204 protein-coding genes, 1 tRNA gene, 2 other RNA genes and 1 pseudogene (2 of these 208 running past the window's edge) are annotated in these 230,686 nt (G+C 64.2%); 73 read left to right on the top strand and 135 right to left on the bottom strand.

Translation table 11 applies throughout. The features are described from left to right. A protein-coding gene (locus J2R78_RS28365) for an inositol monophosphatase family protein (protein ID WP_168856097.1) crosses the window boundary here: on the top strand, positions 1–427 show its 3' portion. It extends 365 nt beyond the left edge of the window; the window shows 427 of its 792 coding nt (coding positions 366–792); its start codon lies off the left edge, out of view; its stop codon occupies positions 425–427. Between the two features lie 26 nt (positions 428–453). Here the strand turns inward: J2R78_RS28365 and J2R78_RS28360 are convergent, their stop codons facing one another. Next, positions 454–1,410 carry a choline/ethanolamine kinase family protein gene (locus tag J2R78_RS28360; RefSeq protein WP_168856098.1) on the bottom strand — a complete coding sequence of 319 codons (957 nt, stop codon included), beginning with the start codon at positions 1,408–1,410 and terminating at the stop codon, positions 454–456. Next, positions 1,407–2,363, bottom strand: a complete 957-nt coding sequence (locus J2R78_RS28355) for a phosphotransferase family protein (protein WP_063790183.1) — start codon at positions 2,361–2,363, stop codon at positions 1,407–1,409. The genes J2R78_RS28360 and J2R78_RS28355 overlap by 4 nt, the downstream gene beginning before the upstream one ends. Positions 2,364–2,564: 201 nt before the next feature. On the opposite strand from J2R78_RS28355, the gene J2R78_RS28350 reads away from it, so the two are divergent. Then, positions 2,565–3,971, top strand: a complete 1,407-nt coding sequence (locus tag J2R78_RS28350; RefSeq protein ID WP_253607665.1) for an amidase — start codon at positions 2,565–2,567, stop codon at positions 3,969–3,971. A 4-nt stretch (positions 3,972–3,975) separates the two neighbouring features. Here J2R78_RS28350 and J2R78_RS28345 read toward each other — a convergent pair whose 3' ends face one another. From J2R78_RS28345 to J2R78_RS28330, 4 genes are all read right to left on the bottom strand, one after another. Next, positions 3,976–5,796, bottom strand: a complete 1,821-nt coding sequence (locus J2R78_RS28345) for an ABC transporter ATP-binding protein (RefSeq protein ID WP_229158481.1) — start codon at positions 5,794–5,796, stop codon at positions 3,976–3,978. A gap of 1 nt (position 5,797) precedes the next feature. Then, on the bottom strand, positions 5,798–6,715 hold the full coding sequence (locus tag J2R78_RS28340; protein ID WP_253607664.1) for an ABC transporter permease: 918 nt from the start codon (positions 6,713–6,715) through the stop codon (positions 5,798–5,800). A 2-nt stretch (positions 6,716–6,717) separates the two neighbouring features. Next, positions 6,718–7,698, bottom strand: a complete 981-nt coding sequence (locus tag J2R78_RS28335; protein ID WP_092083050.1) for an ABC transporter permease — start codon at positions 7,696–7,698, stop codon at positions 6,718–6,720. A gap of 101 nt (positions 7,699–7,799) precedes the next feature. Then, the gene (locus J2R78_RS28330) at positions 7,800–9,362 is read right to left on the bottom strand and encodes an ABC transporter substrate-binding protein (RefSeq protein WP_057020614.1); all 1,563 of its coding nucleotides are present in this window, start codon (positions 9,360–9,362) and stop codon (positions 7,800–7,802) included. Positions 9,363–9,703: 341 nt separating this feature from the next. On the opposite strand from J2R78_RS28330, the gene J2R78_RS28325 reads away from it, so the two are divergent. The 3 genes from J2R78_RS28325 to J2R78_RS28315 all read left to right on the top strand — a co-directional run bounded on the left by J2R78_RS28325 (position 9,704) and on the right by J2R78_RS28315 (position 13,830). Continuing rightward, a complete protein-coding gene (locus J2R78_RS28325) occupies positions 9,704–10,513 on the top strand; it encodes an HAD-IIA family hydrolase (protein ID WP_253607663.1) in 810 nt (269 codons plus the stop codon). Further along, positions 10,510–11,493, top strand: coding sequence for a phosphotransferase enzyme family protein (locus J2R78_RS28320; RefSeq protein ID WP_253609931.1), 984 nt, complete (start codon positions 10,510–10,512; stop codon positions 11,491–11,493). The genes J2R78_RS28325 and J2R78_RS28320 overlap by 4 nt, the downstream gene beginning before the upstream one ends. 177 nt (positions 11,494–11,670) lie before the next feature. Next, a complete protein-coding gene (locus J2R78_RS28315) occupies positions 11,671–13,830 on the top strand; it encodes an Atu4866 domain-containing protein (RefSeq protein ID WP_253607662.1) in 2,160 nt (719 codons plus the stop codon). A 367-nt stretch (positions 13,831–14,197) separates the two neighbouring features. On the opposite strand, the gene J2R78_RS28310 is transcribed toward J2R78_RS28315, so the two are convergent. Together J2R78_RS28310 and J2R78_RS28305 are read right to left on the bottom strand one after the other, a co-directional pair. Next, on the bottom strand, positions 14,198–15,241 hold the full coding sequence (locus tag J2R78_RS28310; protein ID WP_253607661.1) for a CapA family protein: 1,044 nt from the start codon (positions 15,239–15,241) through the stop codon (positions 14,198–14,200). 52 nt (positions 15,242–15,293) lie between these two features. Further along, positions 15,294–16,682: an MFS transporter gene (locus J2R78_RS28305; protein ID WP_253607660.1), complete on the bottom strand. Its 1,389-nt coding sequence runs from the start codon at positions 16,680–16,682 to the stop codon at positions 15,294–15,296. Positions 16,683–16,851: 169 nt separating this feature from the next. Between J2R78_RS28305 and J2R78_RS28300 the strand changes: the two genes are divergently transcribed. Next, the gene (locus tag J2R78_RS28300) at positions 16,852–17,745 is read left to right on the top strand and encodes a LysR substrate-binding domain-containing protein (protein WP_253607659.1); all 894 of its coding nucleotides are present in this window, start codon (positions 16,852–16,854) and stop codon (positions 17,743–17,745) included. Between the two features lie 915 nt (positions 17,746–18,660). Beyond that, positions 18,661–19,971, top strand: coding sequence for a patatin-like phospholipase family protein (locus J2R78_RS28295; RefSeq protein WP_253607658.1), 1,311 nt, complete (start codon positions 18,661–18,663; stop codon positions 19,969–19,971). 68 nt (positions 19,972–20,039) lie between these two features. On the opposite strand, the gene J2R78_RS28290 is transcribed toward J2R78_RS28295, so the two are convergent. The 4 genes from J2R78_RS28290 to nagA form a co-directional block, all read right to left on the bottom strand. Continuing rightward, positions 20,040–23,399 carry an AAA family ATPase gene (locus tag J2R78_RS28290; protein WP_253607657.1) on the bottom strand — a complete coding sequence of 1,120 codons (3,360 nt, stop codon included), beginning with the start codon at positions 23,397–23,399 and terminating at the stop codon, positions 20,040–20,042. 228 nt (positions 23,400–23,627) lie between these two features. Beyond that, on the bottom strand, positions 23,628–24,053 hold the full coding sequence (locus J2R78_RS28285; protein WP_253607656.1) for a DUF4440 domain-containing protein: 426 nt from the start codon (positions 24,051–24,053) through the stop codon (positions 23,628–23,630). 301 nt (positions 24,054–24,354) lie between these two features. Further along, on the bottom strand, positions 24,355–24,516 hold the full coding sequence (locus tag J2R78_RS28280; RefSeq protein ID WP_253607655.1) for a hypothetical protein: 162 nt from the start codon (positions 24,514–24,516) through the stop codon (positions 24,355–24,357). Next, positions 24,517–25,692, bottom strand: a complete 1,176-nt coding sequence (gene nagA, locus J2R78_RS28275) for an N-acetylglucosamine-6-phosphate deacetylase (protein WP_256558961.1) — start codon at positions 25,690–25,692, stop codon at positions 24,517–24,519. A gap of 119 nt (positions 25,693–25,811) precedes the next feature. Between nagA and J2R78_RS28270 the strand changes: the two genes are divergently transcribed. The 4 genes from J2R78_RS28270 (at position 25,812) to J2R78_RS28255 (ending at position 29,485) form a co-directional block, all read left to right on the top strand. Continuing rightward, on the top strand, positions 25,812–26,738 hold the full coding sequence (locus J2R78_RS28270) for a BadF/BadG/BcrA/BcrD ATPase family protein (RefSeq protein WP_253607653.1): 927 nt from the start codon (positions 25,812–25,814) through the stop codon (positions 26,736–26,738). A 31-nt stretch (positions 26,739–26,769) separates the two neighbouring features. Beyond that, complete coding sequence (locus J2R78_RS28265; RefSeq protein WP_253607652.1) at positions 26,770–27,726, top strand: N-acetylmuramic acid 6-phosphate etherase; 957 nt, start codon at positions 26,770–26,772, stop codon at positions 27,724–27,726. 11 nt (positions 27,727–27,737) lie between these two features. Beyond that, positions 27,738–28,736, top strand: a complete 999-nt coding sequence (locus J2R78_RS28260) for an SIS domain-containing protein (protein WP_253607651.1) — start codon at positions 27,738–27,740, stop codon at positions 28,734–28,736. Between the two features lie 452 nt (positions 28,737–29,188). Beyond that, on the top strand, positions 29,189–29,485 hold the full coding sequence (locus J2R78_RS28255) for a hypothetical protein (RefSeq protein ID WP_253610084.1): 297 nt from the start codon (positions 29,189–29,191) through the stop codon (positions 29,483–29,485). A 310-nt stretch (positions 29,486–29,795) separates the two neighbouring features. Here the strand turns inward: J2R78_RS28255 and J2R78_RS28250 are convergent, their stop codons facing one another. The 9 genes from J2R78_RS28250 to J2R78_RS28210 all read right to left on the bottom strand — a co-directional run bounded on the left by J2R78_RS28250 (position 29,796) and on the right by J2R78_RS28210 (position 39,580). Next, positions 29,796–31,538: a nitrilase-related carbon-nitrogen hydrolase gene (locus J2R78_RS28250; RefSeq protein WP_253607650.1), complete on the bottom strand. Its 1,743-nt coding sequence runs from the start codon at positions 31,536–31,538 to the stop codon at positions 29,796–29,798. Positions 31,539–31,560: 22 nt separating this feature from the next. Further along, positions 31,561–32,259: an urea ABC transporter ATP-binding subunit UrtE gene (gene urtE, locus J2R78_RS28245; protein ID WP_253607649.1), complete on the bottom strand. Its 699-nt coding sequence runs from the start codon at positions 32,257–32,259 to the stop codon at positions 31,561–31,563. Then, positions 32,256–33,005: an urea ABC transporter ATP-binding protein UrtD gene (gene urtD, locus J2R78_RS28240; RefSeq protein ID WP_253607648.1), complete on the bottom strand. Its 750-nt coding sequence runs from the start codon at positions 33,003–33,005 to the stop codon at positions 32,256–32,258. Before urtD ends, urtE begins: the two co-directional genes overlap by 4 nt. Before the next feature lie 2 nt (positions 33,006–33,007). Beyond that, entirely contained in the window at positions 33,008–34,165 is a 1,158-nt protein-coding gene (gene urtC / locus J2R78_RS28235) for an urea ABC transporter permease subunit UrtC (RefSeq protein ID WP_253607647.1), read from the bottom strand. A gap of 5 nt (positions 34,166–34,170) precedes the next feature. Then, positions 34,171–35,064: an urea ABC transporter permease subunit UrtB gene (gene urtB, locus J2R78_RS28230; RefSeq protein WP_253607646.1), complete on the bottom strand. Its 894-nt coding sequence runs from the start codon at positions 35,062–35,064 to the stop codon at positions 34,171–34,173. 77 nt (positions 35,065–35,141) lie between these two features. Continuing rightward, the gene (locus tag J2R78_RS28225; RefSeq protein WP_253607645.1) at positions 35,142–36,392 is read right to left on the bottom strand and encodes a transporter substrate-binding domain-containing protein; all 1,251 of its coding nucleotides are present in this window, start codon (positions 36,390–36,392) and stop codon (positions 35,142–35,144) included. A 343-nt stretch (positions 36,393–36,735) separates the two neighbouring features. After that, the gene (locus tag J2R78_RS28220) at positions 36,736–37,326 is read right to left on the bottom strand and encodes an ANTAR domain-containing response regulator (RefSeq protein WP_092083068.1); all 591 of its coding nucleotides are present in this window, start codon (positions 37,324–37,326) and stop codon (positions 36,736–36,738) included. Positions 37,327–37,341: 15 nt separating this feature from the next. Continuing rightward, the gene (locus J2R78_RS28215) at positions 37,342–38,493 is read right to left on the bottom strand and encodes a transporter substrate-binding domain-containing protein (RefSeq protein ID WP_253609930.1); all 1,152 of its coding nucleotides are present in this window, start codon (positions 38,491–38,493) and stop codon (positions 37,342–37,344) included. Between the two features lie 196 nt (positions 38,494–38,689). Next, positions 38,690–39,580 carry a LysR family transcriptional regulator gene (locus J2R78_RS28210; protein ID WP_256558673.1) on the bottom strand — a complete coding sequence of 297 codons (891 nt, stop codon included), beginning with the start codon at positions 39,578–39,580 and terminating at the stop codon, positions 38,690–38,692. 109 nt (positions 39,581–39,689) lie between these two features. On the opposite strand from J2R78_RS28210, the gene J2R78_RS28205 reads away from it, so the two are divergent. Continuing rightward, positions 39,690–41,318 (top strand): GMC family oxidoreductase, encoded by a 1,629-nt coding sequence (locus tag J2R78_RS28205; protein WP_253607643.1) that lies wholly within the window; start codon positions 39,690–39,692, stop codon positions 41,316–41,318. 32 nt (positions 41,319–41,350) lie between these two features. Further along, positions 41,351–42,850, top strand: coding sequence for a CoA-acylating methylmalonate-semialdehyde dehydrogenase (locus J2R78_RS28200; protein WP_253607642.1), 1,500 nt, complete (start codon positions 41,351–41,353; stop codon positions 42,848–42,850). A gap of 572 nt (positions 42,851–43,422) precedes the next feature. Here the strand turns inward: J2R78_RS28200 and tenA are convergent. The 6 genes from tenA to J2R78_RS28170 form a co-directional block, all read right to left on the bottom strand. Next, entirely contained in the window at positions 43,423–44,097 is a 675-nt protein-coding gene (gene tenA / locus J2R78_RS28195; RefSeq protein WP_253609929.1) for a thiaminase II, read from the bottom strand. Positions 44,098–44,804: 707 nt separating this feature from the next. Further along, positions 44,805–45,611, bottom strand: coding sequence for a C13 family peptidase (locus tag J2R78_RS28190; protein ID WP_253607641.1), 807 nt, complete (start codon positions 45,609–45,611; stop codon positions 44,805–44,807). Positions 45,612–45,751: 140 nt separating this feature from the next. Continuing rightward, the gene (locus J2R78_RS28185) at positions 45,752–46,519 is read right to left on the bottom strand and encodes a DeoR/GlpR family DNA-binding transcription regulator (RefSeq protein WP_076834264.1); all 768 of its coding nucleotides are present in this window, start codon (positions 46,517–46,519) and stop codon (positions 45,752–45,754) included. Between the two features lie 151 nt (positions 46,520–46,670). Further along, positions 46,671–47,669 carry a 4-hydroxythreonine-4-phosphate dehydrogenase PdxA gene (pdxA, locus tag J2R78_RS28180; RefSeq protein WP_253607640.1) on the bottom strand — a complete coding sequence of 333 codons (999 nt, stop codon included), beginning with the start codon at positions 47,667–47,669 and terminating at the stop codon, positions 46,671–46,673. After that, positions 47,666–48,973 carry a four-carbon acid sugar kinase family protein gene (locus J2R78_RS28175; protein ID WP_253607639.1) on the bottom strand — a complete coding sequence of 436 codons (1,308 nt, stop codon included), beginning with the start codon at positions 48,971–48,973 and terminating at the stop codon, positions 47,666–47,668. The genes pdxA and J2R78_RS28175 overlap by 4 nt, the downstream gene beginning before the upstream one ends. Positions 48,974–49,002: 29 nt before the next feature. After that, complete coding sequence (locus J2R78_RS28170; protein WP_092090551.1) at positions 49,003–50,043, bottom strand: 2-keto-3-deoxygluconate permease; 1,041 nt, start codon at positions 50,041–50,043, stop codon at positions 49,003–49,005. A 453-nt stretch (positions 50,044–50,496) separates the two neighbouring features. Between J2R78_RS28170 and J2R78_RS28165 the strand changes: the two genes are divergently transcribed. Continuing rightward, positions 50,497–51,105: a hypothetical protein gene (locus tag J2R78_RS28165; protein ID WP_253607638.1), complete on the top strand. Its 609-nt coding sequence runs from the start codon at positions 50,497–50,499 to the stop codon at positions 51,103–51,105. Between the two features lie 57 nt (positions 51,106–51,162). On the opposite strand, the gene J2R78_RS28160 is transcribed toward J2R78_RS28165, so the two are convergent. From J2R78_RS28160 to J2R78_RS28135, 6 genes are all read right to left on the bottom strand, one after another. After that, positions 51,163–51,238: transfer RNA gene (locus tag J2R78_RS28160), tRNA-Lys, on the bottom strand. Between the two features lie 164 nt (positions 51,239–51,402). Then, on the bottom strand, positions 51,403–51,993 hold the full coding sequence (locus J2R78_RS28155) for a Spy/CpxP family protein refolding chaperone (RefSeq protein ID WP_028332421.1): 591 nt from the start codon (positions 51,991–51,993) through the stop codon (positions 51,403–51,405). A gap of 162 nt (positions 51,994–52,155) precedes the next feature. Beyond that, on the bottom strand, positions 52,156–53,439 hold the full coding sequence (locus J2R78_RS28150) for a TRAP transporter large permease (protein WP_253607637.1): 1,284 nt from the start codon (positions 53,437–53,439) through the stop codon (positions 52,156–52,158). Beyond that, the gene (locus tag J2R78_RS28145; RefSeq protein ID WP_057020631.1) at positions 53,439–54,011 is read right to left on the bottom strand and encodes a TRAP transporter small permease; all 573 of its coding nucleotides are present in this window, start codon (positions 54,009–54,011) and stop codon (positions 53,439–53,441) included. The genes J2R78_RS28150 and J2R78_RS28145 overlap by 1 nt, the downstream gene beginning before the upstream one ends. Before the next feature lie 320 nt (positions 54,012–54,331). Beyond that, positions 54,332–55,336, bottom strand: coding sequence for a TRAP transporter substrate-binding protein (locus J2R78_RS28140; protein WP_028342401.1), 1,005 nt, complete (start codon positions 55,334–55,336; stop codon positions 54,332–54,334). Positions 55,337–56,424: 1,088 nt separating this feature from the next. Beyond that, a complete protein-coding gene (locus tag J2R78_RS28135) occupies positions 56,425–56,778 on the bottom strand; it encodes a DUF2200 domain-containing protein (RefSeq protein WP_057020632.1) in 354 nt (117 codons plus the stop codon). 310 nt (positions 56,779–57,088) lie between these two features. On the opposite strand from J2R78_RS28135, the gene J2R78_RS28130 reads away from it, so the two are divergent. Beyond that, a complete protein-coding gene (locus J2R78_RS28130; RefSeq protein WP_092090555.1) occupies positions 57,089–58,042 on the top strand; it encodes an MBL fold metallo-hydrolase in 954 nt (317 codons plus the stop codon). A 692-nt stretch (positions 58,043–58,734) separates the two neighbouring features. Here the strand turns inward: J2R78_RS28130 and dapD are convergent. The 4 genes from dapD to glp all read right to left on the bottom strand — a co-directional run bounded on the left by dapD (position 58,735) and on the right by glp (position 65,935). Further along, positions 58,735–59,706 (bottom strand): 2,3,4,5-tetrahydropyridine-2,6-dicarboxylate N-succinyltransferase, encoded by a 972-nt coding sequence (gene dapD / locus J2R78_RS28125; RefSeq protein WP_253607636.1) that lies wholly within the window; start codon positions 59,704–59,706, stop codon positions 58,735–58,737. A gap of 232 nt (positions 59,707–59,938) precedes the next feature. Next, complete coding sequence (gene fdhF / locus J2R78_RS28120; protein WP_375166702.1) at positions 59,939–62,725, bottom strand: formate dehydrogenase subunit alpha; 2,787 nt, start codon at positions 62,723–62,725, stop codon at positions 59,939–59,941. Positions 62,726–62,761: 36 nt separating this feature from the next. Further along, positions 62,762–64,474, bottom strand: a complete 1,713-nt coding sequence (locus tag J2R78_RS28115) for an NADH-ubiquinone oxidoreductase-F iron-sulfur binding region domain-containing protein (protein WP_253607635.1) — start codon at positions 64,472–64,474, stop codon at positions 62,762–62,764. A 207-nt stretch (positions 64,475–64,681) separates the two neighbouring features. Beyond that, a complete protein-coding gene (glp, locus tag J2R78_RS28110; RefSeq protein WP_253607634.1) occupies positions 64,682–65,935 on the bottom strand; it encodes a gephyrin-like molybdotransferase Glp in 1,254 nt (417 codons plus the stop codon). Positions 65,936–66,120: 185 nt separating this feature from the next. Here glp and J2R78_RS28105 point away from each other — a divergent pair, with 185 nt between their 5' ends. Further along, positions 66,121–67,005 carry a formate dehydrogenase accessory sulfurtransferase FdhD gene (locus J2R78_RS28105; RefSeq protein ID WP_253607633.1) on the top strand — a complete coding sequence of 295 codons (885 nt, stop codon included), beginning with the start codon at positions 66,121–66,123 and terminating at the stop codon, positions 67,003–67,005. After that, positions 66,998–67,630 (top strand): molybdenum cofactor guanylyltransferase MobA, encoded by a 633-nt coding sequence (mobA, locus tag J2R78_RS28100; protein ID WP_253607632.1) that lies wholly within the window; start codon positions 66,998–67,000, stop codon positions 67,628–67,630. Before J2R78_RS28105 ends, mobA begins: the two co-directional genes overlap by 8 nt. A 115-nt stretch (positions 67,631–67,745) precedes the next feature. On the opposite strand, the gene J2R78_RS28095 is transcribed toward mobA, so the two are convergent. From J2R78_RS28095 to J2R78_RS28030, 14 genes are all read right to left on the bottom strand, one after another. Continuing rightward, the gene (locus J2R78_RS28095) at positions 67,746–68,384 is read right to left on the bottom strand and encodes an HD domain-containing protein (RefSeq protein WP_253636026.1); all 639 of its coding nucleotides are present in this window, start codon (positions 68,382–68,384) and stop codon (positions 67,746–67,748) included. Positions 68,385–68,664: 280 nt separating this feature from the next. Then, positions 68,665–70,287 carry a hypothetical protein gene (locus tag J2R78_RS28090; protein WP_253607629.1) on the bottom strand — a complete coding sequence of 541 codons (1,623 nt, stop codon included), beginning with the start codon at positions 70,285–70,287 and terminating at the stop codon, positions 68,665–68,667. Positions 70,288–70,516: 229 nt separating this feature from the next. Continuing rightward, positions 70,517–71,506 (bottom strand): LysR substrate-binding domain-containing protein, encoded by a 990-nt coding sequence (locus J2R78_RS28085; RefSeq protein WP_253607628.1) that lies wholly within the window; start codon positions 71,504–71,506, stop codon positions 70,517–70,519. Positions 71,507–71,915: 409 nt separating this feature from the next. After that, complete coding sequence (locus J2R78_RS28080) at positions 71,916–73,475, bottom strand: 2-isopropylmalate synthase (RefSeq protein WP_038383406.1); 1,560 nt, start codon at positions 73,473–73,475, stop codon at positions 71,916–71,918. 409 nt (positions 73,476–73,884) lie between these two features. Next, the gene (locus tag J2R78_RS28075) at positions 73,885–74,967 is read right to left on the bottom strand and encodes a phosphatase PAP2 family protein (RefSeq protein WP_253607627.1); all 1,083 of its coding nucleotides are present in this window, start codon (positions 74,965–74,967) and stop codon (positions 73,885–73,887) included. Positions 74,968–74,990: 23 nt separating this feature from the next. Next, positions 74,991–75,932, bottom strand: a complete 942-nt coding sequence (locus J2R78_RS28070; RefSeq protein WP_253607626.1) for a polyphosphate kinase 2 family protein — start codon at positions 75,930–75,932, stop codon at positions 74,991–74,993. Beyond that, positions 75,898–76,908, bottom strand: a complete 1,011-nt coding sequence (locus J2R78_RS28065) for a branched-chain amino acid ABC transporter permease (protein WP_253607625.1) — start codon at positions 76,906–76,908, stop codon at positions 75,898–75,900. The genes J2R78_RS28070 and J2R78_RS28065 overlap by 35 nt, the downstream gene beginning before the upstream one ends. Further along, the gene (locus J2R78_RS28060; RefSeq protein ID WP_057015074.1) at positions 76,905–77,786 is read right to left on the bottom strand and encodes a branched-chain amino acid ABC transporter permease; all 882 of its coding nucleotides are present in this window, start codon (positions 77,784–77,786) and stop codon (positions 76,905–76,907) included. The genes J2R78_RS28065 and J2R78_RS28060 overlap by 4 nt, the downstream gene beginning before the upstream one ends. A 232-nt stretch (positions 77,787–78,018) precedes the next feature. Next, positions 78,019–78,723 carry an ABC transporter ATP-binding protein gene (locus tag J2R78_RS28055; protein WP_253607624.1) on the bottom strand — a complete coding sequence of 235 codons (705 nt, stop codon included), beginning with the start codon at positions 78,721–78,723 and terminating at the stop codon, positions 78,019–78,021. A 4-nt stretch (positions 78,724–78,727) separates the two neighbouring features. Continuing rightward, positions 78,728–79,501, bottom strand: coding sequence for an ABC transporter ATP-binding protein (locus J2R78_RS28050; protein ID WP_050385458.1), 774 nt, complete (start codon positions 79,499–79,501; stop codon positions 78,728–78,730). 22 nt (positions 79,502–79,523) lie between these two features. Further along, the gene (locus J2R78_RS28045) at positions 79,524–80,834 is read right to left on the bottom strand and encodes an ABC transporter substrate-binding protein (RefSeq protein ID WP_057015073.1); all 1,311 of its coding nucleotides are present in this window, start codon (positions 80,832–80,834) and stop codon (positions 79,524–79,526) included. Positions 80,835–81,010: 176 nt separating this feature from the next. After that, on the bottom strand, positions 81,011–81,793 hold the full coding sequence (locus J2R78_RS28040; protein ID WP_253607623.1) for a substrate-binding domain-containing protein: 783 nt from the start codon (positions 81,791–81,793) through the stop codon (positions 81,011–81,013). 15 nt (positions 81,794–81,808) lie between these two features. Continuing rightward, positions 81,809–82,510, bottom strand: a complete 702-nt coding sequence (locus J2R78_RS28035; RefSeq protein WP_253607622.1) for an NUDIX hydrolase — start codon at positions 82,508–82,510, stop codon at positions 81,809–81,811. Between the two features lie 12 nt (positions 82,511–82,522). After that, the gene (locus tag J2R78_RS28030; protein ID WP_253607621.1) at positions 82,523–83,548 is read right to left on the bottom strand and encodes an ABC transporter substrate-binding protein; all 1,026 of its coding nucleotides are present in this window, start codon (positions 83,546–83,548) and stop codon (positions 82,523–82,525) included. 182 nt (positions 83,549–83,730) lie between these two features. Here J2R78_RS28030 and J2R78_RS28025 point away from each other — a divergent pair, with 182 nt between their 5' ends. Both J2R78_RS28025 and J2R78_RS28020 read left to right on the top strand, forming a co-directional pair. After that, positions 83,731–84,180 carry a cupin domain-containing protein gene (locus J2R78_RS28025; RefSeq protein WP_225162591.1) on the top strand — a complete coding sequence of 150 codons (450 nt, stop codon included), beginning with the start codon at positions 83,731–83,733 and terminating at the stop codon, positions 84,178–84,180. Between the two features lie 220 nt (positions 84,181–84,400). Further along, positions 84,401–85,726: a 4Fe-4S binding protein gene (locus J2R78_RS28020; RefSeq protein WP_253607620.1), complete on the top strand. Its 1,326-nt coding sequence runs from the start codon at positions 84,401–84,403 to the stop codon at positions 85,724–85,726. A 72-nt stretch (positions 85,727–85,798) separates the two neighbouring features. Here the strand turns inward: J2R78_RS28020 and J2R78_RS28015 are convergent, their stop codons facing one another. Continuing rightward, positions 85,799–86,683 carry an SDR family oxidoreductase gene (locus J2R78_RS28015; RefSeq protein WP_253607619.1) on the bottom strand — a complete coding sequence of 295 codons (885 nt, stop codon included), beginning with the start codon at positions 86,681–86,683 and terminating at the stop codon, positions 85,799–85,801. Positions 86,684–86,775: 92 nt separating this feature from the next. On the opposite strand from J2R78_RS28015, the gene J2R78_RS28010 reads away from it, so the two are divergent. Then, positions 86,776–87,615, top strand: a complete 840-nt coding sequence (locus J2R78_RS28010; protein ID WP_253607618.1) for a helix-turn-helix transcriptional regulator — start codon at positions 86,776–86,778, stop codon at positions 87,613–87,615. A gap of 6 nt (positions 87,616–87,621) precedes the next feature. Next, positions 87,622–88,020 carry a hypothetical protein gene (locus tag J2R78_RS28005; protein WP_253607617.1) on the top strand — a complete coding sequence of 133 codons (399 nt, stop codon included), beginning with the start codon at positions 87,622–87,624 and terminating at the stop codon, positions 88,018–88,020. Between the two features lie 76 nt (positions 88,021–88,096). Here the strand turns inward: J2R78_RS28005 and J2R78_RS28000 are convergent, their stop codons facing one another. Both J2R78_RS28000 and J2R78_RS27995 read right to left on the bottom strand, forming a co-directional pair. After that, positions 88,097–88,882, bottom strand: coding sequence for an ABC transporter permease (locus J2R78_RS28000; protein ID WP_253607616.1), 786 nt, complete (start codon positions 88,880–88,882; stop codon positions 88,097–88,099). After that, positions 88,882–89,697: an ABC transporter ATP-binding protein gene (locus J2R78_RS27995; protein ID WP_225162586.1), complete on the bottom strand. Its 816-nt coding sequence runs from the start codon at positions 89,695–89,697 to the stop codon at positions 88,882–88,884. The genes J2R78_RS28000 and J2R78_RS27995 overlap by 1 nt, the downstream gene beginning before the upstream one ends. Positions 89,698–89,896: 199 nt before the next feature. On the opposite strand from J2R78_RS27995, the gene J2R78_RS27990 reads away from it, so the two are divergent. Then, positions 89,897–90,820 carry a ketopantoate reductase family protein gene (locus J2R78_RS27990; protein WP_253607615.1) on the top strand — a complete coding sequence of 308 codons (924 nt, stop codon included), beginning with the start codon at positions 89,897–89,899 and terminating at the stop codon, positions 90,818–90,820. Here J2R78_RS27990 and J2R78_RS27985 read toward each other — a convergent pair. After that, positions 90,796–91,593, bottom strand: coding sequence for an IclR family transcriptional regulator (locus J2R78_RS27985; protein WP_253607614.1), 798 nt, complete (start codon positions 91,591–91,593; stop codon positions 90,796–90,798). The genes J2R78_RS27990 and J2R78_RS27985 overlap by 25 nt on opposite strands. A gap of 130 nt (positions 91,594–91,723) precedes the next feature. Here J2R78_RS27985 and J2R78_RS27980 point away from each other — a divergent pair, with 130 nt between their 5' ends. Genes J2R78_RS27980 through J2R78_RS27950 form a run of 7 tightly spaced genes read left to right on the top strand, consistent with a single transcriptional unit; the run spans position 91,724 to position 97,644 of the window. Beyond that, positions 91,724–92,959 (top strand): ABC transporter substrate-binding protein, encoded by a 1,236-nt coding sequence (locus tag J2R78_RS27980; protein WP_253607613.1) that lies wholly within the window; start codon positions 91,724–91,726, stop codon positions 92,957–92,959. A 56-nt stretch (positions 92,960–93,015) separates the two neighbouring features. Further along, the gene (locus J2R78_RS27975; RefSeq protein WP_253607612.1) at positions 93,016–94,365 is read left to right on the top strand and encodes an aromatic ring-hydroxylating dioxygenase subunit alpha; all 1,350 of its coding nucleotides are present in this window, start codon (positions 93,016–93,018) and stop codon (positions 94,363–94,365) included. Then, positions 94,362–95,168 (top strand): SDR family NAD(P)-dependent oxidoreductase, encoded by an 807-nt coding sequence (locus J2R78_RS27970; RefSeq protein WP_253607611.1) that lies wholly within the window; start codon positions 94,362–94,364, stop codon positions 95,166–95,168. The genes J2R78_RS27975 and J2R78_RS27970 overlap by 4 nt, the downstream gene beginning before the upstream one ends. Before the next feature lie 31 nt (positions 95,169–95,199). Beyond that, positions 95,200–95,793: a 3-phenylpropionate/cinnamic acid dioxygenase subunit beta gene (locus tag J2R78_RS27965; RefSeq protein ID WP_253607610.1), complete on the top strand. Its 594-nt coding sequence runs from the start codon at positions 95,200–95,202 to the stop codon at positions 95,791–95,793. Between the two features lie 39 nt (positions 95,794–95,832). Further along, a complete protein-coding gene (locus tag J2R78_RS27960) occupies positions 95,833–96,015 on the top strand; it encodes a hypothetical protein (RefSeq protein WP_035632139.1) in 183 nt (60 codons plus the stop codon). Between the two features lie 23 nt (positions 96,016–96,038). Then, positions 96,039–96,434, top strand: coding sequence for a hypothetical protein (locus tag J2R78_RS27955; RefSeq protein ID WP_253607609.1), 396 nt, complete (start codon positions 96,039–96,041; stop codon positions 96,432–96,434). Between the two features lie 10 nt (positions 96,435–96,444). Continuing rightward, positions 96,445–97,644, top strand: a complete 1,200-nt coding sequence (locus tag J2R78_RS27950; RefSeq protein WP_253607608.1) for an FAD-dependent monooxygenase — start codon at positions 96,445–96,447, stop codon at positions 97,642–97,644. A gap of 24 nt (positions 97,645–97,668) precedes the next feature. On the opposite strand, the gene J2R78_RS27945 is transcribed toward J2R78_RS27950, so the two are convergent. From J2R78_RS27945 to J2R78_RS27930, 4 genes are all read right to left on the bottom strand, one after another. Continuing rightward, entirely contained in the window at positions 97,669–97,941 is a 273-nt protein-coding gene (locus tag J2R78_RS27945; protein WP_016844297.1) for a DUF3551 domain-containing protein, read from the bottom strand. A gap of 115 nt (positions 97,942–98,056) precedes the next feature. Continuing rightward, entirely contained in the window at positions 98,057–98,329 is a 273-nt protein-coding gene (locus J2R78_RS27940) for a DUF3551 domain-containing protein (protein WP_092089968.1), read from the bottom strand. A 41-nt stretch (positions 98,330–98,370) separates the two neighbouring features. After that, on the bottom strand, positions 98,371–99,081 hold the full coding sequence (locus tag J2R78_RS27935; protein WP_253607607.1) for a hypothetical protein: 711 nt from the start codon (positions 99,079–99,081) through the stop codon (positions 98,371–98,373). A gap of 112 nt (positions 99,082–99,193) precedes the next feature. Then, positions 99,194–100,030 carry a hypothetical protein gene (locus tag J2R78_RS27930; protein WP_026193124.1) on the bottom strand — a complete coding sequence of 279 codons (837 nt, stop codon included), beginning with the start codon at positions 100,028–100,030 and terminating at the stop codon, positions 99,194–99,196. A 230-nt stretch (positions 100,031–100,260) separates the two neighbouring features. Between J2R78_RS27930 and J2R78_RS27925 the strand changes: the two genes are divergently transcribed. The 3 genes from J2R78_RS27925 to J2R78_RS27915 all read left to right on the top strand — a co-directional run bounded on the left by J2R78_RS27925 (position 100,261) and on the right by J2R78_RS27915 (position 102,968). Next, positions 100,261–100,476, top strand: coding sequence for a hypothetical protein (locus J2R78_RS27925; RefSeq protein ID WP_016844293.1), 216 nt, complete (start codon positions 100,261–100,263; stop codon positions 100,474–100,476). A gap of 147 nt (positions 100,477–100,623) precedes the next feature. Next, the gene (locus J2R78_RS27920; RefSeq protein ID WP_253607606.1) at positions 100,624–101,412 is read left to right on the top strand and encodes an ATP-binding cassette domain-containing protein; all 789 of its coding nucleotides are present in this window, start codon (positions 100,624–100,626) and stop codon (positions 101,410–101,412) included. After that, positions 101,409–102,968, top strand: coding sequence for an ABC transporter permease/substrate-binding protein (locus tag J2R78_RS27915; RefSeq protein ID WP_253607605.1), 1,560 nt, complete (start codon positions 101,409–101,411; stop codon positions 102,966–102,968). Before J2R78_RS27920 ends, J2R78_RS27915 begins: the two co-directional genes overlap by 4 nt. Before the next feature lie 99 nt (positions 102,969–103,067). Here the strand turns inward: J2R78_RS27915 and J2R78_RS27910 are convergent, their stop codons facing one another. Together J2R78_RS27910 and J2R78_RS27905 are read right to left on the bottom strand one after the other, a co-directional pair. Further along, on the bottom strand, positions 103,068–104,780 hold the full coding sequence (locus tag J2R78_RS27910; RefSeq protein WP_057015052.1) for a sulfatase-like hydrolase/transferase: 1,713 nt from the start codon (positions 104,778–104,780) through the stop codon (positions 103,068–103,070). 171 nt (positions 104,781–104,951) lie between these two features. Continuing rightward, positions 104,952–105,659 carry a TetR/AcrR family transcriptional regulator gene (locus J2R78_RS27905; RefSeq protein ID WP_253607604.1) on the bottom strand — a complete coding sequence of 236 codons (708 nt, stop codon included), beginning with the start codon at positions 105,657–105,659 and terminating at the stop codon, positions 104,952–104,954. Between the two features lie 107 nt (positions 105,660–105,766). On the opposite strand from J2R78_RS27905, the gene J2R78_RS27900 reads away from it, so the two are divergent. Then, positions 105,767–106,387 carry a hypothetical protein gene (locus tag J2R78_RS27900; protein WP_076824276.1) on the top strand — a complete coding sequence of 207 codons (621 nt, stop codon included), beginning with the start codon at positions 105,767–105,769 and terminating at the stop codon, positions 106,385–106,387. A gap of 12 nt (positions 106,388–106,399) precedes the next feature. On the opposite strand, the gene J2R78_RS27895 is transcribed toward J2R78_RS27900, so the two are convergent. Next, on the bottom strand, positions 106,400–106,633 hold the full coding sequence (locus J2R78_RS27895; RefSeq protein ID WP_076824274.1) for a hypothetical protein: 234 nt from the start codon (positions 106,631–106,633) through the stop codon (positions 106,400–106,402). Positions 106,634–106,845: 212 nt separating this feature from the next. Here J2R78_RS27895 and J2R78_RS27890 point away from each other — a divergent pair, with 212 nt between their 5' ends. Both J2R78_RS27890 and J2R78_RS27885 read left to right on the top strand, forming a co-directional pair. Beyond that, a complete protein-coding gene (locus tag J2R78_RS27890; protein ID WP_253607603.1) occupies positions 106,846–107,865 on the top strand; it encodes an adenylate/guanylate cyclase domain-containing protein in 1,020 nt (339 codons plus the stop codon). A gap of 193 nt (positions 107,866–108,058) precedes the next feature. After that, positions 108,059–109,165: a DUF2336 domain-containing protein gene (locus J2R78_RS27885; protein WP_168857165.1), complete on the top strand. Its 1,107-nt coding sequence runs from the start codon at positions 108,059–108,061 to the stop codon at positions 109,163–109,165. A gap of 155 nt (positions 109,166–109,320) precedes the next feature. Here J2R78_RS27885 and ilvC read toward each other — a convergent pair whose 3' ends face one another. The 8 genes from ilvC to miaA form a co-directional block, all read right to left on the bottom strand. After that, positions 109,321–110,340: a ketol-acid reductoisomerase gene (ilvC, locus tag J2R78_RS27880; protein ID WP_018272993.1), complete on the bottom strand. Its 1,020-nt coding sequence runs from the start codon at positions 110,338–110,340 to the stop codon at positions 109,321–109,323. A gap of 150 nt (positions 110,341–110,490) precedes the next feature. Continuing rightward, a complete protein-coding gene (locus J2R78_RS27875; protein ID WP_092089957.1) occupies positions 110,491–111,099 on the bottom strand; it encodes a LysE family translocator in 609 nt (202 codons plus the stop codon). A 7-nt stretch (positions 111,100–111,106) separates the two neighbouring features. Beyond that, on the bottom strand, positions 111,107–111,982 hold the full coding sequence (locus J2R78_RS27870) for an EamA family transporter (RefSeq protein WP_057015046.1): 876 nt from the start codon (positions 111,980–111,982) through the stop codon (positions 111,107–111,109). Positions 111,983–112,017: 35 nt separating this feature from the next. After that, entirely contained in the window at positions 112,018–112,713 is a 696-nt protein-coding gene (locus tag J2R78_RS27865) for a class I SAM-dependent methyltransferase (protein WP_028332477.1), read from the bottom strand. A 3-nt stretch (positions 112,714–112,716) separates the two neighbouring features. Further along, positions 112,717–113,259, bottom strand: coding sequence for an acetolactate synthase small subunit (ilvN, locus tag J2R78_RS27860; RefSeq protein WP_016841057.1), 543 nt, complete (start codon positions 113,257–113,259; stop codon positions 112,717–112,719). 21 nt (positions 113,260–113,280) lie between these two features. Continuing rightward, complete coding sequence (locus tag J2R78_RS27855) at positions 113,281–114,267, bottom strand: threonine dehydratase (protein ID WP_253607602.1); 987 nt, start codon at positions 114,265–114,267, stop codon at positions 113,281–113,283. Positions 114,268–114,474: 207 nt separating this feature from the next. Continuing rightward, positions 114,475–116,250: an acetolactate synthase 3 large subunit gene (locus J2R78_RS27850; protein WP_016841059.1), complete on the bottom strand. Its 1,776-nt coding sequence runs from the start codon at positions 116,248–116,250 to the stop codon at positions 114,475–114,477. Positions 116,251–116,691: 441 nt separating this feature from the next. Next, complete coding sequence (gene miaA / locus J2R78_RS27845; RefSeq protein WP_253609927.1) at positions 116,692–117,621, bottom strand: tRNA (adenosine(37)-N6)-dimethylallyltransferase MiaA; 930 nt, start codon at positions 117,619–117,621, stop codon at positions 116,692–116,694. Here miaA and serB point away from each other — a divergent pair. Further along, positions 117,620–118,525, top strand: a complete 906-nt coding sequence (serB, locus tag J2R78_RS27840; protein ID WP_253607601.1) for a phosphoserine phosphatase SerB — start codon at positions 117,620–117,622, stop codon at positions 118,523–118,525. The genes miaA and serB overlap by 2 nt on opposite strands. Positions 118,526–118,634: 109 nt before the next feature. Here the strand turns inward: serB and J2R78_RS27835 are convergent, their stop codons facing one another. The 12 genes from J2R78_RS27835 to J2R78_RS27780 form a co-directional block, all read right to left on the bottom strand. Then, positions 118,635–120,131 (bottom strand): Do family serine endopeptidase, encoded by a 1,497-nt coding sequence (locus tag J2R78_RS27835; RefSeq protein WP_168857168.1) that lies wholly within the window; start codon positions 120,129–120,131, stop codon positions 118,635–118,637. 269 nt (positions 120,132–120,400) lie between these two features. After that, on the bottom strand, positions 120,401–120,601 hold the full coding sequence (locus J2R78_RS27830) for a DUF2065 domain-containing protein (protein WP_028332483.1): 201 nt from the start codon (positions 120,599–120,601) through the stop codon (positions 120,401–120,403). Positions 120,602–120,695: 94 nt separating this feature from the next. After that, a complete protein-coding gene (gene hflC, locus J2R78_RS27825; protein ID WP_016841064.1) occupies positions 120,696–121,595 on the bottom strand; it encodes a protease modulator HflC in 900 nt (299 codons plus the stop codon). Continuing rightward, positions 121,592–122,731, bottom strand: a complete 1,140-nt coding sequence (hflK, locus tag J2R78_RS27820) for an FtsH protease activity modulator HflK (protein WP_028342342.1) — start codon at positions 122,729–122,731, stop codon at positions 121,592–121,594. The genes hflC and hflK overlap by 4 nt, the downstream gene beginning before the upstream one ends. 144 nt (positions 122,732–122,875) lie before the next feature. Next, positions 122,876–123,388, bottom strand: coding sequence for a dihydrofolate reductase (locus J2R78_RS27815; protein WP_076824257.1), 513 nt, complete (start codon positions 123,386–123,388; stop codon positions 122,876–122,878). Continuing rightward, positions 123,388–123,873, bottom strand: coding sequence for a GNAT family N-acetyltransferase (locus J2R78_RS27810; protein WP_253607600.1), 486 nt, complete (start codon positions 123,871–123,873; stop codon positions 123,388–123,390). Before J2R78_RS27810 ends, J2R78_RS27815 begins: the two co-directional genes overlap by 1 nt. A gap of 20 nt (positions 123,874–123,893) precedes the next feature. Then, positions 123,894–124,688, bottom strand: coding sequence for a thymidylate synthase (locus J2R78_RS27805; RefSeq protein ID WP_028332488.1), 795 nt, complete (start codon positions 124,686–124,688; stop codon positions 123,894–123,896). 174 nt (positions 124,689–124,862) lie between these two features. Beyond that, entirely contained in the window at positions 124,863–125,843 is a 981-nt protein-coding gene (locus J2R78_RS27800; protein ID WP_092089948.1) for a tripartite tricarboxylate transporter substrate binding protein BugD, read from the bottom strand. A gap of 133 nt (positions 125,844–125,976) precedes the next feature. Then, on the bottom strand, positions 125,977–127,491 hold the full coding sequence (locus tag J2R78_RS27795; RefSeq protein WP_018272999.1) for a tripartite tricarboxylate transporter permease: 1,515 nt from the start codon (positions 127,489–127,491) through the stop codon (positions 125,977–125,979). A 7-nt stretch (positions 127,492–127,498) separates the two neighbouring features. Beyond that, positions 127,499–127,999 carry a tripartite tricarboxylate transporter TctB family protein gene (locus tag J2R78_RS27790; RefSeq protein WP_057015038.1) on the bottom strand — a complete coding sequence of 167 codons (501 nt, stop codon included), beginning with the start codon at positions 127,997–127,999 and terminating at the stop codon, positions 127,499–127,501. A 93-nt stretch (positions 128,000–128,092) separates the two neighbouring features. Then, a complete protein-coding gene (locus tag J2R78_RS27785; protein WP_076824254.1) occupies positions 128,093–128,626 on the bottom strand; it encodes a chromate transporter in 534 nt (177 codons plus the stop codon). Beyond that, the gene (locus J2R78_RS27780) at positions 128,623–129,234 is read right to left on the bottom strand and encodes a chromate transporter (protein WP_253607598.1); all 612 of its coding nucleotides are present in this window, start codon (positions 129,232–129,234) and stop codon (positions 128,623–128,625) included. Before J2R78_RS27780 ends, J2R78_RS27785 begins: the two co-directional genes overlap by 4 nt. 88 nt (positions 129,235–129,322) lie before the next feature. Between J2R78_RS27780 and ssrA the strand changes: the two genes are divergently transcribed. From ssrA to J2R78_RS27750, 6 genes are all read left to right on the top strand, one after another. After that, positions 129,323–129,679: a transfer-messenger RNA gene (gene ssrA, locus J2R78_RS27775) on the top strand. Between the two features lie 149 nt (positions 129,680–129,828). Beyond that, positions 129,829–130,338 (top strand): SspB family protein, encoded by a 510-nt coding sequence (locus tag J2R78_RS27770; protein ID WP_092088616.1) that lies wholly within the window; start codon positions 129,829–129,831, stop codon positions 130,336–130,338. 167 nt (positions 130,339–130,505) lie between these two features. After that, the gene (gene fumC, locus J2R78_RS27765; protein WP_253607596.1) at positions 130,506–131,924 is read left to right on the top strand and encodes a class II fumarate hydratase; all 1,419 of its coding nucleotides are present in this window, start codon (positions 130,506–130,508) and stop codon (positions 131,922–131,924) included. A gap of 274 nt (positions 131,925–132,198) precedes the next feature. Then, entirely contained in the window at positions 132,199–132,387 is a 189-nt protein-coding gene (locus J2R78_RS27760; protein WP_016841076.1) for a DUF4169 family protein, read from the top strand. Then, entirely contained in the window at positions 132,384–132,659 is a 276-nt protein-coding gene (locus J2R78_RS27755) for a ribbon-helix-helix domain-containing protein (RefSeq protein ID WP_024580116.1), read from the top strand. Before J2R78_RS27760 ends, J2R78_RS27755 begins: the two co-directional genes overlap by 4 nt. Positions 132,660–132,715: 56 nt before the next feature. Further along, complete coding sequence (locus tag J2R78_RS27750) at positions 132,716–133,069, top strand: VOC family protein (protein ID WP_253607594.1); 354 nt, start codon at positions 132,716–132,718, stop codon at positions 133,067–133,069. 64 nt (positions 133,070–133,133) lie between these two features. Here J2R78_RS27750 and J2R78_RS27745 read toward each other — a convergent pair whose 3' ends face one another. Together J2R78_RS27745 and J2R78_RS27740 are read right to left on the bottom strand one after the other, a co-directional pair. Continuing rightward, positions 133,134–136,841: an AsmA-like C-terminal region-containing protein gene (locus J2R78_RS27745; protein ID WP_253607593.1), complete on the bottom strand. Its 3,708-nt coding sequence runs from the start codon at positions 136,839–136,841 to the stop codon at positions 133,134–133,136. Positions 136,842–137,040: 199 nt separating this feature from the next. Then, the gene (locus J2R78_RS27740) at positions 137,041–138,273 is read right to left on the bottom strand and encodes a cytochrome P450 (protein WP_225643645.1); all 1,233 of its coding nucleotides are present in this window, start codon (positions 138,271–138,273) and stop codon (positions 137,041–137,043) included. A 157-nt stretch (positions 138,274–138,430) separates the two neighbouring features. Between J2R78_RS27740 and J2R78_RS27735 the strand changes: the two genes are divergently transcribed. Beyond that, entirely contained in the window at positions 138,431–139,042 is a 612-nt protein-coding gene (locus J2R78_RS27735; RefSeq protein ID WP_028342330.1) for a TetR/AcrR family transcriptional regulator, read from the top strand. Between the two features lie 4 nt (positions 139,043–139,046). Here J2R78_RS27735 and J2R78_RS27730 read toward each other — a convergent pair whose 3' ends face one another. From J2R78_RS27730 to J2R78_RS27680, 11 genes are all read right to left on the bottom strand, one after another. After that, positions 139,047–140,339 (bottom strand): MFS transporter, encoded by a 1,293-nt coding sequence (locus J2R78_RS27730; RefSeq protein WP_253607592.1) that lies wholly within the window; start codon positions 140,337–140,339, stop codon positions 139,047–139,049. A gap of 170 nt (positions 140,340–140,509) precedes the next feature. Next, complete coding sequence (locus tag J2R78_RS27725; protein WP_253607591.1) at positions 140,510–141,148, bottom strand: hypothetical protein; 639 nt, start codon at positions 141,146–141,148, stop codon at positions 140,510–140,512. After that, the gene (locus J2R78_RS27720; RefSeq protein WP_253607590.1) at positions 141,108–141,749 is read right to left on the bottom strand and encodes a hypothetical protein; all 642 of its coding nucleotides are present in this window, start codon (positions 141,747–141,749) and stop codon (positions 141,108–141,110) included. Before J2R78_RS27720 ends, J2R78_RS27725 begins: the two co-directional genes overlap by 41 nt. 40 nt (positions 141,750–141,789) lie before the next feature. Then, complete coding sequence (locus J2R78_RS27715; protein WP_375167066.1) at positions 141,790–145,029, bottom strand: AAA family ATPase; 3,240 nt, start codon at positions 145,027–145,029, stop codon at positions 141,790–141,792. 223 nt (positions 145,030–145,252) lie between these two features. Continuing rightward, positions 145,253–145,999, bottom strand: a complete 747-nt coding sequence (locus J2R78_RS27710) for an ABC transporter ATP-binding protein (protein ID WP_253607587.1) — start codon at positions 145,997–145,999, stop codon at positions 145,253–145,255. Beyond that, a complete protein-coding gene (locus J2R78_RS27705) occupies positions 145,980–147,767 on the bottom strand; it encodes an ATP-binding cassette domain-containing protein (RefSeq protein WP_253607586.1) in 1,788 nt (595 codons plus the stop codon). Before J2R78_RS27705 ends, J2R78_RS27710 begins: the two co-directional genes overlap by 20 nt. Positions 147,768–147,778: 11 nt before the next feature. Next, the gene (locus J2R78_RS27700; RefSeq protein WP_050385417.1) at positions 147,779–148,636 is read right to left on the bottom strand and encodes a branched-chain amino acid ABC transporter permease; all 858 of its coding nucleotides are present in this window, start codon (positions 148,634–148,636) and stop codon (positions 147,779–147,781) included. Between the two features lie 19 nt (positions 148,637–148,655). Next, positions 148,656–149,852, bottom strand: coding sequence for an ABC transporter substrate-binding protein (locus J2R78_RS27695; RefSeq protein ID WP_253607585.1), 1,197 nt, complete (start codon positions 149,850–149,852; stop codon positions 148,656–148,658). A 161-nt stretch (positions 149,853–150,013) separates the two neighbouring features. Further along, positions 150,014–150,997 carry an NAD(P)-dependent oxidoreductase gene (locus J2R78_RS27690; RefSeq protein ID WP_253607584.1) on the bottom strand — a complete coding sequence of 328 codons (984 nt, stop codon included), beginning with the start codon at positions 150,995–150,997 and terminating at the stop codon, positions 150,014–150,016. Positions 150,998–151,009: 12 nt separating this feature from the next. Further along, positions 151,010–152,866 (bottom strand): TRAP transporter large permease subunit, encoded by a 1,857-nt coding sequence (locus J2R78_RS27685; protein ID WP_253607583.1) that lies wholly within the window; start codon positions 152,864–152,866, stop codon positions 151,010–151,012. Positions 152,867–152,875: 9 nt separating this feature from the next. Continuing rightward, positions 152,876–153,907: a TRAP transporter substrate-binding protein gene (locus J2R78_RS27680; RefSeq protein WP_253607581.1), complete on the bottom strand. Its 1,032-nt coding sequence runs from the start codon at positions 153,905–153,907 to the stop codon at positions 152,876–152,878. 159 nt (positions 153,908–154,066) lie between these two features. Between J2R78_RS27680 and J2R78_RS27675 the strand changes: the two genes are divergently transcribed. The 5 genes from J2R78_RS27675 to J2R78_RS27655 all read left to right on the top strand — a co-directional run bounded on the left by J2R78_RS27675 (position 154,067) and on the right by J2R78_RS27655 (position 160,302). Next, positions 154,067–154,807, top strand: a complete 741-nt coding sequence (locus tag J2R78_RS27675; protein WP_253607579.1) for a FadR/GntR family transcriptional regulator — start codon at positions 154,067–154,069, stop codon at positions 154,805–154,807. Positions 154,808–154,940: 133 nt separating this feature from the next. Next, positions 154,941–156,026 carry an IS4 family transposase gene (locus J2R78_RS27670; protein WP_253604643.1) on the top strand — a complete coding sequence of 362 codons (1,086 nt, stop codon included), beginning with the start codon at positions 154,941–154,943 and terminating at the stop codon, positions 156,024–156,026. A gap of 320 nt (positions 156,027–156,346) precedes the next feature. Beyond that, the gene (locus J2R78_RS27665; protein WP_253607578.1) at positions 156,347–157,585 is read left to right on the top strand and encodes an IS30 family transposase; all 1,239 of its coding nucleotides are present in this window, start codon (positions 156,347–156,349) and stop codon (positions 157,583–157,585) included. 205 nt (positions 157,586–157,790) lie between these two features. After that, entirely contained in the window at positions 157,791–158,522 is a 732-nt protein-coding gene (locus J2R78_RS27660) for a cytochrome c biogenesis CcdA family protein (protein WP_253607577.1), read from the top strand. A 91-nt stretch (positions 158,523–158,613) separates the two neighbouring features. Beyond that, positions 158,614–160,302 (top strand): SulP family inorganic anion transporter, encoded by a 1,689-nt coding sequence (locus J2R78_RS27655; RefSeq protein ID WP_253607576.1) that lies wholly within the window; start codon positions 158,614–158,616, stop codon positions 160,300–160,302. Positions 160,303–160,611: 309 nt separating this feature from the next. Here the strand turns inward: J2R78_RS27655 and J2R78_RS27650 are convergent, their stop codons facing one another. The 3 genes from J2R78_RS27650 to J2R78_RS27640 form a co-directional block, all read right to left on the bottom strand. Further along, positions 160,612–161,004, bottom strand: coding sequence for a hypothetical protein (locus J2R78_RS27650; protein WP_028332513.1), 393 nt, complete (start codon positions 161,002–161,004; stop codon positions 160,612–160,614). A gap of 236 nt (positions 161,005–161,240) precedes the next feature. Beyond that, entirely contained in the window at positions 161,241–162,653 is a 1,413-nt protein-coding gene (locus J2R78_RS27645) for a Spy/CpxP family protein refolding chaperone (RefSeq protein ID WP_253607574.1), read from the bottom strand. Positions 162,654–162,789: 136 nt separating this feature from the next. Beyond that, positions 162,790–164,214: an FAD-binding oxidoreductase gene (locus J2R78_RS27640; protein WP_253607573.1), complete on the bottom strand. Its 1,425-nt coding sequence runs from the start codon at positions 164,212–164,214 to the stop codon at positions 162,790–162,792. Positions 164,215–164,374: 160 nt separating this feature from the next. Here J2R78_RS27640 and J2R78_RS27635 point away from each other — a divergent pair, with 160 nt between their 5' ends. After that, a complete protein-coding gene (locus tag J2R78_RS27635; RefSeq protein WP_253609925.1) occupies positions 164,375–164,863 on the top strand; it encodes a thioesterase family protein in 489 nt (162 codons plus the stop codon). A gap of 42 nt (positions 164,864–164,905) precedes the next feature. Here J2R78_RS27635 and J2R78_RS27630 read toward each other — a convergent pair whose 3' ends face one another. Next, on the bottom strand, positions 164,906–165,079 hold the full coding sequence (locus tag J2R78_RS27630) for a DUF1328 domain-containing protein (protein ID WP_016846258.1): 174 nt from the start codon (positions 165,077–165,079) through the stop codon (positions 164,906–164,908). Positions 165,080–165,371: 292 nt separating this feature from the next. Here J2R78_RS27630 and J2R78_RS27625 point away from each other — a divergent pair, with 292 nt between their 5' ends. From J2R78_RS27625 to J2R78_RS27605, 5 genes are all read left to right on the top strand, one after another. Continuing rightward, positions 165,372–167,963, top strand: a complete 2,592-nt coding sequence (locus tag J2R78_RS27625) for an ATP-dependent helicase (RefSeq protein WP_253607572.1) — start codon at positions 165,372–165,374, stop codon at positions 167,961–167,963. Positions 167,964–168,053: 90 nt separating this feature from the next. Continuing rightward, positions 168,054–168,467, top strand: coding sequence for a hypothetical protein (locus J2R78_RS27620; RefSeq protein WP_057015016.1), 414 nt, complete (start codon positions 168,054–168,056; stop codon positions 168,465–168,467). Then, positions 168,464–169,156 carry an OmpA family protein gene (locus J2R78_RS27615; protein ID WP_076824165.1) on the top strand — a complete coding sequence of 231 codons (693 nt, stop codon included), beginning with the start codon at positions 168,464–168,466 and terminating at the stop codon, positions 169,154–169,156. Before J2R78_RS27620 ends, J2R78_RS27615 begins: the two co-directional genes overlap by 4 nt. A 447-nt stretch (positions 169,157–169,603) precedes the next feature. Further along, on the top strand, positions 169,604–170,527 hold the full coding sequence (locus J2R78_RS27610; protein ID WP_225643686.1) for an ABC transporter ATP-binding protein: 924 nt from the start codon (positions 169,604–169,606) through the stop codon (positions 170,525–170,527). Further along, entirely contained in the window at positions 170,524–171,285 is a 762-nt protein-coding gene (locus J2R78_RS27605) for an ABC transporter permease (protein ID WP_028342160.1), read from the top strand. Before J2R78_RS27610 ends, J2R78_RS27605 begins: the two co-directional genes overlap by 4 nt. Before the next feature lie 230 nt (positions 171,286–171,515). Here the strand turns inward: J2R78_RS27605 and J2R78_RS27600 are convergent, their stop codons facing one another. Further along, a complete protein-coding gene (locus J2R78_RS27600; protein ID WP_018273009.1) occupies positions 171,516–171,845 on the bottom strand; it encodes a hypothetical protein in 330 nt (109 codons plus the stop codon). Between the two features lie 300 nt (positions 171,846–172,145). Here J2R78_RS27600 and J2R78_RS27595 point away from each other — a divergent pair, with 300 nt between their 5' ends. Together J2R78_RS27595 and J2R78_RS27590 are read left to right on the top strand one after the other, a co-directional pair. Further along, positions 172,146–172,940 carry a L,D-transpeptidase gene (locus J2R78_RS27595; protein ID WP_076824155.1) on the top strand — a complete coding sequence of 265 codons (795 nt, stop codon included), beginning with the start codon at positions 172,146–172,148 and terminating at the stop codon, positions 172,938–172,940. Positions 172,941–173,249: 309 nt separating this feature from the next. Then, positions 173,250–174,098, top strand: coding sequence for an alpha/beta fold hydrolase (locus J2R78_RS27590; protein WP_253607571.1), 849 nt, complete (start codon positions 173,250–173,252; stop codon positions 174,096–174,098). A 99-nt stretch (positions 174,099–174,197) separates the two neighbouring features. Here J2R78_RS27590 and J2R78_RS27585 read toward each other — a convergent pair whose 3' ends face one another. Beyond that, positions 174,198–174,755 carry a DUF308 domain-containing protein gene (locus J2R78_RS27585; RefSeq protein WP_253607570.1) on the bottom strand — a complete coding sequence of 186 codons (558 nt, stop codon included), beginning with the start codon at positions 174,753–174,755 and terminating at the stop codon, positions 174,198–174,200. A gap of 134 nt (positions 174,756–174,889) precedes the next feature. On the opposite strand from J2R78_RS27585, the gene J2R78_RS27580 reads away from it, so the two are divergent. Beyond that, a complete protein-coding gene (locus J2R78_RS27580; RefSeq protein ID WP_253607569.1) occupies positions 174,890–175,477 on the top strand; it encodes a TetR family transcriptional regulator in 588 nt (195 codons plus the stop codon). A gap of 46 nt (positions 175,478–175,523) precedes the next feature. On the opposite strand, the gene J2R78_RS27575 is transcribed toward J2R78_RS27580, so the two are convergent. Then, complete coding sequence (locus J2R78_RS27575) at positions 175,524–177,788, bottom strand: spermidine synthase (protein WP_253607568.1); 2,265 nt, start codon at positions 177,786–177,788, stop codon at positions 175,524–175,526. 177 nt (positions 177,789–177,965) lie between these two features. On the opposite strand from J2R78_RS27575, the gene J2R78_RS27570 reads away from it, so the two are divergent. Continuing rightward, on the top strand, positions 177,966–179,567 hold the full coding sequence (locus J2R78_RS27570; protein WP_253607567.1) for an NAD(P)/FAD-dependent oxidoreductase: 1,602 nt from the start codon (positions 177,966–177,968) through the stop codon (positions 179,565–179,567). A gap of 262 nt (positions 179,568–179,829) precedes the next feature. Here the strand turns inward: J2R78_RS27570 and J2R78_RS27565 are convergent, their stop codons facing one another. Beyond that, positions 179,830–179,994, bottom strand: a complete 165-nt coding sequence (locus tag J2R78_RS27565; RefSeq protein WP_016841571.1) for a Flp family type IVb pilin — start codon at positions 179,992–179,994, stop codon at positions 179,830–179,832. Positions 179,995–180,164: 170 nt separating this feature from the next. Here J2R78_RS27565 and J2R78_RS27560 point away from each other — a divergent pair, with 170 nt between their 5' ends. Both J2R78_RS27560 and J2R78_RS27555 read left to right on the top strand, forming a co-directional pair. Beyond that, on the top strand, positions 180,165–181,049 hold the full coding sequence (locus J2R78_RS27560) for a 50S ribosomal protein L11 methyltransferase (protein ID WP_253607566.1): 885 nt from the start codon (positions 180,165–180,167) through the stop codon (positions 181,047–181,049). Further along, positions 181,046–181,552, top strand: a complete 507-nt coding sequence (locus tag J2R78_RS27555; RefSeq protein ID WP_253607565.1) for a hypothetical protein — start codon at positions 181,046–181,048, stop codon at positions 181,550–181,552. Before J2R78_RS27560 ends, J2R78_RS27555 begins: the two co-directional genes overlap by 4 nt. A gap of 18 nt (positions 181,553–181,570) precedes the next feature. Here the strand turns inward: J2R78_RS27555 and J2R78_RS27550 are convergent, their stop codons facing one another. Further along, complete coding sequence (locus tag J2R78_RS27550; protein ID WP_253607564.1) at positions 181,571–181,756, bottom strand: hypothetical protein; 186 nt, start codon at positions 181,754–181,756, stop codon at positions 181,571–181,573. Positions 181,757–181,946: 190 nt separating this feature from the next. Here J2R78_RS27550 and J2R78_RS27545 point away from each other — a divergent pair, with 190 nt between their 5' ends. Together J2R78_RS27545 and J2R78_RS27540 are read left to right on the top strand one after the other, a co-directional pair. Then, entirely contained in the window at positions 181,947–183,776 is a 1,830-nt protein-coding gene (locus J2R78_RS27545; RefSeq protein WP_253607563.1) for an aminopeptidase P family protein, read from the top strand. Positions 183,777–184,083: 307 nt separating this feature from the next. Beyond that, on the top strand, positions 184,084–185,361 hold the full coding sequence (locus tag J2R78_RS27540; protein WP_253607562.1) for a multidrug effflux MFS transporter: 1,278 nt from the start codon (positions 184,084–184,086) through the stop codon (positions 185,359–185,361). 117 nt (positions 185,362–185,478) lie between these two features. Here J2R78_RS27540 and ligA read toward each other — a convergent pair whose 3' ends face one another. After that, complete coding sequence (gene ligA, locus J2R78_RS27535) at positions 185,479–187,629, bottom strand: NAD-dependent DNA ligase LigA (RefSeq protein WP_253607561.1); 2,151 nt, start codon at positions 187,627–187,629, stop codon at positions 185,479–185,481. Positions 187,630–187,753: 124 nt separating this feature from the next. Between ligA and J2R78_RS27530 the strand changes: the two genes are divergently transcribed. Beyond that, entirely contained in the window at positions 187,754–188,041 is a 288-nt protein-coding gene (locus tag J2R78_RS27530) for a GIY-YIG nuclease family protein (RefSeq protein WP_253607560.1), read from the top strand. 96 nt (positions 188,042–188,137) lie between these two features. Here J2R78_RS27530 and recN read toward each other — a convergent pair whose 3' ends face one another. The 9 genes and pseudogenes from recN to murB all read right to left on the bottom strand — a co-directional run bounded on the left by recN (position 188,138) and on the right by murB (position 198,839). Further along, the gene (recN, locus tag J2R78_RS27525) at positions 188,138–189,811 is read right to left on the bottom strand and encodes a DNA repair protein RecN (protein WP_168858440.1); all 1,674 of its coding nucleotides are present in this window, start codon (positions 189,809–189,811) and stop codon (positions 188,138–188,140) included. A 13-nt stretch (positions 189,812–189,824) separates the two neighbouring features. Then, on the bottom strand, positions 189,825–190,733 hold the full coding sequence (locus tag J2R78_RS27520) for an outer membrane protein assembly factor BamD (protein WP_028332540.1): 909 nt from the start codon (positions 190,731–190,733) through the stop codon (positions 189,825–189,827). 258 nt (positions 190,734–190,991) lie between these two features. Then, positions 190,992–191,954 carry a UDP-3-O-acyl-N-acetylglucosamine deacetylase gene (gene lpxC, locus J2R78_RS27515; protein WP_253607559.1) on the bottom strand — a complete coding sequence of 321 codons (963 nt, stop codon included), beginning with the start codon at positions 191,952–191,954 and terminating at the stop codon, positions 190,992–190,994. Positions 191,955–192,304: 350 nt separating this feature from the next. Beyond that, complete coding sequence (ftsZ, locus tag J2R78_RS27510) at positions 192,305–194,095, bottom strand: cell division protein FtsZ (protein WP_253607557.1); 1,791 nt, start codon at positions 194,093–194,095, stop codon at positions 192,305–192,307. An 89-nt stretch (positions 194,096–194,184) separates the two neighbouring features. Further along, positions 194,185–195,501, bottom strand: coding sequence for a cell division protein FtsA (ftsA, locus tag J2R78_RS27505; RefSeq protein ID WP_028332543.1), 1,317 nt, complete (start codon positions 195,499–195,501; stop codon positions 194,185–194,187). After that, positions 195,498–196,508, bottom strand: coding sequence for a cell division protein FtsQ/DivIB (locus J2R78_RS27500; RefSeq protein ID WP_253607556.1), 1,011 nt, complete (start codon positions 196,506–196,508; stop codon positions 195,498–195,500). The genes ftsA and J2R78_RS27500 overlap by 4 nt, the downstream gene beginning before the upstream one ends. Continuing rightward, a pseudogene (locus J2R78_RS27495) lies at positions 196,448–196,772 on the bottom strand (D-alanine--D-alanine ligase); the annotation flags it as partial. The gene J2R78_RS27500 and the pseudogene J2R78_RS27495, both read right to left, overlap by 61 nt. 68 nt (positions 196,773–196,840) lie before the next feature. Beyond that, positions 196,841–197,827: a D-alanine--D-alanine ligase gene (locus J2R78_RS27490; RefSeq protein ID WP_092088695.1), complete on the bottom strand. Its 987-nt coding sequence runs from the start codon at positions 197,825–197,827 to the stop codon at positions 196,841–196,843. Between the two features lie 91 nt (positions 197,828–197,918). Then, positions 197,919–198,839, bottom strand: a complete 921-nt coding sequence (gene murB, locus J2R78_RS27485; RefSeq protein WP_253607555.1) for a UDP-N-acetylmuramate dehydrogenase — start codon at positions 198,837–198,839, stop codon at positions 197,919–197,921. A 20-nt stretch (positions 198,840–198,859) separates the two neighbouring features. Between murB and J2R78_RS27480 the strand changes: the two genes are divergently transcribed. Next, positions 198,860–199,195, top strand: a complete 336-nt coding sequence (locus tag J2R78_RS27480) for a GIY-YIG nuclease family protein (protein WP_253609924.1) — start codon at positions 198,860–198,862, stop codon at positions 199,193–199,195. 56 nt (positions 199,196–199,251) lie between these two features. Here J2R78_RS27480 and murC read toward each other — a convergent pair whose 3' ends face one another. The 10 genes from murC to rsmH form a co-directional block, all read right to left on the bottom strand. Beyond that, a complete protein-coding gene (gene murC, locus J2R78_RS27475; RefSeq protein WP_253607554.1) occupies positions 199,252–200,655 on the bottom strand; it encodes a UDP-N-acetylmuramate--L-alanine ligase in 1,404 nt (467 codons plus the stop codon). Between the two features lie 120 nt (positions 200,656–200,775). Continuing rightward, the gene (murG, locus tag J2R78_RS27470) at positions 200,776–201,876 is read right to left on the bottom strand and encodes an undecaprenyldiphospho-muramoylpentapeptide beta-N-acetylglucosaminyltransferase (protein ID WP_253607553.1); all 1,101 of its coding nucleotides are present in this window, start codon (positions 201,874–201,876) and stop codon (positions 200,776–200,778) included. A 142-nt stretch (positions 201,877–202,018) separates the two neighbouring features. Next, the gene (ftsW, locus tag J2R78_RS27465; protein WP_057014997.1) at positions 202,019–203,170 is read right to left on the bottom strand and encodes a putative lipid II flippase FtsW; all 1,152 of its coding nucleotides are present in this window, start codon (positions 203,168–203,170) and stop codon (positions 202,019–202,021) included. 245 nt (positions 203,171–203,415) lie between these two features. Continuing rightward, a complete protein-coding gene (murD, locus tag J2R78_RS27460; RefSeq protein ID WP_253607552.1) occupies positions 203,416–204,816 on the bottom strand; it encodes a UDP-N-acetylmuramoyl-L-alanine--D-glutamate ligase in 1,401 nt (466 codons plus the stop codon). A 109-nt stretch (positions 204,817–204,925) separates the two neighbouring features. Beyond that, positions 204,926–206,032, bottom strand: a complete 1,107-nt coding sequence (mraY, locus tag J2R78_RS27455) for a phospho-N-acetylmuramoyl-pentapeptide-transferase (protein ID WP_016846578.1) — start codon at positions 206,030–206,032, stop codon at positions 204,926–204,928. A 10-nt stretch (positions 206,033–206,042) separates the two neighbouring features. Next, positions 206,043–207,476: a UDP-N-acetylmuramoylalanyl-D-glutamyl-2,6-diaminopimelate--D-alanyl-D-alanine ligase gene (locus J2R78_RS27450; protein WP_253607550.1), complete on the bottom strand. Its 1,434-nt coding sequence runs from the start codon at positions 207,474–207,476 to the stop codon at positions 206,043–206,045. Continuing rightward, on the bottom strand, positions 207,473–208,930 hold the full coding sequence (locus J2R78_RS27445; protein ID WP_253607549.1) for a UDP-N-acetylmuramoyl-L-alanyl-D-glutamate--2,6-diaminopimelate ligase: 1,458 nt from the start codon (positions 208,928–208,930) through the stop codon (positions 207,473–207,475). Before J2R78_RS27445 ends, J2R78_RS27450 begins: the two co-directional genes overlap by 4 nt. 49 nt (positions 208,931–208,979) lie before the next feature. Next, complete coding sequence (locus J2R78_RS27440; protein WP_253609923.1) at positions 208,980–210,737, bottom strand: penicillin-binding protein 2; 1,758 nt, start codon at positions 210,735–210,737, stop codon at positions 208,980–208,982. 11 nt (positions 210,738–210,748) lie between these two features. Then, a complete protein-coding gene (locus J2R78_RS27435; RefSeq protein ID WP_035632058.1) occupies positions 210,749–211,198 on the bottom strand; it encodes a hypothetical protein in 450 nt (149 codons plus the stop codon). Positions 211,199–211,200: 2 nt separating this feature from the next. Next, positions 211,201–212,196: a 16S rRNA (cytosine(1402)-N(4))-methyltransferase RsmH gene (gene rsmH, locus J2R78_RS27430; protein WP_253607548.1), complete on the bottom strand. Its 996-nt coding sequence runs from the start codon at positions 212,194–212,196 to the stop codon at positions 211,201–211,203. 580 nt (positions 212,197–212,776) lie between these two features. Here rsmH and J2R78_RS27425 point away from each other — a divergent pair. Both J2R78_RS27425 and J2R78_RS27420 read left to right on the top strand, forming a co-directional pair. Further along, the gene (locus J2R78_RS27425; protein ID WP_176937093.1) at positions 212,777–213,643 is read left to right on the top strand and encodes an N-acetylmuramoyl-L-alanine amidase; all 867 of its coding nucleotides are present in this window, start codon (positions 212,777–212,779) and stop codon (positions 213,641–213,643) included. A gap of 120 nt (positions 213,644–213,763) precedes the next feature. Next, complete coding sequence (locus J2R78_RS27420; RefSeq protein ID WP_016840052.1) at positions 213,764–213,991, top strand: hypothetical protein; 228 nt, start codon at positions 213,764–213,766, stop codon at positions 213,989–213,991. Between the two features lie 80 nt (positions 213,992–214,071). On the opposite strand, the gene J2R78_RS27415 is transcribed toward J2R78_RS27420, so the two are convergent. Next, entirely contained in the window at positions 214,072–215,307 is a 1,236-nt protein-coding gene (locus tag J2R78_RS27415) for an RNA polymerase sigma factor (protein WP_225162868.1), read from the bottom strand. A gap of 94 nt (positions 215,308–215,401) precedes the next feature. Continuing rightward, positions 215,402–215,755: a YciI family protein gene (locus tag J2R78_RS27410; RefSeq protein WP_057014988.1), complete on the bottom strand. Its 354-nt coding sequence runs from the start codon at positions 215,753–215,755 to the stop codon at positions 215,402–215,404. A 228-nt stretch (positions 215,756–215,983) separates the two neighbouring features. On the opposite strand from J2R78_RS27410, the gene J2R78_RS27405 reads away from it, so the two are divergent. Both J2R78_RS27405 and J2R78_RS27400 read left to right on the top strand, forming a co-directional pair. Next, positions 215,984–216,139 (top strand): hypothetical protein, encoded by a 156-nt coding sequence (locus J2R78_RS27405; protein WP_176937094.1) that lies wholly within the window; start codon positions 215,984–215,986, stop codon positions 216,137–216,139. Between the two features lie 7 nt (positions 216,140–216,146). Next, positions 216,147–216,347: a hypothetical protein gene (locus tag J2R78_RS27400; RefSeq protein ID WP_057014987.1), complete on the top strand. Its 201-nt coding sequence runs from the start codon at positions 216,147–216,149 to the stop codon at positions 216,345–216,347. Between the two features lie 201 nt (positions 216,348–216,548). On the opposite strand, the gene J2R78_RS27395 is transcribed toward J2R78_RS27400, so the two are convergent. Both J2R78_RS27395 and J2R78_RS27390 read right to left on the bottom strand, forming a co-directional pair. Then, positions 216,549–216,983, bottom strand: a complete 435-nt coding sequence (locus J2R78_RS27395; protein ID WP_253607547.1) for a PAS domain S-box protein — start codon at positions 216,981–216,983, stop codon at positions 216,549–216,551. Positions 216,984–217,088: 105 nt separating this feature from the next. After that, positions 217,089–217,988, bottom strand: coding sequence for a LysR family transcriptional regulator (locus J2R78_RS27390; RefSeq protein WP_168859073.1), 900 nt, complete (start codon positions 217,986–217,988; stop codon positions 217,089–217,091). 145 nt (positions 217,989–218,133) lie between these two features. On the opposite strand from J2R78_RS27390, the gene rnpB reads away from it, so the two are divergent. Beyond that, positions 218,134–218,548: RNase P RNA component class A (gene rnpB / locus J2R78_RS27385), an RNA gene on the top strand. A gap of 110 nt (positions 218,549–218,658) precedes the next feature. Here the strand turns inward: rnpB and J2R78_RS27380 are convergent. Continuing rightward, positions 218,659–220,110, bottom strand: a complete 1,452-nt coding sequence (locus tag J2R78_RS27380) for a GntP family permease (protein WP_253607546.1) — start codon at positions 220,108–220,110, stop codon at positions 218,659–218,661. A gap of 4 nt (positions 220,111–220,114) precedes the next feature. After that, positions 220,115–221,134 carry a patatin-like phospholipase family protein gene (locus J2R78_RS27375; protein WP_253607545.1) on the bottom strand — a complete coding sequence of 340 codons (1,020 nt, stop codon included), beginning with the start codon at positions 221,132–221,134 and terminating at the stop codon, positions 220,115–220,117. A gap of 228 nt (positions 221,135–221,362) precedes the next feature. On the opposite strand from J2R78_RS27375, the gene J2R78_RS27370 reads away from it, so the two are divergent. From J2R78_RS27370 to J2R78_RS27360, 3 genes are all read left to right on the top strand, one after another. Beyond that, positions 221,363–221,542: a hypothetical protein gene (locus tag J2R78_RS27370; RefSeq protein WP_076824115.1), complete on the top strand. Its 180-nt coding sequence runs from the start codon at positions 221,363–221,365 to the stop codon at positions 221,540–221,542. A 166-nt stretch (positions 221,543–221,708) separates the two neighbouring features. Next, positions 221,709–222,236, top strand: a complete 528-nt coding sequence (locus J2R78_RS27365; RefSeq protein WP_229191802.1) for a hypothetical protein — start codon at positions 221,709–221,711, stop codon at positions 222,234–222,236. Positions 222,237–222,491: 255 nt separating this feature from the next. Further along, on the top strand, positions 222,492–224,999 hold the full coding sequence (locus J2R78_RS27360; RefSeq protein WP_253607544.1) for an arylsulfatase: 2,508 nt from the start codon (positions 222,492–222,494) through the stop codon (positions 224,997–224,999). A 136-nt stretch (positions 225,000–225,135) separates the two neighbouring features. Here J2R78_RS27360 and J2R78_RS27355 read toward each other — a convergent pair whose 3' ends face one another. After that, positions 225,136–225,852, bottom strand: a complete 717-nt coding sequence (locus J2R78_RS27355; RefSeq protein ID WP_253607543.1) for an alpha/beta fold hydrolase — start codon at positions 225,850–225,852, stop codon at positions 225,136–225,138. Positions 225,853–226,056: 204 nt separating this feature from the next. Here J2R78_RS27355 and J2R78_RS27350 point away from each other — a divergent pair, with 204 nt between their 5' ends. Next, on the top strand, positions 226,057–226,800 hold the full coding sequence (locus J2R78_RS27350) for a sulfite exporter TauE/SafE family protein (RefSeq protein WP_018273026.1): 744 nt from the start codon (positions 226,057–226,059) through the stop codon (positions 226,798–226,800). Between the two features lie 51 nt (positions 226,801–226,851). On the opposite strand, the gene J2R78_RS27345 is transcribed toward J2R78_RS27350, so the two are convergent. The 4 genes from J2R78_RS27345 to J2R78_RS27330 form a co-directional block, all read right to left on the bottom strand. After that, a complete protein-coding gene (locus J2R78_RS27345) occupies positions 226,852–228,651 on the bottom strand; it encodes an ABC transporter ATP-binding protein (protein ID WP_253607541.1) in 1,800 nt (599 codons plus the stop codon). A 506-nt stretch (positions 228,652–229,157) separates the two neighbouring features. Next, positions 229,158–229,313 (bottom strand): hypothetical protein, encoded by a 156-nt coding sequence (locus J2R78_RS27340; RefSeq protein ID WP_253607539.1) that lies wholly within the window; start codon positions 229,311–229,313, stop codon positions 229,158–229,160. Positions 229,314–229,359: 46 nt separating this feature from the next. After that, complete coding sequence (locus J2R78_RS27335; protein WP_253607538.1) at positions 229,360–229,893, bottom strand: transposase; 534 nt, start codon at positions 229,891–229,893, stop codon at positions 229,360–229,362. A 566-nt stretch (positions 229,894–230,459) separates the two neighbouring features. Next, positions 230,460–230,686, bottom strand: partial view of a DHA2 family efflux MFS transporter permease subunit gene (locus tag J2R78_RS27330; RefSeq protein WP_076824108.1) — the end only. The gene runs 1,363 nt beyond the window's last position; only the last 227 of its 1,590 coding nucleotides appear in the window; its start codon lies beyond the right edge, outside the window — the gene reads right to left on this strand; its stop codon occupies positions 230,460–230,462.

The raw sequence follows: 230,686 nt of genomic DNA, 5'->3' as shown, positions 1-230,686 counted from the left end.
GATCGATATGCCCGCGCTGGCCGAGCGGTGGTACGGCACCCGGCAAGGCACCACCTTCAACGGCAAGCTGGCAAGGGTGAGCCGCACCACGCGACTGGAAGACGCGCAGATCTACACGTCATCGCCGGACTTCTTCACGCCGAGCGACTGGGCCCGCTACGATGCGCTCAGCCAGAAGGCCATGTTCCGGCGATTTGGCGGCGACTGCTACCAATATGGCCTGCTCGCATCCGGCCACTGCGATCTCGTGGTCGAAACCTCCCTCAAGTCGTTCGACTTCATGCCGCTGATTCCGGTGGTCGAGGGCGCTGGCGGCATCGTCCGCGACTGGCAGGGGCGGCCGCTGTCGCCGGAATCCGATGGCCGGATCATCGCGGCCGCGAACGACAGCCTGCTCGAGCAGGCGCTCGCGATCCTCAATCAATAACTGCGGAAGCCCTCCTGTCGCGCGGCTCAGACGAGCCGCAACCAGCCATCCCAGCGGGGATCGTACATCACGTCGCGGGCACGCATGTATTTCCAGACGCCGTACTTCTGATAGTCGAAATCCCAGTCCTTGAGCTTCCTGTTCACGACCGCCCATGACGCCCATTTCAGGTCGGCGAGCGCCCGGTTGAGTATCACGCGCGCGACCATCTGCGGCCGCACCTCGCCCAGATATTGCTCGATCAGGGCCTCCGTCAGATGCTCGTCGAAGAACATCTCGGCGAACAGGACGCCGAGCTCATAGCTACGCTCGTTGTTGGAAGCGAACTCATAGTCGATCAGCTTCATCGGCCTTGGGGCGCCTGATTCCGCCGAGATCAGGAAATTGCCCGGCATCGGATCGTTGAAGCACGGCACGAGATCGAGACCCGACGCCAGGAACGCCGACTTGGCCTGATTGTAGCGATGCATCAGCCAGGGCATGTCCTGCGGGAAATGCGCGCCGAGCTCCCTGCCCTGCTCGATATGTTCCTCGATCATGTCGAAGATGGTCTTGGTCTGGCCGAGCTTCGGGCCGGCATGCAGGCGGCGGTAAAGGTCGAGAACGTCGGCCTGGATGGCGGCATCGCCGAAATCGGCATTGGTGCAGGCGCGATAGCCTTCGAGGAACTCGCTGATCTCGAGCCCGTCCGTGGCGTCGAAAAAGATCACCTCGGGCGCAACGCCCATGGCGTGGGCATTGCGCGCAGCCTCGTTGGCGGTCACGCGATCGATGAACATCTCCGAGCCCTCGCCGGGCACCTTGATGAAGTAGCGCCGTCCATCGCCGGATATCTCGACCAGCCAGTTCTGATTCATGAGGCCGCCGACCAGCGGGGTATAGGCCGCCCCCTTGCCGTGCCATTGCGGCACGCGGGCGATCGCTGCCTCGATATTGCGCTCGTGGACTGTCGCTCCCTCGCCGAGCTTCCTGCGGACAGTCATGCGATCCTCCGAAGCATCTCGCCAAAGCGCGGCTCCCGGACCGTCATGCGGCAACGTACGAAGCGCCAGCTGGCGAACTTGTAAAACTCAAAGGTGTTGCGCGCCGACCGCGCGGCGAGCACGGCGCCGATCAGGCCCCAGCGCAGATCATCCGCCATGCCGTAGATGCGGGCGCGGCTGAATGCGCGCTCGTCGAATCCGCCGGCGTTGCGGCTGAAGGCGTCGCGCGCCTCCGGCTCCTGCGCGAAGGCTTCGACGAGGAAGCTGCCGAGGTCCTCCAGCGGGTCGGCCGTCGTGGCGCGATCCCAATCGATCAGGCGAACCTCGCCGGTGTCGCTGATCAGGATGTTCGAGACATTGCCATCGCCATGGATTGGCACCGGTTTGATGTCGAGTTTCCTCAAGGCATCGGCCGCAAAACGCAGCTCCTTGACCAGCCATTCCGCATCAGACGGCAGTTGCGCCTTCGCGGCCTTTGCCGCCTCGTAGAAGTGCTCGATCTCGTCGAAGACTCCCATGCGCCGCGGCAGAGGCGCCCCTGCCTGGAACAGGCGCCGCGCCGCGATGACCGCGTCGACGATCTTCGGCTCCAGCATCCGCTCCAGCGTGCCGACCCGCCAGCCACGGTTGAGATCTTCCATGACCAGAAGTCCCGCGTCCGGATCCGCCGCAAGCACCTTGGGACCGATACCGAGATCGGATGCGCGCCGGGCCGCTTCGAACGCGCAGGCAACGTCGATGTAGAGCTTGGCATCCACATCCATGTTCTTGATGAAGATGCTCTCGCCGCTTCCGTTCCTGGTGGCGCGCCAGGGAGCGCCGTCGACCCCGCGCCAGCTTGGCGAGGCGAGGACCGGAATGGCGGGCTCGATCACGATATCGCCCGTCCCCCATCCCGGGAGCCCGGCAATGTAGTTCCGGACCGTGGCGATTTGCGTTCCAGATTGGCTCATGACGACTTCTGATCTCTCGCGGGTGTCGTTCGGCCCGCCTGTCGCGGGCCTCCCGGTTTGATGACAAATTCGATCAAGACAGATGCAAAAGGGATGCCTCGCACTCCACCAAATCATGCCCTTACGGCAGCGGCACTACCCCGACAGGGGCGACTTTCGCTATCCGGACACTGATCCAGAACGCCATTTGTCGAGGCCAAGATGTCTGCTGCGGAACTGATCGGGATGAGCCTTGCGGGGCTGACGGAGGCCTACGCATCGCGCGCATTGTCGCCGGTGGAGGTGTTGCGAACCGTGCTCGGCCATGCCGAGGCGGTCAATCCCGCGATCAATGCGCTGTTCTGCTTCCGTCCGGAGCAAGCCATCGCAAGCGCGCAAGGCTCGGAAGCGCGATGGAAGGCGGGAGCCGCGCTGGGTCCGCTCGACGGCGTCCCCATGACGGTCAAGGACAGCGTCGCCATGATCGGCTGGCCCTATTTTCACGGCATCGGCGCCAACCGTGCCCTGCCGCCGTCCAACTACGATTCGCCGCCGGCGATCGCGCTCCGCGAGGCCGGCGCGGTGATCTTTGCCAAGACCACGATGCCGGATTGCGGCCTGATGGCGTCGGGCATCAGCTCGCTGCACGGCGTTACCCGCAACCCCTGGGGGCTCGCCTGGAATACCGGCGGCTCGTCGGCCGGCGCAGGCGCCTCCGTCGCCGCTGGCGCCGGCTATGTTTCCGTCGGCACGGATATCGCAGGCTCGGTCCGCCTTCCGGCCGCCCATTGCGGACTGGCCGGACTGAAGCCGACCCATGGCCGTGTGCCGCATTTGCCGGCCGACACCATGCGCATGGCAGGCCCGATGGGTCGCAGCGTGGATGATATCGCGCGCCTGCTGACCGTGCTGACGCGGCAGGACGAGCGCGACACCTGGAGCCTGCCCGCCGATGGCGTGCGCTATCACGAGCATCTGAAGCGCGACGTGAAGGGACTGAAGATCGGCGTCCTCACCGACATGGGCTTCGGCATGAAGGCCGAAGCTACGGTTCGCAGCGCGGTCGATGCGGCCGGCAAGCTGCTCGCCGGCGCCGGCGCGATCGTCGAGCCGTTCACCTCTCCGCTCACCGACGACGCCTATGCGCCGATCGACCTGTTCCTCCAGGTGCGCGGCTATCTCGAATATGCATCGCTGCCGCCGCATGGCGACACCGCACGCGACATCAATCCCTACGTTCGCGCATGGTGCCTTGGCGGGGCGAAACATTCGGGCGCCGACCTCTACCGGGCGCTGGGCCAGATCGCCAAGATGAAGGCGGCGCTGCTCGCGGCCTTCGAGGGCTGGGACTATGTCATCGCCCCGACGCTGCCGGTGGTGAATTTCCCGGCCGAGGAGCCCGGCGTGTCGCGTGAGATGCCGCTCGCGCACACGCTGTTCACCGCCATGTTCAACCAGACCTGCCAGCCCGCCTCCACCGTCTGCATGGCATTCGATTCCCGCCATCTGCCGATCGGCGTCCAAGTGACCGGGCACCGCTTCGACGATCTCGGCGTGCTGCAGGTGACCAAGGCGCTGGAGGACATGCGCTCGTTCGCGATGGACTGGCCCTTCAAGCCACGGCCCTGAGCGCTCAGGCCGCGGCCTGCGCCGGCTCGCCGTCGAGAAGGTGGCAGGCGGCGAAGCGCCCCGGCGCGTGTTCGACCAGCTTCGGCGTCTCCAGCCGGCAGCGGCCGAACGCCTTCGGGCAGCGCGAGGCAAAGCTGCATCCCGCCGGGATATCGATCGGGCTCGGCGGCTCGCCCTCCAGCAAGAAGTCCGCCGGGTTGAACGGCTTCTCCTCCAGCGTCGGGGCGGCCGAGAGCAATGCCTTGGTGTAGGGATGCTGGGGATCGAAGAACAGCTCGCGGTTGTCGGCGATCTCGACCATCTCACCGAGATACATCACGGCAATGCGCGTGCAGACCCTGCGCACCATTGCGAGATCATGGGAGATGAAGACATAGGTGAGGTCGTTCTTCTCCTGCAGCTTCGAGAACAGGTCGATCAGCCTTGACTGCTCGCGTTGATCCAGCGCGGACAAGGTTTCGTCGAGGATCAGCAGCTTGGGATCGAGGATCAGGGCACGCGCGATCGAGATGCGCTGGCGCTCGCCGGTGGAGAGCGTGTTCGGGAGCTGGTCATAGAGCTCGGCGGCAAGACCGACCTCGGCCATCGCTGCGATGACCCGGCTGCGCAGGTCCGCGCGGGCGACATTGCCGCGGATCAGCAGGCTCTCCTCGATCATGCGGCCGACGGTGGTGCGCGGCGGCAGCGCGTTGTACGGATCCTGCAGCAGCAGCTGGAATTCGCTGCGGGTGCGGATCAGCTCGCGCGGCGACAACGCCCCGAGCGACGTGCCGTTGAGGACGATGCTGCCGTTGTCGGGAACCTCCAGCCAGGCCAGCAGGCGCGTGAGGGTCGACTTGCCGCAGCCGGATTCCCCGACGATGCCGAAATTCTCGCGCGGCATGATGTCGAGCGTTACGCCGCGCACCGCCTGCACGTTGCTGTAGGTATTGAACGTCCCCCGCTTGCGCGCGCGATAGGTCCGAACAACGTGCTCCACCTTCATCAGCGGCACTTCGTCTTGCGCCTTGCGGCGGGCCAGCGGGCCCTCGGTGGTCGCCCACATGCGCGGCACACTGGCAATGGCCTTGCGCGTGTAGTCGGTCTGTGGCGAGGCGAGCAGGCCGGCAAACGCTTGCTGCTCGACGAACCGGCCCTGATGGAGCACGGCCGTGCGGTCGCCGAACTGGCCAAGCGTGGGCAAGGAAGACGACAGATAGATTGTCGCCATCCTGTGGCGGAGGCACAGGTCGTGGAGCAGCGCCACGATCTGTGCCGCGATGGTGACATCGAGCGGCTGGGTAATGTTGTCGGCGATCAGGACGGCGGGCTCGGCGCAAATCGCGTCCACGATCATCGCGCGCTGCATCATGCCGCCGGAAAATTTTGCCGGGTAGTCCCAATAGCGCTCCTTCGGCGATGGAATCCGGACCTCGCCGAGGAGCTGCACGACCCGCTCGCGGCATTCGCGCGGATTCCATTCGGGCCTGACGCTGTGCAGCTTTTCCGCGATCTGGGTCCCGACCGGTATCGTCGGATCGAGCGAGCTTTGCGGCTTGGAGCCGATATAGGCGATGTCGCGGCCGATCCGCACCTCGCGCGCCCCGGCGCCGAGAATGTCGTGGCCGGCGAACGTGACCCGTCCGGAGCGATACGCCAGACTTTCCGGCAGCCAGTTCGCCAATGCGCGGCTGAGCACGGTCTTGCCGGCGCCGCTTTCGCCATAGATGCCGAAGATCTCCGACGTGTTGAGGCGGAAGGAGATGTGATCGAGGATCGGTGCGGCGCCCGGCGCCGAAGCACCGACCGTGAGGTCGTCGACCTCCAGAATGAGCGAGAGATCCATCTCAGAGACCCCCATAGATGCGGTTGCGCGCCTTCTCGAGCGCCGACCCCATCAGGTTGATCGAGGTAAGCGCGATAGCCAGGAACACGCCCGGCGTGGTCGCGATCCACCAGGCATTGATCAGGTATTTGCGGGAGTCGGCGATGATGCTGCCGAAGCTCGGCGTCGGCGGCTGGATGCCAAGCCCCAGGAAGCCGAGGATCGCTTCGAAGATCATCATGCGTGCGACGTCGAGCACGGCGACGAATGCGATCGGCGGCAGGATGTTCGGCGCGGCGAACAGAAACAGGATCCGCCAGTCCCCGGCGCCGAGCACGCGCAGGCCGCGGACATATTCCTTGCCGCGCTCGGTGACCGCGGCGCTGCGCGCCACGCGCGCGTAGAGCGGCCAGCCGGACAGCGCCAGCACGCTTATGATGGTCGGCACCGTCGGCCGCGACACGCCGAGAATGGTGATCGCCAGGATGATCATCGGAATCGACAATTGGGCATCGGTGATCCGCATGATGACGGTGTCCCACCATTTGCCCTTGAAGCCGGCGAACAGGCCAAGGCCGCAGCCGATGACAAAGATGAGCAGGACCGTGACGACGCCGACCAGCAGCGAATAGCGCAGGCCGATCAGGCTGCGCATCAGCATGTCGCGGCCGAGCTGATCCGTACCCAGCGGATGATCCCAGGTCCATTTGTCGCCGAGAAAGACCGGCGACATGAACTTGTCCTTCACCACCATCTTGGTCGCACTGATCGAGGACACCTCGGGATAGATGGCCGAGGCCAGCACCAGCGCCATGAAGATGAAGAAACCGATCTTGAAGCTCGGCATGCGCCAGGCGGCGGCCATGATGCGGCGGTTGACGGAACGGATTGGGGCCGCCGGCAAGGCGGGCTCCTCGGCGATGATCGTGGTGGCCGTCATGCTCAGATCTCCACGCGGGGATCGACCAGATAGGCGACCAAATCCACGATGATATTGATGAAGACAAAGACGGCGCTGGTCGTGATGGCGATGCCCTGGATGACCGGAAAGTCGCGCCCGACGACAGAGACCACGGTCAGATTGCCGAGGCCAGGATAGTCGAAAATGTATTCGATCACGAGAACGCCGCCGATCAGCGTCGAAAGCTGGATCCCGAGCAGGTTGACTAGCGGCACTGCCGCGTTGCGCAGGGCGTGCGAATAGACGATGCGGCGGCGAGACAGGCCGCGCACCCGCGCCTCATCGATGAACGGCGCTTGCATGACCTCGCCGAGCGAGGTCGTCAGCGTGCGGATGATGAAGGGGGCGATCTCCACCGCGAGCACGAAGGCCGGCAGGATGACATAGGAAAATCCCTGGTAACCGAGCGCCGGCAGCAGCTTCAGCTTCACCGACAGAAACAGGATCAGAACGATCGCGAGCCAGAAATTCGGAATCGAGACGAACAGCGACTGCATTCCGAACGCCAACGCATTCTGCCAGCGATGCTGGTGCAGCCCGCCCGCGATGCCGATCGGAAACGACAGCAGCAGCGCGAACACGAGCGCCATTCCGCCCAGTTGCAGCGTGAACGGCAGGCGTTCGAGGATGAGATCGATCACCGGCGCCATATCCGACTTGGTCGGGTCAACATACTGCCCGCCGGTCGCGATCATGCCGCTGCGCGGCCGCAAATAGGATTGCCCGAGATCGCCCTGTACCAGCCCGCGCATGTACCGACCATATTGCACGATGATGGGGTCGCGCAGCCCCATCTTGGTCGCGACCTTCTCGACCACGTCGGCCGGCGCCATGCCGCCGACGATCAGGCGCACGGGATCGCCCGGCACCACGCGCAGCAGCGTGAAGATGATCAACGACGTGATGAAGACGATCAGGATGCCCTGCGCGATCCGCTTGACCAGGAATTCCAGGATCAACATCGAGAAGAGCTACCCTTGCAATTCATGAGGACCAGACCCGACCAGTCCGGCCTGCGTTCGCGAACCGGCAGGCCGGGCGTACCCGGCCGGCCGAGCAATCATCATGCCAATGTTGCCTTGGTCATGTCCTGCATGCCGTTCGGATAGATGTACAGACCATCCAGCTTCTTGCTGTAGGCATGGATGAAGACCGAGGTGAACAACGCGAGCGCCGGGGCCTTCTTGGCGATGGTCGGCAGCGTCTCGGTCTGCAGGATCTTCTTGCGCTCCTCGATTGTCGTGGCGTTGCGCTCCTTGTCCAGCACCGCGTCGATGTCCTTGTCGACGATGCCGGTGATGCGCTTGGAGGAGGAGTGGAAGTGGGTGCGCAGGACGAGATCCGGCTCGGGCGAGCCGGTGCACCAGCCGCAGTCGATCATGTTGCCCTCACCGCCGCCGGGCTTGTCGTAAAGCAAATTACCCCACGCCGCGACTTCGAGCGTCTGCAGATTGACCTTGAACCCCTGCTCCTGGAGCATGCCGGTAATCAACTCGGCATATTCCTTCGTCTTCGGATAGAAGCCGACCGACGTGTAATAGGTGAGCTCGGGCAGGCCCTGGCCTTTGGGGAAGCCGGCCTCCGCGAGCAGCTTCTGCGCCTTGTCCGGATCGAATTCAGGATAGTCGGCCACCTCGGCATAGCCGAACTTGACCGGCGAGATGTGCGCCTTGGAATAGATGCCGGAGACGCCGAGCACGTCGAGCACCTGCTTGCGGTCGATCGAGTAGCATGCGGCGAGGCGAATGCGCGGATCGTCGAACGGCTTCTTCGAGCAGCGGAAGAACAGGTATTTGTTCTCGACCGAAACCGCCTTGTGGATGCTGAAGCGGGCATCCTTCGAGATGGTCTCGACCTGCTCCTGCTCGAGCCGCTCGATGATGTCGGCCTCGCCGTTCAACAGCGACAGCGTGCGCGTCGTGGTGTCACCGACGAAGTGATACTCGACACCCGGGATCTTCGCTGCGCCGAGGAAGAAGTCGGGATTGGCGGCGAGAACGGTGGTGTCGCCTTTCTGCTCGACATATTTGTAGGGGCCCGTGCCGTTCATGCGCGCCGAGAGCTGCGCCTTATTGGCAACGTCCTTGGCCGACATGATCGGCAGGAAGGACGACAGGTAATAGTAGAGCGTCGCCGGATAGCCCTGCACCTTCGTGTTGATGTGGCAGGTGTAGTCGTCGACGACGTCGACGGTGACGAGACCGGGGTACCACTGCGCCGGACGATCGGGTTGGCAGCCATATTCATAGGTCGCCTTGACGTCGGCCGCTGTGAACGGGGTCCCGTCGTGAAATTTGACGCCCTTTCTGAGTTTCACCTCCATTGTATAGGTGTCGATGGGCTTCATCGATTCAGCCAGCTCGAAGATCAGCTCGTCCGGCTTCTCCGGCCGCATCGGCGCCCGCGTCAGGTAGCCGAACACGAAGCCCTCGACGATGAGCTGGCCGAGATTGGTATGGGTGGTTGGGTCCCAGTTGCCGGTCAGCGCTTCCGCGCCGAGAAAGCGCAGTGTCTTGCCTTCGGCGGCAAAGGCGGAATTCACAAGAAAGTCGGGATTGACCCGCCCGAAGCCGAACGCCGCGGCCCCGGCCAATCCCCCTAACATCAAGTCTCTGCGGTTGATCATATGGTAATCCCTCGATGATTTCGGCAACGCTGAAACTGCTCTCGAGGCCGCAAGGCACTCAGCCGTTTCGATCGTCTTGCACAAATCGTGGCTTTCACGCCTGCAAAGCCTAGACCAAAGGCCGCAATCGCCCGATTCCTGCTGCTCCACGATTCCGTTGCTGACACTCCCGGGGCGCCGCAGTCGCGCACGGAGATTTTCCGCTCCCGGAAGCATGGCGCACACCGGCAAGGCAAGGACGCCTTTCCAATGTGCAGCACACAAATCATGGATGCACAGAGCAGCAACGCCATGCAGGCAACCATATGATCACGCTCGCGGAACTGAACGGAATCCCAGCATTGGAACAGCGCATTGCTCCGGCCAACCATCCCATTCGCGGCGTCATCTCGGATCTCGACGGCGTCGCCTATCGCGGCGACACTCCGATCGACGACTCCGTCAAGGCGTTTCGCGGATGGAGCGAGCGGGGCCTGCCCTATGCGTTCGTCACCAACAATTCGACGAAATCCGCCGCGCATTTTGCCGCCAAGCTGAGCCGCATCGGCATTCCGGCCGAACCGTCACAGGTCTTCACGACGATTTCGGCGGTCACGTCCCTGCTCGAACGGCGCTGGCCGCGCACCACGCCCGTGTTTGCGATCGGCGAACGACCACTGCTCGAGGCGATCGAGGACATTGGCTATCACCTGACCGACGTCAAGCCCAAGATCGTCGTGCTCGGCTTCGATGCCACGCTCGACTACGCCAAGCTGCGCACCGCGGTCAGGGCCGCACTCGCCGGCGCAACCGTCATCGCCACCAATCCCGATGTCCTGACGCCGGTTCATGACGGCTACGATCCCTGCGTCGGCGTGATCACGGCCGCGGTTGCAGCGGCCGTTCCCAATACGAAGCCGATCGTGCTAGGCAAGCCGCAACCGTTCCTGATCGAACAGGCGCTGGCGCATCTCGGCACCGCCCGGCATGAGACCGTCATGGTCGGCGACCAGATCGGCACCGATATCGCAGCAGGAAAGGCCGCCGGCATGCGGTCGATCCTGCTCGCCAGCGACGTCCCTTTCAATGCGGTGGCGGACGTCGTTCCCGATCGCATCATCGCGAGCCTTCTTGACCTCGCGGAGCCCGAGACGGTCGGTTGGCCGCGATGATGACTCCCGGCCTCATCGAGAGCATGCAGACCTCTCTTGCCGCGAGCCTGCCGCGCTGGGGACTATCATCGCAATCGACGCTCGCCTTTCTCAGCCATTCCGAGAACACCACCTTTCTCGCGCAAGATCCGGCCGCTCGGCAAAAACTCGTGTTGCGCGTGCAGCGGCCCGGCTATCACTCACCTGACGAGATTGCGTCCGAGCTCGCCTGGATCGACGCCGTGATCGCAGACAACGTGGTGCTCACGCCGCGCCCGGTCGCCGATCGGGAGGGACACCTGTTATGCCCCATTCCCCTGAGTGGCGCGACACGACACGTCGTTGCATTCGAATTCCTCAGCGGCAAGGAGCCGGATGCCTCGGACGATCTGGCCACCTGGTTCGGCAAGCTCGGCGCGACCAGCGCGCGACTTCACGCGCACAGCCGCCGATGGACAATGCCATCAACGTTCCAGCGCAAGGTCTGGGATTTCGATGCCATGCTGGGCCGCCGGCCACTATGGGGTGACTGGCGCGCCGGTCTTGGCCTGCGCGACGATGGCCGCAGGCTGCTGCAGAGGGTCGCCGACGAACTTGAACGGCGCGTCGAGGCTTACGGACGGGGCGAGCAGCGGTTTGGCCTCGTTCACGCCGACCTCCGCCTCGCCAACCTGCTCGTCGAAGGCGACCGGCTCGGCGTCATCGACTTCGACGATTGCGGCTTCTCGTGGTTCTTCTATGACTTCGCCGCGGCCGTCAGCTTCATCGAGCACGAGCCGGTGATGGACCTGCTCCAGCAGTCGTGGCTTGCGGGATACCGGACCGTCGCACCGGTCTCGCGCGACGACGAGGCCATGCTGCCTGCGTTCGTGATGCTCAGGCGCATGCTGCTGACGGCCTGGCTCGCTTCGCATTCGGACACCGAAACCGCACGACGCCTGGGTACGGGCTACACCGACGGAACGGTCGCGCTCGGCGACCGGTTCCTGCGCGGATTGTGACGCGGACTTTCGGGACCAGCCGCGGCGCGCCTGTCCTTTTCTCCAGTGTTGTTGCTCCCGGACTCCAGAATGCCGCAACAGATGTTTCCCCGCCGGCTTTGATCCGCGAATGATGGGCGCGCGCTCGGACATTGCGCGTCCGAAGCGGACTTAACCAGCGAGCGTGGGCGGTGTCAGATGGATATCCAGGCTTATTTCGAGGAGTGGTCCTGCGAGCCCGGCGATGTCGTCCGGCTCGCGATCAGCACGCCGCACGCCACCGTCCGCGCAAGCCTCGTGCGACTGGTCTCGGGTCCCGGGCGCGACGAAGCGATCGAGGGCAAGGTGGTCGATTTCTCGTCGGTGCTCGACCGCACCGTTTCCGGCGGCGTGCAATCCACGGTGGTCGGCTCGCACGCCGAATTTCCGCTTCCCTCACCGATCAACGATGCGGCGATCAGCGTCCATTGCTGGGCATGGCCGACCGTCCCCGAGCGGAGCGCGCCCCAGGCCATCTGGTCGATTGGCGACGTCGCGCTCGTCATCATCTCAGGCGGTCTTGCGCTTCGAATGGGCAGCGCAACGCTCGCGGTCTTGCCGGATGCGATCATCGCCAAACACTGGTATTCGATCCTGACTACCATCGGCGACGGCGAGGTCTGCATCGACCTCAGGCGTCTTGATGCCAAGGTTGGGGCACAACGCACGCTCCGCGCGGCAACCGGCGCGACGGCAAATGCGGCGACGCTCCTGCTCGCGGCGGCCGGCATCGGCCGGTCCGGGTCGCCGCTGGAGCCATATAATGGCAAGATCGACTCGCCAACGCTGCACCTCGCGAAGCCATCCACCGAGATGATCGCCGCATGGCACGCGGGGAAGACTCCCACGCAGCCGGCATGGGCAGCATGGAAACTCGGCAGGGACTTCGCGTCGGAGACGATTGAGCCGGACGCTGGAGGCGAACAGGGGCACCTTGTCAACGGCGTCGAGCGCGGTGTGACCGGACGCAACTGGGACGGGCGAAGCGACTCCTTCGTCGAGGATCCCGAGAAGTACTGTGCGCTGCAATTCCACGACGACGACATGGTGGATGCCGGCTGGAGGTATAATCTCGAATTCCGCCTGCCGGAGGACCTTCAAAGCGGAGTCTACGCAGTTCGGCTCGAGGCCGGCGGACGCCGCAATCATTTTCCGCTGTTTGTCAGACCGGTCCTGGGCACCTCGGCACCCGTTCTGTTCCTGGTGCCGACCAACACCTATCTGGCCTATGCGAACGACCACCTGGCTTCGCTCGATTTCTCATCGGTGATGCCTCATGACAAGGTGGTGCCCGAGGACGAACAGTACCTGTTCTCACATCCGGAGCCGGGCCGCTCCTGCTACGATACCCATGCCGACGGAACGCCGGTTCGCTATTCGGGCCGCAGACGGCCGCTGTTCAACGTCCGTCCTGGTTTTCCGAACTGGCTAACGGGCTCGTACCGTCACTTTCCCGTCGACATGTACATCGTCGAATGGCTGGAGCACCTCGGCATCAAATATCATGTCGCAACCGACGAGGATCTCGAACGTGGCGGCCGCAACCTGGCCGACCGGTACGCGGCGATCGTCACGGGCTCGCACCCGGAATACTGGACACGAACCGGCCTCGATATCCTCGACGGATACCTGCATAACGGCGGACGGGTCATGTATCTTGGCGGCAACGGCTTCTACTGGGTAACGAGCCTGCTCAGTGCAAAGCCCTGGGTCATCGAGGTGCGCCGCGACAACAGCGGCACGCGCTGCTGGGATGCCCCCTATGGCGAACGGACCCATGTTGCGACGACTGAAGCCGGCGGCATCTGGCGCACGCGCGGCCGCGCCCCGAACAAGATGCTAGGCGTGGGCTTCGCATCGGAGGGATGGTCGAAGGGCTGCGGCTATCGGCGTCTGGAGGCGAGCTACAATTCGCCCGCCGCGAAATTGTTCGACGGCATCACTGAGGAAATCGTCGGCGATTACGGCTATGTGCTGGGTGGAGCGGTGGGAGACGAGGTCGACAGGTACGACGTTACGCTCGGAAGTCCCGAGCATGCCTACGTGCTCGGGACTTCGACCGGGCTTGGCAACGAGTATCAGCTCGTCATCGAGGATCTCACTCTTTCGCTCCCGGATCAGGGAGGCGCACAGCGGCCTGACGTGGTGAGATCGGACATGGTCCTGTTTCCGATCGATGGAGGCGGCTGGGTGTTTTCGGTCGGCTCCATCGCCTATGCCGGCGCGCTGGCCTGGAACGGCTGCGACAACGGTCTTTCGCGCCTGACGGCGAATATACTCAGGGCCTTCACCGGCAAGGAGCCGGTGCTCGGAGCATGAGACCGTCAGTGCGACTTCGCCCCTGAGACGAAAGGTCAACGACCCTCGTTCGGCCACTCATACGTTCTGGTTGCAGGTTTGAGTGCAAGAAGATCAACATCTTACTGGATACTCGTTGTCTCCCAGCGCGGCGACCGCACAGATACGTGCTTCTTTTTCGTTCGCGCGCAAGTTCACAAAGGCGACGAGCATCGCATGGTGAGTGCGATACGGTGGTACATGGAAAATCCAGGGCTTTTCCGCCCAAGGAGAATGTTTGACAGGCGGCAGGCGCTTTCCTCGCAGTCAGGAGCGAGGCCTCTTGCTCCCCTGATTGGATATCGCTCGGCAAAACAACGGCTCGGGGGAGTCAGCAGCCGCGTTAACCTTACATACCCTCAAGCCGCAGGTGAGTGGCCCTCGACAAGACGATTGAGTCTCCGAGTTTCCTGCTCAGCTGCTCGAAACGGCCGAGAATGTCCTTGCCCGCGCCGGTGTCTGCACTATGTACGCAGATATCGTTGTGCTCGTTGCGACGGACCGGTAGTAATTCAATTTCGGTGATCTTCTTCCCCGCGATCAAGCACCGCAGCGCCAGACCATCGAGATGACGGCCGCGCATAACGTCCCAGTCGAACGCAAAATTGCCAAGGCTGTAGAAGATCGGCTTACCCTGATAGATTTCGCCGGCCTGGACCATATGCGGATGGTGGCCGAACACCATGTCTGCCCCCACGTCGATGGCGGCTCGGGCTATTTCGCGCTGGTATGCGACTGGCTCCTCTTTGGACGACACGCCCCAATGGCATGAAAGGATCACAAGGTCGACCTTGGTCCGCAGAGCGCGGACATCGTCCCGCATGGCCTCGAGTTCGTCGGCGTCTGCGAATGTATGCGTGATCGGCTCAGCACCCGGCATTTCCAGCGCGCGCGGGCCCGGCTCATAGGCGGCGTGGGCCTTGATGGTGGCGCATCCGGGGCTGTTGGCTGACGCGGCGTGATTGCTCGGCCAGAACACCGATGTGTAGCTCAAGAAACCGAAACGAACCCCGTTCTTCTCGATGATTGCCGGCTTCCTGGCCTCGGCCAGCGTTTCGCCAACGCCACAGTGGAGGATCCCCGCCGAATCCAGCGCCTTGACGCTGGCGACGGCGGCGCTCGCGGGATAGGCGACGTTGCTGGCGCAGCTCACGCCGACATAGCCCGCCTTCTTGAGCGCCGGACCTACCTTGGCGCCCGAATGGCGCCAACCCTTTTTGTGCGGGATATCGGGCCGCGCGGAATCGATCGAGGGCTCGGCAAGCGGGCCTTCCAGCTGTCCGAACAAGACATCGGCCGATGTCAGCATGTCACGCACATTGACGAATGCGCTGAAAGGATCTTCGCGGTTCTGGATGTTGGTATCGCCCAAGATGAGCAGCGTTTGATCCATGTGCAGTTCCTTTTTCGTGAGCTCTGGTGTGGATGTCGGGATTGCGGCCAGATCAGGCCGCGCTTTCAGCGGAGCGCGATGTTGTCACCGCCGCTTCGCCATCGCGCGCTGGCGCGATCGATTCCAGGGAGCGCTGGTTGGTTTCGATACCGAACAAGAGAATACCAAGCGCTAACAGCAGATAAAGCGACGCAATGGCGTAGAGCACTGATGGGAGACCATAATTGTCATAGAGCGACACAACCATGTAGGGCGATGCGATGACAGCAATCCGCCCCGTCATTTGGGCGATGCCAGAGCCGCGGAAGCGATATTCGGTTGCAAACAACTCCGGCGTGTAGCCGCCGAGACCGAAGCCGATCATCAGGCTCATGCCGCCCTGCAACAGGAAGCCAAAGATCAGCACCCAGGCGGGGTCGGTCTGCTGCGAATACGCCAGCGCGAACACGCCACACCATAAGGCCGCAAACATGGTGCCGCGACGGCGTCCAATCCAGTCGGAGGTCAGCATGCCGACCAGCGGCCCGAGCGAACTGCCCAGCGCCATGACGGTCGCAAAGCTGAGCGACTTCGTGACACTCAGTCCCTGTTTGACGAAGAAGGTCGGCACCCAATAGGAGAAGCTGTAGGAACCGACCAGGCAGGTGATGCAAACCGCCATCGCGAGCAAGGTGCGGGTGACGACGCCGCGCGAGAACAGGATGGAGATCGGTACCCAGGCCGGCGCAGGCGCGGCCACTGATGTCACCGGCGGGAGCGGCCCCGCCTTCGAGGCCTCAGCTTCGATATCCTGCATGATCTTTTCGGCTTCTTCATAACGGCCGCGCGCTTCGAGCCAGCGCGGCGACTCCGGAAGCTTGCGGCGCAGGAACCAGACCCATAATGCGCCGCAACCGCCGATCAGATACATCGGCCGCCATCCCAGTGCCGGAATGACGAATAGTCCGGTAAAATTCACGGCGAATGTCGATGCCATCGACACCACGCTGATCAGGCCAAGCGCCCAACCGCGCCGTTGCGGCGGCACAAACTCGCTGACCATGCCGTAACCGCAGACATATTCTGCGCCGATCCCTACTCCCATGAAGAAACGCATCGCCATCAGCCAAGTCATCGAGGGCGCGAGCATCGAGAGCAGGCACATGCTGCCGAAAATCAGAAGATTGAACTGATAGGCAAAACGCCGGCCGAACCGGTCACCGACCAACCCCGTCATCAGCGCGCCAATGGCGAGGCCGGCAAAGGTGATGGAAATGTAGTGGGCATTGGTCTCCATGTTCGACCAGCCCTCCTTAACGAGGGCGCCCAACACGCCGGCGGCCATCTGGTTGTCGAAACCGTCGAAGAACATCCCGAGGCCGATCAGGCTGAGAATCCGCCACTGGAATGCGCCCATCGGGAGCCGGTCAAGCCGGCCCGCGGCGTTAACGGGGGTGGTCATAGAAAGCGTTTCTCCCGCAAGTAGCGGCGTTCAGCGCCGCTTATGCGGGCAAAATAGGCGGAATGCTTTGGGCCGGGTATGCTAATTTACTCATCACGACGATGACTTATCTTCAGAGCAACACAGAGAATGCGGCGCGGACGCGATCAGCCCTCAGTGGGAGGCGCTGATGGCCCGAAAATTGCCCCCGCTGAATGCACTTCGCGTCTTCGAGGTCGCCTCCCGCTCCGAGAACTTCACTCACGCCGCCAAAATACTCAACGTCTCGCAGGGCGCCGTCAGCCGGCATATCGCCCAACTCGAAGCCTTCCTTGGCCTGCGCCTGTTCGTCCGTAATCAACGCGACGTCAAGCTGACGACGCAGGGCGAACAGTACGCGCAGGCCATTGCCGAAGCCTTTGATCGCATCGAACTCGCGACCCAGGTCAGCCGCCGGGACAAGCAGAATCGCGTGGTGCGGATACGGCTGTTTCCCACGGTGGCGATGAAATGGCTGGTCAAGCGGCTCGCGCGCTTCCATACCCTTTACCCAAGCATCAATGTGCAGGTCACGATCGCCAACGATCTCGTCGATGTGAGCGCTGGCGAGGTGGACTTCACCATTCAGACTCCCGCCATTCCAAAGCCCGGCGTGCGTTACGACACGCTGTTTCCGATCGAGCTGCTGCCGGTTTGTAGCCCCGTCGAATTCAACAAGCATCCACCCGTGCACGATTCACGAGAGCTGCTCGACCGCACGTTACTTCATTCAATGAAGCGCCCGCACGATTGGCGGATCTGGTTTGAGGCGGCGGACGTCACACCCGGGAGCTTTCGCGAAGGACTGTCGTTCGGCAATTCCTCGCTAGCCTATCAAGCGGCGATCGACGGGCTCGGCATCGCGGTGGCGCATCTGGAACTGGTCCAGGACGATCTCAAAGCGGGGCGACTATTGGTGATCCATCCGCTGGTGGTACGAACCGCCGACAGTTACCACCTCGTCGGCCGCGAAACCGACGTTGGCAGGCCGGAGATTGCTGCATTCCGCGACTGGCTGCTGTCCGAAACCAGGACACAGAATTGACGTTTCTCCATCGGCAAGATCTTGTTCTGCTATTGTCAAATCAGCATCGCTGCGAGCTCGCCGACGGCGCTTGGATCGCCATTTGCCTTGGCGACGCACTTCAGGTGTCACGTTGCTTTATAGGCAGGGATTTCCTCTCGAAATCCCGGCTTATTTTGTTCGTCAGGCCTATACACGTATCGAGCTGGGCATCTGCCAGAAGCGAAGGCGGCTGATCCGCGAAGGTTAGGGGGGATCTCGCCACGCCTTGGCGCTGATGTTTTATTGCTTCTACATCAATGGCTAGGTGAATGATCCGGCCGGCCGAGGAATTCGGAATTACCGGGAACAGTCTGGCCAAGGTCTGCGACAGGCTGGACGTGCTTTATCCTCCGCGCGGCCCCTGGGCCAAAGAAGACCCGTCTGTCTGAAGAGATTGAGCCTGCCACGCGGCGCATTCGGCCTGCCCACCGTATAGAGTGGCCTATAGATCCGACGGCCTCATGTGACTGGTGACTACGTCCGCTTTGCTCCTATAGCGACCAGGTTCGTGCGGCAGCGCAATATGTCGCGATGGGCCAGAAGCGAAAGCCACAATTGGACAACATCTCCCCTACTAACATCAGCGATAAATATCTTCCGTGAATTGGTTCACAAATGGGCGGGCCAGACCGCGATACGCTTGCTCGAGCTCTTGGCCGGCGTGCGCCCAGTGCGATCAGCAGGCTCGAGAAGGCGCCGAACCTCGACGTCCACCGTTCCGTCGCACGTATCGTGTTTCGCAACGCTGCGATCAATGAGTTGTCGAGTTGGATTCAACGGCATTCGGTGCGGCCGAAAGCCCGCGGACCCAGCAAACGACCAGTCTTTTAGTTTTACGCGGTTCAGAAACTTGATCAGAGAATAAGCCATGCAAAAAATTTGATGGAGGAACCAATGGTGAAGAGGGCGATTACGCTCGGCGGTGGTGGTCCGGCGGCAGGGCTGCACATTGGAGTTCTGGAAGCTCTTGCCAACGCAGGTGTAACCTTTGACGTGTGGGCATTGTCCTGCATCGGCGCCTGGGTTGGGATCGTCTACAATCAGTTTGACAACGTTGACAATAAAGACAGGGCGAAACAGACCCATCAATTCTTCAAGAATGGCGTGTTTCGGGACGACGAAAGCTATAGGCGCTTTCCCATAAACACGGTGTTCGGCCCGGATTGGGAAAGCATCGGCAAGGCTCTGACCAACTTCGTCGCAGATCCCAATACCTATAAGGATTTGTGGGACCCAAACAGGGTCGCGAATGCCTTCAGGGAATCCATGTCGCTCTGGTTCGCTCAACAGCCCGACACGGACGGTGGGAAGAAGTTCACGAGCCCGGATGAGGGAGACGTAAACAGATGGGTTCTTAATCAGGTGCTGGCCCCAAATCCTTTCGTTCGTTATCTCACGTCAATGATGTATCTGTCCCAAGTCACCGGCCTCTCCAGGATCAACTATCCACACAGCCAGTTTATGAAGAGCATAAATTTCGACGCGCTGGGAAGACCCGAAAAGCCATTCATATTCCACAACGCCTGGAATCTCGATGAGCATAAACTCGCGTTGTTTTCCAACCGCCCAATGCCCAAGAAGGTCGATGAGAACAAGAAGGTCGACGGGAAAGAGTACAAAGTGCCTATCAGCGCATCCAGCTTATGTGCGTGTTCAGCCCTTCCCTTCGTCGAAGAAACCGTAGAGATCGACGGAGTTACCTACTGCGAAGGAGCACTGGTCGATACGGTCAACTTCGAGAGCTTGCTCCAGGAGCATCATAAGCCGGGCGATGAGCTGGACGAGATATGGGTGAGCAGGATCGTCGATTCAAAGCAAGTCCGCAAACCGGAAAACCTTCACGATGCCCTGGCCAATCTCTGCCAATTGTTCGCAGCGACCGTTGGCGAAGATGATGTCAAGCTCTTCAAATACCACGTGCGGTACGACAAGCCAAAATCCGGAGAGCATCCGTGGAAGGGCACAATCGTCGAGATTCATGTGCCGGGGCACATCAGTTTCAAATGGAACCACAGCAATCTGGACAGCGGGAGACAGTTGGGAAGGATCGCTGCTGAACAAGCAATCAAGGCATACTACGAAGACGGAAAACGTCCGCCGCATGACGGGCCACATTTCATAAATGAGAATCCTGCGGAAAGCGATGAGGCGGGATGGCGAGAGGTTAAGGAGGCATATCACGAATGTCGAAGGCGGGCTGCGTAACGGCAAGGTAAAGCAGCCTTGAGGCCGACCTGCTGAGCCAAGCTCCAATATCCGCAGTCGAGGCGCAATTACTGCAGTCGGTCGAGTAATGCCTTTGCCTGCTTCAGATCCTGCGTTTCAAGACCCTCGACGAACCAGCCGTAGATGGGCACGAGCTGGTCGAGCGCTTCGCTGGTTCTGCCCTGATCGATCCACAAGTTGGCGAGGTCTACTGCTACTCGAAGTTCAAGGGCCTTGGCGCGCTGACTTTTCGCAGTTGTCAATGCGTGATCGAGCAGTGATCGTGCATCGGTGCTGGCCTCCGGTGCATCGCGGACGAGCAATACGCGCGCTTTCAATCGACACAGCTCGGCCTCAAATATCCGTTCGCTATTGCGGCCGGTTGTAGCGAGACCCTGCTCAATCAGTTCGAGCGCGGCTTCGCTTTGATGGCTCGACAACAAAGCGGCACTCAGGAGCACATACAGGGCTGTGATGCCAAGCTGATAGCCCGCGCCGCGATATTCGTTCATCGCCGCGCGGATTTCCTCGAGCGCAGCGGACGAAGGATCAAGGAAGGTGGCGCTTATCCCCCGGATGGCGCGAGCCAATCCTCGCCACTGCCGGAATCCGAGTTCTTCCGACAAGGCGAGACAACGATCAGCATAACGGTGTGCCTTTCGGAAGTCACCCCGAAGAGCGTGGAGAATGGATGCATAATAGCATCCATAGGCCTGCGAATGCGGATGACTGATGACGTCGGCACGCTGAAGGGCGGCATTTACACGCGCGAGTGCCGTATCAGCACGGCCCTGCAGCCAGAGCGCCCATGACATCAGAGCCAGGTCGGCCACACCCGCATCCTGGCCGGCAGCACGCGCCGCCAATCTATCATGCTCGCTGCTCGCTTCGAACGCTTCGAAGGCCCGTTCGATCACCTCCTGGGCACCTACGAGATTTCCCATGAAAAGGCGTATCATCCCTTGCCCACGCATCGCGTTGAGCAACGTTGGTCGATCACCCCGACCCTCCGCAAGATCGAGCAACACCGAGATCATTTCCTCGGCGACCGGCAACTCGCCGCGAATGACGCTCGCGGTGGTCAACCAAAACATGATTTGTAGTCGCTCGGGGGGATCTCCGAGCCGCTGGCACAGCTCGCGCGCTCGCGCAAAGGTCGCCACCGCCTGGGGCGAGGCCGGCCCCTGGGTGGCAATGAGGCAGGGCCCGAGCGCGTACTGGAAATCAAGCTCCAGCCGGTCCTTAAGTGCACCGTCGGCCAAATGGGCCGAGACCTCAATGCCTTTGCGCAAGTGTGCGATTGCTTCGAGGTTGGCGGAGCGCATGGCCGCTTTCTTGCCTGCCTGGAGCCAATATTCTCCCGCCTTTTCGAACAATCCCGCCTCGGTAAGGTGGAGTGCGAGAGTCTCGGGTTGAGACTCCACAATTTCCGGGAATCGTTGCTCGAAAGCGTTGGCGACGGCGGCATGCAGCGCTGCACGTCGGCTCTTCAGAAGTCCCGCTTCGGCAGCGTCCCGCACGAGCGCATGCTTGAAGGTGTAGACCGCCCGGGGTATCTCGCCTCGGCAGAATATCAACTCCGCCTGAACCAACTGGGCAAGCGCCTCCTCAAGCCGTTGCCTTGGCAGCTTGGCGACCACGCTCAGCAGTTCGTACGAGAACTCGCGCCCCACAACGGCGCCGATCTGAGCAACTTCCTTCACGGGGGCCAATCGGTCGAGCCTAGCCATCAGCGATGCGTTCAATGTCGTTGGAATCGCCAACGAGGGTAGCGGACCGCTGACCACGTAATGGTCGTCTCGCTCCTGCAGCAAGCCGGTTTCGAGCACCGCCTTGGTCAGTTCCTCGACGAACAGGGGCACGCCGTCGGTGCGAGCGAGGATTTGGTCCAAGACCTCCTCCGGGAGCGTCTTGCCTGCCGTGACGCGCTCGATCAAGGCCGCCCCGTTGCGCCGGTTCAGACGTGTAAGCGAGACGGTCGTCACATGTGCATGACCAGGCCAGGGCGGCGTGAACTCTGGTCTCGCGGTGATGAGCAGCAGCACTCGGAGTCGTGGTACCTTTTCCAGTGTAATCGTGAGCAGCTCCATCGAAGTCGGGTCCGACCAATGGGCATCCTCAAAGATGATGAACACTGGCTGCCGCGCCGCCAACGCTTCGAGCTGAGCCGAGAATGCCGCCAACGTCATCTCCTTGCGTTTCTGCGGACTGAGCTCGGGCAGCTGGTAGCGGTCACTGACCGGTAGCGACAGAAGGTTTGCTAGAGCCGGCACCACACGATCTGCGTCGGCGCCAGACCGCAACAGCAGAGCTTCAAGCTTGGCAAACTTCTCCGTCGGCGCTTCGCCTCTTTCGAACCGGGCAGCACGTTCGAGATTGTCGATGAACGGATACAACGCACTGTTGGTATGGTGCGCCGAGCAGAAATGGCGGACCGTAATGTGTGGTTCGGCTTGGAGCCGCTCTTGAAGCGCCAGCGCGATGTGCGACTTACCGATACCTGGCTCTCCAGTTAGAACCACTACGCAACCTTCGCCCGAAGAGGCGTGCTGCCAGCGCCGCAACAGCAGCTCGATCTCCTCGTCTCGCCCGATCAAGGGCGTCAATCGAGTCCTGTGCTGAGCCTCAAAGCGGCTTTCGACTCCAGTCGTCCCGAGCACCTGCCAGGCAGGTATTGGCTCCGCCCATCCTTTCAGCGCGATGGAGCCAAGATCGCAGTACTCGAAATATCCTTCGGTGAGCTGGCGCGTACTCTCGGAGATCAGCACCGTACCGGGCTCGGCGAACTGCTGCAGACGAGCAGCCAGATTCGGTGTCTCACCGATCACCGCCTGCTCCTTGGCGGCGCCTTCGCCGATCAGATCGCCCACGACGACCATACCGGTAGCGATGCCAACGCGAACCTGCAGCTTGGTGCCGATATCTGTCTGAAGATTGGCCACGGCATCGACCAGTGACAGCCCCGCGCGTGTCGCCTGCTCGGCATCGTCCTCGTGCGCCAGGGGGTAGCCGAAATAGGCAAGCACGCCATCCCCCATGTAGCGCGCGATAACGCCCTCACTCCGGGCGATAACCTCAGCGATGCAGGCGTGATAGTCGCCGATTATCGAGCGCAAGTCCTCCGGGTCCAGCCGGGCCGAAAGTGCGGACGAGCCCACCAGATCACAAAACATGACCGTGATTTGGCGCCGCTCGGCGCCGTCTCGCGGCGCTGGTTTGGCAGCCGCTTGGTCCGATACAGCGACATCATCCTCAAGTGCCGCAATCGCGCGCAGCATCTTGCGCCGGTGCCCAAGCAGGACGCCGAGGTCCTTGAGGTCCTGCTCCGTGAGATCGCCGACGACCGAGAGGTCGATAGCGTTCTCTGCGAAACGATCGGCGTACTCTCCCAAACCGATCGATGCCAGCCACTCTGCAATACCTGTCATGGTATACCTATGGCCAATAGGGATAAGGGTAGCACATTGCAGAGACCTGCGAAGGCACATCTGCAAATGGAAGCACCGATCGCGAGACATCTCAGCCAGTTTAACACATTGGCTCCGGCGAAAGCTGGGCGCTGCCAAGCGATGCCATGGGGCCCCGATCGCGCGCGCCTTCGACCGTGCAATAGCCAACTCAACGTAAGCGCGAAGCACAGCAATGAACAGAGTTGCCTAGTTGCCCTCGTTCCAGATGTCGGTGGTCAGCTTCCAATCATCGCCGACCTTCTCCCAAACCACGACATACTTTCCAGTCACATCCTTCGGTGTCGGTCCCTTGGTCTTGAGGGCGAACGTCCCAATCTCGCGCGCCGCGGTTGGGCCAAGGGGCTTAACGTCAAGGGTTGCGAGCTTCGGATCGCCAACTTGTTCCGCCATGCTTTTCCACATTGCCTCGATGGCTGATCGGCCGTGAACCATCGCGGTACCTGGCGGGAATGCGGTCGCATCCGTGCTGTAGAGTGACGCAACTCCCGAGAAGTCGCCCTTGTTGAACAATTCAATCCATTTCGCATTGATGGCCTCGATCTCGGCTTTTTGAGCTAACGCCGGTGCGGTAAACGAGATCACGAATGCAATCATCAAGGCTATGCTACGCATGATCATCTCCAAATATGTTCGATGCGAATGCAGGGCGGACGTTGACTTGACAAGAACCGGATGCGTTGAATGAGGCATCCCAGACCGGGTTTGGCGCGCCAGCAATTCCGGGGAATTACCGTCAGCAACATTGACTAACCAGCGCAACGCGCGCCTTATGGTAGCAAGTGACTTCGCGCAATTTCTCACCAATTCTCAAGCCGGATGCTCGGCCGGTGTGAAGCCAATAGCGACGTCGTATCCCCGCTCTGGAATTATGGTGCGCTCGGAGGGCGTTCGCATTTGCTGCGATTGCAACAGCTTACTTGGAAGGATGAAGGGACAAGGCGCATTTTTCCCGGTCAGAGGTGCCTTTCGCACTGCCGTGCAGGTCGGCGAGACTGCGCGCAACCGCGCGAACCTTCGCCGGTGTTTCAAGGCAGGCACCACCATATTTCTGCACGACGATGGGCTGGTTGCGCATCTAACCTCGCTCGGAGGCCTTGTTCGCCTCGCCCATCGAACCAACACCGCCTATCCATGTACCGACGACCTCAAAGTTCGGATTAAAGGCGACAAGATCCGCGCGGTATCCGGGCGCGATCCGTCCAAGCTCGGACCCAAGGCCTAGAAATGCCGCGGGCGTCCGGGAAGCCATGATAAGAGCATCGACAAGGGAGATTCCGATGAGCGCAACAGCGTTGCGCACCGCCTCGATCATGGTGAGGTGAGCGCCCGCGAGCGTGCCATCCCGGTCAGTCAGGCGATTGTCGTGCAACGTGATCTCCCTTCCCTGTAGCAGGAATTTCCGGTCGCTCGTGCCCGCCAATGGCATGGCATCGGTAACCAGCATCAATCGATCGCGTCCCTTGCAGCGCAAGGCAACACGCAAGCCGGCGCGGTCAACGTGGATGCCGTCGCAGATGATCCCTGCAAACAACCGGTCATCTCCCAGCGCGGCGCCCACCAAGCCCGGCTCTCGGGCGTTCAACTGCGACATGGCATTGAACAGATGGGTCACCCCCGAGACACCGCGATCGACTGCCTGCCCGATTTCGGCTGCGGTGGCGTCGCTGTGGCCGGCCGCGATACGCAATCCGGCGCCGATCAATTCATCGATCATGGACGCGGACACGCATTCCGGGGCCAAGGTCACCATGGAGCGACCGCGGTCCCCGAAGCTTTTGATGGCGGCGAGATCGCGCCGATCGGGCACGCGTATCTCGGCTTCCGGATGAATGCCCTTGCGAGACCTGTTGAGGGCCGGACCTTCCAGATGAAAGCCGAGCACGCCAGGAATTTCGAGGCACGCCTGAGCTGCTACAGCCAATCGTTGGATGACCTCGCTTCGATCGGTGATGAGGGTTGGCAAACAGCCCGTGGTGCCGGCCTTGCGGTGCGCCTCGACGATGCGGCGAACGCCGGCCTCCGTTGGCTGGTCGTTGAGAAGAACGCCGCCGCCTCCGTTCACCTGAACATCGACGAATCCGGGTGCAAGTATCGCATCTCGGGGAAGGTGGATCGAGGCGCGCGCTTCCTCGGTAATGCCTTCGATCCGCCCCTGCGATATCCTGACCAACCCCGGCCCGCGCATGTCGGCACCGTCAAAGATGTGCTGCGCAGCAATCGAGAAAACCACGGAAGACCCAGCTTGGCCCATAAGTGCTGATCCGAGAATGGCAATCACGGACTCGTGAGGCGAGTCCCGTGCTGTACAGGTCCCTATATGTACACAACGGGCTTCAGGGACCCGGAGCTAAATCCTTGCGTTAACTTCTCATGGAAACAAAAGGTACCACCTATCTCGGCATCGATGGGGGCGGAACCCGCTGCCGCGCCCGGATCGAGGACGAAAACGGCAGGGTACTCGGTGAAGCGAGCTCGGGGCCTGCCACGACCCGGATTGGCTTCGACAGGGCCTGGCGGTCCATCATGGAGGCCACCGAAGCGGCGGCCGCACAGTCCGAACTGACGCGCGAGGATTTCGCGCGGATGCACGCCGGAATTGGCCTCGCCGGCATTGGTCGCCGGGGCGCGGAAGCGGCGCTCAAAGAGATCCCGCATCCCTTTGCGTCCGTTATCTTCATCAGCGATGGCCTAGCTGCCTGTCTCGGCGCCCATAGCGGCGCGGACGGGGCCATCGTGGTGGCCGGCACGGGCTCGGTGGGTGTCGGCCTGATTGGCGGCAGCGAGATCCGCATCGCCGGTTACGGCTTCCCAGTCTCGGACGAAGGCAGCGGCGCCGACATTGGCCTGCAGGTCGTTCGACTGGCGCTGCGGGCCGCGGATCGCCGCGGCGAGCTGACACCATTGCTTGCAGAGGTGCTGGGCGCATTCGATCAAGATCCTTATCAGGCCGTGGCGTGGTCTGAAGAAGCTCGGGCCACCGACTACGCCGCGTTCGCGCCGACCGTGATGCGGCATGCCAATCAGGGCGATCCGGTCGGCCGCCGCATTGTCGAACGCGCGGCCGATGCCATTGGCGATCTGCTTGATCTGTTCCTGGCTAAAGGAATTGACCGGCTCGCGCTGGTGGGCGGGCTCGCGGATGCGATTACGCCCTGGCTAACGCCTGACCTGCGCGCTCGCCTGAGGCGTCCTGACGCCGACGCAGCGGCCGGCGCGCTGCTTGTGGCCCGAGGGCGGCTCGACCTGCGCAAGCTGGACCCGCCCAAGAGAGAAGCTGACCATGAACAGGCTTCGTAGTTCCGCGTTTGATGGTGCTTGGATCACCGATATGGCCACCGAAGAAGTCGATCCCAGATTTACCGACCTTGATGCATGGTCGCTGACGTCAGCGATGGAAGCGATGTGGGAGGGCCAGCTTGCGGCGGTCGCCGCGATCGGCCATGCCCTTCCCGCGATCACCGCGGCAGCCGAAGCGGCCAAGACGGTGCTGGGCGACCGCGGACGCATTGTATATGTCGGCGCGGGCACGTCAGGCCGCGTGGCGGTCCAGGACGGCGCCGAGCTGACGCCGACCTTCGCTTGGCCCCGCGAGCGCGTTCGCTTCGTCGTTGCCGGCGGTGACAGCGCGTTCGTCACCAGCATCGAGGGCGCGGAGGACGATGTCGATGATGCAGTCACGCAGATCAGCGCCGCACGACTCACGCCGCACGACGTGGTGATTGCGGTAGCCGCCAGCGGCACAACGCCGTTCACGGTCGCGGCGCTGCAGCGGGCAGGGTCTTTCGATGCAGTAACGATTGGTGTCGCCAACAATCCCGGCACCGCACTGCTGGCATTGGCAAAGTTTCCGATCCTGGTCGAGACCGGCCGAGAGCTGATCGCCGGCTCCACGCGGATGAAGGCGGGCACCGCGCAGAAGGTCGTGCTCAACCTGATCTCCTCGGGGATCATGCTGCGCCTTGGCCGGGTATATCGCGGCATGATGGTGAACATGCCGCCGACCAATGCCAAGCTGAAGCGGCGCGCCGAGGCCATGGTGGCGCAAATTGCGCGCTGTAATCCGTCGCACGCGGCACGCTCGCTCGAGCAGGCCGAGGGAGACATCAAGATTGCAGTCCTTCTGGCGCTCGGTGTCGACAGGGTTGATGCGGAGACCGTTCTGGAGAACTGTGACGGCAACCTTCGGCAAGTGTTTGTCGAGCTTGCCAAGAATCGTGACTCGCATCGTGACCGACTCCCAAAGGGAGCGGCGGGACGCGGCCGAGGCGGAGTGGTTGAGCCGTGACGACATCCGCGATGGCGAGCGAAATCGGGGAAAGCGCGGATGTTGTCGCTAACATTGTTCGCAGCCGACCCGCCTTGCGCGACATCGCACAGCGGATTGGGATTGACTCCGCCCCTTTGTGCGTCGTGTGTGGTCGGGGAAGCTCCGGGCATGCCGGGGTTTTCTTGAGATATCTTGTCGAGACGCGGCTTCGCCTTCCCGTTTCAGCAAGTGCTCCCTCGGTGATCACGGCATTTCGCACACCCTTGATGCTCCGCGATGCGCTGTTCATCGTAATCTCGCAATCGGGGCGCAGCCCGGATCTCGTCGCAGCGACCAGGTCGGCACGAGCCTCGGGCGCACGCACGATTGCCATCGTCAATGCGACGTCGTCGCCGGTGGCTGACGAAGCGGAATTCGTCGTTCCGATCGAAGCCGGCCAAGAACACTCCGTAGCGGCCACGAAGACCGTGATCGGCTCGATGGCCGCCAGTGCCGGACTGGTTGCCGAGCTGGCGCAAGATCGTGCGCTGCGGTCAGCCCTCGACCGGCTGCCCGAGCGCCTGCACCGCGCGCTGGCGCTCGACTGGTCGGAGATTGCCGATGATCTCGTCAAGGCATCAGCTGTGTTTGTGGCGGCTCGGGGCCTGGGCCTGGGCTCGGCGAGGGAGATCGCGCTCAAGCTTTCGGAAATCATGCGCCTGCCCTCCATCGGACTGAGCGCCGCCGAGCTGCAGCATGGGCCACGTGCCGCGCTATCGTCGCGCACGCCAGTTGTCATGCTGCGCCTCATGGATGAAACGGCGGCCACGGTGGACGCACTGGCAGAGGAATTGCGTGAGCAAAAGATCGCGCTGCATCTCTGCGGCGGACCGCATGGCTCGCTGCCTTGGTTGGTCGAGGATGACCCCGCCACCGACCCGATCACCATGCTCGTTCCGGCCTACCGGATGATCGAGCAGGCGGCATGCGCGCGCGGATTTGACCCGGATCGTCCCCCTCGCCTGAGCAAGATTACCGAGACGTTTTGACTGATCGCTGGCTGGCGACCAAAGCGGGAGCGACATCATCAAAACGTAACAAACGCGAGCAGAAGCGACCGAATGCGCGGCAAAGGCGACGAAGCTGATCGCTATTCTGCCGCTCATAACGGTCTGGTTGCAGGTTCGAGTCCTGCCGGACCCACCAAGAGGAGCAATATCTTACTCGGTTCTCGTTGCCCGTAGCGCGACGACCGCACCAGAAACCGCACCAGATACGTGCACTTTTCGTTCGCGCGCAGGCTCGAGCGCAACAATTATCCGACGGTGTGAGACAGATCGTTTGGGTAGACGGTGAGCGAACCGGGCGTCTTTTGTCGCTCGCCAGTCGGGCACACCTCGAAGAAGCCGCTGATCAAGAGACAGCGAAATCGTGGCTCTTTGCGCAGCCGAAATGCAAGGTCAGCTCATGGTTGCCGGCAGAGCGATGCTTCTGAAAATGCTTGGCTTCCAAGCGAGCAATCGAAGCTACCGTAAGCTCCTGGATTCTCAGTACCAACGCGCAGCTTGAGCAAATTCAGAATTGCGGAATCAAAATCCGCTCGAATATTCAGCGATTCCAATGGGCATTTGGAAAAACTAGCCGGATCCGCAAATGGGTTGCCTATCGCTACTGGCAGAACAAGTTCGGCCTCGACCATAACGCCGCACCCGGCGTTTGCACGATCGCCGCTACAGGCCAGAGCACCAACACCTGCACTGAATCGACCGTCTACGGCGGCGTTACGGTTAAGTTCTAGCCACGGCCCTCGATGTAGACGACGGCGTCGCGTTGGCCCGCGACGCCGTTCCCGCTCGTCAAGGCACCCACTTCGAGCACGAGTGTCACGACGTCACGCTGGAGCACGGGCGCAACAGCGCACTATCGGCGCTGGATCAGTTAGGGAGACGTCTAGTGCCAACAGTTCTTCAACAGCTAACGCCTGAGATTGGGACGTGAGCGTGCATGGCGAGCGGAGCTTTACGCAGAGGAATGTTGACAGACCTCGGGCTTCCGTCGAGCGAAAGCGACATCTGTCGCAGGAAATCGAAAGGATCATTCCCACTTTGCTACTGGTGCCACGTCACAAGTGGCAAGTAGTGATGTGGTAAGCGCATCACAACGAGATCCTTCCGTCGCACGATATTGGTCGGATACGGCGTATCGAGATTGCTCGTATCGATGGTGGCGACGGCGCCCTCTTCCTGATCGAGGATCGCGGTTTCCTGCCGCGGGAAGACGAAATTGTCCGGACCAAACACCGCACTCGCCCCCAGGAAGCCGCGCGGAGGATCGAACACGTTCGCGAACGCCAGATAGACGTTGTTCTCGCCGCCGCGCGTGCGGAACGCATGCCAATGATAGGGATCGGCGCCTTTCGGGATCGGATAGTTGTGCGGGATGGCAGTCCCCGCGTGCGATCCGGTGAAGACGCCCGCGATCGCCGACGGGCAAGCGACGATATCGCATCCGCGAAGCGCCAGGGAGCGGATGGCCTCGGGATAGAGGGCGTCGTGGCCGATGGCGATGCCGACCCGGCCCAACGCGAGATCAAAGACCTTCCATCTGTCGCCCGCCGTCGCCCATCCCATATCGGCGTTGCCGAGGTGGATCTTGCGATAGCTCCCGGCGAGGCCCTCGGGCCCCGCAAGGACCGCCGCGTTGTAGATGCCATCGCCATCGCGCTCGGCAAGACCGGCAACGATATACGTTCGCAGCTTCATGGCGATCCTGATCAACGCCTTGACGGCGGGCCCCTCCACTCCCTCGGCGCGCGCGGCCGGATCGGTCAACCCGGTCAATGACAACTCAGGAAACACGATCATGTCGGGTTGGGCAGCTGCGACAAGATCGCGGGCGCGATGCTCGATGGTCGCCAGGTTTGCAGCAACATCGTCTGCCGGCGAAAATTGCACGACCGCGAGCTGCGACAGCTTCCCCTTCGGAATGGGCTGGTAGCCGTAGAGCTTGAAAAAGTCTCCCGGATTCCAGGTAAAACTGTTGGTCATCAGCTCCGGGTAGAGCTCCGGGCGCCGTTTCTCGAACACCTTCTCACCGAGCACTTCCCGCTTGCGCGACTTGCCCAGATCGACCTGCGCATAAGCGATGCCGTCCCCGCTATCGATCGACACCGCGACGCGACCATCCGGCTCGATGATGCAGCTACCGCCCGAGAACTGTACCGTACGCTCCAATCCCCAACGGTTTGCCTCGATCACGTAGCATGAGTTCTCGAATGCCCGATTGATCCAGTAAGGCGCAGGCGTGCGCTCCTGCAGCCAGTTCGAGATGTGGCAGATCACGTCGGCGCCCGCGACCGCCTCGATGCGTGCGGTCTCGAAAAAGTGCAGATCCATGCACACAAGCATTCCGATCCGACCGAGCTCGGTATCGAAGACCTGATGCGCGACGTCGCCGTTCGCCGCCCATTTGGGCTCGGCGATATAGGGATGCGATTTGCGATGCCGGCCGACGATCCCGTTCGGTCCGATGAGGACGGCCGTATTGTAGTAGAGCTCGGTCGCAGGATCGACCTCGGGCATCCCGAGCACGATGTAGCAATCATGCTGCTCGCAAATCCGCTGGAAACGGTCGGTCGACGGGCCAGGCACGGTCTCGACGAACGGCTTGACCTCGTCGCGATCGTACCAGCAGTACCCCGTCGTCCCCATCTCGGGCGTGACGATCAGGCGCGCTCCCTCGGCCGCAGCCTCAGCGCAGAGCTTGAGCAGACGCTCGATATTGCGCTCCTTCTCATACATGGTCGGCTCGAACTGAACCGTTGCGGCGCGGTAGCTCGTGGGTGTCGTCATTGATGTACTCCGGAGGATGCCGTCAGACGGCCATGTGCTCGTGAACGAGCGTGTCGGTGAGAGTGGCGATCGGCCCAGACGCCACGATCTGCCCCTTCTCGAGCATCGCGAAGCTGTGAGACGCAAAGCGAACGAAGTCGATGTTCTGCTCGACGAGGACGACGGTGAGCCCCATCTCGCGATTGAGGCGAACGATGATGCGCTCGATCTCCTCGACAATCGACGGCTGGATCCCCTCGTTCGGCTCGTCGAGCAGCAACACCTTCGGGTCGGCTGCGAGCGCGCGGGCGATCGCGAGCTGTTGCTGCTGCCCGCCGGAAAGCAAGCCGCCGGGCCGGTCGAGGTTCTCGATGAGATAGGGAAACAGCTCCCCAATGAAGTCCGGCACCACACGCTTGCCGTCGCGGCGGGCAAAGCAGCCCATCAGGATGTTTTCCCGTATCGTGAAGTCCGCGATGATCTCGCGCCCCTGCGGCACGTAGGCGATCCCGGCGGCGGCCCTCAAATGCGTCGGCCTGGCCGACAGATCATCGCCATTGAGGACGATCCGCCCGTCGGCGTGATCCGTCAGCGCCATGATTGTCTTCAAAAGCGTCGTCTTGCCGGTGCCGTTCCGGCCCACGACGCTCGTCACCTGTCCCGCCGGAATGGTAAGCGACAAGCCGTGGAGAACGTGGCTACGGCCATAGAAACTGTCGATATTGGAAAGCTGGAGCGTCACGACAACCCCTTTGATCCGAGATAGGCCGCGCGGACCTTCGGGTTCGCTTCGATCTCCGAAATCCCGCCCTCGGCCAGAACGCGACCGAGATGAAGAACGGTGATCCGCTGCGCAATCTCGCGCACGAAGCCCATATCGTGCTCGACCACGAGCATCGTGTGCTGCCCCTTCATGCCGTTGATGATCTCCGCGGTTCGCATCGTTTCCGCTTGCGTCATGCCGGCTGTCGGCTCGTCCAGCAGGATCACTTTTGGGTTCTGAACCATCAGGATTCCGAGCTCGAGCCATTGCGTCTGGCCATGGCTGAGATCGGCCGCGGCAGTATTGATCTGGTCACGGAGCCCGATCAGCTCGATCGCGCGATCGACCTTCTCGCGCGCGATCGCCGGATGGCCGAAACCGAGGTTCGCCATCACGCTGGTGCGTCGGCAACTCGCGACCTGGAGATTCTGCTTCACGGTCAGGTCGCGAAAGACGCTCGGGATCTGAAATTTCCGGCCGACACCTGCACGCGCGATCAGGTGCTCAGGCCAGTTTGTGATCTCGGTATCGTAGACCCAGACGCGCCCTTCCGTGCTCGGTGTCTTTCCGCTGACCAGATCCATCAGCGTGGTCTTCCCGGCCCCGTTCGCGCCGAGCAGAACACGAAGCTCCCCGTCATCGACGGTCAGCGAGACGTTGTCGACCGCCTTGAAGCCACCGAAGTTCACGCCGAGTCCGTCGATCGTGATAGCGACCGCCGACATCCTCAAGCCTCCTTCGTTTCGGTGACAGCCGCGCTGGAGACCGGAACGTGAGCAACACGCGGCTTGCCGCGCGCGACCGCGCCAAGCCGTCCGATCAGACCATGCAGGAGCCCACCGAGACCTCGAGGCAGGAACAGCACGGTCAGCACAAAGACCAGGCCAATGATCGCTTTCCAGGCTCCGACCAGCGTCTCCGTTTCACTGATGCCGGCCTCCATCATATTGATCAGAATTGCTCCGACGCACGCGCCCAGGATCGAGGCACGGCCACCCACGGCCGCCCAAACCACCATCGTGACGGAGAAGGCGAGATCCATGAAGGTCGGCGAGGCAAACTGCGCGACGATCACGTAGAGCATGCCCGCCAGGCCGGCGATCGCCGCCGCCACGCAGAAGAAGAACGTCTGGTAGAGCGAGACATCGAAGCCGAGGTAGCGAACGCGCCGCTGGTCGTCCCGCGCCGCCTGCAGCACCAGACCCGCCCGGGTCTCCACGATCAGGCGGGTCGCCACCAAAGTCACGGTCAGGATACTCGCTACCAGCCAGTACGTGCCCTTGCTGTAAGGATCGAACTCGAAGCCGAAGATCTCGAGCGAGGCCAGGTCCGTAAGCCCGTTAAATCCACCCGTCACCGGCTGCGCATCCACCAGCACGAGCCGGACGAGGAGCACCAGAGCCAGCGTGATGATCGAGACAAAGGGCCCTTCAATCCGCTTGCGGAATACAATGATGCCCAGCAGCGCCGCCACGATCACCGGCAGCGCAATTCCCATGATGAGCCCGACGCTCTGGTGCTGGAACGGCAGCCAGAGAAACGACGCCTTGTTGATGCAGCACAGGTCGGTCGGCGCGCCGGGCTCCGCATTCCAGAGCATGAAGTCCGGCACCGGCTTGTCCGCGCCCTGCTGCAGGCTGGTCGGACTCGCCAGCTTCAACGACATGGCCAGCATGTACGCGCCGAGCCCGAAGAAGAGCCCCTGCCCGAGATTGAGGATACCGGCATAACCCCACGACAGCGCGATCGCGATGCCGAGCATGCCATAGACGAGGAACTTGGCGATCCGGTTCAGTCCGAATTCGTCAACGAACAGCGGCACCGCGAAAATTGCGGCGATGAACAGCGCGTAGGCGCAAAGTGTCAGCTTGCGATCGAGAGTCATGGAGCTCAGCGCCGTTTGAACGAGAAGAGCCCTTCGGGCTTCAGAACGATGACGAGAATTACGGCCGCGAACACCACGGCACGCGCCAGGATGTCGTTGGTCGCCACGGCGACGAGCGCATTGGTCTCGCCGAGAAGTCCGGACGCCATGATCGTGCCGACGAGGCTTCCAAGCCCGCCGGTGACCACGACCATGAAGCCGTCCACGACCATGCTGGAGCCGAGATCGGGCGAGACCCCCTTGAACCCGGACATCATGACGCCGGCGACACCGGCCAATCCCGAACCGTAAGCGAAGGTCAGCGCATTGACCTTCCTCACGTCGATGCCGCACGCGGCCGCCATTTTCGGGTTGCGGATGATCGCGCGGACCTTCATCCCGAGCGAGGTCCGATACATGATGAACCAGGTCAGCGCCGTGAGCACCACGGTCACAAGCACGATGAAGCCGCGATAGGCGTTGAGTTCGACGCCCGCGATGTTGACCGCCCCCTGAAGTTCAGCAGGCACTGCGACGTTCTGCAGACCGGTCCCCAGTCCGTCGATGTGGATTCCCAGGAACGTCAAACCGAACTCGAGCCGGATCGCCTGCTGAATCAGCATGGAGACTCCCCACGTCGCAAGCAGCGTATCGAGAAGCCGTCCGTAGAGGCGGCTCACCACCAGACGTTCGATGATCCAGCCAAGGGCTGCAGCGGCCAGAAATGCGAGCGGTAACGCCACATAGAAGCTGGTCTTCAACCAGATCCCGGAGAGCACGGCCACGTAGGCCCCCGCCATCACGATCTCGCCATGCGCCATGTTGATGACGCCCATGGCGCCATAGGTGATCGCAAGACCGAGCGCGACCAGCAGTAGAATCGAGCCCAGGCTGAGGCCGATGAAAAGAACGTCGATCATGAGGCGTACCGCAATCCAGCACCTGCCGCTGCGAGGGTCCGTGAGGCGGCGATCGCCTCACGGGTTGAATGATGAGCTCAGATCTTGAGCTTCGACGTATCGAGCCCCTTCGAGGTGCAGAAGAGATTCGATTCGGTTTCGCCATAGGCGAAGTACGGAAGCGGCTTGATCGGATGCGGATAGGCATCGACCACCTTGCTCTGGCCGTCCGCCTGCCACTGCCCGATGCGCGGGGTCAGCCAGCAATGCAGATTGTCGGCGTCGATCGTCACCGTGCCGCCGGGCGCCTCGTAGCTCTCGCCGGCGATGCCGGTCCGGATCCCCTGTGCGCTGAGATCCTTGGTCTTCTCCACCGCCTGCTTCCACAGGAACACCTGGAAATAGGCGGCTTCCAGCGAATGGTAGGTGACCTGCTTCGGATCGTTGACGAACTTGCGGAAACGCTCGATGAAGCTCTTGTTGCCGGGCATGTCGAGCGACATGAAATACGGGAACGAGGTATAGCTGCCGGCGGCGTAATCCGCGCCCATGGCGGCGATCTCGATCTCCGACGTCACCGTCGCGCAAATCGGAATCTCGGTCTGCGAGATGCCCTGGTTCTTGAATTCCCGATAGAATGCGATGATGGAGTCGCCGACGACGTTGGACAGCACCACGTCCGCGCCCGACTCCTTGATCTTCTTCACCATGACCGCCCACTCGGAATGGCCGAGCTCGAGATATTCGTCGGCCACCCATTGGGCGCCTGCGGCCTCGATCAGCTTCTTGGAGACCTTGGCCATCTCGCGCGGGTAGATGTAGTTCGAACCGACGATGAAGAACTTCTTCTTGCCCAGGGTCTTCACGATCCACGGGATGTAGTTCGCGAGCTGATGGTTCGGCACGGCGCCGGAATAGATCACGTTGCGCGAGCACTCGAAGCCTTCGTAATGGGTCTGGTAGAACAGCATTGCACCGCGCTTCTCGAAGATCGGCAGCACAGCCTTGCGGCTCGCCGAGGTGTGGCAGCCAAAGACCGTCATGATCTTGTCCTTGACGATCAGCTTGGAGGCCTTTTCGGAGAACGTCTTCGGATCGGACGCGCCGTCCTCGACGACCACCTCGACGGGACGACCAAACACGCCGCCCGCGGCATTGATCTCGGCGACGGCCATCGAGACGCCGTTGGCGAGAAGCTTCTCCGCCACGGCCAGATTGCCTGTTTGCGAATAGAGCGCGCCGACCTTGATCGGTTCGGCGGCAAAGGCACGGCTCACGATCTGCGGCGCGGCAAGACTGGCCGAGCCGAGTGCGGCGGCTTTCAGAAGATGACGGCGACTTACGTTCATAGAACTTCCCCTGTTTCCAAAAGTCGATGAAAGCGGAAAAACATCCGTCTCCCTTCGTCCCGCGCCGGCAAACTTCCGCCAGCACCCGCCGGGATCAAGGCGAGCGCCATCGGTCGAACAAACATGTCGACGTGACGATCATCTCGAGGTGAATGGGCTGACGGCCTTGTCAGCAGGCAAACAAAAAACCCGCACCATCCTCGGTCAGAGGACTGGGCGGGCTTCATCGCCGCAGTGTAACGCGGCTTGCGCGCTACACACCTAGAACATGGCCTCAAGGATTGAGGGGATGCGCCAGGAACATCTGTTTCAGATGTTGCCGGATACAAGCATCGTTTTTTATCTAACGCAAGAGCGTTTCGGAATTAATGACCGCGTTCGCGATCTCGTCGATCGGAAGACGCTGCGCCATCGCCTCCTGACGCAACTTCGCGTAGGCATCCTGCTCGTTCAAATTGTTTGCCGCCATCAGAATCGCCTTGGCGCGCGCGATCTTCTGATCGCCGAGAACCTTCCTCTTGTACTTGCGCGCCTCCTTCAAAAGGCGTTGCCGCTGCAGCCAGAGATTGCGGGCAATGGCGAGATTGGTGAGCAAGCCAAACGGCTTGATCGGTCGCTCGATCACGGACAACGCCCCGCTCTCGAGCACCATTTGCAGCATCGATGGATTCTCGTAGCTCACAATGGCGAGGATGGTCGGCGGCGGATTCGGCATCGACCTCAGCAATTGCCCGATTTCCTCGCGCGCCTCGTCTTCCATCGAGAGAAAGACGATATCGCATCCCTGCGGCACCGACGGCGGCACCGGCCACAACAGGTTCGCCATGCACCCGATGCGGCGCAGATGCTCGACAAGCCGTTCGCCATCGGCATCGAATGGATGAATCACGGCGACATCGAGATCGCGAAGGTCCTTGAGAAGAGCGACAGACATGGAGTTCGGCCTCGCTCAGTAGGACAGTGCCCATGCACTCCCCGATTCGTGCTGGAAGCGGACTTCCAGCATGAACGGGTCGGGTGCCACCCTCACGCCGGCGTCGTGAACGACGCGATAATTTCCGGTGGCATCGACGCGTGCCACGCGCGGCCATAGATGCGTGTGGTTGGTGTTACCGTCGATCCGGACCGGTCCTTGCGGCGCGTCATACTCCACTTCCCAGAGCGACCGCAGCAGCTCTTCGAGATGATCGCTACGACTGCGCTCCAATGCCGCCGCGAAGAGGTGAACCGAGAAGTAAGCCGCTTCCGCCGGCGCCGTCACCGGCCAATCGTTCCCCACCCGCTTGTGATAGGCCGCAACGAACGCGCGGGCCGCCGGCGTATCGACGGACTGAAAGAATGGCGCCGCCGTGACGTGGCCTTCGGCAACATCGGGCCGCATGAGAACGACGTCGGCCTCGCTGGTCGATTGACTGGCGATCGGAAGCTGCCGGCCGTCAAATCCGGCCTCCTTGAAGGCGGTGTAGAACGGCACGATGCCGGCGCCGACGATGGTGGAGTAGATCACGTCGGGTCTGGTGGCGCGCACCCTGTCGAGGATCTTTGCGATGTGGCCGGCGGTCAGATTGAGCGGCACATACATTTCTTCGACCGAGTGACCTCCGGCACCCGCAAACAGGTCCGCGATGATCCGGTTCGATTCGTAAGGGTAGACGTAATTCGACCCCACCAGAAATACGCGACTGCCGTGGTTCCTGGTGAGATAATCCACCAGCTGAACCGAATTCTGATTGGGAGCTGCGCCGGTATAGATGCAGTGGCGCGAATACTCGAAGCCCTCGTAGAGCGTCGGATAGAACATCAACGCGCTCCGCGCTTCGACGATCGGCAGCATCGCCTTTCGGGTACTCGACATGTGCCCGCCGAAGATGACGCGCACCCGATCCTCGTCGAGCAACTTCACCGTCAGCTCGCGGTAGCGGGACGGTGTCGACGCGGGATCGTAAGCCACCGGCTCGATGCGCCGTCCGCAGACTCCGCCCGCGGCATTGATTTCATCGATCGCAAGAAGCGTAGCCGCCCGCTGCGTGCGCTCGATCGCACCGGTCACTCCGGTCTCAGAAAACAAGACACCGACGCGCCAAGTCTCCATATCCATCAGCGTTCACCCAAAAAAAATGGTCCCCGTCCCCCTTAGCAGAGGTCGAGAACCACACTGTTCGCGTTCAGGGCGATCTCGACCATGCGAGCCGCATCCAAAGTATGTCAGAGGCCGGGACTCGTTGCAATGCAGCAACCGTAAAAACTTCGGCCATGACGAATGCGAGCCGCCGCACGAAATACGACGGGCGTCCAATTCATCGCAGGAAGGACCTGCGGTCGGACCGAACCGCGGCAGCGACCGCCTCGAGCACCACGCGGACGCGGCGAAGTCGACGGGTATCATCGTGGACAGACATCCAGTAGCTGCGCGTTGCCTGGAATTTGTCCCCGAGCAGAAGCTTCAACCCCGGTCGCTCGCGAGCGAGATAACGCGGCAGGACGCCGATAGCCGCGCCGCTGACCACCGCGTCGACCTGTGCGATCACACTGCTGGTGCGGATCGTCGGCACGACTTCCACACCGTCACCCAGGTCAAGAAAGTTGAGCTGCTGGGTAAAAAGGAGCTCGGCGATGTATCCGACGAAGACGTGCTTCCTGAGATCCTGCAGTGACCTCGGACGGCCCATCCGCTGGAAGTAGATATCCGAACCATAGAGGTCGAGCGTGTAGTCGGTCAGCTTTTGAGCCGCGACCTGTCCCGCCACCGGCCGGTCAAGCGTGATGGCGATGTCGACCTCGCGTGCCGCCAACGAATAGGTCCGCGGCAAGGCGACCAGTTCGATTTCGAGCTCGGGATGCGCGGCGGACAACAGGAAGATCTTGCTGCCAAGATATCCGGCCCCCAGCCCTTCGGGCGCACCAATCCGAACGCGCCCATTCACCACTGATTGCGTATCGGCCAGTCCGGCGATGTCGCGCAGGATGATCGACTCCAGTTCCTCCGTGATGTCCGCGAGCCGGCGGCCATGCTCGGTCACCGCCGTCCGCCGCCCCGCCCTTTCGACCAACGGCATCCCGACCGACCGCTCGAGGCGGAGGACACGACGTCCGACCGTTGAATCGTCGATGCCGAGCAGTTTCGCGGCCTCGGACATCCGGCCGCTCCGCGTCACCTGGAGGAAGACTCGCAGATCATCCCAATCCATTCGGGGCTCTCGCATTTTTGCAAATAGAAGTCGCAGTTTCGGGCATTGAGAGCACAAATCCGCCATGCCATCCAGCGGCAACATTGCGCGGAGAGAGAAGAGAGGCCTGATGCGGATCGACGGGGATTTTGACTATGCGGTTGTCGGTGCAGGCACCGCAGGCTGCATCGTCGCAAACCGGCTGTCCGAAGACCCGCGCAACCGCGTCCTTCTGCTCGAAGCAGGCGGGAGGGACAACTGGATCTGGTTTCACATTCCGGTCGGCTATCTGTTTGCCATCGGAAATCCGCGCGCCGACTGGATGTTCAAGACGGACCCGGAGCCGGGATTGAATGGACGCGCGCTGGCCTATCCCCGCGGCAAGGTGATCGGCGGCTCGTCCGCGATCAATGCGATGATCTCGATGCGCGGCCAGGCAGCGGACTACGACGGATGGCGTCAGCTCGGCTTGGAGGGCTGGGGCTGGGATGATGTGCTGCCGGAATTTCGCAATCTCGAAGATCACTTCATGGGCGCGAGCGACCTCCACGGCACGGGAGGCGGCTGGCGGATCGAGCCGCCGCGCGTGTCGTGGCCGGTTCTCGACGCCGTGGCGACGGCCGCCGAGGACATGGGCATTTCGCGCAGCCTGGATTTCAACACCGGTGACAACGAGGGCGCCGGCTACTTCCACGTCAACCAGAAGCGCGGACGACGATGGTCCTCTGCGCGAGGCTTTTTGAAGCCGGCCTTGAGCCGACCAAACCTCCGCCTCGAGACCAATGTCTGCGTGGACAGGCTCCGTATCGAAAACCGTCGCGTGACCGGCCTGCGTCTGGTCCGAGACGGTCAATCCGTCGATGTCGCTGCCAAGCGGGAAGTCATCTTGTGTGCCGGCGCGCTCGGCTCCGTGCAGATCCTGCATCGCTCCGGCGTAGGACCCGCCGACTGGCTCCGCCCGTTGGGTATCGAGATTGCGCTTGATGGTCCGGGCATCGGACACAACCTGCAGGATCATCTTCAGCAGCGCGCGATCTACAAGGTCAGCGGCATTCGCACATTGAACGAAACGTACCATTCGCTTGGCCGCCGCGCCCTCATGGGGCTCGACTACGTCTTCCGCCGGCGCGGCCCGCTCACCATGGCGCCTTCACAGCTCGGCATCTTCACCCGATCGAGCCCCACGCATGAGAGAGCCAATATCCAGTTTCACATCCAGCCTCTCTCGCTCGACAAGTTCGGCGAACCGCTGCACCGCTTTCCTGCGATCACGGTCGCCGCCTGCAATCTTCGGCCGACATCACGGGGCACGGTCCGGATCGAGTCCAGCAGCCCCAATGCCCCGCCACGCATCGCGCCAAATTATCTTGCCACGCCCGAGGACCGGCTCGTCGCGGCGGACGCCATTCGGGTCACCCGCACGCTGATGCGCCAGCCGGCGCTCGCTCGTTACGCACCCGAGGAATTTCTGCCCGGCCCGTACGTCGCCGACGATGACGTGTCACTCGCGCACGCTGCCGGCGACATTGGCACGACCATCTTTCATCCGGTCGGCACCATCAGGATGGGGCCCGAGGCGGATCCGCTGTCACCGCTTGACGCGCGCCTTCGCATGCGAGGCATCGACGGGCTCCGGGTCATCGACGCCTCGATCATGCCCACCATCACATCGGGAAATACCAACACCCCAACCGCAATGATCGCGCGCAAGGGCGCCAGCATGGTGCTCGACGACGCGCATCGGTCCCGCATCGCCTAGCCGCCATTCGTTTCATCGAGGAGACTCCGCAAATGACCCATCCCGTTCCGCATTTCATCAATGGCGCCCCGGTCGCGTCTTTGCACGGCCGTGCCGCGCCGATCTACAATCCTGCGACAGGCGAGCAATCCGGGACCGTGCCGCTTGCCGGCGCCGACGAGGTCGCTTCGGCGGTCGCGGCCGCACGGACCGCCTTTCCCGACTGGGCCAAGTCTCCGCCGCTGCGGCGCGCGCGCATCCTCAATCGTTTCCTCCGTATCCTCGAGGAACGGCTCGATGAGCTCGCGGCCGTGATCACGTCAGAGCATGGCAAGGTTTTTTCCGACGCAAAGGGAGAAGTACAGCGCGGAATGGAAGTCGTGGAGTTTGCCACCGGCGCCCCACAGCTTTTGAAGGGCGAGATCACCGAGAACGTCGGCACGCGCGTCGACAGTCATTCGTTCCGCCAGCCGCTCGGGGTCGTCGCGGGCATCACGCCGTTCAATTTCCCGGCGATGGTTCCGATGTGGATGTTTCCGGTGGCACTTGCCTGCGGCAACACATTCATCCTGAAACCCTCCGAGAAGGTTCCCTCCGCGTCCATCCTCCTGGCGCAATGGTTGAAAGAGGCCGGGCTGCCGGACGGCGTGTTCAACGTCGTTCACGGCGACAAACAAGCGGTCGACGCGCTGTTGACGCATCCTGATGTCGCAGCGGTGAGCTTCGTTGGCTCGACACCTGTCGCACGATCGATCCACGAAACTGCAACTCTGCACGGAAAGCGCTGCCAGGCCCTGGGCGGTGCCAAGAACCATATGATCATCATGCCGGATGCCGACATGGACCAGGCTGTCGACGCGCTCATGGGCGCGGCCTATGGCTCGGCCGGCGAACGCTGCATGGCGATTTCGGTTGCGGTCCCTGTCGGCGAGACGACGGCAAAGACCCTGATCGAAAAGCTCGTACCCCGGATTCATGCGTTGAACATCGGTCCAGGCATGGACCCGGAGAGCGAGATGGGTCCGCTTGTCAGCCAGCAACATCGCGACAAGGTGCGAGGCTACATTGATGCCGGCGTCGCCGAAGGTGCGACGCTGCTGGTGGACGGTCGTGAATTTCGCCGCCAGGGTTACGAGAATGGCTACTTCATAGGCGGCACACTGTTCGATCGCGTCACACCCGACATGACGATCTACCGCGAAGAGATCTTCGGACCGGTCCTCGCGGTCGTGCGCGCTTCGTCCTATGACGAGGCCGCCGCCCTGATCAACGCGCACCAGTTCGGCAATGGCACCGCGATCTTTACGCGCGACGGCGACGCGGCACGCGAGTTTGCCAACCAGATCCAGGTCGGGATGGTCGGCATCAATGTGCCGATTCCTGTTCCGATGGCTTTCCATTCATTTGGTGGCTGGAAAGCCTCCCTGTTCGGCGATCACCACATGCACGGACCAGAAGGCGTGCGGTTCTATACCAGGTTGAAGACAATTACGACGCGCTGGCCGACTGGTATTCGCAGTGGCGCGGAGTACGTGATGCCAACGTTGGGATGAAGGGCAAGCGACCAAATAGCGAGGCAACCAAGACGTGAGCTACAGGCACCTGATGCGGGCATCACCGTTGATCGACTAGCAGCAGCTGAAGGTTCATAGCCAACATTGGCGCGTCGTCAGAAAGTTCACAGGTGGGGGTATCGGCCGTGCGGTACTCGTCCGCGAAGTACCTTCGTTGTCGGACACCCGCTTTTGGCGGACCGATGGATGCTCCGGTCGCCGTTGTTGGGATGCACCGTGGTGTGGCGATGCCACGAAAGATGATGGTCGGCACTTGAGGCCTGCCATCCGCGATTGATTTTGATTCAGCTCCCGTGGCCGATTCGGCGCCGGATCCGATGACGCGAACGTCATCGGAGGCAGGTTGGAGCGTTCGCATTTGCTGCGATTTCAAAGCGTTGCAAAGCCGAGCCGCACTGCAAAGTGCATTTCGGGACCACCCGTGCTCTTCAGCGTGGCCAAGTGTCCAAAATCATCAAAGAGAGCCCAGTTGAGACCAAACCTGCGGATAGCTTTGCCAACAAATTTGAACCGATGACCTTCAGGTTATAAGCCTGACAATTTCCGAAGCGCTATTCGACACGCTGGCCCGCGCGCCAGCCCATCTCCCAGAAATCTGCCTCGAGACGAGTAGCTTCCTTGAAGATCGCAATCAGCTCTGCCTCGCGGGCCGGGGTGGCGTAGAGATCAGCGAGACGTTCCAAGTGTGCTCCCGCTTTCGCCGCGACCTCTTGGTATGGCTTGCCAGCGTACTCGGCAATCCACACGCGATAGGGGTTCGTCGCAGCGTTCGCATCGGGTTGTGCAGCCAGCCGCTTCGCGATCTCCGCGTACCCGATCACGCATGGGGCCAGCGCCACTTTGAGCGCCAGCAGATCGCCGCGCATTCCAGCATCCAGCACATAGCGAGTATAGGCTAGCATCTCGGCCGCCGGAGGGGTCTGTTCAAGGTCGCTTGGGGACAGACCCCAACCGGCACAGAGTGTCACATGAAGGTTCATCTCGACATCAAGGATGGCCGAAAGACCGGCCGCTGCTTCACGCATGTCGGCAAGCTTGGGCGATTTGTAGACCGAGAGCGCGTAGGCGCGCGCGAACTCGATGAGGAACAAGTAATCCTGAGCAAGATAATAACGAAATGCCGGTTCGGCGAGCGAGCCGTCCGCCAATCCGTTCGTGAAGGGATGCTCGGTGTAGGCGCGCCACTCAGCAGATGCCTCTGTCTTTAGACGCTCCCAGAAACTCACGTTATGTTTCGCCTGGCTTGTCATGAACCGCTTTTGATTGCTTCCCATAGCCTGCATTGTGAGGCTGACCTTGGCCGGCCGCGGCGATCTGCCGGCACGCTGCCGTATGGAGGTCGCTTGCCGTCGATCGCTGGGCTTGAGTGCGTTCTCACGCTATCACCTACAGAACGCAACGTCCTGGTCCAAGATTCGACCACAGACATTCCGCACCAGTTTCGCGCCAATAGCAACCCGCACGAAGGGCGGCGAACGTGGTCGAATTCGACGAAAAGGCAGGAAACTTTACAGCGGCGACGATTGTCCCACGCTCATAACGGTCTGGTTGCAGGTTCGAGTCCTGCCGGGCCCGCCAACGAGATCAATAGCTTACTTCGTTCTCGTTGCCCGCAGCGCGACGACCGCACCAGATACGTGCTGTCTTCGTTCACACGAAAGTTCGCAACGGCGTCAGGCAAGCTCACCTGCTGATGAGTGGACGCGACAGTGCCATCCACGATCCTCGCCTTCGGCCGACGGAGAGGCACCGACAGCAGCAGTCTCTCCCTTTGGCGGTGAAGTCGGCTATCTCCGGCAAAGCGGAAGTCAGCCATAACGCCAATCAAGCCCGCTAAGGGCCAGTAGCAGACATGCGGCGCGATGCGGTGACCAGATCAACATGGACGAGGTTGACGGCACCCACAGGCGCAGGCCGCAAACGCGGACGGTCCTCAAGGACGCGCAATGAGCAACGGCTGCACGTTTGCGCCGCCTGCCATCAGGGGATTCGACGGCTCGAAGCGAGCGCGCAGTTCTCGCTGCTGGACGAGCGAGCGTGCAACAACAAAGGCGTTCTTCAGGCTTCTGGCTTGCCGGAGTGCGACATTGAAAAAGGCGTTGCCGAAGTAGGTCCACTTGGCTTTGTCCCGACAGCCGAACGATGAATGGTCGGCATCGGCCGCGGTGATGACCAACGTATCGGGGTTCGCGAGACGAGGGATAAAGACCCCGGAATAACAGGCAGAGATGACCACCACCTTGTATCGCATGCCGGTCCGCGCCAGCATGGCGGCGAGATGGGACGGCGTGAGCGTTTGCGTAAGCCGCCCGGCTTTGATTGCAAGCCCGTCGGGGGAGCCGTGCGAGGTGAGAATCAAGAACAGAACATCATTCGCGGCGTCCATCCCATTGGCCGCCGCCTGCAAGGACTTAGCCAGGCCTTCAATCGTTGCACCTCCGCCTTGCTTCGAATTGAATTGCACGTTGACTGGGCCGCTCCCGAAACGACCCGCTACGACCTGTGCTGCGCCGGTCGCCTCGCTTCTAAACACGCCCTGATCGCCGAAAAGGCCGAACGACACCACGCTCACCTTGCGAGCGTCCTCAACGGCGTGCACCGGCGAAGCCAACGGCGCGACGGTCAAAACAAAAGCGACGAGCGGCGCGCCAAGCCGGCTGATCCAAGAGCTGATCCAAGAACTGATCCAAGTGCCGATCCAAGTGCCGTTCCAAGAACCACTCCAAGACTTGCACGCCATGGCGAACCTCGTTTGGTGATCGCCACCTAGCATATGGCGATTCAAGTTGACGGCATTGCGCCCCGGTTCAGCGATTCCTTACCGCAACCCCGCCTCGGTCGATATTTTTCTCCGATCACGCGAAAACTTGCGATGCCGGCTCAGCGAACGCCGGCAACGATCACGCGCGCTCCCGCATCGGCGAGACGCTTGCACTGCTCCTCAGATGCGCCGACATCGGTCACCAGAGTCCAGCGCGGCGGCAGCGGCGCCCAGGCCATCTGTTCGGCGCGGCCGAGCTTGCTGGCGTCGGCGAGAACGATGACTTCCTTCGACTGCTGCATCATCAGCGACTTCAGTGCGACCTGTTCGAGATCCGCTTCGCACAGGCCACGGCCATTCACCACGCCGTCGGCGCTCATGACGGCGCGGTCCGCGGTCATGCGCCGCAACGCCTCATTGGCGAGCGGCCCCATGGTGCTCATGCTGGTGGTGCGCAGCGCGCCGCCCAACACCACAAGCTCTATGCTCGGAGCCTTGGCGAAGAAGGGCAGCAGCGCAAGATTGTTGGTGATGATGCGCAGCCGCCGATGCTGCAGCAGTCGGCCGAAGGCTGCGACCGTCGAGCCGGCATCGAGAATCAGCGTGTCGCCATCCTCGATCAGATCGATCGCCGCGCGCGCGATCGCCTGCTTCTGTTTGCCCTGAACCGCGAGGCGCTGCTCGAGCGTTGTCTCGTTCGCGTGGGCGGTGAGAATGGCGCCGCCATAGGTGCGGCGCACGGCATTGTTCTTGGAAAGATGCTGCAAGTCGCGCCGCACGGTGGAAGCGGAAACGTCGAAGCGCCGCGCGAGATCGTCGACATCGATCTCTCCCGCGTTCAGTGCTTCCAACAGACGAGCGTGACGCTCCTTGCTGCGCATCGACATCGAACCTCAGCCCCCGGATCCATTGCCGTCAGCCGAGCTCGACCGTATCGGCTTCGCGGCACGGCCGATGGATACCACGATGCATCGGCCGCGCAATGTCTGCGCTTAACGCGCATCTCGCTCCTCATCCTGAGGAGCCCGCGCAGCCCCCTCAAGCCGCCTTCTTCGGCGCGAGATCGACTGCCTGCCGCAGCGCTTCGATCAGGCTGCGCTCGTCGGCGATGCCCTTGCCCGCGATGTCGAAGGCGGTCCCGTGATCGACCGAGGTGCGGATCACCGGCAGACCAACAGTGATGTTCACACCGGCTTCCAGCCCCAGCACCTTGATGGGTCCATGGCCCTGATCGTGATACATCGCGACCACCATGTCGTAGTCGCCGCGGCCGGCCAGGAAGAACAGCGTGTCGGCAGGCAGGGGGCCGTGCACGTCCCAGCCCCTGCGCTGACAGGCTTCCACGGCCGGCGCGATCTTCGCGGCTTCCTCGCCGCGACCGAACAACCCGTTCTCGCCGGCATGCGGATTGATGGCGCAGACGCCGATCTTCGGATTGGCGACGCCGGCACGCACCAGCACGTCATGCCCGCGTGCGATGACACGCTCGACGAGGCCGGGCTCGATCTTCTCGATCGCATCGAGCAGGCCGATATGCGTGGTCACGTGAATGACGCGGAGTTTCGGCGACACCAGCATCATCGATACTTCCGGCGTGCCGGTCAGATGCGCCAGGAGCTCGGTATGGCCGGGATATTTGTGGCCGGCCGCATGCAGCGCTTCCTTGGAAAGCGGCGCGGTGCAGATGCCCTGCGCGAGCCCTGCCTGCACCACCTGCACGGCTTTCTCGATGTAGCGATATGCCGCCTCACCTGCCGTCGCCGACACCTTGCCGAACGGCAGATCGTCCGGCACCAGCTTCAGGTCAACGCACTGCACGGCCTTCGACGCAAAATTCACCTGCTTTGCGTCGCTCAACGCATCGACCTCAAGCGGCACGCCGACGATCTGACCGGCCTTGCGCAGACGGTTGGAGTCGCCGATCACCAGCGCATTGCAGATCGCCTGCACCTGCGGCTGCGCCAGCGCCTTCATGATCACCTCGGGCCCGATACCGGCCGGATCTCCCATGGTGATCGCAATGGTCGGACGAGTCATATGAAACTTCCTCTGGTTCGGACGGCGCGAAGCCGCTCGCTGATGCGGATGAGGCTGTTCTCGTCACCGAACGCGCCCGCTTTGGTGGCGATCGGAACAGACAATCGGCCAAGAGTAAGGCCGAGCGACACGCCCGGCTCGATTTCGTCGGCAAGACGGATGCCGTTGACGCCGAAGCGCGACAGCATCGCCGCGGCGGTTTCGCCGCCGGTCGCAGCGAAGGCGCCGATCGCGGGTGCGACGGCCTCAAGAGCGTCGGCGAGCCCCTTGGCGAGCTGCGGGCCGAGCGACATGTCGGGGTGATCATCCATCATGATCTCAACCAGTGTATCGCCGCCGCCGGCAAGTCGTTTCATCACGTCCGCGGCGAGCGCCGCCCGGCCGGCACCATCGTTGAGCAGCGTCTCCGGCGCGACCGGGAAATGCGCCACGGTGCCGGTCGCCTCCAGCTCGCGCGCGGCGGCGCGAGATGCGCCGGCGAGCGAGCCCACCACGATCAGGGTGCCGGATGCGCTCGTCGGAATGCGCAGCGGCTCGACGCCATGGCTCACTTCGAGGCCGGCCAGCGCGTGCGCGAGGCCGGCGCTGCCGATGAAGAAGGTTGCGGGCGATGCATGCAGGCTCGCCTCCGCGATCAAACGCAGATCGTGTTCAGTCTCGGCGTCGCAGGCCGCGACCACGTCGCCCTCCCAGGCGAGCCTCGCGAACGTGGCTTTGAGATCGCCACCGCGCACGGCAGCGAGCTTGACCTTCTCACCGCGAACGCCCGCGGTCGCGAGAACGTCGACAAGATCGGCATTCGGGTAGGTGTGGTCGCGGTGCCAGACCTCGGCCTCCTCGAGGGGGCGGCCTCTGACCAGGATACGCCCGTCGATGGTGGTCCGGCCGGTGGCCGGAAAGGCCGGCGCGAACACGCCAAGGGCCGGACCCGACCGTGACTTGAGATGCGCAAGCGCGGCGGCAGTCTCCGCTGCAGGTTGCCCCCGCAGCGTCGAGTCAATCTTCTTGAAAAGAATACGTCCGCCTTCGCAAAGGCGCGCCAGCACATCGGCATGGCGGGCTGCAGCGGCCCCGGCCGAAAGGCCTCGACTCGCGGCATCGTAGGCCAGGACGGGCAGCTGGTAGCCCGACGCGTCGGTCACCTCACCCCACGTCACCGCAGCTGCACGCCCCCTTCTGCCGAAGGCGATCGCACAGTCCGCGGCGCCGGTGAGATCGTCAGCGACGATCAGCCAGCTTTGGCTTGACGCGTTTTCTTGACGCGAACCGGTATCCACTTCGCTCGAAAACGCTTTAGGGGCCATCTTCAGCGACCTGCTTCAGTGACTTTGCCTCAGTGACTTGCCTCAGTGACAACCGAGCGCGCCGCGGGGGTCATCTTGCCGGCAGAAGCCACGTTGTTCTCTTCTGCAGGCTCCTCGACGTCGCGACCAACAACGCGGGCTGTCCAGGCGGTGACGATCGGCACGAGGATTGCGGTAACCACGACGCAGGCCGCGACGAGGATAGTCGCAGGCCGCGCCGCGTCCGCATAGGCTGGATTCGCCGCGGCGACAATCGCCGGGACGGCCGCCGCATTACCGGCCGTCGAGGCCGCCGCAACACCCGCGACACCATTCCCGCCAGTGATGCGATCGGCGAGGAACAGCGGGATGCCGGTCACAACCACCACGGCCACTCCCATGCCGAGGCCGAGCAGGCCGGCCTGCCAAACCTTCGACAGATCGAGGCCGGCGCCGAGCGCGAAGGCGAAGAACGGGATCATCACAGGCACCGCGCGGCTCAGGAAGTCGCGCATCTCTCTGTCGAGATTGCCGATGATCATACCCACCACCAGAGGCAGGATAGCGCCCACGAGGGTCTGCCATGGAAATGCCGAGAGGCCGGCGACGCCCAAAGTGATCATGGTGAGGAAAGGACCGCTCTCCAGCGACATGACGGTATAGGCGCCGACGTCACGCGGACGTCCATATTGGCCCATCAACGCCATATAGAGACCGCCATTGGTGTCGTTCATGGCGGCGACGATCGCGAGCGTCGAGACACCCGCGAACATGCCAGCTGCGACCGGCGTCTCTCCCAAAATGCGGCCGAAGATCAGGCCGAGGACAACGGCCACGCCAACCTTCACGATCAGCAGGGTGCCGCCCTTCTTCACAATGTAGGGGGTCGCGCGGAAGTCGATGCTCGCGCCCATGCAAACGTAGAACACGGCGAGAATTGTCAGCGCGCCAGAGAACAGTGCGCCGGTGAAGGAGCCAAAAAACTTCGGGGTATCGGGAAAGAAGGTCGCAATAAGCGCCCCGACCAACAGAGGGACCACCATCATCCCGCCCGGCACGCTCTCGATCGCCCGCTTAATTGGAACCTGCATTTCTGTTGTCCTCCCGCACACCGCGCACTTCCGATCATTTTGCGCGTTTTGCTATAAAAACGAGCAAACGCTGGCCGTATATGCTCATATCGCGCAGCATTCAAGACCTATTGCGCATTTTGCGCAAAACTGACCCGATCATTCGCTCCGTCAGATGCGATTGATTTTGCTCGCGGGAGAATGCCAGGGAATTGGGTCATGAGAGGTTGGGCATGGTGCTCATCGCGCAGATGCTCGAAACGCTTACTTGGGGCAACACCCACCGAAGCCCCGACCGTCGCATGCTTCGGCCGCAAGGGTGCCCGGCGGGTCCCTCGCCTGCAGGCGGGACACCGTCTCGGCCAGCGGAACGTCGGCCTGAAAGTCGTCGCGCTCGCGCAGGCTTTCTTCGGGCGCTAGTATGAAGCCTCCCAAGACCGCTCTGAGATTGCTCGGTATTGCAGGCGAAAGCCGTTGCGCAACGGCCGATGGGCCTACTTCTTCGAGCCTCCAACCTGGGCGCGTGCGCAAGGGTGTCACGTCAAGGCGAAGGCACTCGGTGAGAACTACAATGCGGCCGTTGAGCGCGCCGAGTACGTTCTTCTGCCGGCCTTCGACAGCTGGCGGTCTCACGGGCTGACGGAGTGGTTGCAGCGCGAGGAGCATGTCTTCGGAGCTTTTGAGATTTCGCACTACCGCCCCAAGGAGCGGCCCAATAGCGTGAAGATCGTGCATCCGAAGAACGGCGAGGAAGCCTGGTGGCCGCTTTTCGATGATCGGGGCGAATCACTTTTCCCCGAACTGGTGGCCGAGCTCGATGCCATCAAGCAGGTCACGGTTTCGGGTCTGGTCTTCAGGCGCGATCGCGCGCACCGCAAGTCGCGTACTCCGCCACCGTGGATAACTGAGCGCAAGGACCTCCGCTACCTGCGCAGCGTCGTGAAGGACATTGTCGCCGCGGCCGGCCGCCACAGGTCTGCACGGCAATCGCGGATCTATGCAAAGCGGACCCGTAAACAGCTGATCTCGGGGACCCGGAAGCGCCGCGAGGAGCGAACAAAAGCAGCCGGTTTGTCGGAATAGACGCGGCCGTTTGTCGGAATGACAACTACGAGGGCTAACCTAAGCTATTGAAAAGCTTGGTGGGCGCACCAGGGCTCGAACCTGGGACCCGCTGATTAAGAGTCAGCTGCTCTACCAACTGAGCTATGCGCCCGGAACTTGTCCGGAAATGACCCTCGCAAGAGAGCGGTCGTTTAGCAAAGCGATTCCCCGATGTCCAGCAAGCTCAAGCAAGTTTTCCCGACTTTCTGACAACCGAAAGGCCGCCGGAATCCGGCGGCCTTTCATAGGCTTGGCGAGGGTGCCGGCGGACGGCGCTCAGAGCCGGCCGGAGCGCTCCTGATCAGGGCCATCGTCGCGGTCGAAACGGTCGTGATCGAAGCCGCGGCCGCCGCGCTCCCAGCGGTCCATGCCGCGCTCTAGGCGGTGGCGGCGCCAGCCTTCGGCGCCGAAGCCGCGCCCTTCCATATGGGTCAGCATGCTCAGCCGCCGCTTCTGGTTGTCGTCGAGCGTCTTGTAGAGCGGGTCGGCGGCATCGGCGATCTTCGTCAGCGACGTCGCGGTCGCCGCCATGTTGCCGGCGCGCTCGCGCAGGCGGGCGACCGGATCATCGGGCTTCTGCGACTTGTCCGCATCGGTCTTCTCGGCGGCCATCCGCGCATTGGCACGATCGAGCCGCATCTTCGCGAAGTCGCGCACCGCGGCCTCAACCGGCGGCCACAGCTTCTCCTGATCGGCGTTGAGCTTCAGCCCGGCGTGGACGGCGGCGATCCGCGCGTCGAGGAAGGCGGCCCGATCCTCGGGGCTCATCCGCATATGGCCGTGGAACCAGGGACGATGCTGGGCATAGACCGCGGTCGAACCGGCAATCGTGAGCGCCGCGATGCCGGCGAGCAGAACTTTCTTCATACGAACCTCCTTTGAAGGTTGCTCGAAGATGATGCCGCCCGCCCGCGCCTTCAACTTACGGATTGGACAGAGAGAGCTCTGTTACCAAGATGTAATCCGCTTTCATTGCACCGCAGAAACATCCAAGGCGCGAGGTCGCGCTTTGGATGTCTGTTGTTTGCGCTAGATCATGCCGAGCAAGCGCGGCAGCCACAGCGAGATCTCCGGCACGTAGGTGATCAGGCCGAGGAACACCAGCATCGCGCACAGCCATGGCAACACCGAGATGGTGATCTCGCTGATGCCCATCTTGGCGATACTGCTCGCAATGTAGAGGTTGAGCCCGACCGGCGGGTGGCACAGCCCGACCTCGGTGTTGACGATCATCAGGATGCCGAGATGCACCGGGTGCACGCCGAGCTTGGTCGCCAGCGGAAACAGGATCGGCGCCATGATCAGGAGGATCGACGACGGATCCATCACGTTGCCGGCGAGCAGCAGGATGATGTTGACGACGAGCAGGAACATCCAGACCGAGAAGTTCTTGTCGATGATCCAGGCCGCCATCTCCTGCGGGATCTGCTCGTGCGTCATCAGGAACGAGAACAGCACCGCGTTGGTGATGATGTAGAGCAGCATCGAGCTCATGCTCGCCGCCTGCAGCAGCACCTTCGGCACCTCGGAGAGCTTCAGCTCCTTGTAGACGAATACGGTGATGAAGAAGGCGTAGGTCGCGGCGACCGCTGCGGCTTCGGTCGGCGTGAAGATGCCGCCATAGATGCCGCCGAGCACGATCACGATCAGCAGCAGGCCCCAGATGCTTTCGCGGAACGCCTTGAACTGCTGGCCGATGATCGCGCGCGGCATCTTCGGATAGCCGTTGCGCTGCGCGACGAAGAAAGTCACCGCCGCCAGCATCAGCGCGAGCACGACGCCCGGCACGATGCCGGCCATGAACAGCGCGCCGATCGAGGTGTTGGTGGAGACGCCGTAGAGCACCAGGATGATCGAGGGCGGCACCAGGATGCCGAGAGCGCCCGAGGTCGAGATCACGCCGACGCCGAACCGCTTCGGATAGCCGTGATCGACCATCGCCGGCATCATGATCGAGCCGATCGCAACCACGGTGGCGACGCTCGAGCCCGAGATCGCCGCGAACATCGCGCAGGCCGCGACGCCGGCCAGCCCAAGGCCGCCGGGCAGATGCCCGACCAGCGAGGTCGTGAACGCGATCATGCGCCGCGCGACGCCGCCGCGGGTCAGGAAGGTGCCGGCCAGGATGAAGAACGGGATCGCCATGATGCCGAAATTGTCGAGGCCCGAAAACAGCTTCAGGCCGACGCTCTCGATCGGCACCTCGGTCATGGTGAACAGGAAGGTGAGCACGGTCAGGCCGAGCGAAATCGAGATCGGCATGCCCGTCAGCATCAGGGCAAACAGCAGTCCGAAAATAAGTGCGGCGCTCATCACGCTTCTCCAAGCGCGACGGGCGCGGTCTTGCTGGTCTCGACGCCATCGACATGGGAGGCGTCATGGTGCGGCAGGTCGTCGGTCCACCAGTAATTCCAGCACACCTGCAGGAAGCGGAAGCACATCAGATAGGAGCCGAGCGGAATGCAGGCGTAGACGATCCAGCTCGGGATCTCGAGATCCGGTGAGACCTGGTCGGTATGCATCAATTCGAACACGAATTTGGCGCCCATGGTGCCGACGATCCCGGTGAATAGCGCGCCGCCGAGCAGGCCGAAGGTGATGGTGCGCTTGCGCCAGAAATCGTTGAGCCGGTTGATCAGGACGTCGACGCCGACATGGACGCCGGCGCGCACGCCATAGGCGGCGCCGAACTTCGCCATCCAGATGAACATGTAGATGCAGAGTTCCTGCGACCAGGCGAGATTGATGCCGAACAGGTACGGATAGAGCACGGGAACGTCGACCAGAAAACGGTGCACGACCGTGACGAAGGTCAGCAGCGTCGCGGCCCCCATCAGGCTCGCGATGATGATTTCCTCGAGCCGGTCCAGAATTTTAAGCAGCATTGATCTCCCCTGTCATGGCCTGATGCGGCAACCGGCCACGGCACCCTGGCCGCGACCTCACGCGGCCGCGGCGTTCACTATGTTTGCGGTTCAAGTCCCGCGTGACTGTTGCCGTCGATCGGAGCTGCCTCCGATCTACCTCGCCCCGCGTGCGGGGAGAGGTCGAAATTCAAGCGCAGCTTGAATTTCCGGTGAGGGGGAGCTTCCGCGAGCACATCTGGAGCCGCGTTCGCGGAGAAGGCCCCTCACCCCAACCCTCTCCCCGCAAGAACGGGGAGAGGGAGCTCGTCTGGCATCGCCTCAGCGGCGAAGCATCGCAGCTAGTTCATCGGGCTGCGGCCGGTTTCCTTGAGGAATTCGTCGATCAACGGCTGGCCGACGCGCGATGCCACGTCCTTGTAGACCGGCATCATCGCCTTGCGCATCGCCTCGTCCTGCTCCGGCGTCAACGCGACGATCTCGGTCTTGCCGGCCTTCTTGATCTCGGCGAGCGCGTCGTCGTTTTCCTTGGCCGACTGGCTGTTGCCGAACTCGGTGGCTTCCTTCATTGCCTTGGAGAGCTGCTCGCGGATATCGGCCGGCAGGCCGTCCCAGAACTTCTTGTTCACGACCACGACGTAGCCGATGTAGCCGTGATTGGTGACGGTGGCGTACTTCTGCACCTCATGCATTTTCTGGGTGTAGATGTTCGACCAGGTGTTCTCCTGGCCGTCGACCACGCCGGTCTGCAGCGCCTGGTAGACGTCGGAGAATGCCATCACCTGCGGGATCGCGCCGAGCGCGCGGAACTGGGCTTCCAGCACCTTCGACGACTGGATGCGGAACTTGAGCCCCTTGTAGTCGGCGGGCGCGACCAGCTTCTTGTTCGCGCTCATCTGCTTGAAGCCGTTGTCCCAATAGGCGAGACCGGTCATGCCCTTGGAATCCAGCTTCTTGAGCAGCTGGGCGCCGAGCGGCCCGTCGGTGACCTTCCGCAGCGACTTCAGGTCGGGCAGGATGTAGGGCAGATCGAAGACTTCGAATTCCTTGATGCCGATCGGGCCGAACTTCGAGTTCGACGGCGCCAGCATCTGCACCGCGCCGAGCTGCAGCGCCTCGAGCTCTTCCTTGTCCTTGTAAAGCGTCGAGTTCGGGTAGACCTCGACCTTCACCTTGCCGCCGGTGTACTTCTCGGCGAGTTCCTTGAACTTGTCGGCCGCCTTGCCCTTCGGCGTATCCGAGGCCACCACGTGGCTGAATTTGAGAACGATCGGCGACTGCGCCGCCGCAGGCCCGACAAAGGTCAAAGCCGCGATCGACGCCGCAGCCAATATGAGTTTACGCATGTTTCCTCCCGCGTAATTGCGGAGCGCGAATACCGGCCCCGAGACATCCGGTCGCACCATTACAGACAAGCAAAGACGATTGCCATTGCCCCTTTAGCAGGGGCCAATTGCACCATTGCTGCACTGCAAAATTCGATGCGGCGGTATCCCCTTCGGCTCTTGCGACCGTTCAATGACACCACCCGCACGCTGTGCCCGGCCACGGCAATGAGGTCAATGCGAGGTTTGGCAATGGCGGGTTCGCCGGGCGCGAATGCTGCGCGTGTTTCTTGCCGGCTGTCGCCCTGCGAAAACAGAGATCCATACGCCGCGGCAAATCTTGCAGATGTGACTCTTCGTTGTCGTCCTGGCGAAAGCCAGGACCCATAACCACCGCATTTGATTGTGAACGAGGTCGTGGCCCCAGCATCGCGCAACAAGTCTCATTTGGGGTAATGGGTCCTGGCTTTCGCCAAGACGACACTGACGCCAAGACGACACTGAATGTGTTGGACCACGTGTGGCTCATGCTTCCGCAGTCTCGCGGCGCATTGCGTCCGAGCTTTGCATCTTGTTCCGCCCTCACCTCAAGCAGAGGGCGCAGGGAAAGCCGGGTGCCGATCGCACCCATGGGCCCCGAGCAATGGGTAGAAAGTTCGGGGGTAGGACCACAGGTGTAACCGGAAACAACCCGGCTTTCCCTGCGCGATGGGCTACGGCTTACTTCGTGCTCTCCCCGGCGAGACTGGGCTTGGTTGTCACCGTCTTCGCAACGCGCACTGCGCAATCGGAAAAGACACCTGCCGCTAGGGCGTCAGGACCACACGACTTCACCGTCCGCCTCATGCACGTTCGTCAACTGCGCAATCGGCGTCCACCGCATCTCGACCCACGTTCGTGACGACCGCGAAGCGCCCCTCGTGTCGGGTGAGACGGGCAGACCATACACCGAGCCACGCTTCGGATAAAGCGAAATATTTTTGCTGCGAGGGCTTGCGCCGTCGGGCAACTCAGTGGTAGCGGCCCTCCCCGGTCCTTTCGTCATTGCGGGCGACGCACCAGCGTCCGGTGTCGCCTCGCCGAGCGAACGGAATCCGGTCGATCAGGCGTCATTCCCTCCGCAGGATTTTATCCATGGCCTTTCCACGCGCCAGCTCATCGATCAGTTTATCCAGGTAACGAATTTCCCGCATGGTCGGCTCTTTGATTTCCTCAACCCTGACACCGCACACCATGCCCTTGATCAAGGCCCGCGAAGGATTCATTTCAGGCGCCTTTGCGAAGAACGTTTCGAAGTCGGTTTGTTTTTCCAACTGAGCTTCCAGCTCCTTCGAACCGTAGCCGGTCAACCAGGAGATCACCTGATCAACCTCCGCTTTGGTGCGTCCCTTCTTCTCCGCTTTCGCGACATAGAGCGGGTAAACGCTTGCGAAGCTCGTTGTATAGATCCGATGCTTGGCCATGAATTGCTCCGAACGTTCGTATTCCGGGGTCTCGACGAGGAGATATTAGTCCTGGGTTGAACCGGCTTCGCCAATCCGAAGTGTCGCACGTGGCTAGGGCATGGCGATGGCCTGCTGCCTCCCGTTTCGTCCCCAGCGCTCGCGTGCGGCGGCCCGCATGCGTTGGCAGCAATCGCTCTACAGCGACGGCAACCGCTCTGGGGCGGCGCCCCACCCGATCCGTTAGATCACCACCATGTCCAATCCACGGGCGGAAACAATGCGGCCCGCCGGGATCGAACATCAGGATCGAACGCAGGAGTTTTCAACGATGAACCAGATGATCCGCAATACCCAGGAGACAAGCATGAACCTCGACAATGTCTCGCACGCCGGTCAGCCGGGGCCAAACGAGTTGGTGCCATCGCGCTACGCGCTGAAGATCGGCGAGATCGACGTGCTGGTCGTCAGCGACGGGGTGCTGCCGCTGCCGACCAAGATGCTGGCGCACAATGCCGAGCCGGCCGTCCGCGCGGCCTGGCTGGACGACATGTTCCTGCCGCCGGACGCGTTCGACTGGGCGCTGAACGTGGTCGTGGTGCGAAGCGGCGGGAAAACCATCCTCGTCGACGCCGGGCTGGGGTCGGACCCGGACCTGCACCTGCCGAAGGCCGGGCAGACGGTCAAGCGACTGGAGGCGGCCGGCATCGATCTTGGGTCCGTGACCGACGTGGTGCTGACCCACATGCACATGGACCACGTTGGCGGGCTGCTCGTCGAGGGCGTGAAGGAGCGGCTGCGTCCGGACCTGCGGATCCATGTGGCGGCTGCCGAGGTCAAGTTCTGGGAGGCGCCCGATTTCTCCCGCGTCTCGATGCCGCCGGGTTTCCCCGACGCGCTTCGTGCGACGGCCAAGCGGTTCAGGAAGGAATACCAGAGCCAGCTGCGGCTGTTCGACGAGGAGCACGAGGTGGCGCCCGGAGTGGTCGTCCGTCGCAGCGGCGGCCACACTCCCGGCCACAGCGTCGTTCGTCTGGCGTCCGGCGGCGACCGGCTGACATTCGCCGGTGACCTCGTGTTCGCGGTCGGGTTCGAGCACCCCGAATGGCACAATGGCTTCGAACACGATCCCGAAGAGGCGGCCCGCGCCCGGATCAGTCTGTTGCGGGAACTGGCGGCGAACCGCGAGTTGCTGGTTGCCACGCATATGCCGTTCCCGTCCGTCGGACATGTCGCGGTCGAGGGTGACGCCTTCCGTTGGGTGCCGGTGTTCTGGGACTACTGAGACCTTGTCGAGTTAGAGCCGAACCGGGGCGCGTACTCATATCGATCATGGGGGCGGGCTCCGGCTTCCGCGCGGCCCTTCTGAGCAAAGGTCGGCTACGGGCCCCACAAGCTGTCATTCAAGCCGGTCGAGAGCGAATTAGCTTGCCTTGCTTTGAGTCCTTTTGCACTCTCAGGCAAAGGAGGCCGATGCATGAAGATAATGACCGTCGCGTGCGCTCTCGGAGCGGCCCTCGTGCTGTGCAACCTCGGGACGTCTGGTGCTGAAGCCCGGGCGCGGAAGGCACAAGTCGTTCATGAACCAAGGAGGGTCATTATCCCGACGCCCGTGATAAGGCCAACTCCGTGGGACTATTATATTGTTCCACGATATCAATATCGCCCTGAAGACGACCGGGTCGATCCATACGCCCCGCCCCTGGTGTCGTCGTGGCGCCTCTATGAGGCGTGGCGGTGGCCATACTGGTGGTGAACAGCGATCGCGCCAAACAGATCACATTCCGAGTGGTGATCGTCCCCTGACGGACGGGGACTAGTGTGCTGAATGCGAAGTTCGTGCGATTTCGCGGCAGCCACTTTCACGAACTTCGCATTCATAAAGCACACTAGAATCATAAGTTTGCTAGTGTCCTTATCGAATCCGAAGTTCGCTCCGAAGGTGCGGCAAATGATGCGAACTTCGGATTCGGGACACTAGCTGTGAAGTTGCGCGTTGAGGCCGTCCCAATTTGGCGTACGCTTGGTTGCCTCAAGAGCGCCGCTCTGGGAATTCCGACGAAAAAGCAGGCCCTTCTGGCCCGAGAGTTCTTTGGCTTTCAGGACTCGGCCATCTTCCAAAAGGATGCGCGCGCCTGCCGTGACATAACAGCCCGCTTCGACGATACAATCGTCACCCAATGAAATGCCGATACCGGCGTTGGCTCCGATCAGGCAGCGCTCACCGACTGTAATCCTCTCTTTCCCTCCTCCGGACAGAGTGCCCATGATCGACGCTCCGCCACCAACGTCGCTGCCGCTTCCCACAACCACGCCGGCGCTGATCCGGCCTTCGACCATGCAGGGACCGAGCGTACCCGCGTTAAAATTGCAAAAGCCTTCATGCATGACGGTTGTGCCCGGGGCCAAGTGGGCGCCGAGCCTTACGCGATCCGCATCTGCAATTCTCACGTCCGCTGGCGTCACATAATCGGTCATGCGCGGAAACTTATCCACGCCTGTCACCTCGAATGCGAGGGCACGCTTTCGTGCCTCCATTCGCGCGTCCGGTACACGAGAGCACTCACAGGGACCGAGGGGCGTCCAGGCAACGTTAGGTAAGAGACCGAAAACTCCCTCGAGGTTCAGACAATTCGGCTGGACGAGCCGGTGGCTCAGCAGATGGAGTCGAAGATACGCGTCGTGCACGTCCGTCGGCGCAGATGCAAGGGAGCCAATTTCTGTACGGATTGGAACGATGTCGACATTGCGAATGTCGTCGTGTCGCGCATATCCGTCCGCCGACTCGCCCAACGATCTGCTGACCTCGTCCTTCGTGAGAGGGACCGTTGCCGTCTTGTCGGCCTCCGCGACCAGGCGCAGCTGAAGAAACCAGGAATCCAGCACGCGCCCATCAGCGGCAATCGTCGCAAATCCCTCGCCTCTCGCGCCCCTCAGCTCCATCGTCATCTGAATTTCTCACACTGCGATCCTGCACGTCATGCATACGCGAGTTCTCGTGGAAATGGCAACTTCCGGGCTCTCAAACAGGTCCGCTTTGGGGTAAAGGGCGACATGGGTCCACGCCGCAGCGACGCCCCGCTTTTACGCTCTGAGCGGATGTTGATCGACGGTGCTTGCGGTGCTGTGTCGGGTGAGCGAGTAGCCGGCGGACGGCTTTCCGCGCTTCGTCCCCGGACCGCTATTCCGCCGCGGTCCGGATATCGATCTTCTCGGCGCGGACCGCGCAGAACTTGAACTCCGGAATCTTGCCGAACGGGTCGAGCGCCGGGTTGGTCAACAGGTTGGCCGCCGCTTCCGCGTAGCAGAACGGCATGAAGACCATGTTCTCGGGCACGTCGCGGTCGGCACGCACCTTGACCTCGACCGCGCCGCGGCGCGTCTCGAGACGGATGAAGTCGCCGGGCGCGAGTCCCTTCTTGTGCATGTCCTTCGGGGTCATGAACGCGACCGCTTCGGGCTCGATCTGGTCGAGCACCTGGGCACGGCGCGTCATCGAGCCGGTGTGCCAATGTTCGAGCACGCGGCCGGTCGACAGCACCATCGGGTACTCGTCGTCGGGCAGTTCGTCAGGCGGGATCACCTTGGCCGGCACGATCTTGCCGCGGCCGCTTTCGGTCGGGAAGCCGGTGGTGAAGATGATCTCGTTGCCGGGCTTGTCGGGATCGTCGACCGGATAGGTCACCGCGCCCTCGCGCACCAGGCGCTCCCAGCTGATGTTCTTCAGCGACGGCATCAGCTCGGCCATCTCGGTGAAGACCTCACCCGGCCCCGCATAGTTCCAGGGCAGTCCCATCCGCTTGCCGATCTCCTGGATGATCCAGAGATCCTGCCTTGCATCGCCCGGCGGCTTGATCACCTCGCGCGCCAGCTGCACGCGGCGGTCGGTGTTGGTGAAGGAGCCGGACTTTTCGGCGAACGCCGAAGCCGGCAGGATGACGTCGGCGTGAAACGCGGTCTCGGTGACGAACAGGTCCTGCACGACGAGATGATCGAGCTTGGCGAGCGCCTCGCGCGCGTGCTGCAGGTCGGGATCGGACATCGCGGGATTCTCGCCCTCGACATACATGCCGTGGATTTCGCCGGCGTGGATCGCGTTCATGATCTCGACCACGGTCAGGCCGCGCACCGGATCGAGCTCCTGTCCCCACAGCTTTTCGAAGGCGCCGCGCATGTCGTCGCGGCCGACCGGCTGGTAGTCCGGAAGGAACATCGGAATCAGGCCGGCGTCGGAGGCGCCCTGCACATTGTTCTGCCCGCGCAGGGGATGCAGCCCGGTGCCGGGGCGGCCGACCTGGCCGGTGATCAGGGCCAGTGCGATCAGGCAGCGCGCATTGTCGGTGCCGTGGACGTGCTGGCTGATGCCCATGCCCCAGAAGATGATCGACGATTTGGCGCGGGCGTAGGCGCGTGCAACCTCGCGCAGCGTCTCCGCCGGAATGCCGCAGATCTGGGACATGCGCTCCGGCGTGAACTCCTGGATCTTCGCCTTCAGCTCGTCATAGCCCTCGGTATAGCCGGCGATGTACTGCTCGTCGGTCAGGCCTTCGGTGATGATCGTGTGGATCATCGCGTTCAGCATCGCGACGTCGCTGCCCGGTTTGAATTGCAGGTGCTCGGTGGCGTGGCGCGACAGCGTCTGCCGGCGCGGGTCCATCACATAGAGCTTGGCGCCGCGCTTGGCGGCGTTCTTGATGTAGGTGGCGGCGACCGGATGGTTCACGGTCGGATTGGCGCCGATCACCCAGATCACCTCGGCGTCGGCCGCGGCCGCGAACGGCGCCGACACCGCGCCTGAGCTCAATCCCTCGAACAGCGCCGCCACCGACGAGGCGTGACACAGCCGCGTGCAGTGATCGACATTGTTGGAACCGAAGCCGGTGCGCACCAGCTTCTGGAACAGATAGGCTTCCTCGTTCGAGCCCTTGGCCGAGCCGAAGCCGGCGAGCGCCTTGGCGCCCTTCTCGTCGCGGATCTTGCGCAAGCCCGCAGCAGCGAGATCGAGCGCCTCCTCCCATGTCGCTTCGCGGAAATGGGTGTAGGGATTGGCCGGATCGACCTGGTCGTTGGCATCCTTCTTGACGCCGGGCAGCCGCACCAGCGGCTTGGTCAGACGATTGGGGTGATGGATGTAGTCGAAGCCGAAGCGGCCCTTGACACAGAGCCGGTTGTGATTGGCGGGACCATCGCGGCCTTCCGCGTAGATCACCTTCTCGTCCTTGACCTGGTAGGTGACCTGGCAGCCGACGCCGCAATACGGACAGAGCGAATCCACCTTCTTGTCTGGATAGGTGACGCGGGTCTGCTTGTCGTCGAGCATGACCGCCGGCATCAGCGCGCCGGTCGGACAGGCCTGCACGCACTCGCCGCAGGCGACGCAGGTCGATTCGCCCATCGGATCGTCGAAGTCGAACACGATCTTGGCGTCGTGGTTGCGGTAGGCCATGCCGATCACGTCGTTGACCTGCACCTCGCGGCACGCACGCACGCAGAGGCCGCACTGGATGCAGGCGTCGAGATTGACGCTCATCGCCGGATGGCTGGTGTCGGCGTGCCAGCGTTCAGTCGCGGGAAAGCGGCTTTCGGTCACGCCGGTCTTCTCGGCCCAGTGCCAGAATTTCGAGTCCGGATCGTGCGAGGTTTCGCGCGCCGGCTGGTCCGCCACCAGCAGCTCCATCACCATCTTCTGCGCCGCGACGGCGCGCTGGCTGGCCGACTTCACTTTCATGCCGACCGTCGGCGTCCGCTTGCAGGACGCCGCCAGCACGCGCTCGCCTTCGATTTCGACCATGCAGGCGCGGCAATTGCCGTCCGGCCTGTAGTCCGGAGCGGGCGAATAGCACAGATGCGGGATCTCGGTGCCCTGGCGCTTGGCGACCTGCCAGATCGTCTCGCCGGCCCGCGCCTCGACCTGCTGGCCGTCGAGCTCGAACTGAATCGTCAGGCCTGAGTTCTGATTGTTGCTCATTCAAGTCCTCGTCGAAATTCGTCTGCTCGGCCTTGCCTACTCGGCGGCTTGCTGCGGACGAAAGCCGTCCGGAAAATATTTGATCACTGAGGTCAGCGGATTGGAGGCCGCCTGACCGAGGCCACAGATCGACGCATCGCGCATCGCCTGGCTCAATTGGTCGAGCAGTTCCTTGTTCCAGACCGGCTGCTGCATCAACAGCGCCGCCTTCTCGGTTCCGGCGCGGCACGGCGTGCACTGCCCGCAGCTCTCGTCCTCGAAGAACTTCATCAGGTTCAGCGCGGCGTCCCTGACGTCATCGGCCTGCGAAAGCACGACCACGGCGGCGGAGCCGATGAAGCAGCCATATTTCTCCAGCGTGCCGAAATCGAGCGGGATGTCGTCCATCGACGCCGGCAGGATGCCGCCGGATGCACCGCCCGGCAGATAGGCCTGCAAGGTATGGCCATCGGCCATGCCACCGCAGAACTCGTCGATCAACTCGCGCAGCGTGATGCCGGCGGGAGCGAGCTTGACGCCGGGATTCTTGACGCGTCCCGACACCGAGAAGCTGCGCAGGCCGTGGCGTTCGTTGCGGCCGTGGCTCTTCCACCAATCGGCGCCCTTCTCGACGATGTCGCGCACCCACCACAACGTCTCGATGTTGTTGATCAGCGTCGGCAGGCCGAACAGCCCGACCTGGAACGGATATGGTGGCTTGTGCCGCGGCAGGCCGCGCTTGCCCTCGATCGATTCCAACAGCGAGGATTCCTCGCCGCAGATATAGGCGCCGGCGCCGCGCCGCAGATGCAGCGTCGGACCACCCGGTGGGAGCTTCGCGATCTCGCGCGCGAGGATGTCGCGGCAGGCCGGGTACTCGTCGCGGATATAGATGTAGACTTCCGGCGCCTCGACCACGTGGGCGCCGATCAGCATGCCCTCGAGGAAACGATGCGGATCGGTCTCGAGATAATAGCGGTCCTTGAACGTGCCGGGCTCGCCTTCGTCGCCGTTCACCGCCATCAATCGCGGACCGGGCTCGCCGAGCACCGCGCGCCACTTGCGGCCGGTCGGAAAACCGGCGCCGCCGAGGCCGCGCAGCGACGCATCGTCGAGCGCCTTCAGCAGGTCTTCGCGCGGCAGCTCGCCTGAGCGCAGGCGCGCCAGCAGCCGGTATCCGCCGCCCGCCACATAGGCGTCGTAGTCGACATATGGCGGAAGGTGCACATGGGTGTCGCCGCTCTTCGCCGCCGCCAGCACATTGGTGACGGTCGCATGATCGACGAAGTTGTGGCCGACCTCGGCAGCGGGCGCGGTGTCGCAGCGGCCGACGCACGGTGCGCGCACGACGCGGATGCCGGGGCCGGCGCGGTTCTGCAGATCCTTCAACAGCTGTTCGCCGCCGAGCATCGCGCAGGTCAGCGAATCGCAGACACGTACGGTGAGCGGCGCGATGTCAGCCTCGCCTTCCTTCACGATGTCGAAATGCGCGTAGAAGGTGGCGGTCTCGAACACTTCGGCGAACGACAGCTTCATCTCGTCGGTGAGCGCGGCAAGATGCGCCGCCGAGATCTGATGGTATTTGTCCTGGATCAGATGCAGATACTCGATCAGGAGGTCGCGCCGCCTCGGACGATCGCCGAGCAGCGTCTCGATCTCATGGGCGGCCACGGGGTCGACCTGGCGTCCCTTGGGCGTGGCCTTCGCTCGCTTCCTGCCCTGTCCGGGATGCTCGAACGCACGAACCTTGTGAACGTCGTCTCGACTCATGAAGCCTCGCCTTGGGAACCACGCTTTGCGCGAATTGCACTGCTTCGACGAACTCTATTCTCTGGTATGCCAGAGGCAAGCAGTTTTAGAACGTCTCTAGCAGCGTCGGGTTGCCGCGTAGGCCATTGTTTATGTTTGCCTATCGGGCGATCTGATTTTGCTATCGCGCACCCGTCGCGCTGCGCGGTCCCGACCGCGTTTCAGCTCTCACAGCAGGTCGGCGTAGCCGAGAAAGCCGACGGCATCGCCAGGTTCAACCCGCACCACCGACTCGCCGAGTTCGACCAGTCCATCGGTCTCGATCAGCGACGACAGCAGACCGGCTCCCTCGCGAGGAAACTTGTTCGCTTCCAGCGTACCGTCCGTCGCCCGTCGCAGCGAGACGCGGACATATTCGCGCCGCCCACTCTTCTTCTTGTAGCTGAAGGCCGCCCGCACCGGCATCGGCAGCAAGGGGGACGGCACAGCGCCCGATAGCGCCAGCACGGTCGGCCGCACGACATGAACGAAGGTGACGAAGCTCGCCACCGGATTGCCGGGCAGGCCGATCAGCGGCGTGCCGTCGATGATTCCCATCGCCACCGGGCGGCCGGGCTTGATCGCCATCCGCCACAGCACCAGCGAGCCCGCCTGTTCGATACCGGCCCTGACGTGGTCCTCTTCGCCGGTCGAGACCCCGCCGGTGGTCAGGATCAGGTCGTAGCGCCGCGCGACCTGCTTGAGCGCCGCGGCGAGCTCGGCCCGCTCGTCGCGCAGGATGCCGAGATCGCCGACCTCGCAACCGAGCCGCCGCAGCATCGCCATCAGCATGAAACGGTTGGAATCGAACAGTTGCGCTTCGGCGCGCGCGCTGCCGGGCGCGGCTAGTTCGTCGCCGGTCGAGAACACCCCGACGCGAAGCCGACGCACCACATCGAGCGTGGTGAGCCCGAAGGCCGCGGCGACCGCGATATCCTGCGGGCGCAGCCGCCGGCCCGCCGCCAGCGCGACATGGCCGCGCGGAATGTCTTCGCCGCTGGGGCGCACATTGGCGCCGACCTTCAGGCCGGACGGCAGGATTACGTGCCCGGAATCGTCGATCCGCACGTCTTCCTGCATGAACACGGTGTCGGTGCCATCGGGCATCGGCGCGCCGGTGAAGATCCGCACCGCTTGGCCCGCCTGCGCCGGCTGCGCCGACGCGCCCGCCTGCACCCGTCCGGCAACGGGAAACGCGCGCTCGCCGCTCGCCGGCAGGTCCGCGCCGGATACCGCGTAGCCGTCGACGGCGGAATTTTTGAACGGCGGCAGCGCAAGCGGCGCGACAATGTCGCCGGCCAGGATGCGTCCGTCCGCATCCACCAGGGCAACGGCTTCGGTCTCGCCGACAGGCTTGACCCGCGCGGCGATGATCGCGACGGCTTCGTCGACCGACATCATCGGTCCGCCGAATGCGAAGCAGTCGTCCGAAAGCTGCGCCATGATCTCCCTCAGTCCTCGGCCATCGACAAGATTTGTTCGACCCGGATCGCGAACTGCGGCGTTATCCTCAAAGCCGGACCGATCGATGCCAGTTCCCGCGACGCGGCGGAGAGTCGCCAGTCAGTCTCCGAACGTGCTTATATCCCTAGCTGCGATGCCATGTGAACCCATCTGGACGTCAAGCAGTGCCCGAGAAAACCACCGCTCCCATCATTGTTCCTGATCCGGACGATCCACGCCTGACGGAGCGCGTGGTCGGCGTCGATCAGACCGGCGCACGGACCGAGATCAAGGTGCCGGTCGAGCGGCCGCTGACGCTGTACCTCAACGCGCAGGAGATCGTCACGATGATGACGATCAACGACTACCCCGAATACCTCGCGCTCGGCTACCTCTTGAACCAGAACATGCTCAAATACGACGACGTCGTCACCGAGGTCGAATATGACGACGATCTCGAGGTCGTCGTCGTGCGTACCGCGCACCACACCAATTTCGAGGCCAAGCTGAAGAAGCGCACGCAGACCTCGGGCTGCGCCCAGGGCACGGCGTTCGGCGACCTGCTCGAAGCAGTCGAGAAGGTGGCGCTGCCGAAAGCCGAATTGCGGACCTCCTGGCTCTACCGGATGACGCACACCATCAACACGATGCCCTCGCTCTATCTGGAAGCCGGCGCTATTCACGGCTGCGTGCTGTGCAAGGAGGCGACGCCGGTGTGCTACACCGAGGATGTCGGCCGGCATAATGCCGTCGACAAGATCGCGGGCTGGATCTACCGGCACAATGTCGATCCGGCCGACAAGATTCTCTACACCACCGGGCGGCTGACCTCGGAGATGGTGATCAAGACGGTGCGGATGGGGATCCCGATCCTGGTCTCCCGCTCCGGATTCACGGCGTGGGGCGTCGATCTGGCGCGGCAGGTCGGGTTGACGCTGGTCGGGCGCGCCCGCGGCAAGCGCTTCATCGCGCTGTCCGGTGAGGAGCGGATCGTCTACGACCAGAACCTCGACTATGTCGAAGAGGAATCGATGCGTCACAAGCGCAAGGGCGAGACCGACAATGTCTGACATTCCGGGGACTGCCGTCCCGGGCGTGCTGCTCGCAGGCGGGCTCGCGCGCCGGATGGGCGGCGGCGACAAGCCGATGCGCAAGATCGCGGGCCGCACCATTCTGCAGCGGGTGATCGACCGTCTCGCTCCGCAATGCAGTGGGCTGATCATCAACGCCAATGGCGACCCGGCGCGCTTCGCCGCGTTCGGCCTTCCAGTCGTCGCCGACAATGTCGCCGACAATCCCGGTCCCCTCGCCGGCATCCTGGCCGCGCTCGACTGGACCGCCGCCAACCGGCCGGATGCGCAATGGGTGCTCAGCGCCGCGGGCGACTGTCCGTTTCTGCCGCGCGATCTGGTCACGCGCCTCGAACAAGCGCGTCGAGCGCAGAATGCCGAGCTCGCGGTCGCTTCATCCGGCGGGCAGACGCATCCGGTGATCGGCCTCTGGAGCGTGCGCCTGCGGAATGAATTGCGCCAGGCGCTGGTCGTCGAGGACGTGCGCAAGATCGACCGCTGGACCGCGCGCTATCCGCTCGCAACGGTCGAGTGGCCGACCGAGCCGCTGGATCCGTTCTTCAATGCCAACACCGTCGAGGACATCGCGGAAGCCGACCGCCTCGCCGCGCTCGACGGCGGATAGAGCATCGGTTCTGATTGAATCAGAACCGAAGCTCTAGATTCTTGTTTTGACGCGTTTTCTTCACGCGAACCGGCGTCCACTTCGCTCGAAAACGCTCTAACGTCCGCCGCCCCACTCAGCTCGGCCACGGCGTGTTGCGGATCCGGGTGCAGGCGTTCGGCCTGTGAAATGTGGGATCGCGCTCCGCGACGAAGTCGAAATTGACAGTGCCGAACGTGGTCTGCGGCTTCTTCAGGGCCGAGCAGGTCTGAACCTCGATGAACTCGTTCTTGAAATCGCCGCGGGGCAACGCGGCAAGGACGCCGTCGCGCTGCTCGGCGGTATAGTCATCGTATCCGACGCCGACGGCATCGACCAATACGCCCGCATTGGTGAGCGCGATTTCCGGCCGCATGTATTGCGGAATGCCGGGCGTGGTGTGCAATGCGATCGCCTCCCACACCAGGTCTGCTTTGGGCTCGGCGATGCCGTGGCTCCTGAGAAATTTGCGCGCCGCATCGGCGCCGTCGACTTCAAACCGTTTGGTCTCGGTATGAAAATGATCGACAAGGCCGAGATCATGAAACAGCGCGGCAACATAAAGCAGTTCAGCGTCGAACTTCAGATTTTGCCTGGCACCCTTGAGCGCGCCGAACACAAACACGCGGACCGAGTGATTGAACAACATCTCGGTCTCATGTTGCCGCACCAGCTCGGCGGCTTCCCGCGCGATCTTGCTGTCCGGGATTCGAACGCTGGAAATCGTGTCCGCCATCATCGCACTCCTGCCCTGTGTAGCGTCCCGGATGCATGCACTGGACGGCCAATGGCGTCACGATTCACGCGCGCCGGCACTCCGCTGCAGTGAATCGCACCCCACTACCTAACCCGCGAAGCGGCAACCGGAAGGCCCCTGCCGCATGAAGATTCTGCAGGGAGATCGTGAGGCTGGTGCAATACGGAAAGCGCGATCGGGTTCAGCCGATCGTGCCTCGCCTGATCCAGCCGAAGCCTGACCGGAAGCAGCCGGCACAGGCTCCGCTGGGTCGCGGCGATCAGTGCCCCGCGGCGATCCTGGTCGGGCCGCAGACGTCGTCTGCGTTGTTGCCGTTGTCGTGGCCGCGGCCGTTGTCCTTCATCCGGCCGTGATCGCCATCGCAATTGACGGGAGCGAACGACACGCCGCGATAGACCATGCCGAACGCCGGCGGCACAACGACGTCAAAAGCTTCGTTCGCCGGAAGCGTTGTCGCCGCAACCCTGTCCGTGATCGTGACGACTTGATTCGGATCGGCGCCGGGCTCGACCGAGTTGCCCACGGTCGACGTCACCGCGAAAATCGTCGCGGTACCGTCGCGGTTGACGCGGCCCGTGATATTGCGCAGGCCGCCGGTTGCCGGATCGGTCGGATAGCCGTTGACATGATAGAGCGTGCCGAGGTTCAGGCCCTTCTGCAGCGTGTAGGCAAGGCTCCAGCTGCCGTTGACATAGACCCACTTCTGAAGGCCTGCGGTCGGTGACGTGGCAGCGTCGGCGAGATTGCCGTCACCTTCCTGGGCGACATAGAGCGTCGTCGCGCTGGCGAACCAGATGCCAAACGGATAAAAGCCGTTCGCGCCCGAGTTCGCCGAGGGATTGTTCGGGAAACCCGGAAGAATGCTGAACGTCGTCGACGCGGCGGTCTCGCGGGTCGGCAACACGCCCGGCTGGCCGACCTGATAAACCGTATTGATGCCGTTGCTGCCGCTGCCTTTGGTGACGTAGAGCGTGTTGTCGGAGATCGCGAGACCGCGGAAATTATCGTCCTTGCCGGACTTGTCGGCGGCAAAGCCAAGCTGGGCAACCGAGAAGCCGAACTGGAAGCCATTCTTGCTGCCGGGCGTACCCTGCTGCACGCCAACCACGGCGTCGGAACCATCGACAGCGGGCGTCGCAAGTTGAACGCCGGTGTCGTTGACGACAAGCACCGGCTGGGTGCCGCTGCCGTTGCCGGCGTTGCCGACCGTGAAATACTGGTCGGCCTGGGTGCCATTGACCTTGTTGGCGCGGATCGCGCCGCGGCCATTGTCGCCGCTATAGACATTGACCTTGGTCCGGTGCAGCGAGCCGTCGAAATCCAGCTCCGCGACCACGCGCGCATGCACACCGGTGTCCGGATTGGTCGGGTCGACGTGGTTCGGCGAATTGGAGTTGGAAACGTCCAGCTGGTTCACCGCCGCGTCGTAGCCCATGAACGTCACGGCCTTGCCGTCGGGCGACAAATGCAGCGACAGTTCAGACTTGGAGCTGAAGCTCGTCACGGCCACGTCCGCCGGGACGGTCAGCGCGCCGATTTCGCGCAGCCGACGGCCTTCCAGATGAAATTTCCTGATCGCCACCGGCGCAGTCACGCCGAAGTTCGAATCGACGGCCACGTTGTTGAAGACCCCCGGATAGCGGCCGTCCGCCACAGCCGTCGCGCCGGTCGGCAGCGTCTGGCCTACGGTGACGGTCGATGGGTTGCCCGCATAGACCGCCGTGCTGACCAGCAATTCGTGCGGATTGCCCGCGGTCTGGGACAACGCCGGATGGACCGCAAAAAGCGCCGGTGAGAGCGCCGTACCCGCGATCAGGCGCCGGACAATCGCGCGGCGAAATGTTTCCGGAGTTGTTTGCGATTTGGCGATCGATTTGAACATGCGAAGACCCCCCATTTTTTGAAAATTGGAATGGTTTCCTCATACGGGGCCGATCGCAACACTCGTGTGACAGATCGCCGCAGCTCGTGTTCACGTTCTGGAAATCGCGCAGCTCGCGTGCCCGCCGATGCGGGAGACGCCAAAGGGCGATGAGATTGGGTCGGATCGTCATCGCGCTTTGGCTCATGGTTCGAGCATGATCGCCGCGCAAACGCTTCGCGTTGATCGCTTAGCTGGCCCGTCCGCCAACCCGGCCGACCCGATCCGTTTCGATCGCCCGCAGATAGTCCAGCATCAGACGGCTGGTTGCCGACAGATGCGTGGTGTCGCGGACCACGATCTTCAGCTCGCGCCGTCCCCAATCGTCGCGCAGCGGGATCGCACGAAGGCCCATGCCGGCGCCGACCACCTCGAAGGCGCGGTCGGGGATCAGCCCGAGCCCCATATTGGCCTGCACCATGCGGCAGACCGCATCGAAGCCGGGCACATTGATGCGCAGCCGCATCGCCTTGCCGGCTTGCGTCGCCGCATATTGCGAACGCAGATAGATCGAGCTCGCGGTGTGCAAGCCGATATGGTCGAAATCGAGCGTCTCGGTGAACAGCAATGTCTCGCGGCCGGCCAGCCGATGGTCGGCGCGCATCACCACCACCAGATTGTCGTAGCGATAATGGAAGGCCTCGAGCGCGCGGCTGTCGGCCTCGGCGGAGCAGATGCCGATCTCGGCCGCGCCCTCCTCGATGCCGCGCACCACCTGCCCGCTCGGCCGCTCCTGCAGATCGACGCGGAGCAATTCATGCGCGGCGAAGAAGGCGGAGAGATCCTCGGGCAGGTATTGCACGATCGCTGAGAGGTTGGCGAGCATGCGGACATGGCCGCGCACGCCTTGCGAATATTCCGACAGCTCGACCGCGATCTTCTCGACATTGAGCAGCGTCACCCGGGCGTGGTGCAGCAGCGCCTCGCCGGCCGGCGTCAGCGCCATGCCCTTGGCGAGCCGCTTGAACAGCGTGACGCCGAACGCCAGCTCGAAATCGTTCATCCGCTTCGACACCGCCGACGCCGCGATCCCCTCGCGCTGCGCGGCGCGGGTGAGGTTCTGTTCGTCGCAGACCGCGACGAACAGGCGAAGCGTTGTCAGGTCGACCCGGCGCGTCAGCGCGGTCTCCGCCGGCGTGGCGGCGCGCGGAAGGTCTGTCACGATGGAGGAGATCGGCATGGACGGCGTTCCCCAGGAAAGAACGCAGCGTAGCGCTGGAGATGGCGCGGAAGATTCCAAAGCAGTGCGGAATGAGACGGAATATTGGTAAATGATTCCAAGAATGACTGAGTTGGGCGGTTTTCATCCCAAACCGGTCACCCGCAGCTGTATTACGAGCGCAGTTCGTCACCGTCACCCTGAGGTGCGAGCGAATGCGAGCCTCGAAGGGCGACGGCCCGGCGTTCTCCGCGAGGGATCATCGCGCGCTGAAACAGCGGGGCCGTGCATCCTTCCAGGCTCGCTTCGCTCGCACCTCCAGCGACAAAGGCGAAGCCGTTGCGCGGGGATGACGGGTTTAAATGTGGGCGTTCAAACAAAAACGCGGCGCCGAGGCGCCGCGTTTCGACTTATCGATTCTGCGCGCTCGTCAGCCCGCGGCCTTGGCCGGCACGTCGCGCTGGCGCTTCATCACGATCTTGTTCAGCGCACCGAGATAGGCCTTTGCGGAGGCGACCAGCGTGTCCGGATCGGCGGCGCGGGCGGTCATCGAGCGACCTTCATGGGCTAGACGCACCGAGACTTCGGCCTGCGCGTCGGTGCCTTCGGTCACCGCGTGCACCTGATAGAGCTCCAGCTTGGCCTCGTGCGGCACCAGGCGCTTGATGCAGTTGAAGACGGCGTCGACCGGGCCGTTGCCCTCGGCCTCCTCGATCTTGATCTGGCCGTCGACGTCGAGCTTCATGGTCGCGCGCTGCGGGCCATGGGTGCCGGCGATCACGGTCAGCGAGGTCAGCTTGATGCGGTCGTGCGCGGCCGCCATCTCCTGGTCGACCAGCGCCTCGATGTCCTCGTCGTAGATGTCCTTCTTGCGGTCGGCCAGCGCCTTCATCCGCGTAAAGGCATCCTCCAGCTGGTTGGCGCCGAGCTTGTAGCCCATCTCCTCCAGCTTGTGGATGAAGGCGTGGCGGCCGGAATGCTTGCCGAGCACCAGCGAGGACTGCTTCAGGCCGACCATCTCGGGCCGCATGATCTCGTAGGTCGAGGCGTCCTTCAGCACGCCGTCCTGATGGATGCCGCTCTCATGCGCGAACGCGTTACGGCCGACGATTGCCTTGTTGTACTGCACCGGGAACGAGGTGGCCGCGGACACCACCTTCGAGGCGCGGGTGAGCTGCGTGGTGTCGATCTTGTTCCAGAACGGAAACTTGTCGTTCCGCACATTGATCGCCATCACGATCTCTTCCAGCGCGGCATTGCCGGCGCGCTCGCCGATGCCGTTGACGGTGCACTCGACCTGCCGCGCGCCGCCGACGACGCCGGCCAGTGAGTTCGCGACCGCCATGCCGAGGTCGTTGTGGCAATGCACCGAGAAGATCGCCTTGTCGGAATTCGGCACACGCTCGATCAGCGTGCGCATGAAGTGGGTGTATTCCTCCGGCACCGTGTAGCCGACGGTGTCGGGGATGTTCACCGTGGTGGCGCCGGCCTTGATCACCGCTTCGACGATCCGGCACAGATAGTCCATCTCGCTGCGGGTGCCGTCCTCGGCCGACCATTCGACGTCGTCGATCTGGTTGCGGGCGCGGGCGACCATCGCGACCGAGGTCTCGATGACCTCCTCGGGGGTCTTGTTCAACTTCACCCGCATATGCAGCGGCGAGGTCGCGATCACGGTGTGGACGCGGCCGCGGCGGGCGAACTTCACGGCTTCGGCGCAGCGGTCGATGTCGGCCGGATGGGCACGGGACAGGCCCGCGATGACCGAGTTCTTGGAGCGGCGGGCGATCTCGCTGACCGCCTGGAAATCGCCTTCCGAGGTGATCGGGAAGCCGGCCTCGATGACGTCGACGCCCATGTCGTCCAAGAGTTCGGCGACCTCGAGCTTCTCCTCGAAGGTCATGGTGGCGCCGGGGCACTGCTCGCCGTCGCGCAAGGTGGTGTCGAAAATGATGACGCGGTCCTTCTCGGACTTGTTCGCGGTGGCCATGTCAGAAATTCCTTTAAGCTTTGCGCCCGTCATGTTGCTCCTTGAGCAATTACCTGGGCGATATCAGGGTTCGGTGATCTCGTACAAACCCCTGAGTGCCCAGGCGCAAACGCCCAGCCGGCCCTCAGGGGCAGGTAAGAAGAAGGCCGCCAATAAGCAGGGTGGGCGCTGCGGCAGGGATCGTGGCGGTAGCCTGGGCCACCTCCCCCGAAATCCCATCAATTTGGCCGCGAATCAGCATTGCCAGACCCTGTTGAGCGCCAAAACTCTCGGGCAAAACCATTGACGGTTGGTTGCCGAGACGCGCTGTGCGCCGTCGTTCTAGACGATTATGGCAAGCTGCCGCAACGGGTAAAGATGGTCAGTTGGGTTGACCTATCGTTGCCGCATGGCTGGGGCGCGATCGCCCTCACCTGACTTCCGCCCGGGGCTCAGCTCGTTGCACCGCGGGTATCATCGCCCATGCTCCTCGCCGGACCACAGCCACGTGCCGCAGCATCCAGGTGTGAAGCCAACCAGCGAGGATCACGGACACGATCGTGATCACCAGACCGCCGATCAGGTCCGCGACGTAGTGACCGCCGACGATCGGCGTTGCCAGGATCATGCCCAGATTGACGAGCGTCATCGGGATGCGCAGCCAGCGGATGTTCCAGCTTGCCCAGATCAGGATCAGGGCTGCCGCGCAATGGAAGCTAGGAAACGCGATCAGTCCCTTGCCCTGGAAATTGCGCAGGCTTCTGAGGCTTCCTTCGCGAATCCGGATCAGCTCGTCGATCCAGCCGTCGGACGACAGCGGCAAATTCCGGAACGAGGATATCTCGGTATCGCTGAGATGCAGATGGGTCCACGCCGTGGTGGCCGGAACCAGGGCAAAAATCCCAATCGTCAGCAGCAGTGATATGATCGCCGCCAGGATGAATTTCTCAAGCGTCTTGACATCCTTCTTGATGGCCAGCGCCAGGATCACAACATTGGGTAGATAAAAAATCGAGTTATAGAATTCGCTCACGATGCGGACCATCGTGTCCGAGCCCGCGAAGAACCCCGCATAAGCTCTCCAATCATATCCGATCAGCTGATCAGCACGCAGCAATTGGTCGTCGATCAAGGGACGGCCGACTGTCGCGGCGGCATAGGTCAACATCGTCGCGGCGATCGCAACCACCAGATTCTGCGACCAGCAGTTTATGAACAATTGGACGAATTGGATTCGCAGTCCCTTTGTCACGAGGTAGGCGCTGAACAAGATCGCTGCCATCCCGCCATAGCCGGCCCAATTGACATCGACGTGCCGGAATCCGGACCAATGGAAGGCAGCAAAGCAACCAGCCAGGAACAGCAGGACAGGCGCCCATAGCACGCCCCTCAGTGCGACATCGTTCACGTTGTGACTGCCTGTCGCTAAATCTGTGGTTGTCATGCCCCCATGTTGCGTCAATTCATTAAGATTGCCTTGCGAGCGGCCGGTACGCGCTGGGAATATCCGCATGCGACAAACATGGGACGCGGCGCCTACTTCTTTGCAGACGTCTTCTCGCCCGCCCCGCCCTTGCCTTCCGCCTCCAGCGCCGCGCGGACGCGCTTGAATTCGCTCAAGTCGGCCTTGTCGACTTCGGGGAATTTCAGGTCGAGCCCGTCGAGGGCGTTGACGATGGTCGAGCCGATCACGACGCGGGCGAACCATTTGTGGTCGGCCGGCACGATGTGCCAGGGCGCCTCTTTGGTTGCGGTGTGATGGATCATGTCCTGATAGGCGGCCTGATATTTGGCCCACAGCTTGCGCTCGGCGACGTCGGCCATCGAGAACTTCCAGTTCTTGGCCGGCTCCTCGAGCCGGTCGAGGAAACGCTGGCGCTGCTCCTCCTTGGAGACGTTGAGGAAGAATTTCAGGATCACGGTGCCGTTGCGCGACAGATAGCGCTCGATCGACGCAATGTCCTCGAAGCGTTCGCGCCAGATGTCCTTGGTCACCAGCTTCTTCGGGATCTTCTGCTTGTCGAGCACTTCCGGATGCACCCGCACCACCAGGCACTCCTCGTAATAGGAGCGGTTGAAGATGCCGATGCGGCCGCGCTCCGGCAGCGCGATCATGGCGCGCCACATGAAGTCGTGGTCGAGCTCCCTGGTCGAAGGCTGCTTGAAGGAGGAAACCTCGCAGCCCTGCGGATTGACGCCCTCGAACACGCTCTTGATCGCGGAATCCTTGCCGGCGGCATCCATGCCCTGGAAGATCAGCAGCAGCGACCAGCGGTCCTGGGCGTAGAGCTTCTCCTGGAAGTCGTTGAGCCGCTTGCGGTTGGCCTCGATGATCTTGCCGCCGGCGTCCTTGTCGATGCCGCCCTTCTCGGCGGTCGGATACGATTTGAGGTGAAATTCGCCCGACCCGTCGAAGCGGAACGGCGCGACGAAGGGCTTCAGTTCATCGGCGAGCGACGGGGACGGTTTGTTGCTCATGGCTTCTCGACGGCTTGCGTGGCGATTTGATCCGGTCGATCACGCTACCAAGAATGCCCTTGGGCAGGAAGATGATGAACAGCACCAGCAGCACGCCATAGACCAGATTGTCCCAGCCGACCGCCTTGGTGCCGAAAGAGATGCGCAGCACCTCGGCCAGCACGATGGTGATGACGGCGCCGACCGTCGGTCCCAGCGCGACATAGACGCCGCCGACGATCGCCGCGAACACCATCTGCAGGGAGACCGCGATGCCGCTCACCGTGTCGGGCGAGATGAACATCTGGTACTGGCAGTAGAGCGCGCCCGACAGCGCGGTCATCAGCGCGCTGATCAGGGTGATCTTGAGCTTCTCGGCGGTGACGTTGACGCCCGCGGCGGCGGCGGCATCCTCGTCTTCCGAGATCGCCTCCATGGCATGGCGGATCATGCTGCGATCGATCGCGCGCCAGATCACGAGGCCGGCGAGCCAGACCGCGAGCGCGATCAGATACCAGGTGGTCTTGTCGTCGAATTGCAGCGCGAGCAGCCCCTTGCCACTCGGGGCGCGCTGCGGGGTGTAGCCGAGCGAGCCGCCGGTATAGTCCCGGGTCGCGGTGATGACCTGCAGCACGATGCCCGACAGCGCCAGCGTCACCAGCACGAAATAATGCCCGGTGATGCGGAAGCGGAAGCAGGGATAGGCGACGACGAGCGCGAGCACGCCGGCGGTTACCATGCTGAGGGGAATGCCGATCCAGGGCGACACGCCGAGATGGTTCCACAGCAGCGCGGTGACATAGGCACCGATGCCCATGAAGCCGCCATGGCCGAGCGAGACCAGGCCGAAGCGCCCCATGATCGACCACGAGGTGTAGGCGAACGACCAGATCAGGATCAGCACCAGCACGTGCAGATGATAGGGATCGCGATGCACGAAGGGCACCGCGACGAGCGCGATCAGCGCGATGATCCAGCCGGCGGCTTGCCTGTTCACGAGCGCCTCGCCAGGAGGCCCGCGGGCCGGATGAACATCATGACGATGAAGAAGGCAAAGGCCAGCACGTAACCCCATTCGAGATCGGAGAACAGGCCGCCGAGCGAGATGATCTCGGCGAACACGAAGGCGGCGATGAAGCCGCCGATGAAATTGCCGAGCCCGCCGAGCACGCAGATCAGGAAGGTGATCGGCCCGAATGACAGGCCGACGAACGGATGCACGTCATATTGTAGCACCAGGAGGCAGGCGGCGAGGCCGGCGAGCCCGCCGCCGATCGCCGAGGTGACGAGATAGATGCGCTTGGGATCGACGCCCATCAGCGGCATGATCTGGCGGTCCTGCGCGATGGCGCGGATCGCGGTGCCGGTGAAGGTGCGGGTCAGGAACAGATAGACGCCGATCATGCCGAGCAGCGCGGCGGCGAACGACAGCAATCGCGCGTAGCTGAAATTCATCTCGCCGAGTGCGAGCACCGGGAGGCGGATGCCGAGATTGCGGAAGTCGATGCCGAAGGCGACGGTGGCAAAGCTCTGCAGGATGAACAGCACGCCGCCGGTGGCGAGCAGCTGGTTGATCGGCGGAGCGGTCAGGAGCGGGGCGATCACGAAGAAATGCAGCGCGGCGCCGAGCAGCGCCACCAGCAGGATCACCAGCGGCGCCGCCGCCCAGTATGGCAGGCCGTAATACTGCACGAGATAGTACATGCCGTACATGCCGATCATCACGAGCTCGGCGTAGCAGATCCAGGTTACGTCGATGACGCCGAAGATCAGGTTGAGCCCGAGCGCAAGCAGCGCCAGCACGCCACCGAGCAGGATGCCGTTGATGACGGCCTCCAGCAGGTAGATGTCGAAGATGTCGAGGAAGGATTGCATGGTGGCTCCGCCTTAGACCGAGGCGTCGTCATCTGGCCGAACTCGAACTAGCGCAACCGTCATCCTGAGGTGCGAGCGGAGCGAGCCTCGAAGGATGCACGGCCCGTCTGTGGCCGATTCATCCTTCGAGGCGCGCAAGAGCGCGCACCTCCCGAGCGAACGCAAACGCGTTCGTCCGGGGATGACGGGGAAATATGTGAGTGCGCTTGCTCGATTCACGATCATTACCCCCTCACACCCCCAAATACGCCTGCTTGATGGTGTCGCTCGCCGCGAGCTCCGCCGCTGACCCGGCGGCGCGGATGCTGCCGGCTTCCAGCAGATAGGCGCGGTCGACCACGCGCAGCACCTGCTGCACGTTCTGCTCGACGATCAGCACCGTCAGCCCGCTTGAGCGGATGCGCTTGACGAGCTCGAACACCTGCTGCACCACGACCGGCGCGAGGCCAGCCGACGGCTCGTCGAGCAGCAGCAGTTTCGGGTTCGACATCAGCGCACGGCCGATCGCGCACATCTGCTGCTCGCCGCCCGACATCGTCCCGGCCATCTGGTGCTGGCGCTCCTTCATGCGCGGAAACAGCTCGAACACGAAGTCGAGCCGCTCGGCGTAATGCGCGCGGGCACCGGGCATGTAGGCGCCCATCTTCAGGTTGTCGGCGACGGTGAGCCGGGGAAACAGCCGGCGATTTTCCGGCACATGCGCGATCCCGAGGCTGACGATGCGATGCGGAGGTGTCGCGATGACGTTCACGCCTTCCATCGCGATCGTGCCCCTGATCGGGCGGATCAACCCTGAGATCACCCGCATCAGGGTGGTCTTGCCGGCGCCGTTCGGGCCGATCACGCCGACCGCTTCGCCCGCCTTGACGTCGAGACTGACGTCGAACAGCGCCTGGAAGCTGCCATAGCCCGCGTCGATCGATTTCAATTCCAGCATGCGCTCACGCCCCGATCCGGCGCCGCGCCTGGGCTGCGGCCGCGGCTGCGAGGCTCGCATCCGCATCGGTGCCGAGATAGACCTCGATCACTCTTGCGTCGCCGGCGACATCGGCCGGCAGGCCCTCGGCGATCTTCTCGCCGTGATCGAGCACCATCACGCGATCGACCACGCGCATCAATACGCCCATGATGTGCTCGACCCAGATGATGGTGATGCCGAGCTCGTCGCGGATCCGGCGCAGCATGTCGGCGGCCTGGTCCATCTCGGCCTCGTCAAGGCCGCCAAGGCTCTCATCCGCGAGCAACAGCTTCGGGCCGGTGGCGAGCGCCTTGGCGAGCTCGAGCTTCTTCAACCCGGCGGCGCCCAGGCCCTCGACGCTGGCGTGACGATCGGTCGGCAGCCCGACCATCGCGAGCGCCCGCTCGGCCGCCTCCTCGGCCTTGCCGCGGCTGTGGCGGCCCTGGCCGTAGAAGCCGGCGAGCACGACGTTCTCGAAGATGCTGAGGCGATGGAACGGCCGCGGGATCTGGAAGGTTCGGCCGATGCCACGGTTGATGATCCGGTGCGGGGCGAGCCCCGCGATCTCGTGGCCGTCGAACAGGATCGAGCCGGAGGTCGGCGGCAGCGTGCCCGACAGCATGTTGAAGATCGTGCTCTTGCCGGAGCCGTTCGGGCCGATCAGGCCGAGGATCTCGCCCTGCTCGACGCGGAACGACACGTTGTTGACGGCACGAAAGCCGCCAAACCGCTTGACCAGGCCTTCGACGGCGAGCACGGCAGTTCCCTTCGCGAGCGAGCTATTTGTAGCTGTAGGTGGTGCCGGCCGGCAGCGGCAGCTCGGTCTCGCGCTGCATCTGGCTCTTCGGCCACACCACATAGGATTTGTCGTCGATATATTGCAGCACCACCGGGAACGAGCGCGCGTTCTGCCCGGCATACTGCTCTCCCTCGCCGTAGAACTTCACGCCGTAGCCGAGCATGGTGCCGCCCTCGGGTATGTCGGTGTCGAGCGCGGCCTTGCGCAGCGCATCCGGATCGACGCCGCCATACTTCTTGATCGCGCGCGGCAAGACGTCGTCGAGGAAGACATAGGCGTTGGCCGCGCCGATGCCGACATGGGCGGATCGGATCGGCACGCCGGGCTTCAGCCGGTCAAACTCCTCGCCGACCATCTTGATGACCGGCGGCAGCTTGGGATCCATGTTCTTCTGGTTGGCAAGCCAGATCGAGATCGGGTCGGTGTTGAAGAGATAGTTGGCGTCGGTGCCGAGCCCTTCCTTCAGCTTTTCGTAGACGCCGTAGCCCGCGCCATGGCCGACAATGGCGCCGAACTTCAATCCCTGCTCGCGGGCCTGGCGGAACAGCAGGGTAATGTCCGGATTGTAGCCGGTGTGGAAGATCACGTCGGGCTTGGCGCGCTTCAGCTTGGTCACCAGCGCCGACAGATCGGGCGCGGTCGCCGAATAACCCTCCTTGAGCACGATGTTGAAGCCGGCCTTCTTGGCGCCGGCCTCATTGCCCTTGGAGACGTCGACGCCATAGGCGCCGTCCTCATGGATGATGGCGACGCGGAGATCCTTCGGCTCCTTGCCGAACTTGGACATGGAGTATTGCGCGATGAAGTCGGTCGTCATCATGCCGTACTGGTTGCCGGCGGCCTGCGGACGGAACACGTATTTGTAGTTCTTGCCGTCGAACACGCCGGAGGAAATGCAGGTCGTGATCCACATGAACTTCTTCATCTGCTCGACCCGCGCCGACACCGGCACGCATTGCGCCGAGGAGAAGAAGCCCATCACCATGTCGACCTTTTCCTGCTCGAGCAGCCGGACGGCCTCGTTGATCGCGATGTCGGGCTTGCTCTGCGCGTCGGCATAGACGGCCTCGACCTTGTAACCCTCGACGCCGGTCTTGGCGTAATGGTCGAGCATGATCTTGACGCCGGTGTATTGCAGCTCGGAGCCGCCGCCGGCCAGCGGGCCGGTCAAATCGAAGATCACGCCGATCTTGATCTTCTTGTCCTGCGCATGCGCTGCATTGGCCACAGCAAGCGCCGCAAGCGCGACAGATAGACCCGCAAGCCAGCGGGCAGCCCTCCTGACCGGCATGAATCCCTCCCCAGAGATTGTGCACTGCATTTTTTGTTGTCGTGCGACCCTATCACAGGGGGAGCGGCCGATGATGTCAAGCGCGATGGCTGCGTCCGCACCGCGCAGGCTTGCGCAAAGTTTCGGCGGAACGGTGCCGACGCGCGGTGCTCCGGCGTGCGCTTGGCCGCGGCAATTTATCCGCGGGGCCGTTCCATGCCGGCCCGTTTGATGGCCGTGAGCAAAATATCGCTGTCCGAGACAAGAAAATCGATCAGGCGCTTGGCTGCTTCCGGCGCTTGCGCGTCGCTGACGATCGCGGCCGTGAAGGTCTGGACCAGCTGGAGATCTGGCGGCAGCAGGCCGACAACTTCGATGCCGCTCTCCTGAACCAGTTCGCTGGTCGGGCCGATCGAGAGATTTGCCTTGCCTGCTCTCAGCGCTTCGGCCGCCTCGGTTCCGCGTGTCTCGAGGGTGAGCCTGACCGTGTCCGGCAAGTTCAACCTGGGGAAAACCTTGTCGCGGACGTACTGTCCGCTCGTGCTGCTCGGCGCCACCACCTCGCCGACGTCGATCAAAGCCTGCCTGAGCGCGACATCATTGCCGATGTCCGGCTTGCGAGAGCCTGCTCGAACCGCCGCGGCCAAAGGTGCCGTCGCCAGTCCGGCTTCCGATCCCGCACGAATTCGGCCGTCTTCGGTCAGACTTCGAAGCCCCTCGCGCGAAAGGATCACCACATCCGCTTTGGTGCCGTTCGCAAGCTGGTGCCTGATCGTCTTCGGACCGGTGCCCTCCGACGCGCCCGATCCGGTCTGCACCCTGATGCCCGTGCTTCGCTCGAATTCAGGCAGCACGTCGCGGTAGACCGCGGCGAATCCACCCGAAATGATGACCTTGATCGTGTTGGGGCCATCGGCGATTGCCGGTGTCGATGCAGCGGCAGCGGTGCCTTGCTCGGTCATTGTGCCTTGCTCGGTCATTGCGCATTCCTTTGCCTAGGCCGGCAGCTGCGTCTCGATGAACGCGGTGACGAAGCGCGGCATTGCAGGAGTGATATCGGCGCGGCTGCGCACCAGATGGATGCCGGCAAGCTCCGGATTTGCCTGGCGCGCGAGATTGGCCTCGATCCGCTCCCGCAGCGCGTCACCAGGCATATCGACGCGCAGGATCTGCATCATCGCAAGCGCAGGCCCGGTGTAGATGCAGTGCCAGTCGGCGTCGCCGCGGCAATCCGACGGCAACAGTCCCGTCTCCTCCTCGAGTTCGCGCATCACGCTGCCGGCGATATCGACCGTGTCGCCCCTGATATCGTCGAGATCGGGCGTGCCGGAGGGAAAATAGATGCGCCCGGCATTCGCGGTCTGCTCGCCCATCACCCCGCACAAGAAGGCGCCGTCGCTGGCGAGCAGCGCACCCATGCCGAAACCGTTGAACACCTCGCTGTCCGGAAAGCCCCAGTCGCGCCAGGCGAGGAAGCTCGCGAAATCGGTCTCGAAATAGCTCGCGCTGAGCCGCTCGCCGGCGAAGACCGGATCGCGCCCGAGCAGGACGCGGCCGTTCCACAGGTTCGGGTTCAGCCGCTGCTGCTCGGCGAAATGCGCGTCAATCTCGACGCGCCGCTCGTCCGCGAACGGCCAACGACGCCGCTGCAAGGCAAGGTCGAGCGCGGTGACACGACAAATGAGCGGAGACTGCATGTCCGTACGCGTTTACTTTCCGCTTCCGGTGGTCTTCTTGGCCTGATCGACGAACTTGTTGGTGTAGGTCTTGGTGACGTCGATGCCGGCCTTCGCGACATCGGGTGACCCTTCGCTGAACACCGCGAGCACAGCTTCCGCGCCTTTGGGGTCCATCTTGCCGGTTTCCGAATACATCGGAATCGTGTTCTTCAGCGCGGCGAGATACTGCGCCCTGTTCTTGCCGACGATCTCATCCGGCATCTTGGCCATGATGTCCTCGGCGCTGTGCGAATGGATCCACGCCAGCGTCGCCATGATCGCATTGGTCAGCGCCTGCACCTCCTTCTCGTGGCCGTTGACCCAGGCCGCTGTCGAATACAGGGCGCCGCCGGGATATTCGCCGCCGAACACTGCAAGCGTATCGTGCTGGGTGCGGGTGTCGCTGAGAATTTTGAGGTCCTTGTAGCTGCCCTGCAGCACGGTAACGGCAGGATCGAGCATCACGGCAGCATCGATCTGGCCCTGCTCCATCGCCGCGACCGCGGTGGCGCCGAGACCGACGCCGATCACGGCGGCGCCGGCCGGATCGAGGCCGTTCTTCTTGAGCAAATACTTCAAGAAGAAATCGGTCGAGGAGCCCGGCGCGCTGACGCCGACCTTTTTGCCGGCGAGATCCTTGATCGAGTTGATCTCGCCGGTGTGCTTCGGCGACACCACCAGCACGAGGCCGGGATAGCGGTCATAGACCACGAAGGCCTGCAGCTCCTGCTTCTTGGCCGCGAGATTGACGCAGTGGTCGAAATAGCCGGAGACGACGTCGGCGCTGCCGCCGAGCACGGCCTTGAGCGCGTCCGAGCCGCCCTTGAGGTCGACCAGTTCGACCGCAAGCCCGGCCTTGTCGTATTCGCCAAGCTGCTTGGCCAGCACGGTGGGCAGATAGCACAGGCAGGCGCCGCCCCCGACCGCGATGGTGATCTTGCTTTGCGCCGCGGCAAGGCCCGTGTACAGGGTCAGCGCCAACAGCATTCCGGCAAGCTTGCCAAGCAGTTTGTTCATGACGTCCTCCGTTCGACTGGCCGGCAAGATAGAGGAGCCGGCAGGCCTTGAGAAGGCGACTTTCCGACAGCTGGTCAAGCCTGCGGGGGCGGCATAGCATCGCGGATACAAGAAAACGCAGAAGAAGCGCCAAAACCATAAGCACCAAGAATACTTCAAGGGAAACATCAAGGGAGGTCTTCATGAATCGTATTGCAACCGCGCTGTCGATCGCTACCGCCTTTGCCGCGGGCTGTGGCATCACCCATTTGCTGCGGCCGGCGCTCGCCGCCGAAAACATCACGGCGCAGGTCATCCACACCGGCGAGATGGAGGGCGACAAGCTCGGCGACGCCAACAAGGTCGGCTTCCGTTCCAAGATGTTCGTCTCCGCCGACGGCGCCACCGTCTCTATCCAGGACGGCAATGTGCCGAAGCACATGCATCCCAACACCAACGAGATGCAGTTCGTCCTCGAAGGCACCGGCACGGTCTGGCTCGGCGACAAGGAAGTGACGGTGAAGCCGGGCGACCTGATCGTGATCCCGAAGGGCACGCCGCATGGCGGCACCAAGCCGAACGGCCGCGCCATCAAGGCCATCGCGATCAAGACGCCGCCGCAGGCGCCGGATGATACCAAGCTGCTGGATTGATTGCGGCCATCCTCAACGTCATTGCGAGCGAAGCGAAGGCAATCCATCTCTCCGGATAGGCGGACCCATGGATTGCTTCGTCGCTTCGTTCCTCGCAATGACGAAAGTCGCGCGCGCGCCAGCGCCGGTTCCATGACATGACACTTGACAGATAATTCACTTGCCTCAAGTTCGTTCGCTCCATAGTATGACGATCGTCATTTCATAGAAAGCTAGACTCATGAGCCTGGACGATCACCCCACGGTCAGGGCTGTGCGCGCTCGCAGCAGCGAACCGGTCCGCGACGTCCCGGTTTCATCGCAGCTGATCAAGGACATCGCGCGCAGATGCGGAGCCGACGATGTCGGCATCATCGAGTTCGAACGGACCGCCATCGCGCCGCAGCGGGACTTCATTCGCAAGGTCTATGGCCGGACGCGCTCCCTGCTCGCGATCGTCTGCCACATGAACCGCGAGCCGGTGCGCTCGCCCTCGCGCTCGGTCGCCAATGAGGAATTCCACAGCACCTACGATCACGTCAACGAAACCGCGCGTGCCATCGTTCGCGCGCTCGACGAGCACGGCATCCCGGCCTGCAACTCGGTTGCCGCGTTCCCGATGGAGATGGACCTGCCCAGGATCATGATGGTCCAGCACAAGCCGATCGCGGTGGAAGCCGGTCTCGGCCGCATGGGAATCCATCGCAGCGTCATCCACCCGAAATTCGGCAGCTTCGTCCTGCTCGGCACCATCCTGCTCGGATGCGAGGTCGACGCGCATGACCACCCGATCGACTACAATCCCTGCCTGGAGTGCAAACTGTGCGTCGCGGCCTGCCCAGTCGGCGCCATCAAGCCGGACGGCGGCTTCGATTTCCTGTCCTGCCACACCCACAACTATCACGACTTTCTCGGCAACTTCTCGCAGTGGGTGGAGAAGGTCGCGGATGCAAAGGACGCAAGGGATTATCGCGCCCGCGTTCCCCGCACCGAGACGCTAAACATCTGGCAATCGCTGTCGTTCAAGCCTGGCTACAAGGCGGCCTATTGCATTTCGGCCTGCCCGGCCGGCGAAGACGTGATCGGCCCCTTCCTCCACGATCGCGACGCCCACTTCTCCGATGTGGTGCAGCCGCTGATCGACAAGGACGAGTTCGTCTACGTGATCCCGGATACCGACGCTGAGGACACGGTGACGCGGCGCTTTCCGCACAAAAAGCTTCAGCATGTCACGTCCGGCCGCCATACCGGCAGCCTGCAGGCCTATATCTTTTCGCTCTCGCTCGGATTCCAGCGCGGCAGGGCCCGAGGTCTGGATTTCGTGACGCATCTGCGCTTCACCGGCACGAGCGCGCGGGACATGACCGTTGCGATCAAGGGCAAGGATCTCCAGGTCGTGCCGGGACGGCATGTCGGAGAGGCGGCTCTGACCATCACCGCCGATACCCAGGCCTGGCTGCGCGTGCAGAACCGCGACCTCGAACTGGCCGACGCGATTGCCGCGAAGCTGGTGAGCTACAGCGACGAAGCATTGTTCGCCGCCTACATGCGGTGCTTCCCGCTCTGAGCCGCAGCGTAGATGCGTAGGGTGGCTTACGCCTTCGGCTATCCCACCCTACGCATCCTACTGCGCTGCTTCTTACTGGGCGGGATGGACCAGCTGTTCGAGATCGGCAATCAACCCCGGCCCGGTCGGCTGCCATCCAAGCTTCCTGCGCGTCTGCTCGCTGGAGGCCGCCATGTCGTATGCAGCGAACGTGCCGAGCCAGCCAAAGAAGGCTTGCGCCTCTTGCGGGGCGATGGATTTGACCGGCAGCTTCAGCCGCCGTCCGATCGTTTCGGCAATATCGCGCATCGAGACCCCCTCTTCGGCGACGGCGTGATACCTTGCGTTCGGCTCAGCCTTTTCGATGGCCAGCCGGTAGAGACGCGCCACGTCGAGAACATGCGCCGCCGGCCAACGATTTTGCCCGTCGCCGAGATAGGCGCACACGGCCTTTTCGCGGTACACCGCGATCAATGGGGTGATGAGACCCTGCCTGACAGGATCGTGGACCTGGGGAAGACGCATGGCCGACGCGCGGACGCCCTTTAGCGACAAGGCTGTCTGTTCCGACACGCGGGGGAATGGGAAATCCGGCGATATCGTTTGGTCCTCAGTCGCGATCTGGCCGGGCGCGGCCAATCCCGCCAAGCCCCCGGTCACGATCAGCGGCCTGTCCGATCCGGCCTGAACAGAACCCAGCGCTTCGATGGCGCAGCGGTCGATCTCGCAACTCTTCGCGAAATTGGACCAGTCGTGAACGAAGCCCAGGTGAATGACGGCATCCGACGCGCTTGCCCCCTTGCGCAAGCTATCAAGGTCCTCGAGCGAGCCGCGAAGAACCTCCGCGCCAAGGGCAGAGATCGCGTTCGCCCCCTCGTCCGAACGGGCCACACCAAGAACCTGATGTCCGGCGGCGATCAGGTCCTTGACGACGGGCGTGCCGATGAATCCGGTGGCACCAGTGACGAACACACGCATGAGGAAGTCTCCAGGTTTCGTTGGAGACAAATCTGGCCCTGCGCGCTATCCTGTTAAAGTAGTGACCTTATCATGGTATAATAGCTAACAGGATGAGCGAACCGCTCGCGCAAGAGAACCTGCTCGGCGCCTACCTGAAGGACCGCCGCAGCAAGCTCGATCCGGCCGTGTTCGGCTTTCCGCCGGAGCGGCGGCGCACGCCGGGCCTGCGCCGCGAAGAGGTGGCGCAGCGCGCCAACATCAGCGCGACCTGGTACACCTGGCTCGAACAGGGCCGCGGCGGCGCGCCCTCGGCCGATGTGCTCGACCGCATCGCGCGTGCGCTGATGCTGACCGATGTCGAGCGTGAGCATCTGTTCCTGCTCGGCCTCGGCCGCACGCCCGAGGTGCGCTACCAGAAGAGCGAAGGCGTCACGCCCCGGCTGCAGCGCGTGCTCGACGCGCTGGAGCCGCGCCCCGCCGTGATACGCACCGCGACCTGGGATATCGTCGCCTGGAACCGGGCCGCGACCGTGATGCTGACGGACTACGGATCGCTGCCGCCGCGCGAGCGCAACGTGCTGCGCTTCATGTTCCTCGATCCGCGCGTCCGCGCCGCACAACATGACTGGGCCAGCGTGGCGCGCTTCGTGGTCGGCGCCTTCAGGGTCGACGCAGCACGTGCCGGCGCCGCTGCCGAGGTGCAGCCGTTCGTCGACGAGCTCTGCCGGCTCAGTCCGGAATTCGCGGCGCTGTGGCGCGACAACGACGTGCGAACGCACGGCGAAGGCGTCAAGCAGCTCCGGCATCCGATCCTGGGCCCGGTCAAGTTCGAATATTCGGCGTTCGCGGTCGACGGCCGACCCGACCTCAGCATGATCGTTTACAATCCGATCGACCCCGAGGTGGCGGAGAAGATTCGCGGGTTGATGAACACCGCACCCGGGAAATGAACGGACATGATCGTCGGCGCCGTACACGAAGCGAAACGCGAATTGAAGCGCTCCTTTGATGCGACCTATGGTATAGTGCGCCACCACCGAGCCAACGGTGGATGGGAGAAGATAGCCATGAAAGCCTCGTCACTTTGCGTCGCAGGCCTAGCTGTCGCAATCGTTTCGATTGCATCTGCGAATGCTGAGAACAAGCGCAAACTCATCACGCAGGCCGCCGCGGAAACACACCCGTCTGGTTGCTCCGTCACCAGCAGTTGGCCCAATCCGGCGCCGGTGCCGTGCGCGCCACGTCTCGTCCAACGTTTCCACAGTTACAACGAATGCCGGGAATTCCTGCTCAAGTTAGGCCACGATAGCTGGGGCACCTCATGGTGGTGCACCAGTCAAGGATACAAGACCTGATGCTTTCGCGTCGCGAATGCGGAGAGGCCACCAACGCTGGCGGCCTCTTTCGTTCGGGACGCGCCAAGCTTGTGCCCTAGTCCCGCGTCACCGGCGTTGGCCGCCACACCAGCAGCCGATTCTCGACCATCGTCACGCCCATGTCGATCAGGATGACGAAGGCGGACAGCACGAACATGCCCGCGAACACGCCGGCGACGTCGAAAACGCCCTCGGCCTGCTGGATCAGGTAGCCGAGGCCGGCTGCGGAGCCGAGATATTCGCCGACCACCGCGCCGACCACCGCGAAGCCGACCGAGGTGTGCAGCGAGGAGAACATCCAGGACAGCGCCGACGGCCAGTAGACGTGGCGCATCAGCTGCCGCTCGTTCATGCCGAGCATGCGGCCATTGTCGAGCACCGTGGTCGGCACTTCCTTGACGCCCTGGTAGACGTTGAAGAACACGATGAAGAACACCAGGGTTACGCCGAGCGCGACCTTGGACCAGACGCCGAGCCCGAACCACAGCGCGAAGATCGGCGCCAACACCACGCGCGGCAACGCGTTGACCATCTTCACATAGGGATCGAACACCGCGGCGACGCGCGGCTGCCGCGCGAACCAGAAGCCGACCAGAATGCCGCCGGCCGAGCCGATCGCGAAGGCGAGGATGGATTCCCACAACGTGATCGCGAGATGCTTCCAGATCACCCCGGTCGAGAACCATTTCACGATCTGGCTGAAGACGTCGATCGGATTGGAGAAGAAGAACGGCGGCAGCAACACCTTGCCGAACACCGGCACGGTGGAAAAGACCTGCCACAGCGCCAGCGTGACGACGGCGACCAGAACCTGCAGGGACAACAGTGTGACGCGCGACATCAGGCAGCTCCCGCCTGCGTCGACTGGACATAACCCTTCATCACCTCGTCCTTCAGCACGCCCCATATCTCGCGGTGCAGGGCATGGAAATCCTTCTCCATCCGGATCTCGGCGATGTCGCGGGGCCGCGGCAGCGTGATGCGCCAGTCGCCGATGATGCGCGCGGAAGGACCGGCCGACATGATCACGACGCGATCGGCCAGCGCGATCGCTTCCTCGAGATCGTGGGTGACGAACAGCACCGCCTTGCGGTCAGCGCTCCACAATTCCAGCAGCAGATTGCCCATGATCTGCCGGGTCTGGGCGTCCAGCGGACCGAACGGCTCGTCCATCAGGAGGATCTTCGGATCGCGGATCAGGACCTGCGCCAGCGCGACGCGCTTGCGCTGGCCGCCCGAGAGCATGTGCGGATAGCGATTGGCGAAGGCGCCGAGCCCGACCGAGGTCAACCATTTCTGCGCGCGCGCGAGCGCCTCGGCGCGCGGCGTGCCTGATATCTCGAGCCCGATCGCGACATTGTCGATCGCGGTCTTCCAGGGGAACAGTGCATCGGCCTGGAACAGGTAGCCGGCATCACGGTTGAGGCCGCTCAGCGGCTTGTCGAAGATCCTTGCCGTTCCGGCCGCGGGCTTGAGCAGCCCGGCCGTGACGTTAAGTAGCGTCGATTTCCCGCATCCAGTCGGTCCGACAATGGCGACGAACTCGCCATGATCAACCGAAAGATTGGCCTGTTCGACCGCGGTATAGACGCGTCCATCCGCCAACCGAAACGCCACCGTCGCACTGTCAAGCGCGACCGCCGTCGGCTCCGTCATCGCCACGCATCCCTCCCGAACTTTCCGAGATGGCTTAGCGGTTCGGGCGGGCAAGTCAACGCAGGAAGATGGCCTAGCAAACAAGGCTGTGGTCACGCGATTTTCAGACAGGCCAGGGTTGCTCAATTGCGCAACCGGGTTGCGCATTGCGCCGACATCGTCGAGGCTGCGGACCAAAGCGACGGACAAGGCGACAATCATGCGGATCGCAGTGGTGGGCGCCGGAGGCGTCGGGGGCGGCTTTGGTGCGGCGCTCGCGCATGCCGGCGCGGACGTCACCTTTATCGCGCGCGGCGCTCATTTGGCCGCCATGCGCAGCGAGGGGCTGAAGGTTCAGGGCGGCCGCGGCGAAACCCATCTGGTCCCGACCCAGGCGACCGACGATCCGGCAAGCGTCGGCCCGGTCGATATCGTGCTGTTCTGCGTCAAGCTGTGGGACGTCGAGAGCGCCGGCCAACACATCAGGCCGATGGTTGGCCCCGACACCGCGGTGATCCCGCTGCAGAACGGTATCGACGCGCCCGACAGGCTGGTCCCGATCCTGGGACGCAACGCCGTGATGGGCGGCGTGGCGCAGATCTCGGCCTCGATCATCAAGCCTGGCGTCATCAACCAGGTCGGCACCTTCATGCGCATGATCTTCGGTGAGCTCGACGGCCGCATCACACCGCGCGGCAAGGCGCTGCTCGATCTCTGCCTGAAGGCCGGCTTCGACGCGACCTTGAGCGAGCAGATCAACACCGAGCTCTGGATGAAGTTCGTCGGCCTCGCCACCAATGCCGGCATGACCGCGGTCACGCGGCTGCCGATCGGCAAGCTGCGCGACGATCCCGATTTGCGCCCGCTCTTCGTATCGGCTTGCGAGGAGATCATCGCCGTCGCGCACGCCAGCGGCATCAAGCTGCCGCCGGATGCGCTGACGAAAGTGCTCGACTTCATCGGACACGCGCCGCCGGCGATGAAGGCCTCCATGGCGCTCGATCTCGAGCGCGGCAACCGGCTCGAACTGCCGTGGCTGAACGGCAAGGTGGTCGAGCTCGGCCGCAAGCTCGGCGTCCCGACGCCGACGCACGACATGCTCTATGCGGTGTTGAAGCCCTATGCGATGGGCGCGCCGTCCTGATAGCCCAGCAGAACCGAAATCTGCCGCCCGGCCTCGCGCACCAGCTTTGAATATTCCAATAGCTTCCGCTCGTCGATGCGCGCGCTCGGTCCGTAGAGGCCGACCGAACCGACCACCTCGCCGCGGTGATCGAAACACGGCGCGGAGACGGCGACCGCGCCGGCGAAGATCTCGCCATGGCTGGTCGCATAGCCGTTGCGCCGCGCAAAGCTCAGCGCGTCCTCGAGCCGCGCACGGTCCGCGCTCTTTGCAATGCTGGCAAGAAGCGCGGCTTGCCGCTTCGGGTCCATGAAGGCCAGCATCGCCTTGCCGGTCGATCCCTGGATCAAACTCAGACTGTGGCCGACGCCTCGGCTGATCGAGAGCACGTGACGGCTCTCGCATTCGAGGATGCAGATGCCGCGATCGTCCTGCTCGCGGAACAACGCTGCGGTCTCGCCGGTCGCCTCGCGCAGGCCCTCGACGACCGGGCGGGCGATCGCGACCACCTCGAGACCCTTCAGCCACACATGGGCCAGCTTCATCACGCCGTGCGACAGCCGGAAACGCTGTGGGTCGCCTTCGGCCTGGATCAGGTCGCGCTGCGCCAGCGTCTGTAGCAGGCGATAGAGCGTCGGCCGGCTCAACCCGACCCGCTTCTGGATCTCGATCACGCTCATCGCCGGCTGATCCGGCGTGAAGCATTGCAGGATCGCGATGGCGCGGTCGACCGCCCGCACGCCTGACGCCCCCTGCTCGGCGTCGTGAACTTCCGCCTTCGGTTTCTTTGCCATCCGTCTACATCCGCAAAATCGGCAGGGGCGCGCTGCATCCAGCGCGCTTGACCAATCGGCCCGCGCGGCTAGTATCGCAAATTATGAGAATAATGTCCACTAAATGGACACGTGAAAATCGACGGGAGGATTGGAATTGCTGCAGACAAACGCCTCGCGCAGATCGGCCGCCGCCGCGATCGCCACGCTGATGCTTTCGGCGCCGCTGGCGCACGCCGCCCCCGACGGCTCAGGCATCTCGGACGGCGTAGTGCGGATTGCGGTGCTGGGTGACTACGGCAGCGGCCGCGATCTCGGCGGGCCGGGCTCGGTGACCGCGGCCAAGCTTGCCGCTGAGGATTTTCACAACAAGGTGCTGGGCAAGCCGATCGAGATCATCTCGGCGGATCACCAGAACAAGCCCGACGTTGCGGTCGGGATCGCGCGGCAATGGTTCGACGTCGAACACGTCGACGCGGTGACCGATCTCGCCGTGAGCTCGGTCGGACTCGCCGTCGCCGGCCTTGCAACGCAGAGCAACCGCACCGCGCTGGTCTCGGGCGCCGCGACGTCCGATTTGACCGGCGACAAATGCTCGCCCGTCGTCACGCATTGGGCCGACGACACCTACGCACTGTCGGCCGGCCTGGTCGGCGAGCTGAGCCGCCGCGTCGGCAAGGAATGGTTCTTCGTCGCGGTCGATTACTCGTTCGGCACCGCGATGGTGAAGGATGCCTCGCGCGCGGTGACCGATACGGGCGGCAAGGTGATCGGCGCGGTGCGCTATCCCTTCAACACCACCGACTTCTCATCCTTTTTGCTGGCCGCGCAGAGCTCCGGCGCCAAGGTGGTGGCGCTGGCCGGCACCGGCGCCGACACCGTCAACGCGGTGAAGCAGACCCACGAATTCGGCCTGCAACAGGGCGGGCAGACCATCGTCGGCATGCTGACCTTCATCTCCGACGTCCATTCGATCGGCCTGCGCGACGCGCAGGGCATGTACATCGCGTCCCAATATTACTGGGATGACGACGACGGCACCCGCGCCTTCGCCAAGCGCTTCATCGAGATCGAGAAGCGCGAGCCGACCAAATTGCAGGCCGCGACCTACGCCGCCGTGCGCCATTATCTGAAGGCGATCGAGGCCGGCGGCAGCGACGAGGCGAAGGCGGTGAATGCCGAGATGCGCAAGCTGCCGGTCGATTTCTTCGGCCGCCCCGCGCACATCCGCAAAGACGGCCGCGTCGTCTACGACCTCTCGCTCTACCGCGTGAAGAAGCCGGATGAGAGCAAATATCCCTGGGACTACTACCAGAAGATCGCGGCCATCCCCGGCGACAAGGCCTTCCGCCCCGAGGGAACGGGCGGCTGCAAGCTCGACAAGTAGGACGCACCATCATTCACCGCGACTGACGGTCGCGCAGGCCAGACAAGGAGGAGCCGATGCCGCTTCGCAACGATTTCGATCAGCTTGTTGACGTCAAGGGTGGCTTCATCAGCCGCGAGATCTTCGTGGACGCCGATATCTATCGGCAGGAGCTCGACAAGGTCTTCACCCGTGCCTGGCTGCTGGTCGGGCACGAAAGCCTGGTGCCCAATCCCGGCGATTTCTACACGTCGCGGATGGGCGAGGAATCCGTCATCCTCTGCCGCGACAAGAAGGGCGAGATCCACGTCTTTCTCAATTCGTGCCGGCACCGCGGCATGAAGGTGTGCCGCTACGAGCAGGGCAACACGTCATTGTTCACCTGCCCCTATCATAGCTGGACCTACACCACCGACGGCAAGCTGCAGGGCGTTCCGCTGCACCGGACGCTGTACGACGGGGTGCTCGACCGCGACGCCAACTCGCTGGTCTCGGTGGCGAAGCTCTGCAACTACAAGGGCTCGATCTGGGCGACCTGGGACAAGGACGCGCCCGACTTCATCACCTATCTCGGCGATGCCAAGGTCCATCTCGACCAGGCGCTCGACTGCCGCGACGGCCGCGAGGGCGGCTCCGAGGTGATCGGCGTCCACAAATGGGTGTTCCCCGCCAACTGGAAATTCGCTGCTGAGAATTTCCTCGGCGACACCTATCACAATCCAAGCCATCGCTCGGTCGACCTGATCGGCATCGGGCCGAGCGCTGCCGCCGGCAAGAAGGGCCGCCGCGACGACGAGCTGGAGAAGGCACAGCACGTCTGGATCAGCTTTCCGGAAGGCCATGGCGTGCACAGCGCGATCCAGCCGGAGGCCAATGAATATATCGAGTCCTTCCTCGACAGCCCGATCCTCGAAAAATACTTCCGGCACTGTTTCGAGGAGCGCAAACGGCGGCTCGGCGAAGGGGCGCGGCTGCTGCCGTTCGTCGGCACGATCTTCCCCAACACCTCCTATCACGGCCGTCAGCCGCGCGGACTTTGCGCCTGGCATCCGCACAGCCCGACCTCGACCGAAGGCTGGCGCTTTTTCCTGGTCGACAAGGATGCGCCGAAGGAAGCCAAGGAATATCTGCGCCGCTACTACATGCGCTACTCCGGCCCTGCCGGCATGACCGAACAGGACGACATGGAGAACTGGCTCTATGCCACCGCGGCGAGCACCGGCACGGTGGCGCGGCGCTATCCCTTCAACTATCAGCAGTCGATGGGCGCCTACGTCACCGATCATCCGCTCGGCGGCGATGTCTCGACGCAAGTCACCGAGCAGATCGCGCGCGGCTTCTATCGCCGCTGGACCACCTACATGCAGGGCGGCGACTGGCACGAGTTGCTCGGATCACCCGCTGGCAACCGGCAGGCCGCAGAATGACCGCGCCCGCAAAAACCGTCCTCGTCAGCGGGGGCACCTTCGGCATCGGCCGCGCGATCACGCTCGGCCTTGCGCGGCGCGGCCACGCGGTGGTCGCCTTCGGTCTCGAGGCGGCGCAGGTCTCGAGTACCGCGCAGAACGCCATTCCGGCCCTGCGCGAAGAGCTTGATCGCGAAGGGCTCTCCGCCGAATTGATGGAAGCCGATGTGTCGCAGGCCGGCGATGTCGCCGAGGTGGTCGCGCACGCGATGGCGCGGTTCGGGCGCATCGACGGCGTCGTCAACAACGCCGCGATCGGCCCGCTCGGCACGGTGCTCGACACCGACGAGGCGCTGTTCGACCGGATCATCGCCGTCAATCTGAAAGGACCGTATCTGACTAGCCGCGCCGCGATCCCGCACGTGATCGCGCAAGGCGGCGGCTCGATCGTCAACATCGGATCCGGCGCCGGCTGGGGCAAGCCGAACATGGCGGTCTACAGCGCGAGCAAGGGCGGCGTTGTCGCGCTGAGCGCAGCGATGGCCTACGACTTCTTCCACCAGCGCATCCGCGTCAACACCGTGATCCCCGGTGGTGGCGGCATCGTCAGCGGCATGAGCCTCGGCCGTGTCGGCGGCGATGCGGCGCGTTTCGGCAAGGGCGCGCCGGGCACCGCCGCGGGCCGCGTCGCCGCCGGTGACGACATCGCCAATGTGGTCGCCTTCCTGCTGTCGCCGGAAGCGGAAACGCTGTCCGGCACCGTGATCGATGTCGGGTGCTTCGCCCAGCAGGGCGGACCGATTCCGCCAAAGACGGCGCTCTGACAACCCTGCGATGCCTGATGAGGAGATAGCGATGACGACGACCGTTCAGGATCAGGACAAACGACAACACGCCGGCAACGCTGCGATCGAGCGATCGGCGGCCTACTACCGGCTGAAGGCCGATGTCGAGGATTTCTACTACCACGAGGCCGATTTGCTCGACGACCGGCGCTTCCGCGACTGGCTCGAGCTACTCACCGACGACATCAGCTATTTCATGCCGATCCGCCGCAACGTGAAGTTCGGCCAGCAGGCCGCGCGCGAGAACACCAAACGCGGTGAAGGCATCAGCTGGTTCGACGAAGACAAATGGACATTGACCAAGCGGGTCGAGCAGATCCTGACCGGGGTGCACTATGCTGAGGAGCCGCTGTCGCGGATCACGCATATGGTCAGCAATGCGCAGATCAAGGGCGCGCAGCCGGATATCGATGCGGCGCGCGAGCTGGATGTCACCAGCCGCTTCCTCGTCTACCAGAACCGCGTCGAGTACGAGACCTACATCTTCGTCGGCCGCCGCAACGACGCGCTACGCTTGACCGACACTGGCTGGAAGATCGCGCGGCGCGAGATATTGCTTGAACAGAATATCCTGCTGGCCAAGAATCTCACGACGTTCTTTTGAGCGGGTCCAAGGATTGCAAGGGTAGCGATGATTGACGTGATGGCGATCAAGGTCGGGACGCGGCTGAAACTTGAGGCCGGCGTCGTCGCCGAAGTGGTGGAGAACATGGACGACGGCCAGTGGCTGCAGGTGCGTTATCTGGAGTGCCCTGCCCGGCCCGCCGACGTTGGCACGGTGGAGCTGTGCCACGCCCAGGACGTCATCAAGGTGCTCAGCGAGTAGTCCCAGTCAACGGACCGACGATCATGCTGCGATTTGAATACATGCCGAGCGATTTTCATCCGCTGTTCCTGTTCCTCGGCGAATCTGCCGATCTCGCCGCCCTGGCAATGCTGCTGCGGCGCTTTGCCGAGGACCCGCAGACCATTGCCGTCGCGGAGCGGATTCCCGACGCCGTCTCGCGCGACGCGCTGGTGCTGGCGCCTGCCGACGACGAATTCGGCATGCGCGATCTCGGCGGCCGGTTTGCCTGGAAGCTGACCGATTGGCAGGCGGAGCGGATCGCCGAGCGCATCGAGCTGTTAACCCCTGAGAATAGCAAGTCCGGCTCGGAGATCGTCGAGATCGGCAGCGACGGCGAGATCCCGGTCAAGCTGTCGCGCGGCGAATTCACCGACGACTTCCTGATCACGCGCAGATAGCGATGTTCGCGTGAGTACTCACCGCAAGCCAAGAGTGCTGATTGCCGGCGCCGGGATCGGCGGCCTTGTCGCCGGATTGTCGCTGCTGCAGCGTGGCATCGAGGTCGAGATCTTCGAGCAGGCGTCCGAGCTGCGCGAGCTCGGCGCCGGTGTCCAGCTCAGCGCCAACGGCACCAGCGTCCTCATCGCGCTCGGCCTCGAGCAGGAGATGCAGGCCATCGCCTGCGAGCCCTCGGGCAAGGAGATCAGGCTGTTCAGCACCGGGCGGACCTGGAAACTGTTCGACCTCGGCGCCTCCTCGCGCGCGATCTATGGCGCGCCCTACTGGATGGTGCATCGCGGCGACTTTCACCGCGTGCTGGTCGACGCATTCACGGTTCGGGCGCCGGGGCGGCTGCATCTTGGCAGCCGCTGCACCGGATTTGACCAGGACGGCGACGGCATCTGGCTGGACTTTGCCAACGGCGAGCGTCGGCGCGGCGACGTCGTGGTCGGCGCCGACGGCGTGCACTCCGCAATTCGCCGGCAGATCGGCGGCGACACCAAGCCGTTCTTTTCGGGCGTGGCCGCCTGGCGCGGACTGGTGCCGATGGAACGGCTACCGTCACCGCTCAGGCGCGACGTCGGCACCAACTGGATCGGCCCGGGCGGCCACGTCATCACCTATCCGGTTCGCCGCAGCGAGTTGTTGAACTTCGTCGGTATCTTCGAGGGTGAGAGCTGGTCGGTCGAATCGTGGACCGAACGCGGCACGCGCGAGGCCTGCAGCGGAGCCTTTGCCGGATGGAATCCGCAGATCCACACCATTATCGCGAGCCTCGATATTCCCTACAAATGGGCGCTGCTCGGCCGCGACCCGCTCGATCGCTTCGTCGTCGGGCGCGCCTGCCTGCTTGGCGACGCCGCGCATCCGACGCTGCCGTTCCTGGCCCAGGGCGCCAACATGGCGATCGAGGACGGCATGGTGCTGGCGCGCTGTCTTGAAGGCTTCCCGCCCGAGGAAGCGCTGCAGCGCTACCAGACCGCACGGCTGACGCGGACGAACGCGATCGTGGTGAAGTCGGCCGAGAATGCCAGGCGCTTCCATAATCCCGCGCTTGCCGACGCCGAAGGCGCCGACGCCTATGTCTCGCGCGAATGGCAGCCGGACCGGGTGCGCGAGCGCTATGATTGGCTGTTCACCTACGATGCCTTGCGTGTGCCGCTTTGACGGGACGAGTTTCGCGGGCCCGCCTCACTGAACGGGATGGCGTCCGCGGCGCACCGGACGTTCCGGCGGTGGTGGCGGAGGAGCGAAGAAGGGATTGACGATGCACATCGCAGAGAGACCCGATGCCGTCGCCTGACACTGCGGGATCGAGGTGTAGCTGCAATCGATGTGGTCTCCGGCCATCGGCCCGTTATAGAGATGCAAACAGACCGGATAGTTCGGATCATAGGCCTGTCCGGCGGCAGGTCGGGCGAGCGCGACCGCGAACGCAGCGATCGCGAAAAGTTTCAGGCGCATCGGATTCTCCTTATTGCTCGGACCGTTTCCTCACAACTGCCGGAGTTAGTCAACCGCACTGGGGACACGACGGCCATACAGTCTTGAGCAACGGCAGGCGGCAAGCCTGAGCGCGCTAGTTGGCGGATTGGCGTTGTCGCTGCCCCCGTTGCTTTGGCGGCTTTTTCGGACCTTTGTAGAACGGATTGACCGAACACGTCGCGGAGCGCCCCGAGGCCGTCGCCTGACACTGCGGAAGCGACGTGTAGCTGCAATCGATATACTCGGGCGTCAGCCTGCCGCCATAGACTTCCAGGCACACCGGATAGTTCGGATCGTACATTTGCGCGGCGGCGGGCTCGGCGAGACCAGCGCCGAGGGCGGCGATGATGATGAATTTCAAGCGCATCGAATTCTCCTCAAGCCTGGTCCGGATCGCCGGGCGCGTGGCTATCGCTGTTCGTCGGCCGGCTTGCCGTCGCCCTCTCCGAGGCAGCGAATCATGAAGGCCGTCGTGTCCCGCGGCAGCACTTGCGCGGCGCGCGCCTTGAGACGGCATTCGAGCTGCGCGATCTCGCGCGCCCGCTGCCGTTCGGACGGCAGCGTCGATTGCCGCAACCGCCGCAACGTCATCGGCGAGCCGTCCGACTCGAAGCTCAGCTCGTATTTCTTGCCGTTCTGGTCGGTGGCGGCGCAGGTGATGGTGGACACCTGCCGCGTGATGAAGCTTCCGACCTGACGGCATGAGCCCGTCGACATCTCGACCAGCGGCACCGGCAGACCATCCACCCGCGGGCGGTCGCTCGACTTCAGCAACATGCGGTCGACCGCGAGCTCGAACAGATTGTCCTGGGTGCGCTCGGTGCTCTCGCCGGAGAACGAGATGATGTGGCTCTTGTCGGCGGGATCGTCGAGCACCACGGTGAATTCGGAACGGCCGCGCAGGGTGTGGAAGTAAGCGACTGCCTTGCAGGTGTAGCTGCGGCCCGCAACGGTCACGTTGCGGCAGGTGCCGGACATCAACGCGTACAGATCGACGTCGTAGACCGGACCGGCGGCAACGGCCAGCGCCGGCCAGCAGAGAACGGCAGCCGCAATCAATTGAGCGAAACGGGAGATCATGCTGAAACGGTCGAAAACACGGTCGCTGGAGGGGTCCATGGCGCAAGGTCGCTGATTTCCACGGACTGTGCAACGACGAAGCAGGCCTAAATGTGGACACCACGCGAACGGCTGGGGAACGCAGCACAATCCGTGCTGAAAGGCCGCGGCGTCAGATTTGCGGGCCGGACAGCGTCACCTCGCGCTCGGCGCGGAACACGTTGCTATAGAGGTTCGCGATCCACTGGCGGCCGCTTGCCGTCATGTTCAGGCAGTTGATGGCGCCCTGAATGTGCGGCGCAACCATGTTCCAGTAGAATTGCGGATAGCGGTCGACGATATCGGCCGGCGACTCATAGCCGAGCTGGCGGTTGATGCCGACCTCCTCGAACTCGTGATAGAGCGCGTTGGCCTTCCTGATGTAGTTGGGATCGCCGAGCTGACCGATGAAATCGGCCGCCCGGACGATCGACGCCTCATCGTCATATTGCTGGCCTTCGGGCGCCGGAAACCGCGTGCCCTCGATGTTGCGCGCGACGCGCTCGCGATCGAGCGGAAGGACGGCCTCGAGCCTGTCGAGCACATAAAGCTTCGAGCGGTCGACATGATACGGCATCAGGCCGGCATCCGACGAGCCACGCGGCAGCACCACCTTGTTGCCGGAGGCATCGATGACGTAGCCATCGGGTCCATCGCCTTTCAAAAGACCGCGCACATAGCCGATGTCGTGAGTCAGGCAGGCGATGATGGTGTGGGTGTAATCTTCGGCGGTGACGTGGGTGTGCAGCGCGCGGCCGCGGATGATGTCATGCCCGGCGAGCGTGACCAGCATCGTGTGCTCGACATTGTGGTAGAGCGCGTCGCTGTTGCCGATGCATTCCAGCGCGATGCGCGCGGCGGCAGGCAGGAGTTCGCCGAAGCGCGCCTGCGAAGCGCCGAAGGTGCGGCTGACATGCGTGGCGAGAAACTTCTCCAAAGCACCTGCCGCCAACTCAGGTAACGTCATCATCGATGCAGCCCCCGACCGCGCAACGTTCCTCGCTCGCCCCGATCTCACGCCGTAGTTGGGCAGCGACTATAGCGTATCTACGGGCGTGCGGCTACGCGCTGACGGGCGTGACGATTCGCTCCGGCCGTACTTTCCCGGTCTTGTCGGCTGCGACGCCAAGGCTGCTGATAGTGGCATGAACCCTGCATGATTCGGGTCAGACCGGGTTAACCCCACTGATAAAGGCCGTCATGCTCGTTACGCTCGTCGCCATCCTCTGCAATGCTCAACTCTGCATGGAAAAGGTCGTCACCACCAGTGACCAATCCGGCATCACCATGGGCGCCTGCGCAGTGAATGCGCAGATCGGCATCGCCGATTGGCTCGCCAAGGGGCCGTATCACGAATGGCACCTGCAGAGCTATAAATGCATCATGGGCAAGTACGTACCCAAGAACGAAGTGTGATGTGCGCTCACAGCCTCGGACGGGGCTGACCCGCTTCGACCGGAACAGCCTGCGAAACCACCGCGCAGGCGCCCGCGCCTCGAGTCAAAGTCCAATTTATGGGCTATCACTGTCGTTAACGACGGTGAGACATGAGGTCGCCCCGGAATGCCCGCAACACCGCTGATTGCCTATGCGCATGTCGGCAAGAGTTTTGACAGTGGTCGCGTGGTGGCGGTCGACGACGTCTCGCTTGACGTGGCCGAGGGTGAATTCCTGGCGATCGTCGGCGGCTCGGGCTCCGGCAAGACGACGCTGCTGAGGCTCGCCAATCGCCTGATCGAAGCCGACCACGGCCGGATCGCGGTCGAGGGTGAGGATGTCAGCCGCATCGACCCGATCCTGCTGCGGCGCCGCATCGGCTATGTCTTCCAGAGCGGTGGGCTGTTTCCGCATCTGTCCGTCGCCGACAACATCGGCATCACGCCACATCTGCTCGGCTGGACGCAGGCGGAAATCTCGGCGCGGGTCGATGAACTGCTCGACCTTGTGCGGCTCGACAACTCACAATATCGCGAGCGTTTGCCGCACGAACTCTCCGGCGGCCAGCGTCAACGCATAGGCGTCGCGCGTGCGCTGGCTGCGAAGCCGCGCATCGTGCTGATGGACGAGCCGTTCGGCGCGCTTGATCCCCTCACCCGCGACGCGCTCGGCGACGATTATCGAACGCTGCACCGCGAGCTCGGCCTGACCACGGTCATGATCACCCACGACATGACCGAGGCGTTGCTGCTGGCCGATCGTGTCGCGGTGATGCGCGGCGGCAGGCTGCTGGCCCAGGGCACGCCGGCGGAACTCTCGGCCAGCACCGATGGCTATGTCGGTGAACTGATGCACACGCCGCGGCGGCAGGCTGAACGCCTGGGCGCTTTGCTGCCGCGGGGCGACACGGCATGACTCTATCAGCCGATCCGCGCTGGAGCGAGGCGCTTTCCCATCTGCCCGACTATCTCGGCAATCATGTGCGGGTCAGCGTCGCCGCGCTGGCGCTCGGGCTCCTGATCAGCCTGCCGCTTGCGATCATCGCGCGTAACCGGCCGGTGCTGCGCAGGACGTTGCTCGGGCTTGCCAGCATCGTGCAGACCGTGCCCGGTCTCGCGCTGCTCGCATTGTTCTATCCGCTGCTGCTGGCGCTCGCCGCGTTGACCGCGGCGTGGCTCGGCTTCAGCTTCTCCGCCTTCGGCTTCCTGCCCGCCGTGCTGGCGCTCGCGCTCTATTCGATGCTGCCGGTGTTGCGCAACACCATCACCGGTCTGTCCGGGGTCGATCCGGCGGTGCTGGAAGCCGCCCAGGGCGTCGGCATGACGCCGCGGCAATCGCTCACCATGGTCGAGCTGCCGCTGGCGTTGCCGGTGATGATGGCCGGGATCCGCACCGCGGCGGTGTGGGTGATCGGCACCGCCACCTTGTCGACGCCGATCGGCCAAACCAGCCTCGGCAACTATATCTTCGCGGGATTGCAGACCCAGAACTGGGTGTTCGTGCTGTTCGGCTGTTTCGCTGCGGCCGTGCTCGCGCTTGTGGTTGACCAATTGCTGGCGCTGATCGAGAACGGCCTGCGCAATCGCAGCCGCATCCGGACGGCGCTCGGCGGGCTCGGTATTGCCGCCCTGATCGCGACGACGCTGGTGCCCGCGATCGCGCGCTCGCATGCGGGCATCGTGGTCGGCGCCAAGACTTTTACCGAGCAATATGTGCTGTCGGCGTTGATCGCGCAGCGGCTACAGGCGGCCGGCCTTCCGGCCACGACCCGCGCCGGCCTCGGCTCCAACGTGATCTTCGACGCGCTCGCGGCCGCCGATATCGATGTCTATGTCGACTATTCCGGAACGCTGTGGGCCAACCAGTTCCATCACACTGACATCAAGCCCCGCGCCGAGCTGTTGGGCGAATTGCAGACAACGCTGGCGAAGCAAGACATCACGCTGTTCGGCGAGCTCGGCTTCGAGAATGCCTATACGCTGGTGATGCCGAGGAAGCGCGCCGAAGAGCTCGGCATCCATTCGATCGCCGACCTCGCGTCACGCGCGGCGACGATGTCGATCGCCGGAGACTATGAATTCTTCTCGCGGCCGGAATGGACCGGCATCCAGAAGGCTTATGGGCTGACGTTCCGCGCCCAGCGTCAGATGCAGCCGGATTTCATGTATGCGGCGGTCGCCTCCGGCGAGGTCGACGTGATCGCGGGCTACACCAGCGACGGACTGATCGCGAAATACGATCTTGTCACGCTCGAGGACAACAGGCACGCCATCCCGCCCTATGACGCCATCGTCCTGCTGTCGCCGAAGCGGCGCGACGACGAGGCGCTCAAGGCGGCGCTGCGGCCGCTGCTCGGCAAGATCGATATCGCCGAGATGCGCGGGGCGAATTTGCGCGCGTCGGGCAATGACGCATCATCGTCGCCCGACGCCGTGGCGCGCTGGCTGTGGGAGAAGGTCGGCGGAAAATAGCCTCTCGCCGTCATTGCGAGCGAAGCGCAGCAATCCACCTCTCCGCATGCGAGGAAAGATGGATTGCTTCGTCGCTACGCTCCTCGCAATGACGACGTCTCACAATCCCTTGATGATCCCCGCGTCGATCAACAGGCGATTGAAGCGGCGTGCTTCTGCGCCGTCCTTGCAGGAATAGAATGCGCCGTTGCAGCGAAGCATGATCGCCTTCTGCTCCTCGAACGACGGGTCGAGCGGAATGCCCGCGGCTTCCTGAATCACCAGCGGCAGATAGGCGGCGTCGATCGTGTCCATCACCGCCGGGCTCTTCACGGGTTCGAAGTTGACGGCGTCGATCGCATAGTAGGTCGCGTAGTAACGCGGATCGTAATCCATCAGCTTCTTACCGATGCCGGCCTCGTCGAGATCGGGATCGAGCAGCTGCGGCGAGAATTCCGGCTGATGATCGCCGTAACGCACGATCAGGAAAGGCTGCGCCGGAAACTTCTTCTTCAGCGCCGCGACGAAGCCGGCATAGTCGCCAGCGCTCATCGCCTGCCGGCGCAGATATTCGTCGACCGCGGGCGTATTGCCCGGCCGCTTCCACGACGGCAGCAACTCGGGACGGAATTTGGTTTCCCAGGGGAAATGATTGGCGGCGAGATAGACGAAGGCGAACAGCGGCGTGCCTGACGTCTTCTGCTCGGCCATCAGCTTCAGCGCCTTGTCGTAGAAGAAGCTGTCGGGCTCGACATCCTTCGCATGCAGGTCATGCGCGTCGTAGAAGCGCTGGATGCCGGTCGTGGTCTGGAAGTTGCGCGCGCTCATGAAGGCGCCGAATGCGGGATAGAGCGAGAGCGTGTCGTAGCCGCAGCGGCGCAGCGCCAACGGCAGGCCGCGCTCCACGCGCCCCGATGCGATGCGGGTGACGAAATAGGAGAACCGGCCGAACGAGCGCGAGGACAATCCCGCAAGCACGTTGTACTCGGTGAACCAGCTCGGCCCGCCATTGCTCTCGGCAAGGAATTTGCGCGCGACGCCGTCGTAGGACTTGAACTGGCTGCCATAGCCCGGCGGCACCTTGACGCCGGAGGCGGCGCGGATGTCGAAACTCGATTCATCATGGATCATGATGATGTTCGGCCGCCGCCCGGCGGGATGACAGGCATCGACCAGGGGCATCTTGAGCTGATCGCTCGCGGTCGGATCCGACTCCATAAAGCCGTAGGCGACGAAATCGGACACGGCCGTGACGCCGGAGCGCGCGAACTTCGAGAGGTAGCCGTCGTCGTAATAGCCGCGCCAGGCTTCATCCGGCCAGGCGAAGGCATAACCCGAGAGCGCCGCGGTGCAGGCGAGGCAGGCCGCCGCAGCCGGCAGCCGGCGAATGCGGAACGGATCGAGCCACCACAGCGCGTACATCAGGGGCAGCGTGACGAGGCCGGCACCGATGATCGACCAGCGCAGGCTCGGGAAGATCGTCAGCAGGAACGCCGCGGTGTCGCGGTCGATCACCATCAGGTCGACGAAGTTCGCGGTCATCTGCACCACGTCGTGCTTGAAGCGCGACAGCAGCACCAAGACCACGACCAGTGTCAGCGACAGCGCGCCCGACAGCGCCGGCCGGCGCAGCAGCGCGATGAACAGGAAGTTCAGGATTCCCCAGGTGAGCAGGAAGCAAAGCCGCGAGCCGAAATCGGTCTCGGTGCGCAGCATCAGGATCAGCGCGCCGAAATGCGGTGCCGCGACCGCCATCAACCGCCAGATGCCAAGCGCGGCAAGACCGCCGGCCAGTGCGGCAACGGAGGAGTTCTGCTGAGGCGCGGGCGCCATGGGCGGGACGCAATACAACCCGGCGCAATGCCACCGCCTTGACTGGCAACGGCCAGGAGGCATGCGGCACAGCCGGTGTCTGGGCCGCGTCACAAAACCGTAATTGAATCGTCATGAACGCGCAATGAATTTGCCTGCCCAAGCCTGGCCGCGGCAGGCAGTGCGCGTGCCTTAAACTTTGGCGGCCGGCGCGGCGTGGCTCGCGATACCCGCGATGAAGAGATCGACGATGTCGGCAGCCATCTGCTCGACCTCCGCATCGCCGACACCCCAGCGCGGCAAATGACCGTCGATGTGCATCCGCGCGAAGCCATAGACCAGCGCGCGGCCGGCGATCTGGACCTGCCTGAGGTCGCGCGTCCCGAGTTGGCCAGCTGAAAATGCCTCCGCCAGCGTGCGCTCGGTCAGGCCGATCAACTCGGCATTGTCGCCGGAGACGGCGGCCGAGCGGTCGTGGTCGAAGAAGCGGCGGCTGGAGATGATCTCGAAATGGGTCGGGTTCTTCATCGCCCAGCGCAGATAGGCGATCCCGAGATGGCGGAAGCGGCCGAGCGGATCGCCTGGCGGCGCCTCGGCCAACGCCGCCTCGATCTCGGCGCGAAAGCGGCGTTGCGCCTCCTCCGCCACCGCATTCATCAGCGCGTCCCGGCTCGGGAAATGCCGGAACGGCGCGCCCGGCGAGACCCCGGCCCGGCGCGCGGCCTCGCGCACGCTGACCGCCTCCGGGCCGCCCTCGCCGACCAGTTGCATGGCGGCATCGATGAGGACCCGGCGGAGGTCGCCGTGGTGGTACGGCCTCGCCGCCTGCGCCCGCGTCGCGGCCGGACGCGGCTTGGCGGGCCGGCGGCCGGTGGGCGGGCTTTTGGCGGGGCGGCGCATGGCGCACCTCTAGCATCACCCGCTTGTGAATGTAAGCGATGATTACACAGATTGACCGCGCGTGGGGCCGAAATGTAACTGGTGATTACATAAACGGGAGGCGGGATATGGCGACGCATCGCAACTGGTTCGAGGGCTGGCGGCTGTTTGGCCTGCTCACGCTCACCCTGATCGGGCTTTCGATCTGGATCGCCGCCATGCGGCAGTTCGAGGTCGAGGGCGTGCGGATGGTGATCCGCTTCACGGCGCGGACCTCGCTCTTGTTCTTCTGCCTCGCCTTCTCGGCGGCGGCGCTGGCGCGGCTGTGGCCGAACGCCTGGACGCACTGGCAGCGCCGCAACCGCCGTTATTTGGGCTTCACCTTCGCGGCCTCGCACGCCATCCATGCGGTCGCGATCGCCGCCTTCGCGATGCTCGATCCGCCCGGCTTTGCGGCCGCGACCTCGATCGTCTCCTACGTCTTCGGCGGTATCGGCTATCTCGCCATCATCGCGCTGACCGCGACTTCGTTCGATCGCACGGCTGCACTGCTCGGCCCGCGCGCCTGGCGCAGGCTGCATCTGATCGGCGGCTATTATCTGCTGCTGCAGTTCATGGTCTCGTTCGGCAAGCGGATTCCCGAGATGCCGCTCTACGCGCTATTCCTCGTGCCGCTCGCTGCGGTGTTCGCGCTCAGGATGATCAGCATGGCCGGCCGGCCCGCGCCACGTCAGGCGCAGGCGAGCTAAGATCGGGCCACCTTACACCAGGTGAAACTTGCGGCCGAGCTGGCGATGAACCGATAGCACCGCGCGGTCGACGTCGCTGATCAGGCTGTCGCCGAGCACGACGTTCGGAATCTCCCAGTTGCGTCCGATCTGCGCATCGGGCAGCCCGGCGATCGCCGGCACGCGCGCGGTCTCACAGCCGGGCTGGGCGCGCAACGCCTCATCCGCAAGTCGGGTCAATTCGTCCTGGCTCTTTCCATCAGTCATGACCTCGGTCCTGACTCCGGAAGATGGCTCACTGATGGCCAAGATTCTCCAGTTCCTTAGCGCGGGCTTCGGTCATGCTGCGCATGCCTGTTCGATCGATCTTGTCGTCGCAGCATACGTGGTGCCGCCGCGATGCATCCCGTCCACCGCCGGCCGCGCCGCGGCTGGCCTTCCCGGTCCGCGCAGGATATTTCATATGCATGGAGGGGACCATGCGGCGCGCCGTGACGCCTGTGATCGTCTTGGCGGTGTTCGGCCTGCTCGTCGGTGGGCTGTTTCGCTATGCGTTCGATGAGTCCGACGAGGCCTCCGTCTCGAATTATGTGCGCAGCGCCCTCGACGGCGCAGCCCTCACGGTGATCGTCTGGGCGACGCATCTCTATCTGGCCGCACGTGGTGGCTGGCTGCGACGGCAATCACTCATCGTCGAGCTGATCGGCCGCTCTGTGATCCTCGCCGTCACCGTTGCGGCCGCCGCGATCGTGCTGGAAATCGTGCTTTACGGGCATGGGCTCGAAGCCAAGTGGATGCGCGAAACCTTCCTGAAGATCATTGGCGTCGGCCTGCTGCTGTCGATCCCGATCACGACGATCTACGAGCTGGTCCGGATGATCGGCGGGCACACGCTGCTCGGCATCGTGCTCGGACGCTATCGGCAGCCGGTGCGCGAGGAGCGCGTGCTGCTGTTTCTCGACCTGGTCGGCTCGACGACGCTAGCGGAATCGATGGGCGAGCTGCGCGTGCAGGAATTGCTGACGCGCTTCTTCTTCGACATCGACGAGCCGATCGTGTCGCACGGCGGCGAAGTCCACGCCTATGTCGGCGACGAAGTGATCGTGACCTGGCCGGCCAATGCCGACGGGCGATCGCGGCGGTATCTCGATTGCGTGTTCGCGATCGAGGATCGCCTCGCCAAGCGGGCCGATCAATATCGCAAGGAGTTCGGCGTGGTGCCCGCGTTTAGGGCCGGGATGCATGCCGGTCCGGTCGTCATCGCGGAATGCGGGGACTCGCGGCGACAGATCGCCTATTTCGGCGACACCGTGAACGTCACGGCGCGGCTGCAGGCGCATTGCAAGGAGGCCGGCCGGCCGCTGCTGGTATCGGGCGACCTGCTCCGCCTGCTGCCGCCGGACCGGGACTTAGTCGTCGAGCCGCTCGGCTCGACGCAATTGCGCGGACGAGCAGCGTCGATCGACATCTTTTCCGTCGCGCGGCGCCTATCGTCCTAAACGATCTCTTAAAATGCACCGGCATCAGCTTCCGCTGAGCCGAAAGCGCGCATTGAATCGAGTCGGGTCGCAGCCTGTTAAGGATGCGACGCACACCGTATTTGCACCGTATTTCACCTTAACGCAGGTGTAAGACCGCGCCCCGCATGGTGCGCAAACAGGTGTCATTCAACAAAAACAAGGTTGCCCATCGATGGCGCAACAGGCGTCACAATCGATTATCGCCGAACTCGAGGATGCGGTCCGGGACGGGACATCGGCCAAGCGCGTGCAGACGCTGCGGCAGGTCACCGATCTGTTCCTGAACGACGGCGACCGCCTCAACGATGAACAGGTCAAGGTGTTCGACGACGTGCTCTGCCTCTTGGTCGCGCGCGTCGAGACGCGTGCGCGGGCCGAGCTCAGCAAGCGGCTCGCACCGCTCGACTATGCGCCGTTCGAGGTGATCCAGCACCTCGCCTGGGACGACGACATCAGCGTCGCCGGCGACGTACTGACCCACTCCAGCCGCCTCTCGAACGACGCCCTGCGCGAGATCGCGAGCAGCAAGGGCCAGGACCACCTGTTCGCGATCTCCGCGCGGGAAAACCTGCCGCCTTCCGTCACCGACGTGATCATCGACCGCGGCGAGGACAAGGTGATCCGGCGTCTCGCCAAGAACGCCGGCGCCCAGTTCTCCGACAACGGCTATTCCAGCATCGTCGCCCGCGCCGAAGGCGACGACGAGCTGGTCGAGATCCTCGGGCTGCGCATCGACATTCCGGCCAAACTGCTGCGCGACCTGCTGCAGCGCGCCAAGGATACTGTGCGCGCCCGCCTGCTCTCGATCGCGTCGCCCAGGGCACGCGAGGAGATCAGCCAGGTGCTGAACGACATCGCCCAGGAAGAGGCCGCGGCGCCGCGCCGCAACTATGGCATCGCCGAAGAGCTGGTCAAGCTGATGAAGCAGCTGAACGAGCTCGACGATGCGGCCGTCTACAAATTCGCCGAAGGGGGCAAGCTCGACGAGGTCACGGTCGCGCTCGCCGTGCTCAACGACATGCCGATCGCGATGATCGAACGGCTGATGCTCGGCCTTCGCTCCGACCTGATCCTGATCCCGTGCCGCTCGGCGCGGCTCAACTGGCCGACGGTCGAAAGCATCCTGCGCAAGCGGCCGCTGCCGTTGCCGCTCGACAATGCGACGCTCGAGATCGCGCAGCGCGATTACCGCCGGCTCTCGCTGGAAACCGCGCAGCGCACGGTGCGGTTCTGGCAGCTGCACAACAGGATCGAGAAGCAGCCGATGGCGGCCGGCTAGGCCTCCGCGCCTCTGCGACAAAGAAAAAGGGTGGGCAACGCGCCCACCCTTTTTCATCACAGCGTCATTCCGGGGCGCCTCGAAGAGGCGGACCCGGAATCTCGAGATTCCGGGTTCGGTCCTGCGGACCGCCCCGGAATGACAGGCCTCGCCTGTCAGTTCTTGCTCTTGTCGACCAGCGCGCCCTTCTTGATCCAGGGCATCATGTCGCGCAGCTTGGCACCGACTTCCTCGATCGGATGCGCGGCGAGCTTGGCGCGGGTGGCCTTGAACGAGGTCTGGTTGACCTTGTTCTCCAGCATCCAGTCGCGGGCAAACTTGCCGCCCTGGATATCGGCCAGCACGCGCTTCATCTCCGCCTTGGTCTCGGCCGTGACGATGCGCGGACCGGTGACGTACTCGCCGTATTCGGCGGTGTTGGAGATCGAGTAGTTCATGTTGGCGATGCCGCCTTCATAGATCAGGTCGACGATCAACTTCACTTCGTGCAGGCACTCGAAATAGGCCATCTCGGGCGCGTAGCCGGCCTCGACGAGCGTCTCGTAGCCGCCCTTGATCAGCTCGACCAAGCCGCCGCAGAGCACCACCTGCTCGCCGAACAGGTCGGTCTCGCACTCTTCCTTGAAGGTGGTCTCGATGATGCCGGCGCGGCCGCCGCCGATCGCCGAGGCATAGCTGAGGCCGAGGTCATGGGCGTTGCCCGACGAATCCTTGGCGATCGCGATCAGGCAGGGCACGCCGCCGCCGCGCTGGTATTCCGAGCGCACGGTGTGGCCGGGGCCCTTCGGCGCGATCATCAGCACGTCGAGGTCGGCGCGCGGATCGAGCAGGTTGAAGTGCACGTTGAGGCCGTGGGCGAACACGAGCGCCGCGCCCTTCTTCATGTTGTCGTGCAGGTGCTCGCGATAGATGTCACCCTGCAGCTCGTCCGGGGTCAGCATCATGACGAGGTCGGCCCACTTGGCGGCTTCGGCAACTTCCATCACCTTGAAGCCGGCGTTCTCGGCCTTCTTGGCCGAGGCCGAACCCTTGCGCAGCGCAATCGCCACTTCCTTGACGCCCGAATCCTTCAGATTCAGCGCGTGGGCGTGGCCCTGGCTGCCGTAGCCGACGATGGCGACCTTCTTGCCCTTGATCAGGTTCAGGTCGGCATCGCGATCGTAGTAAACTCGCATCGTGGTTTCCTCGTTTGAAGGGGGCCAAAATCGGCCGATGAATCAGGCTTTCGGAAGGTCAGAACCGCCGGGCGCCCGCGAATTTCCGGCGTTGTCTAGAGCATTTTCCCCCTCAGGGGAAACCCTCATCTCGCATGGCGCGGTGCGGCATCATGCGTCCATGAAGACCGGGTAGAGCGAGGCCAGCAGCAGGATGGCCATCACCACATTGAAGGCGCGGATCGCCCGGGGCGAGGTCAGGATCGGCCGCAGGGCGGTCCCGAACAGCGCCCAGACGATGCAGGACACCGTGCCCAGGATCAGGCTCAGGCCGACCTGGATCGCGATGTTCCAAGGAAAGGCGGCAATCGCCGCATAGGCCGTGATGGTGCCGATCACCATCACCCAGCCCTTGGCATTGATCCACTGGAACATGGCGGCGCCCCAGAACGTCATCGGGCCGCGGCCGCCCCTGTCGTCCTTGTCCGCCGAGGGCGGCTCGGCCATGGCGATGACGGCTGCGAGATAGATCAGGTAAGCGACGCCGCCATATTTCAGAATCGTCTGCAGCACCGGATAGGCGATGAAGACGGTCCCCAGCCCGACGCCGACCGCGCCGACCATGAAGGCGAAGCCGACCGTGATGCCGGCGATATGGGGCACCGTGCGGCGGAAGCCGTAGGTCAGCCCCGACGACAGCAGCATGATGTTGTTGGGGCCCGGCGTGAAGAACATCACGACGGCGAACACGACAAAGGCGAACAGCAGCGAATTCGACATGGTGCCCTCACGCGACTTTCGGCAGAGCTTTTGGCCGCTTCGACAGCAGCATCACGGCGATGCCGGCGATCACGGTGACCATGCCGGCCAGCCGCAGCGGCCCGAATGTCTCGCCGAACACGATGCTCGACGCGGCGGAGCCGACGAACGGCACCAGCAGCGCGAACGGCACCACCTGCGCCGCCGGATAATCCCGCAGCAGCCGGCCCCACAGCCAGTAGGCGATGCTGGTCGAGATGCCGCCGAGGCAGAGCATGCAGACGAGCCCGGTCAGCGACATGTGGGTCAGCGCATGCCAGGTCGGCTGCGGGCCGTTCGTGATCAAGGTCAGCACCGCGAGCGGCACCGCGGCTGACAGGCACAGCCAGGCGAACAGATCGAACATCGGCGCGCCGTTCGCCTGCCGCAGGAGAAGATTGCCGATCGCGAAGCTGATCGGGCAGATCATGATGATCGCAAACGCGGCGACGCTGAAGTCGTAGCCGACCGTCCCGCAGATCATCAGCAGGCCGAGCGCGGCGATCGCGATGCCGATTGCCTGGCTCCGTGTCGGGATTTCCCCGAAGGCCAGGGCGGCGAAGGCGATGGTGAAAAGCGCCTGGCTCTGCACGATCACGCTGGAAAGCCCGACGGGAACGCCATGCGCGATCGCAAAGGCCTGTGCGAGGAACTGGCCGAGGAACAGCGTTGAGCTGATCGCGATCAGAAGCGGCCAGGAAACGCCGGGCTTGCGCAGGAACAGGCACGGCAGCGCGGCGATGGCGAAGCGCAGCGTCGTCATCAGCTCCGGCGAGAACTCATCGAGCGCGATCCGGCTTGCGACGAACGCAAGCCCCCAGATCACCGCGACCATGACGGCGATGCCAACATCGGCCGGCTTCATTGTTGTTCTTCTTTTGCTTCCGTTTCGGTCGGGATCTAGATCTGTTCGTCGGGCTTCGGTTTGCGCAGCAGATAGGTGCCGTGCAGGGGCGCGTGGTAGTCGACGGAGACCAGCGTGAAACCGGTCTCGGTCAGCATGCGCTCCATCACCCAGCCGAAGGTCGAGTATTCGTCGCGCATATGGGTGATCACGCTTTCGCGCTCGAAGCCGTGATTCTTGATCGAGAAGTCGGCCCATCCTTCGACATCGCGATCGACACCGTCGGGCATGCCGACGAACACCATGTCGCGCAGGTAGAAGTTCGCGCCGGGCTTCAACGCGTTGAAGATTCGCGACAGCGCCACCGCCTTCCAGAAGTCCGGCAGATGGTGCAACGTGAACTCGCTGACGATGAGGTCGTAGGAATTCGGTTGGTAGGCGAACGACAGCAGGCCGGCCGGCTGGGTCCGGATCTTCGCCTTGCGGTCGCGCGCATAGATTTCGGCAAGCCCGATCATCGCCGGCGAGATGTCGATGGCGTCGACCTCGGCGCCCATCAATGCCGCCTCGGTGGCCAGCACGCCGTTGCCACAGCCGATATCGGCGATCCGCCAGCCCGGCTTGACGCCGAGCATGGTCAGCGCCTGGCGGGCACGGACATCGCTGTCCTCGCTGACGTCATAGATCGAGGCCACCGCGGTATCGAGACCGACCTGCCGCCGTTGCGTGTAGTACCAGTCGCGCGCCAACATGCCTCACATCCCTTCCGGCCCGCGCGTGATCGCGGCCACCCCGGTTCGTGACACTTCGACCAGGCCCAGCGGACGCATCAGGTCGATGAACTGACTGATCTTGGACGAATTGCCCGTGATCTCGAACACGAAGCTCTCGGTCGTGGCGTCGATCACCCGGGCGCGGAACGCGTCCGCCAGCCGCAGCGCCTCGACGCGGTGATCGCCACCGCCCCGCACCTTGACCATCGCAAGCTCGCGCTCGATCGAGCTGCCGGTCAGCGTCATGTCGACGACGCGGTAGACCGGGATCATGCGGTCGAGCTGATGCTTGATCTGCTGGATCACCATCGGCGTGCCGGTGGTGACGATCGTGATCCGCGAGAGATGTTTCTGGCTCTCGGTCTCCGAGACGGTGAGACTCTCGATGTTGTAGCCGCGGCCGGAGAACAGGCCGATCACGCGCGCGAGCACGCCGGGCTCGTTCTGCACGAGCACGGACAAAGTGTGCGTCTCGTTGGGATCGTGACGCTCTTCGAGGAAGTAGGCGGATGCGGGCTGGTTCATGGTCGTCCCCTTACATTCTGTTCACGCCACCGCCCGCTCGGCGGCCGGCGCAGCATCCGTTCCGATCCAGGTCTGGAACAGATCGAAATCGATATTGCCGCCGCTCAGGATCAGGCCGACCCGCTTGCCGGCGAGCCTGCTCTTTTCCTGCAGCGCGGCCGCGAGCGCCGCAGCGCCCGCGCCCTCGGCGAGATTGTGGGTATCGGTCCAGTAGGCGCGGATCGCCTGCCCGACCTCGTCGTCGCTGACCTGCACGATGCGCGAGGCGCCCTTGCGGATCAGCGCGAACGCATCCGCGTCCGGAATCCGCGTCGCCATGCCGTCGGCAAGGGTGTTGCTGGTCTCGGTGGTGACGATCTTTCCGGCCGCAAACGACAGCGCGTAGGACGGCGCCTCGGTCGACTGCACGCCGACGATCTCGGTCTTCAGCCCGAGCAGGTCGCGCGCCATGATGCAGCCGCAGATGCCGGAGCCCTGCCCGATCGGCACGTAGAGAATGTCGAGATCGGGCGCGGTACGGAACAGTTCGAGCGCGTAGGTCGCGACACCCAGCACGAGGTCCGGGTGGAACGACGGCACCATGTGCAGGCCGGCGAATTGGGCGCGGCGCTCGGCCTCTTCGCGCGCGGCCTGGAAGTCGTCGCCGTGCTCGACGAGCTCGGCCCCGAACGCGTGCATGGCGCGGTTCTTCTCGACCGAGTTGCCGCGCGGCACGTAGATTGTCGCCGGCACGCCGTGACGCCCGGCAGCAAACGCCAGGCTCTGGCCGTGATTGCCGCGCGTCGCCGAGATGATGCCGGGCACGTCGGCGCGCTCGCGCTTCAGCCGTTCGAGATAGACCAGGCCGCCGCGCACCTTGAAGGCGCCGGTCGGCGTGTGGTTCTCATGCTTGACCACGACCTCGGTCCCGAGCCGCTCGGCCAGCAGCGGCCAGGCGTGCGCCGGCGTCGCCGGCACTGCGGTGCCGACGATCCGGTGCGCGCGCTCGAGCTCGTTGAGGTCAAACATGGGAGCCGCCCTCCATCCGAGCGCGTGATAAGTTCTCTCTCCCCGCTCTTTGCGGGGAGAGGGTTGGGGTGAGGGGCTGCTTCCAGAGCAATGGTGAGAGACGGACTCGCGGAGACTCCCCCTCACCCGGATTGCGCTTGCGCGCAATCCGACCTCTCCCCGCAAGCGGGGCGAGATGAAAAGAGAGTGCTCCACGCCGATCTATCATCACACCAGCGCCTTGCCACCGGAGAAGGCCTTCGCCGTGGCCTCATCGGTCGCCTCTTCCGGCAGCAGCATCTCGTTATGCGCCTTGCCCGACGGGATCATCGGGAAGCAATTCTCCAGCGCGGCGACGCGGCAATCGAACAGCACCGGGCGCTTGATCGAGATCATCTCCTTGATCGCGCCGTCGAGATCGGACGGCTTGGTCGCCTGCAGCCCGACGCAGCCATAAGCGTCGGCGAGCTTGACGAAGTCCGGCAGCGCCTCGGAGTACGAATGCGACAGGCGGTTGCCGTGCAGCAGCTGCTGCCATTGCCGCACCATGCCCATGTACTGGTTGTTCAGAATGAAAATCTTGATCGGCAGCTCGAACTGGACCGCCGTCGACATCTCCTGGATCGTCATCTGCACCGAGGCGTCGCCGGCGATGTCGATCACCAGGCTGTCCGGATGCGCCACCTGCACGCCGACCGCGGCCGGCAGGCCGTAGCCCATGGTGCCGAGACCGCCCGAGGTCATCCAGCGGTGCGGCTCCTCGAAGCCGAAGAACTGCGCGGCCCACATCTGGTGCTGACCGACCTCGGTCGTGATGTAGGTGTCCTTGCCGCGGGTCAGCTCGAACAGGCGCTGGATCGCGTATTGCGGCAGGATGATATCGTTGTTCTTGCGGTAGGACAGCGAGTTGCGCGCGCGCCATTGCGCGATCTGCTGCCACCACGACTTGATGTCCGGCTTCTTGGCTTCTGCCTTGAACACCTGCAGCAAATCGCCGAGCACGTTGCCGGCGTCGCCGATGATCGGCACGTCGACGCGGATGTTCTTGTTGATCGAGGACGGATCGATGTCGATGTGGATCTTCTTCGAGCCCGGCGAGAACGCGTCGGTACGGCCGGTGATGCGGTCGTCAAAGCGCGCGCCGACGCACAGCATGACGTCGCAATCATGCATCGTCATGTTGGCTTCGTAGGTGCCGTGCATGCCCAGCATGCCGAGCCAGTTCGGGCCCGAAGCGGGATAGGCGCCCAGCCCCATCAGGGTCGAGGTGATCGGGAAGCCGGTCGCCTCCACCAACTGGCGCAGCAGTTTCGAGGCCTCGGGACCCGAATTGATCACGCCGCCGCCGGAATAGATCACCGGACGCTTTGCGTTGGCGAGCAGCGCCACCGCCTTGCGGATCTGGGTCGCATCGCCCTTGACGCGCGGCGTGTAGGAGATGTGCACGTCCGACTTGCGCGGCGGATGGTAGGTGCCGGTCGCGAACTGCACGTCCTTCGGCACGTCGACCACGACCGGGCCGGGCCGGCCGGTGGTGGCGACATAGAAGGCCTCGTGCAGCACCCTGGCGAGGTCGTTGACGTCGCGGACCAGCCAATTGTGCTTGGTGGCGGGCCGCGTGATGCCGACCGTGTCGCACTCCTGGAAGGCGTCGTTGCCGATCAGGTGGGTCGGCACCTGGCCGGTGATGCAGACCAGCGGGATCGAATCCATCAGCGCGTCGGTCAGCGGCGTCACCATGTTGGTGGCGCCGGGGCCTGACGTCACCAGCACCACGCCGGGCTTGCCGGTCGAGCGCGCATAGCCTTCGGCGGCATGGCCGGCACCCTGCTCGTGACGGACCAGGATGTGCTCGACCTCGCTCTGTTGGAAGATCTCGTCGTAGATCGGAAGCACCGCACCGCCGGGATAGCCGAAGACATGCTGCACGCCGTGATCGATGAGCGCGCGCACGATCATCGCGGCGCCGGTCATCTGATTGGGATCGTGGCTCTTGTCGGTCATGGTTCGCTCCGGATGCGCTTGTTTTTGCGCGGCTTTTGTCAGTTCTCGTCAGTTCGGCTTCGGGCAATAAAAAGGGGCCCTAGAGGCCCCATGCACACCGCCCGAATTTGGATGGCCGCTAGCCATCCCCGGCGGTGTGCCTGGGTACGACGGCGATAAGCAGTTTGGTAATAATGTTGCGCACGATACGACCCAGTCTTCCCAAAGGTTGCGCGAACATAGCGGCCAAAGCCTGAATGTCAAGGCGAGGCAAGCACTTTCGCGATTTCCGTACTCTACCGGGGTTCCGCTCGTTCGGCGAGTGTTTTTGCGCGGGCGAACGCGCATGGCTGACGGGCGTGCGGGACCGCCGGCCCGGTAGCCCGGATGGGAGCGCAGCGCAATCCGGGATAGCCTCCGCGCGGAGGGCCGGTCCCCGGATTGCGCTGCGCTCCATCCGGGCTACGGGACTTGCCCTCGCAGCCATTTGCCCGCCGTATCCGGCTCGACCCATTCGAATTCCGGGAGCTGATGGCGGAACCAGGTGAACTGGCGCTTCGCATAATGGCGGGTATCGGCCCGGCCGATCTCGGCGGCCTCCTCGCGGCTGATCTCTCCCCTCAGGTGCCGGATCAGCGCCGGCACCCCATGGGCCTTCATCGCCGGCAGCAACGGATCGAGCCCACGCGCCGCCAGCGCCGCGACCTCGTCGAGCGCGCCGGCATCGAGCATGACACCGAACCGGGCGTCGATCCGTGCATAGAGCCTCTCGCGCTCCGGCGCGAGAAACAGCGCATGAAAATCGCCCGGCGGCAGCAGTGGCGGCAGGCCCTCGCGATGCCAGTCCGGCAGCGGGCGGCCGGTGGCCTCGACGACCTCGAGCGCGCGTGCGATGCGGGTGCGGTCGCGCGGCTTCAGCCGCTCGGCCGACACCGGATCGCGCGCTGCAAGCTCGGCATGCAGCGCCTCGACGCCGTGCTGCTCGAGCCGTGCGCGCACGCCGTCGCGCACATCGGCCGGGATCGGCGGTACCGCCGACAAGCCGCGCGTCAGCGCCTTGAAATAGAGGCCCGAGCCGCCGATGAAGATCGGCAGCCGTCCCTGCGCACGCGCCTCGCCGAGCACCTTCGCCGCATCGGCCACCCAGGCGCCCGCCGAGAAATTCACGCCGGCGTCGACATGGCCATAGAGCCGGTGCGGAACCAGCGCCTCTTCGCCTGCGGTCGGCCGCGCGGTGATGATCCGGAGGTCACGATAGACCTGCATGGAGTCGGTGTTGATCACGACCCCGCCGGTCCGCTGCGCGAGTTCGAGCGCCAGCGCCGACTTGCCGCTGGCGGTCGGCCCTGCGATAAGCACTGCCTTGTTCAACAATCCCGAATGCGCCTGCATGTCCCTCGTTGCCACGCTGATCTGCAATCCTGCAAGCCCCGCGCTCGACTCCACCATCGTCGACGGTGCGCGGGCCCTGCTGCCCTCACCCGGCCCGGCGCAGTGGCTGTTCAACGAAGTCGCCGCCGACATTCCGTTCGAGAGCGAGGACAGCAGCAGGGACGGTATCAAGGCGATCGAGGAACGCGTTCGCCAGGCCCGCGGCGACCTGCCGATCGACATCGTCGTGCAGCCTCGGATCGCCCGGCGCAAGAAGCTTTTTCTGGCCGACATGGATTCCACCATGATCGGCCAGGAGTGCATCGACGAGCTCGCCGACTTCGCCGGGCTCAAGGCCCATGTCGCTGCGATCACCGAGCGTGCGATGCGCGGCGAGATCGAGTTCGAGTCCGCGCTGCGCGAGCGGGTGGCGCTGCTCAAGGGACTGCCGGTCAGCGTGGTCGACGAGGTGCTCGACAAGCGCATCACGCTGACGCCGGGCGGCCGCGAACTGGTCATGACCATGCGCGCGCACGGCGCCTATACCTGCCTGATCTCGGGCGGCTTCACCTTGTTCACCAAGGTGGTCGCGGCGAAGGTCGGCTTTCAGGAAAACCGCGCCAACCAGTTGCAGGTCGTGGACGGCAAGCTGACCGGTGAGGTGGTCGAGCCGATCCTCGGCCGCGCCACCAAGCTCGCCACCTTGATCGAGCTCACCGAGTCCTTCGATCTCGACGAGATCGACACCCTTGTGGTGGGCGACGGCGCCAACGATCTCGGCATGATCCAGGCTGCGGGCCTCGGCGTAGCCTATCACGCCAAGCCGGCGGTCGCGGCCGCGGCCGCGGTCCGGATCGACCACGGCGATCTCACCGCGCTGCTGTACGCGCAGGGCTACCGGCGGGATGAGTTCGTGGCGGGGTAGCCGTTCGCGAAAGTCGTCATGCCCGGGCTTGACCCGGGCATCCATCTTCTTCGCAAGAACTTTGTTAGGTGATGGATTGCCGGGTCAAGCCCGGCAATGACCATCGGGGCTACTGCACGCCGAGCGCGACGAAGCGCAGTTCGCCGTCGCCGTTCGAGACCAGCAGCAGCACCGACTTCTTGCCGTCCTTCTTGAGTTGATCGACGCGCTTCTTGATGTCGGCGGCGCTCGACACCGCCTCCTGCGCCACCTCGACGATGACATCGCCCGCCGACAGCCGCTTCTCGGCGGCATCGGAATTGCCGTCGACGCCGGTGACGACGACGCCCTTCACGCTGTCCTTGATCTTGTACTTGGTGCGCAGGTCCTTGCTCAGCGCCGCGAGGTCGAGACCGAGCGCCTTCTGGGTCACCGGTTTCTCGGCGGTGTCGTCCTTCGACTTGGCGTTGACCTGCTGAACCTTCTCGTTGTCCTCGAGCCGGCCGAGCGTGACCTTGCGGGTCTCCTCATTGCCCTTGCGGATGACGACGACGTCGACTTCCTTGCCGACCGCCGTGTCGGCAACGATGCGCGACAGATCCTTCGGGTCCTTGACGTCCTTGCCGTCGAACTTGACGACGACGTCGCCGGGTTCGATGCCCGCCGGCTTGGCCGGCCCCTTGTCGTCGACGCCGGCAACCAGCGCGCCGCGCGCCGGCTTGATGTTGAGGCTGTCGGCGATCTCGTCGGTGACCTGCTGGATGCGCACGCCGAGCCAGCCGCGGCGCAGCTCGCCGAATTTCTGCAACTGGTCGACGACGCCGGCCACGGTCTTCGACGGCACCGCGAAGCCGAGGCCGATCGAACCGCCGGTCGGCGAGATGATCAGCGTGTTGACGCCGATCACCTCACCATCGAGGTTGAACAGCGGACCGCCGGAATTGCCGCGGTTGATGGCGGCGTCGGTCTGGATGTAGCTGTCATACGGGCCCTGGCTGATGTCGCGGTTCTTGGCCGAGACGATGCCCGCGGTCACCGTGCCGCCGAGGCTGAACGGGTTGCCGATCGCGACCACCCAGTCGCCGAGCCGGATCTTGTCGCTGTCGCCGAACTTGACCGCGGTGAGCGGCTTCGGCGGCTTGAATTTCAGGACCGCGAGGTCGGTCTTCTTGTCGACGCCGACCAGCTCGGCCTTGATCTTGGTGCCGTCGTTGAGGATGACGTTGATCTCGTCGGCGTCGGCGATGACGTGGTTGTTGGTGACGACGATGCCCGCGGTGTCGACGATGAAGCCCGAGCCGAGCGAGTTGGTCTTGCGCGGCTGGAACTCACCGCTCTTGTCGCCGCCCTTGCCAGGCGGCCCGCGGCGGTTCTTGAAGAAGTCGTCGAAGAATTCCTCGAACGGCGAACCCGGCGGCAGCTGCGGCATCGTCCGGTCCTTGGCCTCGACGGTCTGCGACGTCGAGATGTTGACGACGGCGTCGATCACCTTCTCGGCGATGTCGGCGATGCCTTCAGGACCGCGTGCGAACGCCGGCACGGAGCTCAGCATGCTCGCAGCACCGATCGAGATCGCGGCTCCCATCATGCGGAAGCGGCGGCTCAGGGCTGGTCTGGCAGCGGTCATGTAGGAGTTTCTCCAGAGGCAAACGGGTTCAAATGCGCTAGTTACAGAGTGCGCCCGAACGGGCATACGGCGCAAGCATCTCAGCCGGACATTTCGGCGAAAAACCGGCTGCGAGAGGCTCACGATTATGTTCAGTCTTGCTTGTCATTCCGGGGCAGCCCGACAAGGCTGAACCCCGGGGACGCAATTGCGCACCTTGGGGAATCTCGAGGTTCCCCGATGCGCAATCGCGCATTGGCGGTCATGCTTCGCATGCTCCGGAGCGGCGACTATCTTCGCACCACCCAGATCAGGACGAGCCCGGCGACCGCCGAGCCGATACCGACGATGCGCAGGATGTTGTCGGGTGTCGCCAGCGCGCTCTTCATCGCCCGGCGCATCCAGGCGGGGCTTGCCGCGAACAGAATGCCTTCGAGCACGAACAGGATTCCCAACCCGATGAGGAAGTCGCCGAACGCTATGGACTTCATCGGATGGCAGCCTCCCGCTCGATGCTTGTTGTTTTTGGTCGGCGGCGAAGCGTCATCCGCATCGCCGCCAAGTCCTGATGTTCAAGTCGTGACGTTACTGTTTCGGCGCGGCGGCCGCCTCAGGCAACTTGCCGCTTGCACCGCCGAAGTATCTGAAGAATTCCGAGTCCGGCCGCAACAGGAAACGCGTGTCGCTGGAACGCAGGCCGTTCTCATAGGCCGTCATCGAGCGATAGAACGCGAAGAAGTCCTTGTCCTTGCCATAGGCTTCGGCGAACAAGCGGTTGCGCTCGGCGTCACCCGCACCGCGGGTCTGGTCCGCGGCCGAGTTCGCCTCGGCGACGATCACGGTCGCTTCGCGGTCGGCCTTCGAGCGGATTTCCTGCGCCTTCTGGTCGCCCTGGGCACGGAACTCGGCCGCCTCGCGCTCACGTTCGGTCTTCATCCGGTTGTAGACGGCCTGGCTGTTCTGCTCCGGCAGGTCGGCACGGCGGATGCGGACGTCGACGACCTCGATGCCGTAGCCGTCCGCTTCCCTGTCGAGCTGCTCGCGAATCCGCTGCATCAGCTTCTCGCGATCGTCACGCACCACGGTGATGAAGTTGACCTCGCCGAGCACGCGGCGCAGCGCCGCGTTCAGCAGCGTGGTCAGCTGCAGATTGGCGGCCTGGATCGAGCCGACGCTGGTGTAGTAGCGCAACGCATTCTTGATGCGATAGCGCGCGAAGGCGTCGACCACGAGCCGCTTCTGGTCGGAGGCGATCACCTCCTGCGACGGGTTTTCCAGATCGAGGATGCGCTTGTCGACGTTGATCACCGAATTCCACGGCGCCTTGAAGTGCAGACCGGGCTCGGTGACGATGTCGACCGGCTCACCGAACCGCAAGACGATGGTCTGCTCGGTCTGCTGCACGGTGAACACCGAGCTGTAGCCGACGGCGAGCACAATGAAGAGGATGATCAGGGACACAATGCCGGTGACGGGAGACCTCATCGGGTGGCTCCCTGCTGCTGGCCGGTCGTGGCCGGTGCCGCCGGACGCCGCGGCGTCAGTTCGCCGAGCGGAAGGTAGGGCACGATGTTCTGGCCCGGGCCGCCGTCGTAAACCAGCTTCTCGGAGCCGCCGAGCACTTTTTCCATGGTCTCCAGATAGATGCGCTCGCGCGTCACGTCGGGTGCCTTCTTGTACTCTTCATAGACTTTCAGGAAGCGTGCGCTCTGGCCCTTGGCGTCGGCGACCGCCTGTTCCTTGTAGCCTTCGGCGGCCTGCAGGATCTGCGCGGAACGACCGCGCGCTTCCGGCACAATCCGGTTGGCGTAGGTCTGTGCCTCGTTCTGCTTGCGCTCGAGGTCGGCGCGCGCCGCCTGCACGTCGCGGAATGCGTCGATCACCTGCGCCGGCGGATCGACCTTCTGCATCTGCACCTGCGTGATCTGGATGCCCGCGTTGTAGGTATCGAGCGTCCTCTGCATCAGCTCCTGGACGCTCTGCTCGGTGACGTTGCGCGCCCCGGTCAGGATCGGCTGGATCTGCGAGCGGCCGATCACCTCACGCATCGCGCTTTCGGCAACCGCCTTCACGGTGCCTTCGGGATTCTGGATATTGAACAGATAGGCGCCGGCCCCACCCGGCTTGATGCGCCACAACACCGTGAAGTCGACGTCGACGATGTTCTCGTCGCCGGTCAGCATCAGGCTCTCTTCCGGCACGTCGCGCATGGTGCGGCCGCGGCGAGCGGGATCGTCGATCAGCGTCATGCCGATCGAGATCGTGTTGACGCGCAGCGCTTTCGGCAGCAGCACTGTCTCAATCGGATATGGCAGGTGATAGCGCAGGCCCGGCTGCGCATCCCGGACATACTTGCCGAAGCGCAGCACGACGCCGAGCTCTTCGGACTGCACGCGGAAGATGCCGGTCGCGAACCAGATCGCCAGCGCGGCGACCAGCACCAGCGCGACGCCCATGCCGCTGAAATGCCCGCCGGGCAGCCACTGCTGCAGGCGGTCCTGGCCGCGCCGCAGCAGATCCTCAAGATCCGGCGGCCTTGGCCCGGCTGACTGCGGACCGGTGCCCCATGGCCCTTTCGGACCCGAGCCCCAGGGCCCCCCGCCTTGATTTTTCCACGGCATCAAACATCTCCTCGGCAAGTCCGGACGGGACGCCCGGCCTCGAATGTCCGGCCCGGTTATAGGGGACCGCTAGGGCCCTTACAACGCAAGCTTCCTGGCCGGACGAGCTATGCGCCGGGGCATAATTGTCAATGCAAACATTGGTTAACCCGGGCCGCGCCGACGATATGTCACATAGGAGAAGTCGGCACTGTCGTCCGGGCCTGCCGGATTTCGCACGCGCGCCACCTCGTCCCACAGCTGCGCATCGATTTTGTCGAACCGCGTGTCGCCGTCCGGCCGGGCATGGACCTCGGTGATCTCAAGGCGATCGGCGGTGCCCATCCATTGCGCGTAGATTTCCGCGCCACCGATGATTGCAATCTCAGTGGCGAAACGCCGCAGCGCGTCACCAAGCGCAATGGCGCGGGCGTTGTCAAACGACGTCGTGACGATGGCGCCGCGCGCGCGGTAGTTGGGATCGCGCGTTACCACGATGTTGGTGCGGCCCGGCAGCGGCCTGCGCAGGGACTCAAAGGTCTTGCGCCCCATCACGACGGGCTTGTTGAGCGTGATCGCCTTGAAACGCTGCTGGTCGGATTTCAGCCGCCATGGAATGGCGTTGTCGCTCCCGATCACGCCGTTCTCGGCGACCGCTACGACGAGCACGATCTCCATCAGCGCGCCCCTTCCGCGAGAGCCGACAGCGCCTCGCCGGAGACGCGGCAAATCGTCCATTCGTCCATCATCTCGGCGCCGAGCGACTTGTAGAATGCAATCGACGGCGCGTTCCAGTCGAGCACCGCCCACTGCAGGCGCGACCAGCCATTGGCGAGGCATTGCTTCGCCAGATGCACCAAGAGCGCCTTGCCGATGCCCTTGCCGCGCAGCGCCGGACGCACGAAGAGGTCTTCGAGATAGATGCCGTGGCGGCCGGCGAAGGTCGAGAAATTGACGAACCAGACCGCGAAGCCGACAGGTTCGCCGTTCCATTCCGCGATGTCGCAATAGAGCCGCGGGTTGGCGCCGAACAGCGCCTCGGCGATATCGGCCTCGCTGGCGTGAACCTCGTGCAGAAGCTTTTCGTATTCGGCGAGTTCGCGGACCAGCGAGAACACCAGTCCGGCCTCATCGGGCCGCGCGCGGCGGATCGTCAGCGACATTCAATCCCTCAGACCGCAACTCATACCGCGACCTCGGCCTTGATGTGCGGATGCGGGTCGTAACCTTCGAGTTTGAAGTCTTCGTAGCGGAACGCGAAGATATCCTTCACGTCCGGATTGATCGCCATCGTCGGCAACGGCCGCGTCGGCCGCGTCAACTGCAGGCGCGCCTGCTCGAGATGGTTGGAGTAGAGGTGCGCGTCGCCGAGCGAGTGCACGAAATCGCCGGGCTTCAGCCCGGTCACCTGCGCGACCATCATGGTGAGCAGCGCATAGGAGGCGATATTGAAGGGTACGCCGAGGAAGACGTCGCCCGAGCGCTGATAGAGCTGACAGGACAATTTGCCGTTCGCGACATAGAACTGGAACAGGCAATGGCACGGCGGCAGCGCCATCTTGTCGACCTCGGCCGGATTCCAGGCGCTGACGATCAGCCGTCGCGAATCCGGATTGCGCTTGATCATCTCGACCACGCCAGCGATCTGGTCGATGCTACGGCCATCCGGCGCGGGCCACGACCGCCATTGCGAGCCGTACACCGGACCGAGGTCGCCGTTGGCGTCGGCCCATTCGTCCCAGATCGTGACGCCGTTGTCGTTGAGATATTTGATGTTGGTGTCGCCGGCGAGGAACCAGAGCAGCTCGTGCACGATCGCCTTCAGCGGCAGCCGCTTGGTGGTCAGCATCGGGAAGCCGGCCGCGAGGTTGAAACGCATCTGATGACCGAAGATCGACAGCGTCCCGGTGCCGGTGCGGTCGTGCTTCTCGGCACCGTCGGCGAGGATGCGTTCGAGCAGGTCGTGATACTGGTTCATGGCGTCTGTTTCGGGCTTTCGAGAGAACGACCAATGTAGCGGCCAAGGCCGCCGGTCGGCACGCTGATTCGGCTGAACGCACCGATTATACCCTGAAAAGTGAGCACTCCGCGCCAAACGACAAGGGGCGGAACTCGCGTCCCGCCCCTGCCCTATCTGCCTGATTGTACTGGATTAAGTTGCCGGCTTGAGCACCGGCGTCCACTTCGCGATCTCGTTCTTGACGAGCGTCGCGAGCGCCTCCGGCGTACGGTTGGCGGGTGCCGGGATCACGCTGCCGAGGTCGAGCAGGCGCTTGCGGACGTTCTCATCGTCAAGCGCCTTGATGGCCGCGGCATTCAACGTGGCGATGATGGCGGGCGAAGTTCCCTTCGGCGCGAAAATCGCATTCCAGGCCTGGGCCTGGAAGGCCGGCAAGCCGGCTTCCGTCGTGGTCGGCACATTGGGCAGCGACGGGTTGCGCTCGGGGGTGGCGACCGCATAGGCCTTGATGGTGCCGGCGTTGATCTGCGGCACCGCGTTGACGATCTGGTCGCACATGTAGTCGACCTGGCCGGCGACCAGCGCATTCATGGCCGGGCCGGTGCCGTTGAAGGGCACGCCGACCGGTTTGACGCCGAGGATCGAGTTCAGGAGCTCGCAGGAGGCGTGCGAGACCGAGCCGATGCCGGCATGCGCGGCGTTGACCTTCTCGGCATTGGCCTTCACGTAGGCGACGAATTCCTTGAGATCCTTCGGCGGAAAGTCCTTGCGGGCAAGGATCAGGATCGGCGTGCCGGCGAGCAGCGCGACCGGCTCGAAATCCTTTTCCGGGTGATAGGCAAGCTTCGGATAGAGCGGCACAGAGGCGGCGTGCGTGCCCATATGCCCTGTAATCAACGTATAGCCGTCATTGGCGGCGCGTGCGGCGCGCGTCGTCGCGGTGGTGCCGCCGGCGCCGACCACGTTCTCGATGACGATGCTCTGTCCCAGCGTCTGCGCCATGTGCGCGGTGACGATGCGCGAGATGACATCGGTCGGGCCGCCGGCTGCGAACGGCACGATCATGGTGATGGTGCGGGTCGGATAATTTTGCGCAGACGCCGGCATGGCGAATGCGCCGAGCGCGACAAATGCCGAAAGGCATGCGCCCGCAAGCGAGCGAATGGACATCATCTCAATTCCTCCCGGGAACGTTTGACCAATAAAAATGCCGGCCAAATCGGCCGGCATTTTCATTTCACGGGACGACATCGAGTGTCGATTCGACTTCCGCCTGCGGCGCGCCGACGCAGGGCCGACGGCTCGCTCAGCCCTCGGATTCCACGAACACTTCGTCGCGCTTGGCACGCAAGGTCGGCAGCACGGCAAGCACCAGGAGACCGGCCGCGATCGCCAGCAGCACCGCCGACAGCGGCCGCGAGACGAACACGCTCCAGTCGCCACGCGAGATCAACAGCGCGCGACGCAGGTTCTCCTCCATCAGCGGGCCCAGCACCATGCCGAGCAGCAGCGGTGCCGGCTCGAAATCGTGCTTGATCAGCCAATAGCCGACCAGGCCGAACACGCCGGCGAGCACGACGTCGACCGGCGCGTTGTTCACCGAGTAGATGCCGATCGCGCAGAACACCACGATCGAGGGGAACATCAGGCGGTACGGCACGCGCAGCAGACGGACCCAGATGCCCACCAACGGCAGGTTGATGATGATCAGCATCAGATTGCCGATCCACATCGAGGCGATCATGCCCCAGACCAGATCGGGCTGCTTCTGCATCACCTGCGGACCCGGCACGATGCCGTGGATGGTCATCGCGCCGACCATCAGCGCCATCACCGCGTTCGGCGGGATGCCGAGCGTGAGCAGCGGGATGAACGAGGTCTGCGCCGCGGCGTTGTTGGCGCTTTCCGGCGCCGCCACGCCCTCGATCGCGCCGCGGCCGAACCGCTTCGGATCCTTCGCCAGCTTCTTCTCCAGCGTATAGGCCGCGAACGAGGCGATCACGGCGCCGCCGCCCGGCAGGATGCCGAGGATCGAGCCAAGCACGGTGCCGCGCAGGATCGCCGGCGTGGAATCCGCGATGTCCTTCCTGGTCGGCATCAGGCCGGTGATCTTCTGCTGCACCAGGTTGCGGTTCATCTCGGCGCCGTGGTCGAGGTTGCGAATGATCTCCGCGAAGCCGAACACACCCATTGCCACGGTGGCAAAGCCGAGACCGTCGGCGAGCTCGGGGATGTTGAAGGCCATGCGCGAGGCGCCGGTCTCGATGTCGGAGCCGACCATCGACAGCAACAGGCCGAACACGATCATCGCGATCGCCTTCAGCACCGAGCCCTTGGCGAGCACCACCGCGAAGATCAGGCCGAGCACCATCAGCGAGAAATATTCAGCCGGACCGAACGCCAGCGCGAGCTTGGTCAGCGGCGCGCCGAGCACGGCGATCAGCACGGTCGCGACGCAGCCGGCGAAGAACGAGCCGATCGCGGCGATCGCCAGAGCCGGACCGGCGCGGCCCTGCTTGGCCATCTGGTGGCCGTCGAGCGCGGTGACCACCGAGGTCGCCTCGCCCGGAATATTGACCAGGATCGAGGTGGTCGAGCCGCCATATTGCGCGCCGTAATAGATGCCGGCGAGCATGATCAGCGCACCGACCGGCGGCAGGCCGAAGGTGATTGGCAGCAGCATGGCGACGGTGGCGATGGTGCCGATGCCCGGCAGCACGCCGACCAGCGTGCCGACCAGTGCGCCGATCAGGCACATCAGAAGGTTGATCGGCGAGAATGCGACCGCGAAACCGTGGGCGAGATTGGCAAACAGTTCCATCACGCCCTCACTGGATCAGGAAACGCGGGAACATCGGCATCGGAAGTCCCAGCACATAGGGGAAAAGCAGCGCGCAGCCGAGGGTCAGACAGGCGCCGACAATGATGGCCTCGACCAACTTCGTCTCCTGCGAGCCCATCGCCGCGATCATGAAGGCGGCAAAGGCGGAGACCACAAGCCCGAGTGGCCGGATCGCCAATGCGAAGAACACGATTGCGGCAGATACGAACAACGGGCCGCGCCAGGAATAGGCCGCGATATGCGGGCCATTCTGCAGAACTCCCATCAGCGCGACACCACCGCCGAGCAACAGCAGCAGCACGGCGAACATGCGCGGCGCGGTTCCGGCGCCGAACGAAAATCCGTGCATGCCCTGCAAATCGCTCGAGGCCCACAAGGCAAACAGCGCAACCGCCATCATGGCGAGCCCGCCGACAAAATCCTGCGGACCGCGCACCCATTTCGGCAAGATCGATTTGACCGGCGCCTCGCTCGGCGTATCGCTCATGACTTCGCTTCCCCCGTCAGGGCTGTCCCGCCCGTTTTGATTGAATGGCTTGGTTTGTGGTGCGTTGACCGAAAGCCTTGCTAGCGATTTTCGTCAGATAACGCCAGCGAAACCCAAGAGGCCTCCGGCCAGCAACATCCACAAAGGGTTGATCCGCGTCGCAAAAGCAAGCGCGGCCGCGACAATGGTGATCAGGACCGCGATCCAACTTTGGTCTGAGGTCTGCGCCACGATCAGGCCGGAGGCCGCCATCAGACCGATCGACAGCGGAACCAGTGCCGCCTGGATCATCGCCGGCCAGCGCGCCTCGCGCGAGCGATCGAGGAAACGGCTCACATAATAGGCAAGAAGCGCGGTCGGTCCGCACATCGCCACCGTCGCGGCCAACGCCCCGGCGACGCCTGCGACAGAATAGCCTATCAAGGTCACGATCAGCACGTTCGGCCCCGGCGAGAGCTGCGAGATCGCGAATACGTCGGCGAACTGCTTGTCGGTCAGCCAGTGATGCACGTCGACGGCGGCACGGTGCATTTCGGGAATCGCCGAATTGGCGCCGCCGACCGCAAACAGCGACATCAGGCCGAAGGTCCAGACCAGCGCCGCGATCGGGTTGGACTCCGAGCTCATGCCCGCACCATGCGGCGCGCCAGGACCGTCGTCGCAATGCTGAGCGGGATCGCCACCAGCAGCACGATCTGGAGCGGCCAGCGGATCAGTCCGATCGCGACGAAAACAGCAGCCAGAATGACGAGGCCCGTGACATCGCGCCGCTTCAGGAGCGGCATCATCATCTTGAAGACGACGGCGAACAGCAGCCCGACCGCGGCGCAGGCGACGCCGGCGAGCGTCCGGCGCAGCACGTCGATGTCGCCGTAACGGGCATAGAGCGCGGCAAGGATGGTCGCGATCACCATCGGCGGCCCGACCAGCCCGGCGAAGGCCGCGAGCCCGCCGGCTATGCCGCGAAAGCGCGAGCCGAATACGACCGACAGGTTGACGATGTTCGGACCTGGCAGGAAATGGCACAGCGCGAAGGTCTCGTTGAACTCCTCCGCGGTCATCCAGCGGTGCTGCTCGACGATCGCGCGCCGGGCCCAGACCAGAACCCCGCCAAAGCCGGCCAGCGACATCTTGGCAAAGGCCAGGAACAGCTCAAGCAGGCCGGGCTGGTGGGGCGGCGATGGTACGGGGGCATCCGGCGCCGGGGCGGCAACCGGCGGAGAATCCGGGGGCATGGACGAAACCTAGAACGGCGCCGGGACAGCGCCAAGACCCTGGCCAACCCGAAATCGGTGGGTTTTCACAGCCGAAAGGACCTGAATCGGCTCTGTTTTTCTAAGACTTTGCCGCTATATTGGGGGTGCCGGTTCGCCGGCTATGGAAATAAATGACCGTCGCAATAAACCATTCGGACCCGGGGGCGGTACCCGGCGCCTCCACCAAAATCCATCCGTCGCGGTGGCTTTCGGCGGGGGCGAAATAGGATCGACGAGGGCGTAAAGGGCGTGTTTTTTCTCGGTATGGTTCCGCCGACATCGGGCCAATGCAATAGTTGCCAACGACAACTTTGCTCCGGTTGCTCAGGCTGCGTAACGCAGTTTGAAAGACCATCTTAAAGTCCTAGCGGGTTAAGCTCCGCTAGGCGGGGTTCGGAGGCACCTGGCAACAGAAGCCTCCACTTCATCCCTTGTCTCCCAATCGGGCGTCCGCGCGCATTTCAGCTGCCAGCCCTGCTGATTTCCGGCTCCCGGCGGGGTAGCATGGCGAAAGGGCGAGTCGGACGGGTCCGGCGCCGCCCAGGCGCGCATTTTCGAAGCGACAGGATCACCATGGCGACCGATCACATCCGATATGACGTGCTGGCGCGCGATGCGCTGCGCGGGGTGCTGCGCCGGGTGTTGTCCGACGCCGCCGAACATGGCCTGCCGGGCGAGCATCATTTCTACATCACTTTCCTGTCGCACGGCGACGGCGTGAAGCTGTCGCCCCGGCTGCTCGCGCAGTATCCGGAGGAGATGACCATCATCCTGCAGCACCAGTTCTGGGATCTGGTGGTGACCGAGGATCGCTTCGAGGTCGGCCTGTCGTTCGGCGGGATTCCCGAGCGGCTGACCGTGCCGTTCGCCGCGGTGACGCGCTTCCTCGATCCGTCCGCGCCGTTCGATTTGCGCTTCGATGTCTCGGACGCACTGTCCGAAGAAGCCCCTCCCGCCACCGCACCGGCCTCTCCCCTGCCCGCCCCTGCGGCCGAGACCGAGAGCGCCGAGACCGAGCAGGAGCCCGCGAAGCCCAGCGAAGGCGCCGAGGTCGTGCGGCTGGACCGCTTCCGCAAGAAATAATCTAAGCGCAGATCACGCCTCGACCTTGTAGGATGCTTGCCGGGATCGGGATGACAAATCGTCATCCCGGCCTACCTTCTGCATGAACGTGCCCTTCACGCGGACGCTGTCGCGTTGCCGCGCGGGGCCACGTTTTGATGACGCAACGGCAAGCATCCACGGAAAGCATGATGGCTCGATCGACGATCCCCTCCAAGGCAAAGACCCGCAGCGAGACCGACAGCTTCGGTCCGATCGACGTTCCCGCCGACCGCTATTGGGGCGCGCAGACCGAACGCTCGCGGCAGAATTTCAAGATCGGCCACGACCGCATGCCGATCGCGATCGTCCATGCACTCGGCATCGTGAAGCTTGCGGCCGCGGAGACCAATCGCGAGCTCGGCCAGCTCGATGCGCGCCGCGCCGGCGCCATCATCCGCGCAGCCAAGGAAGTGATCGAAGGCAAGCTCGACGACAATTTCCCGCTGGTGGTCTGGCAGACCGGTTCGGGCACACAGAGCAACATGAACGTGAACGAGGTGATCGCCAACCGCGCCAACCAGATGCTCGGCGGCGAGCTTGGCGCCAAGAAGCCGATTCATCCGAACGATCACGTCAACATGAGTCAGTCGTCGAACGACTCGTTTCCGACCGCGATGCATATCGCCGCAGCGAGCCGCATCGTCGCCGATCTGATTCCAGCACTCACCGAACTGCATCGCGCGTTGCGCAACAAGGAGAAGGCGTTTGCCAAGATCGTCAAGATCGGGCGCACCCACACCCAGGATGCGACGCCGCTGACGCTCGGCCAGGAATTCTCCGGCTACGCAGCGCAGGTCGAGAGCGGCATCGCGCGGCTGCGCGTCGCGGTGAAAGATCTGCTTCCGCTCGCGCAGGGCGGCACCGCCGTCGGCACCGGCCTCAACTCGAAGCCGCGATTTGCGAAAACCTTCGCGCGCCACGTCGCCAAGATCACCAAGCTGCCGTTCACCAGCGCGGCCAACAAGTTCGAGGCGCTGGCTTCCAACGACGCCTATGTGCTGGTGCACGGCGCGATCAACTCGGTGGCGACCGGCCTGTTCAAGATCGCCAACGATATCCGCTTGCTCGGCTCGGGCCCGCGCTCGGGCCTCGGCGAGTTGATCCTGCCCGAGAACGAGCCGGGCTCGTCGATCATGCCTGGCAAGGTCAACCCGACCCAGTGCGAAGCCATGACCATGGTCTGCTGCCAGGTGTTCGGCAATCAGACCACGATCACCGTCGCCGGCAGCCAGGGCCATTTCGAGTTGAACGTGTACAAGCCTGTGTTGGCATACTGTATGATAAATTCCATTCAGTTGCTGTCTGACGTTGTCCGCTCATTTACCGAGCATTGCGTTGTCGGAATACGCGCCGACGAAAAGCGCATCAACGAACTGATGCAGCGCTCGCTGATGCTGGTCACCGCACTCGCACCGAAGATCGGTTACGACAACGCAGCCAAGGTCGCCAAGTCGGCGCATGCGCGCGGAACGACGCTGAAGGAAGAGGCTTTGCGGCTCGGATTTGTTTCCGCGGATGAATTTGATCGCCTCGTGCAGCCGGACAAAATGACACACCCGGGCTAAAGCGAAGCGCGCATTGTCCGGATAATTACGGTCAGCGCGCGTGATATAATTATGGATCATAACGCCTAAAGACTAAGGCGCGTTACCTATGAGCTCTGCGCTGGCGCATGGTACAGACGTCTAGTTTTCGCAGAGCGAAACGGATTCTTTGATGCTATCAGAGCATCAAACGGGGATTCGGGATGGATATCGAGCCGGGCGCGTAGCGCAGTTGCTCTTGCTTTCGTCACGATGCATCACCAATTCCGCTCTGGGGACGATGAGGACGACGAGCATGGGCGACGTGGTCAACTTGAAACGATTCAAGAAGCGCGGTGAGCGCGAACAAGCAGCGAAGCAGGCCGAAGCCAATCGTGCGCTATTCGGTCGCACCAAATCCGAACGAGCGCGTGACGAATTCCTCGGCGAGCGCAACGCGCGTGTGCTCGATCAGCACCGCATCGAAAATGGAGACGCATCATGAAGTCTCCCGTCGTCAAGCGCTCGATTGTCGTCGCCGGACACAAGACCAGCGTCAGCCTCGAAGAAGCCTTCTGGAATGGCATGAAGGAGATTTCCGGTCTGCGGAACATGACGCTGTCGGAGTTGGTCGGCGAGATCGACAACAACCGTCAGCAGGGCAATTTGTCCTCCGCGATCCGGCTGTTCGTGCTCGACTACTTCCGCTCGCGCGCCACGCCGGCGGTGCCCACGGATGTCAGGCCGCAACAGGTTGACACGCGTCAGCAGGCCTGACGGCCGTCTCCGACCGTCGCCACCAGTAGACGGTCGTTCCGCTGCGCGGGCTCAGCATGAAGGTCAATCGGATCGTCGCGAACGTTGCCGCACCGGACACAGCGGCAGCGAAGTCGTTTTATCGCGACGTGCTTGGCCTCGAGCCCCTGATGGATTTCGGTTGGGTTGCGACTTATGGCTCATCCGAAACAATGCAGGCTCAAATCAGCTTCGCTTCCGAAGGTGGCTCCGGCACGCCGGTGCCTGATCTCTCGATCGAGGTCGATGATCTCGACGAGGCCCTGCGCCGGATGAAGGCAGCCCGCATCGCGATCGAATACGGACCGGCGGAGGAGCCATGGGGCGTGCGGCGCTTCTTCGTCCGCGATCCCTTCGGCAAGCTGATCAATATTCTCCAGCACCGATCATGAGCCAGCGCTTCGTTTGAAGCGCTGTCTTGACGCGAACCGGTGCCCACTTCGCTTGAAAGCGCGTTTAGTTCTGCATCGCCGGCCGCTGCGGTGGATTGGCGACCTGCGGCGTCAGCGACAGCGGGGGCCGCAGCGGCTTTGGCCTGGCCGCGCCGGGCGCCGGCTTGACCTCGATCGGCGGCGGCAGCGGCGCCAGCTGCGGCTGGCTCGCAAGCGACGCGGGCGGCGCAATGGCGGGCGCGGTGGCGGCCGGCGGGACAGTCGGCGGCCGCGGCGCAACGATCTTCGGCTTCGCCGGCACGCGGCGCGGATCAGGACCAGGCCCCGGCAAGTTGGCGGAAGGCACTCCTGCCGAATTCGGGTTGGATGCATCCGGCGCCGGCTCGGCCGGATGCGGAAGCGCCGTTTGGGTCGGCGGCGGCACCGGTTCGCCGCGCTCGATGGCGTCGAGCCGCTTGGTCTCCCGGTCGATCGCGCGCACCGCAAGCCACGACGACAGCGCCGCAATGTCGATGCTGCGCGACAATCCGTCGGGCGTGCCCACGGCAAGCAGCTGGATTTCCGGTCGGCTGTTGGCCGTGCCGACCTGCGTCGATGCCAGGGCGGCGCGGATGTCGGCCTGGTCGGCCGGAATGTCGTAGCCGCCGGATACGATCGCATTGGCGCCGTTCGCCGCGAGCGTGGTGGCGCCGACCCGGAGGCGGCCGTCGCGGATGTTGAAGGGGATTTGCGCCGAAGCAATCGACAGCGCGCCGCTCGCGAGCACCGGTTCGACGATCTGCCGCAGCCGCGTGTCGTCGGTCGCCTGCCCGGAATCGCTGGCGCGGATCGCAACCTCGAAGGCGCGCGGATCGAGGCCCGGAAGGCTCAGCCCCTCCAGCGTCACGGTGCCGCTGCCGGACAGCGCGCCGGTCAACGCCGAGGCACTGCGGCCCTGCGTCAACAGCGTCATCTGCATCGAGGCGCGTCCCTTGGGCATCGCGAGACTGCGGTAGCGCAAGGCTGAACTGTCGATGCCGGACAGCCGCACATTGGCGCTGAGCGCAAGTCCGTTGGCGCCCTGTCGCGCATCGATGGTGGCGGTCGCCTCGCCACCGCCGAGCTTGCCCTTGATGCCGTCGAAGGTCAGCGATTGCCCGTCCGACCTGATGGTGCCGCTGACCGGCTGCAGTTCGGCGCCACCCGGCAGCAGGCCATGCAGCGCTTCGAACGTGACCTTGCCGCGCCAGGCGCTTGTGAGGCCCTGGCCGAGCGGCTCCGTCGCATCGTGACCGGCCGCGCCGATCGCGGCCGCGAAAATCGGCGCCAGCGTGATCTGATCGAGACCGACTTCGCCGTCGACACTTTTCTGATCGGCGAGCGTCAGCGCCAGATGACCGCGCAGCCGTGAACCGGCGATGATGCTGTCGAGATCGTCGAAGGTCAGCTTGTCGCCCGCGAGCGTCAGCTTCGACGACAGGCGGATGTTTGCGACCGGATCGGCTGGCTTCAGATTGAGCAGCGGACTGATGTCGGCGCTGCGGACGCGGAGGCTGATGCTCGATTTGCCCGCGTTGGCCCCGTCCTTGGTCCAAGGCTCCGCGGTCCCTTCGGCATCCGCGTCGAGCCCTGCGCCCCAGAGCCTTGCCTTCAGCCGCAACGGCGCGCCCCACGCGCCGATCGCCGTGCCCTCGAATTGCGTCGAACCGGCACCGGCTGCGACCGCGTGGTCAAGCCCAAGCAGCGCCAGCAAAGCGTTGCCATCGCCTGCCGAGAATTTCGTCTCAGCTGCAACCTCGTTGCGGCGAAGTGCATCGAAATCCAGCGCACGGATCGCGGCCACCTGTGGCGTCACCGAAATCACCGTATTGCCCTTGAGCTGCGGCGTGTCGAGATCGAGCGTCGCGCGCGCGCTGACGCGGTCGGCAGCCTTGCTCTTGCCGAGGTCGAGCGCGAGCCTGGCGCGAACCGGGCCGGCATCCGCGCGAAGCACGCCAAGCCGCGCCGCCAGCGCCGGCGCGAACGGCTGAACCACAGCGGTCAGCCGACCAAGCGACGCGGCGGTCGCGTCGACCGCGAGCTTGCCGGTCGAATTGGCGCGGTCGAAATTGCCGCTGCCGTCCAGCGTGACATTGTCGGGCTGGCCGATCTTGACGCGCTCGAGCACGATGTTCTTCGGGCTATAGGCGATCTTCGCCAGCAGCGGCCGCAATTCCTGCCCGGAAGAGACCGCGCGCCCGACGTCGAGCGACAGCTGCGCCTCGTCGGGCCATTCGCCTTGCGGACCGGCCAGCGAGCGGATCAATGCCGCGGTCGCGTCGAGATCGAGCCGCTCCGCCTTCAACTGCGCCTCGACCTTCGAGCCGCTGGTCGCCTCGCGGTGCGTAACCGCGACGCGGCCCTCGAGCGTGCCGCTTTCGATCTCCGCCTTCATCGCATCGATCGAAAAGCCCGATGGTGACACCATGACGTCGCCGCGCAAACGCAGCGGCCTCTGGCTGCGATAGGTGGCGTCGCCGCGCCCCTGCAGCCAGGTCATCAGCGCGTCGGGATCGGACGATTCGATGTTGAGCGCGGTCTTGAAGCTGTTCGCCGCTCCAGCTTGCGCGCTGGCACCGCTCATCGAGACCCGCGTGGATCCCGGCGCGCGAAATTCCAGCCGGCGCACCGTCCATGATTTCGCATCCGATCGCAGCTCCGCCGAGATGTCCTGCAATGGACGGCCGCCGAGCATGATCTGCTCGGATGCCAGCTCCACCTGCGCCGGTATCGGGCTTTGCGGAAGACCCGACAACACCGCGCGCATCGCCGGCAGCACGCGGACCGGCTCGACATTGCCATTGCTGCTATCCTTGGCGGCGAACTTGTCGCCGTCGAGCTGCCGCGCCGTAAGCGAGGCGCGCAGCAGCGGCGACGCACCGAAACGCAGATCGCCATTGCCGGCGAGCTTCAGCGCACGATCCTCGGCGCCATAGCTCACGTCGATCTGGTCGAGCCGCGCCGCCGAATAATCCGATTTCACCTTGGCCGCGATCCGCCATGGCGGCGCATCGCCGCCGCGCTGACCGGGCGCACCCGCCAGCGTCAGCGTGCCCTCGAACCGCGGCGCGCGGGCCTCGAATGTCAGGATGCCGTCGAGATCGGCCGACACCGGCCGCTGCCCGGGATCGATGCTGAAGTGCAGGCGAGTGCCGCTGCCATCGGCGCTCTGCCCCGAGGAGACCCGAAACGGGTAGCGGTTGCCGTCGAACATGAAATTGCCGTCACCCCGGATCGCGCCGGCAAGCGAGCGGACGTCGCCACTGAAGGCAATGTCGTTGAGCTCGAGCGTGCTGCGGCTCGCTGCATCATGCAGCGCGATGCGGCCGGTCAGGTTGAGCCGGTCGATCGCCAGCGAAGCGAGGTTGAAGCTCCCGCTCGACGGCGACCAGTCGATCCGCCCTTTCGGGTCGAGCCCGAGATCGAGCGACACGCCGTTGATGGTGAGCTCGTTCGCGCGCCACTCGCCGCGCATCAGCGAGCTCAGGCTGAGTTCGACGTCGAGATTGGCAGCCCGAATCTTGCCGAGGTCGTTGGCGCCGCCGACGGTGACCGTCTTCAACCGCAGCGAGGGTGCCGGCAGCAGACGCGCGTCGAGATTGCCGGCGACGCGAATCGGCACGCCGATGATCTTGGACGCCTCCGCCTCGAACTGCGGCCGGAACTGGTTCCAGTCAACGAAATATGGACCGACCAGCGCCGCGACCAGTGCAAGAATGAAGGCAATTGCCAGGCCGAGCAGCGTCGTCTGCACGGTGTCTCCCTTTGAGCCAGCTCCGGGGCAGCCTCCTCATGCTGAACCCTTTGCCAACCTCTGGCCGGAGCAACCCAAATATAGAGACAAGTACGGCGAAGTCACAGCCGGTTTACTGCTGGGACTCTGGACAGATGGTTGATTTCCCGTTCAAGCGTGCGTGTCCCGGCCCCGCCGCGGATCGCTGCCCGCGGGAACGTCACCAGCTCGCCGGCAGCCGCTTCAGCCCGCGCAGCACGAAGGTCGGCCGCCACTCCGGATTTTCCGCGTCATCGAGCCGCAGGTCGGGAATCCGGCGCAGCAGTGTCGAGATCGCGATCTCGGCCTCGATCCGCGCCAGCTGGGCGCCGAGGCAGAAATGGATGCCGCCGCCGAACGACAGCGGCTTGACGTTCGGCCGCCGGATGTCGAGCCTTTCGGGGTGATCGGGGTAGACAGCCTCGTCGTGATTGGCCGAGCCCAGGAGGCACAGCACGCTCTCGCCCTTCGGGATGCGCTTGCCACCGAGGTCGTCGATGTCTTCCAGCGCGACACGGCCGGTCAGCTGCACCGAGGAATCGTAACGCAGGAACTCCTCGATCGCGTTGGTGATCAGGCCGGGATTGGCCTTCAGCAGCGCGAGTTGGTCCGGGTTGCGGAACAGCGCCAGCAGGCCGTTGCCGATCAGGTTCACGGTCGTCTCGTGGCCGGCGCCGAACAGCAGGATGATGTTGCCGGTCAGTTCCTCGTTGGTGAGCTTCTGGCCGTCCTCTTCGGCCTGCACCAGCTGGGTGGTGAGGTCGTCGCCGGGCTGCTTGCGGCGCAGCTCGAACAGCTGATGGAAATACATCGCCGCCATCGCATTGGCGGCGTTGCCCTGCTTGATTTCCTCAGGCGTCAGCGGCACCGGCTCGAGGATGCGGCCGCCATCGCGCGAACCGTTGTAGAAGGCCTCGCGGTGTTCCTCGGGAATGCCGAGCATGTCGCAGATGATGGTGACCGGCAGGCGGAACGCGAAATCCTCGATCAGGTCCATCTTGCCTTGCGGAATGATGCGGTCGAGCGTCTCGTCGACGACGTGCTGGATGCGCGGCCGCATGTCCTCGACCCGCCGCGCGGTGAAAGCCTTGACGACAAGGCCACGCAGGCGGGTGTGGTCGGGCGGATCCTGCTGCAGCATCCAGTGGCTCATGCTGCGGAAGACCGGCTCGTCCATGATCTTCGGACCGTAGCGGCGGATCGAGCGCTCGGCAAAATCCTTGCCGAACCGCTTGTCGCGCAGCACGAGGCTCGCCTCGGCGTGCCGGCTGGCGACGAAAGCGCCGTGCACATTGACATGCATCGGATCGAGGCGGCGCAGCCGCTCGTAATACGGATAGGGATTGCGAATGAATTCAGGCGCCAGTGGATTGAAAAGCGGCTCGCCGCTCGCCGGCTGAACTTGCTCGTTCATGGTGACCTCGTTCGCTCGCTACGCCGATGCCTAAAAGGCTGGCGTGCCCTGGTGTCATCCTCAAGACCGCATCATCACGGATGCGGCTGTTCTGGTTCTGTCGAATGCAACTCGATACACTCTTGTATCGAGTTGCATTGTGCCCTAAAATGCGCCGATGTCAAGGGTTCGAACCAGACCGACACGGGACGACACCTGCGAGAAGCTGTTCGAGGCGGCGGCGCGGGTGTTCGAGGAACAGGGCATCGGCGGCGCCAGCATCGAGGCGATCGCGGCCGCGGCGGGCTTCACCCGCGGCGCCTTCTATTCGAACTTCAAGAGCAAGGACGAGCTGATCTTCGCGATGCTCGAGGATCACGTCGAGCAATCGATCCGGCGCAATCTCGACTTGCTCGCCCGGCACAGCAACCTGGCCGACTTCCTTGAGGCGCTGCGCACCATGGATCGCAGCCGGCAGGATCCGCTCGGCCGCTCCCCTCTCCTGCACATGGAGATGATCCTGTTCGTGGCGCGCGCCGAGAAGCGCCGGCCCGAGCTCGCCAAACGTCTGCGCGCGCGGCGCAAGCTGATCGCCGACATTGTCACGACTGCGCAGAAGAACAGCGGCCGGAACGGCAGACTCGATCCGGATTGGACCGGAGCGATCGTGCTGGCGCTGGAAGATGGTTTCCGCCTGCACCGCCTGATCGATCCGGAAACCACCCCCGCCGACAGCTGCCTGCGCGCGATCACCGACCTGCAGCGCGCCATCGGCGTTTCGTCGGCCTGACGCGTCAGGCCGCGCTTGCGACCTTGTGCATCTGTCCGGCGACGGCGCGGACCTTGCGGGGCGAGGCCTGCCAGATCGCAAATGCCGACAGCAGGCTGACGGCGATCCCGAGCAGGAAGGCGCTGGTATAGCTGCCCGAGAGATCATAGAGCTGGCCGGTGATCCAGGGGCCCGCAGCGCCGCCGGCGAGCGCAGCCAGCATCACCGTGCCGAAGATGCTGCCGTAATGCTTGCCCTGGAATATCTCCAGCACGACCGGGCCCATCACGGATGTCAGGCCATAACCAAGCGCGCCCTGGGTGAAGACCATGAGATAGATCAGCGCCATGTTGGGCCAATATTTCAAGGCGGCGAGCGCGGCGAAGCAGATCACGAAGCCGAAGCAGGAGATCGCCCACACCCATTCGCGGCCGATCCGATCGGAGAGATGCCCGAGCCAGATCTGGCCGGGAATGCCGAGCAGGCTGACGACGCCAAGCGCCCAGACGCTAACACTGGAGCTGAAGCCGATGTCGAGCAGGAATTTGGTCTGATGCACCTGCACCGCGTACCAGATGTACAGGCCGCAGAAATAACCGGTCGCGATCCACCAGAACCGCGCGGTGCGCAGCGCACGCGACAGCGTCCAGTCGGTGCCGGCCCACACGGGGTCGACGATATTCGATGCCGGCCTGGCTGACGTCGCCGTCGGCGCGGCATCGCCGTCCGGCTGCAGGCCGATGTCCTCCGGCCGCTTGTGCAGCAAGAGATTGATCGGCGCCAGCACGACCAGCACCGCGATCCCCATTGCGGTGCAGGCGGTGCGCCAGCCGGTGTGCTCGATCATGTGCTGCACCCACGGCAGCAGCGTCACCGAACCGATGCCGACGCCGGCGAAGGCGAGCCCGATCGCAAGTCCGCGGCGGCGGAGGAACCAGTTCGGCACGAACAACGATTGTCCGGAATAGCCGAGGCAGACGCTGCCAGCGCCGACCAGCACGCCGATCGTGAGATAGAGGTGCCAGGGCTGCGTCGTCAGCGGCGCCAGCAGCAGGCCCGAGCCCATCAAGAGCACGCCAAGCTCCATCACCGCGCGCGGACCGCCGCGGTCCATCAACCGGCCGATCAGCGGACTTGCGATCGCCGAGGCGACAAAGCCGAACGAGAAGGCGCCCGCCGTGATGCCGCGCTCCCAGCCGAATTCCGAGATGATCGGCGGATAGAACAGCGAGAACGCCGTACGCGCGTTGACGCCGATCGCCATGGTGACGAAGGTCACCGCGACGATGATCCAGCCGTAGAAAAAGGGAAGTCGCATCGGACGCAGCATTCCATCCGCAACGGAACAGGCTGGACCGGCGCCGTAGCGGACACTTGGGCAGCCGGCAGCAGGCGCTGCCACCAGCCAGATTCAGGACGACCTGGAGACAGAAGGGCCGACGCATCCGTCGACCCTTGCCGCCACAATCAACCGCCGTGACCGCCTCGTCAACGCTTGCGCGGACGCTTGGCCGACTTTTTGGCTGCCTTCTTCTTGCCAACGACCTTCTTCTTGCCGGCGCGCTTCCCGCCGCCTGATTTGGTGCGCCTGAACGTTGGCCTGCGGAGCGAAAGCTCGGGCCAGGCGATCGGCTGTTCACCGCTGTCCGGGTCGTTGTCGCCGGGCGGATCTTCGGCGCTGTCATCCATCGGCCCTTGCACGACCAGATGGACAAGATAGGCGGTACCGGCCCCATTCAGGTAGTTCGCGAGCGGCTCGTTGTTGCTCGGAAACAGATGCGGATGGGTCACCACGCTGTTTTCCTCGACCGAGAACTTCACCGCCTTGATCGCGGTTCGGGTCATCGCGTCGCCCAGGATCTTCTTGATCGCCTCTTGCGTCTCCTGAGGCAGCACATGATGGAGAAAGAAGAACCATTTCCGCTTGGCATCATCCTTCCCGTAATCCTTGCTCGGATAGGCACCGATGCGGAACGCCACGCGCCGCAACCTGTGGCTCGGATCAAACAGCTTTTCTTTCTTGTTGTGCTTGCGAAGAGTAGCCAGATCCTTGCCGCTGAAGAGCTCATTCAACCGGTCCACGATTTCAGCATCGGGACCGCTGCCGACGGGAAGTAGCGCACCCATTTGTCGTCTCCCTTTGTGCAATTTGATTCAGTCGTAAGAACTCGGACAGATAGCACCGCGGAATTGCCGGCGCGGCCTCCGGTCGAACCAGTACATGTTTGCGCCTCGGCCAATGATCGGCCCAGCACACGCTTGGACCGCGCTTGCGAGCTCTCAGGCCGCAAGCGGCAAGCGCAGTCAACTGCTCGATGCTCGATACCGCGCGCTCAATCGAGAGCGTGCGCCCGGTCTGCTTGCGTAGCCGGGCTGCGCCCTTGGCGAGAATCCAGCGGTCCGCCGCGCACTCGCAACCGAGCTCGGAATTGGCGGCGAGCCGACCGCCTTTCGATAGATGGTGTCCGACCTCGTGAAGCAGAGCGAAAACCAGGCCATCGGCGTTCATCGCTGCGTGGTAAGCCAGTCCGCCATAGATCCGCACGACGCGGTCGTTGCCACGAATGAAGGCCTGGGCATTGACGGTTGCGCTGCCTTCGTCGAGTTCGAAAAGCAGATCGGGAAACGCACGCCTGAAATCGGCAAGGATGTCGCAAAGGAGCGCGTCCCTGCGCGTGCGGGCGCTTCCTTTGCCGACCGGTTCGCCCGTCATATTCGCGAACAACATGAGATCATCCGAATGGGATCAGAACAAATTCACTCGCAATTCAAATATTATTGGCTTCGTTCGAACTTCGACTCGCTTTGACCGTCTTTCCCGCGCCACCGACAAAGGGCGCGAAGATCATCGCGCCGGTCTCGTGAAGCAGCGCGGTCGCGCGGTCCAGTTCCTTCGTGCCCTCCTCGGCCTCATCGCTGCGCCCGGAGCGCAACAGCAGATCGGCGCGAACCGATCGGGCAAGGCATTCCGGAATGCGCGCGTGCCGCTTGACCGCAACCGCAATCGCCTCGTCGACGGCGGACAACGCTGCCGCCGCATCTCCTTTCTGCCGATACGCGTTCGCGAGATCGGCGAGAATCCGTGCTTCGTTTTCGAGGCCGGCCTTGCGGGTTCGCGCGAAGTCGAGCGCGGCCGTCAGATCCTCGATCGATGATGTGATCCGGCCTGCCACCATATGGGACAGGCCGCGGCTGGCCTGGGCGTAGACGCGCAAATATGGATTGCCGCTTTTGACCGCGAGCAAGAAGGCGCGATCGGCGTGGTGCTGGGCCAATCCGACGTCGCCTTCGGACCAGGCGAGGTCGACATAGGCGAGGCTCGGAATGACATAGTGAATGGCATCGACCTGGCTGCCATCCAGTTGCAGCACGCGATCGAGCAGTGGCCGGGCCTCGGACCCGCGCCCTAGCATCACGAGCGTCTGCCCGCGCATGGCGGTCAACCAGACATCGACGTCGAATCCAAGCGTCTCCCGGTCCGACTTCACGATCTCCGAGGCGCGCGCGGCCGCCTCCAAGTTCATCTGCAGCGCCTCCGACATCCGCCCCGAGAGCCGGAGCGCATGACAGAGAATGGCCTTCAGCGTGACCTGGACGCTGGTGTCGGTGCCGGTGTCGGCAAGCGCCTTGGCTTCCAGCACCCGCTCGACATATTCGTCGGCCGAGCCGCCATTCGCCAAAATCCGGCCGTAGGCAGCGTGAATCAGCGTGTTGGCGCGCAGGTCCCCCATCGCGAGCGCGAGGCCGCGGGCTTCCTCGAAATAGACCTGCGCATCGGCGGCGGAAATTCCCTCGCGCCAGCCGAAATTCACGATCTGGCCACAGGCCATCATCTTCAGATAGTCGGTCATTTGCGACGGAGGCTGGTGCGTCAGCAGTTCACGCACCTTCTTCCAGCTCCGCAAGGCCTGACTGGGATCGTTCGCGCCGACCCAGACCGCCGCACGCATGTGCTGCTGCGCCGCCTTCAAATGTTCGCCGGCATGCTCCCAATGGTAGGCGAGAAGCGACGCCCGTTCCTCGGCGCGATCCTTGAACAGCTTCTCGATCGCCTGCGCGACGGCCGCGTGAAGCTCGCGGCGCCGCTCGTGCAACAGCGACAGATAAGCGACTTCCTGGATCAGCGGATGACGAAACGCGATCAGCCGCTGCTCGAAGGGAGGCACGTCGTAGAGCAATTCGGCGCGTCGCAAATGTCCCACGGCTTCCAGCAACTCGGCCTTCGCCAGTCCGGCAACGGCATCGAGAACCGACAACGAAATCTCGCGCCCGGCAACCGAAGCGACCTCGAGGGCTCTTTTTGCGTGTTCGTCGAGGCGATCGATGCGCGCCGCGACCACGGCCTGCACGGTCGTCGGAAGCGGGATTGTGTCGATGCCGCCCTTCAGCCGGTACGCGCCCTTCTCGCCCTCGAAGTCGCCGCGCTCGACGAGGGCGCTCATGAGCTCTTCCAGGAAGAACGGATTGCCGTGCGCGCGCTCGACGATGTTCCGGCTCAACAGCGCCAGCGACGGGTCGGTACCAAAATGATCGCGCAAGATCGATTGCGCCTCCGCGGGCCCAAGCGGAGCCATGTTGATCTGCCGATAATGCGACCGCTGCATCAGCGGCGCGCTCAATCCGGCCCTGAAATTGACCAGCAGCATCGTCGTGGTTCCGACCACGGCGTCGGCAAGGGCCTCGACAAACTCCTCGCTCGCCGGATCGATCCAGTGCAGATCGTCGATCAGGACGACCGTCACATTGTCACGAGGTGCGGCGCGTACCAGTTCGCCGACGAAATCGAGCAATTGGGCCTTGCGGGCCTTGGGATCCAGTTTCGGCGCGGGCTGGTGCGGGTCCGCCAGACCGAGGAATTCCAGCAGCACGGGTGCCAGATGATCGGAGACCGGCATCGCCGCCAGCCGGTCGAAGATACGGCGGCGCGAAACGTCCGGCGCTTCCTCCTTGATGCGAAGGCCGAAAATATCCCGAAGCAGCGCCAGCACCGGCTGAAACGGCGTTGCGCGGCCGTGCGCGAGCACACGCGCCTCGAAGACGCGGATGCCCTTGCTGCGACAACTCTCGGCAAATTCGAAGCAAAGGCGACTCTTTCCAATGCCGGCTTCGCCGACGACACCGATCACCCGGCCATCTCCCTTGCGGGTGTTCTCGAGTTCAGCCGTCAGCGCCGCAAACTCGTCGGCGCGGCCGGTCAAGGGACTCAACCGTCGTCCGGTCCGGAACACACCGCTCGACGGCGCATGCTGAAGGCCCCTCAGCCTGAGCACCTCGACGGGAGCCGCGAGCCCCCGAATGGCCTGCTCTCCAAGCGACTCCACCTCCACGAACTGCTTCGCGACAGCGTAGGTTTCCCTCGAGACCAGAATGGTGCCGGGCTCGGCAAGGTGCTCCAGTCGACTGGCGAGGTGCACGTTCGCGCCCGCGGCATCATAGGTTTGATAGATGCCGTGCTCGATGGCCTGGAAGACGACCTCACCGGTGTGGACGCCGACGCGGATTTGCATATCGACGTCATGCAGCCGCTTGACGTCATCCTGCATCGCCAACGCCGCGAGACAGCCCCGAACGGCGTGATCCTCATGAGGCTGCGGGGCGCCGAACATCGCCATGACGCCGTCGCCTTGGGCCTTGTTGACGACGCCGCCGTAGCGGTGAACCGCCTCGTTCATCAGGTCGAGCACCGGCTGCAAGCGCCGCATGCCCAGTTCGGGATCTCCGAGGCTATCGATGATGCCCGTCGAGTTGCTGATATCAGCGAAAAGGATCGTGAGGCGCTTCCGCTCCCCGCCCTTGGCATGCAGGCTCCTCAGGGCATGCTTGTGCGACGGCTGAACCTGGGTCGCGTCAATCGCCGTCGCCAACGCAGCGCCACACTTTCCGCAAAAGCGGCTGCTTGATCCGTTCAGGTGGCCGCAAGCTTCACACGTAATTCCGAGAGAGGCCCCGCACCCTTCGCAATACTCATTGGTCGCCCTGTTCTGACAACCGCAACGCAAACATTGCATCGTAGGCCTCTTGAAGAGAGCTGCAGACGCAGGCAACCGCAACAAGTCTTAAAAACAACGCGACAATGATCACAATCGGGTATCGCTGTGAAGCTTAGCAAAGCCGCCTGCACCTGTCGTGCCATTTTATGGCGCACGTGCAGATTGCGCCAAAACGGCAGTCGACGCCGCATCCGATCACAAGTTGCGTCGCCGTTGGCGTCGAGCACACAGGTTGTATTGGCTAGGTCTGCAACGCGTGGCTCTCATGGCCGAAATAGGCGCGCTCGAGCCGATGCGCGAGGTCGCTCTCTCCGGTCGGCGCCTCCAGCGCGATCGCACCCTGCACCAGCGCGTAGACGCGATCGGCACAGGCGAGCGCCTTCTCCAAGAGCTGCTCGACCAGCAGCACGGAGATGCCCTGCTCGCGCAGCTGGCCGATGACGTTGAGGACGCGATCGACCAGCACCGGCGACAGTCCGGCGGACGGCTCGTCGAGCATCAACAGCCGCGGCCGGCGGACCAGGCCCTGCGCCACCGTCAGCATCTGCTGCTGCCCGCCCGACAGCGCGCCGCCGCGTTCATGCCGCTTCTCGGCGATTTCGGGAAAGAACGCCAATGCCTCCTCGATGCGCACGGCGCGCTCGGCGCGCGGCAGGTCATAGCCGGCAAGCAGCAAATTGTCGGTCACCGAGATCTGCGTGAACACGCGATGTCCCTCGATCACATGCACCAGCCCGGCACGCGCGGCATCGCGCGGCGTGGCGTTGGTCATGTCGCGGTCGCCGAACCGGACCTGTCCGGCAGTGACGGGCAACAGTCCGGACATCGCGCGCAGCAGCGTGGTCTTGCCGGCACCGTTGGGCCCGAGCAGCGCCACGACCTCGCCGGTGGCAATCCTGATGTCGATACCGTGCAGCACACGGATCTTGCCGTAGCCGGACTGCAGCCCATTGACCGCGAGCAACGGTTCAGCCGCCGAGATAGGCACTGACGACCTCCTTGTGGATGCGGATCTCCGCCGGGGTTCCCGCCGCCAGCGTCCGGCCCAGATTGAGCACGGTGACCTGGTGGCAGATATCGAAGATCAGATCGGCATGGTGCTCGACCAGCAGCACACCGGTACCGCGGCCACAGACCGCCTTGATCAGGCTGGCGAGCCGCTCGATCTCGTCATTGGAGAGACCCGCGGCGGGCTCATCGAGCAGCAGGAAGTCCGGATCGAGCATCAGCGCCCGCGCGATCTCGATGAAGCGCAATTCGCTGTGCTGCAGGCGATCGGCGCGTATGTCGGCGAGCGCCTCGAGGCCGACGACGCCGAGCAGCGCGTACGCCTTGGCCGCGAGCAGACGCTCGTCGGCGCCGTTGCGCGGCAGTGCGAGTATCGCCTCGACGAAATTGGCACGGCCCTCGATCGAGCCGCCGATCATGACGTTCTCTAGCACCGAGGCTTCGCCGATCACCCGCGGCGTCTGGAAGGTGCGCGCGATGCCGCACGCGGCGCGCTTGACCGGCTGGCCCGCGGCCAGGACTTCGCCGCCAAGCGTCATGGTGCCGGCTTTGGCGGCATAATAGCCCGAGATCACGTTGAGCGTCGTGGTCTTGCCGCTGCCGTTCGGTCCGATCAGCCCGTGGATCGCGCCGGGCGCAATATCGAGATCGAGACCATCGATCGCCTTCACATTGCCGAAGCTCAGCGCGATGCCGCGCAGCTGCAGCGTCTTGCCGCCGTCCCTGCGGCGCACGATGTCGGCGAGTGCAGCGGGACGCGGAATGATGGCGCGGTTGCTGGCGAGCGGCCGGCGATTGCGGAAATCGAGCAACGCCGCGATGCCACCGGGCATCACCAGCACGATCACGAGCAGCAGCACCGCGTAGAGGAAGGTCGACCACGCCGCGAGCGGCGCCGCGATCTCGGGCAGGATGGTCAGGATGATGGTGCCGAGCATGGGTCCGAGGATCGAGCCGCGGCCGCCGATCAGGATCGCGATGAAGAACAGCACCGAGAGATCGAAGGTGAACGCATCAGGCGTGATGTAGGTCTGCAGGGTCGCGAACAATCCGCCGGCGATCGCCGCCAGCGCGCCGGCGAACAGGAAGATCGCGATCAGCATTTTCGGCTTGGAGATGCCGCTGGCCTCGGCGGCGACCTCGGCGTCGCGCACCGCGATCAGCGCGCGGCCGAACCGGCTGCGCGCGACGTTGGCGCTCATCCCGGTGGTCAGCGCGGCGAAGGCGATGCAGAGGGCGTAGAAGCCCCACGGCGTGTTGAACGGCGCCGGGAATTCGGGACCTGCAATGCCGATGCCGCCGCCGGTCACGCTCTGCCAGGCCAGCGCAATCTGGGTCACGATGGTCGCAAAGCCAAGCGTCGACATGGCGAAGTAGAAGGTACGCAGGCGCAGCGCCGGCAGACCGACCACCACGCCGAAGATCGCGCCGATCAGGCCGGCGATCGGCAAGGCGACGAATACCGGAAGCGCCGGCATCACGTTGCCGGCAACCAGCACGCTCGTCGTGTAGGCGCCGAGCGTCAGCAGCGCGACATAGCCGATCGCAAGGTGACCGGCGAAGCCGACCACCAGATTGAGGCCCGACACCAGCACCCAGTAGATCGCCATGCGGGTGCCGATCAGCACCCAGTAATCGTTGCTGACAAACGGCAGCAGCACCGCCGCGACCAGAATGCCGAGGAACGGCAGGACGTGCGGCAGCGCGGCGCGCCACACGCCGCTGTCGGCTCGGGACGGAGTGGCCACGACCGACTCCATCACACCCTCCGCGCGGTCGAGGCGCCGAACAGTCCTTGCGGCGCGGCGAGCAGCACCACGATGAACAGCGTGAACACCGCGACCGAGGAGAAGATGCCGCCGACCAGGAAGTTCGCCGCCTGCTGGAACAGGCCGAGCGCCAGCCCGCCGATGATCGCGCCTCTGTTATTGCCGAGCCCGCCCAGCGCCACCGGCACGAAGCCGTAGAAGTTGAGCAGCGCGCCGTTGGCGAAGAAGGCGAGCAGCAACTGGCCGCCGGAAAACCCGGCGATGCCGCCGACCACGCCGGCAAGCGCGTAGCTCGCGACCCGCAGATTGCGCTCAGGCAGGCCGAGCGCCCGCGCCGCAAAATTATCCTCGGCGATGGCCAGGAACGCGCGGCCGACCAGGGTGCGGCGGTAGAGATATTCAAGGCCGACAATGGTGACGGCGCAGGCGAGGACCGGCAGCCAGAATTTCTCGTCGAGGACGCCCTCGCCGAATCCTGCGATGCGCGGGAACGGTTGCGGCTCGGTGCCCCATTTGATCGCGGTGATTTGCTGGATCATCAGCGCGACCGCGAGGGTCGAGAGCACATAGAGATGCTGGTCGAGGCTCTTGAGCACCGGCCGCACCGCGACGAATTCGGTGATGATTCCGATCACCGCGCAGCAGAGCAGCGTCAGCACGAAGCCGACGGCAATGGGCAGGCCGAGCTTCAGCGTGAACATCGAGCCGAACACGCCGCCCAGCATCGCCAGCTGGCCGGCGGTGAAGCTCATCACCCGCGAGGTCGAGAACATCGTGTTGTAGGTGACGCCGACGAGCGCGTAGATCGCGCCCGCCGCGAGACCGGATGCAAGGATCGAGGCCAGCATCGGCTGTGCCCTCGCCCTTCTATGTATACCCCGGCGCCAGCGCGAAGGTGCCGTCCTTGGCGGTAGAGGCTTCCGACATCACGATCTCTTCGGTCAGGTAGCCGTTGTGCTCGGTCGGCGAGAAGCGATAATTGCCGAAATAGCCAGGATAGGTCGACAGCGTGTTCCAGTACTTGATGATGCCGGCGCTGTCGGTCGAGCCGCTTTCGGCGACCGCCTTGGCGATCAGCTCGATGCAATCGATGCCGCCTGCGACCCACCACAACAGCGTGTCGTTCAGCGCGATGTTGGCCTTGGTCAGGCGCGCGACCAGGTCCGCGCTCTTCGGCGGCAGCTTGCCGGCGCCGTCATAGCTGCAGCTCTTGTAGCCGATCGCGTAGACCTTCTTCCAGTTCTCCGGCTTGGCGACCAGGCTCGCAAGCTCGCCCGACGCCATCGAGGGATGACCGACGAAAGGCACGTCCCAGTTCATCGCGGCGCGGGTGTTGAACATGCGCGCCTCCATACCGGTCGAGACGCTCCACACCACGATCGCTTCCGCGCCGGCATTCTTGGTGCGCAGCATGTCCGGCGTCATGTCGGGCTGCGTGGCGTCGATATTGGCCTGATAGGCTACCTCGGCGCCATCCTTCTTGAACGCCGCGACGGAAGCGCCGACCGCGGTGACGCCATAGCCGGTGGTGTCGCCGATCACCGCGACCTTCTTCACCTTGAGGATCTTGAGACAGTAATTGCGCACGGCATCGTCCCATTGGTTGTTCGACGGCGCGATGCGGAACGCGTTGGGGAACTTGACCGGGTCGATCAGGGTCTCGACGACGCAAGGGTGCAGGTCGGGCATCTTGGCGCGCGCCATGATCGGCGTCGTCGCCAGCGCCTCGCCCGAGTTCAGCGGACCCCAGATCGCGTGCACCTTGGCCTGGCTGATCAGCTCCTGCGTGGCGTTCACCGCCTTGGTCGGATCGCCCTGGGTGTCGCGCATCACGAGCTCGATCTTGCGGCCCTTCACCCCGCCGGCGCCGTTGATGGCGTCGACCGCGAAGTTGACGCCGCGATTGAAGCCGACGGTCGGCGCCGAGCTCGGGCCGGTGATCGCCGCGAGACAGCCGATCTTGATCGGTTCCGACTGTGCGATGGCAGGCGCCGGGAAGGAAAATGATGCGGCGCCCAATGCACCGGCGCTGCCCAACAAAACGTCACGGCGTGAAATAGCCATGTGATGCCTCCCTGTTTCCCTCTCGGCGCCCGTCGTTTGTTGCGGGACGTCCGTTCATTGATTGTCCGCGCGCTCAGGGGCCGCGGTTATGCGGGCCAAGTCTGGGCCGGATGCGAAGCTCTTGTCCAGCCCCGCGGACGACATTGGGCTTCGCCAAACTTTCATGGCCGAGGCCGCCGCGTCCAGTAGCCGGCATTGACCGCGCCGACGGGTATCTCGCCGGCAACGATCTTCGCAACCTGGCGTACCGTCTCCGACGACTGATGCTCGATCGCCTGCGGCGTCAGGCCGCCGACATGCGGCGTTGCGATCACATTGTGCAGCTTCGCAAGCTCGGGCGTCGGCATCTGGTCCGGCGCGCGGCCGACATCTATCGCGGCACCCGCGATGCGGCCATCGCGCAGCGCGGCCGACAGCGCCGCCTCGTCGACGAGGTTTCCGCGCGAAAGGTTGATGAAGAATGCGTGCTTCGGCATCCGCGCCAGTGCGGCTTGCCCGATCAGGTTCTCGGTCTGCGCGTTGGCGATCGCGAGACAGACAACGTAGTCGGCGCGCGCCAGCAGATCGTCGAGCGGCAGATGCCCGATCGCCGCATCATCGATCGTTACGTAGGGATCGGCGACCAGCACATTCATGCCGAGCACTTTTGCGATCCCGGCAAGATAGCGCCCGATGCTGCCATAGCCGATGATGCCGATCGCGCTTCCCGCCAGCTGGCGGCCCATCACGACCTCGGGCGCCCTGCCCGCGTGATAATCCGCGGTGGCGCGCGAGACGCCGCGCGACAGATCGACCATGAAGCCGAGCGCGAGCTCGGCGACCGACCGGACGAAGCCGGCGCTCGCCTGCGTCACCAGCACGCCGGCGGCGGAGGCCGCGGCCACGTCGATATTGCGGATATCGACCGCGCAGCGCACGAACGCGCGCAACTTCGGCAGCTGCGGAAAGATCTCCCCTCGCCCCTGCGTCATGCGGTCAGCGACGATGATGTCGACATCGGCCGCGGCCTCGACCAGCACCGCCGCATCGAGCGCGTCCTCGCCTTCGTGCAGCTTGACGTCGGCGACCGCGCGCAGGCCGCTCAGGCTGCGCTCGCCATAATAGTCGCGGCGCATCTGCGGGGTATGGGCGAGCAGCACCTTCACGATCCTACTCCCCTAATAGCCGAGCGCATGCGGCAAGGCCGTGCTGATCGCCGGCACGAAGGCGATCACCAGCAGGCACAGCAACAGCAGGCCGAGATAGCCCGCGATCGGCTTGATGGTCTGCTCGATCGGCACGTTGCCGATCAGGCAGGCGCCGTAGAGCCCAAGGCCGAGTGGCGGAGCAAAGAGCCCGAGCCCCATCGCGATCACAAGCACGACGCCGAAATGCAGCGGATCGATGCCGAGCTTGACGGCAACCGGCAGCAGCAGCGGGCCGAAAATGATCAGCGCCGCGGCGCCTTCGAGCACCGAGCCCATCACCACCAGCACCAGGATCGACAGCAGCATGAACAGCCAGACGCCGTGGCTGCCCGAGATCGCCAGCATGAGGTCGCCGACGGCATGCGGCACCTGCTGCAGCGTCAGGATGAAGGCCAGTGACTGCGCCGCGGCGACGATGAACAGCACCAGCCCCGAACGAACAGCCGATTGGACGAAGCAGTGCGCGAGGCTCTTCGCGCCGAGCTCGCGGAACAGCAGGCTGCCGACGGCGATGGCGTAGACCGCGGCGAAGGCGGAGATTTCGGTCGCGGTGGCAAAGCCGCTCTTGAAGCCGAAGAAGATCATGAAGATCAGCCCGAACGAGGCGATCGCACCGGTCCAGAGCCCCGATACCGCGGCGCGCGGCTCGGCTTCCACGTTCGCCGCGGGGCGCTTGCCGAAGATGATCGACACCGCGATCAGCGCCAGCGCCATCAGCGCGGCCGGCAACATGCCGGCGACGAACAGTCCGCCGATCGACAGGTTGGCGACGAAGCCGAGGATGATGAGGTTGATGCAGGGCGGAATGGTCTCCGCCATGACAGCGGAGGCGGCGAGCAGCGCCACCGCTCCGCCCGGGTTCTGCCGCGAGCGGCGCGCCGCCGGGATCAGCACCGAGCCGACCGCGGCAACGTCGGCCATCTTGGAGCCCGAGATGCCGGAGAACAGCACCATCGACATCACCATGACGACGTTGAGCCCGCCGCGCATCCGTCCAACCGCGCGCTGCAGCAATTCGATCAGCCGGACCGACATGCCGTTGGCTTCCATCAGGTAGCCGACCAGGATGAAGAACGGGATCGCGAGCAGCACGAAATTGTCGATGCCGCGCGCCATCTGCTGGGCGAAGATCACGCCGGGCAGCGTGCCCTCGACCCAGATGAAGATCAACGCCGCCAGCGCCAGCGCAAAACCGATCGGCAGTCCGCCGAACAGCGTGAGGAGGAAGCCGATCAGCATCAACGTTTGCGATGACGGTACGGACGATGGTGCGAATGCATCCCAAGCGAGATAGAGACCCACGATGACGGCAGTCGCGACGATGGCCACCGTCATGTCGCGCAGCGGCCGGCCACAGAACGTCTCGAACGCGAAGATCGTCATAAACGCCGCGCCGACGCCCATTGGATAGAATGTCCATTCCAGCGGCAGGCCGGAGCCGGAAGTCTGACCGGTGGTCAGCCAGCCCATCTTGACGGCGTTGAACGCGACATAGCCGGCAATGATGGTGACAAGCAGCGCACCGACCGCGTCGACCACCCGCCGCACGCCCGGCGGCAGCATGTTGACGAAGAAGGCGACGCCGAGATTCTCGCTGCGGGCGAGCGCGCTTGCCGCGCCGAAGAAGCTCGACCCGACCATCAGGCCGCGGGCGACGTCGTCGGACCATTCGACCGGCGCATTGAACAGGAAGCGGGCCAGCACCGAGACGCAGACCACCACGAGATCGGCGGCAAGCAGGAGCGCGGCGGTCGCATCACTGACGGCAAGCAGCGGCGCCGTAATCCGATCAGCGCTGCTTCTCGCCTCGACTGCGGCGACTGACATGCGCCGACCTCAGGCCTGGGTGGCGCGGATCAGGTCGACGACGGCCTTGGCCTCGGGCCGCGCCTTGATGAAATTGTCGGTCTGCGGCAGCACGCGCTTGCGGTATGCCTCCTTGTCGCATTCGACGACGGTGACGCCCTTCTCCACCAGCGCCGCCAGCGCCTCCTTTTCCACCGCAAGGCCGTGCGCGCGGGTGTCGATCGCGGCCTTGTTCGCCGCGTCGAGAAAGCCTTCCCGCAGCTTGGGAGCCATGCGGTTGAAGCTGGTGTCGCTGAAATAGACCGCGAGCGGCGAGAAGATGTGCTGGGTCAGCGCGTAGTGCTTCGCGGTCTCGTAGAACTTGCTGGCGAGGATGGTCGGCGGATCGTGTTCGAGGCCGTCGAGCACGCCGGCCTGCAGCGCCGTATAGATCTCGCCGAACGCCAGCGGCGTCGCGGCGGCCCCCATCAGCCGCAGGCATTCGGTGATGATCGGATTGGGCAAGGTGCGGATTTTCAGGCCGGCGAGATCCTCCGGCGTCTTCACCGGTTTCTTCGCCAGCACGCTGCGCGCGCCGAAATTATAGGCCCAGCCGATGATGTGAATGCCGGCGCCCTTGAGCAGCGCAGCCTCGATCGGCTTCGCCGCGCCGGCGTCGAACGCCTTGGTTTGCTGCTGGAAGCTGGTGAAGAGGTAACCGAGGTCGAAGGTGCCGACCAGCGGCACGAGATTCGCCGAGATCGACGAGCCGGACACCATCAGGTCGATCACCCCTAGCTTCACCGAGTTGATGACGTCGATCTCCTGGCCGAGCTGGTTGTCGGGGAAGAAGGTGACCTCGATCTGCTCGCCGAGTCCGTTCGCCTTCAGACTCTTGACCAGATTGTCGTAGTAGACGCGGCCATTGGCGTATTTGGGATCGTTCGGAAGCGACGACGAGCATCGCATTTTCATCACCGCAGCCTCGGCGCGGCCGATGATGGCGGGCGCGGCGGCAAGCCACGCGGTCGCTGCGACCGACGACTGCAGCACAATGCGGCGGCTCACGCGGTTCGACGTCATGATGGTGCTCCTCCCGGGGACGGATCTTTATTGTGTTGGCCACCCGCCTGACGGCGTGAGCTTGGCAGCCGATTTGTCATAATGTATGACAAAACGGATACGGTTGTGCAAGGGCGCGGCTCGGCGGCGGCGCAGGCTGCAACCGCAGCGAGGCCCTCGATGTTCCAGACATCCAACGCGTTGCGTCGGAGCGTGCACAGCCAGGTCACCGACCGCGTCGGCAGCAGCATCGTGCGCGGCGAGATCGGCGTCGGCGAAACGCTGCCGCCGGAAATCCGGATCTGCGAGATGATGGACGTCAGCCGCACCGTGGTGCGCGAGGCGATCCGCACCTTGACCGGCAAGGGCCTGATCGAGTCGCGGCCCAAGAGCGGCACGCGGGTTCGGCCGCCCGAGCAGTGGAATCAGCTCGATCCCGACGTGCTGCGCTGGCACCTCGAGACCGCGGAGATCGACCGTTACCTCGCCAAGCTGTTCCAGCTGCGCGCCGCGGTCGAGCCGGCCGCGGCAGCGCTCGCGGCGACCCATGCCGAGGAGGTCGACATCGCCCGCATCCGCGCCGGATGCGATGGCATGGACGCGGCAGAGACCAACGAGGAGTTCGTCGCCGCCGACATTGCGTTCCACCAGGCGATCTATTTCGCCACCCGCAACGAATTCTTCTGGCCGATCGCGCAGATGTTCGAGATCACGCTGCGCCAGAGCTTTACGATCGCAGCGCCGGGCTCGCACCGTCCGCGGGCGCTGCGCGAGCACCGCGCGGTGCTGGACGCGATCGCCGCCGGAGATGCGGAGACGGCGCGCACAGCCACGGTCGTGCTGCTGACGAATTCCGCCGACGACCTGGTGCGCATTCGTGGCCGGGAGTTCGACACGCCACGTCCAGCCAAGCGCCGATGATGTTGGTGACTGCGGTCGTGATGCGCTCACTGCTTCCACATGGTCGTCCTGGCGAAAGCCCATAGGCGCTAAAATAGGATTTGCGCCTTGGATTCGCTTGTGATTCCAAGATGGAATGGCACACGAATCGCTTGTGAACAAAGATTGGGCGCGCGTTGTCGCCCGACTTGGCGGAGCCGAGGCTCTGAACATTAGCGCGCGCAAGACGAAGGCGTTTGTCCGTCCGCGGGAGATCAGCAATGCGGTCGACTTGCTGCGCCTGATCTTGGCTTATTGCCTTGGTGAGAAAGGGCTGCGGTTGACGGCGGCATGGGCCACGTCGGTTGGGCTTGTCGATATCTCCAACGTGGCTCTGTTGTATCGCTTACGTCAGTGCGGAGATTGGCTGGCAATCTTGGTCGAGCAGGCGCTTGCCGCCGCGGCGCCGAAGGCGAGCCGCGGTCGTCTGATCCGTATTGTTGACGCCACGACGGTCCCCAAGGCTGGGACGAGCGGCAGGAACAAGAACGCAGTGTGGCGTATCCATAGCGCGTTCGATCTTCCGCAGGAGCGCTTTGGTCACTTCGAACTGACCGATCAGCGAGCGGGCGAGACGCTGGATCGGATACCGGCGGTTGCCGGTGAGATCCGTCTTGCCGATCGCGCCTATCTGCAACCGGAGCGCATGGCGCATCTCGTCGATGCCGATGCGGACTTCGTGATCCGGGCCGGCTGGAAGAGCGCGCGCTGGCTCGATGCCGAAGGTAATCTTGTTGACCTCACTGCCGAACTGCGCAACGCCTCGGCGCGTGGCCTGATCGATCGGCCGATTTGGATAAAGCGCAAGTCAGGTGCGCCGCCGCTCGCAGTGCGTCTGGTTGCCGCGAAGAAGCCGGCGCAAGCTGCTGCGGCTGCGCGACGCAAGGCGCGCCGGACTGCACAAAAGGGAGGTCATCAGCTCTCCAGGCAAACACTTGACGCCGCAGATTGGGTGATCCTGGTGACCTCACTCAGGCCAGAGGACTTCACGACTGCAGATATCCTCGCCCTCTATCGGCTGCGATGGCGCATTGAGCTCGGCTTCAAGCGGCTGAAAAGCCTGATTGGCCTGAAGGGACCTCCCGGAACCGACGAGCGGTCCGCCAGACCCCATATCCTCGCTCATCTGCTGATCATTCTATTGCTCGAGCCGCTCGTCGACGAACTCGAAGACTCTCCCCGCTTGGCCGACGCCGCCTGACCCACCCAGTGACGTGGCGTCTGCTGCGCCAGCTCGTAGCTTCGCTACGGCAAGCGATCATTCCACAGCCCGCAATCGCTCTACTCTGCAGAGCCAGTCACGCTCTCCGGCGACATCTACGCGAGCCACCCAGACATAAGCGCCACTATCAGACTATGATCAAACTATCTTAGCGCCTATGGGCGAAAGCCAGGACCCATAACCACCGCAAGTGGTTGTGACCGGGATCATGGCCCCAGCGTCGCGCAACCTGACATTTGGGGTAATGGGTCCCCTGAGTTCACAAACGAAGTGCAACACTTCCTTGAGGAGGTGTTGCCATGGGGCGGACTTACAAGCAGCTCTCTCTGGACGACCGATGCGAGATTGCCTGCCTATCGGCCAATGGCAGCTCGGTCCGGCAAATCGCGGCAGCTCTGGATCGCTCGCCATCAACGATCTCTCGGGAACTGAGGCGCAATCGGGGGAGCCAGGTCGGCTACAAGCCGAGCTATGCCCAGCACCAGATGCGAGCGCGGCGCTGGACGGGCGGACGCCTCGAACGGGAGCCCGGCCTGCGCCGCGCGGTGTTGCAACGCCTTCGCCGCGGCTGGTCGCCCGAGCAGGTCGCTGGCCGGCTGGCCCGCGAGCACGGGCGCAAGGTGATCTCCCACGAGACCATCTACCGCTTCATCTATGGCCAACTCAGGCGCACCACGGACTTCAACTGGCGGCGCTATCTGCCGCGCGCCAAGAGCAAGCGCGGCTGCCGCGGCAAGCGGGGCGGCAGCCCCGCAAGCTTCATCGAAGGCCGTGTTTCCTTGGCAAATCGGCCGCTCGAAGTGGCCGACCGCAGCGTGCCCGGACACTGGGAGGCCGACCTGATGATGTTCTCGAAATACGGTCAGGCCGTGCTGACCGTGCACGAACGCACCTCGCGGCTGCTGCTCGGCATCCGCCTTGCCAGCAAGGTCGCGCGCGGTGTCGCCCGCCATCTCGTGGGCTTCTTCGCGCCCCTTCCACAAGAGCTGCGCCAGAGCGTTACCTTCGACAACGGCACCGAGTTCGCCGGTCACCTGGCGCTGCACCGCCTCTCGATCGCGACCTTCTTCTGCGATCCCCATGCCCCCTGGCAGAAGGGTGGCATCGAGAACGCCATCGGCAGGATGCGCCGCTTGATTCCCCGCAAGACGGATCTCGTCACCCTCTCGACCGCCAGATTCCGCCAGTTCATCGCCGCCTACAACAACACCCCGCGCAAATGCCTTGACTACCGCACGCCCGCCGAGTCCTTTGCTCAAGTGTTGCACTTCGAATGTGAATCCACCTCCTGGCTTTCGCCAGGACGACATCGAATATGGGGCGCGACCTACATCCCAATCGTCGTCCCGGCGAAAGCCAGGACCCATACGCCGCGGCCGATGTTGTCGGTGAGACTCGTCGTTCCAGCGTCGCGCAACCTAGCTCAGCGGTGGTTATGGGTCCCGACCCCCGTGTGCAATTGCGCATTAGGCCGGGACGACAGCGAATGTGTGGTGCCGCTTGCAGGTCAAAAATGGGCATCAGTGATTGGCGCGTGAGCGAGGCACCGCCAGAAGGGTTCCCTGCCCCTTGCGAGAGTGGGAGCCGCGCGGCGTGCTCACCTCGCCGTCATTCCGCGCCCGCCACGAGAGTCGACCCGCACACGGGCCTGTGACCATAGTTGAAGGCTGCGACGACGAAACTTCTGGATTGTTGGCCGCGTAGACGCCAAGACAGGAGCGCTATTCTGCGAAGGTTTCATTGATGCACGACGTCTCGATCCCGGCGGCCCTGATCGCCGGTCTGGTCAGCTTCCTCTCGCCCTGCGTGCTGCCGCTGGTGCCGCCCTATCTGATCTATTTGACCGGCGCGACCATCGAGCAGGTCAACCAGGACGGCGCCACCGCGGCCTCCAAGCGCGCGGTGATGACGGCGGCGCTGATGTTCGTGCTCGGCTTCTCCACCGTGTTCGTCGCGCTCGGCGCCAGCGCGTCCTTCGTCGGCGGGCTGGTGCGCGCCTGGTCGGCCGAGCTCTCGATCCTGGCGGGCATCGTCATCATCATCATGGGCCTGCACTTCCTCGGCGTGACCCGGATCGGCCTGCTGATGCGCGAGGGGCGGCTGACCGCGCCGAAGCCGGTCGGGCTGTGGGGCGCCTACGTCATGGGTCTGGCCTTCGCCTTCGGCTGGACGCCATGCATCGGGCCGATCCTCGCCGCGATCCTCTCGATCGCGGCCGCCGAGGCCACGGTGACGAAGGGCGCCGGCCTGCTCGCGGTCTATTCCGCCGGGCTCGGCATCCCGTTCCTGCTTGCGGCCTTCATGGTCAAGCATTTCTCCTCGCTGTTCGCGCGGATGAAGCGCCATCTCGACACCGTCGAGCGGGTGATGGGCGTGCTGATGGTGGTCACCGGCATCGGCTTCCTGACCGGCGCAGTCTCGAGCGTCAGCGTCTGGCTGCTGGAAACCTTCCCGGCGCTGCAAAATATCGGCTAGGCCTGCGCGCCAGCGCAGGCTGCCGTCGGCTGGCTTTTGGCCGCGCGATGTCGGACTATCGGGGAATCGCCGCAATCCTCACGGGGCACCGATGGGCCAGGATCGTCAGACACGCGCCAGCTGGCCGATCTTCCGTTCGCTCAGGGCCTTCCGGCCAAGCGACCTGCCGGGTGACCTGATCGCCGGGTTGACGCTCGCCGCGATTGCGATCCCGGAGCAGATGGCGACCGCGCGGCTCGGCGGCTTCTCGCCGCAGATCGGCTTCTTCGCCTTCATGGCCGGCTCGCTCGGCTTTGCGATGTTCGGTGCCAACCGCTTCCTGTCCTGCGGCGCCGACTCCACGATCACGCCGATCTTCGCCGGCGGCCTCGCGCTGATGGCTACCGCCGGCTCGCCGGACTATCAGGCACTGGCGATGGCGCTGGCGCTGATGGTCGGCGCGATCATGATCGCCGGCAGCCTGTTCAAGCTCGGCTGGATCGCCAATTTGCTGTCGACGCCGGTGACGGTCGGCTTCCTTGCCGGCATCTCGGTCCACATCCTGGTCTCGCAATTGCCCGGCGTGCTCGGCCTGACCACGCCGGACGGGCCGACGCTCTACAAGCTCGGGGTGCTCACCGAGAAGATCGGTCAAACCAATTTCTACACGCTGGCGATCGGCCTCGGCGTGCTGGCGCTGGTCGCCGGATCGGAGAAGATCAGCGCACGCATTCCGGGCGCGCTCATCGGCCTTGTCGTGGCCACCGTCGCCGTGATCGCCGGCCATCTCGAAAGCAAGGGCGTCAAGGTGGTCGGCACCGTGCCCGGGACGCTGCCGACGCCATCGTTTCCGGACATCGCGCCGGAGCGCTGGATCAAGCTGTTGTCGCTGGCGATCCTGATCGCCGTTGTCATCATGGTGCAGACCGCGGCGACGACGCGCTCGTTCCTGTCCGATCCGGACAAGCCGGCCGACGTCGATCGCGACTTCCTCGGCGCCGGTGCCGGCAGCCTGCTGTCCGGACTGTTCGGCGCATTTCCGGTCAACGCCAGTCCGCCGCGAACCGGCATCGTGTCGGAGACCGGCGGACGTACGCAGCTCTCGGGGCTGTTTGCCGCGGCCATCGTGCTCGCGCTGCTCGCGTTCGGCGCGACGCTGCTGCAGCACGTGCCCGATGCGGCACTCGGCGGGGTCCTGCTGTTCGTGGCGCTGCGCATCATCCGCGTGAAGCAGATCGTCGCGATCTTCCGTCAGTCGTTCTATGAATTCCTGCTGGTGGTGGCGACCGCAGCCGCGATCATCGTGCTGCCGATCGAGCAAGGCGTCGCCGTCGGCATCGCCTTGTCACTGCTGCACGGCATCTGGACCACGACGCGCGGCCAGCTTGCCGAATTCGTCCATGTGCCCGGCACCACGATCTGGTGGCCGACGGGCCCGCACGTCACAGGCGAGCGCACGCCCGGCATTGCCGTCGTCGGCCTGCAGGCGCCGCTGTCGTTCCTCAACGCGGAAAGCTTCCACAGCGGCGTGCTCAAAACCATCAGCGCGACGACACCCAACCCGCGGCTGCTGGTGATCGAGGCCAGCGGCATGATCGAGATCGATTTCACGGCGGCGCAGGCGCTGCGCGACCTGTTTCGCGAATGCCGCGATGACGGCGTGACGGTGGCGGTGGCGCGGCTCGAATCCGAGCGCGCGCAGGACGCCTTCGGGCGCTTCGGTCTCTACGAGGTGTTGCCGCGGGACCACGTCTTCCGCAGCGTCGACGAAGCGGTCCGCACGCTCGGCGGACAGGCGTAGAGGTTGGTGAGATCAGTCCGTAGCCCGCATGAGCGAAGCGATACCCGGGAAACCGTTCCCGCATATCGCTTCGCTCATGCGGGCTACGCACGATCCTCCGTCATTGCGAGCAAAGCGAAGCAATCCATCGTGTGGCGTATGCGGAAGCATGGATTGCTTCGTCGCTATGCTCCTCGCAATGACGGAGCTACAAATTTAGGGCGACTCAGCTGCATAGCCTGGATGAAGCGAAGCGCAATCCGGGATTTCTCGCGCGTTGATGAACCGTCCCGGATTTCGCTTACGCTCCATCCGGGCTACCGGACGACCTCAGGCCTGCTCGCCCTCGAGCGTCGGATGCTCCCTCAAAACTTCCGCCTTGATCGAGCCCGCGTGGATGGCGCGCAGCAGCGCCCGCCCCGTCTTGATGTTATTGGCCTTCATGCAGAGACCGACGATCTCGCGCACCGCGGAATCCCGCACCAACTCGTCGGAGATCTTCATCGCGGTCTCCATCGCGACCTTGGCGGCACGCTCGTAGCGATCACGCTCGATCTGCTGCTTCTTCGCTGAGCGCTTGTCGGGCGAGCCGACCGCCTCGGCGCAGCCGGCGGCATCGCGGCAGATCGCACGGATCCGCTGCGCAGCTTCGATGTCGCCGAGCGGATGCGCGACGGGATCGTCCCAGATATCCTTGTGCTCGTCCTTGCTGAACCACCACATCGCCGCACCTTGAATGCACGGCAAACATAGCTGGCCTTGGCGCAACCTGTGAACCGCAGAGTCGACTCGGTGCCGAGCAAGAGGTGCACACTATGGCCCGGCGGCCACACCCGCGGCCGATCCGCGCGCGAATTGATGTCGAACTCATGGAATAAAGCCCGTTTCGGTTCTGATTGCGTCAGAGCCGAGGCTGCGGGGTTTTCGCTTGCCGCGTTTTCACGCGAACCGACGAGGCTCTAAGCCGATCGTTTCGGCCCGATCGCCTCGAACTGCGCCTTTTGCTCATCGCTGAGCGTGGCGTAGAAATTCTCAAGCGCGGCGCGGACGTCCTTGACCGACTGCAGCATAACGTCGAGCCGCCTGGCAACGAAGGCAAGGCGTGCGGGCGGGGTCATCGCCTCGTTGGTCTGGCACGCGGCCTTCAGCTTCCGCGCGGCGTCGGCGCTGGCATCCTGCAGCGCCTGAAGCGCACCGCGCTGGGCGTCGCTGAGCTGCAGCCGCGCCTCGATCTCGCCGGTCGGCCATTCCTGCATCGCCGGTTGCGCAGCGCCGCAGCTCTGGGCGACCGTCGCGTTCGGATCGCGCGCCGCGGCTTCCTTGCGCTGGTTCTCGGCGAGCGCGTTGAGCCGCGCTTTCTGCTCGTCATCGAGCAGGCCGTAGAATTTGTCCAGCGGAGGCTTCACGATTCCGACCGCGGTGACCATCGCTTCGATCCGCTGCTGCATGGCGGCGAGGCGGTTCGGCGCCGTCAACACCACCTGCGCAGGACATGCTGCGCGAATGACCTGGGCAGCCGCGAGCGACGCGTTGCCGAGTTCGCCGAGCGCCGCCGATTGCGCTTCGGTCGGCTGCACCGTATCCGCGATCTGATCCACCGGCAGGCCGGCGACCGAACGGCTGTCATTGCCGCACATTTGCTCGATGCGCCCGCCGCCGCGGTAACGGCGGCCCGTCCGGCGCTCCGGCAGATAGCCCCTGAGATCGTCATACCCATAAGGCCCGAAGATGCCGGCATAGATATCCGGATAGCCGTAGCCCCAGAATCCGATGTCGTCGCCCCAGATCGCGTAGTCGTAGATGTCATTGTACGCGAACGGCCAGAACAGCGGACCGACCCAGCCATAGCCGCCGCCGGGATGCTGCCACCATCCGTTGGCCACCGCCCCGCCGTGCCAGCCGGCGAGCGCCGCGGCCGCGGCGATCTGCGCGCGCGCCGCCGGGTTGCTCAACAGCCGGCCGTTGCGCAATGCGCCGTTGCGCAATGCGCCGTTGCGCGACAGCGAGTTGAACGTATTGCGCATATGGCCTGGTGCGATCGCGGCATTTCGCATCCGGCCGAAATTGCCGCCCCCGCGCGATGCGAAGGCGCCGTGGCCGGCAAAGCCTGATCGCGAGATCGCGTGCGAACGGCCGACCCCGCCATGATGGCCGCCGCCAAAATGCATGTGGCCGAAGCCATGCCCGCCACGTCCATGGCCACCGCCGTGCCCGTGGCCACCACCATGCCCATGGCCGCCACCATGCCCATGGCCGCCACCATGTCCTCCGCCATGGCCGCCGCCGTGTCCGCCGCCGCCTCGGGCGATCGCGTCACCCGACAGCGCCATCGCAAGCACCACGACCGCAATTCCGATTGCCCGTCCGATCACGGCGTCCTCCCTCCGCGCACCACACACGTCGCGGCAACACAGCACAGCACAAGAGAGACGCCGGGCGGGCGGAAAAGTTCCGCGTATAACACGCGCCGCGCGCGGGCTCGCGAACGCTGCGCGGCGTGACGACGCCTCAGGCGGCCGGGACGATCTTTCCGGGATTGAAGATGTTTTGCGGGTCGAGTGCCTGCTTCAGCGCCCGCATCGCGTCGAGCGCCTCCGGGCCGAGCTCGGCCTGCAAGTATTTCTGCTTGCCCTGGCCGATGCCGTGCTCGCCGGTGCAGGTGCCGTCCATGGCCTGGGCGCGCTCGACCAGGCGGTGCATGAACTCCTCGCCGCGCGCCATCTCGCCCTTGTCGTTGACGTCGCAGAGCAGCGAGCAGTGGAAATTGCCGTCGCCGACATGGCCGACGATCGGCGACAGCAGGTTGAGCCGCTGCAGATCCTCCTCGGTCTCGGTGACGCAGTCGGCGAGCCGCGAGATCGGCACGCAAACGTCGGTCGCAACCACGCCGATGCTGTCGCCGGGGCGCAGCGCCTTCACCGACCAGTAGGCGTCGTGCCGGGCCTGCCACAGCTTGGTGCGGTCTTCAGGCTTGGTGGTCCAGGTGAAGTCGCCGCCGCCGCATTCGGCGGCGATGTCGCGGAAATTCTTCGACTGCTCGGCGACCTCGACCTCGCTGCCGTGGAATTCCAGCAGCAGCAGCGGCGTCTCCGGCAGCGACAGCTTCGAATAGCTGTTGCAGGCTTTCACCTGCGCGGCATTGAGCAGCTCGATCCGGGCGACCGGAATGCCGGTCTGGATCGCGAGGATCGTGGCCTGGCAGGCGCCACGCACCGTCTCGAACGAACAGGCCGCCGCCGCGATCGTGTCGGGAATGCCGCGCAGGCGGATGGTCAGTTCGGAGATGATGCCGAGCGTGCCTTCGGCGCCGACGAACAGATGCGTCAGGTCGTAACCGGCCGACGACTTCTTGGCGCGCGTGCCTGTCGTGATGATCTCGCCGTCGCCGCGCACCACCTTCAACGCCAGCACGTTCTCGCGCATGGTGCCGTAGCGCACCGCGTTGGTGCCGGAGGCGCGGGTCGAGGTCATGCCGCCGAGCGAGGCATCGGCGCCGGGATCGATCGGAAAGAACAGGCCCTGGTCGCGCAGATGCTCGTTGAGCGCCTTCCGCGTCACGCCGGGCTGGATCACGCAGTCGAGGTCCTCGGCATGCACCTCGAGCACCTTGTTCATGTCGCGCAGATCGATGCAGATGCCGCCCGCGGGCGCGTTGACCTGCCCCTCGAGCGAGGTTCCGGTGCCGAAGGCGATGACCGGCACGCGATTGGCGGCGCAGATTCGCACCACGTCCTGGATGTCGGCGGTTTCCTGCGCCATCACGACCGCATCCGGCGGCTGGGTCGGCAGCCATGTGGTGGTATGGGCGTGCTGTTCGCGCACCGCCTGCGACGTGACGAGCCGGTTGCCGAACCGCGCCGCCAGCGCGTCGATCGCGCGCTTCAGGGCCTGCGGCTCAGGGCGCGTCACAGTGCTCGAAATCGTTGTCGCCACGTCAAATTTCCTCCCACCTTTAGCCGACCGTGGCAAAGCTTGTATAAGGGGTCAAGAGAGCCTGACTTGAAAAAGTGGACGCCGGAGTCACAGAAAAGCTCATGCTCGAACGCCAGCAAACCGGGGATGGATCATGACTTCAGTGACTGCCACGAGCGAGATGCCGCTTCCGCCGGCCCCGTTCAGATCCTCGGTGATGCAGATCGAGCCGCAATGGATCGACTACAACGGCCATCTCAACATGGCCTACTACAACGTGATGTTCGACCGCGCCATCGACGAGATGTGGCTGCAGCTCGGCATCGGGCCGGCCTACATGAAGGCGCGGCAGTGCTCGACCTTCACCGCCGAGTGCCACGTCCGCTATCTCAGGGAAATTCATCTCGGCGATCCCGTGCAAGTCCACGTCCACCTGCTCGGCGCCGACGAGAAGCGGCTGCACACGTTCGAGGAGCTGCGCCATGCCACCGAAGGCTGGCTCTCCGCGACCTCGGAAAACCTCACGCTGCACATCGACATGGAGGCGCGCAAGGTGGCGCCGTTTCCGCCCGATATCCGCGCCCGCGCTCGCGCGGTCGTCGACAGCTATGCGGGTGTACCACGTCCCGAGGGCATCGGCCGCAACGTGGCGATGCCCTCGGCGAAATAACTTGCCGTTTTCAAGCGAAGCGGCCGCCGGTTCGCGGCCTCGCTAGACCCTTGTGCGGCCGCGCACCAATCCGACCACCGCCGACACCAGAAACAGGATGACGGCGATGAAGAAGATCGCCTTGGCGATTTCGACGGAGGCGCCGGCGATGCCGCCAAAGCCCAAAATGCCCGCGATCAGGGCGATGACCAGGAACGTGACGACCCAGCTCAGCATGATCAAAACTCCGCTTCGTTTCCTTGCTGTTTCTCGGGCGCGGACCTTCGTCCGGCGCGCACCCGTTGAAACAATCCGGCCGGGAAACGCGGGTTCCTGAGCGTGAAACCGCGAAATTTTCGTTGATTTCCGGAACCAGCATTGATGGTGGGCTGCCGGCGAAAGCGTTCCTGTCGATCGCGATAAAACCTGTCAAAACGGCCGATCAGGCCCTATATGGCCTTCAATCCCTGTTAAGAAGGCTCCCCTTCACCATCCTGCGGTGTCATCGTGGGGCCGAGACGATTCGCCAATGACCGAGCCGAGCAAATTGCCCCATCACGGCGTTCCCGAGCACCAGCCGGCGGCTGGCGGCATCGCCGCGCGTGCGCGGGCGGCGGCCGGTCCGCAATATCTGAGCGGCCTCAATCCGGAGCAGCGCGAGGCGGTCGAGACGCTCGACGGCCCCGTGCTGGTGCTTGCCGGCGCCGGCACCGGCAAGACGCGCGTGCTGACCACGCGCATCGCGCATATCCTGAGCCAAGGCCGCGCGCGGCCGCACGAGATCCTGTCGGTGACCTTCACCAACAAGGCGGCGCGCGAGATGAAGCTGCGGCTCGGGCAGATGCTCGGCCAGGCGGTCGAGGGCATGCCGTGGCTCGGCACCTTCCACTCGATCGGCGGCCGCATCCTGCGCATCCATGCCGAGCTGGTGCAGCTGAAATCCAACTTCACGGTGCTCGACGTCGACGACCAGGTGCGGCTGTTGAAGCAATTGCTGCAGGCCGAGAACATCGACGACAAGCGCTGGCCAGCGCGGATGCTGGCCGGCCTGATCGATGGCTGGAAGAATCGCGGCCTGTCGCCATCGCAGGTGCCGGCGGGCGAAGCCGCCTCGTTCGGCAACGGCAAGGGCGGCAAGATCTACGCGACCTATCAGGAGCGGTTGAAGATCCTCAACGCGGCCGATTTCGGCGACCTGCTGCTCGAGAACATCAGGCTGTTCCGCGAAAATCCAGACGTGCTGCGGCAGTACCAGAGCCGCTTCAAGTTCATCCTGGTCGACGAATATCAGGACACCAACGTCGCGCAGTATCTGTGGCTGCGCCTGCTGTCGCAGGCGCCGTCGCGGCCGGAGCGACGCCTTGCCGACGTCATTCCGGGAGCAACCAACGCGCCAGTCATTCCGGGGCGCCTCGAAGAGGCGAACCCGGAATCCCGAAGCAATGAGGACTCAACTCAAGATTCCGGGTTCGCACCTGGCGGTGCGCCCCGGAATGACGAGGAAAACGTCACCACGCAACAACCCCTCAAGAACATCTGCTGCGTCGGCGACGACGACCAGTCGATCTATGGCTGGCGCGGCGCCGAGGTCGACAACATCCTGCGCTTCGAGCACGATTTCCCCGGCGCCAGGGTCATCCGCCTCGAGCGCAATTACCGCTCCACCGGCCACATTCTGGCCGCGGCCTCGCATCTGATCGCGCATAATGAAGGCCGGCTCGGCAAGACGCTGCGCACCGAGGATGTCGACGGTGAGAAGGTCACCGTCACCGGCTCCTGGGATTCGGAAGAGGAAGCGCGCGCGATCGGCGAGGAGCTCGAGGAACTGCAGCGCGCGGGCGAGAACCTCAACGACGTCGCCATCCTGGTGCGCGCCTCGTTCCAGATGCGCGAGTTCGAAGACCGCTTCGTCACGCTCGGCCTGCCCTACCGCGTGATCGGCGGCCCCCGATTCTATGAGCGCGCCGAAATCCGCGATGCGCTGGCCTATTTGCGCACCATCAATTCGCCGGCCGACGATCTCGCCTTCGAGCGCATCGTCAACGTGCCCAAGCGGGGGCTCGGCGACGCCACCGTGCAGCTGCTGCACGACCATGCCCGCAAGCGCCGCATTCCGCTGTTCGAGGCGGCGCGCGCCGTGGTCGAGACCGACGAGCTGAAGCCGAAGGCGCGCGGCTCCTTGCGCGATCTCGTCATGCAGTTCGACCGCTGGCGCGCCCAGCGCGAGGTCACCTCGCATACCGAGCTCGCCGAGATCGTGCTCGACGAGAGCGGCTACACCGAGATGTGGCAGAAGGACCGCTCGGCTGATGCCGCGGGCCGGCTGGAGAACCTCAAGGAGCTGGTGCGTTCGATGGAGGAATTCGAGAACCTGCAAGGGTTTCTCGAACATATCTCGCTGGTGATGGACCGCGACGGCGAGGCCGGCGACGAGGCGGTGTCGCTGATGACGCTGCATTCGGCCAAGGGCTTGGAATTCGACAACGTGTTCCTGCCGGGCTGGGAGGAAGGCCTGTTTCCGAGCCAGCGCACGCTGGACGAACAGGGCCGCGCCGGGCTCGAGGAGGAGCGCCGCCTCGCCCATGTCGGGCTGACCCGGGCGCGCCGCCGCGCCAAGATCTATTTCGCCACCAACCGCCGCATCCATGGCACCTGGTCGACCACGATCCCCTCGCGCTTCCTCGACGAGCTGCCGGCGCACAATGTCGAAATCACCGAATCCAAGGGCGGATCGGGCTGGGGCGGCAGCGGCGGCTATGGCGCCTCGCGCTTCGACAACCTCGAATCATTCGGCTCGAGCTATTCGACCCCGGGCTGGCAGCGCGCCCAGGCCAACCGCAACCGCGGCGGCGGGGGCCGTAGCGGCAGCGGCTTCGAGGAGCGGCAATCCTCCTTTTCCTCTGAAAGCTTCAATCGCACCAAGCGCGGCCCTGTCGTGATCGAGGGCGAGCTGGTGGCGAAGTCCACCGGCACAACGTCGGATTTTTCGCTGGACGACCGGGTATTTCACCAGAAATTCGGCTACGGCCATGTGGTGAAGATCGACGGCAACAAGCTGACCATCGCCTTCGAAAAGGCCGGCGAGAAGAAGGTGGTCGACAGCTTTGTGCAACGGGTGTGACATAGCGACCTTTCTTTGGCGACCTTCTTTGGCGGTCTTCTCTGTTGGTAGCCCTTGACCCCAGTTGATTTCATGGGTTGAGATGGATCCATGGTCCGGGGGAGGTTTTTCCTTTTTGTCATCGCGCTCACCGCGCCGTCGCTGGCGGTCGCGGAGACGATGAGCTTTGGCGATTCGGCAGCCCAGCTCGCCAAGGCCTGCGGCGCAGACATCACCGCGAACTGCCGCGGCGTCAATCTCGACTCCAACCGCCTCAAGGAATGCCTGTCGCGCAACCGCGACGTGATCTCGCCGCAGTGCAAGGAGAGCTACTTCTCCACCCTCGATGCGATCCAGAAGCGGATCGCGGCGCGCGTCACCGTTGCGAATGCCTGCACCCGCGAGATCGTCAAGGTCTGCGGCGGCTCGACCAAGGAGACCAGCAAGTCGGTGCCCTGCCTCGTCAGCGCCAAGGGCCTCAGCCGCAATTGCACCCAGGCGATCAATGACGCGGGGTATCAATGATGCGGCTGTCGAGGCGAGGCTTGCGCGATCCTGGCCTTTTGGCCCTGCTGGGCACGCTGGCTTTGCTGGCGATGTCGATTGCGCCAGCGCCGGCGCAGACCGCCATCACACGCGACGACGTCATCGCCAAGCTCAATCATTTTGAGACAGATGCCGAGGTCGATGTCCCTGCGCTGCGCCAGCAGGTGGCCGAACGATCGAAGTCGCGATCGAAGAACGAGCCACCGCCCTCGAAGCGGCCGCCGATCGCTCCCGACCTGACCAAGCTGCCGACGTTTAACGTCGACATCGCGTTCGACGTCGACACGCCGATCGTGCTGCCGGAGTCGTATCAGACGGTCGGGCGGATCGCCGATGCGCTGACGCACTCCTCGCTGCTGCCCTACACCTTCCTGATCGTCGGCCACATCGAATCGACCGGACGACGCGAGAACAATGTGCTGCTGAGCCAGCGGCGCGCCGACGCGATCCGCGACATCCTGGTCAACACCTTCAAGATCACCGCGAAGCGCCTGCAGTCGGTCGGGCTCGGCGAGGAGCAGTTGCTCGACCCGACCAAACCCAACGCGCCGGTCAACAACCAGGTGCAGATCATGCTGGTCGCGAAGGTCGCCGACAGCGCGCCGCCCGCGCACCCTGCCCCGACGGCCGCCGCCAAGAAGCCGGCGAAATCAGCCAAGAAGCACTGATTGGATTGAATATCGGGGCGTCGGAACTGCGTCCCCTCCCGCCCGTATACGATGTCCCCGGGGCGAGCGGCGCCTCCACGATTTCGGGATAATAGAAGATTACCGCTGATTTGCCCGACGGGTCAAGTTGCAATATGCGCCGCCGGCCGCCGGCTCCTTTGCATGGGGTTGTTTTCGATATTTTGGTAGTGCGCCCCTGAGGCGGCAGGCTATCAGCCTCGTTCGAGCCCGGCCTCGATACGTGGACACGTGAGTTGCAGAGGCCGCAAGCGCCGTATGCAATGGCCCTGCCCGCAAGCGGGAGCGGTGCACGCTGCAGAATAAATTTCTCCCTCGCCGACCGATTGCAGAACGGACCGTGCGTTCCTATCTGGGCTGAACCCGCATCACGCGCCTGCCCGGGCCCCAATCCGCGCGCGCCCCCTCCCTCACGCTCACCGACTCTCCATGTCGCCGATCATCTCCGTATCCAATCTTTCGAAAACCTATGGCTCCGGCTTCAAGGCGCTGAAGGGCATCAATCTCGACATCGTCAAAGGCGAGATCTTCGCGCTGCTCGGGCCGAACGGCGCCGGCAAGACCACGCTGATCAGCATCATCTGCGGCATCGCCAATCCGAGCGAGGGCCGCATCACGATCGGCGGGCACGACATCATCGCCGACTATCGCGCGGCGCGGTCGATGATCGGGCTGGTTCCGCAGGAACTGCACACCGACGCGTTCGAGTCGGTGTGGGCGACCGTCAGCTTCAGCCGCGGCCTGTTCGGCAAGCCGAAGAACCCCGCCCATATCGAGAAGGTGCTGCGCGACCTGTCGCTGTGGGACAAGAAGGACGACAAGATCATCACGCTGTCCGGGGGCATGAAGCGCCGCGTGATGATCGCCAAGGCGCTGTCGCACGAACCGCAGATCCTGTTCCTCGACGAGCCCACCGCCGGGGTCGACGTCGAATTGCGCAAGGGCATGTGGGAGGTGGTCCGCACGCTGCAGGCTTCCGGCGTCACCATCATCCTCACCACGCACTACATCGAGGAAGCCGAGGAGATGGCCGACCGCATCGGCGTCATCAACAAGGGCGAGATCATCCTGATCGAGGACAAGGCGACCTTGATGCAGAAGCTCGGCAAGAAGGAGCTGACGCTGCAATTGCAGAACAAGCTCGAGGCCATTCCCGATGTTCTGTCTGCCTACAATCTCGAATTGTCCGACGACGGCCGCACCGTGACCTATGACTACGATACCAAGGGCGATCGCACCGGCATCACCAGCCTGCTCAACGATCTGCGCAATGCCGGCATCCGCATCTCGGACCTCGATACCAGGCAGTCGTCGCTCGAGGATATCTTCGTCAGCCTCGTGAGGGCGCCATGAACTACCGCGCAATCCGGGCGATCTACCTGTTCGAAATGGCGCGCACCTGGCGCACGCTGCTGCAGAGCATCGTCTCGCCCGTGGTGTCGACCTCGCTGTATTTCGTGGTGTTCGGCGCCGCGATCGGCTCGCGCATCACCGAGGTCGAGGGCGTCAGCTACGGTACCTTCATCGTGCCGGGGCTCGTGATGCTGTCGGTGCTGACCCAGAGCATCTCCAACGCCTCGTTCGGCATCTACTTCCCGAAATTCGTCGGCACGATCTACGAGATCCTGTCGGCGCCGATCTCCTATTTCGAGATCGTCATCGGCTATGTCGGCGCCGCCGCCACCAAGTCGATCATCCTCGGCCTGATCATCCTGGCGACGGCCGGGCTTTTCGTCCCCTTGCATATCCAGCATCCGGTGTGGATGCTGACGTTCCTGGTGCTGACGGCGGTCACCTTCAGCCTGTTCGGCTTCATCATCGGCATCTGGGCCGATGGCTTCGAGAAGCTGCAGATGATCCCGATGCTGGTGGTGACACCGCTGACCTTCCTCGGCGGCAGCTTCTATTCGGTGAACATGCTGCCGTCGGGCTGGCGCACCATCACCCTGCTCAATCCCGTGGTCTATTTGATCTCCGGCTTCCGCTGGAGCTTCTACGAGATCGCCGATGTCAGCGTGCCGCTGAGCCTCGGCATGACCGTGGGATTCCTCGTGGCCTGCATGGCCATCGTGGCGTGGATCTTCAGGACCGGCTACCGGCTGAAGAACTGACTTGCAAGCAAGTCATTCCGGGGCGCGCCTTAGCGCGAACCTCAGATGCGCAATTGCGCATCGGGGAATCTCGCGCCGTCACTTCGAGATTCCGGGTTCATGCTTCGCATGCCCCGGAATGACGCTCGCCCGTAGCCCGGATAGAGCGAAGCGCAATCCGGGACCTTATCGCCAAGCCTGCAGAACCCGGATTTCGCTTCGCTCCATCCGGGCTACAGGTTCTTCAACGATCAATAGCAGTGGAAATGACCGTGGCGGTAATAGCCGCGGCAGCGGTGGCCACGGCGGTAACCGCGATCCGGGATGCCGAACACGCCCTTGACCGCGCCCATGGCGCCACCGACACCGGCGCCGACGGCGCCGCCAACCACGCCGCCCACCGGGCCGGCGACCCGGTTGCCCTCATAGGCGCCCTCATGAGCGCCGCGGACGATGCCCTGGGCATGGCCTGCATGGGGGACTGCGACCAACGTCAAAGCGAGGGCTGCGGCCGCAAGCAGGAGCCGCGCGGAGAGGCCGGCTGGGACGACGGCCGCGGTCTTCACCTTGGTGTTGTTCATCTGGATTCCTTGATGCGCGGCGCGAACGCGCCGCCGGGCGGGATTGTTAAACGCCCATGCGGCCAAATGGTTGCGTGTCGGAGACCAATCGGGCCGTGGTCGCGGCCTGCTCGCGAAAAAGTCAGCCCGCCGTGACTGGCAGGCCCGGCTTCGGCCTTGTTTGCGCCGCGGGCGGGATTAACCATGGCGATTGATCACAGCCTTGGCCCGCCACTGGAACCAAGTTCGGATTCCGTGCATATTGATTGCCGGGGACGGAGAGCCGCGGCTTCGCGAGCAGGCCTGGAGGCCAAAGGTAAAATGCGTTCGTTCCTCATTGCGTTCACGTCCGTGATGCTCTTCACCGCCGGCGCCGCACAGGCCAAGGTCGATATCACCATCGACAAGGACAACCAGCAGATGACCGTCGCGGTCGACGGCGTCGCGCGCTATCACTGGCCGGTCTCGACCGGCATCCCGTCGCGCGAAACGCCGAACGGCAGCTTCCGCGCCTTCCGCATGGAAGAGGATCACTACTCCAAGGAATTCGACGACGCGCCGATGCCGCACTCGATCTTCTTCACCAAGATCGGGCACGCGATTCACGGCACCGACTCGGTCAGCCGCCTCGGCTCGCCGGCCTCGCATGGCTGCGTGCGGCTGTCGCGCGACAACGCAACCACGCTTTACTCGCTGGTCCAGAAGGAAGGCGTGCTCAACACCACCGTGACGCTGACCGGCTCGTCGCAGGTCGCGCTGGCGCGCAATCCGCGTGGGCGCAATGGCACCGCCGTCGCCCGCCGCGCGCCGCAGCAATATGACGAGCAGTACGGCACCGCCGCCGCCGGCGACCCGGTCGTGCTGACGCCGCAGCCGCGCGACTATCCGGCGCAGGCCCGCACCGATGACGGCTACATCTATCCGGCCGACGGCAGCTCGACCGATCGCCGCTATCCGGCACCACCGTCAAGCCGCCGCGTCTACGATGCGCAGGCCTATGGCCAGCAGCAGCAGTATTACGGCAATCAGGGCTACGCGCCGGCGCCGCAAGGCTACTACCAGCCGCGCCCCGCCTATCAGCCGCGCGGCTTCTACGGCAACACCTATCAGGATTAGAGCGTTTTCGAGCGAAGTAGGCGCCGGTTCGCGTGAAGAAAACGCGTCAAAAGAAATCTGCCGCACGCTCTTGATCCGTGACGGCGCCGCAGGCAGGGCGCCGTCAGTTCACGCTCCCCTCACCCGCTTGTGACCGTCGCAAAGGGCGTCCGTCAACGTGCGCCGCGGCCCGTCGTCATCTGATTGTAAAACTAGCCCGATATTCGGCGGCACAAGCGCCCGCTTGGCCCCTGGAGGCCGATTCACGCTGTATGCCCGATGAAATCAGGGCGAGAAGCGCGGGTCACGTAGGCAAGATCAGAGGTCGACATGAAACGGGGCATCATTGTCCTTTGCCTGTGCGTCGTGGCGATGGCCGCTTATTTCACGACGGACAGATGGGCCATCCGTCACACGACGCTGACGTTCCACGACGTTCTGCGCGACGACCGCGACGTCACGGTCGAGGTCGCGGTGCGCCGCGACCGGCAAGTGCAGGCGATGGCCGAGATGATCGAGCTGCCGGTCGCGATCCTGAGCCACGGCAACACCGTCAAGAACACCGAGTACTCGTTCCTCACCAATTTGTTCGCGTCGCGCGGATACCTCGTGATCAGCATTCAGCATGATCTCGACACCGACGCGCCGATGGTTACCAAGGTCGGCGAGGAATATGTAGGCCGCCGCATGCAGTACAATCGCGGCGTCTTCAACATCATGTATGCGATCGACGAGCTCAAGAAGGTCTATCCGAACGCAAACTATCGCCAGCTGACGTTGATCGGCCATTCCAACGGCGGCGACATCTCGATGTTCTTCGCCAAGCAGCATCCCGACCTGGTCAAGAAGGTCGTCACGCTGGACAATCTGCGCGTCCCCTTCATCACCGACGGCAAGATCAAGATCCTCTCGTTTCGCTCCAGGGATCCGGTGTTCAAGGCCGATCCGGGCGTCGTGCCGGACGACGAGACCTGTGCGAGACTCGGCATCAAGGTGGTCAGAACCGAATTCCAGCACAACGATCTCAGCGACCGCGGCCCGGACAGCGCGAAATCGTCGATCCAGGCCGGCGTGGAGCAATTCCTAGACGAGGATGCGGGCGAGAGCACGCCGACGATGCCGCTGCTCGCTGCCTCGACGCCCGCCTCCGCGGGTGCGGCGCCGCCAGAGAACAAATAGTCGCGTCGCGCTGAAGGCGAGCTGGCGCTCCTCCGGTGCTGCCGGACAGCTCTCCGTTCCGGTTGAATTGGAACGGAGCTCCAGCTTCTTGCTTTGACACTAAGCGCGCGCGTGGCGATAGCCGGTGGCAACGAGCCAGATTGCGGAAAGCAGGAAATAGAACGCGCCGAAGCCCGCATAGGGAGCGACGTCGAGAATGGTCGGCGCAACGGTGCCGATGGACTGGCTGATCATGTAGCCGCCGGCGAGTGCCGACTGTGCGCCACTCAGGATCATCGCCCATTGCGCACCATAATGACGCCAGCGCCTGACGCCGGTGTACAATTGCAGCACGCCCGCGAGGATCGCCCAAACCCCGAACACGGCCAGGACGGCATAGCTGCTGTGGCTGAGCGCCACGATCACGGCGAGCGTCGTGATCGCGCTGACCACGACATTCAGGGCCAGGGATGGGTTGGCTTTCAGGCCGCCATTGACCCGGGCATCAGCCAGATTGGCGATGCCGTCCCACGCCGGGTAGATCACGAACAGAACCCCGGCAGGGCCGGCCTGGCCGCTAAACAGAACGGCAGCGGCGACCCAGGCGACCGAGAAGATGGCGCGCCCGAGATAATAGGATCGCAGCCAGGTGGATTGGGTCGAAAGGTGGCTTTGCATTGACAGGCTCCTTGTTTATCGTCCTACTAGTAGGTAGACAACAATTCCGAGTCAATCTGGCGCTCGGACGCCCTGTGTGGAGAGGAAGGCCTTGATTTACCTTTGTAATTTACCTACTGGAAGGTAGGCATAACGTGAACGTGATGATTTCGACTTCTGAAAAAATTCTCGACGTCGCGCAGCCCCTCATCGTCGCGGGGGGCTACAACGGCTTCAGCTATGCCGACATTTCCGACGCCATCGGTATCCGGAAGGCGAGCATCCACCATCACTTCCCGACCAAGGCCGAGCTGGTCTCGGCGCTGGTGGATCGCTACCGGCAGCAGACCGCGCTGGGCCTGAAGTCGCTTCAGGAGCAATTCGCGAGCCCGACCGACCAACTGCAGGCTTACGTGAACTTCTGGCAGGCGTGCATCGGCGATGCCTCGCTGCCGTTCTGCGTCTGCGCGATGCTTGCCGGCGAGATGCCGATGCTGCCGGACGAGGTCGCATCGCGCGTCCGCGCCCATTTCCATCATCTTGCGGGATGGCTCACCTCGGTGCTGCAGGCCGGCGCGGAACAGCATCTGTTCCGGCTGGACCAGCGGCCGCACGAGGAGGCCCAGATGCTGATGGCATCGGTTCATGGGGCAATGCTCTCGGCGAGGGCTTTCGACGATCCCGGAATGTTTGCCGCGATCGTCAAGCCCCAGTTCGCCAGACTGCTGGTAGCCGATCGCTAGAGAATTATCGCGCGGAAGCCGCCGCGATTGGCTCGGCTTGCAGGTCCTACTGCTCGCCGTCGCGCAGTCGGCGGTACACTGCACCCAGCACGTTCGAATAGTCGTCGGTCCAGACCCGTTGCTTCTCGTCGGCTTCGGTCTCGGTCCAGACATCAGACGATGCGAGCTTGCCGACGTCTTCCTCCTCGCGCGCGGAGACCACGACCGAGGTCGAGAAGATGTACTCGTTGTCGCGGCCGGAATCCTCGCTGTAGACCCAGCTCTTCATGTCGTTGGCGTCGGCGATGCCGACCACGACGCTGGCAAGCTCGAGGTGGCGGTTGGAGACGTGCATCACGACGGCGCCCTGCGGCGCCAGCTTCTCCTTGTAGATCGCCATCGCCTCCTCGGTCGCGAGATGGATCGGGATCGCGTCCGACGAATAGGCGTCGACGATGATCAGATCGTAGGCGCCGTCCGGCTCCTTGGCGAAGGTCAGCCGCGCGTCGCCGATGACGGGCTTGAGGTTCGGCTCGCAGTTCTGGATGTAGGTGAAGTATTTCGGATCGCGCGCGGTATCGACCATCGACTGGTCGATCTCGAAGAAGCGCCAGTCCTCGCCGGGGGCCGACGCGCAGGTCAGCGTCCCCGAACCGAGCCCGATCACCGCCACCTTCAGCGGCGCGCCCTTACGCTCGCGGATCGCTGATATCGCCCGCCCGATGCCGCCGTCCTTGTGATAGTAGCTGATCGGTTCGGGCATTCCGGCGACCGGCGTGCCGTCATCGTTCTTGAACTTCTCGGCGCCATGGATCGTGGTGCCGTGCATCAGCACGTGATACTGCCCGTTCGGCGTCACCACGATCTTGTGCACGCCGAAGAAGCTGCGCACGGTTTCGACGCGGCCGTCGTCGGATGGATAGGCGCGCAGCACCACCAGCGCGACCACGACGGTGGCGAAGATCTTCCAGCGATTGGCGTTCAGCGCGAGCGCCAGCAGCGCCGAGAGCACGCCGACCGCGCCGATCACCCAGACCCGGTGCACGTCGAACCAGTTGAAGATGTCGCCGGCCGAATAGCTCGGCGCGATCAGCGCCACCGCCAGCACCGCGAGGAACGGCCAGTACCAGGCGCTCCAGCGCGGCAGCCGCTCCGCGCCGCCGGGCGGACGGCATAGCGCCGCAAGCGCCAGCAGGATCGGATATTCGGCGACCCACGAGAAAGTAAAGGGCGCAATAAGCCCCGCGAACAGGCCGCCGACCATGCCGCCGAACGACAGCGCGACGTAGAATCCGGTGAGATATTTCGCCGCCGGGCGGGTGCGCGCGAGCTCGCCGTGACAGGCCATCGCGATGATGAAGAAGCAGAGCTGATGGCCACCGAGCGTGAGCAGCAGGTTCTGCTCGCCGCCGACCGCAAGCAGGATCACGACGCCGGCAATCGCCAGCGGCTGCGCCAGCAGCATCCATTTGTGCGGCAATAGCGGCCGCGACTGGAACACCAGCACCCAGGTCAAGAGATACAGCGACAGCGGCAGCACCCACAGCAGGGGCGCGGCGGCGACGTCGGTCGAGATATGCGCCGTCACCGCGATCAAGAGGCCGGACGGCACCGCGGCGAGGAAGATCCAGCGCGCCCGCAGCGGCCAGGACGGCGCCGGCGCATTGGCGTCATCGACCTGCATGTCGAGCGCGGCGGCATTGGCCGGCGACCGCAACAGCAGCACGCCGCAACTTGCGATCAGAATAATCAGCAGACCATAACCACCGGTCCAGATCAGATTCTGGATGCGCAACGTGAACATCGGCTCGAGCAGCACCGGATAGGACAAGAGCGCGAGGAAGCTGCCGATGTTCGAGGATGCGTAGAGGAAATACGGATCGGGACCATTGGGATGTCCGGTGCGCACGAACCAGGCCTGCAGCAGCGGATTGTTGGCGGCGAGCGCGAAGAACGGCAGGCCGATCGAAACCGCGAACAGGCCGAGCAGCCAGATCGCATAGCCGGACGTCGGCGGCTCGCCCCAGCCGCTCCTGATCGCCAGCGGCAAGGTCAGCAACGCGACGACGAGCAGCACCAGATGCACCACGACCGGCGCAATACGGCCGTTCAGCTTCATCAAGAGATGCGCATAGGCGTAGCCGCCGAGCAGCAGCGACTGGAAGAACACCATCGCCACCGACCACACCGCCGGCGAGCCGCCGAGCCGCGGCAGCACCATCTTGGTGAACAGCGGCTGCACCGAGAACAGCAACAGGGCACTGACGAAGATCGCGGCGGTGTAGACAACCAGCACCAGCCGGTTGCGCGAGGCGGTCGGCTCAGACGTCATGAAAGCTCCGGCATGGACCCGGCGGGCGCCGGAGGCGGACAGTCCGGTGGCACCCCACCGGAGGATTTCAGTTGAGCATACGGCACTATCACGGACAAGAAACGGCGGTCACGCGGACTTGACGACGCGGCGCTGCGGCGCCACAGCAGGCTGTAATCACTGCTTCTTGAAGCGGACATGAACGAAACAGACGTCGTCATCATCGGTGCGGGGCACAACGGCCTCACCTGCGCGGCCTATCTCGCGATGGCCGGGCTGCGCGTGAAGGTCGTGGAACGCCGCAACGTGGTCGGCGGCGCCGCGGTCACCGAAGAATTTTGCCCGGGCTTCCGCAATTCGGTCGCCGCCTACACGGTGAGCCTGCTCAATCCGCAGATCATGTCTGACCTGAAACTTGCCGATCACGGCCTCAGGATCGTCGAGCGGCGCGCGCAGAACTTCCTCCCCGCGCCCGACGGCAGCTATCTTTTGACCGGCGAACGCCGGACCCGGGAGTCGGTCGAAAAGCTCAGCCAAAAGGACGCGGCCGCAATCGGCGTGTTCTCAGGGGAACTCGAAGCCATCGCAGACGTGCTGCGGCAATTCGTGCTGCGCGCGCCGCCGAACCTCGTCGAGGGCTTTGGCATCGGCGCGATCAGCGAGGCCTTCAACGCGCTCGGCACCGCCAACATCCTGCGCCGGCTGTCGCTGGAACAGCAGCGCAATCTGCTCGACCTGTTCACGCGATCGGCCGGCGAGATGCTCGACGAGCGCTTCGAGAACGACCTCGTCAAGGCGCTGTTCGGCTTCGATGCCATCGTCGGCAATTATGCCAGCCCCTACGCGGCCGGCTCGGCCTATGTGATGCTGCACCATGCGTTCGGCGAGGTGAACGGCAAGAAGGGCGTCTGGGGCCACGCGATCGGCGGCATGGGTGCGATCACCCAGGCAATGGCGCGTGCCGCGCGCGGCCATGGCGTCGAGATCGAAACCGATGCTGCCGTCCGCGAGGTGATCGTCGAGAAGGAGCGCGCCGTCGGCGTCGTCCTCGACAATGACAAGACCGTGCGCGCCAAATACGTCGTCTCGAACGTCAATCCGAAGCTGCTGTACACACGCCTGGTGCCGGAGGGCGCATTGGCGCCCGAGTTTCGCGCGCGCATCTCACGATGGCGGAACGGGTCCGGCACGTTCAGGATGAATGTGGCGCTAAGCGCCCTGCCCTCGTTCACCGCGCTGCCCGGTCCCGGCGATCACCTCACGGCGGGGATCATCATCGCTCCCAGCCTCGGCTACATGGATCGCGCCTGGCACGATGCGCGCGAATTCGGCTGGAGCCGCGCCCCGGTCGTCGAGGTGCTGATCCCCTCGACGCTCGACGACAGCCTGAGCCCGCCGGGCCAGCATGTCGCGAGCCTGTTCTGCCAGCACGTCGCGCCGCAACTACCCGACGGCAGATCGTGGGACGATCATCGCGAAGAGGTCGCCGATCTGATGATCGCAACCGTCGACCACTACGCGCCCGGGTTCGCAGGCAGCGTGATCGGCCGCCAGATCCTGTCGCCGCTCGACCTCGAGCGGCAATTCGGCCTGCTCGGCGGCGACATCTTTCACGGCGCGCTGACATTGAACCAATTGTTCTCGGCACGGCCGATGCTCGGCCATGCCGACTATCGCGGACCGCTGAAGGGTCTCTACCATTGCGGTTCCGGCGCCCATCCCGGCGGCGGCGTCACCGGCGCCCCCGGCCACAATGCCGCGCGGGCCATCCTGGCCGACCATCGCGCGCTGTTCTCGTAGACGACACACCGCGCGCCGCGGGACAAGCTGTGGACAGGCGTGTTGAGAAGCTGTGGCCTGCGGTGGATAGCGGCCTTGTCTCAAGACGGGATAACCGGTGGACGTCGCTGTGGAGCGGCTGTGCGACCGACGCTGACAATCCCGGGACAACGCAGTTGATGTCTTGTCGACAAGCTGCGTGTGGCTCTGTGGACAACCGGTCAAAAAGAAAACACCGGGCGACATGTCGCCCGGTGCTTCCCTGAGAACGCCGTTCGAGAAATTACTTCAGCGAGCCGCTGATCGAGTTGAAGGTCCCGCTCAGTGCCGTGCCGACGCCGTTCACCGCAGCGATGATCGCGATGGCGATGCCGGTCGCGATCAATCCGTATTCGATGGCGGTCGCGCCGGATTCATTCCGCAAAAACTTAACGATAAAAGCCTTCATTGCAGCCCTGCCCTTGGTTGTGATGCCTTGGAACGAAGGGTGTTCCCAGTTCCGCCACCCTAGTAGTACGGCAACATCTAAGGTTGTCTGAACCGGGAACCTCTCAATTCTCGCGATATTCGATTGAATCCGGCTTGAAATTTTAACAAAAACCGCGCTACCGGCCTCCGATGACCCCGTCCACACACCGCGCCAGCGTCACCCTTCCAGATGAATCGACCGCAAAGCGCGTGGTAGATGCGCTTTCCGAGCTGTTTTTCGAGGATCAGGCGGCGTTTGCGGCCTTCGAGCGGCCGGATGGCCGCTGGGACGTCACCGTCCATTTTGCCGAGCCGCCGGACCAAAATTTACTGCGCGAACTGGTTGGCCAGGTGCTGCGGCAGGATGTCGCATCGACTTTAGTTTTTGATACCGTGGAGGCCAAGGACTGGGTCAAGGCCAGCCTGGAGGATCTTGTCCCGGTCGCGGCCGGCCGCTTTATCGTCCACGGCCAGCATGACCGGCACCGGATACCCCCCAACAAGCTCGGGATCGAGATCGAGGCGGCGCTGGCCTTCGGCACCGGCCATCACGGCACCACCCGCGGCTGCCTGCTGCTGCTCGACCACGTGCTGAAGGCGTATCAGCCCCGCCGCGTGCTGGATCTCGGTACCGGGACCGGCGTGCTGGCGATCGCCGCCGCCAAGGCGCTGCACGGCAAGGTGCTGGGGAGCGACATCGACGCGCCGTCGGTCAGGGCCGCCGAGGAGAATGCCCGGCTGAACGGCGCCGGCGATCTGGTGGACGTGATCCGCGCCACCGGCTTTGCCGCTCCGCGCTTCGCCGAGGACGGTCCGTTCGACTTGGTGCTCGCCAACATCCTCGCCAATCCGCTGCGGCAGCTGGCCGGCCCGATGGCGCGTCACCTCGCCTCGTCGGCGCAGGTCATTCTCTCGGGCCTGCTGACGCACCAGGCGCCGGCGGTCATCGCCGCCTACCGCGCCCGCGGGCTGGTGCCGCTGCGGCATCTGAAGATCGAGGGCTGGAGCAGCCTGCTGCTGCGCTCCGTGAAGTGACCGCGACCGGCAGACAGTGCGGCGACTGCACGCTCTGCTGCAAGGTGATGGCGATCGAGGAACTGGCCAAGCCCGCCAACACGTGGTGCCCGCATTGCAAACCGGGGCGCGGCTGCCGGACCTATCCGGGGCGGCCTATGGAATGCCGCTCGTTCAGCTGCGTCTGGCTGGCGAACGAGCTGCTGGAGGAGCACTGGAAGCCTTCCAGGTCGAAGCTCGTCCTGACCACATCGGAAGATGGTCTTGAGGTCAGATGCGATCCGGGCTTCCCCGACGCCTGGCGCAAAGAGCCGTTTCGCAACGAGCTCAGGGACTGGGCGATCTCCGGCGAGACGCTCGACATGACCGTTGTCGTGATCGCCGGCCAGCGCATGACGCTCGTGACGCCCGAGCGCGAATTCGATCTCGGCATCGTCGGCCCCGATGAGCGGATCGTGCGCGAGCTCGAGGACGGCAAGGTCGTCAATGTGACCGTGGCGAAGGCATCCGATCTGGAACGGTAGCCGCGATCCGCGGGTTGTTTATTTGGGCGCCGGCGAATCGCTACGGTTGGTCTCGACCTTGTCCTGACCGGCCGCACGCTTGGCGCGCGCCTCGACAAGGCGGTCCAGCATCTGGACGATGACGCCGCGCTGCTTCTGTTCGACCGGCGCGATCGGGCCGCGGCGGACCGGCGGCGAGATCTTCTCAAACGTGAATGCAGGCATCGTGCATCTCCTCACCGTTGAGTTGAGACACTCCTGGACACTCCCCGTACGCTTGACCGTTGACGTGCAGTGGACATCGTCCGGCCAATTCCACTATGCCATATTCAAGCATAAGTTATGCCAAAAATATGGTCATGCTTGACCGCGCTCGCGCGAAGGTCATGCTCCATCCGAAGAGAGTGCGACGGCGATGTTCGAAGCCCATTTCCAGACGTTCGAAGAGCCCGAAGGCGGCGTGGCGCTGGCTGCCCGCTTGAGCGCGCTGCGCGAGGAGCTGGCGCGGCGCAAGCTGACCGGATTCGTGGTTCCGCGCGCCGATCAGCAGCAGAATGAATATGTCGCGGCCTCCGAGGAGCGGCTCGCCTGGCTGACCGGCTTCACCGGATCGGCCGGGCTCGCGATCGTGCTGAGCAAGGAGGCCGCCCTGTTCGTCGACGGCCGCTACACGCTGCAGGCCGGCAAGCAGGTCGACCGCAAGGCCTGGCAGGTCGAGCCGCTGGTCGATCCGCCGCCGGAGCACTGGCTGACCCGGCATCTGGCGGCCGGCGACCGCCTAGGATTTGACCCCTGGCTGCACACTTCTGCGGCAGCCGAACGACTGGCAGCGGCCTGCGCCAAGACCGGCGCGGAACTGGTCGCCGTCGACAGCAATCCGCTCGATGCGATCTGGCACGAGCGGCCGGCACCGCCGCTCGGTCCGGTCACGATCCACGGCGCGCAGTTTTCCGGGGAGATCGAAGCCGAGAAGCTCAAGCGCATCCGCCTCGAGATCAACAAGCTCGGCGTCGACGCACTGGTGCTGTCCGACAGCCACGCGGTGGCCTGGACCTTCAACATCCGCGGCGCCGACGTCTCGCATACGCCGCTGCCGCTGTCCTATGCGCTGGTACCGAAGGAAGGCCGGCCGCTGGTGTTCATCGATCAGCGCAAGCTGTCCAACTCGACACGCGACCATCTCGAGCAATCGGCCGATGTCGAGCAGCCCGCGGCGCTGGCGGCAAAACTCACCGAGCTCGCCAAGCGCGGCGCCTCGATCGCGCTCGACAACGCGACCGCGGCCGACGCCCTGAGCCGCCTGATCGCGGGTGCCGGCGGCAAGCCGGTGCGCGGCAGCGATCCGGTCAGCCTCTTGAAGGCGGTCAAGAACGTCACCGAGATCGAGGGCACGCGCACGGCGCATCAGCGCGACGCGGTGGCGCTGGTGCGTTTCCTCGCCTGGATCGATCGCGAGGCGCCCTCCGGCAGCCTCACCGAGATCGATACCGTCGAGGCGCTGGAGACGTTCCGCCGCCAGACCGGCGCGCTGAAGGACGTCTCCTTCCCGACCATCGCCGGCACCGGGCCGAACGGCGCCATCGTGCACTACCGCGTGACGCGCAAAAGCAACCGCCGCATCGAGCCCGGCGATCTCCTGCTGATCGATTCCGGCGCACAATATGAGGACGGCACCACCGACGTCACCCGCACCATCGCGGTCGGCAAGCCGACCGACGAGATGCGCGACCGCTTCACCCGCGTGCTGCGCGGCCATATCGCCATCGCCCGCGCGATCTTCCCCGACGGCACCACCGGCGCACAGCTCGACACGCTGGCGCGGCAATATCTCTGGCAGGCCGGGATCGATTTCGAGCACGGCACCGGCCACGGCGTCGGCAGCTATCTCAGCGTCCATGAAGGGCCGGCGCGGATTTCCAAGCTCGGCACCACGCCGCTGAAGCGCGGCATGATCCTGTCCAACGAGCCTGGCTACTACAAGACCGACGCCTACGGCATAAGGATCGAGAACCTAGAGCTCGTGATCGGCACCGACATTGCCGGCGCCGAGAAGCCGATCAATGCATTCGAGACGCTGACGCTGGCGCCGATCGATCGCCGTCTGATCGAGGTCGGCATGCTGAGCCCGGACGAGTTAAGCTGGCTCAACGACTACCACGCCCGCGTCGCGCATGTGGTGCGGCCGCATCTCGACGACAACGCCACCAAGCTGTGGCTGGACGAGGCAACGGCGGCGCTGAAGTAGCGGCGCGCCCAGGCATCCGCACGCTCGACGTCGTCCCCCCCCCCCAACGCTCTGTGTCATCCCCCGCGAAAGCGGGGGATCCAGTACGCCGCGGCCTATCAATTCAAATACGCCTGCCTCTGGAGTACTGGGTCCCCGCTTTCGCCGAGGACGACAGCGGAATTCGCAGCTGACGACAGAGCGTTTATTGCGCGAGACGAAACATCGTCACCGCGTCTCCTGAAATCGCATGGGCGTATGCCGAAACACCCGTATTCCGCGCGGACGGGCACGCTACAGTCTTTCCACAATGCTGGATCGGACCTGAATGCACGGCGTGATGGGCAAGCCGCCCGGCGCGGCCAAAGACAACATCGCGACATCGAAGGTCATGCTGCTGATGCTCGTCGTGATGACGGGCGTGGCGCCGATCTCGCTCTACATGCTGGTGCCGGCGCTGCCGGTGCTGGCGACCACCTTTGGCCGCGACATCTCTATCGCGCAGATGACCGTGTCGCTCTACATGGTCGGCATCGCGCTTTCACAGCTGATCATGGGGCCGCTGTCCGACAGGTTCGGCCGCCGCCCGGTGCTGCTCGCGGGCCTCGGCCTGATGGTCGTGGCCGGCGTCGGCTCGGTGTTCGCCGAGACCCTGCCGCAACTGATCGCGGCGCGCTTCTTCCAGGCGCTCGGCGGCGCCAGCGGCATGGTGATCAGCCGTGCCATCATCCGCGACCTCTATCCGCGCGAGCGGGTCGGCGCCATGATCAGCCTCGTCGTCGCCGCGCTGATGATCGCGCAGATGGTGAGCCCGCTGACCGGCGGCCTGCTGGAGACCACATTCGGCTGGCGCGCGATCCTCTATCTCATCACCGCGGCGTCGCTGATCACCACGATCTTCATCGCGCTGGCGCTGCCGGAAACCCGCCGCGACCGCGCCGACAGCTCCAGCTTCCGCGGCGACCTCGGCAAGCTGATGACGAGCCGCGCCTTCGTCGGCTATCTATTGTGCCAGGTATTGGCGTCGCAGATCATCTTCGCCTTCGCCGGCGGCGGCCCTTACATCGTGGTGACCCAGATGGGCCGGACCAGCGCCGAGTATGGCGCGTGGTTCGCGATGACGGGGTTCGGCTACTTCGTCGGCAATCTCTTGTGCGTGCGCTTCGCGCCGCGGCACTCGCTGGAGAAACTGATCTGGTTCGGCCTCGCGCTGCAGGTCGGCAGCAGCCTGCTGAACCTGGTCTGGAGTTTTACTGGAGTAAACCAGACCCCGCTCTGGCTGTTCGGCACCCAGATGATCGTGATGATCGCCAACGCCTTCGTGATGGCCAATTCCGCCGCCGGCGCCATCAGCATCCGGCCCGAAGCCGCCGGCACCGCCTCGGGCGCCATGGGGTTCCTGCAGCAGGGCATCGGCTCGCTGATCTCGCAATTCGGCGCCTATCTCGGCGGCCACTCCACCACGACGCTGCCGCTGACCGCGGCGATCTTCGCGATCTCGATCGCCTGCGCCTGCACCATGATCTTCGTCGTGCCGCGACGGCAGGTGGTGGTGAGCGAGGAGCTGATCGCGCAGGCCGAGGAGGATGAGCAGGGGATGATGTGAGCAGTTCGTCATTCCGGGGCGATGCGCAGCATCGAACCCGGAATCTCGAGATTCCCCGGTGCGCAATCGCGCACCTGAGGTTCGCCTCTTCGAGGCGCCCCGGAATGACGGACAACCCTACTCCCCGATCAGCTTCAGCCACTCGTCCTCGGTCAGCACCTGGACGCCGTGCTTCTGCGCTTCGGCAAGCTTCGAGCCGGCGCCCGGCCCCGCGACGACATAGTCGGTCTTCTTCGACACCGAGCCGGCCGCCTTGGCGCCCAGCCGCTCGGCCGTCGCCTTGGCCTCGTCACGTGTCATCTTTTCGAGCGATCCGGTGAACACCACGGTCTTGCCGGCCACCGCCGAATTGCTCTTCGGCTTCTCGGCGTCGATGATCTCGTCGAGCTCGCCGGTCAGCCGCTCGACGATGCCGCGATTGTGGCTCTCGCCGAAATAGTCGGCGATGCTCCTGATCACGGTGTCGCCGATCTGGTCGAGCGCATCCATCTCCGCCATCGCTTCCTCGTCGCCCTTGGCGACCTTGAGGCAGGCATCGTGGAACGCGTCCCAGGAGCCATAGCCGCGCGCCAGTGCCAGCGCGGTGGTCTCGCCGACATGGCGCATGCCGAGTGCGTAGATGAAGCGCTCCAGGCCAATCCTGCGGCGGCTGTCGATCGCGGCGAACAGATTGCGCACCGAGGTCTCGCCGTAGCCTTCGATGTCCTCGAGCTTCAGCTTCGCGTTGCGCTTTTGCAGCGTGAAGATATCAGCCGGCTCCTTGACCCATCCCTCGTCGAAGAAATATTGCAACTGTTTCACGCCGAGACCGTCGATGTCGAAGGCGCGGCGCGACACGAACAGAATGAGGTGTTCGACCTTCTGGAACGGACAGGCGAACTCGCCGGTGCAGCGGGCGCGCGAGCCCTCCTCGCCGGCCGCAGTCTCCTCGCGCACCACGTCGGTGTGCAGCGGGCACGGGCACTTCTTTGGGAAGTGGAATTCCTTCGCGCTCTTCGGCCGCTTGTCGATCACGACGTCGACGACCTGCGGGATCACGTCGCCGGCGCGCTGGATCACCACGGTGTCGCCGATCCTGATGTCGCGTCCCTCGCGCAGCACCTCGCCCTTGTTGCCGATGCCCTTGATGTAGTCCTCATTGTGCAGCGTGACGTTCTGCACGATCACGCCGCCGACACCGACCGGCTCGAGCTTGCCGACCGGCGTGAATGAGCCGGTGCGCCCGACCTGGATCTCGATGTCGCGCAAAACCGTCATGGCGCGCTCGGCCGGGAATTTGTGCGCGATCGCCCAGCGCGGCGTGCGCGACACGAAGCCGAGCCGCTCCTGCCAGTCGATGCGATCGACCTTGTAGACGACGCCGTCGATGTCGTAGTCGAGCTCGGCGCGCTGCTCTTCGATCTTGCGATGGAACGCGATCAGCTCCTCGACCGAGTGGCACAGCTTGGTCAGCGGATTGGTCTTGAAGCCGCACCGCTCGAACCAGTGGATCATGCCGGTCTGGGTATCCTCCGGCAGCGCGCTCATCTCGCCCCAGGCATAGGCGAAGAAGCCGAGCGGCCGCGAGGCAGTGATTGTGGGATCCTTCTGCCGCAGCGAACCGGCCGCCGAATTGCGCGGATTGGCGAAGATGGTGTCGCCGGCCGCCTTCTGCCGCTCGTTCAGCGCGAGGAACGCCTTCTTGGTCATGTAGACCTCGCCGCGCACCTCGCAGATGTCAGGCACGTTGCGGCCCTTCAGCTTCTGCGGCACGTCCTCGAGCGTGCGGATGTTGGCGGTAACGTCCTCACCCTCGGTGCCGTCGCCGCGGGTTGCCGCAGTGACGAGCTCGCCGCCCTCGTAGCGCAGCGACATCGAGAGCCCGTCGATCTTCGGCTCGGCGGAGAAATCGATCCTGTCATCCGGCAGCTTGAGGAAGCGCGTGATGCGTCCGACGAAGTCGACCACGTCGGCTTCCGCGAACGCGTTGTCGAGCGACAGCATCGGCAGCGAATGGCGAACCTTCCTGAAGCGCCCCGACGGCGCGGCGCCGACCTTCTGCGACGGCGATTCCGCGGTGACGAATTCAGGGAAGCGCTTCTCGATCGCATTGTAACGCTGCCGCAGCGCGTCGTATTCCGCGTCGGTGACGCTCGGCGCGTCATCCTGGTAGTAGCGCTTGTCGTGACCTTCGAGCTCGAGCGCAAGGCGCATCAACTCGACCTTGGCCTGGGCCTTGGTGAGCTTGTCGACGTCGGAGAGTTCTTTCTTTTTTGCTGCTTTAGCCATGCGACGGGCGCGCTATAGTTTTTCGTCATTCCGGGGCGGTCCGTCAGGACCGAACCCGGAATCTCGAGATTCCGGGTTCGATGCTTCGCATCGCCCCGGAATGACTGTGTGGGAAATGGGGCTCATGTCGTACTACGTGTACATTCTAGCAAGTCGACGAGACGGAGCAATCTATGTTGGGATCACCAACGATCTCGTGCGGCGGGTCTACGAACATCGAATGAAGGCCGTCCCAGGCTTCACGTCCAAATACAACATCACGCAGCTGGTTTGGTTCGAAATCTACGACGACCCGATCTCCGCGATATCACGCGAGAAGGAGCTCAAGAAGTGGAAGCGAGCCTGGAAGATGCAATTGATCGAAGCGAGCAATCCGCAGTGGAATGACTTGTACGAGTCGATCTGTACCTGAGGTGGTCATTCCGGGGCATCGCGCAGCGATGAACCCGGAATCTCGAGATTCCGGGTTCGATGCTTCGCATCGCCCCGGAATGACGAGGGGGAGAGATTACGCCGTCGCCGCCCTGAGCAGCCGTTCCGCGGCCGCCCTCGCCTCCGCGGTGATCTCGGCGCCGGCCAGCATGCGCGCGATCTCCTCGCGGCGGTGGTCGGCGGCGAGCGCGTTGACGCGGGTGGCGACCCGCTTGCCCTTGTCGAGCGCGTCCTTGGAGATCAGGAGATGCTGGCTGGCGCGGGCCGCGACCTGCGGCGCGTGCGTCACCGCCATCACCTGCACCTTGCCGGCAAGGCGCGCCAGCCGCGAGCCGATCGCATCGGCCACCGCGCCGCCGACGCCGGTGTCGATTTCGTCGAACACCAAGGTCGGCGCCGAGCCGCGATCGGCCAGCACGACCTTCAGTGCCAGCAGGAAGCGCGACAGTTCGCCGCCGGAGGCGACCTTCATCATCGGCCCCGGCTTGGTGCCCGGATTGGTCTGCACCCAGAACTCGACACGGTCGATGCCCTGCGGCCCCGGCGCGGCCGCGTTGCTGTCGACCTGGGTCATGAACTTCGCGCGCTCGAGCTTGAGCGGCGCAAGCTCGGCGTTGACGGCCTTGTTGAGCTTCTCGGCGGCCTTGGTGCGCGCCGCCGACAGTTTGGCGGCAGCCGCCGCATAGCGCTTGTCGGCTTCACCGGCGGCCGCTTCCAGCTTCTTCAGCTGGTCGGCGCCGGCATCGATCAGCGCGACGTCGCCGGCATATTGCGCCGCCAGCGCAGCCAGCAGATCGACCGGCGTCGAATATTTACGTGAGGCGGCGCGCAGCGCGAACAGCCGCTCCTCGATGCGCTCCAGCTCGGCCGGATCGAAATCGGTCGCCGCCAGCGCGGCGTTGAGATGCTGGTCGGCCTCTTCCAGCGCGTTGATCGCAATATCGATCGCCTTGACCGCGGGCTCGATCAGCGCAGGCGCATTGGCGGCGCGCCGCTCCAGCCGCCGTACCGCGGCCGACAGCGACACCACCGGCGAATGCGAGCCGCCGATCGCCTCCTGCGCCTCGCGCAGATCGGTTGCGATCTTCTCGCCCTGCATCATGGTGGTGCGCCGACCCGCGAGCTCGGTCTCCTCGCCTTCCTTCGGCGCCAGCGTCTTCAATTCCTGCGAGGCATGGCGCAGATAGTCCGCCTCGCGCGCGGCGCGCTCCATGCCGGCGCGATGCTCGTCGAGATCAGCATTGGCGGTCCGCCTGATGTCCCACAGCGCTTCCAGCGCCGCGACGTCCTTCTCGTGTCCGGCGAAGGCGTCGAGCAGCTGGCGATGGGTGGAGGCGTCGACCAGCGCGCGCTCGTCATGCTGGCCGTGGATCTCGACCAGCGCGGCACCGACCGCCTTCAGGGTCTGCACGCTGATCGCCTGATCGTTGATGAAGGCGCGGGTGCGGCCATCGGCGAGCTGCACGCGGCGCAGGATCATCTCACCGGTGTCGTCGAGGCCGTTCTCGGCCAGGATCCCGGCCGCCGGATGCCCCTTCGGGACGTCGAACATGGCGGTGACCTGCCCTTGTTCGGCGCCGTGGCGCACCAGTCCGGCATCGCCGCGGCCGCCGAGCGCCAGCGCAAAGGCATCGAGCAGGATGGATTTGCCTGCGCCGGTTTCGCCGGTCAGCACCGCGAGGCCACGGGAAAATTCGATATCGAGCCGTTCGATCAGGACGATGTCACGGATCGACAGACGCGCCAGCATGCGAGGACAATTCCTAGCCGAGACCTATCTTCTTGAAGGTCCTGCTGATCCAGGAACCCTGATTCTCGCTCGGCTCGAGACCGCCGGACTTTACTAGATTATATGCGTCCTTGTACCAGCGGCTGTCTGGAAAATTGTGGCCCAGCACCGCGGCCGCGGTCTGCGCCTCGCCGGCGATGCCGATCGCCATGTAGGCCTCGGTGAGGCGGTACAGCGCCTCCTCGACGTGGCGCGTGGTCTGGTACTGCGTGACCACGGTCTTGAAGCGGTTGATCGCGGCGGTGAAGTCGCGCTTGCCCATGTAATAGCGCCCGACCGCCATTTCCTTGCCGGCGAGCTGGTCTCGCGCAGCCTGGATCTTGGACTTGGCCTGGGTGGCGTATTCCGAGGTCGGATATTTGCGCACCACCTCTTCGAGCGCCGCGATCGCCTTCTCGGTACGGCTCTGGTCGCGCGAGATGTCCGGGATCTGGTCGAAATGCGAGGCCGCGATCAGGTACTGGGCGTAGGACGCGTCCGGGCTGCCGGGATGCAGCGTGACGTAGCGGGTGGCAGAGCCGATGCAGCTGTCGTAGTCGCCTGCCTGGTAGAACGAATAGGCCGACATCAAGAGCGACTTGCGCGCCCAGTCGGAATAGGGATGCTGACGGTCGACTTCCTCGAACTTCTTCGACGCGGCCTTCAGGTCCTTCTTCTCGTTCATCATGTACAAGCCCTCATTGTAGAGCTTGTCCGCGGGCTCATCGACGAAGGTGTCGTCCTTGGCCATGAACTTGTCCCACAGCGCGCCGGTGCCGCAGCCGCTGAGCGGCATGGCCAGCACAATCAGGCCCGCCGCAAAACGCAGCGTGCGCGCGGCCTTGGTCAGGCCGGAGACGTCAGAAGAATTGCGTGATTCGAGCGCCATACGCATTGCCGACATGAATTGTAAAACCTGACGCCTTTGATGCGGTTAACGGCGACCCCACTCCACCCATGAACCGCGGTCATGGATGCAATATTTCCAGTGCCTTGACTGCCGTTACTCGCAACCGCAGGCCTGCTTAGCCGAAAAATGACCGTGGACCAACCGAATACGGAGCCATTCCGCCGGGAATAAGGCGACCCGGCGAAGCTCACAGCCTGCTGTGGTTATTACGGAAATTGGGCCCGACCGGCTAGGCGATCAGGACTTGGGCGATCAGGACACGTCCGGGCCATAGGCCGGGGCGACGAGGCCGCCCACGGTGCCTGCACCGGCTTCGACATGGCCACGGGCCGGCCGCCGAGCCGTCTCCGATTCGACCACCCGCCAGGCGCTGCGGTCGGCGAGCAGCGCCTTCAGCAGCGCGTTGTTGAGCTTGTGGCCGCCCCGTACCGAACGGTAGCTGCCGAGCAGCGGCAGGCCGGCCAGCGCCAGATCGCCGATCACGTCGAGCACCTTGTGGCGGGCGCATTCGTCGGCGTAGCGCAGGCCCTCGGCGTTGAGCAGACGGGCCTCGTCGAACACCACGGTGTTGTCGAAGGACGCGCCGAGCGCGAAGCCTGCACCCCACAGCCGCGCCACGTCGCTCATGCAGCCGAACGTGCGGGCACGGGCAACCTCGCGGCGGAAACCTTCCGGCGACAGATCGAAGGTGAAGGTCTGGCGGCCAATCACCTGGTTGGTGAAATCGATCTCGACTTCGGTGCGGAACCCGCCGGCGAACGGACGCAACTCGCCAACCGATTCGCCGATCTTGACCTGCACCGGCTTCAAAACCTGGATGAAGCGGCGGACACCGGGCTGGGTCACAATCCCGGCCTGATCGATCGCCGCGACGAACGCTGCAGCGCTCCCGTCCATGATCGGAACTTCGGCGCCGTCGACTTCGATGGTGGCGTTGTCGACGCCCATGCCGCGCAGCGCCGCGAGCACGTGCTCGGCGGTCGAAACCAGCGGCCCTTCGCGGTCACCCAGCACCGTCGCGAACTCGGTCGCGATCACCGCATCGGCGGTGGCCACGACTTCGCGGTCGGAACCGTCGAGACCGGTGCGGACAAAAATAAAACCCGCATCAACAGGTGCAGGTCCCATGGTGAGACTGACAGGAAGACCGGAATGAACGCCTACGCCAGTCACGGTGGCTTGCGACCGAAGCGTTGTTTGACGGCTGAACTTCATTCGATAATGCCCACTACCCGACTTCACTCAATTCAAGTGGCCAAATTTCCCCAAGGCCGACTCGCTTGAGCTCCCCAAGTCACGGCAGACCATAGTCACGGCCCTAAACCGCGCCAACTCACGCTTCTTTACCGATTGTTACCCCATCTCCGCCGCATTCACGCCCAAGGTAAACCAAACTACGGCAGCGAAAGCGGTCCTCGGCGACGCGCCATCTGACCACCGAAAGAATAATTAATCATTTAAAATCAGTTGCTTGTTCATCCGGCGCGATCGCCTGCCCGCGACAAGGAAAAGGCCCCGGCGGTTCCCCGCCGAGGCCTTCTTCGTGGCCAAGATTGTAACAAACTTCAGTTTGCCTGCCGGCGCAGGAAGGCCGGGATATCAAGATGGTCGTCGCCCTGTGGCGCTGGGGCAACAGGTGCCTGGCGGCCATGAGCGTCCAGACCCTGCGGCGCAGGGCGCTTTGCATATTCGGATACCGGCGATTCGTTCGCCGAAATCTGCTGGGCGACGCTGCGGGCCGGCTTGCGCTCGGGCAGTGGCGGCATCGTCGGCATGGCCGGACCGGAAGAACGGGCCGCGATCGGCGGCTCGGTCTCCTCGTCGCGGCGGCCGAGGCCGACATTGGCCAACCGCTGCAGCAGCGACAGGCGGGTCTTCTGCGGGTGTTCCGGTTCGCCGTCACCGCTGGCCTGGCGGATTTCGGCCTGCGCCGGCATCGGCAGATCCTCGAACTTCGGCATCCGCGGAGCACGGACCGGCGACCGTTCCGCCGCCTGCGGGATGAAGGTTTCGGGCGGCATCGGCTCATGCTGCTCGGCCCGGGCGGCCTCGTGGTCCGGGAACAGCGAGGGCTTCTGGGCAATCGGCCGCACGGTGACGTCACCGTAGGAGGCCGGCTGCATCGGCGCCTGGGCAGCCGGCGCGCTGTCGGGAGCAACCGCTGCGGCGATCGCCGCGAGCGCGGCGCGCTCGACAGCCGGACGCTGCTGCGGAGCGGCGGGAGCCGCAATCGGGGCGACCGTCACGCCGGCCGGCGGTTCCAGCTTCTGGGCACGTTCGGCCATGCGCTGATTGTCGGCACGCAGGCGGGCGGTCAGATCGGCCAGCCGGCTCTCCGGCGAACCGCCCGACTGCTGCGCGGCGGGAGCCTGGGCGCGGGAGGCGATCGCCGCCTGCTCGATACCGGTTGCGACCACCGAGACGCGAATGACGCCGTCGAGCGATTCGTCGAAGGTGGCGCCGACGATGATGTTGGCGTCGGCGTCGACTTCTTCGCGGATGCGGGTGGCGGCTTCGTCGACCTCGAACAGGGTCAGGTCCTTGCCGCCCGTGATCGAGATCAAGAGGCCGCGGGCGCCCTTCATCGAGCTGTCGTCGATCAGCGGGTTGGCGATCGCGGCTTCCGCGGCGGTCAGCGCGCGCTTCTCGCCGGTGGCTTCGCCGGTGCCCATCATCGCCTTGCCCATTTCGCGCATCACGGCGCGGACGTCGGCGAAGTCGAGGTTGATCAGACCTTCCTTGACCATCAGGTCGGTGATGCAGGCGACGCCCGAGTACAGCACCTGGTCGGCCATCGCGAAGGCGTCGGCGAAGGTGGTCTTCTCGTTGGCGACCCGGAACAGGTTCTGGTTCGGAATGATCAGCAGCGTGTCGACCACCTTGTGCAGCTCGGCGATGCCGTGCTCGGCGGTGCGCATGCGGCGCTGACCTTCGAAGTGGAACGGCTTCGTCACCACGCCGACGGTGAGGATTCCCATCTCGCGAGCGGCCTTGGCGATCACGGGTGCAGCACCGGTGCCGGTGCCGCCGCCCATGCCGGCGGTGACGAACACCATGTTGGCGCCGGTGAGGTGATCGCGCAGCTCGTCCATGACCTCCTGCGCGGCCGCAGCGCCGACGTCGGGCTGCGAACCGGCGCCGAGGCCCTGGGTGACCTGGGTGCCCATCTGCACGATGCGCTGCGCCTTCGACATGGTCAGCGCCTGCGCGTCGGTGTTGGCGACGACGAAGTCGACGCCCTGCAACCCGGCGGTGATCATGTTGTTGACGGCATTACCACCCGCGCCGCCGACGCCGAAGACGGTGATCCGCGGTTTCAGCTCGCTGATGTCAGGGGGTGTCAGATTGAGTGCCATGGTTGCCTCTCTCGATTATGCGCGCGTTGGTTCGTCCCGGCCGCTGGCCGCCGGAGCTGGTGAAAATGCAGTGAGCCGGGGTGCGGTCATCAGAAGCCCTCGCGAAGCCATCGTCCGACCTTTCCGAAGTAACCGTCTGTCCCTGTCCTGAGCTGCCGCGTGCGCCGCGGTTCGACATGTTCAAGATGTGCGTATTGCGGATAGACCAGGAGGCCCGTCGGCACCGAGAACGAAGCGCCCTTCGCCTCGTTCGGCAGCCGGCCGAAGCCGAGCGGACGGCCGATGCGGACCTGACGGTTCAGGATGCGGGTGGCAAGCTCGACGGTGCCGGTGAGCTGCGAGGCGCCGCCGCTCAGCACGACGCGCGCCCTCGGCTCTGCCGCAAAGGGGGAATCCGCGAGCCGGTCACGGACCATTTCGAAAATCTCCTCGGCGCGATGCCGGACAATGTTCGCAATCGTGGCGCGGGACACGATTTGCGGTGTCTCCCGATCATCGCCTGCAGTGGGAACGGACATCAGCTCGCGCGAGTCCGAACCGCCGGTCAGCACCGTGCCGTATAAGGTCTTGATTCGCTCCGCATCCGCAATGCACGCGCCGATGCCGCGCGCAAGATCCATCGTGATGTGTTGTCCGCCGAGCGCAAATCCGGATGCGTGCACGAGACGTCCACCGGAGTATGTCGCGATCGTGGTCGATCCCGCGCCCATCTCGACGACGGCAGCGCCGAGATCGGCCTCGTCGTCGGTCAGCACCGAGAGGCCCGCGACATAGGGGCTCGACGCCATGGCTTCGACGTTGAGATGGCAGCGCTCGACCACCAGCATCAGGTTCTTGGCGACCGTCGCGTCCGACGTCACCACGTTCATGTCGACGCCGAACTGGCGCGCCACCATGCCTCTGGGATCGCGGATGCCCTTGACGCCGTCGAGCGCGTAGCCGACCGGCAGCGCGTGCAGCACGGTGCGGCCCGCGCCTGCGGCGTGGCGCATGCCGGCGGACGTGACGCGGCTGATATCGTCCGAGGTCACCGAGCCGCCGCGGATATCGGCCGCGGCCTCGACCAGCTGGCCATGCTGCCGGCCGCCGGAGACCGACAGCAGGACGGATTCGACGCGGACCTTGGCCATGCGCTCGGCCAGCGCCACCGCGTGGCGCACCGCCTTCTCGCATTCGGCGAGATCGACCACGGAGCCGGCCTTGACGCCGCGCGACTGGATCTGGCTGTAGCCGATCAACTCGACCGCATGGGTGCGTCCGCGCAGCGCCTCGTTCGGCGGCGACGGCCTCAGCCGCGCGATCATGCAGGCGATCTTGCTGGAGCCGACATCGAGCGAAGCCACCATCGCGGTGCGCTTCTGCATCGGGCGGGTTTTCGGGGTCAGGTTGCGATCGAGGCCGGTCATGCGGAATCACCGGCCTTCTTCTTGGACTTCTTGTCCTTGAACAGCTCGTCGCGCGCCTTGCCGGCGTCCTCTGACAATTGCACGATCAGCCGATCGGGCAGGCGCATGTCGACGGCGACAATGTCGCGCGAGAACAGCTTCTCGTCCTTGTCGAGCCTGGAGAGCGCAGCGAGCGCGTTGCCGACGTCATTCTCTGGCAGGCGAACGTCGAGACCGTCCTTGAGGCGCAGGTTCCAGCGCCGCTCGCCGACGAAGATCGCCGCCTTGGTCACCGAACGGACCTGCGGATAACGGTCGAGCAGCGCCAGGAAGTCGTGGGCCCTGACGTCGGCGCCCTTGCCGACCACCAGCGGCAGATTGAGGAAGCGGCGCGAGACGTAGGGCTCGAGCACCGCGCCGTCGGAGGCGATCACCGACAGGCGGCCGTTCTGCTGCCACAGCGCGAAGGCGGTGCGCTCGACGATGTCGATCTGCAGCCGGCCCGGATAGAGCTTCAGGATCGTGGCATCCGCGATCCAGGGATTGGCCTTCAGCTTGGCGCGCACGGTGTCGGCGTCGAGGAACAGCAGCGAGGAGCGGCCATTGACGCCGCCGATCGCGAGCACCTCGTCCTGGCTCAGCTGCTTGCGGCCGTTGATACCGACGGTGGTGATGCGGAAGCCGGCGGTGTTGGCGAGCGCGTTGCGGGCATCGCTGAGCGCGGTGGTGAATTCCTCGACATGACCACCCTTGACGATGCCAAGGCCCAGGCTGCCGAACAGGATCGCGAGCGTCGCGACCAGCCCGATGCGGCGCGGCAGATAGCGTTCGACCATCAGGATGTAGCGGTTCGGCGGCTCGCGATCGATGATGACTTGCGGCCGCTTGGCGGGACGCCGCCTGCGGCGCGCGAGATGGGTGCCGACATACTCGCGCAGCAGCACCGCCGCTCCAATAGCGGCTGCTCTCAGGTCAGCTTGAGGCCCCAGCGATCGCAGCGATCGGGTGAGGCGTCCTGCACCATCCATTGCACGAGCTCGTCACATGTTGCGCCCGCAAACCCCGCGGGTCCCGGCACAAATCACGTCTCGGCTAGACCGGTGGGATTAGAGTGGCCCCCTGTTCCCTGGTTGCGATCCTCGAAGCGGTAATCCGCGACAGCTCACGCCCCGGCAGCCAAGCGCTACATGCGCCGCCAGCGTTAACCTTCGGGCTTCCTGGTAAACAAAGGGTAAATGACTTCGGCCTGGAGCGTGTTTTGACCAACGCTGTGAGTACTTTGCCGCGAACTCGTTAGCATTATAGCAACAGCGCCCGGGTTCCATCCGGCCGACCAGGGCGGGTTCCCCCCGGCCGGGCATTAACTTCGGACGCGGCGGCGGGCCAACTCGATCTGGTCGGTGAGGAAGTCGGCAAAGGCGATACCCTGTGCTTTCAAGGCCTTAGGGTACAGTGATGCCGCGGTGAGCCCCGGCAGAGTGTTGGTCTCGAGATAGACCGGGCCATTGGCCGAGACGATGAAATCGCTGCGCGAGTAGCCGGTGCAGGACAGCGCGCGGTGCGCCCGCAGCGCATGGTCCATGATCGCGGCGCTGACCTCGGGCGCGAAGCGGCCGGGACAGATCTCCTGGGTCGACTTCAAAAGGTATTTGGCTGTGTAGTCGAAGGTTCCTTCCCCCGGCACGATCTCGATCGGCGGCAGCGCGAACACGGAGCCGTCGGACTGCTCGAGCACGCCGCAGGTCGCCTCCACGCCCGACACGAACGGCTCGATCAGATATTCTTCATGCTTCGCGGCATTGCGGACCGCGACGAGATCCTGCTTCGCGTTGACGAAGATCAGCCCGTAGCTCGATCCGTCCTTGGCGGGTTTTGCAATCAGCTTGCCGTGTTTCGCAAAGGCGTCATCGATCTGTTCGACATTGATGCCCTGCGGCGCGTTAAGGCCTGCGATCGCGGCGAAGCGCTTTGCCGACGGCTTGTCGAACGCCAGATGCGACGACGCCGAGCCGGAGCCGGTGAACGCGACATTGCGCATCTCGCACATCGCCTGCAATTCGCCATTCTCGGCGCGGCCGCCGTGCAGGCCGAACACCAGCACGCGCTGCTCGGCGCCCGCCTTGTCGAGCGCCTGGTCGAGTGCGATGCCGCGACCGTCGGGTTTGAAGTCGACCTCGAACGGACGCGTGTGGCCGAGCAGTTTTTCCGACGTCACCGCGTGCACGGTGTCGTCGACGTCCCAGAACCAGAGGTCCGCGTCGGGCAGCGCGCGGTGCAGCGCCTGCGTGCTCGCCACCGAGACCAGCCGCTCCTTGTTGGTGCCGCCGAACAGAATGGTCACCTGCATCTTCTTTGCCTGTCTTCGCTGCTTCCGTCATTCCGGGATGGTCCGAAGCGAGATTCCGGGTTCGATGCTGCGCATCGCCCCGGAATGACGACTACGGTGAATTTCCGATCCGCTTGATTTCCCAGTGTAGCTCAATTCCACTGCTTTGCTTGACCCGTTCGCGCACCGTCTCGCCGAGCGTCTCGATGTCGTGCCCGGTGGCATTGCCGGTGTTGATCAGGAAATTGCAGTGCATCTCCGACACCTGTGCGCCGCCGACCTTGAGGCCGCGACAGCCGGCGGCATCGATCAGCTTCCAGGCGCTGTTGCCGGGCGGATTCTTGAAGGTTGAGCCGCCGGTCTTCTCGCGGATCGGCTGCGCGGTCTCGCGATGGCCCTGCACCTCGTTCATGCGGGCGCGGATCGCCACAGCATCGGTGATCGTGCCGCGGAAGCGCGCCGAGGTGAAGACGATGGACGGATCGACGCCGCTGTTGCGATAGACGAACTTCATGTCGGCATTGCCGAACGTATGCTTCACGCCGTCGCGGCCGATGCCGGTGGCCTCGATCAGCACGTCCTTGGTCTCGCCGCCATTGGCGCCGGCATTCATGCGCAGCGCGCCGCCGACGGTGCCGGGAATGCCGAAGAAGAATTCCATGCCTCCGATGTCAGCCGCCGCAGCCGTCTCGGCGACGCGCTTGTCGAGCGCCGCAGCGCCGGCGGTGACGACATCGCCGGCCGCGCTGGTCTCGCCGAACGCGCGCGGCGCGAGCCGGATCACGACGCCAGGCATGCCGCCATCGCGCACGATCAGATTGGAGCCGACGCCGACGACGTAGACCGGCAATTCCTGCGGCAGGCGCTTCAGGAAATAGGCGAGGTCATCTTCATCTGCCGGCGTGAACAGCACCTGCGCCGGGCCGCCGACGCGAAACCAGGTCAGCTCCGCCAGCGACTGGTTCGCCAGCAGCCGCCCGCGCAGCTCCGGCATCGCGGCTTTCAGATCGGGCGTGATGTCGGGAAAGGTCATGGGTGACCTCTCCATCCGTCATGGCCGGGCTTGTCCCGGCCATCCACGTCTTGCAGTATCTCCACATGGCAGGGGGATACGTCTATTTTCTGACCAACCGTCCGAACGGCGTGCTCTACGTCGGGGTAACGAGCGATCTTGTCCGCCGGATATTCGAGCACCGTTCCGGCTTCGTCGATGGCTTCACCAAGCGATACGGACTGAAGCGACTCGTCTACTTTGAGCACTTTGACGACATCCGTACAGCCATCCAGCGCGAACACACCATCAAGCATTGGCCGCGCGCTTGGAAGATCCGCAAGATCATCGCGGCGAACCCGAACTGGGACGACCTGTACGACACGATAGTGCAGTGAAGACGTGGATGGCCGGGACAAGCCCGGCCATGACGTGGATGGATACGAGGCCATCATCACCCCAACGCCTTCAATTCGCCGGGCAGTGCGTAGGCCCATTGCGTGATGTTGCCGGCGCCGAGGCAGACGACGAGGTCACCGGGCTTGGCGAGGCCGTGCACGATCTTCGCGAGCTCGCCCGCGTTCGGCAGCGGCACCACATTGCGATGGCCGTGGGCGCGCAGGCCGGCGGTGAAATGGTCGCGGTCGACGCCAGCGATCGGCGCCTCGCCGGCCGGATAGACCTCGGCGACCACGACCGCATCGGCATCGTTGAAGCAGGTGCAGAATTCCTCGAACAGCGATTGCAGGCGGGTGTAGCGATGCGGCTGCACCACGGCGACGATCTTGCCGTTGACGGATTCCCGCGCCGCCTTCAGCACGGCTGCGATCTCGACCGGATGATGACCGTAATCGTCGATCACGGTGATGCCGTTGGTCTCGCCGGTCTTGGTGAAGCGCCGCTTGACGCCGCCGAAGCCGGCCATGGCCTGGCGGATGACGTCGTCGGACACGCCGAGCTCGTGCGCGACCGCGATCGCGGCCGTCGCATTCGATGCGTTGTGGCGCCCCGGCATCGGCAGCATGATATCGGCGATCTCATGGACCGCGCCGGACTTGCGATCGCGGATCGCGACCGAGAATTTTGAGCCGCCACCCATCGGCGTCAGCTCCTTGAGCTGCGCATCAGCCTGCGGGTTCTGGCCGTAGGTGATGATGCGGCGGTCTTCGATCTTGCCGACGAGAGTTTGCACCACGGGGTGATCGGTGCACATCACGGCAAAGCCGTAGAACGGGACGTTCTCGACGAAATTGCGGAACGCGTCCTGGATCGCCTCGAAGGTCTTGAAGTGGTCGAGATGCTCGGGGTCGATATTGGTGACGATGACGACATCGGACGGCAGCTTCAGGAAGGTGCCGTCGCTCTCGTCGGCCTCGACCACCATCCAGTCGCCGGCCCCGAGCCGTGCGTTGGAGCCATAGGCGTTGATGATGCCGCCATTGATCACGGTTGGATCGAGCCCACCGGCATCGAGCAGGGTCGCCACCATCGTGGTCGTGGTGGTCTTGCCATGGGTGCCGGCGATCGCGACGCAGCTCTTCAGCCGCATCAGTTCCGCCAGCATCTCGGCGCGCCGCACCACCGGAATGCGTCGCGCGCGGGCCGCCATCAGTTCGGGATTGTCGCGCTTGATCGCAGTCGAGACCACGACGACATCGGCGCCGTCGACATTCTCGGCGGCGTGGCCGACCGAGACCTTGGCGCCCTTCTTGCGCAAGCGGTCGAGGTTGTAATTGTCCGAAGCATCGGAACCCTGCACGGTGTAGCCGAGATTGATCAGTACCTCGGCGATGCCGCTCATGCCGATGCCGCCGATCCCGACGAAGTGAATGGGTCCGATCTCGCGCGGCAGTCTCATGATGCTAACACCTTCATCGTCTCCGGACTCACCCCGGCAATTCTCCGACTTATGAAAGACTGATATGGCCGGGACAAGCCCGGCCATGGCGTCCCACGGCCGAAATTCCTCGAAAGCGGCCTAAATTCCGGCCACTTTCGCAACCAGATCGGCCAGCCGCTCGGCGGCATCGAGCCGGCCGACGCCGCGCGCCGACGCCGCCATCGTGGTCAGTTTCACGGGCTCGGTGGCGAAGGCCGAAATCTCGGCGGCCAGCCGCTCGGGCGTGAAGTCGCCCTGCGCGATGCGCAGCGCGCCGCTCGCCTGCGACAGCACGCCGGCATTGGCAAACTGGTCCTGATCGATCGCGCCCGGCAGCGGCACCAGGATTGAGGGCCGGCCGATCGCGGCGAGCTCGGCGACCGTGCCGGCGCCCGAGCGCGAGATCACGAGCTGGCTCGAGGCGAGGCGCGCCGGCAGGTCGGCGAAGAACGGCGCGAGCTCGGCGTTAATCTCGAGCCGGTCGTAGACCGCGCGCACCCGATCCATGTCCTCTTCGCGCACCTGCTGGGTGACGATCAGACGGCTCCACAGCGCGGGCGCGAGCTGCTCGATCGCGGGCGGCACGATATCGCTCATCACCCGCGCGCCCTGGCTGCCGCCGACGACGAGCAGGCGCAGCGGACCGTTCGCCTCGGGCGGCGTGTACTTCACTGCCGCAGCCGCAAGGATCGCCGGCCGCATCGGCGTGCCGACCGTGGTGGCCTTGCCGGCCAGCGCGGGATCGCGATCGAGCACGCCGGGCAGCGAGGTCGCGATCGCGCTGACGCGGGCAGAGAGGAAACGATTGGCGCGGCCGAGCACCGCATTGGCGTCATGGATGATGCCGGGAACGCCGAGCAGCCGCGCCGCCATCAGCGGCGGCAAGGTCGGGTAGCCGCCGAAGCCGACCACGGCCGCGGGCTTCAGCCGGCGCACCAGCTTGGCGGCGACCAGCGTGCCGTAGCCGAGCATCAGCGCGGTGCGCGCCAGCGAGATCGGGTTGCGGCTGCGCACGGTTGCGCTCGGCACGAGGTCGATGCTCTCCCTGCCGAACAGGCCGGAATAGCGCAGCGCGCGGCCGTCGGTGGCGAGCCGGACGCGCAGGCCACGCCTGATCAATTCCACGGCGAGCGCTTCGGCCGGGAACAGATGGCCGCCGGTGCCACCGGCCGCCAGCAGAATCAGGGGCGCGTTGTCCATAGCCGCCTTTTACATCGTCATTGCGAGCGAAGCGAAGCAATCCATCGCCCCGCAGAACGGCGGGATGGATTGCTTCCGCCTTCGCCGAGGCTTCGGCGGACAAGTCGTCGCTTCGCTCCTCGCAATGACAACAAGGGTTCACCTACGCGTAGGCGCGCTGAGCGCTGGCGCCTTCCATCGATTCGATCTCGGTGCGCGGCCGCTGCCGCGTCAGCGCCAGCATCATGCCGACGCCATAGGCAAGCGACACGAACGAGGAGCCGCCATAGGAGATGAACGGCAGCGTCATGCCCTTGGCCGGGATCAGTTGCAGATTGACCGCCATGTTGATGGTCGCCTGCACGCCGAACAGGATCGCAAGCCCCGACGCCGCGAAGCGCGAGAACATGTCCTCGGTGGCATAGGCACGGGTTAGCGTCCGGATCACGATGAAACCGAACAGCGCGACCAGCATCAGGCAGAGGATGATGCCGAACTCCTCCGCCGCGACCGCGAACACGAAGTCGGTGTGGCTGTCCGGCAGGCTGCGCTTGGCGATGCCCTCGCCCGGCCCCAGGCCGAACCAGCCGCCGTTCCAGAACGCCTCCATCGCGGTGTCGACCTGGAAGGTGTCGCCGGAGGCGGGATTCATGAAGCGCTTGATGCGGCCGGCGACGTGCGGCACCAGCAGATAGGCGCCGAACAGGCCCGCGCCCGCCGCGCCGGCGAGCCCGAACACCCAGATCATCCGCATGCCCGCGATGAAGAACAGCGCGCCCCACACCGTGAGGATCAGCATGGTCTGACCGAAGTCGGGCTCCATCACCAGCAGCGTGACCAGCGTCAGCAACAGCACCAGCGCCATCGAGGTCGCCGGCATCTCCGGCCGCTTGGTCGATTCCGCAAATAGCCAGGCAGCGACGATGACGAAAGAGGGTTTTGCAGCTTCGGAGGCCTGGATGTTGACACCGAGCAGCGTGATCCAGCGCCGCGAGCCCTTGACCTCGGGGCCGAGCAGCAGCGTCAGCACGATCAGCGCGATCGAGACCGCGAACACGATCAGCGCGGTGCGCCGGATCTGCCGCGGCGTCATGAACGAGACGCCGATCAGCACCATCAGCGACGGCACCAGGAACATGACGTGGCGGTTGAAGAAGTGGAACGGATCGAGCCCGATCCGGGTCGCCACCGGCGGGCTCGCCGCCAGCGACAGGATGACGCCGGCCAGCATCAACGCGGCGATCGCCACAAGCAGCAGCTTGTCGACGGTCCACCACCAGTCCGAGAACGGGGTGCGTTGGTCACGGGCGAGCATGGGCGTCCCCAGATGGCAGAGATAACGTCCATTCGTGGCGCAGGATGGTTTCCAAGGGGTTAACGGGATGGGTAACTTTTGAGGGAGGTGAATGAGCCCCCATCCCGACGTCGTCCTGGCGAAAGCCAGGACGACGATGAGGATGGTTCTCGCGATACGACGCACCGTCACTGCGTACTTCATCTCGGTGTCATCGCCCGGCACCGAACGGCGGATTACGCTGTGCCAATCCGCCCTACGTGTCGTCACACCACCGGCTTCACGCCCGGCAGCGCCTGCACGATGTCGCGGAAGGCGGCGCCGCGGATTTCGAAATTGCGGTACTGGTCGAACGAGGCGCAGGCCGGCGACAGCAGCACGACGGCTTCCGCGAGCCCCGATGCCTCGGCATCGCGCGCGGCGCTGGCGATCGCGACGTCGAGCGTGCCCGACATGTCGTGCGGGACGCGCTCGCCGAGCGTGCCGGAGAATTCGGCCGCCGCCTCGCCGATCAGATAGGCCTTGCGGATGCGCGGGAAATATTCGGTCAGGCTGGTGATGCCGCCGGCCTTCGGCTTGCCGCCGGCGATCCAGTAGATGTCGGCGAACGAGGACAGCGCATGCGCGGCCGCATCCGCGTTGGTGCCCTTGGAGTCGTTGACGAACAGCACGTTGCCGCAGCGGCCGACCTGCTCCATGCGATGCGCGAGACCCGGGAAGCTGCGCAGGCCGTTCTGCAAGACGTCGGTCGCGATCCCCATCGCCAGCGCGCAGGCCGAGGCGCAGGCGGCGTTCTGCGCATTGTGCAGGCCGCGCAGCGAGCCGATGCCGCCTAGCCGCGCGATCTCGCCGCGCGCCGCGCCAGATGCGCGCACGATGGTCTCGTGCTCGACATAGAGGCCGTCGGGCAGCGGGTTCTTCACCGAGATGCGCACCACGCGCTTGCCGGCGCGATCGAGCCGGTCGGCGATGTTGCGGCACCAGATGTCGTCGACGCCTGTTATCGCGGTGCCGCCGGCCTGCACGCCGGCGACCAGCCGCTCCTTCACCGCGGCGTAATGCTCGAGTGTGCCGTGGCGGTCGATGTGATCCTCGCTGATGTTGATCAGGATACCGACCGACGGATCGAGCGACGGTGCGAGGTCGATCTGGTAGGACGACATCTCGATCACATGGACACGACCCATGCGCGGCGGCTCCAGCGACAGGATCGCGGTGCCGATATTGCCGCCCATCTGGGTATCGTAGCCGGCGACCTTCATCAGATGCGCGATCAGCGCCGTGGTGGTCGATTTGCCGTTGGTGCCGGTGATGGCGACGAACGGCGCGTTCGGCGCGTGACGGCGCCGCTCGCGGCAGAACAGTTCGACGTCGCCGATCACTTCGCAGCCGGCCTCGCGTGCCTTCAGCACGCTCCAGTGCGGCGCCGGATGGGTCAGCGGCGCGCCCGGGGTCAGGATCAATGCGGCGAAATTCGCCCACGACACGGTGCGCAGATCGGCGGTGGTGAAGCCGGCCTGCGCCGCCCTGGCGACGTTGTCGGCATTGTCGTCGGCGGCGATCACCTCGGCGCCACCGGCCTTCAGCGCCTGGCAGCTCGCGAGCCCGGAGCCGCCGAGCCCGAACACCGCGACCGTCTTGCCGGAGAAGGAGGTGACCGGGATCATGTCTATCTCCCTGTCATTCCGGAAACCGCGCAGCGGTTATCCGGAATCTCGAGATTCCGGGTTCTCGCTGCGCGAGCCCCGGAATGACAGTCAATGGGATGCGAAGCCATCAGCGCAGCTTCAGCGTCGACAGGCCGGCGAGCGCCAGCATCACCGAGATGATCCAGAATCGGATCACGATCTGCGGCTCGGTCCAGCCCTTCTGCTCGAAATGATGGTGCAGCGGCGCCATCCGGAACACGCGCTTGCCGGTGAGCTTGAACGAGGTGACCTGGACGATGACCGAGACCGCCTCCAGCACGAACAGGCCGCCGATCACGGCGAGCACGATCTCGTGCTTCACCGCAACCGCCGTCGCGCCAAGCATGCCGCCGAGCGCCAGCGAGCCGGTGTCGCCCATGAAGATCGAGGCCGGCGGCGCGTTGAACCAGAGGAAGCCGAGGCCTGCGCCGAGCACCGCGCCGCACAGCACCGCCAGTTCGCCGGTGCCGGCGACGTAATTGATCTGCAAATAATCCGAGAACACCGCGTTGCCGGTCAGGTACGAGATCATGCCGAAGCTTGCGGCGGCAATCATCACGGGCACGATGGCAAGACCGTCGAGGCCGTCGGTGAGATTCACCGCATTGCCGGCGCCGACCATCACGAAGGCGCCGAAGATCACGAAGAACCAGCCGAAATTGATCACGAGGTCCTTGAAGAACGGAATCACGAGCGAGGTCGACGACACGTCGCGCCCGAGCCGGACCAGCGCGTAGGTGGCGGCGAGCCCGATCGCCGCCTCGATCAGCAGCCGCAACTTGCCGGCGAAGCCGCTGTGCGACTGCTTTGTGACCTTCAAATAATCGTCATAGAAGCCGACGAAGCCGAAGCCGAGCGTCACCGCCAGCACGATCCAGACATAGGGATTGAGCGGATTGGCCCAGAGCAGCGTCGACACCACGAGCCCGGACAGGATCATCAACCCGCCCATGGTGGGCGTGCCCTTCTTGGAGATCAGATGCGACTGCGGACCATCGGTGCGGATCGGCTGGCCCTTGCCCTGCCGCAGCCGCAGATGATCGATGATCCAGGGCCCGAACAGGAACACGAACAGCGCGCCGGTCACCATCGCGCCGCCGGTGCGGAAGGTGATGTAGCGGAACACGTTCAAAGCGCTGCGGAACGCCCCAAACCCCGGAACGGTGTTGGACAGTTCGATCAACCAGTAGAACATTCGAGGAGTCCTATACCGCTTCTTCGTGCGCGGCCTTGTCGGGGAAGCGTTTTTCCAGCGCGCTGACAATGAGCTTCATCTTCGATCCCAGCGAGCCCTTCACCATGATCACGTCACCGGCACGGACCGCGGCGACCGCCTGCGCTTCGAGCGCCGCCGAGCTCTCGGCATAGCCTCCCCGCTTGCCGGTGGAAAGGGCATCCCACAGATTCCGCATCAGCGGACCACAACAATATACGAGGTCGATGCGGTTGGCGGTCACGGCCTCGTTGAGGCCGCGGTGCAGTTCGGGCCCGGTCGGCCCGAGCTCGAGCATGTCGCCGAGCACGGCGATGCGGCGGCCGTGCGGCCCGGTCTGGGCCTGGCCGAGCACGTTGAGCGCGGCCCCCATCGAGGCCGGGTTGGCGTTGTAGCTCTCGTCGATCAGCATCGCCTCGCCATGGCCGACCTCGAGGGTGCGGCGGAAGCCGCGGCCGGTCGGCGCCTCGAGCTGCGACAGCGACAGCGCCGCGCGCGCGATATCGGCGCCGAGCAGCGAAGCACCGGCGAGCACCGCGAGCGAGTTCATCGCCATGTGCCGGCCGGGCATGCCGATCTTGTAGGTGATGTCATGATCCAGAATATCCGCATGCACCGCCGAGCAGGTCGCGTGCAGCGACAGGTCGAGCAGCCGCGCCTCGGCGCGCTTGTCGGCGCCGAACGAGACGATGCGCGAGACGCCGGCCTGCTTGGCCTGCTTTTGCAGCCGCGCGAATTGCCCGTTGTCGCGGTTGAGCACGACCGCGCCATCGGGCTCGAGCCCTGCGAAGATCTCCGCCTTGGCGTCGGCGATCGCCTCGATGCCGGCGAAGAATTCCAGATGCACTGGCTCGATCGTGGTGATGATTGCGACGTGCGGGCGCACCATCTTCACCAGCGGCGTGATCTCGCCGGCATGGTTCATGCCGATCTCGAACACCGCAAAGCGCGTGCTGGCCGGGCAGCGCGCCAGCGACAGCGGCACGCCCCAGTGATTGTTGAACGACGCCACCGACGCATGGGTCTCGCCCTGGGCCGACAGCACGCGGCGCAGCGCCTCTTTCGTCGAGGTCTTGCCGACCGAGCCGGTCACCGCGATGATCTGCGCGTTGAGCCGCGCGCGCGAGGCATGCGCGAGCTCGACGAGGCCGGCGAGCACGTCGTCGACCACCAGCAGCGGCGCATCAGTGGGAAACTTTGCCCGTTGCGCGGTCTCGACCACCGCGAGCCCGGCACCGGCCTTCAGTGCCGCCTCGACGAAGGCATGGCCGTCATGGACGTCGCCCTTGATCGCGAAATACGCCTCGCCGGGCGCGATGCTGCGGCTGTCGATCGAGAGACCGGTGACGCCGCCCGGCAGCGTGCCTTGCGTGGCGGCGCGCATCGCCGTCGCCATCGCATCCGAGGTCCACAACATCGTGCTCATGCGCCCTCCGCAGCCAGTGCACTGGCGACCGCTTCATGATCGCTGAACGGCAGCGTCGTGTTGCCGACGATCTGCCCGACCTCGTGGCCCTTGCCGGCGACGACCAGCGCATCGCCCGGCGCGAGGCCGGCAATGCCGGCGCGGATCGCCGCGGCGCGGTCGCCGATCTCGCGCGCGCCCTTCGCCGTCGCCATGATCGCGGCGCGGATCGCCTCCGGCTTCTCGCTGCGCGGATTGTCGTCGGTGACGATGACCTGATCGGCATTCTCTGCCGCGATCGCGCCCATGATCGGACGCTTGCCGGCGTCGCGGTCGCCGCCCGCGCCGAAGATCACGACCAGCTTGCGCCTGGCATAGGGCCGCAGCGCCTGCAGCGCCTTGGCAAGTGCGTCGGGCTTGTGGGCGTAGTCGACGAAGATCGGCGCGCCATTGTGCTCGCCGACGAATTCCAGCCGGCCCTTGGCGCCTTCGAGATGTTCGAGGCAGCCGAACACGTCATCGGCGGCGCTGCCGGTGCCGATCGCAAGCCCGGCCGCGACCAGCGCGTTCTCGATCTGGAATTCGCCAACCAGCGGCAGCCGAATCGCGTGCTTGCGCCCGCGGTGCTCGATCAGGAGCCGCTGGGCAAAGCCTTCGATGGCGGCATCGAGGAGCTTGATGCCATCGCCTGCATCGGCGTTGCGCCCGACCGCGATGATGCGCAGGCCGCGCGAGCGCGCCGCATCGATCACCTCGCCCGAACAGTCATGATCGGCCGAGATCACCGCGGCGCCGTCTGGTGCGACCAGATCGCGGAACAACCGGAGCTTTGCATTGAGGTAATGCGCGACATCGGGATGATAATCCATGTGGTCGCGCGACAGATTGGTGAAGCCGCCGGCGGCGATGCGCACGCCGTCGAGACGATACTGGTCGAGGCCGTGCGAGGACGCCTCGAACGCCAGATGGGTGACGCCGTCGCTTGCGATCTCGTCGAGCTGGCGATGCAGCGCGATCGGATCCGGCGTGGTCAGCGAGCCGTAGACCGTGCGCTTGTCCGACACGAGGCCGATCGTGCCGATGCTGGCGGAGGAATGTCCGAGCCGCTGCCAGATCTGGCGCGTGAACGCTGCGACCGAGGTCTTGCCGCTGGTGCCCGTCACCGCCGCGATCGTCGCCGGCTGGCGGGAAAAGATTTTGGCCGCGGCGAGCGCCAGCGCGCGGCGCGGATTCGGCGTGATGACGAAGGCGGCGCGCGCGTGACCTTGCGGCAGATGGTCGCTGGCGACCGCGACCGCGCCGGCGGCAATCGCCGCATCGACGAAGCGTGCGCCGTCGGTCCTGCTGCCGGCCAGCGCGAAGAACAGGTCGCCCGGCTTCACCGCGCGGCTGTCGACCGCAAGCCCTCCGACAATGAGCGAGGAGGCACTCGGATCGATCGTGGCATCATCGCTGAAGAGGTCGCGAAGTCTCATGATCTTCCAGTCTGGCCGGCGCCGTTCTGGCGCCGCGTGAGTATACGCCTTACTGGGTTGTTCTGGATGCCGCAAGAATAAGGCGGTCGGACGGCGGCAGGTCGAATCGCGGTTCAACGCCCAAAAGCGGCGCAATTCGGGCGATCACATTGCCGCCGGTCGGCACCGCATTCCAGCCCGAGGTGATGAAACCGTAGGTCTCCTTCAGGGGCTGCGGCTCGTCGAGCATGATCAGGAGCTGGTATTTCGGATTGTCGGCGGGCAGGATCGCGGTGAAGGCGTTGAGCACGCGCTTCTTGGCGTAGCGGCCGTTGATCACCTTCTCCGCGGTGCCGGTCTTGCCGCCGATATAGTAGCCCTTGACGTCGGCCTTCTTCGCGGTGCCGATCTCGGCATTGAGCCGCATCAGATAGCGCATCTTGTCCGAGGTCTCGGGCTTGATGACGCGCTTGGCGAGCGCCATCGCCTCCTGCTCGGTGCGCTTCAGGAAGGTCGGCGGAATCAGGTAGCCGCCGTTGACCAGCGCGTCGATACCCATCACCGCCTGCAGCGGCGCCACCGCGATGCCGTGACCGAACGAGATGGTGACGGTGTTCAGTTCGCCCCACTTCTTCGGCACGATCGGCGACGCGCTCTCCGGCAATTCGGTGCGCAGCCGCTCGAGCTGGCCCATCTTGCGCAGGAACGCCTTGTGCGCGTCGACGCCCATCGCCAGCGCAATGCGCCCGGCGCCGATGTTGGAGGAATAGTAGAACACCTCCTTCATGTTGATCATGCGGCCCATGTTGTGATCGTCATGGATCGCAAACTTGCCGTAGTGCAGCGGGCCACGCGCATCCCACATCGAGTTGAGGTCGAACCGGCCGCTATCCAGCGCCATCGCCAGCGTGAACGCCTTGAAGGTCGAGCCCATCTCGTAGACGCCGGTGGTCAGGCGGTTGATGCGATCGGGATCGTGCGCCTCCTTCGGATTGTTCGGATCGAAATCCGGCAGCGACACCATCGCCACGATCTCGCCGGTGCGCACGTTGGAGACCAGCCCGGAGGCGGCCTTGGCCTTGAACTTCTCTTTCGCCTTGAGCAGTTCGTCGCGCAGCGCGTGCTCGACGCGCAGGTCGACCGACAACTCCACCGGCTTCTGCAGCCGGTCGGTGGCGAAACCCGCGCGATGCAGATCGGCCAGCCCGTTGCTGTCCAGCCACTTCTCCATGCCGGCGATGCCCTGGTTGTCGATGTTGACGAGGCCGATCAGGTGGGCGACCTCGTTGCCGGTCGGATAGACGCGCTTGTTCTCGCGCAGGAAGCCGACGCCGGGAAGGCCGAGGCGATGGATGTCGTTCTGCTGCTTCGGCGTGATCTCGCGCTTCAGCCAGACGAAGCCCTTGCGCGACGACAGGCGGTCGCGCACCTCGCTGGTGTCGAGATCGGGCAAGGCTCCGGTCAAGAGCTCGATCGCCTCGTCCTTGTCGATCAGCCGGCGCGGCTCGGCGAACAGGCTCGGCGCCTTGACGTCGGTGGCGAGGATTTCGCCGTTGCGGTCGGTGATGTCGGGCCGCGCGGTCGCGATGGCGTCCTGCGAGGCGGTGCGGCGCGCGCCGTGGCTGTCGGCGCCGACGGCGAACAGCACCAGCCTCCCCGCCAGCACGCAATAGACCGCGGCGAAAGCGAGGATGGCAAGACCAACGCGCGCGCGCGCCTTGGCGGCGCGGTCGACATTGCTGCCATACAGCAGCGTGCGGATCAGCCGCTGGTTCCATGGCTCGGCAGGTTTCACGGCCGGTGTGTTGGCGGGTGCCGGATCGGTCATGGCTGGTCCCGTCATTGCTGGTCTCCCCCGCCTTGCCCGGAGTCGTCGGGCGCAGGCTGGTCGGCGGCCGGCTGGTCGGTCGCCGCCTTGTCGATCGATCCGGTGGTGCTGTCGGGCGCCGCGGCGGCCTCGATGGTATCGATCATCGCGCCGATCGGATCGCGCGAACCGGGCCGCGTGAAGCTCGGCGGCCGTTCCGGCAGGTTCTTCAGGGAATCGTACTGGTTGGCGTTGACCGGCTTCAGCGGCAGATGGCGTTCGGCGAGGCCCTGCAGCCGGAGCGGCGCATCGAGCTTGGCCCATTCGGCGCGCAACGCGGCGATCGCATTGCGCTGCTCGCGGATCTCGGCATTGAGCTGCAGCACGCGTTCGACGCGCGCGGTTGATTCCATCTTGATGCGGTAGACATAGGACGCCGCGAAGATCAGCATGCCGATGACGAGGAGATGGAGAAGGCGCATCCTCACCCTCCCCGCTTCAGGTCGGACAGACGCGGCCATGACGGTAGGTCGTCGTCGGCGTGCACCGGCGCCGCGGTGCGTTCGGCGGCACGCAGCTTGGCCGATCGCGCGCGCGGATTGGCTGCAAGCTCGGCCTCATCAGGCGTCACCGGACGCTTGGTCAGGATCTGAAAGCTCGGCGCCGCTTGCGCCATTTCGGGCAAATGCCGCGAGCCGGCGGAGACCTTGCCGCGCAGGCTGAGGAAATTCTTGACGATGCGGTCTTCCAGCGAATGGAACGAAACCACGACGAGCCGGCCGCCCGGCTTCAGCACGCGCTCGGCCGCTGCGAGCGCCTCGTGCAGTTCATCGAGCTCTTCATTGACGAAGATGCGCAGCGCCTGAAAGGTCCGCGTCGCCGGATGGATCTCGTTCGGCTTGGCGCGCACGACCTTCGCGACGATATCGGCAAGCGCGTCGGTCGTCGTGATCGGCGCGTCCTTGCGCGCGGCGACGATGGCGCGGGCGACGCCGCGCGAATGGCGCTCCTCGCCGAAGATATAGATGATGTCGGCGAGCTGTTTCTCGGAAGCCGACGCGACCACATCGGCCGCGGTCGGGCCGCTCTGGGCCATCCGCATGTCGAGCGGACCGCCGAGGCGGAACGAGAAGCCGCGTTCGGACTGGTCGAGCTGCATCGAGGAGACGCCGACATCCATCACGACGCCGTCGACTTTATCCACCCCCTGCGATGCGCAGACCTCGGCAAGATTGGAGAAGCGGTCCTCGACCAGCGTCAGCCGACCGCCCGCGCCGTCGACCAGATCGAAGCCGCCGGTTATCGCGGTGCGGTCGCGGTCGATGCCGATCACGCGGGTGTCGGCGACATCGAGGATCGCCCGGCTGTAGCCGCCGGCACCAAAGGTGGCGTCGACATAGACGCCGCCGGCGCGCGGCGCGAGATACGCGACCGCCTCGCGGCCCAGCACCGAAATGTGACGCGGCGCACGCTCGCTCATGCGCCACTCCCGGGCGGAGCCGCGTAACTGGCATGCAAGCTGGGTGCGCGCCGACTCATTGCGCCTCGAATCCTCGCGCCCAGAGCCTTCTTCGTTCCGATTGGATCGGAACGGGGCTCTGGATTCCTGTCTTGACGCGTTTTCTTCACGCGAACCGGTATCCACTTCGCTCGAAAACGCGTGAAAAAGCCGCTGCGTGACGCCAGCGCCAACTCCCGTTCTCGGCCGCAAATCCTGATATCCGACCGGAATTGGGAGGGTTTCCATGGGATTTCGCGCAAACAGCGGGGCTCAGCGTCCTTTGGCCGTCCCCCGAAACCGGTTCGGCACTTCACCTCTCAGTAACGGCACTTAACGTTAAGAAAACGTTGATGATCGGTTAGCGGAATCGCGCGGCTTTGATCCGCATTCGAGTGATACCCTCGCGACCCGCTCCGGGCACAATGGCGCAGCACATCATGCGGATCGTGGAACCGGCAGGGGTCGATTGCGCGGCCCGCACGGTAAAGGAATAGTAAACGCCTATTTGTTTATCCATGTGTCAAAATGCTTTCTCCTGGTTCGGGTTTGAGTGATTCGTATGGCTTCAAGTTCGTCTTCGTCCGGCAACGCTGATTCGAAGCGTCAGCGCGCCCTCCCTGTTCCAAAGGGGGTGGCGGACGCGAAGACGTTCACGCCGGATTCCTCGATCGCCTCCGACGTGATCCCGTCGGCGAACTTCGGCGATCGCGCCAATGGCCGGCAACCCGACATGATCGTGCTGCACTACACCGGCATGCCCGACGTCGAGGGTGCGATCACCCAGCTCTGCACGGCCGGCACCGAGGTCTCGGCGCACTACATCGTGCTCGAGGACGGCCGCATCGTGCAGTGCGTGCCGGAGAGCAAGCGCGCCTGGCACGCGGGCGTGTCCGCGTGGGCCGGCGATGACGACATCAACTCCTGCTCGATCGGCGTCGAGATCGTCAATCGCGGTCACGATTGGGGCTATCCGGATTTTCCGCTGCGCCAGATCGCGGCTGTCATAGCGCTGTGCCGCGGCATCATGCTTCGCCGCAAGGTGGTTCCGCATCGCGTGCTCGGCCATTCCGACGTGGCGCCGGCGCGCAAGAAGGATCCCGGCGAGAAATTCCCGTGGCACTCGCTGGCCAATTCCGGCGTCGGGCACTGGGTGCAGCCGGCGCCGATCGTGCGCGGCGACGCGCTGCAGCTCGGTGCGATCAGCGACAGCGTCTCCAACATGCAGGCCGCGTTCCGGCGCTACGGCTACAACATCCCGAACAACGGCAAGTTCGACGGCCCGACCATGGAGGTCGTCACCGCCTTCCAGCGCCACTTCCGCCCGGAGCGCATCGACGGGATCGCCGACCGTTCCACCATGGCCACACTGCACGCGCTGCTCGAGAGCCTGCCGCCGGATGCGGCGACGGTGGTCGCGTCGAGCTAGGCTCGCCTCCGTCCGTCGTCGCGAGGAGCGGTGCATTTACCGGCCAAGTGTGCATGTACGTTGGAACTTTTCGGCATGAGCGGTCTTTGTAGGTGGGGCGGTCCGAGTGGAGATTCGTCCATGTTCAAAGCACTGATCGCAGGAGCCGCCGCCGTCGGCCTCATTGTCGCTCCGGCAGCCGCTGGCGCTATGTCGACCCAAAGCAAGACCATGTCGTCGACCCATCACAAGACCCAGAAGGTCCATCACGCGCAGAAGAAGATGGCACCCGGCACCACGACCGGCATGTCGAAGGGGACGACGACCGGGCAATCGAGCACCGGCGCCAAGGCAAAGACAGGGTACTGAGCACGCTCAACGCCTCACGGCGCGCTGACCATCGTGGATAAATGGCGCGCCGTCACTGGCCACGCAAGAGATGGGGTGCGTCACCCCATCTCGGCGATGCGCCGCGCATAGAGCCGGCGCAGCGGTTCGAGTTGCGTGGCTGCCGTTGCGGCGAGATAGGCCTGCCGCGCTTCATCCTTGCGGCCGAGGCGGCGCAGCAGGTCGGCGCGCACCGCGGGCAGCTGGTCATATCCCTTCAAAGTGCCGCGCGCATCCAGCGCGTCGATCAGGTCGAGCGCGCGCGCCGGACCATCGACCATCGACACCGCGGCGGCGTGATTGAGCTCGATCACCGGCGACGGGCTGATGCGCAGCAGCACCTCGTAAAGACCGGCGATCTGCGGCCAGTCGGTGTCCTTGTAACTCGGCGCCCGCGCGTGCAGCGCGGCGATCGCCGCCTGCACGGCGTAGGACTGCGGCCGGCCCGGCATCCGCAGCGCCTCCTCGACCAGTTCGAGGCCTTCGGCGATCTGCTGGAAATCCCACAGCGAACGGTCCTGCTCCTCGAGCAGCACGATATCGCCGCCGGCGGTCTGGCGGCCGGCGCGGCGCGCATCATGCAGCAGCATCAGCGCCAACAGCCCCTTGATCTCGCCGCGCGCCGGTATCAGCGCATCGATCAGCCGCGCCAGCCGGATCGCCTCGCGGGCAAGATCGGGCCGCATCAGATCCTCGCCGGCGGTCGCCGCATAACCTTCGGTGAAGACGAGGTAGATCACCGCGAGCACGCCGGTGAGGCGCGGCTCCAGCGCCTCACGCTCCGGCACCTCATAGGGAATGCCGGCGAGTTTTATCTTTTGCTTGGCGCGCAAGAGGCGCTGCGCCATGGCGTCCTCGCTCACCAGGAAGGCGCGCGCGACCTGCACCGTCGTCAGCCCGCACACCGTGCGCAAGGTCAGCGCGACCTGGACCTCCGCCGCAAACGACGGATGGCAGCAGGTGAAGATCAGCCGCAGCATGTCGTCGTCGAGCGTTGCATCGGCCGGCTCGGGCGAGGACTCTGCATCGAGCAGGATCTGATGCGTCAGTTCCTGCTGCTTGCCGCGAAACGTCGCCGCGCGGCGAACGCGGTCGATCGCCTTGTTGCGGCCGACATTGACCAGCCAGGCACGCGGATTGGAGGGGAATTCGCCGATCGGCCAGCGCTGCAGCGCCACGGCAAAAGCATCCTGAAGCGCATCCTCGGCCAGGTCGAAATCGCCGACGAGACGGATCAGCGTTGCGAGCGCCCGGCCCGCCTCGTCGCGAAACACTTTTTCGATCTGGCTGGGGGTCATGGTCTCACCGTCATTCCGGGGCGATGCGAAGCATCGAACCCGGAATCTCGAGGTTCCGGGTTCGCGCTTCGCGCGCCCCGGAACGACGAAACCATCACTTGTCGTAGATCATCACCGGCCTGACTTCGATCGAGCCGGTCTTGGCGCCGGGAATCCGCGCCGCGAGGCCGAGCGCCGTGTCGAGATCCTTGGCATCGACCAGATAATAGCCGCCGAGTTGTTCGCGGGTTTCCGCAAACGGCCCGTCGGTTGTCAGCGTCTTGCCGTCGCGCACCCGAACGGTGGTCGCGGTCGACACCGGCTGCAGCCCGTCACCCGCCTTGAAGTGTCCGCTCTGGATGATGGACTGGGTGTAGACGCCATATTCCGCCGACAGGGCCTTGCGGTCGTCGGCATTCATGCGGCCATATTCCGCGTCGCTCCGGTAGATCAGCAACAGATATTGCATCTTGAGAACTCCTCTTGATCGGCTGGATCGCCGACACCCAGTCGAACGGGCGACACGCAGGACGACATCGTCAGGATAAATTATTTTGGCCGCCCGGCGTGAATGTCTCACCGGCCCGGCGGGCCGCAGAGCCAGCTTATATCGGATAATCCGATAGTAATCGCCAATATTATTCGTTTGTTAAATTCATGGCAGCGCGTAGCCTTCGGATGCCCGGAGGACTTCGCCATGACACCACTGCCGCAGACAGCCACACGCCTTTCCCGGCTCCTGCTGTCGATGCTGTACCGAATCCTGCGCAGCCGGATCGTGGCGAAACCGCGCCACCACGCCAGTCAGGTCGCCTCGAACATCGCCGCGGGCGGCAATCCGCTCGGCGTGTGAGCAGGCAATGCAACGGGGCATCACGCGCCTGAAGGCGTTGCGTCAGCTGATCGCCGACGAAGGGCTGACCATCGCGATCCTTGCGGCGGTCGCCGCAGCGACGGTGATCGCATTTGGTTTCGGTGCGGAAGCCGACATCGTGGCCTCGATGCTGGTCATCGGCCTTGTGACCGCGCTGGCGGAGACCCGCCTGCGATCGGGAAAGTAGCTCCAGCGGCCGTGATCGGCTCCGGAGGGGATGACCGAGAACCTGGCATTTGCTTGTAGCCTTATCCGCGTCACTGCGAGCGAAGCGAAGCTATCCATCTGTCGCATGTGCGGAGCGATGGATTGCTTCGTCGCTTCAGCGCAAAATTGCTTCGCAATTTTGTCGCGAGCTCCTCGCAATGACGGCATGGCTTCCCAGCCTTTACGACGATGTCCCGGCCTGCTGCGCGGCGCGGCGCCGCAACTCCTTGAGCTCCTCGAAACGCTTGGTCACGTCACGCATCACGGCGACGGTGCCGGCGACCTTGTGCGCCGCATCGTGCAGCATCACGATGGTGAATTCGACGGAGATGCGCGTCCCGTGCCTGGTCAGCGCCGGCACCGACAGCAGATCGCCCTGACCGTAGCGGCTCGTCCCGGTCGCCATCGTGTGCCGGAAGCCGGCCCAGTGACGCACGCGCAGATTCTCCGGAATGATCAAATCGAGCGATTGTCCGATCGCCTCCTCGGCGCTGAAGCCGAACATCCTGACCGCGCCGGGATTCCACAAGGTGATACGGCCTTCGACATCGGTCGCAACGATCGCGTCGGAGGCTCCCTTGAGCAACGCGTCTCCCACTTCTGCCGCAATATCCATCGTTTGACCTCCTGCTGATCCCGATCCTGCTGTGAACGCGGACGTTTGCGCTGACAAGCGAAGAAAGCCGATGGAATCGATCGGAGATGCCGATAGAAATCGCGGTCAGCGCCGCCGCCGCGCGGCAGGCCTGGCCCGCGGCAGGTCCGCGCTCGCATTAACCTGCGACGCGGCAAGCCGATGCATGGTCTCGACCGCGCGCGCCAGATGATCGTCCTGGCTGTCAGCCGGATAGGCGACATAGGCGGGCATCGCAAAGCCAGGTGCGCCGGCGACGGCGTGCAGCCGCCGCGCCTTCAGGAGCGGCTCCACGATACGACGCGCGAAGAAGCCAGAGCCGCCATTCTCCAAAAGATGCTGCAATCCGAGCCAGCCGATATTCACCGTCAGCGCGGGGCCGGCGAAATTCGGAAACAGCGTGGCGTGACGCGCGTAGAATTCGGGGCCCCAATCGACATAGACATAGCCCGGTCCCGGCTCCGGTGCGCTTTTCGGATCGGTCGACACCAGGATGAGCTGCTCCTCGAACAACTGCTCGACCTTGAGGCCGGGGCGGCTCTGCGGCGTGTACATCACGCCGATGTCGATGCGTCCCTCGACCAGCCCCTGCATCAGCTCGGGCTCGAGCGCGCTCTCGGCGCGGATCGAGATGTCGGGATGCGCCCGCGTCATCAGCGGCAGCCAGCGCAGCAGATACTCTTCCCAAAGTCCGATGCGGCCGCCGACCACCAGCGTCGCGGAAAATCCCTTGGGGATTCCGACATCATGGCGCGCCTGCTCGACGGTGCGGACCAGCACCGAGGCGTGGCGCTGAAACTGGCGGCCGGCCGGCGTCAACGTGGTGCCGGCCTTGTTGCGCACGAACAGCACGCAGCCGAGCTGCTGCTCGAGCGTGTGGATGCGGGTGCTAACGGTCGACTGGCTGACATGCAGCCGCTCCGCCGCGGTGATGAAGTTGCCGGCGCTCACCACCGTCAGGAACGTCCGGGCCAGTTCGGTATCCATGGCGCCTCGACCTTTGGATCGATCAAATCGATATCAAAGGCCTCTCCTCTGCGAATGTCAAAATCGAGAGCCAGCCGCGCGCCAGGCCAAGGTTAACCATCGCAATCGCTTGACGCGGGCGGCCAAAGCCCGCATGCGTAACCCGTCAGTCGGCCGGACGGCCGCTCCCGCAAGCGCCGAAAGGCCGCGGGGGAGGAAAGTCCGGGCTCCATCGACATGCGGTGCCGGATAACATCCGGCGGGGGCGACCCCAGGGAAAGTGCCACAGAGAACGAACCGCTCCCTCTTCGGAGGAAGTAAGGGTGAAAAGGTGCGGTAAGAGCGCACCGCGTTTCCGGCAACGGAGACGGCATGGCAAACCACACCGGGAGCAAAACCGAATAGGGACGGCAACGCGGTTAGTTCGCGCACGCGCGATAACACCGCAGGGCGATGTCAGGCCCGCTGTCCGGGTAGGTTGCCCGAGGCAAGGTGCGAACCTTGTCCCAGAGGAATGGCCGTCGCGCATCATTCGCAAGAATGGTGCCCTACAGAACCCGGCTTACAGGCCGGCTGATATCTTGGAGTATGAGGGGCTCGGCGCGACACGCCGGGCCCCTCGCCATTTTCAGATCAGCATCGTTCCAGCTACGCGCGCCGGCGGGAAGTAGAGCCAACCCATCGTCTTGCGTCAGAACGACCCGAATGCGGTGCCGATCGCAATCACCGCTGCGAGAGCAATGACAGAACTCACAATGCCGACCATGACAATGTCGAGATAGCTATCGCGATGCTTGAGCCCACAGATCGCAAGCAGGCTAACGACAGCGCCGTTGTGAGGTAGAATGTCCAGCGTTCCCGAACCGATCACCGCGACGCGATGCAACAGGCCGGGGTCAATACCCGCCTCCGCGGCAAGATCCATATAGGTCCGTCCCAGCGCATCGAGCGCGATCGTCAAGCCGCCGGAAGCCGACCCCGTCAGCGCGGCAAGGATGTTCGTCGCGACCGCGAGCGACACCAATGGACCGCCTTCAATTCGCAACACCCAGTCCCGCACCACGCCGAAAGCGGGAAGCGAGGCGATAACGGCGCCGAATCCGACAAGGCTTGCGACGCTCAGCGCCGGCAGGACCGACGCGTTGGCACCGGCATCCATGGTTCGTCGCAATGCGGGCAGCCGCGTCCAGTTGCAGAGGATGACCGTCACGATCGCTCCCGCCAACGCCACGACCACCGACCAGACGCCGGCCACGGCAGCCAGCGATGTATTTCCCCACCGCTGTTCGGCCAGGAACGAGAAATCAAGCCGAGGCAGCACAACCAGCGACATCACCAGATTGACGGCGACGACGACGATCAGGGGAAGCAAGGCGTTGAAAATCGGGACGGCGGCATCGCTGTGATATCCGTGGCGGAGCTCCGCCGGGTCGAATTCCCGCGCCGTCGTAGCCCGCTCGCGCAACAGCTCATCGTCGGCTGCATCCGCCGGCACCGGCGGCTCGTCGCCATATCCCTCTTTTGCGCGATGCGCTGCCTTCTCCGCGCGAAGAAGCCACCACAGCCCGACGCTCAGCATGATGATCGAGGCGACAACGCCGAGGCCCGGTGCGGCAAAGGGGGTCGTGCCGAAGAAAGGCATCGGTATCGCATTCTGTATCGACGGCGTGCCCGGCAGCGCCGACATGGTGAAGGTCGAAGTCCCGAGAATGACCGCCGCCGGTACCAGACGACGTGGAATCCCCGCCGTGCGAAACAGCGACTGCGCCATCGGAACGATGACAAAGAAGGCGACGAACAGGCTGACGCCGCCGTAGGTAACCAGTGCGCCCGCGAGCACGACCGCGAGGATGATCCGGCGTTCGCCCATGCACCGGGAGATGAAGCCCGCGACCGCAGCGACCGCGCCGCTGTCATCCATGAGCTTTCCGAACACGGCGCCAAGCAGAAAAATAGGGAAGAACTGCGCGAGAAACTCCGACGCACTACCCATGAAGGTCTGCGTCCAGTTGGCAAGCAGCGGCTCGCCACCGAAAGCTGCGGCCACCAGCGCACAGAGCGGTGCGAGCAGCAGCACGCTCCAACCGCGGAAAGCGAGACAGACCAGCAGTCCAAGCCCGACGAGAATGCCGAGAAGACCCATCGTCTCAGCACTCCGCCAGCAGAATATCGAGATCTGCGGTCGAACGCTCACCGAGATCGGCGCCATGGGCGTCGAGGAATTCGCCGGCGGCTCGCCGCCCTTCCTCGTGCAGCTTGGCCACGAACGCCCATTCGGCATTAAGCTTGGATGACGAACCGAACGTCGCGAGCATGTCGCTCTTGATCCGGTGCGTCTTCATCTGCGCCCAGCGGGCGCCTTCCCCAGTACCGGGGTCGGCGACCTGGCGAAGCAACGCGATCATCCGCAGCTCCTTTGCCAGCGGCGAGTTGAACGAGATCTCGTTAAGCCGGTTGAGAATGTCAGCGGCCGTGCGCGGCTGCTCCGGACGCTCGGTCGGGTTGATCTGGACGACGACGGTGTCGCGCGCGTCGGTCTCGCGAACGAGCGGCGTAATCGTGGGATTACCCGCGTAGCCGCCGTCCCAATAGGGCTCGCCATCGATCTCGATCGCACGAAACATCGTTGGCAGGCAGGCCGACGCAAGCAGGACATCCGTGGTAATCTCCGCGTTGCGAAAAATCCGTCCGCGGCCCGTACGCACGCGCGTGGCGGTGATGAAGAGCTTGATCGGCGCGCGTGCAAGACGCTCGAAATCGATACTGTCGTTCAATATGTCGCGTAGCGGATTGAAGCCGAGCGGATTGAGGTCGTAGGGTGAAAGCATCCGCGACATCAAATCGGTGAAGAGATAGGCCGGGGAGCTGTCAAGCGACCAGCGTCCCATCAGGCGGTCGAGCGGCGAGCGTTGCAACGGACTGAATGCGGCGGCGCGCGAGACGCTTCGCCAATATTTTTCAAGCGCTTCGCGCGCGCCGGCAGCGCCGCCCGCGGTCCAACCATCCGCCAGCACGGCTGCATTCATCGCTCCGGCCGATGTCCCGGATATGCCCGCAATCTGAAACCATGGTTCTTCGAGAAGCCGATCCAGGACACCCCACGTGAACGCACCGTGCGATCCCCCGCCTTGAAGCGCCAGGTCTACGAGCACGGGGCTGCGGTTCATGAATCCATGCTCACCAGCACGCGAGATACTGATTATGTCGCAGTTTAGCCGAACATGCGAGACAAAGTTGCGGTCGCTGCGCAATTCCGACGGCGAACTTCGAACGATATTATCTCAACTCGAAGCGAAGCGAACCGATCGCTTCAGTGCCGCCACAGGCCACGTTTCTTAAAAGGCGACATGCATGGGGTCGCGGGCGTAGAGTGTGTCCCTCGCGGAGGATCGCAGATGGACCTTCAGAAGATCATGGCGAAGGCAAGAGACATCGCCAGCAGCACCGGCACGATCACGACCGAGCAACTGAACGGGATGTGCCCCAACAATATGGAGCCCGAAGATATCGCGGCTCTGTTTGCGGCTCTGCGCACTGAGGGGATTCGTCTCAAGGACAACGACGCAGAAAAGTAGGGAGCCACTGTGCTTTGACGCTGTAGCGAGACAATCGATCACCGCGATCGAAGCGCTGGCCGAATTTGGATGGTGGCATCCGGCGGCATTGCAGCTATGATCCGCGAGAGCTGGACGTATCCTTCTGCCCCCCCGAGATTCAAGAAGATCAAAAGGAGGAATAGGAATGTCGGTCGCCTGCAAGTTCGAACGCAGCATCCTCAGCCATGAAGAATATGAGGAAATCCGCCTGACGCATCATCCCGCCATCTACGGCGTCGAGGTGAGCGAGCTCGAGGCCATGCGACCCCGCTTGCGCAAGATGCGCGACAAGGAGCGAACGGTGGGCCGACAGAAGCAGCGAGAGAGCCGCGGAAAGGCCGAGGCTCGCGGCACGAGCTTTCCAGGAACCGCCAAGCATGCGTCAGAGCGAAAACAGGTCTTCGCGGCAGCGCTGAAACGGGTCAACACGGAGCTGAGGCGTCAGCACAATCTGGCAGCCCGGACCGCACATGTCGAAGCAGCGCGAAAGGCCCTCGCGCTGCACCGGGCCGCGAACTTCACGACGCGTCCCCCGGCAGGAGGCACCGCGGGCGAAGGCATGGCGTCGAAGCCAAGCGAACGCCGACGAAAGATCATTGCAGGCGCAAAGATCGGACGCGTATCGCAGGCGACAAAGGTCGCTCAAGCCGTCCGCGACGCGCGCGGTGCATGATCCCGGGCAAACAAGCGGCTGATTGATTCCGGCGCGGCATCGGCATCCCGCGGCATACGTCAGCCGTCGCGGTTGCGCGCGGCCTGCCGTATGCCGAAGTGGACAGCGCGGGCGTGTCAGCGGCATTGGTCAATGCCGCTGACCTGGTCGGGATCGCTCCAATCCTCGCCCGCGCCTTCCGGCTTGATGTACATCAATGTCGCGACCGCCATCACAGGTGACGCTGCCCATATTTTTTATTTTGGGAGCGTCGCCATGCATTGCCCCAAAGCTGTGTCTGCTCTTACCCTTGGATTGCTCATCTCCACTTCGGCGCTAGCCCAGCAAGGTACCGGTGCACCCGGCTCGCCCAGCGCCACGACAGCAATCGACGGAAGGCAGCTTCCGCCACCCGATCCCAAGTTCGGCGGCATCATCAAGGACGGCGCCCTGCAGTCGAAGCCGTGGTGGCCGTCGCGCGTCGTCCCGCCCAAGGACGCACCGAACGTGCTCCTGATCATCACGGACGACGCCGGCTTCGGCGTGCCGAGCACCTTTGGCGGCGTCATCCCGACGCCGGCGATGGACCGCATCGCCAATGACGGCCTGCGCTACAACCGCGTCTTCTCCACCGCGCTTTGCTCACCGACCCGCGCCGCGCTGATCACCGGGCGCAATCACCATTCGGCTGGCTTCGGCGTGGTCTCCGAGCAGTCGACCGGCTTCCCGGGCTACAACAGCATTATCGGCAAGGATAAAGCCACAATCGGTCGGATCCTGCTCGACAACGGCTACGGCACTTCGTGGTTCGGCAAGGAGCACAACACGCCAGCCTTTGCCGCGAGCCAGGTCGGGCCGTTCGACCAATGGCCGGTCGGTATGGGCTTCGAGTATTTCTATGGCTTCGTCGGCGGCGACGCCAACCAGTGGGAGCCCAACCTCTTCCGCAACACGACGCAGATTTATCCGTTCCAGGGCAAGCCGCCCGGCACCTGGAACCTGGTCACCGCGATGGCCGACGACGCCATCGACTGGATGACGCGGATGCACCAGACCGACCCGTCGAAACCGCTCTTCATCAAATACGCGCCCGGCGCCACCCACGCGCCGCACCATCCGACCAAGGAGTGGGTGGACAAGATCAGCGCGATGCACCTGTTCGACGACGGCTACGAGAAGGTGCGCGAGCGCATTCTCGAGAACCAGAAGCGTCTTAGCGTGGTCCCGAAGGACACCAAGCTGGCGCCTTGGCCCAAGGACTTGCTCAAGCCATGGGACCAGTTGAGCGCCGAGGAGAAGAAGCTCTTCATCCGCCAGGTCGAGGTCTTTGCTGCCTACGCCGCCTATAGCGACCACGAAATCGGCCGCGTGATCCGGCACTTCCAGGATCTTGGCCGGCTCGACAACACGCTGGTCATCTACATCAACGGCGACAACGGCACCAGCGCCGAGGGCGGACCGCTCGGCACGCCAAACGAGGTTGCGTTCTTCAACGGTCTCAACGAACTGCCTGTTGACGTGCAGATGAAGTACTACGACGTGTGGGGTACAGAGCGGACGTACAACCACATGTCGGCCGGCTGGTCGTGGGCCTTCGACACGCCCTTCGACTGGTTCAAGCAGAACGCCTCCCGGCTCGGCGGCATCAACCAGAACATGGTGGTGTCATGGCCGGCGCGCATCAAGGACAAGGGCGCGCTGCGCGAGCAGTTCGTCCATGTGATCGACGTGGTGCCGACCATCCTCGAGGCGGCCGGCATCCGTGCGCCCGAGGTCGTCGATGGCATCAAGCAGGCGCCGATCGAGGGCACGAGCTTCGCCTACACGTTCGACGCGGCGAACGCGAAGATCGCGTCGCGGCACAAGATGCAGTACTTCGAGATGATGGGGCAATGGGCGCTCTATGACGACGGCTGGATGCTCTCCACCAAGGTCAACCGCGCGCCCTGGCAGGCGTTCGGTCCGGCAAACCCGGATCCACTCAACAACCAGGCCTTCCAGCTCTACAACCTGACCAAGGACTTCAGCCAAGTTGACGACATCGCGACGCAGAACCCGCAAAAGGTCAAGGCGATGCGGCAAAAGTTCATTGCGGAAGCCAGGAAGTATCAGGTCTTCCCGATGGACGCTTCGGTCGCCGCCCGCATGATCGCGCCGCGGCCGAACATCACTGCCGGCCGCAAGGAGTTCGTGTACACGCGGCCGATGACGGGACTGCCGCAGGGCGATTCGCCGGTGCTGCTCAATACGTCCTATACCATCAGTGCGGACATCGATGTGCCGCAGGGCGGCGCCGAGGGCATGATCCTGACCTCGGGAGGTCGGTTCGCCGGCTATGGCTTCTACCTGCTGCAGGGCAGGCCGGTCTTCCTGTGGAACATGGTCGACCTTGAACGCATCAAGTGGGAAGGGTCGGATGCGCTGTCGCCGGGCCGCCATACGGTCGAGTTCGATTTCAAGTACGAAGGTATCGGCGTCCAGACGCTTGAGTACAACAACTTCAGCGGTCTCGGGCAACCCGGCACCGGCACGCTGAAGGTCGACGGCAAGGAGGTCGCCACGAAGAAGATGTCGAAGACGCTGCCGATGATCCTCCAGTGGGACGAGAGCTTCGACATCGGCTCCGACACGCTCACGGGCGTGAACGATGCAGACTACAAGCCTCCATTCCCGTTGACGGCCAAGCTCAACAAACTCACGATCAAGGTCGACCGGCCGCAGCTCACGCCCGCGGACATCAAGAAACTGCAGGCGGCGATGCAGGAAAAGGCCAGCGCCGACTGATCGCAGGGCATGAATGCGTGCGGGCCGCGCCACCTGGCGGAGAGCCCGCACCTGCGGTCCATCACGCGGCTGCGTTTTCGAGAGCAATGCGCCGCGGAGCTCGGGATGCCGGGTGCGATGTTTGGCATCGCCCCGACTAGGCGGCAATCTCCATGAGCATCGCCATCAGCGCCTCCGGCGCGGTGACGTTCGGGGAGTGGCTGGCGTCGATCTCGAAATAGCGCCAGCCGGCTTCGTTCCTGATGCGCCGGGCGAACTGGCCGAACGTGTCGGCCTGCGTCGTGCGGGTGGCGTAGATGTAGCTGCGCGGCAGGCTCGTCTCGCCGTGCTTCAACCGCAATTTCTGCTCGAAGCATTTGATCGGCATGTCGACGCGCCGCGCGCTCAGCCATGCGACGTCGGCGGGCGACGTGTCCGGCGGCACCGGCATCGGCGGAATACGCCAGCCGTCGCCATCGCTCGCGAACTCACGCATGGTCTCGATGGCCGATTCGTTGAGATCGAACAGCGACTGGCCGTCGCGCGGCACGAAGGCGTCGATATAGATCATCTGCGCGATGCGCTCGCGCACCCGGTCGGCAACGCCGGTCGCGACCATGCCGCCATAGGAGTGGCCGATCAGCACGATGTCGTGCAGGTCCTCGTAACTGATGACGCTGAGCACATCCTGGATATGCGCCTCGAGGTCGAGTCCTTGATGCGCAAGGTGCGCGCGCTCGCCAAGCCCGGTGTAGCTCGGCGTGACCAGCCGATGCCCGGCGGCCTGCATCAGGGGATGCATCTTCTTCCATGCCCAACCTGCCGACCAGGCGCCGTGACAGACCAGAAAGGTTTTTTGTGAGTTCGCAGGCATGCTCGCAGTCATTGGGGATGCTTCCATTCCGATTATCGTTGATGAGCGGCGATTTTGAAGTGTACCCACGATGCACGTTGTGTAAACGTGCAGTCGCTCCCCTCCCTTTGTCATTCCGGGATGGTCCGCAGGACCAGACCCGGAATCTCGAGATTCCGGGTTCGATGCTGCGCATCGCCCCGGAATGACGATTGAAAGGCCTCGATGACCCCGGCAAGCTATGCGATCCTGTTCTTCGGCGCGCTTGCCGGCGGTTTCGTCTCCGGCCTTGCCGGCTTCGGCACCGCGCTGATGGCGCTCGGCATCTGGCTCTATGTGCTGCCGCCGACACTCGCGGTGCCGCTCGTGCTGGTCTGCTCGGTCATCGCGCAGCTCTCGACCTTGCCGTCGATCTGGAAGAGCATCGATTTCCGCCTGGTCTGGCCGTTCGTCATCGCAGGCCTCGCGGGCGTGCCGATCGGCATCCTGCTGATCGCGCGGGCCGACCCCGAGGTCTTCAAGCTGACGATCGGCGTCTTCCTGCTGGTGTTTCCGACCGCGTTGTTCCTGCAGCGCAAGCCGATGTCGATCGCCTTCGGCGGCAAATGGGCCGATGGCGCGATCGGATTTGCCGGCGGCATCCTCGGCGGCCTCGCCGGACTGTCCGGCCCGCTGCCGATCCTGTGGGCCAGCGTGCGCGGCTGGGGCAAGCAGCAGCGCCGCGGCGTGTTCCAGATCTTCAACTTCACGATCCTGGCGGCCGCGCTGTGCGTGCAGATCGCAAGCGGCCTGGTGAAGCCCGAGCTGATCTGGCTGGTGGCGTGCGCGTTTCCGGGGACGCTGCTCGGCGCCTGGCTCGGCGCGCGGCTCTATCACGCGCTCAGCGACCGCAATTTCTCCGACGTCGTGCTGCTGCTGCTGTTCCTGTCCGGCGTCGCGCTGGTGTGGAACGGGCTGGCGCCGAAATAATGCATTCGCGCGTGGCTGAAGGACAAATGTCCATCAGCCACGCGCCATCGCTCACTCAGCCGCGGCCTGGCCGAACTCGGTCGCCTGACGCTCGAACAGGCCGCGATAGATGCCGCCGGGACGCGCGGCCAGCACCTCATGCGTGCCCTGCTCGACGATCTCGCCGCGGTCGAACACCAGGATGCGATCCATGCTGCGCACGGTCGACAGCCGGTGCGCGATCACGATCGAGGTGCGGCCCTTCATCAGCCGTTCCATCGCCTGCTGGATCAGCGCCTCGGATTCCGAATCGAGGCTCGAGGTCGCCTCGTCCAGGATCAGGATCGGCGCATCGGCCAGGAAGGCGCGCGCCAGCGCCACGCGCTGCCGCTCGCCGCCCGACAGCTTGACGCCGCGCTCGCCCACCAGCGTGCCGTAACCCTTCGGCAGCCGCATGATGAAGTCGTGCGCATTGGCAAGCCGCGCCGCCTGTTCGATCGCCTCCATGCCGGCGCCCGGCCGGCCATAGGCGATGTTCTCCGCCAGCGTGCGGTGGAACAGGATCGGCTCCTGCTGCACGATCGCGATCTGGCTGCGCAGCGATTGCTGCGTCGCCCTGGCGATGTCCTGACCGTCGATCAGGATCCGGCCAGCGGAGACGTCGTAGAGCCGCTGCACCAGCTTGACGAAGGTCGTCTTGCCGGAGCCGGAACGCCCGACCAGGCCGACCCGCTCGCCGGCATCGATGTCAACCGACAACCCGTCATAGAGCGGCCGGCGATGGCCGCCATAGTGGAACGTGACGTCGTCGAACACGATGCGGCCGCCCTGGATGTCGATCGTCCCAGCATCATCCGCATCGACAATGCCGAGCGGCTCGCCATGGATCTGCACCAGTTCCTCCATGTCGTTCACCGAACGCTGCAGGTTGTTGATGTGCATGCCGACATCGCGCAGATAGGCGTGGATGATGTAGTAGCTGGTCAGCACATAGGTGACGTCGCCCGGCGTGGCGCGGCCCTGCGCCCACAGCAGGATCGCACCGCCGATCACCGAGGCGCGGAAGCACAGCAGCACCACGAGCTGCGCCGTCGAGGTGTGATTGTAGCGGAACCAGGTCCGCCGCACCCGTCGGCGCCAGCGGCTGATGACGCCGTCGAGCCGCATGTCCTCGCGCGTCTCCGCGCCGAACGACTTCACCACCGCGTTGCAGGTCAAGGCGTCGGCCAGCGTGCCGCCGACCTTGGTGTCCCACGCATTGGAAACGCGCGCGGCAGGCGCCACGTAGCGCACCTGGAACATCATGGTCATCGCGACATAGATCACCGAGCCGACCGCGATCACCGCGCCGAGCTGCGGCCAATGCACGCCGAGCAGGATCATCGAGCCGACCAGCACCACGACCGACGGCAGCAGCGCCATCAGGATGGTGTCGTTCAGCAAATCGAGCGCCCACATGCCGCGCGTGATCTTGCGCACGGTGGAGCCGGCGAACGAATTGGCGTGCCAGTCGGTCGAGAAGCGCTGCACCCGCATGAAGGCCTGCTGCCCGACATCGGACATCGTCTTCAGCGTGAACGGCACGATGGTCTGGATGCCGACCAGTCGCAGCACCAGCGACAGCGCGCCGAGGCCGACGATGGCGCCGAACGCCAGCATCGCCGCATGGCGCGCGGCCGCATCGGTCGCGCCCGCGGTCAGCGCGTCGACCAGATGGCCGGAAAACACCGGCATGAACAGGTCGGCCGCCGTTGCGCCGAGGAATCCCGCCGTCACCGCGGAGGCACGCAGCGGCTGTTCCAGCCAATGGCGGAAGACAAAGGGAAGCACGATCCGGATTGCGGCCGGCCGCTTGGTCGTCAGAGAGGTCATGGCACATTCCGGCCACGCTTTTGCAGCGCGTGCCGGCTCCATCTGAGGCGACGTGCGGGCGGAATCCGACCGCGAGCGCCGCTGGAAATTGTCGATAGCGTGTTGGGAAGTTTTGCTGATCGGGGATCAGGCCCGATCAGCGCCGGGAGCTAACGCGTAAAGGCGTCCAGCACCGTCGAACGCGGGCGCGCGATCTGCGAAATAAGCGACTTCATGCGCATCTCCCCGGTTCGAGTAAGGAAGCGCTGCTTATAAATGCATCACGCGCGATTGGCAAGGTAACATCGGCGTGAGTGTGTCAATGTGTCGGCGATATCAGCTATTCACGCGACCGGGCGCAGCCCGCGCGCCGATGCGATGCACTCAGCCCGGCGACAACGGCACACTTTCGTAGCCCGGATGAGCGAAGCGATATCCGGGGCCGCGTCACGCTCAGTGATGAACTGCCGAGATTGGTCCCGCATGTCGCTTCGCTCATGCGGGCTACGAAGAACAAATGACGCCACCTAATGCGCGTCGCCGCCGCTCGCGGTCATCGACGGCGGCTTGTTGACGAACAGCACCAGTAGGCTGAGCGCGACATAGTCCGTAGCCCGGATGAGCGAAGCGATATCCGGGGCCGCGTCACGTTCAGTGATGAACTGCTGAGATCGGTCCCGCATATCGCTTCGCTCATGCGGGCTACAAATGACGATCCACCAACTCTCCTCACTCAGGACGTTCGCCAAAACTTCCGCCTTCTCCCGCATCGCCCGCCCAGTCGAATGGCAACACGCCCTCCCTCACATAACGATGAAACGAGGAATGCGGCCAATCGCACACGCGCCGGACCAAGCCATGCTTGACTGGGTTGAAATGGATGTAATCAACGTGCCGCGCGAAGTCATCTTCATCGCGGATTGTGTGCTCCCAAAATCGCCGCTGCCAAAGCGCCAGATCACCATTCGATCGACGCTTCAGCTCGATCGAGGCAGCAAGCAACCGGCTGCTGAAGTGTCCTTTGATCCGACGCCAACGACCTGCAAAATCGGAATCGCCTTGCGGCAGTGTAAGGATCGCGTGGAGGTGATCGGGGAGCACCACCACTGCGTCGACGGAGAACGGATGTTCGCGCCGGGCGGTACCGAACGCATCCCGCAACGCCGTGATATGATCCACGAGTAGGCTGGATCGCCGGTCATCGAGTGTGACCGTAAAGAAGAACGTACCGCCCGGGATGAAGTTGCGTCGGTATCTGACCATGCCCCAGCTCCCGCAGCATTCCCGCATATCGCTTCGCTCATGCGGGCTACGATGCCAGAATATTGCAGATTAGCAGACGCTTGCGTCAATACAGATCAGCGCCTGGGATCTCGAAGCTTCGTAGCCCGGATGAGCGAAGCGATATTCGGCGCCGCGTCACGCTCAGTGATGAACTGCTGAGATCGGTCCCGCATGTCGCTTCGCTCATGCGGGCTACGATGTTAGAATATTGCAGATCAGCAGATGCTTGCGTCAATACAGATCAGCGGTTGGGATCTCGAAGCTTCGTAGCCCGGATGAGCGAAGCGATATCCGGGGCCGCGTCACGCTCAGTGATGAACTGCTGAGATCGGTCCCGCATGTCGCTTCGCTCATGCGGGCTACGATGTTAGAATACTGCAGACTAGCAGACGCTTGCGTCAATACAGATCAGCGCCTGAGATCTGGAAGCTTCGTAGCCCGGATGAGCGAAGCGATATTCGGCGCCGCGTCACGCTTAGTGATGAACTGCTGAGATCGGCCCCGCATGTCGCTTCGCTCATGCGGGCTACGAAAACCGATGACACCTAATGCGCGTCGCCGCCGCTCGCGGTCATCGACGGTGGCTTGTTGACGAACAGCACCAGAAGGCTGAGCGCGACATAGAACAGCGACAGCATGAAGAAGGCGTCGCCATAGCCCATCACCGCGGCCTGGCGGTGCACGATCTGCGAAAGCTGCTTCATCGCCATGACGGCGGAATCGCCCATGCCCTGCATGCGTTGGGTGAACATGTTGAGGGTCTCGACCGCGG

This window comes from Bradyrhizobium sp. USDA 4538 (genome assembly GCF_024171045.1).
Classification (GTDB): Bacteria; Pseudomonadota; Alphaproteobacteria; order Rhizobiales; family Xanthobacteraceae; genus Bradyrhizobium; species Bradyrhizobium australafricanum.
The sequence above is the reverse complement of the archived record's forward strand: the minus strand, read 5'-3'. Positions and strand labels throughout refer to the sequence as shown.

Bases quoted from the DNA above. Each gene is read 5' to 3' on its own strand.
- J2R78_RS28360 (WP_168856098.1), bottom strand. From the start codon at position 1,410: ATGACTGTCCGCAGGAAGCTCGGCGAGGGAGCGACAGTCCACGAGCGC.
- J2R78_RS28355 (WP_063790183.1), bottom strand. From the start codon at position 2,363: ATGAGCCAATCTGGAACGCAAATCGCCACGGTCCGGAACTACATTGCC.
- J2R78_RS28350 (WP_253607665.1), top strand. From the start codon at position 2,565: ATGTCTGCTGCGGAACTGATCGGGATGAGCCTTGCGGGGCTGACGGAG.
- J2R78_RS28345 (WP_229158481.1), bottom strand. From the start codon at position 5,796: ATGGATCTCTCGCTCATTCTGGAGGTCGACGACCTCACGGTCGGTGCT.
- J2R78_RS28340 (WP_253607664.1), bottom strand. From the start codon at position 6,715: ATGACGGCCACCACGATCATCGCCGAGGAGCCCGCCTTGCCGGCGGCC.
- J2R78_RS28335 (WP_092083050.1), bottom strand. From the start codon at position 7,698: ATGTTGATCCTGGAATTCCTGGTCAAGCGGATCGCGCAGGGCATCCTG.
- J2R78_RS28330 (WP_057020614.1), bottom strand. From the start codon at position 9,362: ATGATCAACCGCAGAGACTTGATGTTAGGGGGATTGGCCGGGGCCGCG.
- J2R78_RS28320 (WP_253609931.1), top strand. From the start codon at position 10,510: ATGATGACTCCCGGCCTCATCGAGAGCATGCAGACCTCTCTTGCCGCG.
- J2R78_RS28315 (WP_253607662.1), top strand. From the start codon at position 11,671: ATGGATATCCAGGCTTATTTCGAGGAGTGGTCCTGCGAGCCCGGCGAT.
- J2R78_RS28310 (WP_253607661.1), bottom strand. From the start codon at position 15,241: ATGGATCAAACGCTGCTCATCTTGGGCGATACCAACATCCAGAACCGC.
- J2R78_RS28305 (WP_253607660.1), bottom strand. From the start codon at position 16,682: ATGACCACCCCCGTTAACGCCGCGGGCCGGCTTGACCGGCTCCCGATG.
- J2R78_RS28300 (WP_253607659.1), top strand. From the start codon at position 16,852: ATGGCCCGAAAATTGCCCCCGCTGAATGCACTTCGCGTCTTCGAGGTC.
- J2R78_RS28295 (WP_253607658.1), top strand. From the start codon at position 18,661: ATGGTGAAGAGGGCGATTACGCTCGGCGGTGGTGGTCCGGCGGCAGGG.
- J2R78_RS28290 (WP_253607657.1), bottom strand. From the start codon at position 23,399: ATGACAGGTATTGCAGAGTGGCTGGCATCGATCGGTTTGGGAGAGTAC.
- J2R78_RS28285 (WP_253607656.1), bottom strand. From the start codon at position 24,053: ATGCGTAGCATAGCCTTGATGATTGCATTCGTGATCTCGTTTACCGCA.
- J2R78_RS28280 (WP_253607655.1), bottom strand. From the start codon at position 24,516: ATGCGCAACCAGCCCATCGTCGTGCAGAAATATGGTGGTGCCTGCCTT.
- nagA (WP_256558961.1), bottom strand. From the start codon at position 25,692: ATGGGCCAAGCTGGGTCTTCCGTGGTTTTCTCGATTGCTGCGCAGCAC.
- J2R78_RS28270 (WP_253607653.1), top strand. From the start codon at position 25,812: ATGGAAACAAAAGGTACCACCTATCTCGGCATCGATGGGGGCGGAACC.
- J2R78_RS28265 (WP_253607652.1), top strand. From the start codon at position 26,770: ATGGCCACCGAAGAAGTCGATCCCAGATTTACCGACCTTGATGCATGG.
- J2R78_RS28260 (WP_253607651.1), top strand. From the start codon at position 27,738: ATGGCGAGCGAAATCGGGGAAAGCGCGGATGTTGTCGCTAACATTGTT.
- J2R78_RS28250 (WP_253607650.1), bottom strand. From the start codon at position 31,538: ATGACGACACCCACGAGCTACCGCGCCGCAACGGTTCAGTTCGAGCCG.
- urtD (WP_253607648.1), bottom strand. From the start codon at position 33,005: ATGTCGGCGGTCGCTATCACGATCGACGGACTCGGCGTGAACTTCGGT.
- urtC (WP_253607647.1), bottom strand. From the start codon at position 34,165: ATGACTCTCGATCGCAAGCTGACACTTTGCGCCTACGCGCTGTTCATC.
- urtB (WP_253607646.1), bottom strand. From the start codon at position 35,064: ATGATCGACGTTCTTTTCATCGGCCTCAGCCTGGGCTCGATTCTACTG.
- J2R78_RS28225 (WP_253607645.1), bottom strand. From the start codon at position 36,392: ATGAACGTAAGTCGCCGTCATCTTCTGAAAGCCGCCGCACTCGGCTCG.
- J2R78_RS28220 (WP_092083068.1), bottom strand. From the start codon at position 37,326: ATGTCTGTCGCTCTTCTCAAGGACCTTCGCGATCTCGATGTCGCCGTG.
- J2R78_RS28210 (WP_256558673.1), bottom strand. From the start codon at position 39,580: ATGGATTGGGATGATCTGCGAGTCTTCCTCCAGGTGACGCGGAGCGGC.
- J2R78_RS28205 (WP_253607643.1), top strand. From the start codon at position 39,690: ATGCGGATCGACGGGGATTTTGACTATGCGGTTGTCGGTGCAGGCACC.
- J2R78_RS28200 (WP_253607642.1), top strand. From the start codon at position 41,351: ATGACCCATCCCGTTCCGCATTTCATCAATGGCGCCCCGGTCGCGTCT.
- J2R78_RS28190 (WP_253607641.1), bottom strand. From the start codon at position 45,611: ATGGCGTGCAAGTCTTGGAGTGGTTCTTGGAACGGCACTTGGATCGGC.
- J2R78_RS28185 (WP_076834264.1), bottom strand. From the start codon at position 46,519: ATGTCGATGCGCAGCAAGGAGCGTCACGCTCGTCTGTTGGAAGCACTG.
- pdxA (WP_253607640.1), bottom strand. From the start codon at position 47,669: ATGACTCGTCCGACCATTGCGATCACCATGGGAGATCCGGCCGGTATC.
- J2R78_RS28175 (WP_253607639.1), bottom strand. From the start codon at position 48,973: ATGGCCCCTAAAGCGTTTTCGAGCGAAGTGGATACCGGTTCGCGTCAA.
- J2R78_RS28170 (WP_092090551.1), bottom strand. From the start codon at position 50,043: ATGCAGGTTCCAATTAAGCGGGCGATCGAGAGCGTGCCGGGCGGGATG.
- J2R78_RS28155 (WP_028332421.1), bottom strand. From the start codon at position 51,993: ATGAAGAAAGTTCTGCTCGCCGGCATCGCGGCGCTCACGATTGCCGGT.
- J2R78_RS28150 (WP_253607637.1), bottom strand. From the start codon at position 53,439: ATGAGCGCCGCACTTATTTTCGGACTGCTGTTTGCCCTGATGCTGACG.
- J2R78_RS28145 (WP_057020631.1), bottom strand. From the start codon at position 54,011: ATGCTGCTTAAAATTCTGGACCGGCTCGAGGAAATCATCATCGCGAGC.
- J2R78_RS28140 (WP_028342401.1), bottom strand. From the start codon at position 55,336: ATGCGTAAACTCATATTGGCTGCGGCGTCGATCGCGGCTTTGACCTTT.
- J2R78_RS28135 (WP_057020632.1), bottom strand. From the start codon at position 56,778: ATGGCCAAGCATCGGATCTATACAACGAGCTTCGCAAGCGTTTACCCG.
- J2R78_RS28130 (WP_092090555.1), top strand. From the start codon at position 57,089: ATGAACCAGATGATCCGCAATACCCAGGAGACAAGCATGAACCTCGAC.
- dapD (WP_253607636.1), bottom strand. From the start codon at position 59,706: ATGACGATGGAGCTGAGGGGCGCGAGAGGCGAGGGATTTGCGACGATT.
- fdhF (WP_375166702.1), bottom strand. From the start codon at position 62,725: ATGAGCAACAATCAGAACTCAGGCCTGACGATTCAGTTCGAGCTCGAC.
- J2R78_RS28115 (WP_253607635.1), bottom strand. From the start codon at position 64,474: ATGAGTCGAGACGACGTTCACAAGGTTCGTGCGTTCGAGCATCCCGGA.
- glp (WP_253607634.1), bottom strand. From the start codon at position 65,935: ATGGCGCAGCTTTCGGACGACTGCTTCGCATTCGGCGGACCGATGATG.
- mobA (WP_253607632.1), top strand. From the start codon at position 66,998: ATGTCTGACATTCCGGGGACTGCCGTCCCGGGCGTGCTGCTCGCAGGC.
- J2R78_RS28095 (WP_253636026.1), bottom strand. From the start codon at position 68,384: ATGGCGGACACGATTTCCAGCGTTCGAATCCCGGACAGCAAGATCGCG.
- J2R78_RS28090 (WP_253607629.1), bottom strand. From the start codon at position 70,287: ATGTTCAAATCGATCGCCAAATCGCAAACAACTCCGGAAACATTTCGC.
- J2R78_RS28085 (WP_253607628.1), bottom strand. From the start codon at position 71,506: ATGCCGATCTCCTCCATCGTGACAGACCTTCCGCGCGCCGCCACGCCG.
- J2R78_RS28080 (WP_038383406.1), bottom strand. From the start codon at position 73,475: ATGGCCACCGCGAACAAGTCCGAGAAGGACCGCGTCATCATTTTCGAC.
- J2R78_RS28075 (WP_253607627.1), bottom strand. From the start codon at position 74,967: ATGCGGATATTCCCAGCGCGTACCGGCCGCTCGCAAGGCAATCTTAAT.
- J2R78_RS28070 (WP_253607626.1), bottom strand. From the start codon at position 75,932: ATGAGCAACAAACCGTCCCCGTCGCTCGCCGATGAACTGAAGCCCTTC.
- J2R78_RS28060 (WP_057015074.1), bottom strand. From the start codon at position 77,786: ATGCAATCCTTCCTCGACATCTTCGACATCTACCTGCTGGAGGCCGTC.
- J2R78_RS28055 (WP_253607624.1), bottom strand. From the start codon at position 78,723: ATGCTGGAATTGAAATCGATCGACGCGGGCTATGGCAGCTTCCAGGCG.
- J2R78_RS28045 (WP_057015073.1), bottom strand. From the start codon at position 80,834: ATGCCGGTCAGGAGGGCTGCCCGCTGGCTTGCGGGTCTATCTGTCGCG.
- J2R78_RS28040 (WP_253607623.1), bottom strand. From the start codon at position 81,793: ATGACCGAGCAAGGCACAATGACCGAGCAAGGCACCGCTGCCGCTGCA.
- J2R78_RS28035 (WP_253607622.1), bottom strand. From the start codon at position 82,510: ATGCAGTCTCCGCTCATTTGTCGTGTCACCGCGCTCGACCTTGCCTTG.
- J2R78_RS28030 (WP_253607621.1), bottom strand. From the start codon at position 83,548: ATGAACAAACTGCTTGGCAAGCTTGCCGGAATGCTGTTGGCGCTGACC.
- J2R78_RS28025 (WP_225162591.1), top strand. From the start codon at position 83,731: ATGAATCGTATTGCAACCGCGCTGTCGATCGCTACCGCCTTTGCCGCG.
- J2R78_RS28020 (WP_253607620.1), top strand. From the start codon at position 84,401: ATGAGCCTGGACGATCACCCCACGGTCAGGGCTGTGCGCGCTCGCAGC.
- J2R78_RS28015 (WP_253607619.1), bottom strand. From the start codon at position 86,683: ATGCGTGTGTTCGTCACTGGTGCCACCGGATTCATCGGCACGCCCGTC.
- J2R78_RS28010 (WP_253607618.1), top strand. From the start codon at position 86,776: ATGAGCGAACCGCTCGCGCAAGAGAACCTGCTCGGCGCCTACCTGAAG.
- J2R78_RS28005 (WP_253607617.1), top strand. From the start codon at position 87,622: ATGATCGTCGGCGCCGTACACGAAGCGAAACGCGAATTGAAGCGCTCC.
- J2R78_RS28000 (WP_253607616.1), bottom strand. From the start codon at position 88,882: ATGTCGCGCGTCACACTGTTGTCCCTGCAGGTTCTGGTCGCCGTCGTC.
- J2R78_RS27995 (WP_225162586.1), bottom strand. From the start codon at position 89,697: ATGACGGAGCCGACGGCGGTCGCGCTTGACAGTGCGACGGTGGCGTTT.
- J2R78_RS27990 (WP_253607615.1), top strand. From the start codon at position 89,897: ATGCGGATCGCAGTGGTGGGCGCCGGAGGCGTCGGGGGCGGCTTTGGT.
- J2R78_RS27985 (WP_253607614.1), bottom strand. From the start codon at position 91,593: ATGGCAAAGAAACCGAAGGCGGAAGTTCACGACGCCGAGCAGGGGGCG.
- J2R78_RS27975 (WP_253607612.1), top strand. From the start codon at position 93,016: ATGCCGCTTCGCAACGATTTCGATCAGCTTGTTGACGTCAAGGGTGGC.
- J2R78_RS27970 (WP_253607611.1), top strand. From the start codon at position 94,362: ATGACCGCGCCCGCAAAAACCGTCCTCGTCAGCGGGGGCACCTTCGGC.
- J2R78_RS27965 (WP_253607610.1), top strand. From the start codon at position 95,200: ATGACGACGACCGTTCAGGATCAGGACAAACGACAACACGCCGGCAAC.
- J2R78_RS27960 (WP_035632139.1), top strand. From the start codon at position 95,833: ATGGCGATCAAGGTCGGGACGCGGCTGAAACTTGAGGCCGGCGTCGTC.
- J2R78_RS27955 (WP_253607609.1), top strand. From the start codon at position 96,039: ATGCTGCGATTTGAATACATGCCGAGCGATTTTCATCCGCTGTTCCTG.
- J2R78_RS27945 (WP_016844297.1), bottom strand. From the start codon at position 97,941: ATGCGCCTGAAACTTTTCGCGATCGCTGCGTTCGCGGTCGCGCTCGCC.
- J2R78_RS27940 (WP_092089968.1), bottom strand. From the start codon at position 98,329: ATGCGCTTGAAATTCATCATCATCGCCGCCCTCGGCGCTGGTCTCGCC.
- J2R78_RS27935 (WP_253607607.1), bottom strand. From the start codon at position 99,081: ATGGACCCCTCCAGCGACCGTGTTTTCGACCGTTTCAGCATGATCTCC.
- J2R78_RS27930 (WP_026193124.1), bottom strand. From the start codon at position 100,030: ATGATGACGTTACCTGAGTTGGCGGCAGGTGCTTTGGAGAAGTTTCTC.
- J2R78_RS27925 (WP_016844293.1), top strand. From the start codon at position 100,261: ATGCTCGTTACGCTCGTCGCCATCCTCTGCAATGCTCAACTCTGCATG.
- J2R78_RS27920 (WP_253607606.1), top strand. From the start codon at position 100,624: ATGCCCGCAACACCGCTGATTGCCTATGCGCATGTCGGCAAGAGTTTT.
- J2R78_RS27915 (WP_253607605.1), top strand. From the start codon at position 101,409: ATGACTCTATCAGCCGATCCGCGCTGGAGCGAGGCGCTTTCCCATCTG.
- J2R78_RS27910 (WP_057015052.1), bottom strand. From the start codon at position 104,780: ATGGCGCCCGCGCCTCAGCAGAACTCCTCCGTTGCCGCACTGGCCGGC.
- J2R78_RS27905 (WP_253607604.1), bottom strand. From the start codon at position 105,659: ATGCGCCGCCCCGCCAAAAGCCCGCCCACCGGCCGCCGGCCCGCCAAG.
- J2R78_RS27900 (WP_076824276.1), top strand. From the start codon at position 105,767: ATGGCGACGCATCGCAACTGGTTCGAGGGCTGGCGGCTGTTTGGCCTG.
- J2R78_RS27895 (WP_076824274.1), bottom strand. From the start codon at position 106,633: ATGACTGATGGAAAGAGCCAGGACGAATTGACCCGACTTGCGGATGAG.
- J2R78_RS27890 (WP_253607603.1), top strand. From the start codon at position 106,846: ATGCGGCGCGCCGTGACGCCTGTGATCGTCTTGGCGGTGTTCGGCCTG.
- J2R78_RS27885 (WP_168857165.1), top strand. From the start codon at position 108,059: ATGGCGCAACAGGCGTCACAATCGATTATCGCCGAACTCGAGGATGCG.
- ilvC (WP_018272993.1), bottom strand. From the start codon at position 110,340: ATGCGAGTTTACTACGATCGCGATGCCGACCTGAACCTGATCAAGGGC.
- J2R78_RS27875 (WP_092089957.1), bottom strand. From the start codon at position 111,099: ATGTCGAATTCGCTGCTGTTCGCCTTTGTCGTGTTCGCCGTCGTGATG.
- J2R78_RS27870 (WP_057015046.1), bottom strand. From the start codon at position 111,982: ATGAAGCCGGCCGATGTTGGCATCGCCGTCATGGTCGCGGTGATCTGG.
- J2R78_RS27865 (WP_028332477.1), bottom strand. From the start codon at position 112,713: ATGTTGGCGCGCGACTGGTACTACACGCAACGGCGGCAGGTCGGTCTC.
- ilvN (WP_016841057.1), bottom strand. From the start codon at position 113,259: ATGAACCAGCCCGCATCCGCCTACTTCCTCGAAGAGCGTCACGATCCC.
- J2R78_RS27855 (WP_253607602.1), bottom strand. From the start codon at position 114,267: ATGTTTGACCTCAACGAGCTCGAGCGCGCGCACCGGATCGTCGGCACC.
- J2R78_RS27850 (WP_016841059.1), bottom strand. From the start codon at position 116,250: ATGACCGACAAGAGCCACGATCCCAATCAGATGACCGGCGCCGCGATG.
- serB (WP_253607601.1), top strand. From the start codon at position 117,620: ATGTCCCTCGTTGCCACGCTGATCTGCAATCCTGCAAGCCCCGCGCTC.
- miaA (WP_253609927.1), bottom strand. From the start codon at position 117,621: ATGCAGGCGCATTCGGGATTGTTGAACAAGGCAGTGCTTATCGCAGGG.
- J2R78_RS27835 (WP_168857168.1), bottom strand. From the start codon at position 120,131: ATGACCGCTGCCAGACCAGCCCTGAGCCGCCGCTTCCGCATGATGGGA.
- J2R78_RS27830 (WP_028332483.1), bottom strand. From the start codon at position 120,601: ATGAAGTCCATAGCGTTCGGCGACTTCCTCATCGGGTTGGGAATCCTG.
- hflC (WP_016841064.1), bottom strand. From the start codon at position 121,595: ATGAGGTCTCCCGTCACCGGCATTGTGTCCCTGATCATCCTCTTCATT.
- hflK (WP_028342342.1), bottom strand. From the start codon at position 122,731: ATGCCGTGGAAAAATCAAGGCGGGGGGCCCTGGGGCTCGGGTCCGAAA.
- J2R78_RS27815 (WP_076824257.1), bottom strand. From the start codon at position 123,388: ATGGAGATCGTGCTCGTCGTAGCGGTCGCCGAGAACGGCGTGATCGGG.
- J2R78_RS27810 (WP_253607600.1), bottom strand. From the start codon at position 123,873: ATGTCGCTGACGATCCGCCGCGCGCGGCCCGATGAGGCCGGACTGGTG.
- J2R78_RS27805 (WP_028332488.1), bottom strand. From the start codon at position 124,688: ATGAACCAGTATCACGACCTGCTCGAACGCATCCTCGCCGACGGTGCC.
- J2R78_RS27800 (WP_092089948.1), bottom strand. From the start codon at position 125,843: ATGATGTCCATTCGCTCGCTTGCGGGCGCATGCCTTTCGGCATTTGTC.
- J2R78_RS27795 (WP_018272999.1), bottom strand. From the start codon at position 127,491: ATGGAACTGTTTGCCAATCTCGCCCACGGTTTCGCGGTCGCATTCTCG.
- J2R78_RS27790 (WP_057015038.1), bottom strand. From the start codon at position 127,999: ATGAGCGATACGCCGAGCGAGGCGCCGGTCAAATCGATCTTGCCGAAA.
- J2R78_RS27785 (WP_076824254.1), bottom strand. From the start codon at position 128,626: ATGAGCTCGGAGTCCAACCCGATCGCGGCGCTGGTCTGGACCTTCGGC.
- J2R78_RS27780 (WP_253607598.1), bottom strand. From the start codon at position 129,234: ATGCCCCCGGATTCTCCGCCGGTTGCCGCCCCGGCGCCGGATGCCCCC.
- J2R78_RS27770 (WP_092088616.1), top strand. From the start codon at position 129,829: ATGGCGACCGATCACATCCGATATGACGTGCTGGCGCGCGATGCGCTG.
- fumC (WP_253607596.1), top strand. From the start codon at position 130,506: ATGATGGCTCGATCGACGATCCCCTCCAAGGCAAAGACCCGCAGCGAG.
- J2R78_RS27760 (WP_016841076.1), top strand. From the start codon at position 132,199: ATGGGCGACGTGGTCAACTTGAAACGATTCAAGAAGCGCGGTGAGCGC.
- J2R78_RS27755 (WP_024580116.1), top strand. From the start codon at position 132,384: ATGAAGTCTCCCGTCGTCAAGCGCTCGATTGTCGTCGCCGGACACAAG.
- J2R78_RS27750 (WP_253607594.1), top strand. From the start codon at position 132,716: ATGAAGGTCAATCGGATCGTCGCGAACGTTGCCGCACCGGACACAGCG.
- J2R78_RS27740 (WP_225643645.1), bottom strand. From the start codon at position 138,273: ATGAACGAGCAAGTTCAGCCGGCGAGCGGCGAGCCGCTTTTCAATCCA.
- J2R78_RS27735 (WP_028342330.1), top strand. From the start codon at position 138,431: ATGTCAAGGGTTCGAACCAGACCGACACGGGACGACACCTGCGAGAAG.
- J2R78_RS27730 (WP_253607592.1), bottom strand. From the start codon at position 140,339: ATGCGACTTCCCTTTTTCTACGGCTGGATCATCGTCGCGGTGACCTTC.
- J2R78_RS27725 (WP_253607591.1), bottom strand. From the start codon at position 141,148: ATGGGTGCGCTACTTCCCGTCGGCAGCGGTCCCGATGCTGAAATCGTG.
- J2R78_RS27720 (WP_253607590.1), bottom strand. From the start codon at position 141,749: ATGTTGTTCGCGAATATGACGGGCGAACCGGTCGGCAAAGGAAGCGCC.
- J2R78_RS27715 (WP_375167066.1), bottom strand. From the start codon at position 145,029: ATGCAATGTTTGCGTTGCGGTTGTCAGAACAGGGCGACCAATGAGTAT.
- J2R78_RS27700 (WP_050385417.1), bottom strand. From the start codon at position 148,636: ATGCTGGCCTCGATCCTTGCATCCGGTCTCGCGGCGGGCGCGATCTAC.
- J2R78_RS27695 (WP_253607585.1), bottom strand. From the start codon at position 149,852: ATGGCTATTTCACGCCGTGACGTTTTGTTGGGCAGCGCCGGTGCATTG.
- J2R78_RS27685 (WP_253607583.1), bottom strand. From the start codon at position 152,866: ATGTCAGTCGCCGCAGTCGAGGCGAGAAGCAGCGCTGATCGGATTACG.
- J2R78_RS27680 (WP_253607581.1), bottom strand. From the start codon at position 153,907: ATGACGTCGAACCGCGTGAGCCGCCGCATTGTGCTGCAGTCGTCGGTC.
- J2R78_RS27675 (WP_253607579.1), top strand. From the start codon at position 154,067: ATGTTCCAGACATCCAACGCGTTGCGTCGGAGCGTGCACAGCCAGGTC.
- J2R78_RS27665 (WP_253607578.1), top strand. From the start codon at position 156,347: ATGGGGCGGACTTACAAGCAGCTCTCTCTGGACGACCGATGCGAGATT.
- J2R78_RS27660 (WP_253607577.1), top strand. From the start codon at position 157,791: ATGCACGACGTCTCGATCCCGGCGGCCCTGATCGCCGGTCTGGTCAGC.
- J2R78_RS27655 (WP_253607576.1), top strand. From the start codon at position 158,614: ATGGGCCAGGATCGTCAGACACGCGCCAGCTGGCCGATCTTCCGTTCG.
- J2R78_RS27650 (WP_028332513.1), bottom strand. From the start codon at position 161,004: ATGTGGTGGTTCAGCAAGGACGAGCACAAGGATATCTGGGACGATCCC.
- J2R78_RS27635 (WP_253609925.1), top strand. From the start codon at position 164,375: ATGCCGCTTCCGCCGGCCCCGTTCAGATCCTCGGTGATGCAGATCGAG.
- J2R78_RS27630 (WP_016846258.1), bottom strand. From the start codon at position 165,079: ATGCTGAGCTGGGTCGTCACGTTCCTGGTCATCGCCCTGATCGCGGGC.
- J2R78_RS27625 (WP_253607572.1), top strand. From the start codon at position 165,372: ATGACCGAGCCGAGCAAATTGCCCCATCACGGCGTTCCCGAGCACCAG.
- J2R78_RS27620 (WP_057015016.1), top strand. From the start codon at position 168,054: ATGGTCCGGGGGAGGTTTTTCCTTTTTGTCATCGCGCTCACCGCGCCG.
- J2R78_RS27615 (WP_076824165.1), top strand. From the start codon at position 168,464: ATGATGCGGCTGTCGAGGCGAGGCTTGCGCGATCCTGGCCTTTTGGCC.
- J2R78_RS27610 (WP_225643686.1), top strand. From the start codon at position 169,604: ATGTCGCCGATCATCTCCGTATCCAATCTTTCGAAAACCTATGGCTCC.
- J2R78_RS27605 (WP_028342160.1), top strand. From the start codon at position 170,524: ATGAACTACCGCGCAATCCGGGCGATCTACCTGTTCGAAATGGCGCGC.
- J2R78_RS27600 (WP_018273009.1), bottom strand. From the start codon at position 171,845: ATGAACAACACCAAGGTGAAGACCGCGGCCGTCGTCCCAGCCGGCCTC.
- J2R78_RS27595 (WP_076824155.1), top strand. From the start codon at position 172,146: ATGCGTTCGTTCCTCATTGCGTTCACGTCCGTGATGCTCTTCACCGCC.
- J2R78_RS27590 (WP_253607571.1), top strand. From the start codon at position 173,250: ATGAAACGGGGCATCATTGTCCTTTGCCTGTGCGTCGTGGCGATGGCC.
- J2R78_RS27585 (WP_253607570.1), bottom strand. From the start codon at position 174,755: ATGCAAAGCCACCTTTCGACCCAATCCACCTGGCTGCGATCCTATTAT.
- J2R78_RS27575 (WP_253607568.1), bottom strand. From the start codon at position 177,788: ATGACGTCTGAGCCGACCGCCTCGCGCAACCGGCTGGTGCTGGTTGTC.
- J2R78_RS27570 (WP_253607567.1), top strand. From the start codon at position 177,966: ATGAACGAAACAGACGTCGTCATCATCGGTGCGGGGCACAACGGCCTC.
- J2R78_RS27565 (WP_016841571.1), bottom strand. From the start codon at position 179,994: ATGAAGGCTTTTATCGTTAAGTTTTTGCGGAATGAATCCGGCGCGACC.
- J2R78_RS27560 (WP_253607566.1), top strand. From the start codon at position 180,165: ATGACCCCGTCCACACACCGCGCCAGCGTCACCCTTCCAGATGAATCG.
- J2R78_RS27550 (WP_253607564.1), bottom strand. From the start codon at position 181,756: ATGCCTGCATTCACGTTTGAGAAGATCTCGCCGCCGGTCCGCCGCGGC.
- J2R78_RS27545 (WP_253607563.1), top strand. From the start codon at position 181,947: ATGTTCGAAGCCCATTTCCAGACGTTCGAAGAGCCCGAAGGCGGCGTG.
- J2R78_RS27540 (WP_253607562.1), top strand. From the start codon at position 184,084: ATGCACGGCGTGATGGGCAAGCCGCCCGGCGCGGCCAAAGACAACATC.
- ligA (WP_253607561.1), bottom strand. From the start codon at position 187,629: ATGGCTAAAGCAGCAAAAAAGAAAGAACTCTCCGACGTCGACAAGCTC.
- J2R78_RS27530 (WP_253607560.1), top strand. From the start codon at position 187,754: ATGTCGTACTACGTGTACATTCTAGCAAGTCGACGAGACGGAGCAATC.
- recN (WP_168858440.1), bottom strand. From the start codon at position 189,811: ATGCTGGCGCGTCTGTCGATCCGTGACATCGTCCTGATCGAACGGCTC.
- J2R78_RS27520 (WP_028332540.1), bottom strand. From the start codon at position 190,733: ATGTCGGCAATGCGTATGGCGCTCGAATCACGCAATTCTTCTGACGTC.
- lpxC (WP_253607559.1), bottom strand. From the start codon at position 191,954: ATGAAGTTCAGCCGTCAAACAACGCTTCGGTCGCAAGCCACCGTGACT.
- ftsZ (WP_253607557.1), bottom strand. From the start codon at position 194,095: ATGGCACTCAATCTGACACCCCCTGACATCAGCGAGCTGAAACCGCGG.
- ftsA (WP_028332543.1), bottom strand. From the start codon at position 195,501: ATGACCGGCCTCGATCGCAACCTGACCCCGAAAACCCGCCCGATGCAG.
- J2R78_RS27500 (WP_253607556.1), bottom strand. From the start codon at position 196,508: ATGGATGGTGCAGGACGCCTCACCCGATCGCTGCGATCGCTGGGGCCT.
- J2R78_RS27490 (WP_092088695.1), bottom strand. From the start codon at position 197,827: ATGCAGGTGACCATTCTGTTCGGCGGCACCAACAAGGAGCGGCTGGTC.
- murB (WP_253607555.1), bottom strand. From the start codon at position 198,839: ATGACCTTTCCCGACATCACGCCCGATCTGAAAGCCGCGATGCCGGAG.
- J2R78_RS27480 (WP_253609924.1), top strand. From the start codon at position 198,860: ATGGCCGGGCTTGTCCCGGCCATCCACGTCTTGCAGTATCTCCACATG.
- murC (WP_253607554.1), bottom strand. From the start codon at position 200,655: ATGAGACTGCCGCGCGAGATCGGACCCATTCACTTCGTCGGGATCGGC.
- murG (WP_253607553.1), bottom strand. From the start codon at position 201,876: ATGGACAACGCGCCCCTGATTCTGCTGGCGGCCGGTGGCACCGGCGGC.
- ftsW (WP_057014997.1), bottom strand. From the start codon at position 203,170: ATGCTCGCCCGTGACCAACGCACCCCGTTCTCGGACTGGTGGTGGACC.
- murD (WP_253607552.1), bottom strand. From the start codon at position 204,816: ATGATCCCGGTCACCTCCTTCTCCGGCAAGACGGTCGCGGTGTTCGGG.
- mraY (WP_016846578.1), bottom strand. From the start codon at position 206,032: ATGTTCTACTGGTTGATCGAACTGTCCAACACCGTTCCGGGGTTTGGG.
- J2R78_RS27450 (WP_253607550.1), bottom strand. From the start codon at position 207,476: ATGAGCACGATGTTGTGGACCTCGGATGCGATGGCGACGGCGATGCGC.
- J2R78_RS27445 (WP_253607549.1), bottom strand. From the start codon at position 208,930: ATGAGACTTCGCGACCTCTTCAGCGATGATGCCACGATCGATCCGAGT.
- J2R78_RS27440 (WP_253609923.1), bottom strand. From the start codon at position 210,737: ATGACCGATCCGGCACCCGCCAACACACCGGCCGTGAAACCTGCCGAG.
- J2R78_RS27435 (WP_035632058.1), bottom strand. From the start codon at position 211,198: ATGCGCCTTCTCCATCTCCTCGTCATCGGCATGCTGATCTTCGCGGCG.
- rsmH (WP_253607548.1), bottom strand. From the start codon at position 212,196: ATGAGCGAGCGTGCGCCGCGTCACATTTCGGTGCTGGGCCGCGAGGCG.
- J2R78_RS27425 (WP_176937093.1), top strand. From the start codon at position 212,777: ATGGCTTCAAGTTCGTCTTCGTCCGGCAACGCTGATTCGAAGCGTCAG.
- J2R78_RS27420 (WP_016840052.1), top strand. From the start codon at position 213,764: ATGTTCAAAGCACTGATCGCAGGAGCCGCCGCCGTCGGCCTCATTGTC.
- J2R78_RS27415 (WP_225162868.1), bottom strand. From the start codon at position 215,307: ATGACCCCCAGCCAGATCGAAAAAGTGTTTCGCGACGAGGCGGGCCGG.
- J2R78_RS27410 (WP_057014988.1), bottom strand. From the start codon at position 215,755: ATGCAATATCTGTTGCTGATCTACCGGAGCGACGCGGAATATGGCCGC.
- J2R78_RS27405 (WP_176937094.1), top strand. From the start codon at position 215,984: ATGACACCACTGCCGCAGACAGCCACACGCCTTTCCCGGCTCCTGCTG.
- J2R78_RS27400 (WP_057014987.1), top strand. From the start codon at position 216,147: ATGCAACGGGGCATCACGCGCCTGAAGGCGTTGCGTCAGCTGATCGCC.
- J2R78_RS27395 (WP_253607547.1), bottom strand. From the start codon at position 216,983: ATGGATATTGCGGCAGAAGTGGGAGACGCGTTGCTCAAGGGAGCCTCC.
- J2R78_RS27390 (WP_168859073.1), bottom strand. From the start codon at position 217,988: ATGGATACCGAACTGGCCCGGACGTTCCTGACGGTGGTGAGCGCCGGC.
- J2R78_RS27380 (WP_253607546.1), bottom strand. From the start codon at position 220,110: ATGGGTCTTCTCGGCATTCTCGTCGGGCTTGGACTGCTGGTCTGTCTC.
- J2R78_RS27375 (WP_253607545.1), bottom strand. From the start codon at position 221,134: ATGAACCGCAGCCCCGTGCTCGTAGACCTGGCGCTTCAAGGCGGGGGA.
- J2R78_RS27370 (WP_076824115.1), top strand. From the start codon at position 221,363: ATGGACCTTCAGAAGATCATGGCGAAGGCAAGAGACATCGCCAGCAGC.
- J2R78_RS27365 (WP_229191802.1), top strand. From the start codon at position 221,709: ATGTCGGTCGCCTGCAAGTTCGAACGCAGCATCCTCAGCCATGAAGAA.
- J2R78_RS27360 (WP_253607544.1), top strand. From the start codon at position 222,492: ATGCATTGCCCCAAAGCTGTGTCTGCTCTTACCCTTGGATTGCTCATC.
- J2R78_RS27355 (WP_253607543.1), bottom strand. From the start codon at position 225,852: ATGCCTGCGAACTCACAAAAAACCTTTCTGGTCTGTCACGGCGCCTGG.
- J2R78_RS27350 (WP_018273026.1), top strand. From the start codon at position 226,057: ATGACCCCGGCAAGCTATGCGATCCTGTTCTTCGGCGCGCTTGCCGGC.
- J2R78_RS27345 (WP_253607541.1), bottom strand. From the start codon at position 228,651: ATGACCTCTCTGACGACCAAGCGGCCGGCCGCAATCCGGATCGTGCTT.
- J2R78_RS27340 (WP_253607539.1), bottom strand. From the start codon at position 229,313: ATGCGGGACCGATCTCAGCAGTTCATCACTGAACGTGACGCGGCCCCG.
- J2R78_RS27335 (WP_253607538.1), bottom strand. From the start codon at position 229,893: ATGGTCAGATACCGACGCAACTTCATCCCGGGCGGTACGTTCTTCTTT.